This window comes from Mycoplana dimorpha (genome assembly GCF_003046475.1).
GTDB classification, from domain to species: domain Bacteria; phylum Pseudomonadota; class Alphaproteobacteria; order Rhizobiales; family Rhizobiaceae; genus Mycoplana; species Mycoplana dimorpha.
Genome location: NZ_PZZZ01000003.1, coordinates 461374 through 688571 on the forward strand (window position 1 = coordinate 461374; position 227198 = coordinate 688571).

General features: G+C 65.3%; 208 protein-coding genes, 2 tRNA genes, 4 pseudogenes and 1 riboswitch (2 of these 215 only partly in view). Of the genes and pseudogenes, 127 read left to right on the top strand and 87 right to left on the bottom strand.

The window, feature by feature from the left end; all coding sequences use genetic code 11:
- Together C7449_RS09060 and C7449_RS09065 are read left to right on the top strand one after the other, a co-directional pair.
- Positions 1-165: the end of a CarD family transcriptional regulator gene (locus C7449_RS09060; protein ID WP_108002455.1), read on the top strand. Its footprint begins 405 nt before the window's first position; the window shows 165 of its 570 coding nt (coding positions 406-570); its start codon lies off the left edge, out of view; it ends in the stop codon at positions 163-165.
- 356 nt (positions 166-521) lie between these two features.
- The gene (locus C7449_RS09065; protein WP_108002456.1) at positions 522-1373 is read left to right on the top strand and encodes an RNA polymerase factor sigma-32; all 852 of its coding nucleotides are present in this window, start codon (positions 522-524) and stop codon (positions 1371-1373) included.
- 184 nt (positions 1374-1557) lie between these two features.
- Here the strand turns inward: C7449_RS09065 and C7449_RS09070 are convergent, their stop codons facing one another.
- The 5 genes from C7449_RS09070 to thiB all read right to left on the bottom strand — a co-directional run bounded on the left by C7449_RS09070 (position 1558) and on the right by thiB (position 9106).
- Complete coding sequence (locus C7449_RS09070) at positions 1558-3630, bottom strand: mechanosensitive ion channel family protein (RefSeq protein ID WP_170115837.1); 2073 nt, start codon at positions 3628-3630, stop codon at positions 1558-1560.
- A 154-nt stretch (positions 3631-3784) separates the two neighbouring features.
- A complete protein-coding gene (locus C7449_RS09075; protein ID WP_108002682.1) occupies positions 3785-5278 on the bottom strand; it encodes a M48 family metalloprotease in 1494 nt (497 codons plus the stop codon).
- 283 nt (positions 5279-5561) lie between these two features.
- On the bottom strand, positions 5562-6302 hold the full coding sequence (gene thiQ, locus C7449_RS09080) for a thiamine ABC transporter ATP-binding protein (RefSeq protein WP_108002458.1): 741 nt from the start codon (positions 6300-6302) through the stop codon (positions 5562-5564).
- Entirely contained in the window at positions 6295-7908 is a 1614-nt protein-coding gene (gene thiP, locus C7449_RS09085) for a thiamine/thiamine pyrophosphate ABC transporter permease (RefSeq protein ID WP_108002459.1), read from the bottom strand. Before thiP ends, thiQ begins: the two co-directional genes overlap by 8 nt.
- A gap of 190 nt (positions 7909-8098) precedes the next feature.
- Positions 8099-9106 (bottom strand): thiamine ABC transporter substrate binding subunit, encoded by a 1008-nt coding sequence (thiB, locus tag C7449_RS09090; protein WP_108002460.1) that lies wholly within the window; start codon positions 9104-9106, stop codon positions 8099-8101.
- A 39-nt stretch (positions 9107-9145) separates the two neighbouring features.
- Positions 9146-9259: riboswitch (TPP riboswitch) on the bottom strand.
- A gap of 105 nt (positions 9260-9364) precedes the next feature.
- On the opposite strand from thiB, the gene C7449_RS09095 reads away from it, so the two are divergent.
- From C7449_RS09095 to C7449_RS09115, 5 genes are all read left to right on the top strand, one after another.
- Positions 9365-10024, top strand: a complete 660-nt coding sequence (locus tag C7449_RS09095) for a thiamine diphosphokinase (protein WP_108002461.1) — start codon at positions 9365-9367, stop codon at positions 10022-10024.
- 2 nt (positions 10025-10026) lie between these two features.
- Complete coding sequence (locus C7449_RS09100; protein ID WP_108002462.1) at positions 10027-11850, top strand: ABC-F family ATP-binding cassette domain-containing protein; 1824 nt, start codon at positions 10027-10029, stop codon at positions 11848-11850.
- 190 nt (positions 11851-12040) lie between these two features.
- A complete protein-coding gene (locus C7449_RS09105; protein WP_108002463.1) occupies positions 12041-13126 on the top strand; it encodes a substrate-binding domain-containing protein in 1086 nt (361 codons plus the stop codon).
- Positions 13127-13211: 85 nt separating this feature from the next.
- A complete protein-coding gene (locus tag C7449_RS09110; RefSeq protein ID WP_108002464.1) occupies positions 13212-15470 on the top strand; it encodes an ABC transporter permease in 2259 nt (752 codons plus the stop codon).
- On the top strand, positions 15460-16239 hold the full coding sequence (locus C7449_RS09115; RefSeq protein ID WP_108002465.1) for an ATP-binding cassette domain-containing protein: 780 nt from the start codon (positions 15460-15462) through the stop codon (positions 16237-16239). Before C7449_RS09110 ends, C7449_RS09115 begins: the two co-directional genes overlap by 11 nt.
- A gap of 48 nt (positions 16240-16287) precedes the next feature.
- Here C7449_RS09115 and C7449_RS09120 read toward each other — a convergent pair whose 3' ends face one another.
- The gene (locus tag C7449_RS09120; RefSeq protein WP_108002466.1) at positions 16288-16968 is read right to left on the bottom strand and encodes a hypothetical protein; all 681 of its coding nucleotides are present in this window, start codon (positions 16966-16968) and stop codon (positions 16288-16290) included.
- A gap of 299 nt (positions 16969-17267) precedes the next feature.
- Here C7449_RS09120 and sdhC point away from each other — a divergent pair, with 299 nt between their 5' ends.
- From sdhC to C7449_RS09210, 18 genes are all read left to right on the top strand, one after another.
- Entirely contained in the window at positions 17268-17660 is a 393-nt protein-coding gene (sdhC, locus tag C7449_RS09125; RefSeq protein WP_108002467.1) for a succinate dehydrogenase, cytochrome b556 subunit, read from the top strand.
- Between the two features lie 10 nt (positions 17661-17670).
- On the top strand, positions 17671-18051 hold the full coding sequence (gene sdhD / locus C7449_RS09130) for a succinate dehydrogenase, hydrophobic membrane anchor protein (RefSeq protein ID WP_108002468.1): 381 nt from the start codon (positions 17671-17673) through the stop codon (positions 18049-18051).
- Positions 18052-18058: 7 nt separating this feature from the next.
- Positions 18059-19900 (top strand): succinate dehydrogenase flavoprotein subunit, encoded by a 1842-nt coding sequence (sdhA, locus tag C7449_RS09135; RefSeq protein WP_108002469.1) that lies wholly within the window; start codon positions 18059-18061, stop codon positions 19898-19900.
- A gap of 18 nt (positions 19901-19918) precedes the next feature.
- Complete coding sequence (locus C7449_RS09140; RefSeq protein WP_108002470.1) at positions 19919-20698, top strand: succinate dehydrogenase iron-sulfur subunit; 780 nt, start codon at positions 19919-19921, stop codon at positions 20696-20698.
- Positions 20699-20923: 225 nt separating this feature from the next.
- The gene (locus C7449_RS09145) at positions 20924-21445 is read left to right on the top strand and encodes a protease inhibitor Inh/omp19 family protein (protein ID WP_108002683.1); all 522 of its coding nucleotides are present in this window, start codon (positions 20924-20926) and stop codon (positions 21443-21445) included.
- A 43-nt stretch (positions 21446-21488) separates the two neighbouring features.
- A complete protein-coding gene (zapE, locus tag C7449_RS09150; protein ID WP_374828182.1) occupies positions 21489-22670 on the top strand; it encodes a cell division protein ZapE in 1182 nt (393 codons plus the stop codon).
- A 180-nt stretch (positions 22671-22850) separates the two neighbouring features.
- Positions 22851-23813 (top strand): malate dehydrogenase, encoded by a 963-nt coding sequence (mdh, locus tag C7449_RS09155; protein ID WP_108002471.1) that lies wholly within the window; start codon positions 22851-22853, stop codon positions 23811-23813.
- A 30-nt stretch (positions 23814-23843) separates the two neighbouring features.
- Positions 23844-25037 (top strand): ADP-forming succinate--CoA ligase subunit beta, encoded by a 1194-nt coding sequence (sucC, locus tag C7449_RS09160; protein ID WP_108002472.1) that lies wholly within the window; start codon positions 23844-23846, stop codon positions 25035-25037.
- A 19-nt stretch (positions 25038-25056) separates the two neighbouring features.
- Positions 25057-25962 (top strand): succinate--CoA ligase subunit alpha, encoded by a 906-nt coding sequence (gene sucD, locus C7449_RS09165; RefSeq protein WP_108002473.1) that lies wholly within the window; start codon positions 25057-25059, stop codon positions 25960-25962.
- Positions 25963-26112: 150 nt separating this feature from the next.
- Positions 26113-29109 carry a 2-oxoglutarate dehydrogenase E1 component gene (locus C7449_RS09170; protein WP_108002474.1) on the top strand — a complete coding sequence of 999 codons (2997 nt, stop codon included), beginning with the start codon at positions 26113-26115 and terminating at the stop codon, positions 29107-29109.
- Between the two features lie 14 nt (positions 29110-29123).
- Positions 29124-29471: a YciI family protein gene (locus C7449_RS09175; RefSeq protein WP_108002685.1), complete on the top strand. Its 348-nt coding sequence runs from the start codon at positions 29124-29126 to the stop codon at positions 29469-29471.
- Between the two features lie 3 nt (positions 29472-29474).
- Complete coding sequence (gene odhB / locus C7449_RS09180) at positions 29475-30707, top strand: 2-oxoglutarate dehydrogenase complex dihydrolipoyllysine-residue succinyltransferase (protein WP_108002475.1); 1233 nt, start codon at positions 29475-29477, stop codon at positions 30705-30707.
- A 10-nt stretch (positions 30708-30717) separates the two neighbouring features.
- Complete coding sequence (locus tag C7449_RS09185; protein WP_108002476.1) at positions 30718-31131, top strand: MAPEG family protein; 414 nt, start codon at positions 30718-30720, stop codon at positions 31129-31131.
- Between the two features lie 42 nt (positions 31132-31173).
- The gene (locus tag C7449_RS09190) at positions 31174-31815 is read left to right on the top strand and encodes a LysE family transporter (RefSeq protein WP_108002477.1); all 642 of its coding nucleotides are present in this window, start codon (positions 31174-31176) and stop codon (positions 31813-31815) included.
- A gap of 3 nt (positions 31816-31818) precedes the next feature.
- Positions 31819-32322, top strand: coding sequence for a hypothetical protein (locus tag C7449_RS09195; protein ID WP_108002478.1), 504 nt, complete (start codon positions 31819-31821; stop codon positions 32320-32322).
- The gene (locus tag C7449_RS09200; protein ID WP_108002479.1) at positions 32319-33071 is read left to right on the top strand and encodes an SDR family oxidoreductase; all 753 of its coding nucleotides are present in this window, start codon (positions 32319-32321) and stop codon (positions 33069-33071) included. The genes C7449_RS09195 and C7449_RS09200 overlap by 4 nt, the downstream gene beginning before the upstream one ends.
- A gap of 25 nt (positions 33072-33096) precedes the next feature.
- Complete coding sequence (lpdA, locus tag C7449_RS09205) at positions 33097-34500, top strand: dihydrolipoyl dehydrogenase (RefSeq protein WP_108002480.1); 1404 nt, start codon at positions 33097-33099, stop codon at positions 34498-34500.
- A 116-nt stretch (positions 34501-34616) separates the two neighbouring features.
- Complete coding sequence (locus tag C7449_RS09210) at positions 34617-35114, top strand: cytochrome b (protein WP_108002481.1); 498 nt, start codon at positions 34617-34619, stop codon at positions 35112-35114.
- A gap of 7 nt (positions 35115-35121) precedes the next feature.
- Here C7449_RS09210 and C7449_RS09215 read toward each other — a convergent pair whose 3' ends face one another.
- Both C7449_RS09215 and C7449_RS09220 read right to left on the bottom strand, forming a co-directional pair.
- Positions 35122-36198, bottom strand: coding sequence for a TraB/GumN family protein (locus C7449_RS09215; RefSeq protein WP_108002482.1), 1077 nt, complete (start codon positions 36196-36198; stop codon positions 35122-35124).
- A 126-nt stretch (positions 36199-36324) separates the two neighbouring features.
- Positions 36325-37260 (bottom strand): tyrosine recombinase XerC, encoded by a 936-nt coding sequence (locus C7449_RS09220; protein WP_108002483.1) that lies wholly within the window; start codon positions 37258-37260, stop codon positions 36325-36327.
- Positions 37261-37371: 111 nt separating this feature from the next.
- On the opposite strand from C7449_RS09220, the gene C7449_RS09225 reads away from it, so the two are divergent.
- The 10 genes from C7449_RS09225 (at position 37372) to C7449_RS09270 (ending at position 49248) form a co-directional block, all read left to right on the top strand.
- Positions 37372-38274 (top strand): GNAT family N-acetyltransferase, encoded by a 903-nt coding sequence (locus C7449_RS09225; RefSeq protein WP_108002484.1) that lies wholly within the window; start codon positions 37372-37374, stop codon positions 38272-38274.
- A 55-nt stretch (positions 38275-38329) separates the two neighbouring features.
- Positions 38330-39463 carry an AAA family ATPase gene (locus C7449_RS09230; RefSeq protein WP_108002485.1) on the top strand — a complete coding sequence of 378 codons (1134 nt, stop codon included), beginning with the start codon at positions 38330-38332 and terminating at the stop codon, positions 39461-39463.
- Positions 39464-39524: 61 nt separating this feature from the next.
- Positions 39525-41729: a primosomal protein N' gene (locus C7449_RS09235; RefSeq protein WP_108002486.1), complete on the top strand. Its 2205-nt coding sequence runs from the start codon at positions 39525-39527 to the stop codon at positions 41727-41729.
- A gap of 217 nt (positions 41730-41946) precedes the next feature.
- Entirely contained in the window at positions 41947-42330 is a 384-nt protein-coding gene (locus C7449_RS09240; protein ID WP_108002487.1) for an AGROH133_08824 family phage infection protein, read from the top strand.
- A gap of 265 nt (positions 42331-42595) precedes the next feature.
- Positions 42596-43162 carry a F0F1 ATP synthase subunit delta gene (locus tag C7449_RS09245; RefSeq protein ID WP_108002488.1) on the top strand — a complete coding sequence of 189 codons (567 nt, stop codon included), beginning with the start codon at positions 42596-42598 and terminating at the stop codon, positions 43160-43162.
- The gene (gene atpA / locus C7449_RS09250) at positions 43162-44691 is read left to right on the top strand and encodes a F0F1 ATP synthase subunit alpha (protein WP_108002489.1); all 1530 of its coding nucleotides are present in this window, start codon (positions 43162-43164) and stop codon (positions 44689-44691) included. The genes C7449_RS09245 and atpA overlap by 1 nt, the downstream gene beginning before the upstream one ends.
- 28 nt (positions 44692-44719) lie before the next feature.
- A complete protein-coding gene (locus tag C7449_RS09255; RefSeq protein ID WP_108002490.1) occupies positions 44720-45595 on the top strand; it encodes a F0F1 ATP synthase subunit gamma in 876 nt (291 codons plus the stop codon).
- A gap of 26 nt (positions 45596-45621) precedes the next feature.
- On the top strand, positions 45622-47142 hold the full coding sequence (gene atpD / locus C7449_RS09260; protein WP_108002491.1) for a F0F1 ATP synthase subunit beta: 1521 nt from the start codon (positions 45622-45624) through the stop codon (positions 47140-47142).
- Between the two features lie 71 nt (positions 47143-47213).
- Entirely contained in the window at positions 47214-47618 is a 405-nt protein-coding gene (locus C7449_RS09265) for a F0F1 ATP synthase subunit epsilon (RefSeq protein WP_108002686.1), read from the top strand.
- Between the two features lie 202 nt (positions 47619-47820).
- Positions 47821-49248, top strand: coding sequence for a mannose-1-phosphate guanylyltransferase/mannose-6-phosphate isomerase (locus C7449_RS09270; protein WP_108002492.1), 1428 nt, complete (start codon positions 47821-47823; stop codon positions 49246-49248).
- Between the two features lie 16 nt (positions 49249-49264).
- On the opposite strand, the gene C7449_RS09275 is transcribed toward C7449_RS09270, so the two are convergent.
- The 10 genes and pseudogenes from C7449_RS09275 to C7449_RS09320 form a co-directional block, all read right to left on the bottom strand.
- Entirely contained in the window at positions 49265-50002 is a 738-nt protein-coding gene (locus C7449_RS09275) for a metallophosphoesterase family protein (protein ID WP_245414332.1), read from the bottom strand.
- A 103-nt stretch (positions 50003-50105) separates the two neighbouring features.
- Positions 50106-50951, bottom strand: coding sequence for a DUF6030 family protein (locus C7449_RS09280; RefSeq protein WP_146165060.1), 846 nt, complete (start codon positions 50949-50951; stop codon positions 50106-50108).
- Between the two features lie 279 nt (positions 50952-51230).
- The gene (locus C7449_RS09285; protein ID WP_108002495.1) at positions 51231-52952 is read right to left on the bottom strand and encodes an ABC transporter substrate-binding protein; all 1722 of its coding nucleotides are present in this window, start codon (positions 52950-52952) and stop codon (positions 51231-51233) included.
- A 71-nt stretch (positions 52953-53023) separates the two neighbouring features.
- Positions 53024-53443 (bottom strand): DUF2160 domain-containing protein, encoded by a 420-nt coding sequence (locus tag C7449_RS09290; protein WP_108002496.1) that lies wholly within the window; start codon positions 53441-53443, stop codon positions 53024-53026.
- Positions 53443-54228: pseudogene (locus C7449_RS09295) on the bottom strand (carbohydrate ABC transporter permease); the annotation flags it as partial. The pseudogene C7449_RS09295 and the gene C7449_RS09290, both read right to left, overlap by 1 nt.
- 110 nt (positions 54229-54338) lie before the next feature.
- Complete coding sequence (locus tag C7449_RS09300) at positions 54339-55205, bottom strand: carbohydrate ABC transporter permease (protein ID WP_108002498.1); 867 nt, start codon at positions 55203-55205, stop codon at positions 54339-54341.
- A 3-nt stretch (positions 55206-55208) separates the two neighbouring features.
- The gene (locus C7449_RS09305) at positions 55209-56279 is read right to left on the bottom strand and encodes an ABC transporter ATP-binding protein (RefSeq protein ID WP_108002499.1); all 1071 of its coding nucleotides are present in this window, start codon (positions 56277-56279) and stop codon (positions 55209-55211) included.
- A gap of 8 nt (positions 56280-56287) precedes the next feature.
- Entirely contained in the window at positions 56288-57364 is a 1077-nt protein-coding gene (locus tag C7449_RS09310) for an ABC transporter ATP-binding protein (RefSeq protein WP_108002500.1), read from the bottom strand.
- Positions 57365-57407: 43 nt separating this feature from the next.
- Positions 57408-58925 carry a glycerol-3-phosphate dehydrogenase gene (glpD, locus tag C7449_RS09315; RefSeq protein ID WP_108002501.1) on the bottom strand — a complete coding sequence of 506 codons (1518 nt, stop codon included), beginning with the start codon at positions 58923-58925 and terminating at the stop codon, positions 57408-57410.
- 108 nt (positions 58926-59033) lie between these two features.
- On the bottom strand, positions 59034-59813 hold the full coding sequence (locus C7449_RS09320) for a DeoR/GlpR family DNA-binding transcription regulator (protein ID WP_108002687.1): 780 nt from the start codon (positions 59811-59813) through the stop codon (positions 59034-59036).
- Positions 59814-59953: 140 nt separating this feature from the next.
- Between C7449_RS09320 and C7449_RS09325 the strand changes: the two genes are divergently transcribed.
- Entirely contained in the window at positions 59954-60724 is a 771-nt protein-coding gene (locus C7449_RS09325) for an SDR family NAD(P)-dependent oxidoreductase (protein ID WP_108002502.1), read from the top strand.
- A gap of 96 nt (positions 60725-60820) precedes the next feature.
- Here the strand turns inward: C7449_RS09325 and acuI are convergent, their stop codons facing one another.
- A complete protein-coding gene (gene acuI, locus C7449_RS09330; RefSeq protein WP_108002503.1) occupies positions 60821-61816 on the bottom strand; it encodes an acrylyl-CoA reductase (NADPH) in 996 nt (331 codons plus the stop codon).
- A gap of 93 nt (positions 61817-61909) precedes the next feature.
- Here acuI and C7449_RS09335 point away from each other — a divergent pair, with 93 nt between their 5' ends.
- From C7449_RS09335 to C7449_RS09360, 6 genes are all read left to right on the top strand, one after another.
- On the top strand, positions 61910-62803 hold the full coding sequence (locus C7449_RS09335) for a LysR family transcriptional regulator (RefSeq protein ID WP_108002504.1): 894 nt from the start codon (positions 61910-61912) through the stop codon (positions 62801-62803).
- 183 nt (positions 62804-62986) lie between these two features.
- Positions 62987-63463, top strand: a complete 477-nt coding sequence (locus C7449_RS09340) for a formate dehydrogenase subunit gamma (RefSeq protein WP_108002505.1) — start codon at positions 62987-62989, stop codon at positions 63461-63463.
- Complete coding sequence (locus tag C7449_RS09345; RefSeq protein ID WP_108002506.1) at positions 63460-65016, top strand: formate dehydrogenase beta subunit; 1557 nt, start codon at positions 63460-63462, stop codon at positions 65014-65016. The genes C7449_RS09340 and C7449_RS09345 overlap by 4 nt, the downstream gene beginning before the upstream one ends.
- Before the next feature lie 16 nt (positions 65017-65032).
- Positions 65033-67912 (top strand): formate dehydrogenase subunit alpha, encoded by a 2880-nt coding sequence (fdhF, locus tag C7449_RS09350; protein WP_108002507.1) that lies wholly within the window; start codon positions 65033-65035, stop codon positions 67910-67912.
- A gap of 192 nt (positions 67913-68104) precedes the next feature.
- A complete protein-coding gene (gene fdhD, locus C7449_RS09355; RefSeq protein ID WP_108002508.1) occupies positions 68105-68947 on the top strand; it encodes a formate dehydrogenase accessory sulfurtransferase FdhD in 843 nt (280 codons plus the stop codon).
- Between the two features lie 11 nt (positions 68948-68958).
- Entirely contained in the window at positions 68959-69222 is a 264-nt protein-coding gene (locus C7449_RS09360) for a formate dehydrogenase subunit delta (RefSeq protein WP_108002509.1), read from the top strand.
- Between the two features lie 22 nt (positions 69223-69244).
- Here C7449_RS09360 and C7449_RS09365 read toward each other — a convergent pair whose 3' ends face one another.
- Positions 69245-69799, bottom strand: a complete 555-nt coding sequence (locus C7449_RS09365; protein WP_108002510.1) for a methyltransferase family protein — start codon at positions 69797-69799, stop codon at positions 69245-69247.
- A gap of 226 nt (positions 69800-70025) precedes the next feature.
- Between C7449_RS09365 and C7449_RS09370 the strand changes: the two genes are divergently transcribed.
- Positions 70026-70904, top strand: coding sequence for an alpha/beta fold hydrolase (locus tag C7449_RS09370; RefSeq protein WP_108002511.1), 879 nt, complete (start codon positions 70026-70028; stop codon positions 70902-70904).
- Here C7449_RS09370 and C7449_RS09375 read toward each other — a convergent pair.
- The 5 genes from C7449_RS09375 to rocF all read right to left on the bottom strand — a co-directional run bounded on the left by C7449_RS09375 (position 70868) and on the right by rocF (position 75611).
- The gene (locus C7449_RS09375; protein ID WP_108002512.1) at positions 70868-71833 is read right to left on the bottom strand and encodes a DMT family transporter; all 966 of its coding nucleotides are present in this window, start codon (positions 71831-71833) and stop codon (positions 70868-70870) included. The two genes, C7449_RS09370 and C7449_RS09375, sit on opposite strands and share 37 nt — an antisense overlap.
- Before the next feature lie 54 nt (positions 71834-71887).
- Positions 71888-72499 carry a TetR/AcrR family transcriptional regulator gene (locus C7449_RS09380; protein WP_108002513.1) on the bottom strand — a complete coding sequence of 204 codons (612 nt, stop codon included), beginning with the start codon at positions 72497-72499 and terminating at the stop codon, positions 71888-71890.
- Positions 72500-72831: 332 nt separating this feature from the next.
- Positions 72832-73308, bottom strand: a complete 477-nt coding sequence (locus tag C7449_RS09385; protein ID WP_170115838.1) for a chemotaxis protein CheW — start codon at positions 73306-73308, stop codon at positions 72832-72834.
- A 145-nt stretch (positions 73309-73453) separates the two neighbouring features.
- Complete coding sequence (rocD, locus tag C7449_RS09390; RefSeq protein ID WP_108002514.1) at positions 73454-74659, bottom strand: ornithine--oxo-acid transaminase; 1206 nt, start codon at positions 74657-74659, stop codon at positions 73454-73456.
- 16 nt (positions 74660-74675) lie between these two features.
- Entirely contained in the window at positions 74676-75611 is a 936-nt protein-coding gene (gene rocF / locus C7449_RS09395; RefSeq protein ID WP_108002515.1) for an arginase, read from the bottom strand.
- A gap of 145 nt (positions 75612-75756) precedes the next feature.
- Here rocF and C7449_RS09400 point away from each other — a divergent pair, with 145 nt between their 5' ends.
- Positions 75757-76197 (top strand): Lrp/AsnC family transcriptional regulator, encoded by a 441-nt coding sequence (locus C7449_RS09400; RefSeq protein WP_108002516.1) that lies wholly within the window; start codon positions 75757-75759, stop codon positions 76195-76197.
- Between the two features lie 147 nt (positions 76198-76344).
- Here C7449_RS09400 and C7449_RS09405 read toward each other — a convergent pair whose 3' ends face one another.
- From C7449_RS09405 to C7449_RS09415, 3 genes are all read right to left on the bottom strand, one after another.
- Positions 76345-82086, bottom strand: coding sequence for a translocation/assembly module TamB domain-containing protein (locus tag C7449_RS09405; protein ID WP_108002517.1), 5742 nt, complete (start codon positions 82084-82086; stop codon positions 76345-76347).
- A 109-nt stretch (positions 82087-82195) separates the two neighbouring features.
- Positions 82196-84115 (bottom strand): autotransporter assembly complex protein TamA, encoded by a 1920-nt coding sequence (locus tag C7449_RS09410; RefSeq protein ID WP_108002518.1) that lies wholly within the window; start codon positions 84113-84115, stop codon positions 82196-82198.
- Between the two features lie 278 nt (positions 84116-84393).
- Positions 84394-84645 carry a glycine zipper domain-containing protein gene (locus tag C7449_RS09415; protein ID WP_108002519.1) on the bottom strand — a complete coding sequence of 84 codons (252 nt, stop codon included), beginning with the start codon at positions 84643-84645 and terminating at the stop codon, positions 84394-84396.
- Positions 84646-85053: 408 nt separating this feature from the next.
- Here C7449_RS09415 and C7449_RS09420 point away from each other — a divergent pair, with 408 nt between their 5' ends.
- The 4 genes from C7449_RS09420 to hemA all read left to right on the top strand — a co-directional run bounded on the left by C7449_RS09420 (position 85054) and on the right by hemA (position 90279).
- On the top strand, positions 85054-85542 hold the full coding sequence (locus tag C7449_RS09420; protein WP_108002520.1) for a (2Fe-2S)-binding protein: 489 nt from the start codon (positions 85054-85056) through the stop codon (positions 85540-85542).
- A gap of 130 nt (positions 85543-85672) precedes the next feature.
- Positions 85673-88024, top strand: a complete 2352-nt coding sequence (locus tag C7449_RS09425) for a xanthine dehydrogenase family protein molybdopterin-binding subunit (RefSeq protein ID WP_108002521.1) — start codon at positions 85673-85675, stop codon at positions 88022-88024.
- Positions 88025-88039: 15 nt separating this feature from the next.
- Positions 88040-88843, top strand: a complete 804-nt coding sequence (locus tag C7449_RS09430; protein ID WP_108002522.1) for an FAD binding domain-containing protein — start codon at positions 88040-88042, stop codon at positions 88841-88843.
- A gap of 221 nt (positions 88844-89064) precedes the next feature.
- Positions 89065-90279 carry a 5-aminolevulinate synthase gene (gene hemA / locus C7449_RS09435; RefSeq protein ID WP_108002523.1) on the top strand — a complete coding sequence of 405 codons (1215 nt, stop codon included), beginning with the start codon at positions 89065-89067 and terminating at the stop codon, positions 90277-90279.
- A gap of 43 nt (positions 90280-90322) precedes the next feature.
- On the opposite strand, the gene dxr is transcribed toward hemA, so the two are convergent.
- A complete protein-coding gene (gene dxr / locus C7449_RS09440) occupies positions 90323-91516 on the bottom strand; it encodes a 1-deoxy-D-xylulose-5-phosphate reductoisomerase (protein ID WP_108002524.1) in 1194 nt (397 codons plus the stop codon).
- Between the two features lie 181 nt (positions 91517-91697).
- Between dxr and C7449_RS09445 the strand changes: the two genes are divergently transcribed.
- Together C7449_RS09445 and C7449_RS09450 are read left to right on the top strand one after the other, a co-directional pair.
- Positions 91698-92414 carry an META domain-containing protein gene (locus C7449_RS09445; protein WP_108002525.1) on the top strand — a complete coding sequence of 239 codons (717 nt, stop codon included), beginning with the start codon at positions 91698-91700 and terminating at the stop codon, positions 92412-92414.
- Positions 92415-92515: 101 nt separating this feature from the next.
- Positions 92516-92896, top strand: coding sequence for a CAP-Gly domain protein (locus C7449_RS09450; RefSeq protein ID WP_108002526.1), 381 nt, complete (start codon positions 92516-92518; stop codon positions 92894-92896).
- Between the two features lie 142 nt (positions 92897-93038).
- Here C7449_RS09450 and C7449_RS09455 read toward each other — a convergent pair whose 3' ends face one another.
- The 3 genes from C7449_RS09455 to C7449_RS09465 all read right to left on the bottom strand — a co-directional run bounded on the left by C7449_RS09455 (position 93039) and on the right by C7449_RS09465 (position 96361).
- Positions 93039-94598, bottom strand: a complete 1560-nt coding sequence (locus C7449_RS09455; RefSeq protein ID WP_108002527.1) for a caspase family protein — start codon at positions 94596-94598, stop codon at positions 93039-93041.
- A gap of 370 nt (positions 94599-94968) precedes the next feature.
- Entirely contained in the window at positions 94969-96024 is a 1056-nt protein-coding gene (locus C7449_RS09460; protein ID WP_108002528.1) for a site-specific integrase, read from the bottom strand.
- Between the two features lie 19 nt (positions 96025-96043).
- Positions 96044-96361: an Arc family DNA-binding protein gene (locus tag C7449_RS09465; protein ID WP_108002529.1), complete on the bottom strand. Its 318-nt coding sequence runs from the start codon at positions 96359-96361 to the stop codon at positions 96044-96046.
- A 137-nt stretch (positions 96362-96498) separates the two neighbouring features.
- Between C7449_RS09465 and C7449_RS09470 the strand changes: the two genes are divergently transcribed.
- Both C7449_RS09470 and C7449_RS09480 read left to right on the top strand, forming a co-directional pair.
- Positions 96499-96693 carry a hypothetical protein gene (locus tag C7449_RS09470; protein ID WP_108002530.1) on the top strand — a complete coding sequence of 65 codons (195 nt, stop codon included), beginning with the start codon at positions 96499-96501 and terminating at the stop codon, positions 96691-96693.
- 232 nt (positions 96694-96925) lie between these two features.
- Complete coding sequence (locus C7449_RS09480; RefSeq protein WP_108002531.1) at positions 96926-97705, top strand: hypothetical protein; 780 nt, start codon at positions 96926-96928, stop codon at positions 97703-97705.
- Between the two features lie 116 nt (positions 97706-97821).
- On the opposite strand, the gene C7449_RS09485 is transcribed toward C7449_RS09480, so the two are convergent.
- Complete coding sequence (locus C7449_RS09485; RefSeq protein WP_108002532.1) at positions 97822-98391, bottom strand: hypothetical protein; 570 nt, start codon at positions 98389-98391, stop codon at positions 97822-97824.
- Between the two features lie 388 nt (positions 98392-98779).
- Between C7449_RS09485 and C7449_RS21920 the strand changes: the two genes are divergently transcribed.
- The 3 genes from C7449_RS21920 to C7449_RS09500 are packed head-to-tail and all read left to right on the top strand — an operon-like array spanning position 98780 to position 100189.
- Positions 98780-99067, top strand: coding sequence for a hypothetical protein (locus C7449_RS21920; protein ID WP_210204709.1), 288 nt, complete (start codon positions 98780-98782; stop codon positions 99065-99067).
- Complete coding sequence (locus tag C7449_RS09495; RefSeq protein ID WP_108002533.1) at positions 99067-99462, top strand: hypothetical protein; 396 nt, start codon at positions 99067-99069, stop codon at positions 99460-99462. Before C7449_RS21920 ends, C7449_RS09495 begins: the two co-directional genes overlap by 1 nt.
- Before the next feature lie 13 nt (positions 99463-99475).
- On the top strand, positions 99476-100189 hold the full coding sequence (locus C7449_RS09500; RefSeq protein WP_108002534.1) for a recombinase family protein: 714 nt from the start codon (positions 99476-99478) through the stop codon (positions 100187-100189).
- 582 nt (positions 100190-100771) lie between these two features.
- On the opposite strand, the gene C7449_RS09505 is transcribed toward C7449_RS09500, so the two are convergent.
- The 6 genes from C7449_RS09505 to C7449_RS09530 all read right to left on the bottom strand — a co-directional run bounded on the left by C7449_RS09505 (position 100772) and on the right by C7449_RS09530 (position 108055).
- Positions 100772-103012, bottom strand: a complete 2241-nt coding sequence (locus C7449_RS09505; protein WP_170115839.1) for a mechanosensitive ion channel family protein — start codon at positions 103010-103012, stop codon at positions 100772-100774.
- A 249-nt stretch (positions 103013-103261) separates the two neighbouring features.
- Complete coding sequence (locus tag C7449_RS09510; protein WP_108002536.1) at positions 103262-104002, bottom strand: SDR family NAD(P)-dependent oxidoreductase; 741 nt, start codon at positions 104000-104002, stop codon at positions 103262-103264.
- 351 nt (positions 104003-104353) lie between these two features.
- Positions 104354-105259 carry an AraC family transcriptional regulator gene (locus C7449_RS09515; protein ID WP_108002537.1) on the bottom strand — a complete coding sequence of 302 codons (906 nt, stop codon included), beginning with the start codon at positions 105257-105259 and terminating at the stop codon, positions 104354-104356.
- Positions 105260-105392: 133 nt separating this feature from the next.
- A complete protein-coding gene (locus tag C7449_RS09520) occupies positions 105393-105776 on the bottom strand; it encodes a response regulator transcription factor (RefSeq protein WP_108002538.1) in 384 nt (127 codons plus the stop codon).
- A 123-nt stretch (positions 105777-105899) separates the two neighbouring features.
- A complete protein-coding gene (locus tag C7449_RS09525; protein WP_108002539.1) occupies positions 105900-106526 on the bottom strand; it encodes a response regulator transcription factor in 627 nt (208 codons plus the stop codon).
- A complete protein-coding gene (locus C7449_RS09530; RefSeq protein ID WP_108002540.1) occupies positions 106523-108055 on the bottom strand; it encodes an ATP-binding protein in 1533 nt (510 codons plus the stop codon). The genes C7449_RS09525 and C7449_RS09530 overlap by 4 nt, the downstream gene beginning before the upstream one ends.
- Before the next feature lie 264 nt (positions 108056-108319).
- On the opposite strand from C7449_RS09530, the gene C7449_RS09535 reads away from it, so the two are divergent.
- The 23 genes and pseudogenes from C7449_RS09535 (at position 108320) to C7449_RS22065 (ending at position 128818) form a co-directional block, all read left to right on the top strand.
- Positions 108320-108973, top strand: a complete 654-nt coding sequence (locus C7449_RS09535) for a hydrolase (protein WP_108002541.1) — start codon at positions 108320-108322, stop codon at positions 108971-108973.
- A gap of 207 nt (positions 108974-109180) precedes the next feature.
- Positions 109181-109870: a hydrolase gene (locus C7449_RS09540; protein WP_108002542.1), complete on the top strand. Its 690-nt coding sequence runs from the start codon at positions 109181-109183 to the stop codon at positions 109868-109870.
- 68 nt (positions 109871-109938) lie between these two features.
- Positions 109939-110244, top strand: coding sequence for a GNAT family N-acetyltransferase (locus C7449_RS09545; RefSeq protein WP_108002690.1), 306 nt, complete (start codon positions 109939-109941; stop codon positions 110242-110244).
- Positions 110228-110650, top strand: a complete 423-nt coding sequence (locus C7449_RS09550; RefSeq protein ID WP_108002543.1) for a DoxX family protein — start codon at positions 110228-110230, stop codon at positions 110648-110650. Before C7449_RS09545 ends, C7449_RS09550 begins: the two co-directional genes overlap by 17 nt.
- 35 nt (positions 110651-110685) lie before the next feature.
- Positions 110686-112536, top strand: coding sequence for an amidohydrolase (locus C7449_RS09555; protein WP_108002544.1), 1851 nt, complete (start codon positions 110686-110688; stop codon positions 112534-112536).
- Positions 112537-112561: 25 nt separating this feature from the next.
- The gene (locus C7449_RS09560) at positions 112562-114226 is read left to right on the top strand and encodes an MFS transporter (RefSeq protein ID WP_245414333.1); all 1665 of its coding nucleotides are present in this window, start codon (positions 112562-112564) and stop codon (positions 114224-114226) included.
- A 23-nt stretch (positions 114227-114249) separates the two neighbouring features.
- Positions 114250-115185: a pirin family protein gene (locus C7449_RS09565; RefSeq protein WP_108002546.1), complete on the top strand. Its 936-nt coding sequence runs from the start codon at positions 114250-114252 to the stop codon at positions 115183-115185.
- Positions 115186-115321: 136 nt separating this feature from the next.
- A complete protein-coding gene (locus C7449_RS09570) occupies positions 115322-115720 on the top strand; it encodes a RidA family protein (RefSeq protein ID WP_108002547.1) in 399 nt (132 codons plus the stop codon).
- A gap of 200 nt (positions 115721-115920) precedes the next feature.
- Positions 115921-116271, top strand: coding sequence for an ethanolamine utilization protein (locus C7449_RS09575; protein ID WP_108002548.1), 351 nt, complete (start codon positions 115921-115923; stop codon positions 116269-116271).
- 310 nt (positions 116272-116581) lie between these two features.
- The gene (locus tag C7449_RS09580; RefSeq protein ID WP_108002549.1) at positions 116582-117784 is read left to right on the top strand and encodes a glycosyltransferase family protein; all 1203 of its coding nucleotides are present in this window, start codon (positions 116582-116584) and stop codon (positions 117782-117784) included.
- A gap of 12 nt (positions 117785-117796) precedes the next feature.
- Positions 117797-119041 carry a glycosyltransferase gene (locus C7449_RS09585; protein WP_108002550.1) on the top strand — a complete coding sequence of 415 codons (1245 nt, stop codon included), beginning with the start codon at positions 117797-117799 and terminating at the stop codon, positions 119039-119041.
- Positions 119041-120237, top strand: a complete 1197-nt coding sequence (locus C7449_RS09590; RefSeq protein ID WP_108002551.1) for a glycosyltransferase family protein — start codon at positions 119041-119043, stop codon at positions 120235-120237. The genes C7449_RS09585 and C7449_RS09590 overlap by 1 nt, the downstream gene beginning before the upstream one ends.
- A 262-nt stretch (positions 120238-120499) precedes the next feature.
- A pseudogene (locus C7449_RS22050) lies at positions 120500-120610 on the top strand (LLM class flavin-dependent oxidoreductase); the annotation flags it as partial.
- 134 nt (positions 120611-120744) lie between these two features.
- Positions 120745-120951: a M55 family metallopeptidase gene (locus tag C7449_RS22055; protein WP_280952471.1), complete on the top strand. Its 207-nt coding sequence runs from the start codon at positions 120745-120747 to the stop codon at positions 120949-120951.
- A gap of 161 nt (positions 120952-121112) precedes the next feature.
- Positions 121113-121490, top strand: a complete 378-nt coding sequence (locus C7449_RS09605) for a nuclear transport factor 2 family protein (protein WP_108002691.1) — start codon at positions 121113-121115, stop codon at positions 121488-121490.
- Between the two features lie 11 nt (positions 121491-121501).
- The gene (locus C7449_RS09610) at positions 121502-121711 is read left to right on the top strand and encodes a tautomerase family protein (protein WP_108002553.1); all 210 of its coding nucleotides are present in this window, start codon (positions 121502-121504) and stop codon (positions 121709-121711) included.
- A gap of 167 nt (positions 121712-121878) precedes the next feature.
- Positions 121879-121965, top strand: a pseudogene (locus tag C7449_RS22060) (integrase); the annotation flags it as partial.
- Positions 121966-122494: 529 nt separating this feature from the next.
- The gene (locus tag C7449_RS09615) at positions 122495-123469 is read left to right on the top strand and encodes a hypothetical protein (RefSeq protein WP_146165061.1); all 975 of its coding nucleotides are present in this window, start codon (positions 122495-122497) and stop codon (positions 123467-123469) included.
- Entirely contained in the window at positions 123466-124017 is a 552-nt protein-coding gene (locus tag C7449_RS09620; protein WP_108002555.1) for a hypothetical protein, read from the top strand. The genes C7449_RS09615 and C7449_RS09620 overlap by 4 nt, the downstream gene beginning before the upstream one ends.
- A 404-nt stretch (positions 124018-124421) precedes the next feature.
- A complete protein-coding gene (locus C7449_RS21925) occupies positions 124422-124871 on the top strand; it encodes a DUF2971 domain-containing protein (RefSeq protein WP_210204710.1) in 450 nt (149 codons plus the stop codon).
- 310 nt (positions 124872-125181) lie between these two features.
- Positions 125182-126351 (top strand): ABC-three component system protein, encoded by a 1170-nt coding sequence (locus C7449_RS09630; RefSeq protein ID WP_146165062.1) that lies wholly within the window; start codon positions 125182-125184, stop codon positions 126349-126351.
- On the top strand, positions 126348-126860 hold the full coding sequence (locus tag C7449_RS09635; protein WP_108002557.1) for a three component ABC system middle component: 513 nt from the start codon (positions 126348-126350) through the stop codon (positions 126858-126860). The genes C7449_RS09630 and C7449_RS09635 overlap by 4 nt, the downstream gene beginning before the upstream one ends.
- Positions 126860-128818 carry a DUF3732 domain-containing protein gene (locus C7449_RS22065; RefSeq protein ID WP_108002558.1) on the top strand — a complete coding sequence of 653 codons (1959 nt, stop codon included), beginning with the start codon at positions 126860-126862 and terminating at the stop codon, positions 128816-128818. The genes C7449_RS09635 and C7449_RS22065 overlap by 1 nt, the downstream gene beginning before the upstream one ends.
- A gap of 298 nt (positions 128819-129116) precedes the next feature.
- On the opposite strand, the gene C7449_RS09645 is transcribed toward C7449_RS22065, so the two are convergent.
- Together C7449_RS09645 and C7449_RS09650 are read right to left on the bottom strand one after the other, a co-directional pair.
- A tRNA-Arg gene (locus C7449_RS09645) sits at positions 129117-129193 on the bottom strand.
- Between the two features lie 127 nt (positions 129194-129320).
- Positions 129321-130481: a M20 aminoacylase family protein gene (locus C7449_RS09650; RefSeq protein ID WP_108002559.1), complete on the bottom strand. Its 1161-nt coding sequence runs from the start codon at positions 130479-130481 to the stop codon at positions 129321-129323.
- A 170-nt stretch (positions 130482-130651) separates the two neighbouring features.
- On the opposite strand from C7449_RS09650, the gene C7449_RS09655 reads away from it, so the two are divergent.
- Positions 130652-131734, top strand: coding sequence for a D-alanyl-D-alanine carboxypeptidase family protein (locus C7449_RS09655; protein WP_108002560.1), 1083 nt, complete (start codon positions 130652-130654; stop codon positions 131732-131734).
- 13 nt (positions 131735-131747) lie between these two features.
- A complete protein-coding gene (locus tag C7449_RS09660; protein ID WP_108002561.1) occupies positions 131748-132917 on the top strand; it encodes a CobW family GTP-binding protein in 1170 nt (389 codons plus the stop codon).
- A 50-nt stretch (positions 132918-132967) separates the two neighbouring features.
- On the opposite strand, the gene C7449_RS09665 is transcribed toward C7449_RS09660, so the two are convergent.
- From C7449_RS09665 to C7449_RS09690, 6 genes are all read right to left on the bottom strand, one after another.
- Positions 132968-133420, bottom strand: a complete 453-nt coding sequence (locus C7449_RS09665; protein ID WP_108002562.1) for a GNAT family N-acetyltransferase — start codon at positions 133418-133420, stop codon at positions 132968-132970.
- Between the two features lie 166 nt (positions 133421-133586).
- A complete protein-coding gene (locus C7449_RS09670; RefSeq protein ID WP_108002563.1) occupies positions 133587-133832 on the bottom strand; it encodes a sulfurtransferase TusA family protein in 246 nt (81 codons plus the stop codon).
- On the bottom strand, positions 133829-135361 hold the full coding sequence (locus C7449_RS09675; RefSeq protein ID WP_245414334.1) for a L,D-transpeptidase family protein: 1533 nt from the start codon (positions 135359-135361) through the stop codon (positions 133829-133831). The genes C7449_RS09670 and C7449_RS09675 overlap by 4 nt, the downstream gene beginning before the upstream one ends.
- A gap of 206 nt (positions 135362-135567) precedes the next feature.
- Positions 135568-136521 carry an acetyl-CoA carboxylase carboxyltransferase subunit alpha gene (locus C7449_RS09680; RefSeq protein WP_108002564.1) on the bottom strand — a complete coding sequence of 318 codons (954 nt, stop codon included), beginning with the start codon at positions 136519-136521 and terminating at the stop codon, positions 135568-135570.
- 74 nt (positions 136522-136595) lie between these two features.
- Positions 136596-137549 (bottom strand): site-specific tyrosine recombinase XerD, encoded by a 954-nt coding sequence (gene xerD / locus C7449_RS09685; RefSeq protein ID WP_108002565.1) that lies wholly within the window; start codon positions 137547-137549, stop codon positions 136596-136598.
- Entirely contained in the window at positions 137546-137695 is a 150-nt protein-coding gene (locus tag C7449_RS09690; RefSeq protein WP_108002566.1) for a hypothetical protein, read from the bottom strand. The genes xerD and C7449_RS09690 overlap by 4 nt, the downstream gene beginning before the upstream one ends.
- A gap of 124 nt (positions 137696-137819) precedes the next feature.
- Here C7449_RS09690 and C7449_RS09695 point away from each other — a divergent pair, with 124 nt between their 5' ends.
- The 3 genes and pseudogenes from C7449_RS09695 to C7449_RS09705 form a co-directional block, all read left to right on the top strand.
- The gene (locus C7449_RS09695) at positions 137820-138398 is read left to right on the top strand and encodes a shikimate kinase (RefSeq protein WP_108002692.1); all 579 of its coding nucleotides are present in this window, start codon (positions 137820-137822) and stop codon (positions 138396-138398) included.
- Positions 138399-138403: 5 nt separating this feature from the next.
- On the top strand, positions 138404-139534 hold the full coding sequence (gene aroB / locus C7449_RS09700) for a 3-dehydroquinate synthase (protein WP_108002567.1): 1131 nt from the start codon (positions 138404-138406) through the stop codon (positions 139532-139534).
- Positions 139535-139671: 137 nt separating this feature from the next.
- Positions 139672-140394 (top strand): annotated as a pseudogene (locus tag C7449_RS09705) (transporter associated domain-containing protein); the annotation flags it as partial.
- A gap of 193 nt (positions 140395-140587) precedes the next feature.
- On the opposite strand, the gene C7449_RS09710 reads toward C7449_RS09705, so the two are convergent.
- Positions 140588-140869: a BolA family protein gene (locus tag C7449_RS09710; protein WP_108002569.1), complete on the bottom strand. Its 282-nt coding sequence runs from the start codon at positions 140867-140869 to the stop codon at positions 140588-140590.
- Between the two features lie 122 nt (positions 140870-140991).
- On the opposite strand from C7449_RS09710, the gene C7449_RS09715 reads away from it, so the two are divergent.
- From C7449_RS09715 to C7449_RS09735, 5 genes are all read left to right on the top strand, one after another.
- A complete protein-coding gene (locus tag C7449_RS09715; RefSeq protein ID WP_374828179.1) occupies positions 140992-141615 on the top strand; it encodes a J domain-containing protein in 624 nt (207 codons plus the stop codon).
- Between the two features lie 60 nt (positions 141616-141675).
- Positions 141676-142674: a cobaltochelatase subunit CobS gene (cobS, locus tag C7449_RS09720; protein ID WP_108002570.1), complete on the top strand. Its 999-nt coding sequence runs from the start codon at positions 141676-141678 to the stop codon at positions 142672-142674.
- 19 nt (positions 142675-142693) lie between these two features.
- Positions 142694-144595 (top strand): cobaltochelatase subunit CobT, encoded by a 1902-nt coding sequence (cobT, locus tag C7449_RS09725; protein ID WP_108002571.1) that lies wholly within the window; start codon positions 142694-142696, stop codon positions 144593-144595.
- A 51-nt stretch (positions 144596-144646) separates the two neighbouring features.
- Positions 144647-145654, top strand: a complete 1008-nt coding sequence (locus C7449_RS09730; protein WP_108002694.1) for an esterase-like activity of phytase family protein — start codon at positions 144647-144649, stop codon at positions 145652-145654.
- 159 nt (positions 145655-145813) lie between these two features.
- Positions 145814-146116 (top strand): adenylate cyclase, encoded by a 303-nt coding sequence (locus C7449_RS09735; protein WP_108002572.1) that lies wholly within the window; start codon positions 145814-145816, stop codon positions 146114-146116.
- 203 nt (positions 146117-146319) lie between these two features.
- Here C7449_RS09735 and C7449_RS09740 read toward each other — a convergent pair whose 3' ends face one another.
- The gene (locus C7449_RS09740; RefSeq protein WP_108002573.1) at positions 146320-146961 is read right to left on the bottom strand and encodes a VUT family protein; all 642 of its coding nucleotides are present in this window, start codon (positions 146959-146961) and stop codon (positions 146320-146322) included.
- Positions 146962-147079: 118 nt separating this feature from the next.
- A complete protein-coding gene (gene rpmB / locus C7449_RS09745) occupies positions 147080-147364 on the bottom strand; it encodes a 50S ribosomal protein L28 (protein ID WP_108002574.1) in 285 nt (94 codons plus the stop codon).
- Between the two features lie 273 nt (positions 147365-147637).
- Between rpmB and C7449_RS09750 the strand changes: the two genes are divergently transcribed.
- On the top strand, positions 147638-148405 hold the full coding sequence (locus C7449_RS09750) for a DUF3108 domain-containing protein (protein ID WP_108002575.1): 768 nt from the start codon (positions 147638-147640) through the stop codon (positions 148403-148405).
- A 25-nt stretch (positions 148406-148430) separates the two neighbouring features.
- Positions 148431-149324, top strand: a complete 894-nt coding sequence (yddG, locus tag C7449_RS09755) for an aromatic amino acid exporter YddG (protein WP_374828183.1) — start codon at positions 148431-148433, stop codon at positions 149322-149324.
- Here the strand turns inward: yddG and C7449_RS09760 are convergent.
- A complete protein-coding gene (locus C7449_RS09760; protein WP_108002576.1) occupies positions 149321-149743 on the bottom strand; it encodes a cupin domain-containing protein in 423 nt (140 codons plus the stop codon). The genes yddG and C7449_RS09760 overlap by 4 nt on opposite strands.
- Positions 149743-150513, bottom strand: a complete 771-nt coding sequence (gene gloB, locus C7449_RS09765; RefSeq protein WP_108002577.1) for a hydroxyacylglutathione hydrolase — start codon at positions 150511-150513, stop codon at positions 149743-149745. Before gloB ends, C7449_RS09760 begins: the two co-directional genes overlap by 1 nt.
- A gap of 89 nt (positions 150514-150602) precedes the next feature.
- Here gloB and C7449_RS09770 point away from each other — a divergent pair, with 89 nt between their 5' ends.
- Together C7449_RS09770 and C7449_RS09775 are read left to right on the top strand one after the other, a co-directional pair.
- Positions 150603-151382, top strand: a complete 780-nt coding sequence (locus tag C7449_RS09770) for a class I SAM-dependent methyltransferase (protein ID WP_108002578.1) — start codon at positions 150603-150605, stop codon at positions 151380-151382.
- Positions 151383-151435: 53 nt separating this feature from the next.
- A complete protein-coding gene (locus C7449_RS09775) occupies positions 151436-152365 on the top strand; it encodes a prephenate/arogenate dehydrogenase family protein (protein WP_108002579.1) in 930 nt (309 codons plus the stop codon).
- A gap of 21 nt (positions 152366-152386) precedes the next feature.
- Here C7449_RS09775 and C7449_RS09780 read toward each other — a convergent pair whose 3' ends face one another.
- The gene (locus tag C7449_RS09780) at positions 152387-153379 is read right to left on the bottom strand and encodes a DUF2125 domain-containing protein (RefSeq protein ID WP_170115841.1); all 993 of its coding nucleotides are present in this window, start codon (positions 153377-153379) and stop codon (positions 152387-152389) included.
- A 171-nt stretch (positions 153380-153550) separates the two neighbouring features.
- Between C7449_RS09780 and C7449_RS09785 the strand changes: the two genes are divergently transcribed.
- Positions 153551-154090, top strand: a complete 540-nt coding sequence (locus C7449_RS09785) for a gamma-glutamylcyclotransferase (RefSeq protein ID WP_280952467.1) — start codon at positions 153551-153553, stop codon at positions 154088-154090.
- A 12-nt stretch (positions 154091-154102) separates the two neighbouring features.
- Here the strand turns inward: C7449_RS09785 and C7449_RS09790 are convergent, their stop codons facing one another.
- The 4 genes from C7449_RS09790 to ftsE all read right to left on the bottom strand — a co-directional run bounded on the left by C7449_RS09790 (position 154103) and on the right by ftsE (position 157418).
- Positions 154103-154894: a lysophospholipid acyltransferase family protein gene (locus C7449_RS09790; protein ID WP_108002581.1), complete on the bottom strand. Its 792-nt coding sequence runs from the start codon at positions 154892-154894 to the stop codon at positions 154103-154105.
- A gap of 104 nt (positions 154895-154998) precedes the next feature.
- Positions 154999-155718, bottom strand: a complete 720-nt coding sequence (locus C7449_RS09795; RefSeq protein WP_108002582.1) for a YdcF family protein — start codon at positions 155716-155718, stop codon at positions 154999-155001.
- A 40-nt stretch (positions 155719-155758) separates the two neighbouring features.
- The gene (locus tag C7449_RS09800; RefSeq protein ID WP_108002583.1) at positions 155759-156766 is read right to left on the bottom strand and encodes a cell division protein FtsX; all 1008 of its coding nucleotides are present in this window, start codon (positions 156764-156766) and stop codon (positions 155759-155761) included.
- On the bottom strand, positions 156759-157418 hold the full coding sequence (ftsE, locus tag C7449_RS09805; RefSeq protein ID WP_170115842.1) for a cell division ATP-binding protein FtsE: 660 nt from the start codon (positions 157416-157418) through the stop codon (positions 156759-156761). Before ftsE ends, C7449_RS09800 begins: the two co-directional genes overlap by 8 nt.
- A gap of 173 nt (positions 157419-157591) precedes the next feature.
- Here ftsE and C7449_RS09810 point away from each other — a divergent pair, with 173 nt between their 5' ends.
- The 3 genes from C7449_RS09810 to C7449_RS09820 all read left to right on the top strand — a co-directional run bounded on the left by C7449_RS09810 (position 157592) and on the right by C7449_RS09820 (position 159406).
- On the top strand, positions 157592-158296 hold the full coding sequence (locus C7449_RS09810; protein ID WP_170115843.1) for a hypothetical protein: 705 nt from the start codon (positions 157592-157594) through the stop codon (positions 158294-158296).
- A gap of 66 nt (positions 158297-158362) precedes the next feature.
- Positions 158363-158905, top strand: coding sequence for a hypoxanthine phosphoribosyltransferase (hpt, locus tag C7449_RS09815; protein ID WP_108002698.1), 543 nt, complete (start codon positions 158363-158365; stop codon positions 158903-158905).
- 141 nt (positions 158906-159046) lie between these two features.
- The gene (locus C7449_RS09820) at positions 159047-159406 is read left to right on the top strand and encodes a response regulator (RefSeq protein ID WP_108002585.1); all 360 of its coding nucleotides are present in this window, start codon (positions 159047-159049) and stop codon (positions 159404-159406) included.
- 309 nt (positions 159407-159715) lie between these two features.
- Here C7449_RS09820 and C7449_RS09825 read toward each other — a convergent pair whose 3' ends face one another.
- From C7449_RS09825 to argH, 4 genes are all read right to left on the bottom strand, one after another.
- Positions 159716-162358 carry a TIGR02302 family protein gene (locus C7449_RS09825; protein WP_108002586.1) on the bottom strand — a complete coding sequence of 881 codons (2643 nt, stop codon included), beginning with the start codon at positions 162356-162358 and terminating at the stop codon, positions 159716-159718.
- Positions 162359-162506: 148 nt separating this feature from the next.
- Positions 162507-163775 (bottom strand): diaminopimelate decarboxylase, encoded by a 1269-nt coding sequence (gene lysA, locus C7449_RS09830; protein ID WP_108002587.1) that lies wholly within the window; start codon positions 163773-163775, stop codon positions 162507-162509.
- 13 nt (positions 163776-163788) lie between these two features.
- The gene (lptM, locus tag C7449_RS09835; protein WP_108002699.1) at positions 163789-163980 is read right to left on the bottom strand and encodes an LPS translocon maturation chaperone LptM; all 192 of its coding nucleotides are present in this window, start codon (positions 163978-163980) and stop codon (positions 163789-163791) included.
- 118 nt (positions 163981-164098) lie between these two features.
- Positions 164099-165502: an argininosuccinate lyase gene (gene argH, locus C7449_RS09840; RefSeq protein WP_108002588.1), complete on the bottom strand. Its 1404-nt coding sequence runs from the start codon at positions 165500-165502 to the stop codon at positions 164099-164101.
- A gap of 25 nt (positions 165503-165527) precedes the next feature.
- Between argH and tlpA the strand changes: the two genes are divergently transcribed.
- Positions 165528-166208 (top strand): thiol:disulfide interchange protein TlpA, encoded by a 681-nt coding sequence (gene tlpA / locus C7449_RS09845; RefSeq protein ID WP_245414336.1) that lies wholly within the window; start codon positions 165528-165530, stop codon positions 166206-166208.
- 52 nt (positions 166209-166260) lie between these two features.
- Here tlpA and C7449_RS09850 read toward each other — a convergent pair whose 3' ends face one another.
- The 11 genes from C7449_RS09850 to C7449_RS09900 form a co-directional block, all read right to left on the bottom strand.
- The gene (locus C7449_RS09850; protein WP_108002590.1) at positions 166261-167283 is read right to left on the bottom strand and encodes a sulfate/molybdate ABC transporter ATP-binding protein; all 1023 of its coding nucleotides are present in this window, start codon (positions 167281-167283) and stop codon (positions 166261-166263) included.
- Positions 167280-168176, bottom strand: coding sequence for a sulfate ABC transporter permease subunit CysW (gene cysW, locus C7449_RS09855; protein WP_108002591.1), 897 nt, complete (start codon positions 168174-168176; stop codon positions 167280-167282). Before cysW ends, C7449_RS09850 begins: the two co-directional genes overlap by 4 nt.
- A 4-nt stretch (positions 168177-168180) precedes the next feature.
- Positions 168181-169002 carry a sulfate ABC transporter permease subunit CysT gene (gene cysT, locus C7449_RS09860; RefSeq protein WP_108002592.1) on the bottom strand — a complete coding sequence of 274 codons (822 nt, stop codon included), beginning with the start codon at positions 169000-169002 and terminating at the stop codon, positions 168181-168183.
- A 73-nt stretch (positions 169003-169075) separates the two neighbouring features.
- A complete protein-coding gene (cysP, locus tag C7449_RS09865) occupies positions 169076-170059 on the bottom strand; it encodes a thiosulfate ABC transporter substrate-binding protein CysP (RefSeq protein WP_108002593.1) in 984 nt (327 codons plus the stop codon).
- Positions 170060-170211: 152 nt separating this feature from the next.
- Positions 170212-171090: a 3-hydroxybutyryl-CoA dehydrogenase gene (locus C7449_RS09870; RefSeq protein WP_108002594.1), complete on the bottom strand. Its 879-nt coding sequence runs from the start codon at positions 171088-171090 to the stop codon at positions 170212-170214.
- Between the two features lie 156 nt (positions 171091-171246).
- Entirely contained in the window at positions 171247-172176 is a 930-nt protein-coding gene (locus C7449_RS09875) for an electron transfer flavoprotein subunit alpha/FixB family protein (protein WP_108002595.1), read from the bottom strand.
- A 189-nt stretch (positions 172177-172365) separates the two neighbouring features.
- Entirely contained in the window at positions 172366-173115 is a 750-nt protein-coding gene (locus C7449_RS09880) for an electron transfer flavoprotein subunit beta/FixA family protein (RefSeq protein ID WP_108002700.1), read from the bottom strand.
- Positions 173116-173305: 190 nt separating this feature from the next.
- On the bottom strand, positions 173306-174091 hold the full coding sequence (locus C7449_RS09885; RefSeq protein WP_108002596.1) for a rhomboid family intramembrane serine protease: 786 nt from the start codon (positions 174089-174091) through the stop codon (positions 173306-173308).
- 33 nt (positions 174092-174124) lie between these two features.
- Positions 174125-174703: a cob(I)yrinic acid a,c-diamide adenosyltransferase gene (locus tag C7449_RS09890; RefSeq protein ID WP_108002597.1), complete on the bottom strand. Its 579-nt coding sequence runs from the start codon at positions 174701-174703 to the stop codon at positions 174125-174127.
- Positions 174704-174716: 13 nt separating this feature from the next.
- Positions 174717-174920, bottom strand: a complete 204-nt coding sequence (locus C7449_RS09895) for a twin transmembrane helix small protein (RefSeq protein WP_108002598.1) — start codon at positions 174918-174920, stop codon at positions 174717-174719.
- A 168-nt stretch (positions 174921-175088) separates the two neighbouring features.
- Positions 175089-175934: an SDR family oxidoreductase gene (locus C7449_RS09900; RefSeq protein WP_108002599.1), complete on the bottom strand. Its 846-nt coding sequence runs from the start codon at positions 175932-175934 to the stop codon at positions 175089-175091.
- Positions 175935-176046: 112 nt separating this feature from the next.
- Between C7449_RS09900 and C7449_RS09905 the strand changes: the two genes are divergently transcribed.
- Positions 176047-176988 carry a YihY/virulence factor BrkB family protein gene (locus C7449_RS09905; protein ID WP_108002600.1) on the top strand — a complete coding sequence of 314 codons (942 nt, stop codon included), beginning with the start codon at positions 176047-176049 and terminating at the stop codon, positions 176986-176988.
- On the opposite strand, the gene gluQRS is transcribed toward C7449_RS09905, so the two are convergent.
- Positions 176935-177858 (bottom strand): tRNA glutamyl-Q(34) synthetase GluQRS, encoded by a 924-nt coding sequence (gene gluQRS, locus C7449_RS09910; protein ID WP_170115845.1) that lies wholly within the window; start codon positions 177856-177858, stop codon positions 176935-176937. The genes C7449_RS09905 and gluQRS overlap by 54 nt on opposite strands.
- Before the next feature lie 67 nt (positions 177859-177925).
- On the opposite strand from gluQRS, the gene C7449_RS09915 reads away from it, so the two are divergent.
- Positions 177926-178570 carry a DNA-3-methyladenine glycosylase family protein gene (locus C7449_RS09915; RefSeq protein WP_108002702.1) on the top strand — a complete coding sequence of 215 codons (645 nt, stop codon included), beginning with the start codon at positions 177926-177928 and terminating at the stop codon, positions 178568-178570.
- 277 nt (positions 178571-178847) lie between these two features.
- Complete coding sequence (locus C7449_RS09920) at positions 178848-179405, top strand: HNH endonuclease (RefSeq protein WP_108002601.1); 558 nt, start codon at positions 178848-178850, stop codon at positions 179403-179405.
- A gap of 55 nt (positions 179406-179460) precedes the next feature.
- Here C7449_RS09920 and C7449_RS09925 read toward each other — a convergent pair whose 3' ends face one another.
- Positions 179461-179976, bottom strand: coding sequence for a disulfide bond formation protein B (locus tag C7449_RS09925; RefSeq protein ID WP_108002602.1), 516 nt, complete (start codon positions 179974-179976; stop codon positions 179461-179463).
- Between the two features lie 16 nt (positions 179977-179992).
- Positions 179993-180580, bottom strand: a complete 588-nt coding sequence (locus C7449_RS09930; protein ID WP_108002603.1) for a YqaA family protein — start codon at positions 180578-180580, stop codon at positions 179993-179995.
- A gap of 251 nt (positions 180581-180831) precedes the next feature.
- On the opposite strand from C7449_RS09930, the gene C7449_RS09935 reads away from it, so the two are divergent.
- Positions 180832-180916: transfer RNA gene (locus C7449_RS09935), tRNA-Leu, on the top strand.
- 278 nt (positions 180917-181194) lie between these two features.
- Here the strand turns inward: C7449_RS09935 and C7449_RS09940 are convergent.
- Positions 181195-181560 (bottom strand): hypothetical protein, encoded by a 366-nt coding sequence (locus tag C7449_RS09940; protein ID WP_108002604.1) that lies wholly within the window; start codon positions 181558-181560, stop codon positions 181195-181197.
- Positions 181561-182111: 551 nt separating this feature from the next.
- Between C7449_RS09940 and C7449_RS09945 the strand changes: the two genes are divergently transcribed.
- The 3 genes from C7449_RS09945 to C7449_RS09955 all read left to right on the top strand — a co-directional run bounded on the left by C7449_RS09945 (position 182112) and on the right by C7449_RS09955 (position 185460).
- On the top strand, positions 182112-183053 hold the full coding sequence (locus C7449_RS09945; RefSeq protein WP_108002605.1) for an alpha/beta hydrolase: 942 nt from the start codon (positions 182112-182114) through the stop codon (positions 183051-183053).
- A 43-nt stretch (positions 183054-183096) separates the two neighbouring features.
- Positions 183097-184686, top strand: a complete 1590-nt coding sequence (locus C7449_RS09950; protein WP_108002606.1) for an ABC transporter substrate-binding protein — start codon at positions 183097-183099, stop codon at positions 184684-184686.
- Positions 184687-185193: 507 nt separating this feature from the next.
- The gene (locus C7449_RS09955) at positions 185194-185460 is read left to right on the top strand and encodes a hypothetical protein (protein ID WP_108002607.1); all 267 of its coding nucleotides are present in this window, start codon (positions 185194-185196) and stop codon (positions 185458-185460) included.
- A 268-nt stretch (positions 185461-185728) separates the two neighbouring features.
- Here C7449_RS09955 and C7449_RS09960 read toward each other — a convergent pair whose 3' ends face one another.
- The 4 genes from C7449_RS09960 to C7449_RS09975 form a co-directional block, all read right to left on the bottom strand.
- Positions 185729-187069, bottom strand: coding sequence for an HlyD family type I secretion periplasmic adaptor subunit (locus tag C7449_RS09960; RefSeq protein WP_108002608.1), 1341 nt, complete (start codon positions 187067-187069; stop codon positions 185729-185731).
- A gap of 14 nt (positions 187070-187083) precedes the next feature.
- On the bottom strand, positions 187084-189174 hold the full coding sequence (locus C7449_RS09965; RefSeq protein WP_374828184.1) for a type I secretion system permease/ATPase: 2091 nt from the start codon (positions 189172-189174) through the stop codon (positions 187084-187086).
- A gap of 615 nt (positions 189175-189789) precedes the next feature.
- Positions 189790-191793 (bottom strand): hypothetical protein, encoded by a 2004-nt coding sequence (locus tag C7449_RS09970; RefSeq protein ID WP_245414338.1) that lies wholly within the window; start codon positions 191791-191793, stop codon positions 189790-189792.
- A 131-nt stretch (positions 191794-191924) separates the two neighbouring features.
- Entirely contained in the window at positions 191925-193616 is a 1692-nt protein-coding gene (locus C7449_RS09975; RefSeq protein WP_146165064.1) for a hypothetical protein, read from the bottom strand.
- A gap of 630 nt (positions 193617-194246) precedes the next feature.
- Between C7449_RS09975 and C7449_RS09990 the strand changes: the two genes are divergently transcribed.
- The 3 genes from C7449_RS09990 to C7449_RS10000 all read left to right on the top strand — a co-directional run bounded on the left by C7449_RS09990 (position 194247) and on the right by C7449_RS10000 (position 196904).
- Positions 194247-194729 (top strand): hypothetical protein, encoded by a 483-nt coding sequence (locus tag C7449_RS09990; RefSeq protein WP_108002612.1) that lies wholly within the window; start codon positions 194247-194249, stop codon positions 194727-194729.
- A gap of 169 nt (positions 194730-194898) precedes the next feature.
- Positions 194899-195162, top strand: coding sequence for a BON domain-containing protein (locus tag C7449_RS09995; protein WP_108002613.1), 264 nt, complete (start codon positions 194899-194901; stop codon positions 195160-195162).
- A gap of 71 nt (positions 195163-195233) precedes the next feature.
- Complete coding sequence (locus tag C7449_RS10000) at positions 195234-196904, top strand: AMP-binding protein (RefSeq protein WP_108002705.1); 1671 nt, start codon at positions 195234-195236, stop codon at positions 196902-196904.
- A 25-nt stretch (positions 196905-196929) separates the two neighbouring features.
- Here C7449_RS10000 and C7449_RS10005 read toward each other — a convergent pair whose 3' ends face one another.
- Positions 196930-198156 carry a GNAT family N-acetyltransferase gene (locus C7449_RS10005; protein WP_245414348.1) on the bottom strand — a complete coding sequence of 409 codons (1227 nt, stop codon included), beginning with the start codon at positions 198154-198156 and terminating at the stop codon, positions 196930-196932.
- Positions 198157-198196: 40 nt separating this feature from the next.
- The gene (locus C7449_RS10010) at positions 198197-199615 is read right to left on the bottom strand and encodes a lipopolysaccharide biosynthesis protein (protein ID WP_108002615.1); all 1419 of its coding nucleotides are present in this window, start codon (positions 199613-199615) and stop codon (positions 198197-198199) included.
- A gap of 98 nt (positions 199616-199713) precedes the next feature.
- Here C7449_RS10010 and C7449_RS10015 point away from each other — a divergent pair, with 98 nt between their 5' ends.
- Entirely contained in the window at positions 199714-199956 is a 243-nt protein-coding gene (locus tag C7449_RS10015; RefSeq protein WP_108002616.1) for a hypothetical protein, read from the top strand.
- Positions 199957-200003: 47 nt separating this feature from the next.
- Here C7449_RS10015 and secA read toward each other — a convergent pair whose 3' ends face one another.
- The gene (secA, locus tag C7449_RS10020) at positions 200004-202724 is read right to left on the bottom strand and encodes a preprotein translocase subunit SecA (RefSeq protein WP_108002617.1); all 2721 of its coding nucleotides are present in this window, start codon (positions 202722-202724) and stop codon (positions 200004-200006) included.
- Between the two features lie 233 nt (positions 202725-202957).
- Between secA and C7449_RS10025 the strand changes: the two genes are divergently transcribed.
- From C7449_RS10025 to C7449_RS10050, 6 genes are all read left to right on the top strand, one after another.
- Positions 202958-203842: a peptidylprolyl isomerase gene (locus C7449_RS10025; protein ID WP_108002618.1), complete on the top strand. Its 885-nt coding sequence runs from the start codon at positions 202958-202960 to the stop codon at positions 203840-203842.
- Positions 203843-203902: 60 nt separating this feature from the next.
- Positions 203903-205144 carry a bifunctional glutamate N-acetyltransferase/amino-acid acetyltransferase ArgJ gene (gene argJ / locus C7449_RS10030; protein WP_108002619.1) on the top strand — a complete coding sequence of 414 codons (1242 nt, stop codon included), beginning with the start codon at positions 203903-203905 and terminating at the stop codon, positions 205142-205144.
- Between the two features lie 62 nt (positions 205145-205206).
- On the top strand, positions 205207-205974 hold the full coding sequence (locus C7449_RS10035) for a GNAT family N-acetyltransferase (RefSeq protein WP_374828335.1): 768 nt from the start codon (positions 205207-205209) through the stop codon (positions 205972-205974).
- A complete protein-coding gene (gene mutT / locus C7449_RS10040) occupies positions 205971-206387 on the top strand; it encodes an 8-oxo-dGTP diphosphatase MutT (RefSeq protein ID WP_108002621.1) in 417 nt (138 codons plus the stop codon). The genes C7449_RS10035 and mutT overlap by 4 nt, the downstream gene beginning before the upstream one ends.
- A gap of 179 nt (positions 206388-206566) precedes the next feature.
- Entirely contained in the window at positions 206567-206890 is a 324-nt protein-coding gene (locus tag C7449_RS10045; protein WP_108002622.1) for a hypothetical protein, read from the top strand.
- A gap of 59 nt (positions 206891-206949) precedes the next feature.
- The gene (locus C7449_RS10050; RefSeq protein ID WP_108002623.1) at positions 206950-207120 is read left to right on the top strand and encodes a Flp family type IVb pilin; all 171 of its coding nucleotides are present in this window, start codon (positions 206950-206952) and stop codon (positions 207118-207120) included.
- Between the two features lie 27 nt (positions 207121-207147).
- On the opposite strand, the gene C7449_RS10055 is transcribed toward C7449_RS10050, so the two are convergent.
- Complete coding sequence (locus C7449_RS10055; RefSeq protein WP_108002624.1) at positions 207148-208023, bottom strand: class I SAM-dependent methyltransferase; 876 nt, start codon at positions 208021-208023, stop codon at positions 207148-207150.
- Between the two features lie 104 nt (positions 208024-208127).
- On the opposite strand from C7449_RS10055, the gene C7449_RS10060 reads away from it, so the two are divergent.
- From C7449_RS10060 to C7449_RS10080, 5 genes are read left to right on the top strand one after another with little or no spacing between them, the layout of a single operon-like run.
- Positions 208128-208889: a ComF family protein gene (locus C7449_RS10060; protein WP_245414339.1), complete on the top strand. Its 762-nt coding sequence runs from the start codon at positions 208128-208130 to the stop codon at positions 208887-208889.
- 36 nt (positions 208890-208925) lie between these two features.
- Complete coding sequence (gene grxC / locus C7449_RS10065; protein ID WP_108002626.1) at positions 208926-209183, top strand: glutaredoxin 3; 258 nt, start codon at positions 208926-208928, stop codon at positions 209181-209183.
- Between the two features lie 12 nt (positions 209184-209195).
- The gene (locus tag C7449_RS10070; protein WP_108002627.1) at positions 209196-210053 is read left to right on the top strand and encodes a carbon-nitrogen hydrolase family protein; all 858 of its coding nucleotides are present in this window, start codon (positions 209196-209198) and stop codon (positions 210051-210053) included.
- The gene (locus tag C7449_RS10075; RefSeq protein WP_108002628.1) at positions 210050-210478 is read left to right on the top strand and encodes a DUF1178 family protein; all 429 of its coding nucleotides are present in this window, start codon (positions 210050-210052) and stop codon (positions 210476-210478) included. The genes C7449_RS10070 and C7449_RS10075 overlap by 4 nt, the downstream gene beginning before the upstream one ends.
- Before the next feature lie 10 nt (positions 210479-210488).
- The gene (locus C7449_RS10080; protein ID WP_108002629.1) at positions 210489-211067 is read left to right on the top strand and encodes a DUF3291 domain-containing protein; all 579 of its coding nucleotides are present in this window, start codon (positions 210489-210491) and stop codon (positions 211065-211067) included.
- A gap of 121 nt (positions 211068-211188) precedes the next feature.
- On the opposite strand, the gene ubiG is transcribed toward C7449_RS10080, so the two are convergent.
- Entirely contained in the window at positions 211189-211938 is a 750-nt protein-coding gene (gene ubiG / locus C7449_RS10085) for a bifunctional 2-polyprenyl-6-hydroxyphenol methylase/3-demethylubiquinol 3-O-methyltransferase UbiG (protein ID WP_108002630.1), read from the bottom strand.
- Between the two features lie 1158 nt (positions 211939-213096).
- On the opposite strand from ubiG, the gene C7449_RS10095 reads away from it, so the two are divergent.
- Positions 213097-214248 (top strand): tetratricopeptide repeat protein, encoded by a 1152-nt coding sequence (locus tag C7449_RS10095; RefSeq protein WP_245414340.1) that lies wholly within the window; start codon positions 213097-213099, stop codon positions 214246-214248.
- Positions 214249-214278: 30 nt separating this feature from the next.
- Here the strand turns inward: C7449_RS10095 and C7449_RS10100 are convergent, their stop codons facing one another.
- Positions 214279-214680 (bottom strand): nuclear transport factor 2 family protein, encoded by a 402-nt coding sequence (locus tag C7449_RS10100; protein WP_108002706.1) that lies wholly within the window; start codon positions 214678-214680, stop codon positions 214279-214281.
- 206 nt (positions 214681-214886) lie between these two features.
- Here C7449_RS10100 and C7449_RS10105 point away from each other — a divergent pair, with 206 nt between their 5' ends.
- The 7 genes from C7449_RS10105 to C7449_RS10135 all read left to right on the top strand — a co-directional run bounded on the left by C7449_RS10105 (position 214887) and on the right by C7449_RS10135 (position 225361).
- A complete protein-coding gene (locus tag C7449_RS10105; RefSeq protein WP_108002633.1) occupies positions 214887-216161 on the top strand; it encodes an aspartate kinase in 1275 nt (424 codons plus the stop codon).
- A gap of 68 nt (positions 216162-216229) precedes the next feature.
- Positions 216230-218497: a phosphoenolpyruvate--protein phosphotransferase gene (gene ptsP / locus C7449_RS10110; RefSeq protein WP_108002634.1), complete on the top strand. Its 2268-nt coding sequence runs from the start codon at positions 216230-216232 to the stop codon at positions 218495-218497.
- A 105-nt stretch (positions 218498-218602) separates the two neighbouring features.
- Positions 218603-219685: a peptide chain release factor 1 gene (gene prfA / locus C7449_RS10115; RefSeq protein WP_108002635.1), complete on the top strand. Its 1083-nt coding sequence runs from the start codon at positions 218603-218605 to the stop codon at positions 219683-219685.
- Between the two features lie 2 nt (positions 219686-219687).
- Positions 219688-220551, top strand: coding sequence for a peptide chain release factor N(5)-glutamine methyltransferase (gene prmC, locus C7449_RS10120; protein ID WP_108002636.1), 864 nt, complete (start codon positions 219688-219690; stop codon positions 220549-220551).
- 343 nt (positions 220552-220894) lie between these two features.
- Entirely contained in the window at positions 220895-221614 is a 720-nt protein-coding gene (locus C7449_RS10125; protein ID WP_108002637.1) for a DUF4167 domain-containing protein, read from the top strand.
- Positions 221615-221848: 234 nt separating this feature from the next.
- Complete coding sequence (clpB, locus tag C7449_RS10130) at positions 221849-224452, top strand: ATP-dependent chaperone ClpB (RefSeq protein ID WP_108002638.1); 2604 nt, start codon at positions 221849-221851, stop codon at positions 224450-224452.
- A 471-nt stretch (positions 224453-224923) separates the two neighbouring features.
- Entirely contained in the window at positions 224924-225361 is a 438-nt protein-coding gene (locus C7449_RS10135) for a plastocyanin/azurin family copper-binding protein (RefSeq protein WP_108002639.1), read from the top strand.
- 185 nt (positions 225362-225546) lie between these two features.
- Here the strand turns inward: C7449_RS10135 and C7449_RS10140 are convergent, their stop codons facing one another.
- On the bottom strand, positions 225547-227198 hold the 3' portion of the coding sequence (locus C7449_RS10140) for a M23 family metallopeptidase (RefSeq protein WP_108002707.1). Its footprint extends 286 nt past the window's final position; the window shows 1652 of its 1938 coding nt (coding positions 287-1938); the start codon falls outside the window, past its right edge; it ends in the stop codon at positions 225547-225549.

Here is a 227198-nt window from a genome sequence, read left to right on the forward strand (position 1 = left end):
CGTCAGCTCTACGAAGCCGCCCTCGACCGGATGGCCCGTGAGATCGCCGCCGTCAACAAGATGTCGGAAACCGAGGCCGTCCGTCTCGTCGAGGCCAACCTCAACAAGGGGCCGAAGCGTGGCAAGATCGTCGAGGAAGACGATGCCCAGGACGAAGCCGCCTAACGGCCTGTTTCAACTTTGAAGCTTTGAACCCGGCTGGCATCCAGCCGGGTTTTTCTTTGGAACATTTATGCTGGACGCCGGGTTGAGCCACCAACTTCAAGCCGGCGAGCCGGACCGGTTGCATGGCGGCGCAACGGTCGGCGCGGCGGTGAGCAACAAATTGCTACTCGCCCAAGCTGGGGGAGCAGTATAGCATGCCTGCCATGGCGATCGTCGGCCGACGGTCCGGAGGCTTGGTTTTTCGCGGACGGAATGCGATGCACTCCGCGAAGGCCGCACAGAAGCATGCTTGTCAGGTGAATACCCTGGCCCCGTTTGGTCAGGGATCCTTTCAGTCCCGGCTCAGGGAGATGCCAATGGCCAGCACCACCGCCGACCGCCGTATGATCAAGATCGCCATGTCCGCGCCCTACCTCGATCGTGACGAGGAGCAGGCTCTTGCGCTCGCCTGGCGCAAGAAGAACGACCAGGAAGCGCGCAACCGCATCGCCATGGCGCACATGCGGCTGGTCATCGCGCTGGGTTCCCGCTTCCGCAATTTCGGCCTGCCGTTCAACGACCTGCTGCAGGAGGGGTATATCGGCCTTCTGGAGGCCGCCGCCCGCTTCGAGCCGGAACGCGAGGTGCGCTTCTCGACCTATGCCACCTGGTGGATCCGCGCCTCGATCCAGGACTACGTGCTGCGCAACTGGTCCATCGTGCGCGGCGGAACCAGTTCGGCGCAAAAGGCGCTGTTTTTCAATCTGCGCCGCCTTCGCGCCCGCATCGCCCGGGGCGACAACCACTTAACCTCCGAGACGATCTATCGGGAAATCGCCACCGCGCTGAAGGTCAGCACGGCGGACGTGCGCAACATGGATGCGCGGCTGGCTGCGTCCGACGTGTCGCTGCAGGCGCCGGTCGGCGGCGACGAGACGGGCGCCAGCCACATCGACTTCCTCGCCAGCGACGCGCCGCTGCCGGACGAGGAGGTCACCGAGATGATCGACGGCGAGCGGCGGCGCGAATGGCTGCACCGGGCGCTGACCCGCCTCAACGAGCGGGAGAGAAAGATCATCCGCGCCCGGCGGCTGGCCGACAGCAGTTCCACGCTGGAGGAGCTCGGCGCCGACCTCGGAATCTCCAAGGAACGGGTGCGCCAGATCGAGAACCGCGCGATGGAGAAGCTCAGGATCGCGCTGTGCGAAGCCTCGCCGGCCTTTGCCTGAGCACTCGGCAACGAGGCATGGCGTCCGTGCCGCTCTCGTGACCATGTCCTGCATGCATTGTCCACACCCGCGAGCTGGGTGCAGGGTCCGACTATAGCGCTCACGGCGCAAGCCGATTTTTCTTTATGCCGCGCCGGGTGCGCTTAGGCATCCGGCTTGCGACGCCCGTGCGATCACCTCGCCGTCAGGACCCGGCGCCGCTCGCGGCTGCGGCCTGCTGTTGCAGGTCCACCTGCCGCTTGTGCATGGCCGCCGCGGCCGCCGCCTCCTTCTCGTCGCCGCCGACCTGGAACGTCGGCTGGGCGAACGAGATATCGTTCTCGGCGAAGGCCTGGGTGAGCAGCGTATAGGCCCGGCGCCGGATCGCCGTCGCCTCGCCGGTCGGGCGGGCGGTGAAGCCGAAGCTGATCTCGATGCCGAACTCGCCGATCTGCTCGACGCCCTTCAGCTTCAACGTCTTGATGATGTGCGGTGCGAGTTCCGGATCCTCCAGCAACTGCTTGCCGATGTCCTTGGCGATCCTTGAGACCTTGGTCATGTCGGTCTTGAAAGGAACGCGGATGCGGAACTTGTCAACGGTCCAGTCGCGGCTGCCGTTGCGGATTGCACCGAGCGCGCCGAAGGGCACGGTGAAGACCGAGCCGCGGTGGTGGCGGAGCCGGATCGAGCGCAGGCTGAAGGATTCGACTACGCCATTGTAGCTGCCGCTTTCGATCCACTCGCCGACGCGGAAGGCATCATCCATCAGATAGAAGATGCCGCTGACGATGTCCTTGACCAGCGTCTGAGAGCCGAAGCCGATCGCGACGCCGAAAATGCCGGCGCCGGCGATCAGCGGGCCGATCTGCACGCCCATCTCGGCGAGGATGGTCATCACGGCGACGCAGAGCAGGACGGCGGCAAGTCCATTGCGGAAAATCGGCAGCAGCGTCCGCAGGCGCGCGCGTCTGGCGGCTTCGTCCGGCGTCAGCGCTTGCTCGCCGTCCACCGGAATCAGCGGGCCGTCCATATAGGCCTTGGCGATCTGCCAGACCAGATCGACCACCAGGAGGATGATGATGCTCTTGAAAAGGCCGTTGACGACGGCCTGGAGCAAAGGGCTTTGCTGGGCGATCGCGTTTGGATTGTACTCCCATATCAGCCCCAACCACCCGAGTGCCGCCAGGATCACGACCGCACGTACTCCCCTGGCGAGCAGCACCATGCGCAGCGTGTTGCCCTCCGCCTCGTTCCAGTGGGTCTGCGCGAACGCCTTCGCCATACGGTCGGCGGCCGAAATGACCTTCGGCAGGGCAATGGCAAAGATGCCGAGCCAGAACAGCCCCGGGAAACCGAGCATCCACAGCAGCCAGAGTGCGCCGACGTAAAGCGTGGAAAGAATATTGCCGGTGCGCGATGGGAGATTGCCGTACCGGTCATAGGGACGGCGCCATATCGTTTCCAGGACAACCAGAAGCAGCGCGATCGAGAAGCCGTAGGCGATGACGGCGCGCGTGTCGGGATCGATGCCGAGCGGTCGGCACATCGCCCAGATGGCGAGTCCGATGGCAAGGATGACGCCGAAAACGCGAATGCGGAAAAAATGGAAGCTCGATGTCTCGGCGATATCCATGGACAGGCGGCACAGCCCCGTCGCCAGACGATAGCCGATCACCGCAAGCAGCGCGTAGAGGATGACGACTCGAAGAAGCGGTGGCCATTCGAAGGCGAGGAAGATCAGGGCGGATACGATAGTGAAGACAAGCGGGGGACCAAGCTCCGCATAGGCGCGGCTGGCGATCTCGCTTCCGAAGCGCGCCTTGTGAGCTGTGCGGCGAAACAGCCACTCGATCGCCGCCCCTGCGGCGACGATGCCGAGGAAGATGACGATCGCCGGGGCATAGTTGCTCTCGCTCGCCTGCTGGCGCACCCTGCCGACCGCCATTGCGATCTTGGACGGAACCGTCGGAACCGCCGCCAAAAGCGCGTGGAGGCGGGAGCGCGCGAACGCCTCGATGTCCTCGACCTCCAGCGTGGCTTCCTTGGTCAGGTGACCCTCGGTCGCTGTCGGGCGGGAATTGAGCCAGGCCCGGATCTCCGGGTCGTCCAGCAGCTTCAGGAGTTCGGTGACCTTCTGCGGCGGCGGCGCGGCCACCGAGCCCGACGGTGGTGGCGTAGCGTTGCCGGCGGGAGCAGATTGCGCGTACGCGAGCGGTGCGGTCACCACCAGCAGCAGGCAAAACAGGATGTACGTCAGGAATGCCGGCAACTTGGACATGGTACACCAGCGCGGTTTTCCGGAGTGACGGAAATTTATACCGCCTGCAATTGAATGCGGGCGGTAGTATTTAACTAGCATTAACGGAGATGCGCCGAAAGATGGCGCCACCTGCGCCCAGCTCGAGGCGATTGAAAAAGCGGTAGCCGGACCGCTATTCCGTGATGATCTTGTACTTGTCGCCCGGCTTGACGGTGCTCGTCGGGGTCATCGCATTGATCAGGCGGAACAGGTCCAGCTTGCGGTCTGTTCCCATCATGCGGCCGGCCAGGGAGGCCAGTGTGTCGCCCGAGCGGGCCGTCACGACGCGGACCCGCAGCGGCTTCAGGGAGGCGATCTCCTGGGCCGTCAGCTGCCGGAACGTCGACTTCAGCACGCCGGCGGTCGGTTCGAGGGCGGCCGAGCCCTGCGGCACGGCCGTCAGGAACCGGTAGATCTGGTTGCCGATGCGGACCACCGTCACGTCGAACTCCCAGCGATCGGCGGCCGCCCTTGCCGTCGCCGCCTCCAGGCCGTTGACGGTGATCGGGCGGATGGTTTCCGGCTTCAGTCCGGTGACCCAACCGCTGGAGATGTAGTTCACAAGGCTCTGGCGCTGGCCGTCGGCGACGCCGTCGAAGCGGATGGCGACATCGCCCGGACCGGTCGAAAGCACCGCATCGGCCTTGTTGTCGATCTGGAAGCCGGCGGGAACGTCGAAGCGGATGCCGAGCTTGCCGTGCAGGAATGTCTGCCCGCGGACGTAGCCCTCTTCGGGGCTGTCGCCGTAGAGCAGTCCGTCGATACCGTCGAGATAGTAGTCGCGGCCGCGATCGCCGAACGTGCCCGCCGCGCCGAAGGCGCGGGCATGACGGCGGGCCAGATCGACCCGCTGCGGGGCATTCGGATGGCTCGACAGGAAGTCCAGGCTCTGGTCCGCCTCCGGATCGACCGAGCTGAACTGCCCATGGGCCGCCATCGAATCCAGGAAGCGCGCGGCGGCGTAGGGATCGTAGCCAGCTTCGCCGAGCATGCGCACGCCGATCACGTCGGCCTGCAGTTCCTGGTTGCGGGAGAAGGCGGCGAGCCGCAGCTTGCCGCGGGCGAGCGCCTGCTTGCCGGCGAGGTTGCTCGACAGCACTTCGGCGACGACCCGGCTGGCGATGACCTCCGCTTCTTCCTTCTTCTGCCGCTCGATCCCGTGGTTGGCGGTGACGTGCGCCATCTCGTGCGACAGCACCGCCGCCACCTCGGAGGCGTCGTTTGCCAGCGCCAGAAGGCCGCGGGTGACATAGAGGTAGCCGCCCGGCAGCGCGAAGGCGTTGATCGCCGGCGAGTTGAGGATGGTGATCCGGTAGGACTGGTTCGGGTTCTCGGAGACGGCCGTCAGGGCGCCTGTGATGCGCGCGACGAGGTGCTCAGTCTTGGCGTCCTTGTATTCGCCGCCATAGCTCGCGACGATACGCGGGTGCTCACGCGCGCCCATGGCAGCCCGCGGATCGTTCTTCTGGACCTCGTCGACGATCTGCGGACTGGATGAAGGTGCGACGGCCGGCTCATAGGTCTGCTCGATCGCCGACTGGCAGGAGGCGAGCAGTCCGGCAAGGGCAAGCGCAAGTCCGGCGCGTGCCGCTCCGCGTTGCCTCCCTCGTCCTGCATACCGTCCCATGCCCAGCATTCACCCATGCCTTTCGCAGCACACGCTCGGAAAGCGACCGGTCCCGGCACCGACCGGACCCAATCCGTTCGACGCCGAGGCACACTTGCTTGTCCGGATTATTGTCACGCTCTTGAGTATCCTGCCGATACCCGCCTGGCCCGCTCAGACCGCGTGTCGAGAGATAAACGCCCTGCCCCTTGCCGACAACTCCCGATTCCAGAATCGGTTCATATTGTGGCTCCGGTGACACAGCCCGGCGTCCAAAATAAGGCAATGCGCTTCGGGTCGGGCGTCAATCCGGGACGCCGAGGAAGTCGGCCAGCGCCGGCGGCTCACGGGCGGCCAGGAAGCCTTCGACCGGTCCCTCCATGACGATCACGCCGTCATCAATGAACATGGCCCGGTCGGCAACCCGCCGGATGTCGTCGACCTGGTGGGAGATGAACAGAAGGGTAATTCCGGTTTCGGCCTGCAAGTCGAGCAGCAGCGTGGCCATTTCGGCCCGCATCGCCGGATCGAGCGCCGCGAACGGCTCGTCGAGGAGAAGGATCGGCCGGCGCCGCACGAAGGCGCGCGCCAGCGCCACCCGCTGCCGCTCGCCGCCCGACAGCAACCCGGGCATCCGGTCGCGATATCCGCCGAGCCCGACGCGGGCCAGCGCCGCTTCGACCCGGTCGCGCTCGGCGGCGTCGAGGCGGAGCGAGGGGTCGAGGCCGAGGCCGACATTCTGGCCGACGGTGAGGTGGGTGAAGAGATTGTTCTCCTGGAAGACGATCGAGACCGGCCGCGCCGCCGGTTCGCGGCCCTGCATGTCCTTGCCGAAGATCTCGACGGTGCCCGACCGGATCGGCTGGAAGCCGGCGATCACGTTGAAGAGCGTCGACTTGCCGGCCCCGGACGGTCCGGTCACCGCAACGCGCGCGCCTTGCGGGACCGTGCAGTCGAAGACGAGGCGCTTCTGCTCGTACTGCACCGTGGCGGCGGCGAGGCGGATTGCCGGGACGTGCCGGTGTGCGGCGGAGGGGTCAGACATGCGCTTCTCTCGTTTTCGGCTCCGCCACGGTCGAGGGCAGCGTCAGCAGCAGGCAGACGAGGCCGAGCAGCAGGGCGATTCCGGCCGCATCCGCGACCCGGTACGTGCCCATGCGGCTGAACAGAAGCCAGGGCAGGGTGATGAAACCATCGGCGCCGAAGATGGCGACGGCGCCGAGGTCGCCGAGCGACAGCGCCATCGCAAAGGCGAAGGCGGTCAAGAGCGGCCGCTTCAGCGCCGGCAGGTCGATCCATCTTATCCGGTGCCACCCGGTCACCCCGAGACTGACCGCGAGGCGGCCGCTGCGGCTAAGGTGGGTGCGGTAGGCGGGCGCCAGCACACGCACGACGAAGGGCAGGGCCATCAGGGCGTTGACGACGACGACGATAAAGGGCGCAAACCGTGCCGTGGCGCCGAACTGGCGCAGAACCAGGAACCAGCCGGTCGCCATCACCACGGGTGGAACGAGGAGGATCAGCGAGCTTGCACCGCCAAGCCCGGTGCCGAGAAGGCGAAACGATGACCCCGGATGCAATGTCGCAAGCCGTGGAACCGCGACGGCCGGGATCGTTATCGCCAGGCACAGCGCGGCAGAGCCGAGTGCGATCGCCAGGCTGGTCAGGAGCGCCCGATGCAGCAGCGGATCGGCTACAAGGCGGGGCAGGTCGGCGCCGAGCCCGGAGACCACGATGGCGAGGAGGGGGGCGGCGGTGAATGCGGCGAAGGCCGCGATCACGAGGGCGTCGAGCGCCCGTCCGTCGCCTCCATCGAAGCGGCGTACCGCCCGGCCGGTGGTCGGCGCTTCCTCGGCCGGCGTGCCGAGCTTCTGCATCAGCACCAGCAGTGTGCCGGTGAGCACGATCTGCAGCACCGCCAACAGCACTGCGCGGGGCGGGTCGAAGTCGAAACGCAGCGCCTGGTAGATCGCCACCTCGATCGTTGTCGCCGCCGGGCCGCCGCCGAGGGTGAGCACGATCGTGAAGCTCGTCGCGCACAGCATGAAGATCAGGCCGGCAATGCCCGGCAGCAGGCCGCGGATGACCGGCCACTCGATCAGGCGGAAAACCGTGGCGGGACGCATGCCGAGATTCGCCGAGGTCAGCCAGTATTCGGCGGGGATCCGCTCCAGCCCCGCCAGCATCAGGCGCACGGCAAGCGGCAGGTTAAAGAAGACGTGGGCGATGAGGATGCCGGCGAGGCCGTAGACGCTGACCGGGTCGGCGAGACCGAGCTGTGCGAGCAGGCGGTTGACGATGCCCTGGCGCCCCCAGATCTCGACGATGCCAAGCGCTGCCACCAGCGCCGGCAGGCCGAGCGGCAAGGCGGCGAGGCGGACGATCCAGATCCGGCCCAGAAAGTGCCGCCGGCGCGCCAGCGCACGGGCGACGGGAATTGCAAGCACGACGGACAACAGCGTCGAAAGGCCGGCCTGCAGCAGCGTGAACCGGACGACGCGGAACAGGTAGGCATCGAACAGCGTGCCTCCGGCGCCACCCTCGGCATTGAGCAGCAGCATCGCGGTCGAGAGGCCGGCGAACAGCAGGATGAAACCGAGGGCGAGGCCCCCGGCTCCCGTGATCACGGCTTGTTCGCGTGTCGTATACATGCGTTACCCTGATGCCTTGCTGGCAGTTCCCGAAAAACTGGACGCCCCTTGCGTTCCGGGCGCAGCGTCGCGCCGATCGGCCGGACGCTAGACGCAATCCCGGCAAGCGCGCATCGGCTTGCCGGGATTGCATGAAGACCAGAGTTCCAAGCGGTTCCGCCGCCTTAGGAAAGCGGAACTGCTCCGGACCTCACTTGGCCATCGCCGCCAGCCATTCGTCGATCCAGGCCTTGCGGTTGGCGGCAACCTCTTCCGACGGCAGCAGGAACGTGTGGCCGGGCTTCACCAGCTTGTCGAAGGCGGCCGGAAGCGGCTCGTGGGTCGGCCCGACCGGCATCATCCAGTTGGTCTCGGGAATGATCGACTGGAAATCCGGCCCGGTCATGAAGGTCAGGAACTGCTTCGCCAGTTCCGGATCGCTTGCGGCCTTCGTCATGCCGGCGACCTCGATCTGCACGTAGTGGCCTTCCGAGAAGGCCGCCGCCTGGTAGCGCTCGGAGTTCTCCGCCACTATGTGGTAGGCCGGCGAGGTGGTGTAGGACAGCACCATCGGCGCCTCGCCCTTGGTGAACAGCCCGTAGGCCTCCGACCAGCCCGGCGTCACGGTCAGGACCCGGTCCTTGAGCTTCGCCCAGGCCTCACCCGCCTTGTCGCCATAGATCGACTTGACCCAGAGCAGCAGTCCCAGCCCCGGCGTCGAGGTGCGCGGGTCCTCGATGACGATCTTCTGCTTCGGATCGCCCTCGACCAGGTCCTTCATGCTGGTCGGCGGGTTCTTCAGCCCCTCGGTATCGTAGACGACGGCGAAGTGGCCGTAGTCGTAGGGCAGGAACGTGTCGTCGGCAAAGCCGCCCGGCACCGTCAGCCCCTCCGGCGACAGCTGGTGCGGGACGAAGAGGCCGGTGGCCTTGGCCTCGGCCACGAGGTTCGTGTCGAGACCAAGCACGACGTCGGCCTTCGTGCCTTCGCCCTCCAGCTTCAGCCGGGTCAGGAGCTCGACGCCGTCGGCCGCCCCGACCCATTCGACCTTGCAGTCGCAGGTCTTCTCGAAGGCGGCGGCAACCTTGGCGCCCGGGCCCCATTCGGTGACGAAGCTCTCGTAGGTGTAGATGGTCAGCGTCTTGTCCGCCGCCAACGCGGACGGGCCAAAGGATGCTGCGGCGAGCAGCGCGACGGTGGACAACAGCTTGATGCGCATCAGCGCCTCCTTCAGATCGAATGAACGGGAATAGGGCGCTGGAATGTGCCGTCTAATCCCTCCGCCGGTGCAAACCGGATCAGGTTCCGCGGGTTGGCAATTGCCTCTCAGCCTCAGGCGTCTTGCGACCCGTGGGCACCCCGTTAGAGCAGGGCAACCAATAGTCCGCGCGCGCTCTTCTTGCAAGCCGCACTGCGGAACGCCCGGCCGGGCCGAAAGGCGTTTCCATTCCGGCGGAACATGCGCTAGACGGAGGCCATGACGAGTGCCCCCGGCCAAACCTTTGTCATCCTCCTCGGAGGAACGCTGGAACCGACCAACCGGTTCAGGGCGGCGACCGCCGGTGCGCGCTTCATCGCGGCCGACAGCGGCATGCGTCACGCCACGACGCTCGGTGTGACGCCGGAGGTCTGGGTCGGCGATTTCGATTCCGCTTCGCAGGCCGATCTCGATGCCTGGGCGCATGTTCCGCGCCAGCCCTATCCGGCGGCCAAAAGCGCCACCGACGGCGAGATCGCCGTGGCGACGGCGCTTCAACGCGGCGCGACAAGGCTGATCCTCGCCGGTGGCCTCGGCGGCGAGCGCAGCGACCATGCGCTGATGCACCTCCTGCACGCCGCGGCGCTGAAAGAACGCGGCCTCGACGTCACGCTGACGTCCGGGCTCGAGGAGGCCTGGCCGGTGCCGGTCGGCCGGACCACGATCGAGCTGCCGGCCGGCAGCCTGTTTTCGGTGCTTGGGCTTACGGCGCTGTCCGGCCTTTCGATCGAGAATGTTCGCTATCCGTTAACGGCATTCGAATTGCCCTTCGGCTCTTCGCGCACCATCTCGAACGTGGCGCTCGGCCCCGTCACCTTTTCGCTTTCCGCCGGGCGGGCCGTGGTGCTTGCCCGCCCCTACGACCTTTCAGGAGCCTGACGTTGGCACCCCCGATACTGAAACTCGACGAGATTTCCCTGAGCTTCGGCGGCACGCCGCTGCTGGCCGGCGCCAGCCTGCAGGTGGAGCCGGGCGAGCGCATCTGCCTTGTCGGCCGCAACGGTTCGGGCAAGTCGACGCTGTTGAAGATCGCAGCCGGCATGGTCGAACCCCAGTCGGGCGAGATCTTCCGACATCCGTCGTCCACCATCCGCTATCTCGAGCAGGCGCCCGACTTCGAAGGGTTCGCCACGGTGGCGGCCTATGCCGAGGCCGGGCTCGGCCCCGGTGACGACCATTATCGTGTCACCTATCTCCTCTCCCATCTCGGCCTCACCGGCGAGGAGGACCCGAAGACGCTTTCCGGCGGCGAGGCGCGCCGGGCCGCACTCGCCCGCGTGCTGGCGCCGGAGCCGGATATCCTGCTGCTCGATGAGCCCACCAACCATCTCGACCTGCCGACGATCGAGTGGCTGGAAGACGAACTGACCCGCAGCCGCTCGGCGCTGGTGGTCATCTCGCACGACCGCCGCTTCCTCGAAAAGGTCTCCAACGCCACCGTCTGGCTCGATCGCGGCACGTCGCGGCGGCTCGATCGCGGCTTCGCCCATTTCGAGGCCTGGCGGGACCAGGTGCTCGAGGCGGAGGAACTGGAACAGCACAAGCTCGGCAAGGCGATCGAGCGCGAGGAGCACTGGCTGCGCTACGGCGTGACGGCGCGGCGCAAGCGCAACATGCGCCGCCTCGGCGAGTTGCACGACATGCGTGCCCGCTTCCGCGGCCACAAGGGGCCGCAGGGCACCGTGCAGGCAACGCTCTCGGATGCGCAGGAATCCGGCAAGCTGGTGATCGAGGCCGAGAAGGTGACGAAGCGCTATGGCGAGCGCACCATCGTCGCGCCCTTTTCTATGCGCGTCCATCGCGGCGATTGCATCGGCTTCGTCGGCCCCAATGGCGCGGGCAAGACGACGCTTCTGAAGATCCTCACGGGCCAGCTCGCGCCGGACAGCGGCACCGTCAAGCTCGGCACCAACCTGGAGATTGCCACCCTCGACCAGCGCCGCGAGGATTTGAATCCGGACGAAACGCTGGCGCACTATCTCACCGACGGCCGCGGCGACAACCTGATCGTCAATGGCGAGCAGCGGCACGTGACCGGTTATATGAAGGAATTCCTGTTCCAGCCGGAACAGGCCCGCACGCCGATCCGCAATCTCTCCGGCGGTGAGCGCGCCCGGCTGATGCTGGCGCGCATCCTGTCGCGGCCGACCAACCTGCTCATCCTCGACGAACCGACCAACGACCTCGACATCGAGACGCTCGACCTGCTGCAGGAGATCGTCGCCGGGTTCGCCGGCACGGTGATCCTCGTCAGCCACGACCGTGATTTCCTCGATCGCACGGTGACTTCGACCATCGCCCCTGCCGATCCCGAAGCGCCGGATGGCCGCTGGATCGAATATGCCGGCGGCTATTCCGACATGATGGCGCAGCGGCGCGGCGCGATCGAGGAGCGCCGCAAGGCGGAGAAAACCGAAAAAGCGAAGGTCGACGACGCGCCGGCCGCAAAGGCCGCCGACAAGGGCAAGGGGAAGCTCTCCTACAAGCAGAAGTTCGCGCTGGAGAACCTGCCGAAGGAGATGGAGCGGGCCGAGGCGGAGATCGCGAAGCGTGAGGAGAAGATGGCCGATCCGACGCTGTTTACCAAGGATCCGGCGACCTTCAATCGCCTCGCCGCCGAAATGGAAACGCTGCGCGCCGACCTGACCCGCATGGAAGAGGAATGGCTGGAGCTGGAGATGCTGCGCGAGGAACTGGAGGGATAGGCTACCCCTCCCATCGGCGGTTGCATTTCTGTGCAGCTGGACGTTGCCGAACAAATTCGCCGGCAGCCCGGGGCGTTCACCATTTACTTACGATAGAATTACGCTGAATATTAGCGCAATGGGAGGAAGCAATTCGGCCTCTCGCAAGCGCGCTCGAACGGCTTTCGCCCCTTTCAAGGGAGGACCAGTCATGAGGCGTATTTCGTTGTACGCGGCAGTGTCCGTCGCGGCGCTGTCGCTTGGCGTCTCGCATGCATCCGCGCAATCAGGCAGCGTCGAGAAGGCAGTCGGCGGCTACAGTTTCGAGGACGCCGCCAAGGAAGCCCCTGAGACCAAGAATTTCCATTCGGCCGACGGCCACCTGACCTTCGCCATCGTCACGCACACGGCCGGAAACGGCTTCTTCGATCCGGTCTATGTCGGCGCCACGGTTGCCGCCAACATGATCGGCGCCAAGGTCCTGCTGCTCGGCTCCGAGTCGCCGGTGGACGATCCGGCCCGCGAGATCGAGATCCTGAACCAGATCGTGCAGGATCCGACGATCGACGGCATCATCATGACGACGCCGCAGGTGGGCGCCTACAACGACATCGTCAAGGCCGCCGTGGCCAAGGGCATCCCGATCGCGACGACGAACTCCTATGACGGGACACTCCTGAACCGCAGCAGCATCAGCCACACCGGGCAGGATGCGTCAGCGGCCGCCATCGGCGGCGAGGCGCTGGCCAAGTGCGTGCTCGCCAGCGGCGCCGACAGCGGTTCGATCGTGCTGCCGTCCTCCACCGCGATGGGCAACATCGAGGTGAACAACCGCGTGACCTCGGCCTTCAACGCCATCATCAAGACCCTGAAGGACGCCGGCAAGCTGGAGAACTTCAAGGTCGATGCCGGGCCGGAGAATGTCGGCATCGATACCAATCCGAACGATCCGGTCAACGCGCTGGTCTCGCTGTTCGAGTCGCGCGGGGACGTTGTCGGCGTCTTCACCGCCAACAACGTCTTTACCCCGCCGCTCGTCAAGGCGGTCGCCCAGACCGGCAAGACCGACAAGATCTGCGCCTTCGGCTTCGACCTGGGTCCGGCGCAACAGGAGGGCATTGCGGCCGGCAACCTGACGGGATCTCTGGGGCAGCAGCCGTTCCTGCAGGGCTTCTGGCCGGTCATGCAGCTCTATCTGCAGATTGACCGCGGCATTTCCGCCGCCAATCTCGACACGCGGGCGCAGTTGGTGACGAAGGATAACATCGCCAGGGTCGGCAAGCGCTTCGAGAACTGATTTTCGCTCCAGCCGGGGCTGACCTGCGGCGGCGGGCCGAACATTCCCGCCGCCCGCAAACGGCGGGGATCGACCGGACAGTTTCATGGTGACTGCAAAGACGACATCACTCGGTCGCGCGCCTGCCCAACTCGCCGGCGGTTGGGAGGTCGGCCTGCTGCTGTTCCTTGTGCTGCTCTATGTCGGCGGCATGTCCGTCAACCCGACCTTCTTCGCCTCGACCGAGGCGCTCCACGCGCTGCTGCGTGACACGTCCCGCGTTGGGATCATCGCGGTGGGCATGACCTTCGTCATCGTCAACAAGGACCTCGACCTGTCGGTGGGCTCCGTTTACGGGCTTGTCGCGGTAGTGTTCGCCCGGCTGTTTGCGCCGAGCTTTCTCGATCTCGGCATCGCCGCCTCGGTGCTGCTCTGCCTGCTGCTGGGGGCGGCGATCGGGCTGCTCAACGGTGTGCTCGTGACCATCCTGAAGGCGCCGGCTTTCATCGCGACATTGACGATCCTGTTCATCGGCCGCGGTTTCGTGCTGGCGCTGACGCATGGCCAGGCGATCTATTATTCCGACAAGGCCAATGAATTTCCGCTCTTCTTCCACCTCGGCGAAACCAATGTGCTCGGCTTCAACAACCAGATCCTGATTTTCGCCGTCGTTGCCGCAACCGGCGCCTATGTGCTTGCCAAGACCCGCTGGGGGTATGAGACCTTCGCCACCGGCGGCAACGAACAGGCGGCCGTCTATGCCGGCATTCCGACGCGCTGGGTGCGGATCCGCGCCTACCTGATCTCGGCGCTGTGCGCGACGCTTGCCGCGCTCTTGTCGGCGGCACAGGACAAGGGCGTGACGCCCCTTTACGGCGTCAGCTGGGAACTCACCGTCATCGCGTCGGTGATCATTGGTGGCGCCTCGATCCTCGGCGGCCGGGGACGGGTGATCGGCTCGTGCCTCGGGGCGGCGGTCGTCGTGCTGATCGACAAGGTGTTGCGCGAAGGCTGGCCAATCACGCGCATCGTCGTCATCGATGGCGAGAATGTTGCCGTCAACGCCCGGTTCACCCTGCCGGCGGGGGCGGTCCTGGTTTTCCTCGGCCTCCTTCTCGTCGCCGCCGTGCTGGTCGAGCCTTACCTCATCCGTCGCCAGGTGGCGGGCCGCTTCTGGGCGTGGCTGCGCGGCCGCCCGCCGCCACCCGCCTATGAAATGGGCGGCGTCGCCCTCGAGGGCGTCCAGACCAAGGGCGCGATGGCAGGCGACCTGGGGCTGGAGACCGCCGGATTCGGCAGGTTTTTCGCGCGCCGCGACGCGCTTGCCATCGTCCTCACCGTCCTTCTGTGGCTGACCGGCCTGGCGCTGCGGCCCGACTACTGGTGGAATCTCTCCAATACCTTCGCGATCCTGCTCAATTACACCGAACTCGCCCTCATCGCGGTCGGGCTCACCTATGTCATCGCCGCCGGCGACATCGATCTGTCGGTCGGCGCGGTACTGGCGCTCGCCGGCAGCACCGCGGCGTATTTCCTGAAAGTACTGGGCGCCGACCCGCTGACGGCAGTGGCGATGGGGCTGCTCGCCGGCATGGTCGCCGGGCTCGTCAACGCCACCGTCACCGTCGGCTTCAAGCTGCCGGCCTTCATCGCGACGCTCGGCATGTTCTACATCGCCCGCGGCCTTGCCGCCTGGTTCGTCGCCGGCCAGCAACTGACCGGCTGGCCCGAGAGCTACAACCTGCTCGGCCGCAAGGCGAACGACGTGCTGCTGCATTTCGGCTTCTCCCTGCCGCCCGGTTTCGTCCGGACCGTCGCCGAGGTCGTCAGCGTGCAGACGATCTGGATGTTTTTCGTAGCACTCGCGGCCGGCATCGTGCTCGCTTACACGCCGTTCGGTCTGAAGGTGCTGTCCACCGGCGGCAACCTGCGCGCTGCGGCCTATGCGGGGATCAACACCAACCGCGTGCGCTTCCTGGCACTGCTGCTATCGGCGCTGTGCGCGTCGATGGCCGGCATCATCAACGTCGCCTATTTCCGCAGTTTCAACCCGGTCGCCGGCCAGTTCCGCGAGCTCGACGCCATCGCCGCGGTGATCATCGGCGGCGGCTCGATCTTTGGCGGCTACGGCACGATGATCGGCTCGCTCGCCGGCGCGGCGGCGATCACGCTGGTGCGGGCGCTGCTGCAGTTGAACGTGCAGGGCTTCACCATGCCGCAGCACTGGATCAATGTGTTCATCGGCGTCATCCTGATCGTGGCCGTGCTCGTCGACATCTGGGTCCGCCAGGCCAATATCTTTGGTCGCGTGCGGTCATGGCGGGCGCGACGCGGGCAAGCAGTGGAGGCCAAGCATGCCGGGTGAGACGCAAGGCACGCCGATCGTCGAAATGCGCGGCATCGAAAAGGCGTTCGGTGCGGTCCAGGCGCTGCGCTCGGTCGACCTGGTGCTCTATCCCGGCGAAATCCTCGGTCTGGTCGGCGACAATTCCGCCGGCAAGTCGACGCTGATGAAAATCCTGACCGGCGCCTACCAGCGCGATGCCGGCGAGATCTTCGTCGCCGGTCAGCCGGTTCACTTCAAAAGCCCGCACGAGAGCCGCGACGTCGGCATCGAGATGATCTACCAGGACTTCGCGCTGTGCGGGAACATGGACGTCGGGCAGAACATCTTTCTCGGCCGCTGGCCGCTCACCGGTCCGTTCGTCAATCGGCGCAAGATGTATGCGGAGGCCGACAGGGTGCTGAAGCGGCTCAAGGTCGACGTCAACTCGGTCTACCAGAAGGTCGAGAGCCTGTCGGGCGGCCGCCAGCAGTCCGTCGCGATCGCCCGGGCGATTTCCTTCGAGCCGCGGGTGGTGATCCTTGACGAGCCGACCGCCAACCTTTCGGTGATGGCGACCAACCGCCTGCTGGAGACGATGCTGGAACTGAAGCGCCAGGGTGTCGCCCAGATCATCATCTCGCACCGGCTGGTCGATATCTTCGCCGTCGGCGATCGCGTGATGGTGCTGAAGCGCGGCGAGTCGGCCGGCGACCGCTACATCAGGCACACCGACGAACACGAGGTTCTGGAGATCATCGTTTCAGGTACCCGCGAGCGGGCGCTGACGGCCGAGGAGGCGATGCGCTGACCGGGCCGCACGCGCAGCCGATGGTTCAATTGCATGCCCGGCCCGAGACTAGGGCCGGATGACGCAGACCCCGGCCTCCCAGGCGCAGCTGGCGGTCTCGGTTTCCGGCGTGACGACGATGAGCTTGGCGCGATTGGACGATGCGGGCGTCGGATAGCCGCCGCCATCACCCATGTCGCCAGAACCGTAGCCGTTGGTGTAGAAATAATTGCCGTTGCCGGGATCCTGATAGCCGGAGATGGCGCCGCCATAGAAATTGCCGGCGACGTCGCTGTTATTGTACAGGCGGTATTGGCCGGCATAGTAGGGACGGGCCGATCCGGTATAGTAAGGGGCGGGACGATCGAGTTGCGAGCCGCCGAACCGACCCCAGCCCCGGTCCTGCCAGCGTCGGCCAACAGACCCGAAGCCGCGGTCGACGGTTACGAAGCCGCGGTCGACGGTCCCGACGCCGCGGTCGATGCTCCCGAAGCCGCGGTCAATGCTCCCGAATCCCCGGTCGATGCTCCCGAAGCCGCGGTCGAAGCGTCCGTCGCGGCGTGCCATATGCCGGCTGTTGAAGTGCCTGTCGTCGCGCATGGCGCCGCCGAAGAATTCAGAATTCGAGGCGCGGTGGTGATGACGGTGGCGATTGTTGTCGCGCGCTTCGGAAGGTGCGGCCTGGAACAGCGGCAGCGTCATGGCGGCAAGCGCGATCGCGGTCATGCAGGCTTTTGTAAACAGATTCATTCTGTTCGCCTCCAGGTTATCCTTAACGATTTGCTAACGCCAATGTTGCCCATTCCCGAGCCAAAGTCACCGGAATTGGTTAACGGGGCGGCGGCATTCGTTAAGATTGGTTAACGGGTGCGGAGGTGCCTCATCGTCCTAATCGATTAAATTGATTTTGCAGTGCAATGACACTTGTGGTTCCGCAGTTGGGTGATTAAACGTCGCAATCATTGCATTGCGCACACAATGAAGTGCAATTCCGGAGCACCACAGTCCAGTTAGCGGGGCCATTCTCCGGGATTTCCGTGAGGGTTCTGATGACGAATGTCACAAAAAGCCGGCCGCTCTCGCCGCATCTCCAGATCTACAAGCCGATCCCGACGATGGTCATGTCGATCATGCACCGCATCACCGGCGGCGCGCTCTATGTCGGCACGGTTCTCGTCGCGTGGTGGCTGATCGCCGCGGCGATGGGCGAGGCCTATTTCAACTGGGTCAGCTGGTTCTTCGGCACCTGGATCGGCATGCTGATCCTGTTCGGCTACACCTGGGTGCTGTTCCATCATATGCTCGGCGGCATCCGCCATCTGGTCTGGGATACCGGCCACGGCTACGAGAAGCATCTCTCCACCCGCGTCGCAATGGCGATGCCGGTTGCATCCGCCGCATTGGCGGTGCTGACCTGGGTCATCGGCTATCTGGTCCGCTGAGGAAACTGACATGGATATGCGTACACCTCTCGGCCGCGTCCGCGGTCTCGGTTCGGCCAAGGACGGCACCGAACACTTCTGGCGCCAGCGGCTGACGGCCGTCGCCAACCTGCCGCTGCTATTGTTCTTCGTCGGCTTCCTCGTCTCTTATTCCGGCGCGCCCTATGCGGAAGTGCGTGCGGCGCTGTCGCATCCGGTGGTCGCGGTGCTGATGGGCCTCGTGGTCATCTCCGGCCTCTTTCACATGAAGCTCGGGATGCAGGTCATCATCGAGGACTATGTCCATGCAGAAGGTGGAAAAATCCTCCTGCTCATGCTCAACACCTTCTTTGCGGCTCTGGTCGGCGGACTCTGTCTTTTCGCCGTGCTGAAGATCGCTTTCGCAGGATAATCTCGCCATGGCTTCGATCTCCTCGCCCAATCAGAACGGCAAGGCCTACACCTATGTCGATCACGCGTTCGACGTGGTGGTGGTGGGCGCCGGCGGCGCCGGTCTGCGCGCGACCCTCGGCATGGCCGAACAGGGTCTGAAGACGGCCTGCATCACCAAGGTCTTCCCGACCCGCTCGCACACCGTGGCCGCCCAGGGCGGCATTGCCGCGTCGCTGCAGAACATGACGCCCGACAGCTGGCAGTGGCACCTCTACGACACCGTCAAGGGCTCGGACTGGCTCGGCGACGTCGACGCCATGCAGTACCTCGCCATGGAAGCGCCGAAGGCGGTCTATGAGCTCGAGCACTACGGCGTGCCGTTCTCGCGCAACGAGGAAGGCAAGATCTACCAGCGGCCGTTCGGCGGCCACATGCAGAACTACGGCGAGGGCCCGCCGGTGCAGCGCACCTGCGCGGTCGCCGACCGCACCGGCCACGCCATCCTGCACACGCTCTACGGCCAGTCGCTGCGGCACAACGCCGAGTTCTTCATCGAATATTTCGCGATCGACCTGATCATGTCGGCCGACGGCCGCTGCACCGGCGTCGTCGCCTGGAACCTCGATGACGGCACGATCCATCGCTTCTCCGCCAAGATGGTGGTCCTGGCGACCGGCGGCTATGGCCGCGCCTATTTCTCGGCGACCTCGGCGCACACCTGCACCGGCGACGGCGGCGGCATGGCGGCCCGCGCCGGCCTGCCGCTGCAGGACATGGAGTTCGTTCAGTTCCACCCGACCGGAATCTACGGCTCCGGCTGTCTGATCACCGAGGGCGCCCGCGGCGAGGGCGGCTATCTCGTCAACTCCGAGGGTGAGCGCTTCATGGAGCGCTATGCGCCGTCGGCCAAGGACCTTGCCTCGCGCGACGTCGTTTCGCGCTGCATGACGCTTGAGATCCGCGAGGGCCGCGGCGTCGGCAAGAACAAGGACCACATCTACCTGCACCTCGATCATCTCGATCCGGCCGTGCTGCACGAGCGCCTGCCGGGCATCTCCGAGAGCGCGAAGATTTTTGCCGGCGTCGACGTCACCCGCGAACCGATCCCGGTGCTGCCGACCGTTCACTACAACATGGGCGGCGTTCCGACGAACTTCTGGGGCGAGGTGCTCAACGCCGACGGCGCCAACCCGGAGCGCATCGCGCCCGGCCTGATGGCGGTCGGCGAGGCCGGCTGCGCCTCGGTTCACGGCGCCAACCGCCTCGGCTCCAACTCGCTGATCGACCTCGTGGTCTTCGGTCGCGCAGCGGCGATCCGCGCCGGTGAGGTCATCGACCGTGCCGCGCCGGTGCCGGAGCTCGACAAGGCCGCTTGCGACCGGATCATCGAGCGCTTCGACCGGCTGCGTTATGCCGATGGTGGCACGCCGACGGCTGTGCTGCGCGACAGGATGCAGCGCACCATGCAGGAAGACGCCGCCGTGTTCCGCACCCAGGAATCGCTGGAAGCCGGTTGCCGCCGCATGAAGGAGCTCTGGGGCGAGATGGCCGACCTGAAGGTCACCGACCGCTCGCTGATCTGGAACTCCGACCTGGTCGAGACGCTGGAATTGGAAAACCTGATGGCCAACGCCATCACCACGGTCGTCAGCGCCGAGGCCCGCAAGGAAAGCCGTGGCGCGCACGCCCGCGAGGATTACAAGGATGGTCCGCTCGGCGGCCGCGACGACGTCAACTGGCGCAAGCACACGCTTGCCTGGGTGAACGAGGCCGGCGACGTGAAGCTCGACTACCGCCCGGTCCACACCGATCTCATCGCCCCCGGCATCGATCCGCAGAAGATCGCGCCGAAGGCGCGCGTCTACTGATCCCGAGGAAAACTGGATATGGTTGAACTCGCTCTCCCCAAGAACTCGCAGGTCACCGAAGGCAAGGTCTGGCCCAAGCCGGCCGGCGCGACCAACACCCGCGAGTTCCGCGTCTACCGCTGGAGCCCGGACGACGGCAAGAACCCGTCGATCGACACCTACTATGTCGATGTCGACGACTGCGGCCCGATGGTGCTCGACGCGCTGCTCTACATCAAGAACAAGATCGATCCGACGCTGACGCTGCGCCGCTCCTGCCGCGAGGGCATCTGCGGCTCCTGCGCGATGAACATCGACGGCACCAATACGCTGGCCTGTACCAAGGGCATGGATGAGGTCAACGGCGCGGTGAAGGTCTACCCGCTGCCGCATATGCCGGTGGTCAAGGATCTCGTTCCGGACCTGACGCATTTCTACGCCCAGCACCGCTCGATCGAGCCCTGGCTGAAGACGGTCTCGCCGACGCCTGCCAAGGAATGGCTGCAGAGCCATGAGGACCGGCAGAAGCTCGACGGCCTTTACGAGTGCATCCTGTGCGCCTGCTGCTCGACCTCCTGTCCGAGCTACTGGTGGAACGGCGACCGCTATCTCGGCCCGGCCGTGCTGCTGCAGGCCTATCGCTGGCTGATCGACTCCAGAGACGAGGCCACCGGCGAGCGTCTCGACAACCTCGAGGATCCGTTCCGCCTCTATCGCTGCCACACGATCATGAACTGCGCCCAGGCCTGCCCGAAGGGGCTGAACCCGGCGAAGGCGATCGGCGAAATCAAGAAGATGCTGGTCGAGCGCCGGCTCTGACGGTTGGATGGCCCGGCCTCGGTCGGGCCAACTCTCGGAACCATTCGGGCGCCGCGCTGGTGTGGGTACGGGCGCGCCAGACGAACCGGTTGCCGTGATTTGAGGCCGCCGGTGGCGGCTGATGGCAAAACGTTGCCAGCACACTTGATTCGGTCCGGCGATTCACGCTAATCCGGCCGGGGTTACTCCTTATCCATGGTGTCGCGCAAAGAGGGCAGTATCGATATGCGGATCCAGTACGTGGCAGGCGGATTGATGATGGCGCTCGCTCTGGCCGGTTGCCAGAGGACCTCGATGAGCGGCTTCGACTCGCGGCCCGTCGCCCCGCTCCAGGCTGCGCCGGTCGGCAGCGTCTCCTCCAGCCAGTTGCCCGACCCCTCAACGAGCACCTCGCAGTTCCCGGAAGCGCCGCCGACGGACATGACCATGGTGACGCCCGGCACGGCTGGCCCGGCTGCCGGCGGCCTAGAGGTCAAGAAGGAAGCGATGGTCGGTAACTGGCGGGTCGCCAACGGGCCGACCTCGTGCGACATGTTCCTGACGCTGACCAATCTCGGCTCCGGTTCGCGGGGCGGGACGCGCGGCTGCGCCGGCGAACTGACGCAGATGGGCTCGTGGGAAGTGGCCGGCACGCAGGTGATCCTCAAGGATCGCAGCGGCAATGCGATCGCGCGGCTGGCCAAGACCGGCGAGTCGCGTTTCGAAGGCTCGACCTCCAGCGGGCAGCCGATCAGCCTGTCGCGCTGAGCGCAATCAGCGCCATTCAATACGGAGATCGACTTCGGTGCCCATCAAGCAGGATTGGGACAAGGTCTCCGCCTATCCCGAACACGGTGTCTCCGACAGGCTGAGCGCGATGGTGGCGGCCGGCGAACTGCAGCCCGATCCGCTGCAGGCCGCGATGGCGCTGCGCTTCGATGCCTTGCTGGAGGCGATCCGGTCCCAGCGCCCGGCGCGCAAGACGAGCGCGCTCGGCTGGCTGTTCGCGTCCCGAAAGCCGGAGAAGTCCGCCGTGCCGCGCGGCCTCTACATCCATGGCGGGGTAGGGCGCGGCAAGACCATGCTGATGGACCTGTTCTTCGGGCTGGTGCCGATCAAGCGCAAGCGCAGGGCGCACTTCCATGAGTTCATGGCCGATGTGCATGACCGCATCCACAAGCACCGGCAGAAGCTGAAGAACGGCGAGACGAAGCAGGCCGATCCCGTTCCGCCCGTCGCCGAAAGCCTAATCGAGGAGGCGCGGCTCCTCTGCTTCGACGAGTTCTCCGTTACCGACATCGCCGATGCGATGATCCTGTCGCGGCTGTTCGGCGAGCTGTTTTCGCGCGGCTGCATCCTGGTCGCCACGTCGAACGTCGAGCCTGACAATCTTTACAAGGACGGGCTGAACCGCGGCCTATTTCTGCCCTTCGTCGATCTCCTGAAGAAGCATGTCGAGATCGTCGCGCTGGATTCGGAGACCGACTACCGGCTGGAGAAGGACGCCGGCCTGCCGGTCTTCCGTTATCCGCTCGGGGCCGAGGCCGACGAGGCGATGGATCGGGCGTGGCAGCGGGAGACGGCGGGCCGGGAGGTGCAGCCGGCCACCGTGACGTTCCGAGGCCGCAAGATCGCCATTCCGGCCGCGGCGGGCACTGTCGCGCGCTTTTCCTTCGGCGATCTGTGCGAGCAGCCGCACGGCGCGGCCGATTATCTCGCCATCCTGAAGCGTTACGATACGATCTTCCTCGACCACATTCCCCTGCTTGGGCCGCACAAGCGCAACGAGACGAAGCGGTTCATCAACCTGGTCGATACGATTTACGATCACGGCGCGCGCCTGTTTGCCTCGGCGGCGGCCGCGCCGGAGAAACTGCTGGTGGCGAAGAAGGGGACGGAAGGCTTCGAGTTCGACCGCACCGTTTCCCGCCTCATCGAGATCCGCAGCATTGAATATGCGGACAGTCATCGTAGAAGAACGGCCGGTTTGTGACGGAATTGCAGCATCAATTCTTACGTTGACGTAAGAATTTCATGTTCTAACCGATTGAAATTCCTGACGTCCAAAGTAGTGGTTGATATTTTAACGTTCGGGCGCTAATCCGTTCTGCCGGACGGTTGGGCATTTGCGGGTACCCAGCTTTCGGAGATAGATCGCAAAGGAAGCACTTTCATGGCGCGCAAGAAGATCGCACTCATTGGCTCTGGAATGATCGGTGGCACGCTGGCCCATCTGGCCGGCCTGAAGGAACTGGGCGACATCGTTCTGTTCGACATTGCCGACGGCATCCCCCAGGGCAAAGGCCTCGACATCGCCCAGTCGTCCCCGGTCGAGGGCTTCAACGCCTCGCTCACCGGTGCCAGCGACTATGCGGCGATCGAAGGCGCGGACGTCTGCATCGTCACCGCCGGCGTCGCCCGCAAGCCGGGCATGAGCCGCGACGACCTGCTCGGCATCAACCTCAAGGTTATGGAACAGGTCGGTGCCGGCATCAAGAAGTATGCCCCGAACGCCTTCGTCATCTGCATCACCAACCCGCTCGACGCGATGGTCTGGGCGCTGCAGAAGTTCTCCGGCCTGCCGAAGAACATGGTCGTCGGCATGGCCGGCGTGCTGGACTCGGCCCGCTTCCGCCTGTTCCTCTCCGAGGAATTCAACGTCTCCGTCCAGGACGTCACCGCGTTCGTGCTCGGCGGCCACGGCGACACCATGGTGCCGCTCGCCCGCTACTCCACCGTCGCCGGCATCCCGCTCACGGACCTCGTCAAGATGGGCTGGTGCACGCAGGAGCGTCTAGACCAGATCATCCAGCGCACCCGTGACGGCGGCGCCGAGATCGTCAGCCTGCTGAAGACCGGCTCGGCCTACTACGCTCCGGCCGCCTCGGCGATCGAGATGGCCGAATCCTACCTGAAGGACAAGAAGCGCGTCCTGCCGGTCGCCGCTCACCTGTCCGGCCAGTACGGCGTCAAGGACATGTATGTCGGCGTTCCGGTCGTTCTCGGTGCCGGCGGCGTCGAGCGCATCGTCGAGATCGACCTCAACAAGGCCGAAAAGGAAGCCTTCGACAAGTCGGTCGGCGCGGTCGCCGGCCTCTGCGAAGCCTGCATCAACATCGCTCCGGCGCTGAAGTAATCCGCTTCGGCGAAGAGAGAGGATTTTTCCATGAACATTCACGAATATCAGGCGAAAGCGCTGCTGAAGAGCTATGGCGCACCGGTCGCCGAGGGCGTCGCCATCCTCAAGGTCGAAGAGGCCGAGGCCGCCGCCAGGAAGCTCCCCGGCCCGCTCTACGTGGTCAAGAGCCAGATCCACGCCGGTGGCCGCGGCAAGGGCAAGTTCAAGGAACTCGGCCCCGACGCTAAGGGCGGCGTTCGCCTTGCGAAGTCGATCGACGAGGTCGTTGCTCACGCCAAGGAAATGCTCGGCAACACCCTGGTGACGGCCCAGACCGGCGAGGCCGGCAAGCAGGTCAATCGCCTCTACATCGAAGACGGTGCCGACATTGCCCGTGAGCTCTATTGCTCGCTGCTGGTCGACCGCTCGGTCGGTCGCGTTGCCTTCGTCGTCTCGACCGAAGGCGGCATGGACATCGAGGCCGTCGCCCACGACACGCCGGAGAAGATCCACACGATCGCCATCGATCCGGAAGCCGGCGTCACCGCCGCCGACGTCGCCACGATCTCCAGGGCGCTCGAACTGTCGGGTGCGGCTGCCGAAGACGCCAAGTCGCTGTTCCCGGCGCTCTACAAGGCCTTCGTCGAGAAGGACATGGCGCTGCTCGAGATCAACCCGCTGATCGTCATGGAAAACGGCCACCTGCGCGTGCTCGATGCCAAGGTCTCCTTCGACGGCAACGCGCTGTTCCGCCACGACGACATCAAGGCGCTGCGCGACGAGACCGAAGAGGACGCCAAGGAAATCGAGGCCTCCAAGTGGGACCTCGCCTACGTGGCGCTCGACGGCAACATCGGCTGCATGGTCAACGGCGCCGGCCTCGCCATGGCGACGATGGACATCATCAAGCTCTACGGCAAGGAGCCGGCCAACTTCTGCGACGTCGGCGGTGGCGCCGGCAAGGAGAAGGTGGCGGCCGCCTTCAAGATCATCACCGCCGACCCGAAGGTCGAGGGCATCCTCGTCAACATCTTCGGCGGCATCATGCGCTGTGACGTCATCGCCGAAGGCGTCGTCGCGGCCGTTCAGGAAGTCGGTCTGAAGGTTCCGCTCGTCGTTCGCCTCGAAGGCACCAATGTCGAGCTCGGCAAGAAGATCCTCAACGAGTCGGGTCTGGCGATCACTGCGGCCGACGACCTTGACGATGCGGCGAAGAAGATCGTCGCGGCGATCAAAGCCTAATCTGGAAGGACCGGAAAGAATGTCTATTCTCGTCAACAAGGACACCAAGGTCCTGGTTCAGGGCCTGACCGGCAAGACCGGCACCTTCCATACCGAACAGGCGCTCGCCTATTACGGCACCAAGATGGTCGGCGGCATCCACCCGAAGAAGGGCGGCGAAACCTGGTCTTCGGGCGTCGACGGCACTGTGCTGCCGATCTTCGCTTCCGTCGCCGAAGCCAAGGAAAAGACCGGCGCCGACGCGACCGTGATCTATGTTCCGCCGGCAGGTGCAGCGGATGCGATCATCGAGGCGATCGACGCCGAGATCCCGTTCATCACCTGCATCACCGAGGGCATCCCGGTCATGGACATGGTGCGGGTCAAGGCCAAGCTCGACAAGTCGAAGTCGCGCCTTCTCGGCCCGAACTGCCCGGGCATCCTGACGCCGGAAGGATGCAAGATCGGCATCATGCCGGGCTCGATCTTCCGCAAGGGCTCGGTCGGCATCGTCTCGCGCTCGGGCACGCTGACCTATGAAGCCGTGTTCCAGACCACGAACGAAGGCCTCGGCCAGACCACCGCGGTCGGCATCGGTGGCGACCCGGTCAAGGGCACCGAGTTCATCGACGTGCTGGAGATGTTCCTCGCCGACGACGCCACCCAGTCGATCATCATGATCGGCGAGATCGGCGGCTCGGCCGAGGAAGACGCGGCGCAGTTCCTGATCGACGAAGCCAAGAAGGGCCGCAAGAAGCCGATGGCCGGCTTCATCGCGGGCCGTACGGCGCCGAAGGGCCGCACCATGGGCCACGCCGGCGCTGTGGTTTCCGGCGGCAAGGGCGACGCAGAATCGAAGATTGCGGCGATGGAATCGGCCGGCATCCGCGTCTCGCCCTCGCCGGCACGCCTCGGCAAGACCCTCGTCGAAGTCCTCAAGGGCTGAGGACATTAACGGCCGGCGCTGAGCCGGCCGTTCCGTGAAGGTCGCCCGGGCCCCGCCGTTGCGAGGGGCCGGGCGGGCATTTCTCCCGGACTTGAGTTTCGGGAGTGGTTTTCAGTCAGGAGGCGGGCGCGGCGCCCGCGAGTGGCACACATGGCAAGACAAGACGCCAACGAACAGTTTCAGGTAACCTCGTTCCTCGATGGCGCCAACGCGGCCTATATCGAGCAGCTCTATGCCCGTTTCGAAGAGGACCCGTCCTCGGTGTCGCCCGAGTGGCAGAGCTTCTTCAAGAGCCTTGACGACCAGCCCGCCGACGTCGTGAAGGCGGCGAAGGGCGCGTCCTGGAAGAAGTCCAACTGGCCGATCGCCGCCAATGGCGAGCTCGTATCGGCGCTCGACGGCGACTGGGGCACGGTCGAAAAGGTCGTCGAGAAGAAGATCAAGGCGAAGGCCGAGGCGGCTGCCATCCAGACCGGCGTGCCGGTCAGCGAAAGCGTGGTCCAGCAGGCCACGCGCGATTCCGTCCGCGCCATCATGATGATCCGCGCCTACCGCATGCGCGGCCACCTGCATGCCAAGCTCGATCCGCTCGAACTTGCCGATCCGGTCGAGGATTATCACGAGCTGTCGCCGAAGACCTACGGCTTCGAGGAGAAGGACTACGACCGCAAGATCTTCCTCGATAACGTGCTCGGGCTCGAATACGCGACGATCCCGCAGATGCTGGAAATCCTCCAGCGCACCTACTGCTCGACGCTCGGCGTCGAGTTCATGCACATCTCCGACCCGGAGGTGAAGTCCTGGATCCAGGAGCGCATCGAGGGGCCGGACAAGGGTGTCGGTTTCACGCCGGAGGGCAAGCGGGCGATCCTGCAGAAGCTGGTCGAGGCGGAAGGCTTCGAGCAGTTCATCGACGTCAAGTACAAGGGCACCAAGCGTTTCGGCCTCGATGGCGGAGAGTCGCTGATCCCGGCGCTCGAGCAGCTGATCAAGCGCGGCGGCCAGCTCGGCCTGAAGGAGATCGTCCTCGGCATGGCCCATCGCGGCCGCCTGAACGTGCTCTCCCAGGTGATGGCCAAGCCGCACCGGGCGATCTTCCACGAGTTCAAGGGCGGCTCCTATGCCCCCGATGACGTCGAAGGTTCGGGCGACGTGAAGTATCACCTCGGCGCTTCGTCGGACCGCGAGTTCGACAACAACAGCGTCCACCTGTCGCTGACGGCGAACCCGTCGCACCTGGAGATCGTCAACCCGGTGGTCATGGGCAAGGCGCGCGCCAAGCAGGACCAGATGGCGACGATCTTCGAAGGCGACATCATTCCGCTGCGCGAGCGCGTCAAGGTGATGCCGCTGCTCATCCACGGCGACGCCGCTTTTGCGGGGCAGGGCGTCGTGGCCGAAATCCTCGGCCTGTCCGGCCTGCGCGGCTACCGCGTCGCCGGCACGGTGCACTTCATCATCAACAACCAGATCGGCCTCACCACCAATCCGGCCTTCTCGCGGTCCTCGCCCTATCCCTCCGACGTGGCGAAGATGATCGAGGCGCCGATCTTCCACGTCAACGGCGACGATCCGGAAGCGGTCGTCTACGCGGCGAAGATCGCCACCGAATACCGGATGAAGTTCCACAAGCCGGTCGTCGTCGACATGTTCTGCTACCGCCGCTTCGGCCACAACGAAGGCGACGAGCCGTCGTTCACGCAGCCGAAGATGTACAAGGCGATCCGGGGCCACAAGACGGTCGTGCAGCTTTATGCGCAGCGGCTGGTCGCCGAGGGCCTGATCACCGAGGGCGAACTGGAGAAGATGAAGGCCGACTGGCGCGCCAAGCTCGAACAGGAATTCGAGGCCGGCCAGTCCTACAAGCCGAACAAGGCCGACTGGCTGGATGGCGTCTGGTCGGGCCTGCGCGCCGCCGACAATGCCGACGAGCAGCGCCGCGGCAAGACCTCGGTGCCGATGAAGCAGCTGAAGGAGGTCGGCCGCAAGCTGTCCACCATCCCGGAAGGCTTCAAGGCGCACCGCACCATCCAGCGCTTCATGGACAACCGGGCGCAGATGATCGAGACGGGCGAGGGCATCGACTGGGCCATGGCGGAGGCGCTTGCCTTAGGCACGCTCTGCCTCGACGGCCACAAGATCCGCCTGTCCGGCCAGGACTGCGAGCGCGGCACCTTCTCGCAGCGCCACTCGGTCCTCTATGACCAGGAGACCGAAGAGCGCTACATCCCGCTCGCCAACCTGTCCCCCACCCAGGCACGCTTCGAGGTCATCAACTCGATGCTCTCGGAAGAAGCTGTGCTCGGCTTCGAATACGGCTACTCGCTGGCCCGTCCGAACGCGCTGACGCTCTGGGAAGCCCAGTTCGGCGACTTCGCCAACGGCGCGCAGGTGCTGTTCGACCAGTTCATCTCTTCGGGCGAGCGCAAGTGGCTGCGCATGTCGGGGCTCGTCTGCCTGCTGCCGCATGGCTACGAGGGCCAGGGGCCGGAGCATTCCTCCGCCCGCCTCGAACGCTTCCTGCAGCTGTGCGCCGAGGACAACATGCAGGTCGCCAACTGCACGACGCCGGCGAACTACTTCCACATCCTGCGCCGGCAGATGCGCCGCGATTTCCGCAAGCCGCTGATCCTGATGACGCCGAAGTCGCTGCTGCGTCACAAGCGGGCGGTCTCGAGCCTGTCGGAACTCGCCGGCGAAAGCTCGTTCCACCGGCTGCTGTGGGACGATGCGGAGGTCATCAAGGACGGCCCGATCAAGCTGCAGAAGGACGCCAAGATCCGGCGCGTCGTCATGTGCTCGGGCAAGGTCTACTACGATCTGCTCGAAGAGCGCGAGAAGCGCGGCGTCGACGACGTCTACCTGCTGCGCGTCGAGCAGCTCTATCCGTTCCCGGCCAAGGCGCTGATCAACGAGCTGTCGCGCTTCCGCAACGCGGAGATGGTCTGGTGCCAGGAAGAGCCGAAGAACATGGGCGCCTGGTCCTTCATCGATCCGTATCTGGAATGGGTGCTCGACCACATCGATGCCAAGCACCGGCGGGTCCGCTACACCGGCCGCCCGGCGGCGGCGTCGCCGGCGACGGGGCTGATGTCCAAGCACCTTGAACAGCTCGCGGCGTTCCTCGAGGATGCGCTCGGCGGCTGATGGAGGACGGCGCGGTGGCATATTTTCACTTGAAACTTGTGCCGCCGCGCCCAACCTTCCCGCATGACGCGAGTGCAAAGGAAATGGAGACGATGGACCGCCATGCCGACTACTGGCGCAGCCAGGCCGCCGCCGGAACGGCAATCGCCGTCGGCCCGGTTCTCGAAGGCGAGGGCGCCTGGGGCTTGGCGGTGATCGAAGCGGAGGACGAGGGTGCGGCGCGCGCGCTTGCCGACGCCGACCCGGTCATCCGCGCCGCCATCGGCTTCCACTATCAGATATCGACCATGCCGAGCCTGATCCTGCGTTCGAAAGACGCGGGATCGCCACAGAATTCAACCTTTCAACATTTCAGGACTTGAACAATGGCTACTGAAATCCGCGTCCCGACCCTTGGTGAATCCGTCAGCGAAGCGACGGTCGGCACCTGGTTCAAGAAGGTCGGCGATGTCATCAAGGCAGATGAGCCGATCGTCGAACTCGAAACCGACAAGGTGACGGTCGAGGTGCCGGCGCCGGCATCCGGCGTGCTCTCCGAAATCCTCGCCGGGAACGGCGAAACCGTCGGCCTCGGCGCGCTGCTCGGCCAGATCGCCGAAGGCGCATCCGCCGGCGCCGCGGCTCCGGCTGCAAAGGCTGCCGAGCCCGTTGCTGCTGCCGCCGCCCCGGCTGCATCCGCTGCGGCCGTTTCCTCCATGCCGCCGGCTCCGGCCGCCGCCAAGATGCTCGCCGAAAACAGCCTGTCGGCCGAGCAGGTCGACGGCTCCGGCAAGCGCGGCCAGGTGCTGAAGGGTGATGTGATCGCCGCCGTCGCCAGGGGCATCTCCGCCCCGGCCGCTCCGGCTGCTCCGGCCGAGCCGATCAAGATCGCCCGCGCACCGTCCTCGGAGGCCGACGCGCCGCGCGAGGAGCGCGTGAAGATGACGCGCCTGCGCCAGACGATCGCCAAGCGCCTCAAGGATGCCCAGAACACCGCCGCCATGCTGACCACCTACAACGAGGTGGACATGAAGGCGGTGATGGACCTGCGGGCCCGCTACAAGGACATCTTCGAGAAGAAGCACGGCGTGAAGCTCGGCTTCATGGGCTTCTTCACCAAGGCCGTGACGCACGCGCTGAAGGAACTGCCGGCCGTCAACGCCGAGATTGACGGCACCGACATCATCTACAAGAACTACTGCCACGTCGGCGTCGCCGTCGGCACCGACAAGGGCCTCGTCGTTCCGGTCGTGCGTGACGCCGACCAGATGTCGATCGCCGAGATCGAGAAGGAAATCGGCCGCCTCGGCAAGGCCGCCCGCGATGGGCAGCTGTCGATGGCCGACATGCAGGGCGGCACCTTCACCATCTCCAACGGCGGCGTCTACGGCTCGCTGATGTCCTCGCCGATCCTGAACGCGCCGCAGTCGGGTATCCTCGGCATGCACAAGATCCAGGAGCGGCCGGTCGTCGTCGCCGGCCAGATCGTCATCCGCCCGATGATGTACCTGGCGCTGTCCTACGACCACCGGATTGTCGACGGCAAGGAAGCGGTGACCTTCCTCGTACGCGTCAAGGAAAGCCTGGAGGATCCCGAGCGTCTGGTTCTGGACCTCTAAGGGCTGCATTATGGACGCAGCAGCGCCTGCCGCATCCGCCTTTGTCACGCTCGTGGCCTGGAGCGCGGCGCTGCTCGTCCTGCAGGTGGGGCTGCAGGGCGCCCTGTCCACGCTGGAGCTCGGGCCGAAATGGAACGCCGGCCCGCGCGACGACCGGCGCAAGCCGGCCGGCGTGCTGGCGGGTCGGGCGGAGCGCGCCTCGGCCAACCTGCGCGAGACCTATCCGGTCTTCGTCGGCCTGGCGCTGGCGCTGGCGATCGTCGGCGATCCTTCCGGCTGGGGCTATCGGGGCGCCCTGATCTGGCTCGGCTGCCGCATCCTCTATGTTCCGCTCTATCTCGCTGGTATTGCTTATATCCGTTCACTGATTTGGCTCGGCGCCCTGGCCGGGCTGTTCTGCATGTTCGCTGCCTTGGTTCTATGATCGACGCGCCACGCCCGCGTGGATGCGACCCGGAGACCTGAGATGCATACCTACTTGATCGAGCTTGCCTCGCTGATGGCGATCTTCTCCTTCGCCATCGTCTCCCCCGGCGCCGACCTGGCCATGGTCATGCGACAGTCGATCCTGCACGGTCGACGCGCGGCGATCGTCACCTCCCTCGGCATCGGCGCCTCGCTGATGGTCCACGTCACCTACACGATCCTGGGGCTTGGGCTGATCATCTCCCAGTCGATCTACCTCTTCAACGTCGTCAAGTGGTGCGGCGTCGCCTATCTCGTCTACATCGGCGTCAAGGCGCTGCGGGCAGGGGCGACCGAGATCGCTCCGGGTTCGGCGGCAGTGATTGCCGGCGAAAAGCGCCAGTCGGCTGCGCGGGCCTTCGGGCTCGGCTTCATGGCCAATGCGCTGAACCCCAAGGCGGTGTTCTTCTTCCTGTCGATCTTCTCGACCGCGGTCAGCGCGCACACGCCGATGATGGTGAAGTTCGGCTACGGCCTGGTCATGGCGACGTGCCTGATCCTCTGGTTCGTCGGCGTCTCGATGTTCATGACGACGCCGAAGATGCGCGCTGCCTTCTCGCGGGCCAGCAAGTGGATCGACCGCACCAGCGGCGTCGTCTTCATCGCGCTCGGCATCAAGCTTGCCACGCAGCGGGCAGGGTGAGCGATGCGCAACCAAGCCGTTCTGGCCACTTTCCTGCTGCCGCTGCTTGTCGCAAACACGTTCGCCGCCGAGTGCCGGCAGGAGCGCGCCGTCTATGGCGACCGCGACGGCGCCTATGAACTCGCCTTCGAGCCGGTCGGCTCGGAGGCCGCCGCCGCCACGCACCGCTTCAAGGTGCGGGCGGTCAAGGGCGAACTCGTCCTCGACGGTCACATCATGATGGCGGACGAGGTCACCCGCTCGATCGGCATGATCATGAACGCGTGCCCGGGCGGCGATGTGACCGGCGATGAGCTTGCCGCCTGCACCGTGTGGCAGGGCGTCATCTATCCAATCGACAAGGCCGGAGCGCTGTCCGAGGCGGTCCCCGCCGAGAACAGCGATGCCGCCGACCGGCTGCTGATCGCCGGCTTCGGCCCGGCGCTGCGCTTTTCCAGGGCCTGGGAGGAGGCGAAGCTTAACATCGCTCCCTGGGACGAACTGACCTTCAAGGAGTGCGCGCAATGACCGACCACCCCGTGCTGCTCGTCACCGGTGGAAGCCGCGGCATCGGCGCCAGCACCTGCAGGCTGGCCGCGGCCGCCGGCTGGCAGGTGGCGGTGAACTACGCCTCCAACGCGGCTGCGGCCGAGGCCGTGGTCGCCGAGATCCGCGACGCCGGCGGTTCGGCCGTCGCCGTCGAGGGCGATGTCGGGACGGAGGCCGGGCTGGCCTCGATCTTCGCCGCCGTCGACGCGACCTTTTCTCGGCTCGACGGGCTGGTCAACAATGCCGGCATCGTCGGCCATCCCGCCCGCCTCGACGAGATTTCCGTCGAGCGCCTCGAGCGCATGTTCGCCGTCAACGTGATCGGCTCGATCCGCTGCGCGCAGGAGGCGGTGCGGCGCATGTCGACCCAGCATGGCGGCCGCGGCGGTGTGATCGTCAACGTTTCGTCCATGGCGGCCATCCTCGGATCGGCCGGGCAGTACGTCGATTACGCGGCCAGCAAGGGCGCGATCGACACCTTCACGATCGGCCTCGCCCGCGAGGTTGCCGCCGAGGGCATACGCGTCAATCTCGTGCGGCCGGGCATCATCGACACCGACATCCATGCCTCCGGAGGCCTGCCTGACCGGGCCCGCGATATGGCGGCAGCCATTCCGGTGCAGCGCGCCGGCGCACCGGACGAGGTTGCGCAATCGATCCTCTATCTACTTTCGGACGCGGCATCCTATGTGACGGGTGCCGCCCTCAACGTCAGCGGCGGCCGCTAGCCGCCGCGCTCAGGAAGGACTGTTCATGGCATATGATCTCGTTGTAATCGGCTCCGGTCCCGGCGGCTATGTCTGCGCCGTCAAGGCGGCGCAGCTCGGCCTCAAGGTGGCGATCGTCGAAAAGCGCGCCACCTACGGCGGCACCTGCCTCAATGTCGGCTGCATCCCCTCGAAGGCGCTGCTGCACGCCTCGGAAATGTACAGCCACGCCGCCCACGGCATGGATGCGCTCGGCATCGAGGGCCTGGCGCCGAAGCTGAACCTCGAAAAGATGATGGGCCACAAGGACGCGACGGTGAAGGCCAACGTCGACGGCGTCGCCTTCCTGTTCAAGAAGAACAAGATCGAGGCGTTCCAGGGCACCGGCAAGGTGCTCGGCGCCGGCAAGGTCGCCGTCCTCGGCGAGAAGGGCGAGCAGGTGCTCGAGACCAAGGCGATCGTGATCGCCACCGGTTCGGACGTCGCCGGCATTCCGGGCGTGCCGGTCGAGATCGACGAGAAGGTGATCGTGTCCTCGACCGGCGCGATCGCGCTCGACAAGGTGCCGGAGAAGCTGGTCGTCGTCGGCGGCGGCGTGATCGGCCTCGAGCTCGGCTCGGTCTGGCAGCGCCTCGGCGCCAAGGTCACGGTGGTCGAATACCTCGACACCATCCTCGGCGGCATGGACGGCGAGGTCTCCAAGCAGTTCCAGCGGATGCTCGCCAAGCAGGGCATGGAGATCAAGGTCGGCGCCAAGGTTACGGGCGTCGAGAAGACCGCAGGCGGCGCGAAGGTGACGTTCGAGCCCGTCAAGGGCGGCGAGGCCGTAACGGTCGAAGCCGACGTCGTGCTGATCGCCACCGGCCGCAGGCCCTACACCGAAGGCCTCGGCCTCGCGGAGGCGGGCGTCGCCATGGACAAGCGTGGCTTCGTCGAGATCGACGACCACTTCCAGACGACCGTCAAGGGCGTCTATGCGATCGGCGACGTCGTGCGCGGCCCGATGCTGGCCCACAAGGCCGAGGACGAGGGCGTGGCACTTGCCGAGATCCTCGCCGGCCAGGCGGGCCACGTGAACTACGACGTCATCCCGGGCGTCGTCTATACGCAGCCGGAAGTCGCCTCCGTCGGCAAGACCGAGGAAGAGCTGAAGGCCGCCGGTGTTGCCTACAAGGTTGGCAAGTTCCCGTTCATGGCCAACGGCCGCGCCCGGGCGATGCTCGCCACCGACGGCTTCGTCAAGATCCTGGCTGACAAGGAGACCGACCGGGTGCTCGGCGGCCACATCGTCGGCTTCGGCGCCGGCGAGATGATCCACGAGATCGCCGTGCTGATGGAATTCGGCGGCTCGGCCGAAGACCTCGGCCGCACCTGCCACGCGCACCCGACCATGTCGGAGGCGGTCAAGGAGGCGGCCCTGGCGACCTTCTTCAAGCCGATTCACATGTAAAAACGCAAACGGCGGATTAAATTTCCTCCATGTTGGAAGCCGCGGCTTGTCTATCGAGCCGCGGCTTTTATTTTCAGGAGGTCGTGTCCCTTAAATTATTGATAAAGGGCAAGAAAATGTCGATCTCCACGCTCTCCTATTCGCTGTCCCAGCGGCTTGTCCACTGGGTCATGGCAGCGCTCATCCTGTTCAATCTGCTTTTCGCCGACGACATGCATAAACTTTGGCGCGTCGTGAGAACCGGCGGCAGCCCGTCGACGGACCAGATTGCGGCGGCGAACCTGCATGCCTATGTCGGCATTGCGGTTCTCTGTCTTGCGATCGTCAGGCTCGTTCTGCGCCTCGCGCTCGGCGCGCCGGAGGCTCCGGCCGAAGAACCGCCGCTGTCAAGGCTTGCGGCGAAGATCGCGCATGCGACCTTCTACCTGCTGTTCTTCGCCATGCCGCTCAGCGGGATTGCCGCTTACTATTTCGGCGTTCGCAGTGCAGCGGACCTGCACGCCGATCCGATGAAGGTGTTGATGTGGGTGCTGATCGTCGGGCACGTCGCAGCCGTGCTCGTGCACCAGTTCTACTGGAAGACCGCCCTGGTGCAGCGCATGACGCGGGGGTGAGGGCGGCCTAAAGCATGGGGGTCACGGTGAAGCCCTCCTGCCGCAGCAGTTCCACGAGGCCTTCCTTGCCCGGCAGGTGAAGGGCGCCGACGGCGACGAAGGCGTTGCCGGCGTCGAGAATCGGCGCTGCCCGCTCCGCCATGCGGTGGTTGCGGTCGATGATGATGCGCTGCTCGAAGTCGGCATAGCCGGCTTCGCCGTCCTGACCTTCCGGCACGGCTGCGCGCATCATCGGCATGATCATGCCGGTCTGGCCGGCCAGATAGAGCTGGCTCATCGTCTCGATCACGTCCTCGATGCCGTCGCCGAGCTGGACCACCTCGATGAGGCCGGCGAGCTGCGGCTCGACCGGCAGGGAATCGAGCGCCGAAATCTGTTCGAGCAGGGTTTCCAGGCCCTTCAGCGTCTTGCCGTCCCGAATGGCGTCCTTCGCGAGCTGCTGGTCGAGGAAGGCCGCACCAGACTGCTTGCGCGCCATTTCGCAGGCCGGGAGCGCCACGAAGCTGGCGATCATCCAGGGCTTCATGCGCGAGACGGCGGCGAGCGACATTCCGCGCGCTTTCAGGCCGGCGGCCAGGATCGCTGAATCCTTCTTGCCAAGCAGGCCGGGGATCGTGCGTCCGTCGGTGAACATGGTGAGGTCCGGGCGCGCCAGCAGGGCGGCGCTCGCCTTCTTCTCGTCTGCGATCTCGTCGGACTCGATGACCACGGTCCCGGCGGCCTTGTAGGCGTCGGAAGCCCCCTTCGGCATGGCGAGCACGCGCGGATCGGTCACATGCATCGTGCCGAGCAGGTAGGACGGTGGCGTACCAGCCTTCTCGATTCGCCAGAAGATGCCCTCGCCGTTCGGCGTCGCCTTCGCCTCCTGGATCAGCCTGGAATAGGCGGCGGGGTCGTCGGCCTCGAGCCGCGGCAGCAGGTTCTGCCCGTGGCATTTGGTGGCGGCGCTGGCAGGCGAAAGCGAAAAAAGGAGGGAAAGAAACGCGACGGCGGCGATGATGTGGGCGGTCGCTACCAGCCACAGGCAGGCGTCGGCGAGGCGGTCCGCCAACCCGGTCCGGCCCTGCAGATTGAAGCGGTACATGGCATTGCCTCCAGCTGATGTCGCGGCACCCTAGCGACCGGGCCCTCACAATCCCTTAATGGGGCCGGAGAGCGGGGAGGGGGATCGACACTGTTGGCACGGCGTCGCGGCGTTTGCGTGGCGGGCTCAGGCGCGCGGGTGCGCCCGATCGTAGATTTCCAGCAGCCTGGCCGAATCGACGCCGGTATAGACCTGGGTGGTGGAAAGGCTGGCATGGCCAAGCAGTTCCTGGATCGTGCGAAGGTCGCCGCCGCCGGCGAGCAGGTGGGTCGCAAACGAATGGCGTAGCGCGTGCGGCGTGGCGCTGTCGGGCAGGCCGAGGGCGCCGCGCAGTTTCTGCATCTCTCGCTGGATGATCGCCGCCTGCAGCGGCCCGCCGCGGGCGCCGCGGAAGAGCGGCTCGTTGGCGGCGAGCGGAAAGGGGCAGAGGCGGATGTAGTCGGCAACGCCCGTGCGGGCCGCCTCGAGCAGCGGCACGATCCGCGTCTTGCCGCCCTTGCCGGTAATGCGCAGCGCGTTCGGCGCCCCGGAGAAATCGTCCGGCGTCAGCGACAGCGCCTCGGAGATGCGCAGGCCGCAGCCATAGAGCAGCGTCAGCACCGCCGCATTGCGCACGCTGATCCACGGCTCCTCGGCGAGCTGCGCGCCGGCGTCGACGACGGCGAGCGCCTGCTGGTCGGTCAGCGGCTTCGGCAGCGATTTCGGCTGCTTAGGCGAGCGGATCGCCGCCGCCCCCGCCGCATTGGCAAGGCCCTTGCGCTCGAGATGGCGCAGGAAGGAACGCAGGCCTGCGAGGCCGCGGCCGAGCGTTCGGGCGCCGGCACCATCGCGCCGGCGCGCCGCGAGAAACCCGCGCAGGTCGGCGGGGCGCAGGTGGTCGATGTCCTTGAGCCGGGCGGGCGCGGCGAGGTGGCCGGTCAGGAAGGCGAGGAACTGGCGGGTGTCGCGCTCGTAGGCCTCGATCGTGTTGGCCGACAGCCGGCGCTCGTCGGCGAGCGCCGAAAGCCAGCGCGCACGTTCTTCGAGCAGCGCCTGGTCGGCGATGATGAGCAGTTGATCCATGCCCGCATCCTGCGACCTCCCGGTTAGGGATTTGCTAACATTGACTTCGCGCCTGTCACGCTTAGATCATATGCAACTGCGATACCGGGCTGAATTCGGACAGGCGCAACCATGGCAAGACGGGATTCGGCAACGGCGTTGGCACAATTCACAGAATCGCTGGCGCTGGTCTCGCAGGGGCGGCCCGGACATATCGTCGACACGCTGATCGCCGAGCGCGGCACCCGCATCGTCCGCCACCCGCTCTGGCCGGTCATGCGGCCCTTTCTCTACACGTTGCTCAATTATCGGCGGGCGATCGAATTTGCCGATGCGGTCGCCAATATGCCGGGATTCCAGGCCTTCGAGCTGCTGAGCGATATCCTCAGGCTCGACGTGGCCGTCCACGCCGCCGAGCGCATTCCCAAAAAGGGCGGCTTCCTGCTGGTCAGCAATCATCCGACCGGAATTGCCGACGGCATCGCCATGTTCGACCTGCTGAAGCAACGCCGGCCGGACATGATGTTCTTCGCCAACCGGGATGCCATCCGCGTCAATCCGCGCTTCGTCGAGATGATCATTCCCGTCGAGTGGCGCGAGGAGCACAAGAGCAAGCTGAAGACGCGCGAGACGCTGCAGATCACCAATCGGGCGATCGCCGAAGGCAAGGCTGCGATCCTCTTCCCGTCCGGCCGCATCGCCTATTGGGCCGATGGGCGGCTGAACGAGCGGCCATGGAAGCTGTCGGCCGTGTCGCTGGCGCGCAAATACGATCTGCCGATCCTGCCCGTGCACATGAGCGCGCGCAATTCCGGCCTGTTCTACTGGCTGGCGAAATGGTCGACGGAACTGCGCGACATGACGGTGTTCCACGAGCTCCTCAACAAGAAGAGCAACCGTTTCGAGTTCACGATCGGCAACATCATCCAGCCGGACGAACTTGCCGGCGATCCGGTCGAGGTGACCAAGGCGCTCGAGCGGCACAGCGTTACCGCCCTGGCGCAGGATCCGGACGCGCGCTTCTGCGTCGGATGAACGTCGGCGGGTAATTTCCCTTTTCTCCGGTGTGCGAAATCGCTTAGGTGAAGGGATGCTGCTGCGTTCGATGCTTGCCGAAAACTACCGATCGCTCCGGTCGATCCGCATGGACCTCGGCCAGGTGAACCTGTTCGTCGGCGAAAACGGCACCGGCAAGTCCAACCTCTACCGCTCGCTGCAACTCGTGCAGGCGGCGGCGAAGGGGACCCTGGCGCAGGAGATTGCCGCCGAAGGCGGCATGGCGTCGGTGCTGTGGACCGGCCGGCGGCGTCCGAACGAGCCGGTGCGCATCCGCCTGGAGGCCGAACTTCTCGACGAGGAGCGCGCGATCACCTTCCGCTATCGGATCGAGGCGGGGCTGCGGCCGCCGGTGGCCGCCGGCTTTGCCTTCGAGCCGCAGGTCAAGACGGAGGAGCTGGCGGTCGAGACCGGCCGGCGTCCGGTGACGATGATGCGCAGGGCAGGCCCCAGCATCATGGTTCGCGACGAGAGCGGCCGTATGGAGGAGCATCCCGAACAGGCGCTGACCTCGGAAACGGCGCTCGCCCTCCTCGGCGACGGCGGTCACTATCCGGAGGTCGGCACCTTTCGGCGCGCGGTCGCGCAATGGCGGTTCTTCCACGGCTTTCGCACAGACCGCGACTCGCCGCTGCGACAGCCCTGCCTTGCCGTCACGGCGCCCATGCTCAACGAGGACGGCGGCAATCTGGCGGCGGTGATCGCCACGCTCGCACACATTCGCGAGGACACGACCGAGCTTGGCCGCGCCATCGCCGATGCCTTCGAGGGTGCTAAGCTGTCGGTTCCCGAACCCGGCGAATTTGCCACTTTCGGGCTGGTTTTCCCGCAGTTTCCGCAGCGCGTCTTCCAGCCGCGCGAGCTTTCCGACGGGCAGATTCGCTTCCTGGCGCTTGCGGCGGCGCTGCTGTCCTATCGGAGCCCTCCGCTGGTGGCGCTGAACGAGCCGGAGGCGAGCCTGCACCCGTCGATGCTGACGCCGCTGGCCGCGATGATCGCGCATGCGGCCCGCTCCAGCCAGGTCTGGCTCGTCACGCACTCCGATGCGCTTGCGCGCGAAGTCGAGCGGCGGTGCGGCGTGCGGGCGAAACGGGTGATCCGCAACGACGGCGCGACCTGGATCGACGGCATGCGCCTGACCGGCGAGATCGGGGAGGAGGAGGGTTGAGCGCGCGCTTCATTGTCATCCGAACCGGCGCGCGGCGCCTGGTCACACTGAGCGGCGCGCGATGAACCGCCTGACCGACGATCTCTTCGGCGGCCCGTCCGTTGTCCGCACGGTGCCGGTTCTGGTGCCGATGCCGGCGCCGCGTCCCTATTCCTATTCGGTGCCGGAGGGCATGGCGGTCGAGCCCGGCTCGATCGTGCAGGTGCCGCTCGGACCGCGGCTTGTGGCCGGCGTCGTCTGGGATCCGGTGGCCGAGGACAATGTCGATCCGAAGAAGCTGCGGCCGATCGAAAAGGTGTTCGACTGCCCCCCGCTGACGAAGGATATGCGCGCCTTCGTCGACTGGGTCGCGGCCTACACGCTGACGCCGCCGGGGCTCGTGGCGCGCATGGCGCTGCGGGCGCCGGCCGCCTTCGATCCCGAGCCGATGGTGGAGGGCCTGCGCTTCACCGGCGTCCGCCCTGAGCGGATGACGGCGGCGCGCGAGCGCGTGCTGGCGCTGGTCGAGGAAGGTCTTACCTGGACCCGGTCCGGCCTTGCCCATGCCGCAGGCACCTCATCCAGCGTGATCGATGGCCTGACCGCGCAGGGAAGCTTCGAGACCATTTTCCTGCCGCCGCCGCCGGTGGTCGCCAGGCCCGATCCCGACTATGCCGCGCCGCGCCTGGAGGGGCCGCAGGTCGACGCCGCCGCAGACCTGGTGGAAAAGGTGCGCGACGACCGCTTCGGCGTGGCGCTGATCGACGGCATCACCGGCTCGGGCAAGACGGAAGTCTATTTCGAAGCGATCGCCGAGACGTTGCGGCAGGGCCGGCAGGTGCTCATCCTGCTCCCCGAAATCGCCTTGACGGCGAGTTTTCTCGAGCGCTTCCAGCATCGCTTCGGCTCCAAGCCGGCAGAGTGGCACTCCGAACTGGCGCCCCGCACCCGCGAGAAGGTCTGGCGGCAGGTGGCCATGGGCGAGGTACGCGTCGTCGCAGGCGCCCGCTCGGCGCTGTTCTTGCCTTTCGAGGATCTCGGACTCGTCGTCGTCGACGAGGAGCACGACCCCGCCTACAAGCAGGAGGACCGCGTCTTCTACAATGCCCGCGACATGGCCGTTGTACGCGCCCGGATCGGCGACTTTCCGGTCGTGCTGGTGTCTGCGACGCCGTCGGTGGAGAGCCGGGTAAACGCCGATCACGGCCGCTACCAGGCCCTGCACCTGCCGACCCGCTTCGGCGAGGCGGCGCTGCCGGATCTGCATCTCGTCGACCTCCGGCGCCATCCCCCGCAGCGCGGCGGGTTCCTATCGCCTGTCATGCTGCGCGCCATCGGCAAGACGGTGGAGCGGGGCGAGCAGGCGCTGCTCTTCCTGAACCGCCGCGGCTACGCGCCCTTGACGCTCTGCCGGGTCTGCGGCCACCGCTTCCAGTGCCCGCAATGCTCGAGCTGGCTCGTCGAGCACCGCTTCCGCGGCCAGATCCAGTGCCACCATTGCGGCTATGCCGAGCGCACGCCGGAGGCCTGTCCCGAATGCGGCACCTTCGACCATCTTGCCGCCTGCGGTCCGGGCGTCGAGCGCATCGCCGAGGAGGTCGAGAAGCATTTTCCCGAGGCGCGCACGATCGTGCTGTCGTCCGACCTGATGGGGGTCAAGCGGCTGCGGCTCGAGCTGGAGGCAATCGCCAAGGGGGAAGCCGACATCGTCATCGGCACCCAGCTCGTCGCCAAAGGGCACAATTTCCCGCTGATGACGCTGGTCGGCATAGTCGATGCGGACCTCGGATTATCGAACGGCGATCCGCGCGCCGCCGAGCGAACCTTCCAGCTGCTCTCTCAGGTGACGGGACGGGCCGGTCGAACCGGCCTGAAGAGCCACGGCCTGATCCAGACCTACCAGCCGATGCACCCGGTGATGCAGGCGATCGTGTCGGGCGATGCGCGAGACTTCTACGAGCGCGAGATCGGTGAGCGCGAGCGGGCGATGCTGCCGCCGTTCGGCCGGCTCGCCTCCGTCATCGTCTCGGCCGACAGCCGGGTGGAGGCGGAAAGCCACGCCCGCGCCCTGCGGCAGGCGGCTCCGGGCGTATCCGGCATTGCCATCCTCGGTCCGGCCGAGGCGCCGCTGGCGCTGATCCGCGGCCGGCATCGCTTCCGCTTGCTCGTGCATGGCCAGCGCTCCAGCGACATGCAGGCCTATCTCCGGGCGATGCTCGCCAACGGGCCGAAGGAGCGCGGCTCCATCCTCGTGCAGGTGGACATCGACCCGCAGAGTTTCCTTTAACCCGGATCATGCCCGGGACGGATTCGGCAGGGTGGCAGATTGTCGCAGGCGGGGCGCGCGCCTTTTGAACGGCGACAACTGAAAGTGGCGGCAGACGGGGAGGAGCGCGTCGATCCCGCCGTTGTGAACGCCGTGCAAAACCGGGCCCGGCGGATTCCGTGTCGCGGGCGATTGTGCCATAAGGCAAGCGGATCCGTAGCAAGCGGCGGGGGTATGCATGGAATTCTACGTTCCGACCGAAACAGGAGAGCTGCTCGCCTTCTGTGGCGCGCTGATGGCCGGGCTACTGGGGCTGGTCGGCCTTTTCGCGCCGCGCCTGTCCCTGAAGGCCCTCGGTCTGCAGTTGTGCGATCATAGCGCGGAAGGCTATGCCGCGGCCCGTTCGCTTGGCGGCTTCCACGCCGGACTGGCGCTGGCCGCGGTCATGGTGGCGCAGGATTGGGCCTATCTCGCCCTGGGCTCCGCCTTCGCGCTGGCAGCGTTCGGCCGCATTCTGTCGCTCATGTCCGACGCCTCGTTCAGCCTGAAAAACCTTGCCCTGCTGGCGATCCAGGTGGTTCTGGCGGCGCTGCCGCTCGCCTATGTTTTCGGTTTTGTCTGACCGGGTTCAAGGCGCCGTAACGGGGTAAACCATCGCGGCAGATTCAATTTCGCCAAAATTCGCGGCGAGGCTGTTTCAGTTATCCTGTATTCCTGCGCCGCGGCGTGTTGCGAGTCCGAAGTTCCTATGCTAGACGAACCGCGAATTTCAGAAAGAGCGGGCGTCAAAGCCCTGCGAGAACTGAAAAATAATCGCAACTAATTCAGGGTGTTGGATTTACGGTCCGGCCGCAAGCTGCCGCTCTGGATGAAGATAAGAGAAGCTTGTGCCCGTGGCAGACACATCCCACATTGTTTCCGGTGTTGCAGAAAGGTACGCGTCTTCGCTTTTCGAGCTGGCGCTCGAAGCCGGTAGCGTCGAGGTAGTTGGTTCCGACCTGGACCGCTTCCAGTCGATGATCGATGGCAGCGATGACCTGAAGCGCCTGATCCTCAGCCCGGTCTTCTCCGCCGACGAGCAGGTGCGGGCCGTGGCGGCAATTGTCGAGCGGGCCGGGTTCACGGGGCTGGTAGTCAATTTCCTCAAGGTTGTGGCGTCCAATCGCCGGCTGTTTGCCGTGCCGGGGATGATCCGGGCCTATCGCGCCATTGCGGCGCGTCATCGCGGTGAGATCACCGCCGAAGTAACCTCCGCGCACGCCCTTGGGGTCGAGCAGGAGATCGAATTGAAGGCGGCGCTCAAGGGCGTCACCGGCAAAGACGTGGCGATCGCCGTCACTGTCGACCCGTCTATCCTCGGTGGTCTGATCGTCAAGGTCGGTTCCCGCCAGATCGACACCTCCCTTCGCACCAAACTCTCTACCCTTAAGCTTGCACTGAAAGAGGTCGGCTGATGGATATCCGCGCCGCGGAAATCTCCGCAATTCTCAAAGATCAGATCAAAAACTTCGGCAAAGAGGCGGAAGTCTCGGAAGTCGGCCAGGTGCTCTCCGTCGGTGACGGTATCGCCCGCGTCTATGGCCTCGACAACGTCCAGGCCGGCGAAATGGTCGAATTCCCGGGCGGAATTCGCGGCATGGCGCTGAACCTGGAAAGCGACAACGTCGGTGTCGTTATCTTCGGCTCGGACCGTGACATCAAGGAAGGCGACACCGTCAAGCGGACCGGCGCCATCGTGGACGTCCCGGTCGGTCCGGAACTGCTCGGCCGCGTCGTTGACGCGCTCGGCAACCCGATCGACGGGAAGGGCCCGATCAACGCCAAGCAGCGCTCGCGCGTTGACATCAAGGCTCCGGGCATCATCCCGCGCAAGTCGGTGCATGAGCCGATGTCGACCGGCCTCAAGGCCATCGACGCCCTCATCCCGGTCGGCCGCGGCCAGCGCGAACTCGTCATCGGCGACCGCCAGACCGGCAAGACCGCGATCATCCTCGATACGTTCCTGAACCAGAAGCCGATCCACGACAACGGCCCGGACCAGGACAAGCTGTACTGCGTCTACGTCGCCATCGGCCAGAAGCGTTCGACGGTTGCTCAGTTCGTCAAGGTGCTCGAAGAGCGCGGCGCGCTGCAGTACTCGATCATCGTTGCCGCAACCGCTTCCGACCCGGCGCCGATGCAGTACCTCGCTCCGTTCGCCGGCTGTGCGATGGGCGAATACTTCCGCGATAACGGCAAGCATGCGCTGATCGGCTACGACGACCTTTCCAAGCAGGCCGTTGCCTACCGCCAGATGTCGCTGCTGCTGCGCCGCCCGCCGGGCCGCGAAGCCTATCCGGGCGACGTCTTCTACCTGCATTCCCGCCTGCTCGAGCGCGCTGCAAAGCTGAACGACGACATGGGCGCCGGCTCGCTGACCGCTCTGCCGGTCATCGAAACGCAGGGCAACGACGTTTCGGCGTTCATCCCGACCAACGTGATCTCGATCACCGACGGCCAGATCTTCCTCGAAACGGACCTGTTCTACCAGGGTATCCGCCCGGCCGTTAACGTCGGTCTGTCGGTTTCCCGCGTCGGCTCTGCCGCGCAGGTCAAGGCGATGAAGCAGGTTGCCGGCTCGATCAAGGGCGAACTCGCCCAGTATCGCGAAATGGCCGCCTTCGCCCAGTTCGGCTCGGACCTCGACGCTGCGACGCAGCGCCTGCTGAACCGCGGTGCACGCCTGACCGAGCTCCTGAAGCAGCCGCAGTTCTCGCCGCTGAAGACGGAAGAGCAGGTCGCGGTGATCTTCGCCGGCGTCAATGGCTACCTCGACAAGCTGCCGGTCAACCAGGTCGGCGCGTTCGAGCAGGGGCTGCTGTCGTACATGCGTACGGAAGGCAAGGGCATCCTCGACGCCATCCGCACGGAGAAGGCCATCAGCGACGACACCAAGGGCAAGCTCAAGGCTGCTCTTGACGCCTTCGCCAAGTCTTTCGCCTGATCGGGCTCCATTCTAGGACGGATATGGGATGCCTTCACTCAAGGATCTGAAAAACCGGATCGCCTCTGTCAAGGCGACGCAGAAGATCACCAAGGCGATGAAGATGGTCGCCGCGGCGAAGCTTCGGCGTGCGCAGGAGGCGGCCGAGGCCGCCCGGCCCTATTCGCAGCGCATGGGTTCGGTCCTGGCCAACATCGCTCAGGCGGTCGGCCAGGACGATGCGGCGCCGCGACTGATGACGGGCACCGGCAAGGACGACGTGCACCTGCTCGTCGTCTGCACCGCCGAACGCGGCCTCTGCGGCGGTTTCAACTCGCAGATCGCCCGCCTTGCTCGTGACCACACGCGCAAGCTCCTTGCCAATGGCAAGACGGTCAAGATCATCTGCGTCGGCAAGAAGGGCTTCGACATCCTTCGCCGGGACTTCGCATCGCTGATCATCGACAGAGTCGACCTGCGTGAGGTCAAGCGCATCGGCTTTGCCAATGCCGACGAGATCGGCCGCAAGGTGATCGGGCTGTTCGAAAAGGGCGAGTTCGACGTCTGCACGCTGTTCTACTCGGAGTTCAAGTCGGTCATCGCGCAGATCCCGACCGCTCAGCAGCTCATCCCGGCCTCGGCTGATGACGTTGCGGTCGAGACCGACGGCGCGATCTACGACTACGAGCCGGATGCGGCGGCGATCCTCGGTGATCTCATCCCGCGCAACATCTCCGTCCAGATCTTCCGGGCCCTGCTCGAGAACGTCGCCGGCGAGATGGGTGCCAAGATGAGCGCCATGGACAATGCGACGCGCAACGCCGGTGAGATGATCGACAAGCTGACGCTCAGCTACAACCGCCAGCGTCAGGCTCAGATCACCAAGGAACTCATCGAAATCATCTCGGGCGCCGAAGCGCTCTAAGGACCAGGACAAAGAGGGTAAGAATCATGGCTAAGGCAGCTACCCCGAAAGAAACCGCAGCGGAAAAGAAGCCCGCTGCACCGCGCAAAACGGCAGCCGCCAAGGCCGCATCGATTTCCATTTCCGCCCCTGGCGCAACCGGCCGCGTGACCCAGGTCATCGGCGCCGTCGTCGACGTCGCCTTCGACGGTCACCTGCCGCTCATCCTGAACGCGCTTGAGACCGACAACAATGGTCATCGTCTCGTTCTCGAGGTTGCCCAGCACCTCGGCGAAAACACCGTCCGTGCCATCGCCATGGACTCGACCGAAGGTCTCGTTCGCGGCCAGCCGGTCACCGATACCGGTGGCCCGATCTCGGTTCCGGTTGGTGACGAAACGCTCGGCCGCATCATGAACGTCATCGGCGAGCCGGTCGACGAAGCCGGTCCGCTGGTCACGAAGGCGAAGCGCGCCATCCACCAGGACGCCCCGGCCTATGTCGAGCAGTCGACGGAAGCCCAGATCCTCGTCACCGGCATCAAGGTCGTCGACCTTCTGGCTCCTTACGCAAAGGGCGGCAAGATCGGCCTGTTCGGCGGCGCCGGCGTTGGCAAGACCGTTCTGATCATGGAACTGATCAACAACGTCGCCAAGGCGCACGGCGGTTACTCGGTGTTTGCAGGCGTGGGTGAGCGTACCCGCGAAGGCAACGACCTCTACCACGAAATGATCGAGTCCGGCGTTAACAAGCTGGGCGGCGGCGAAGGCTCCAAGGCTGCCCTCGTCTACGGTCAGATGAACGAACCGCCGGGCGCCCGCGCACGCGTCGCTCTCACCGGTCTGACGATCGCCGAGGACTTCCGCGACAAGGGCCAGGACGTTCTGTTCTTCGTCGACAACATCTTCCGCTTCACCCAGGCAGGTTCGGAAGTGTCGGCTCTGCTCGGCCGTATTCCTTCGGCCGTGGGCTACCAGCCGACGCTCGCAACCGACATGGGGCAGATGCAGGAACGCATCACCACGACCACAAAGGGCTCGATCACCTCGGTCCAGGCGATTTACGTTCCCGCCGACGACTTGACCGACCCGGCGCCGGCAACCTCGTTCGCCCACCTGGACGCGACGACCGTTCTGTCGCGCTCGATCGCCGAGAAGGGCATCTACCCCGCCGTCGACCCGCTCGACTCGACCTCGCGCATGCTTGATCCGATGGTCGTCGGCGAAGAGCACTACCAGGTCGCCCGCCAGGTGCAGACGACGCTGCAGCGCTACAAGGCCCTGCAGGACATCATCGCCATCCTCGGCATGGACGAGCTGTCGGAAGACGACAAGCTGGCTGTTGCGCGCGCCCGCAAGATCGAGCGCTTCCTGTCGCAGCCGTTCTTCGTGGCCGAAGTCTTCACCGGTTCGCCGGGCAAGCTGGTCGCCCTCGAAGACACGATCAAGGGCTTCAAGGGCCTCGTCAACGGCGAGTACGACCACCTGCCGGAAGCTGCCTTCTACATGGTCGGCTCCATCGAGGAAGCCGTCGAGAAGGCGAAGAAGCTGGCCGCTGAAGCCGCTTGATGCCGACAGTCTCGGGCGCCCGCTGGCCGGGCGCCTGTTTCGACCTGATGAAATCAGAAAAGTGAATGGTCATGGCCGATTTCAACTTTGAACTCGTCTCTCCGGAGCGCCTACTGCTTTCCGAAAGCGTCAGCGCCGTCGTCATTCCGGCGACGGAGGGCGAAATGACCGTCATGGCCAACCATGCACCGACGATGACGTCGTTGCAGCCGGGCGTCGTGACCGTAAAGTTCGCGGACGGCAAGACCGACCGTTACGTTGTATTCGGCGGTTTCGCCGACATCCTGCCGACCGGGTGCACCCTGCTTGCAGAATCGGCCGTGCATGTCGACGAGGTCAGCCGCGACGACATCCTCAAGCGCGTCGAAGTCGCTCGTGGCGAGCTGGAAGCCGCGCTGAACGACGAGCATCGTGCTTCGATCGAGCGGTATATCGCGCAGCTTGGCACGGTCCAGGGAACGATCCTGCCGGCCTGAAAGGATCGGTCGGACGAAAATTGAACCCCGCCTCGGCGGGGTTTTTTGTTGCCGCGTCCGCCAGGGTGTCGAGTGTCCTTAACTACAACCGAAGATGCTCTGCCGGGGCGGACTATTTGCTTTGAAACGGCACGGTTTTGCTGTTTCTATGCGCCGACCGGGCCGGCGGTGGGCGGCCTGCCATTCGTTGCTGGGAATGTCCATGTCCGATAAAATCATCCCGATCATCATGGCGGGCGGCAAGGGGACCCGCCTATGGCCCCTGTCGCGCTCGACGGCGCCGAAGCAGTTCATGGAACTGACCGGCGAGCGGACGCTGTTTCAGCGCACCCTCGGGCGGGTCGCCGATCGGGACCTGTACGAGGCGCCCATCGTCCTGACCAACGCCGAATTCCGGTTCCTGGTGGCCGAACAGGCCCGCCAGCTCGATTGCCCGCTTGCAAGGATCCTTCTGGAGCCGGTGGCGCGCAGCACCGCGCCGGCGCTGGCCGTGGCAGCCGTCGTGGTCGCCCGCGACTTCGGCGATCAGGCCGTTATGCAGGTGCTGGCTTCCGATCACGAGATCGTCGCGGATGCGACCTATTTCGGCTGTGTGGCGCGGGCGAGGGAGGCCGCCAAGGCGGGACGGCTGGTGACGTTCGGCATCACCCCGACCGAGCCGGCGACCGGCTACGGCTACATCGAGACCGGTGCCCCGCTCGATGGCGGCGCCTTCGCCGTGAAACGCTTCATCGAGAAGCCGCAGCGCGAGAAGGCAGAGCAGATGATCGCCGCCGGCGGCCACCTCTGGAACTCCGGCATGTTCATGCTGCCGGTCGGCCCGTTCCTGAAGGAATTGCGTGAACTGGCGCCCGAGGTTCTCGATGCCGCGACCCGCGCGGTTGCCGGGGCCCGCCACGACCTCGACTTCGAGCGGCTTGATCCGGACGCCTTTGCCGCGGCGCCCGACATTTCCATCGACTATGCGATCTTCGAGAAGACCCCGATCGCCGCGGTCGTCCCGGCCGCGATCGAATGGTCCGACCTCGGCAGCTGGGACGCGGTCTGGAAGCTCGGTTCGCGCGACGAGGCCGGCAACGTCGCCGAGGGACGAACGACACTGCTCGATACCTGCAATTCGCTGGTGCTGTCGAAGGACATCCACGTCGCCGTGCAGGGCCTGTCGGACATCGCCGTCATCGCCAGCGAGGATGCCGTCTATGTCGGACGCCTCGAAGACAGCCAAAACGTCGGCAAGCTCGTCAAGCATCTCGCCTCGATGGAAAAGACCGCACCGCTGACGGAAACGCACCGTACGGCCTACCGGCCCTGGGGCGGCTATACCTCGGTGCTGAACGGCGAGCGCTTCCAGGTCAAGCGGCTGTTCGTCAAGCCGGGCAAGCGGCTTTCGCTGCAGAAGCACCACCATCGCTCCGAGCACTGGATCGTCGTGCGGGGCACGGCGGAGGTGACGATCGGCGAAAGGACGATCCCGCTGCGGGAGAACGAGTCGGTCTACATTCCGCAGGGCGAACTGCATCGGCTCGCCAACCCCGGCAAGATCCTGCTGGAACTGATCGAGGTCCAGACCGGCTCCTACCTCGGGGAGGACGACATCATTCGTATCGAGGACGAGTTCGGCCGCCAGTAGTCGCCGCCCATCCGGTTCAGAGCACACGGGCGCCCGAGGCGTCGATCTTGAGCACCGTCAGCCGGCCGGTGGCGAAGCAGCCGGTGTCGATGCCGATGCGGCCGGGTGCAAATTCCGGGGCGGCCGACGGCGTGTGGCCGTGCACGGCGATGAGCGGCAGGCCCGGCCCGACCGACAGGAAGGGCTCGCGGATCCAGATCAGGTCCTCGTCGGTCTGCGCTTCCAGCGCGACCCCTGGGCGCACACCGGCGTGGACAAAGAGATAGCGCCCGGCCTGGAGACAGACCGGCAGGCTGGCGAGAAAGTCGACGTGGCGCTGCGGGATGGCATCCCTGACCGTTTTCAGGACGCCGCTGCCACCCTCGAGCACGACCTCGAAATCGATCCCGTAGGAGGCGAGCGTCCGTGCGCCGCCGAAATCGGGCCCGAGCCAATAGATCCAGGCGAGCGGATCGCGGATGAAATTCAGGAAGGCATCGTCGTGATTGCCACACAGGGCAATGCGGGCGAGACCGTCCTGATGCTCCTTGCTCAGGTGGTCGAGGACTGCGGCGGTCTCGGGCCCCCGGTCGACGTAGTCGCCGAGATAGACGATCATCGCCTCGCTTGGCGCCCGCTTCACATCCTCGCGGATGCGGGTCTCCGCGTCGAGCAGCTGGCGGAAGCAGCCGTGCACGTCGCCGATCGCATAGATCGTCGGCAGCGGCGGCTCCAGCAGTAACCGTCTCCTGCCACGGCCGGCGGTCGTTTTCATCTCCAGAATTCTGTCGCGCAACGCGGCCATGGCCCAGTCTAGGACGACCACCGAGCAAATTCACCACTTCGTTTGCGTCGCGAGCCGAGGGGAGGCTCGGAGATTACAAGTCTCGACGGGACGCCATCGGCGGATCCGGCATCGGCAGCCACCGGCGCCGGTCGAAGTAGTCGGGCAAGGAGGTGTTGTTCGGCCGCGTGCGGTCCGGGGTGATGATGAAATTGTAGCGAGGCGTTTCGCCGGACTCCTTTTTCAAACGAATGCGGCTGCCCAACTGGGCGATATCGAACTCCTTCAAAGTCCTGATGTCGTCCAGCAACTCGGCCTTCTCGTCCCACTGCATCTCGGCGAGGAAGGTCTCGACCGCGGCGATGGCGGCGCCGGTCACATCGGCGCGGCTGCCGTCATTCTCCAAGTTCAGCTTGATGCGAAAGGAATCGAGGCGGGCCTGGTCGCTGCCGCGGATCGAGAGGTACAACGAGCTGTTCGGGTCCTCCGTACTGCCGCCAACCTGGAATTCGCGGTAGGACGCGCATTCCCAGCCGTCGTGCGCCGCGCTCTGCTGCCACCCGTCATTGACGAAGCCGCGCGACTCCAGTGCCCGGCAGAGCTGCTCCGGGGCGCTTGCCATCGGTCGGACGAAAGTCGTTTCCACTGGCGCTATGCGGGCGATGAGATGCTCCGGGACTTCGATCTTGCGCTGAGGGAGGCGATCGGTGCGAGCCGCGCGCGGGTGCTGCTCAGGGGCGATCGCCCGCGAAGCGATCGGGTCATGGCCGAAGCGGCCAATCAACCGGTTCAGGTTCCGAAAGTCGTTGGCGACAAGGACGGTGGCGGCGATGGCGGAGAGGACGCCCAGCGTCAGAAGCGCGAACAGGATCTTGCCGGATCTGCCTTTCCGCTGTTCAGCCATGCCGCAGTGACGCTGCCCGATCGCTGCAAGGGCCACCGGTCCGGCTCGGGCCGGCCGGCCGATGGCATGGGTCCGCGGTGCTTCGGTGATAGGGCACAATGGTTTCGTCGGCAAGCCGCGGGCCGGGTGTGCCGGGCGGCCGCGGCTCACGGGGGACGCACCCTGGAGCGGTGGTTGCGAAGGACGTAGTCTCCATTGCGCTGACGGCGTAGGGCGATGTGTTGTGCCTTTATCGGGCGAAACGAAAGCCGCCCGGAGGTCTCCCTCCGGGCGGTGTTTTCATGGTCCAGTTCCACATGGGCATCGTCTGGCTGCTTACTGCTCCCAGCTCTTGACGAGTTCGTCGTAATTGACGGTCTGCGGCTGTTCCTTCTCGTTCTCGATCTTCAGCTGCGGCGCGAGGTTGCCCTTGGCGACCGCATCCTTGTTCCAGTACTCGAGGTCGTGCTCTTCGGCGAGCTTCGGACCGATGTCGCCCTGGACACCTGCGCGTTCCAGGCGGCTCAGCACCTGTTCCTGCTCGGCGCACAGCGAGTCCATGGCTTCCTGCGCGGTCTTCGCACCCGAGGACGCGTCGCCGATCGCCTGCCACCACAGCTGGGCCAGCTTGGGGTAGTCAGGAACGTTCGTGCCGGTCGGCGACCACTGGACGCGGGCCGGCGAGCGGTAGAACTCGATCAACCCGCCGAGCTTCGGAGCGCGGTCAGTGAAGCTCTTATGCTGGATCGTGCTTTCGCGCGTCAGCGTCAGACCGACATGGCTCTTCTTGACGTCCACCGTCTTGGAGGTGACGAACTGCGCATAGAGCCAGGCGGCCTTGGCGCGATCGTCGGGTGTCGACTTGAGCAAGGTCCAGGAACCCGCGTCCTGGTAGCCGAGCTTCATGCCGTCCTTCCAGTAGACGCCGTGGGGCGAGGGGGCGAAGCGCCACTTGGGCGTGCCGTCCTCGTTGACCACGGGCAGACCGTCCTTGACCATGTCCGCGGTGAAGGCCGTGTACATGAACATCTGCTGGGCGATCTCACCCTGGGCCGGCACCGGTCCGGATTCGGAGAAGGTCATCCCCTGGGCAGCAGCCGGTGCGTAGGCCTTGATCCAGTCGAGATACTTCTGGATCGCGTAGACCGAGGCCGGGCCGTTGGTGTCGCCGCCCCGGGCGACGCACGAGCCGACCGGACGCGACTTCTCGTCGACCTTGATGCCCCACTCGTCGACCGGCAGACCGTTCGGCAGGCCCTTGTCGCCGTTGCCGGCCATCGACAGCCAGGCATCGGTGAAGCGCCAGCCGAGCGACGGGTCCTTCTTGCCGTAGTCCATGTGGCCATAGACCTTCTTGCCGTCGATCTCGCGGCCGGTGAAGAACTCGGCGATATCCTCATAGGCCGACCAGTTGACCGGAACGCCGAGATCGTAGCCGTACTTCGCCTTGAAGTCGGCCTTGTTCTTCTCGTCGTTGAACCAGTCGTAGCGGAACCAGTAGAGGTTCGCGAACTGCTGGTCGGGCAGCTGGTAGAGATCGCCATCCGGAGCCGTGGTGAACTTCAGGCCGATGAAATCGTCGAGGTCGAGGTTCGGGTTGGTGACATCCTTGCCCTCGTTCGCCATCCATTTCGTCAGCGAACGGGCCTGCTGGTAGCGCCAGTGCGTGCCGATCAGGTCGGAGTCGTTGATGTAGGCGTCGTAGATGTTCTCACCCGACTGCATCTGTGTCTGCAGCTTCTCGACGACGTCGCCCTCGCCGATCAGGTCGTGCGTGAGCTTGATGCCGGTGATTTCCGAAAACGCCTTGGCGAGAACCTTGGATTCGTACTCATGCGTGGTGATCGTTTCCGAGACGACCTTGATGTCCATGCCGGCAAACGGCTTGGCGGCGTCGATGAACCATTGCATTTCCGCTTCCTGGGCGGCGCGGTCGAGCGTCGACATGTCGCCGATCTCGGCATCGAGGAATTTCTTTGCCGCCTCCATATCCGCGTTTGCCGTGCCGGTGAGGGCCAGCAGCATGACTGCCGTACTCGTCAGAAGATGCCTTCGCATATTGTCCTCCCTAAGGTTTTGCGACTGCACATTTGAAAAGCCGGTGTGTCCGGCCTCTCGTTCTCGTTGCCTCACACGTAGCGGAACACGCCGATGGCGTAGACGACGCAGAGCGCAAGTGCCCACCACAGGCTGGGGCCGACAAGCCCCAGCCATGCGAGATTGATGAATGCCGACCCGAGCAGCGACAGGAACAGCCGGTCGCCGCGGGTCGTCTCGAAGCGCAGGATGCCAAGGCGCGGGTTGCCGCCGGGTCGGGCGTATTCCCAAACCGCCATCAGCGACAGAAGCGCGAAGATGGACAGGAAGAACATCGCGGTCGGAAAGGTCCAGGCCATCCAGCCGCCGGGAATGAGCGGCGCAAACCAGTCGCGCGCGCCGTCCTTGACCGGCAGCGACAGGACGAGCAGCCCGGCCGCTAGCCCGTAGACGACTAGGACGGAGACTAGCGCCAGTGGCCAGCGTTTGTTGGAGTTCGAAACGACGGCCATCATACCCTCCCCAGCGCAAAGCCCTTGGCGATGTAGTTGCGGACGAAATAGATCACCAGCGCCCCGGGGATGATCGTCAGCACGCCGGCGGCGGCGAGCACGCCCCAGTCCATGCCCGACGCGGAGACCGTGCGCGTCATCGTCGCGGCGATCGGCTTGGCCGCCGTCGTCGTCAGCGTGCGGGCGATCAACAGCTCGACCCAGGAGAACATGAAGCAGAAGAAGGCGGCGACCCCGATACCGGAGGCGATCAGCGGCACGAAGATCCTGGCGAAGAATCTCGGGAACGAGTAGCCGTCGATATAGGCCGTCTCGTCGATCTCCTTCGGCACGCCCGACATGAAGCCCTCGAGGATCCAGACGGCGAGCGGCACGTTGAAAAGGCAGTGCGCCAGGGCGACGGCGATGTGTGTGTCGATCAGGCCGAAGGCGGAATAGAGCTGGAAGAACGGCAGCGCGAAGACGGCCGGCGGGGCCATGCGGTTGGTCAGCAGCCAGAAGAACAGGTGCTTGTCGCCGAGGAAACGGTAGCGCGAGAACGCGTAGGCCGCCGGCAGCGCCACCGCGACCGAGATCACCGTATTCATCACCACGTAGATGATCGAGTTGATGTAGCCCGAGTACCAGGCCGGATCGGTGAAGATGACGATGTAGTTCCGGAGCGTCGGGTTCTGCGGCCACAGCGAGAAGGTGCCGGTGATCTCCGTGTTCGTCTTGAAGCTCATGTTGACGAGCCAGTAGATCGGCAGCATCAGGAACAGGATGTAGAGCGTGGGGACGATCCAGCCCATGTTGGGGCGCGGCGCGGCGGCCTCGACGCGGACCCTCGAAGCGCTCGGTGCGGAGACCTTCGCCGAAGCCTGGGTTTCAACGCCTGCGGTCATCTCGTTCTCCCTCACGCCTGCTCGTCGCTGCTGGTCATGACCGTGTAGAAGATCCACGACAGCAGCAGGATGATCAGGAAGTAGATGATCGACATGGCGGCCGCCGGCCCGAGGTCGAACTGGCCGATCGCCATCTTGACGAGGTCGATCGACAGGAACGTCGTGGAATTGCCCGGGCCGCCGCCGGTGACGACGAAGGGTTCGGTGTAGATCATGAAACTGTCCATGAAGCGCAGCAGGAAGGCGATCAGAAGCACGCGTTTCATCTTCGGCAGCTGGATGTAGCGGAACACCGCCCAGCGCGAGGCGCCGTCGATCTTGGCGGCCTGGTAATAGGCTTCGGGGATCGAGACGAGGCCGGCATAGCAGAGCAGCACGACGAGGCTCGTCCAGTGCCAGACGTCCATGACGATCAGCGTCACCCAGGCGTCGAACACGTCGTTGACGTAGTTGTAGTCGAGGCCGAGGGCCGACAAAGCGAAGCCAAGCAGGCCGATGTCGACGCGGCCGAACACCTGCCAGATCGTGCCGACCACGTTCCATGGGATCAACAGCGGCAGCGCCATCAGCACGAGGCAGACGGGTACGCCAATGCCCTTCTTCGGCATGTTGAGCGCGATCAGGATGCCGAGCGGGATCTCGATCGCCAGGATGATGACGGAGAACAAAAGATTGCGGCCGAGCGCCGCCCAGAAGCGGTCGGAATGCAGGATGTCGACGAACCAGTCGGTGCCGGCCCAGAAGAACTGGTTGTTGCCGAAGGTGTCCTGGACCGAGTAGTTCACCACCGTCATCAGCGGGATGACGGCCGAGAACGCCACCAGCAGCAGCACCGGCAGCACCATGAACCAGGCCTTGTTGTTCCAGGTCTTTTCCACGGATCAGGCCTCCCTGCCGACGCGCCAGGAATTGGCGTAGATGTTGATGGCGGCGGGATCGAAGCTGACGCGCGGTTCCGCCGGGATCTCGCCGTTCTCGGGAACGACAATGGCGATCGGCTTGCCGCCGAGCTCGGCACGGACGATCTTCTGCCGGCCCACGTCCTCGACCTTGATGACGCGGACCGCCATGCCCTCGCGGCCGAGCCGGACGAATTCCGGGCGGATGCCGAGTTCGGTGGTGGCGCCGGCGGCAATGTTCGGGCGGTAGTCGAGCGCGATCGCGTCGGTGCCGAGGGTGACGGTGATGCCGTCGATCTTCGCCGGCAGCACGTTCATTCCGGGCGACCCGATGAAGTAGCCGACGAAGGTGTGGCTCGGGCGCTCGAACAGTTCCGCCGGCGTGCCGATCTGAACGATCTGGCCGTCATGCATGACGACGACCTTGTCGGCGAAGGTGAGCGCCTCGGTCTGGTCGTGGGTGACGTAGACCATGGTGAAGCCGAACTGCCGGTGCAGTTTCTTCAGCTGCGAACGCAGCACCCACTTCATGTGCGGATCGATCACCGTCAGAGGCTCGTCGAACAGGATGGCGTTGACGTCGCTGCGCACCAGCCCGCGGCCGAGCGAGATCTTCTGCTTCTGGTCGGCGGTGAGGCCGCGCGCCTTCTTCTTCGCCCGATCGGCAAGCCCGATCATGTCGAGGATTTCGCGCACGCGCCGGTCGACCTCGGCTTCCGGGACGCGGCGGTTTCGCAGCGGAAAGGCCAGGTTGTCGTAGACGGTCATCGTGTCGTAGATGACCGGGAACTGGAACACCTGGGCGATGTTGCGGCCCTGGGTCGAAAGCTCGGTGACGTCGCGGCCGTCGAAGAGAATGCGTCCCTCGGAGGGCTGCAGCAGGCCGGAGATGATGTTCAGGAGCGTGGTCTTGCCGCAGCCGGAAGGGCCGAGCAGCGCATAGGCGCCGCCGTCGTTCCACTCGTGATGAACTTCCTTCAGCGCGTAGTCGGCTTCCGACCTCGGCCTTTCGCCGTAGGCGTGGCGGATGTGCTCGAGCGTGATGCGTGCCATGGTCCCTCCTAGGCCGCCGCAGGGCCGGCGATGGCCCTGCCGTCCGGGGCGAACGCCATCAGGTGGCGCGTGTCGACATAGACGGTGATGCTGGCATCGGGTTCGATGTCGTGGATGCCCGGCGCGAGCATGACCCAGCGGGTGCCGGCGAATTCGACGTGCACGAAGCTTTCCGAGCCGGCGATCTCGGAAATCGCGGTGCGAACGGTGAGCGGGGCGGCCGCGGGCGACTGCGCGGCGAGTGCCAGATGGTGGGGCTGGAAGGCGACCGTGTAGGGGCCATCGGTTATGCCGGCCAGATGCGCCGGCACCGGCAGCACCGGGGCGCCCTCGAGCACGAAGTGCCCGTTCGCCTTGGTGAGCGGAAAGGTGTTCAGCGGCGGGTCGGCGAAGGTCTCGGCGGTGACGAGGTCGACCGGTCGGCGGTAGACCTCGATCGTCGGCGCAAACTGGGTGATGCGTCCGTCCGACAGCGTCGCGGTGTTGCCGCCGAGAAGCAGCGCCTCCGACGGCTCGGTCGTCGCATAGACGAAGATGGCGCCCGACGCGGCGAAGATCCGCGGCAGTTCCTCGCGCAGTTCCTCGCGCAGCTTGTAGTCGAGGTTGGCCAGCGGCTCGTCAAGCAGCACGAGGCTGGCATTCTTGACGATCGCCCGGGCAAGTGCGGTGCGCTGCTGCTGGCCGCCGGAAAGGTTGAGCGGGGTGCGCTCGAGATAGGGGGTGAGCTTCAGGAGGTCGGCGGCCTTGCGCACCTCTCGGTCGATCGTGGCGCGATCGGCGCCCTTGATGCGCATCGGCGAGGCGATGTTGTCGTAGACCGTCATCGCCGGGTAATTGATGAACTGCTGGTAGACCATGGCGACGTTGCGGTCCTGCACCCGCACGCCGGTCACGTCCTTGCCGTCGAAATGCACCGTGCCGGTGGTCGGCCGGTCGAGCCCCGCCATCAGCCGCATCAGCGAGGTCTTGCCCGACAGCGTCGGGCCGAGCAGCACGTTCAGCGAACCGCGCTCGAACACGAGGCTGGTCGGGTGGATGTGCGCCTCCCCGCCCACGACCTTGGTGATGTCTCTCAGTTCAAGCATGCATGGTCTCCAATGTTCCCCCCAGCCATCGGAATTCGCGACCCTAGTTGGGTGGCTGCCTCGCCTCTGCCATGTAGCTTTCCAGCGCTTCCGCCTCCTCCGCGGTTAGCTGCAGTCCCCTTTTGGTGCGCCGCCACAACACATCCTCGGCGTGTAGCGCCCATTCTTCCGCCATCAGCCAGCGAATCTCAAGCTCGTAAAGGTCGCTGCCGAAGTGGCGGCCGAGATCCCCGATCGACCGGGCCTCGCCGAGCAGCGTCGCCGCGCGGGTCCCGTAGAGACGAACCAGGCGGCGGGCATGCGCCGCAGCAAGAAAAGGATAGCGGCGCAAAAGCCCGTCCACCTGCGCCTCGAACGCGCCGACCCCGAAGTCGCCGCCGGGCAGGTGGGAGCCGGCGGTCCACCTTTGGCCCTTCTCGCCGATCGCTTCGCCGATCCTGTCGAGGGCCGATTCGGCGAGGCGGCGATAGGTGGTCAGCTTGCCGCCGAAGACGTTGAGCAGCGGCGCCTGCCGGCCGGTGCCGTCCAGCTTAAGGACATAGTCGCGCGTGGCCTCCTGGGCCTTGCTGGCGCCGTCGTCGAACAGCGGGCGGACGCCGGAATAGGTCCAGACGATGTCCTCGCGCCGGACCGGCTCGACGAAGTATTCGCTCGCCGATCGGCAGAGATAGTCGATCTCCTCGTCGCTGATCCGCGCATCGCCCGGATCGCCCTCGTAATCGCGGTCGGTGGTGCCGATCAGGGTGAACTCATCCTGGTAGGGGATGGCGAAGATGATGCGGCCGTCGGGATTCTGGAAGAAGTAGGCGCGCGGATCGGCGAATTTCTTTCGCACGACGATGTGGCTGCCCTGCACGAGGCGGACATTGTGCACCTGGTTCTGGCCGAGCGCCCGGGACAACACCTTGTCGACCCACGGGCCGCTGGCGTTGACCAGCATCTTCGCTTTGACGATCTCACGGTCACCGGAGGCGACGTTTTCGGTTTCCACGTCCCAGTGGCCGTTTTTGCGGCGGGCGGAAACGACGCGGGTGCCGACGCGGATCTCGGCGCCGCGGTCGGCCGCGTCACGGGCGTTGAGCACGACCAGCCGCGCGTCGTCGACCCAGCCGTCGGAGTATTCGAAGGCCTTGGCGAACAGTTTCTTCAGCGGCCGGCCGGCCGGATCGCTGCGCATGTCGAGTGTGCGCGTCGACGGCAGCAGCTTGCGCCCGCCGATATGGTCATAGAGGAAGAGGCCGAGCCGGATCAGCCAGGCCGGCCGGATGCCGCCCTTCTGGTAGGGCAGGACGAAGCGCAGCGGCCAGATCACGTGCGGCGCCATCGCCCAGAGCACCTCTCGCTCCATCAGCGCCTCGCGCACCAACCGGAACTCGTAGTGCTCCAGATAGCGCAGGCCGCCGTGAATGAGCTTGGTCGAGGCGGACGAGGTGCCGGCGGCGAAATCCTTCATTTCGGCGAGCACGACCGAGTAGCCGCGGCCAGCAGCATCACGGGCGATGCCGCAGCCGTTGATGCCGCCACCGATGACGAAAATGTCTTTGACCACGTCGTTCGCCAAGTCTTCCTGCTCCCGTTTCGCAACGCACAATTCTGCGCGTTTGCGAAAGCCATGGAAGTAGAAGCGAAAATTTTCCGAATGTCAAACGAATGCAGAAGGAAAATCCGATCAGCCGTTCCTGCCGTCCGTGGAGGTTTCGACAAGGCGGACGTCCTGGTCGAGGCAGATCTGGCGGATGTTGTCGAGCGGGCAGGCGTCGGTGATGAAGGTGTGCACCTGCGACAGGTGGCCGATGCGCACCGGCGCGGTGCGTTCGAACTTGGTGGAATCGGAGACGAGGATGACGTGGCGGGCATTGGCGATGATCGCCTGGGCGACCTTCACCTCGCGGTAGTCGAAGTCGAGCAGCGCCCCGTCATGGTCGATCGCCGAGACGCCGATCACCGCATAGTCCACCTTGAACTGGCGGATGAAGTCGACCGCCGCCTCGCCGACGATGCCGCCGTCGGTGCCGCGCACGACGCCGCCGGTGATCACCACCTCGATCGAGGAGAAGCCGCGCAACCGATTGGCGACATTGATGTTGTTGGTGATGACCATCAGTTCCCTGTGGTCGAGCAACGCCTCGCTGACCGCTTCCGTGGTCGTGCCGATGTTGATGAAGAGCGAGGAGTTGTCGGGGATCATCGCCGCCGCCGCCTTGCCGATCGCCTGCTTCTCCGCTGCCGCAATCGAGCGGCGCGCCTCGTATTTGACGTTCTCGTTGCCGCTCGGAAACAGCGCGCCGCCATGGATGCGCGTCAGCGCCTTGCTGTCGCACAGGTCGTTCAGGTCCTTGCGGATCGTCTGCGGCGTCACCGAGAAGCGGGCGGCGAGATCCTCGACCAGCACCCGCCCCTCCGCCTTGGCAAGCTCCAGGATTTCCGCCTGCCGTCCCGTCAGAAACATCGATGCACCTCCGCTTTCGTTTTGGTTCATCATATGCGAAAACGAAAGCGCCGCAATTCTCCCGCCACGCCACGGTTGGTGACGGCGCGGATTTTTGGGATACTGGTGGCGTCCGGCGCCGCACCGTGGGGGAGATCGCCATGTTTCATCCGGCCTTGTTCAAGGGCAGCAATGTCGTCATCACGGGGGCAGGGCGGGGCATCGGCCTCGAAGTGGCGCGGCAGTTTCTCGATTGCGGCGCGCATGTGCTGCTGCATGGCGGCCGCAAGGAGCCGGCCGAACTCCCTGATTTCCTCGCCGAAGCCGTCGAGGAGGCGCGGGCCCACATCGTCTACGCGGACTTTCTGTCCGAGCAGGGGGTGCCTGAGGTCGCTCGCTATGCCGACGACCTGTTCGAGCATGTCGACGTGCTGATCAACAATGCCGGGACCATGGTCGGCCGCTTCCCTGCCGCGACGCTGACCGATGAGCAATACCAGGCCGTCGTTCGCCTGAACCAGACATCCGTCGTCGAAATGACCCGGGCGATGCTGCCGTTGCTGCGCCGATCCCCGGCAGCTTCGATCGTGAATACCGTGTCGATCTCGGCGCTGACCGGCGGCAGCCCGGGCTCGGCGATCTATTCGGCGACCAAGGCCTTCGTTTCCACCTATTCCAAGGCGTTGGCGCGCGAACTCGCCGCGGACGGCATCCGCGTCAACTGTGTCTCGCCCGGCACGATCGCAACCGAGTTCCACGAGCGCTACTCCTCGCCCGAAAAGCTCGAGGCGACCCGCCGGACGATCCCGCTGCAGCGGCTCGGCACGGCGCAGGACTGCGCGCCCGCCTACCTCTTTCTCGCCTCGCACGCCCTGTCCGGCTACGTCACCGGACAGGTGCTGGAGGTAAATGGCGGCCAGCTGATCTGCTGAAGCGAATCGGCGCTCGGCCGGAAATGCTGGCCCAGCTGCGCTATTCTCCCTCGGCTGTTGACGGTGCACGAGGCAGGCGCGTGGATCTCGGCCGCGCTACTTGCGAACGTCGATCACCGTCCGCCCCCTGACCTTGCCGTCGAGAATGGCCTGGCCGAGCGCCGGAAGGTCCGCCAAGCCGTACTCGGCGACCATGTCGTCCAGCTTGTCGAGCGGCAGGTCGGTGGCGATGCGGCTCCAGGCGTCGATGCGTTCGTCGCGCGGCCGCATCACCGAATCGATGCCCAGCAGACTGACGCCGCGCAAGATGAAGGGGATCACCGTGAAGGACGGCACCGCCGCGCTGGCCGCAAGCCCGATCGCAGCGACCGCGCCGTCATATTTCACCTGCTTGAGGATGCGCATCAGCATGTCGCCGCCCACGGCATCCACGGCGCCGGCCCAGCGTTCGGATTCGAGCGGCTTTGTCGACGCTTCGGCGAGCTCGGCGCGGTTGATGATCGTCTCGGCGCCGAGTTCGCGCAGATAGGCTGCCGCCTCCGGCCGGCCGGTGAGGGCGGCGACGCGGTAGCCGAGGCGCGCGAGGATCGCCACCGCGACCGAGCCGACGCCGCCGGCCGCTCCCGTCACCAGAATCTCGCCCTTGGACGGCGACAGGCCGGCCCTTTCGAGCGCCATTACCGCGAACATCGAAGTCAGCCCGGCGGTGCCGATGGCCATGGCATCGCGCGTCGACAGTTCATCCGGAAGCGGCACGAGCCAGTCGCCCTTCACCCGGGCGCGGGTGGCGTAGCCGCCCCACCAGATTTCGCCCACCCGCCAGCCGGTCAAGACCACCTTGTCGCCGGGAAGGTAGCGAGGATCGTCGGAAGTCTCCACCGTGCCGGCGAAGTCGATGCCGGGCACGTGCGGGAAGCTGCGCACCAGTCCGCCCTTGCCCGCAAGGCACAGGCCGTCCTTGTAGTTGAGGGTGGAATATTCGACGGCAACCGTCACGTCGCCATCCGGCAGGCGGTCGTCGGGCAGCTCCTGCACCGATGCCGAGATCGCGCCGTCTTCAGCCTTTTCGACCAGGAGTGCTGTAAAACTCATCGCGGCCTCCGTATCGCGTACTGTTAGCCCGGCTGGTTTGTCGCGCCACCGTTCTTTTGTATGAATGTTGCGACAGGGTAGGTGCAAACTTCGATGATCGACAAGCTGGAATATTTCATAGCGCTCGCCCGCGAGCGCCATTTCGCCCGGGCCGCCGACGAGCTCGGCATCTCGCAGCCGACGCTGTCGGCGGCGATCCGCCAGCTCGAGGACCAGCTCGGCGTCGTCCTTGTCAACCGCGGCTCGCGATTCCAGGGCCTGACGCCGGAAGGACAGCGGGTGCTGGAATGGGCGCGGCGCATCGTCGGCGATGCCCGCACGATGCGCGAGGAGATGCGGGCGGCGCGCAAGGGGCTTTCCGGTCACATCCGTCTTGCCGCGATCCCGACGACGCTGGCGATGGTGCCGCGCATAACGGCGCCGTTCCAGCAGAAGCATCCCGACGTGACGTTCTCGGTGCTGTCGGTCAATTCGCTGCAGATCCTCAGCCTTCTCGAGAATCTGGAGATCGACGCCGGCCTCACCTACCTGGAGAACGAGCCGCTCGGGCGCGTCACCAGCGTGCCGCTGCATGCGGAGCGCTACCACCTGATCACCGCCAAAAACGGACCGCTGGCGGATCGCGAAAGCGTGACCTGGAAGGAAGTGGCCGACGTTAGGCTTTGTCTATTGACGCCCGACATGCAGAACCGGCGCATCATCAATCACCATTTCGCCGAGGTCGGCGTGACGGCACGGCCAACGCTCGAGTCGAACTCGATGATCGTGCTGTTCTCGCACGTTCGGACCGGCCGCTGGTGCAGCATAATGCCCCGAAATGTCGCGCTTTCCTTCGGTTTCCAGGATGAGGTCAGGGCGATCTCGATCGTCGACCCCGCCCCTCATCACCTCGTCGGTCTGGTTGCGACGCATCGTGAGCCGTTCACGCCACTGGTGTCGGCATTGTTGCACGAAGCGCGCATCCTCGCCGAGCAGGGGCTGGAGTAATAGAAAAAAACTATCAATCGACGGGATAGCCTTATTGACCCCCTCGGCCTTCCCTGAGAAGCTGCGATGATAAAGGGTGAGGATTGACAGGGTTCCGGTCTTCCCCTTCGGTTTCAAGGCATTGGGCCCGACTATTCGCTGCACTCACAGGCGGCAGGCCTTTGCCATTCGGGAGGTCTGCGCATGAATCTGCACGTTTCCGGCGACGTCGGAACGAGAACAACGGCCATCATCGGTGCACTGAAGGGGCTCGAAGGTCCGCTTCTGCCGATCCTGCACGAAATCCAGGCCGAGTTCGGCTATGTGCCGCAGGAAAGCCTGCCGGTGATTGCCCGCGAGTTGAACCTCTCGCGCGCCGAGGTGCATGGCGTCGTCACCTTCTATCACGATTTCCGCGAACGCCCCGCCGGCCGGCACGTGCTGAAGCTCTGCCGTGCCGAGGCCTGTCAGTCTATGGGCGCCGATGCAATCGCCGAACGGGTCAAGGCACTGCTCGGCATCGATTTCCACCAGACGACGCTCGATGGCGCAGTGACCCTGGAACCCGTCTACTGTCTCGGCCTCTGTTCCTGCGCGCCGTCGGCGATGCTCGACGGCGAGGTGCATGGACGGCTCGATGCGGCCGCTGCCGCTGAACTCGTTGCGGAGGCGCGTCGATGACCGTCAAGATCTACGTTCCCCGTGACACGGCAGCCCTGGCGCTCGGGGCAAACAAGGTGGCGGCAGCCATCGAGAAGGAAGCGCAGGCGCGCGGCCTCGAGGTCACGATCGTGCGCAACGGCTCGCACGGCATGCACTGGCTGGAGCCGCTGGTCGAGGTCGTCGCCGGCGGCGAGCGCATCGCCTACGGCCCGGTGAAGGCCTCCGACGTGCCGTCGCTGTTCGAGGCGGGCTTCGTTACGGGCGGCGCGCATCCGCTCTGCCACGGACCGACGAAGGACATTCCCTTCCTGAAGCAGCAGACGCGGCTGACCTTTGCACGCTGCGGCCTCACCGATCCGCTCTCGCTCGACGACTACCGTGCCCTGCGCGGCCTGGCCGGGCTCGAAAAGGCCGTCGCCATGGCGCCGATCGACATCGTCACGGAAGTGACCGATTCCGGCCTGCGCGGCCGCGGCGGCGCCGGCTTCCCGACCGGCATCAAGTGGAAGACGGTGCTCGAGGCTGCCGGCGACCGCAAGTACATCGTCTGCAACGCCGACGAGGGCGACAGCGGCACCTTCGCCGACCGGATGATCATGGAGGGCGATCCCTTCGTGCTGATCGAGGGCATGGCGATCGCCGGGCTTGCGACCGGCGCCACCAAGGGCTTCATCTACACCCGTTCCGAATATCCGCATGCGATCGCCATCATGAGCGAGGCAATCGAGATCGCCCGGCAGGTCGGCGTGCTTGGTCCGTCGGTGCTCGGCTCGGGTCGCGCCTTCGACATGGAAGTGCGTGTCGGTGCGGGCGCCTATGTCTGTGGCGAGGAAACCTCGCTGCTGAACAGCCTTGAGGGCAAGCGCGGCGTCGTTCGCGCCAAGCCGCCGCTGCCGGCCCACAAGGGCTTATTCGACTGTCCGACCGTCATCAACAACGTGATCTCGCTCGCTTCCGTGCCAGTCGTCCTCGACCAGGGCGCTGCCTTCTATCGCGACTTCGGCATGGGCCGGTCGCGCGGCACGATCCCGATCCAGATCGCCGGCAACGTCAAGCATGGCGGTCTCTACGAGACCGCCTTCGGCCTGTCGCTCGGCGAGATTGTCGATCAGATCGCCGGCGGTACGGCCTCCGGACGGCCGGTCAAGGCGGTGCAGGTCGGCGGTCCGCTCGGGGCCTATTTCCCCCGCGCCCTGTTCGACACGCCCTTCGACTACGAGGCCTTTGCCGCCAAGGACGGGCTGATCGGCCATGCCGGCATCGTCGTCTTCGACGACACTGCCGACATGCTGCACCAGGCCCGCTTCGCCATGGAGTTCTGCGCCATCGAAAGCTGCGGCAAGTGCACGCCCTGCCGCATCGGCTCGACGCGCGGCGTCGAGGTGGCCGACAAGATCGCCCGCGGCATCGAGCCGGAGAAGAACCGCGAACTGCTGGCCGACCTCTGCAACACCATGAAGTTCGGCTCGCTCTGCGCGCTCGGCGGCTTCACGCCCTACCCGGTGATGAGCGCCATGACCCATTTCCCGGAAGATTTTTCACCCGCACCTGCCGTGCAGGCGGCCGAGTGAGGGAGGAGCAAAGCCAATGAATCTGATCAAGGAAATCGACTTCGGGACGCCCGCCTCCAAGTCGGAAAAAATGGTGACGCTGACGATCGACGGCCGTGAGGTCACGGTGCCGGAAGGCACTTCGATCATGCGCGCCTCGATGGAAGCCGGCATCGAGGTCCCGAAACTCTGCGCCACCGACATGGTCGACGCCTTCGGCTCCTGCCGGCTCTGCCTCGTCGAGATCCAGGGCCGCGCCGGCCTGCCGGCCTCGTGCACGACGCCGGTGGCCCCCGGCCTCGTGGTCTCGACCCAGACGCCGCGGCTGAAGGACGTGCGGCGCGGCGTGATGGAGCTCTATATCTCCGACCACCCGCTCGACTGTCTCACCTGTGCGGCCAACGGCGACTGCGAGTTGCAGGACATGGCCGGCGCCGTCGGCTTGCGCGACGTCCGCTACGGCTATGACGGCGAGAACCACGTGAAGGCCCGGAATGATGGCGCCCTCAACATCAAGTGGCAGCCGAAGGACGAATCGAACCCTTATTTCACCTTCGATCCGGCCAAGTGCATCGTCTGCTCGCGCTGCGTGCGTGCCTGCGAGGAAGTCCAGGGCACCTTCGCGCTGACGATCGAGGGCCGCGGCTTCGACAGCCGGGTCTCCGCCGGCATGCACGAGGATTTCGTCTCCTCCGAATGCGTCTCCTGCGGCGCCTGCGTGCAGGCCTGCCCGACGGCCACCCTGCAGGAGAAGTCGGTGATCGAGATCGGCCAGCCCGAGCATTCGGTGGTCACCACCTGCGCCTATTGCGGCGTCGGCTGTTCGTTCAAGGCGGAGATGCGCGGCGAGGAGCTGGTGCGCATGGTGCCGTGGAAGGATGGCCAGGCGAACCGCGGCCATTCCTGCGTCAAGGGCCGCTTCGCCTACGGCTACTCGAACCACAAGGACCGCATCCTCAACCCGATGGTCCGCGAGAAGATCACCGATCCCTGGCGCGAGGTCACCTGGGAGGAGGCCTTCGCCCATGTGGCGAACGAGTTCCGCCGCATCCAGTACCAGTACGGCCGCGATTCGGTCGGCGGCATCACCTCGTCGCGTTGCACCAACGAAGAGACCTATCTGGTCCAGAAACTGATCCGCGCCGGCTTCGGCAACAACAACGTCGACACCTGCGCCCGCGTCTGCCACTCGCCGACCGGCTACGGCCTTGGCCAGACCTTCGGCACCTCGGCCGGCACGCAGAACTTCGATTCGGTCGAGGAGACCGATGTCGTCATCGTCATCGGCGCCAACCCGACCGACGGCCATCCGGTGTTCGGCTCGCGGCTGAAGAAGCGTTTGCGCCAGGGCGCCAAGCTGATCGTCATCGACCCGCGTCGCATCGACCTCGTCAAGGGGCCGCATATCGAAGCGAGCTACCATCTGCCGCTGAAACCCGGCACGAACGTCGCCATGCTCACCGCACTGGCCCACGTCATCGTCACCGAAGGGCTGTTTGACGAGCGGTTCATCCGCGAGCGCTGCGACTGGTCGGAATTCGAGGACTGGGCGGCCTTTGTCTCCGAAGAAGCTCACAGCCCGGAGGCCATCGAGGCGCTGACCGGCGTTTCGGCCGAACTCGTCCGCGGCGCCGCCCGGCTGTTTGCCACCGGCGGCAACGGCTCGATCTATTACGGCCTCGGCGTCACCGAGCACAGCCAGGGCTCCACCGCCGTCATGGCGATCGCAAACCTCGCCATGGCGACCGGCAACATCGGCCGGCCGGGCGTCGGCGTGAACCCGTTGCGCGGCCAGAACAACGTGCAGGGCTCCTGCGACATGGGCTCGTTCCCGCACGAGCTGCCGGGCTACCGCCACATCTCCGACGATGCCACCCGTGACATCTTCGAGAAGCTCTGGGGCGTGAAGCTCAACGAGGAGCCGGGCCTGCGCATCCCGAACATGCTCGACGCGGCCGTGGAAGGCACGTTCAAGGGCATCTACATCCAGGGCGAGGACATCCTGCAGTCCGACCCGGACACCAAGCACGTCTCGGCCGGCCTCGCCGCGATGGAATGCGTCGTCGTGCAGGACCTGTTCCTGAACGAAACGGCGAACTACGCGCACGTCTTCCTGCCGGGCTCGACCTTCCTCGAAAAGGACGGAACCTTCACCAATGCCGAGCGCCGCATCAACCGCGTCCGCCGGGTGATGACGCCGCGCAACGGCTATGCCGACTGGGAGGTGACGCAGAAGCTCGCGCAGGCGATGGGTCTTTCCTGGAACTACACGCATCCGTCCGAGATCATGGACGAGATCGCCGCGACGACCCCGAGCTTCGCGCTGGTCTCCTACGACTACCTGGAGAAGATGGGCTCGGTGCAGTGGCCCTGCAACGAGAAGAACCCGCAGGGCTCGCCGATCATGCACGTCAATGGCTTCGTGCGCGGCAAGGGCAAGTTCATCCGCACCGAGTATGTGGCGACCGACGAGAAGACCGGCCCGCGCTTCCCGCTGCTTCTGACCACCGGCCGCATTCTCAGCCAGTACAATGTCGGCGCGCAGACGCGGCGCACCGACAACGTCGTCTGGCATGACGAGGACCGGCTGGAGATCCATCCCCACGATGCCGAGAACCGCGGCATTCGCGAAGGGGACTGGGTGCGGCTCGCCAGCCGCGCGGGCGAGACGACACTGCGGGCGCTGATCACCGATCGCGTTTCGCCGGGGGTGGTCTACACGACCTTCCACCACCCGGACACGCAGGCGAACGTCATCACCACCGACTTCTCCGACTGGGCGACGAACTGCCCGGAATACAAGGTCACCGCCGTGCAGGTCTCGCCCTCCAACGGGCCGTCCGAATGGCAGATCGAGTATGGCGAGCAGGCCCGCCAGTCGCGCCGCATCGCCGGCAAGCTGGAGGCTGCGGAATAGGATCGTGATGAGCGCGTGCCCGTCATTGCCTTCTGCCGTTCCTGGTATCTTCCCCTCGCGGGGAGGAAACCGGGTTCGGCGGACGCCTCGCTTCCTCTTCTCCCCGGCGGGGAGAAGGTGGCGCGCAGCGCCGGATGAGGGGGGCAAGGATGCAGGTGGCGCAGGGGAGGGCGGTTTCCGCCCCGGCGTCCGATGACAGGCTCTAGAACCACCGCCAACGTCCCCGAACTCGCCCGGCGCGCCGGGCGGCTCGTTTCGGGCGAGCGCATCGTGCCGGAGGAGACGCCGGTCGCCTTCACCTATCATGGCTCCACCCATGCGGTGATGATGGCGACGCCGGCGGACTTCGACGATTTCGCCGTCGGCTTCAGCCTGACGGAGGGGATCATTTCCGATCCTGCCGAGATCGAGCTGGTCGAGGCGGTTATCGAGGGTAAGGGCATCGACCTGCAGATCCGCCTTGCCGATGCGCAGAGCGATGCGCTGACGGCGCGCCGCCGCCACATGGCCGGGCCCGTCGGCTGCGGCCTCTGCGGCATCGAATCGATCGAGCAGGCGGTGCGGGTGACGCCGTCGGTGCGGCAGTCCGCGCTGGTGCTGACGGAGGACCAGGTCGCCGAGGCGGTGCACCTGCTGAACGGCCAGCAGCCGCTGCACCTGCAGACGCGCGCCGTCCACGGCGCCGCCTTCTACGTACCCGGCACCGGGCTGATCGCCGTGCGCGAGGATGTCGGGCGTCACAATGCGCTGGACAAGCTTGCCGGTGCCGCCGCCCGCGCCGGCTACCGAGGCCAGGCGGGTGCGGTCGTCGTCACCAGCCGGGTGTCGGTCGAGATGGTGCAGAAGACGGCCGTCATCGGCAGCCCCTTCATCATCGCCATCTCGGCGCCGACGGCGCTTGCGATCCGCACCGCCGAGGAGGCCGGCATGACCCTCATCGCGCTGGTGCGCGGTGACGAATTCGAAATTTTTACGGGCGCCGAGCGCGTCGTTCCGGCATCGGACGAAGCCGGGCGCCGGGCGGCCAACAGGTAGGAAGCAATTTCATGTCGAACACATCGAACGACGCAAAGCTGGTCCGCATGGCCAATCAGATCGCCACCTTCTTCCACTCCCAGCCGGCGGAGACGCGGGCGCCGGGCGTGGCCACGCACATCAACAAGTTCTGGGAACCGCGCATGCGTCGCCAGTTCTTCGACATCGTCGACAACCGCGGCGGAGCGGGGCTGGACCCGCTGGTGCTCGACGCCGCTCCGCTGATCCGCCGGCCGGCGGCCGAGAACGCCGGCGAACACGCCTCCGCCAATTGAGGCGCTCCGCACTCGCCGACGATCAGGCCCCGGCGAATTTCGGCACGAGGAAGCCGGTGCGCCGGCGATAGGCGGCGTATTCGGCAGCGAGCGGGGTGGCGGCGAACTTCGCTTCCTCGCCCCTGGCTGCTACGACATAGATGACCACGAAGGCGAGCACCGGCAGGATCGACCAGAGCGTCCAGGTGGCGACCGCCCAGCCGGCCCAGAAGATGATGTAGGACGTGTAGAACGGGTGCCGCACGAGCCGGTAGGGTCCGACGGTGACGAGGCTGTCGGGCTTGTCGGGGTCGAAGGCGTAGCGCAGCCGCGCCGTGCGCGAGGCCGAGATCGCCCACCAGAACAGCAGTGCTGCGGCGATTTCCAGGCCGAGGCCGACCAGCTGCGCGCCAGCCGGCTGCAGCCGGCCCCAGGTCAGATAGAGGAAGAGCAGCGTCGTCAGGGTTACGGCGGCCGATACGACCCTCATGGTAAACGGCATGCTGGCAGAGGAAAAATGGCCGCGCAGCGACCAGGCATAGAAGCCGACGACGGCGATGCTGATGCCGGTGATGGCAAGATCCAGTGCTGTTTCCATTCTTCCGCCGGCCCCGGCCGACCCCCTCGTCCTTAGCGCTTCGCCGGACCATATCCGCCGCTGTCCGGTGCTGCAATGCGGGAAGACGGCATTTCCGCATCTTGTGATTGTGAGCGGAAGGGAGCCGCGCCGGGTAGCAGCTTAGGGTCTCGTTCACGATCGGCGTGTAGTCTTTCCGGACGATGGCGTGCAGGTAAGTCACGGCAATCGATTCGGGGCGCGCAGGATGATGTTCGACAGCCAGACGATCGTGACGGGCCATGGCGCCGTGCGCTACAGCGACACCGGCGGCTCGGGTTTTCCGCTGCTGCTGGTGCACGGATCGAGCCTGTCCCGGCGTGTCTTCGCAAGGCAGTTCGACAGTGACCTGCCGCGGCGGTGGCGGCTGATCGCCATCGATCTTCCCGGCCATGGCGAGTCCGAGGATGCGCACGATCCGCAAACCACCTACACGCCGGCAGGATTTGCCGAATGCCTCGAGGAGGTCGCCGAGCGGCTCGACCTGCAGCGGCTTGCGGTGTTCGGGTGGTCGCTCGGCGGACATGTCGCGATCGAGTGGCTGAGCCGCAGCACGCGGCTTCGCGGACTGGTGCTGAGCGGGGCGCCGCCGATGCCGCGCGGGTTCCTCGGCATGTTCCGCGCCTTTCAGCCCTCTCTCGACCTGCTCCTGGTCTCCAAGCAGCAGTTCAGCGAGCGCGACGCGGCCCGCTTCGTCTCCTTGTGCTTCGGTTCGGCAAGGCCTGCGTCCTTCCAGGACCTTGTGCTTAGGGCAGACGGGCGTGTGCGTTCGGTTTTCGCGCACGCGCTGTCGCGCGGCGACGGCGCCGATCAGCGGCGGACCATCGAGGCGTCGCCGGTCCCCGTCGCTTTCGTCAACGGCAGCGACGATCCCTTCGTGCGGCTCGGCTACTTCTCGAACATCGGCGTCCCGGAGCTATTCGGACACGAGCCGCTCGTCATCGAGGGCGCCGGTCATGCCCCCTTCTGGGAAAGGGCGGACCTGTTCAATCCGATCCTCGACCGTTTCCTCGGGCGCGTCGCCTCCGAATCGGCCCCGGATTGGCAGGCTCAAGCGCGCCCAGCGACGGCGCGCGGCTGGCGCTGAGCCCGCAAGCATCGCGGCTTCGCCTCACTGGACCTGGCAACGATCACGATGCCCGCCAGCGACACGATCAACCCCGCCGCCATCGCCCACGACAACGGCTCGCCGAACATGATCCAGGCCCAGATCATGGTGACGGGCGGGCTGAGATAGAGGATGGCGGTGACGCGGGCCGGCGAGGACTTTCGAAGTGCGATGTAGTAGAGGCTCCAGGCCCCGAAGGTCGCGACGAAGACGAGCCACAGGATGCCGCCGATGAAGCCCGTCTCGACAACCGGCAATACGCCGCCCTCGTGCCAGGCGAAGAGCGCGAAGATGGCGGCAGCCGAAAGACACTGGATGCACAGGCTCTGGTGCACGGGCAGGGGGGAAGGCTTGCGCTTCTGCAGCAGTGTCGCCATCGCCAGTGACAGCGTCCCGAGGACGGGCAGGCCGTAGGCCCAAAGCGGGACGTCGCCCATGCCGAGCGACCATCCCGAGGCGATCAGCACGCCTGCCAGGCCGATGAACGAGCCGAGCCACTGCCGCAGCGTCAGCGCCTGGCCGAGAACCGGCCAGGAAAGGAATGCCACCGCCAGGGGCAGCATGTCGGTGATCAGGGCGACAAGCCCGGTGGGCACGCCGTGGGAGATGGCAAGCGCGAACCCCGCCAGGTAGCCGGCCATCGCCAGGGCGCCGAACAGCATCTGTGGAAACACCTCGCTCCAGCGCAGCCGCGGCCCCCATGCAAGGGCAAACGGCAGCAGCACCAGCCCCGAGACCAGGCTGCGCCACAACAGGATCAGGAAAATCGGGGCGTGGTCGATCGCAAAGCGGATGCCCACGAAGCCGGCACTCCAGGTGACGACTAGCGTCGCTTCCAGGATGACCAAGACGACAATCGCCAGCAGTCGGCTGGTCGGGCGAGGAGAGGCAGCGGCGACGTCGCTCAATTTTTCAAATTCCGGTTTGCGGGTGGAGAGTGCTACGGACGCAAGCCGTAATGCTCAGTCGGCGGCCAGGGGCGGAGACGAGCCCGGTTTCGCGAACTGCTCCAGGATCGAAACGGCAATCTTGCGCGCCGCCTTCAGCCGCCCGTCGTGCCCGTCGAGTCCCGCGCGCGCCATCGCGCCTTCGAGCAGGAAGGACAGGTGCTGGGCGGTCTCCTCGACCAACGTTTCGGCGTCTGGGCTGATGTCGCCAAGAAATTGCTTGAACAGCCGCTCGACCTCGTCCTTCTGGAACGCAACCGTCGCCCGGCCGGGATCGCCGACGGGAAGCTCGGCGGCCGCGTTGAGCAGGCCGCAGCCGCGAAATCCCCATGCATAGGTTAGCGCGGCATGGTCCACATAGGAATCGAAGACGGCAAGCACCCGTTCCTGGGGCGTCCGGGCGGTGCCAAGTCGTTCGGACAGCAGGTCCTGCCACTCCGACACGCGGTTCTGCAGGTAACCGTTGACGAGATCGGCCTTGGACGAAAAGTTGTTGTAAAGGCTCATCTTGGCGACGCCGGCCCGCGCCGTGATGGCATCGATCCCCGTCGCGCCCACTCCCTCCGCATAGAACAGTTCCGCTGCGGCTTTCAGCAGGCGGTCTCTGGCTGGCACCCTGTCGGTCACAATCGGCGTTCTCCAATCTCTAGATAGACCGATCCACCTATTTAGGGGTTTTGTCAAGGCGCAAGCGTTGGGCAACGGCCGTCGGCGACCGCCCCAGAAGCAAGCCGCCCAAATATGAAAAAGCCGGCGGATCAACGATCGGCCGACCTTCCTGATTTCATTGGTTCGAGTGGAAGCCAAGCCATCCGCGCGCCACAGACGCACGCGGCTGGACCCGGATCAAGTCCCGGGGTGGCAGCAAAAAGGAACCGCCGAACGAGTTGTCAAAAAGGCCGAGGCTGGCCGATCGATCGGCCGGCCGTCGACTGCCAAAAACCTGCGGTGCAGCCGTATCAGGCGGCGAGGTCTTCGACGTCGCGCTCCTTAAACATGCGCGCCAGGTTGAGGAAGCAGATCATCCCGTTCTCGTGGGCGATGATGCCTTCGGCATAGGCCTTGTCGAACGAGGTCGTGACCTCGGGGACGGGCTGGATCTGGTCGCCGCGGATGGTGAGGATATCGGAGACGTTGTCGACGACGAGGCCGACGGCCATGTTGTGGACCTCGGCCACGACGATGGCGCTGCGCTCGTTGGCCTCCGTGCTCTTCATGCCGAGCTTGTGGGCAAGGTCGATGATCGGGATCACGGTGCCGCGCAGGTTCATCACGCCGATCACGTCCGGCGGCGAATGGGGGATCGGCGTCGACGGCGCCCAGCCGCGGATCTCGCGGATCGTCGTCGTCTTGACGCAGAACTCCTGCTCGTGCAGGCGGAAGGCAATGATCTCGAGGGTTTCGCCGGCAAAACCGGCCGTCTTGAAAGTCGTCATCAGGTGTCGCCCCATCTCTCCGTCGCAGCTTGGCTGCCTGACGGGAGACGTTAGCGGCGGCGAGTTAAGGATTGTTCAACTGGATGAGCCGGCCCGAGGGTGCGGGCCGGCATCGCCGCAAACGGCGCGACTCGGCGGGCTACCCTCAGTCGCGGAGCACGGCTGCGAACTGCTCGACGGCCCAGTCCACCTGATCGGCGTTTATGACGAGCGGCGGGGCGATGCGGATCGTATCGCCGTGGGTGTCTTTGGCGAGGATGCCGCGCTCCTTCAGTGCCTCGCAATACTTGCGCGCGCCGCCGGCGGCCGGGTCGAGCTCGACGGCGAGCATCAGGCCGCGCCCGCGCACCTCCTTGATGATGTTGGAGCGGATGTCGGTGAGGCCTTGGTGGAAGCGCTCGCCCATGCGGGCGGCGTTGCCGATCATGTCCTCCTCGGTCAACACGCGCAGCGCGGCGCGGGCGATGGCGCAGGCGAGCGGATTGCCGCCGAAGGTCGAGCCGTGCTGGCCGGGTTTCAGCACGCCGAGAACCTCGCTGTTGGAGAGCACCGCCGAGACCGGATAGAAGCCGCCCGACAGCGCCTTGCCGACCAGCGTCACGTCGGCCTCGATCTTCTCGTGCTCCTCGGCCAGCAGCTTGCCGGTGCGGCCGAGGCCGGTCTGGATCTCGTCGAGGATCAGCGTGATGCCGTGCCTGGTGCAGAGCTCGCGCACGGCGGCGAAATAGCCGGCCGGCGGGATCAGCACTCCGGCCTCGCCCTGGATCGGCTCAACCAGGAAGGCAACGGTGTTTTCGGTGATCGCCGCGCGGAACGCGTCGATGTCGCCGAAGGGCACGTGCCTGAAGCCGGGGGCGAACGGGCCGAAACCCTCGCGGGCATCGGGATCGGTCGAGAAGCCGACGATCCCCATGGTGCGGCCGTGGAAGTTGTTGTTGCAGACGATGATCTCGGCCTTGTCCCTTTCGACGCCCTTGACCTCGTAGCCCCATTTGCGGACGGCCTTGATCGCCGTTTCCACGGCTTCCGCGCCGGAGTTCATCGGCAGCACCTTGTGCGAGCCGGTCAGTGCGGCGATCTCTTCGTAGAAGGGGGCGAGCTGCTCGTTGCGGAAGGCGCGCGAGGTGAGCGTCAGCTTCTTCGCCTGCTCGATCATCGCCTCCAGGATCTTCGGGTGGCAGTGGCCCTGGTTGACGGCCGAATAGGCCGAGAGGCAGTCGAGATAGCGGTTGCCGTCGATGTCCCAGACATGGACGCCCTCGCCACGCGACAGCACGACGTCGAGCGGCTTGTAGTTATGGGCGCCGAGGCGGTATTCGGTTTCGATCAGGCTAGCGGTCGTCGGGCTCATCATTTCCTCCAGATGATCAGGCGCTGCGCGTCGGGCGGTCCAGGACGCGGCGGCCGAAAAGGCTTGCGGTCAGTTCGACGAGGATGCGCGCGCTCTTGCCGCGGTCGTCGAGGAACGGGTTCAGTTCCACCAGGTCCAGCGAGGCGACCAGGCCGCTGTCGCAGAGCATCTCCATGATCAGGTGCGCCTCGCGGAAGGTGGCGCCGCCCGGAACGGTGGTGCCGACGCCGGGCGCGATCTCCGGATCGAGGAAGTCGACGTCGAGGCTGACATGCAGCAGTCCGCCCTTCTGGCGCACGGTGTCGATGATCTCGCGCATGATGCCGGCTATGCCGGTCTCGTCCACCGCGCGCATGTCGTAGACGTTGACGCCATGCTCGGCGATCTCGACGCGCTCGCGTTCGTCGACGGAGCGGATGCCGACCTGGAAAACGTTTTTCGGATCGACCAGCGGCCGGTCGGCGGCAAGGATCGGCGCGAACTCGGCCTTGCCGCAGAAGAACGCCACCGGCATGCCGTGCATGTTGCCGGAGGGCGAGGTCTCGGGCGAGTTGAAGTCGGCATGGGCATCGAGCCACAACACGAAGAGCGGCTTTCCGACGTCCTTGGCATGGCGGGCCATGCCGGAGACACTGCCCATCGACAGGGCGTGATCGCCGCCGAGAATCAGCGGAAACCGTCCCGCGCGGGCCGCTTCGTGCACCGCCGCATCGAGCGCGCGCGTGAAGCCGGCTACCACCTGCAGGTGGTTGGCGCGCGGATGGCTGGCGAGATCGCGGGCCGGCAGCGGCTTCAGGTCGCCTTCGTCGACGATGGCGTGGCCGAGCTCGGCGAGGGTGCTGTCGATGCCGGCGATCCTGAGCGCCGTCGGTCCCATGGCGGCGCCGCGGCGCCCCGACCCTTCCTCGAGCGGCGCGCCGATCAGCGCGATGGTTTGCTTCTGAGCCGTCATGTCCAATCCCCGCAGAGCGCGCATTCCTGGTTCCGGGGCGAGCCGGATTTTTTGCGATTATTGCCCCTCACGGCGTTGGCAAAAAGAGGGTAAACTGGCACATGGAAGGCGGAAAACAGCGTTATGACAAGCAGGTGAGAGCAGAATGATAAGTCTCGACGATCTCGACCACGCCCTCATCAGCGCGCTTCGTCATAATGCACGCACGCCGGTCTCCTCGCTTGCGGCAATGACCGGTACGTCGCGGGCGACGGTGTCGGCGCGCATCGACAGGCTCGTGCAGTCGGGCACCATCGCGGGGTTCACGATCCGCACCGGCGCCGAGCTCAGCGGCAGCGGCGTTCGCGCCGTCGTGATGATCGAAGTGCTCGGCAAGATGGCCGATCGGGTCGCCGCGCAATTGCGCGGGCTGCCGCAGGTCCGCGCCCTCCATTCGACCAATGGCCGCTGGGACTTCATCGCCGAGCTGGAGGACAAGGATCTCGGCACATTCGACGAGACCTTGCGCCGCATCCGCCTGATCGACGGGATCAACTCGACGGAGACGAACATCCTGTTGAAGACGACCAAGAACGCGCTGGCCTAGCCGGCGCGCAACACACCCGACTGCCACCGTGATCGTCGGCTGCAGCAATCTCCTGCGGCGTCCCGACGTACAGTGCCGCAGGCGGTGCTGCCAGCGGCGCGGCCGCACTCGACGAAGCGCCAGCTGCCATCCCGTCGGGGCCGATCGTCAGTATTCCTTTTCGTAGAAGATGCCGGCGGCGCCGCCGCCGTCGCTGCCGGCCTCGCCGCGCAGCTTCACGCCCCGGCCGATGTCGAGGTTGATCGCCGCCTTGCCGCCGCCCGTTTCCGGATCCTGCTTCAGCTCGAGATAGGTGCGGTCGTTCAGGTACTTGCCGGCCGAGACCTGGGCACGGCCCTTCGAATCGGTGGTGATGTCGAGGTCGTCGATGCCGAGCTTGCTGCGCAGGCCCTCGAGCAGGGAACCGCTGCCGCCGCCGGCGAGATCGCTTACGGCCGCGGCCAGCTGGGCGATCTGGAAGGCGGAGAGGTTGGTCATCGAGCGGCCGAAGATCAGCCGCGCCAGGATCTCGTCCTGCGGCAGGGCCGGCGAGGAGGTGAAGCTCACCGTCGGGTCGTTGGCGGGGCCGGTAATGGAGATGTTGATCGTCGTCGCGGCGGCGCTGGTGGTCGCGACGAAATCGATCGTCGGAACGAGGCCGCCGGTGAAGCCGATGTGGCCGCGCGTGAAATCCAGCCGCTTCGCCAGGATCTCCAGCCGCCCGCGCCGCAGGTCGAAGCCGCCGGAGACGACCGGGTCCAGCGAGGTGCCGCGCAGCGTCAGGCGGCCGCCGAGTTCGGCATTGACGCCGCGGCCGCGCACGAAGATGCGGCCGGGCGCGTCGACCTGCAGGTCGAGGCCGATGGCGCGCGGTTCGCCGCCACTGCTGCCCTGGTCGTCCCGGAGGGCGGCCGCCATCGCCTCGACGCTGCGCGGTGCGTTGCGGTGCTTGATGTCGATCTCGGAAAGCGAGCCCGGCAGCTTCTGCGGGATGGTGATGTTGGCGCGGCGGATGTCGATGCGCCCGCCCAGCACCGGCCCGGCCAGCAGCGGGCCCTTGAGGGTCAGGTTGCCGTCGATATTGGCGTTCACCAGCCGGCCGTCGACATAGGTGACGTTGTCCAGTTTGATCGACAGGTCGGCCGGGAAGTTCGAGCCGGCGACGATGCCGACGGTGCCGGTCGCGGTGATGCGGCCGCCGGTGGCGACCCGGCCGCTCAACTGCTGGATCACGGCCTCGCGGCCGTCGAGCGAGACGCGGCCGGCGAGGTCCTCGATCGCGAGGTTGCGCCGCACGTCCACCATGCGGCTGCCGGACGTGGAGACCGTGCCGGTGATGGATGGGGTCTGCGCCGGTCCGCGCACCGCCAGCTCGACCGTCGCGTTGCCGCTGAGCACGAAGCCCTGCTCGCCGAGCGGCGCCTGGATCACCGCGAAGGGCAGGGTGCCGGAGACGTTGAGGTCGAGCTGCATGGCGCCGGTGACACCGGCCGTGCCGCCGCCGCTGAAGGCAAGCCCGTCGGGGCCGGAAAGCCGCGTCTGCACGCTGACCGCATTGTCGTCGAAACTGCCGTCGGCACTGATCGTCAGCGCGCCGACGCCGGCGGCCCGCGTCTGGCTCGTCGCCGCGCCGTTCCAGGTCAGCGCATAGGTCGCCTGCGGTGCGGCGGCGGTGCCTTTGACTTCGACGGTGCCGGCGATGGTGCCCTCGGCGCCGAGCTCGGGAGCAACAACGTTTGCGAGGCTCGCCGGCACGGCGTCGACCCGCACGGCCAGGGCAAGCCGTTCACCCGCCGTGCCGCTGACGGCAACCGTGCCGCTGCCGGTCTGGATCGTGACGCCATCCGTCGCGACGGTGCCGCCGCGAACCGTCAGCACGCTCGGCCGGGCGAGCCGGAGGGCGATCCCGCGCGGGGCCGCCTCGAGCGTGTCGAGGCCGATCGCCATGCCATCCGGCCGTTGCTCCACCGAACCGTTGATCGACACCGGCGCGCCGTCGTGGCGGGCCTTCAGGTCGAAGGTGGTCTTCGGCCCCTGCTGCTCGAAGCTCACGGCCAGCGCCTCGAGCCGGTTGGCGCCGGAGGCAAGCGCTTCCGCCTGCACCGTGCCCGAAATGGCGAGCGCGCGAAGATTGTCGCTCTTCAGGTCGATCCGTGGACGCTCGATGCGAAGCTGGTCGCGCGTCATGCCCGAGCCGCTCGCCTGCACGGTGAGGGCCGTCTTGCCCCCGGCGGCATGGATCGTCGCCGAACCGGCAAGATCGCCCTTGGCCTGCTGGCCGGCCATTGCCGCAAGCAGCCCGATGTCGGGGAAATTGAACGTCACGGTGCCGTCGGGCAGGAAATCCGCGTTGAGCTTCAGCGCGCCGGTCAGCACGTTTTCGCCGATCCGCGCGTCGATGGACGGGATCGAAACGGTTCCGTCCTGCGAAACGATGCTCGACCTGACATTGATCGCCTGTCCGCCGATCGCGCCCGTCGCCATGAGGTTGCCGGACGGCGCGTTGCGGTCGGCGGTGCCGTCGAGGGTGACGACGAGGTCGCTCAGGGCGCGGCCGGCAAGCTCGGCGCCGCTTGACTGCAACTCGGCCTTGACGCCGAGCGCGGTCAGGGGACCGGAGGCCGTCGCCTCGAAGGTGGCGCGGCCGCTTGCGTCGGCGAGCAGCTTGCCGAGGTCGGGCAGGGTGCCGGAAAGGCTGGCCTCGAGTTTCTGATCGGCAAGTTTCGCGGTACCCTTGGCCGTGACGGCGTCGGAGGCGAGGTCGAAGGACTGGGCGGTAACGGTGCCGTCAGGCGCGCGCACCAGATCGGCCGTCAGCCGCAGCGGCTTGTCGAGGCGTGCGGCAAGCGCCGCCGGCAGCGCGCCCGCCGCCGCCGTCGCCTCGAGCTTTACTCCCGCCGAGCCGTCTTCCCGGACGAAATGGCCATCGGCCTTCATGTTCATGGCGGCCCCGTCGATCGCGACGTCGCTGAAATCGATGCGCTCGGGGGTTACCGAAAGTGCCGCGGTCGCGTTCAATGGCGCCTGCAGCAGCCGGTTCGCATCAACGTTCATCAGATCGAGCATGCCGAGCTTGGCGCCGAGCTTCATATTGCCGCGCCGCCCGATCAGGTCGAAGGATTCGCTGCTGACGACGATGTCGGCATCGGAGACCGCCGCCTGCGGCGTCTGCGCGGACTGGATTGTGGCCGCAAGCGAGACCGCCGCCGCCTTCAATTCGCCCGACAAGGTCAGCTGCGCCGTCTTGATGCGCGCCACCGCCGTGCCGCCGCCGTCGAGCGGCAGGCGATACTCCGCTGGACCGTCGGCGCCGGTCAGGTTGACCGCGAGGCTGCTGTGGCCGGCCGGATTGGCCGAGCCGGAAACCGAAATGACGCCGCCGGCGGCGTTGACCTTGAGATGGTCGAACCGGATGTCGCCGCCGGCCATGGTAATCGAGGCGGCCTCCTTAAGTGTCAGCGGGAAGCCGGCCACCACGGCATCGAGCGTCTTCAGCGCGATGACCGTTGCGTCCTCGTGGCGCATGACATCGCCCTTGAGCGCGAGCGGGGCGTTCTCGAAGCGGCCGGAAACATTGAGGCCCGTGGTGTTGCCCGAATGGGTGAAGGCGACGACCGGCGCCTCCAGGTCGTTCTCGCCGGCGCGGAGCACGTCGGCTGCCAGCGTGCCCGATACGACAAGCGCCCGCAGGTCCTCGACTTCGGCCGTCAGCACCGGCTTGAGGATCGCCGCGGCGTCGCGGCGGATTTCGGTTCCCTGCGCCGTAAGCGCGAGCGAGCCCTTGCCATCCGTGTTCTTGAAGGTCAGCGAGCCGGTGAGGTCGCCGGAAAGGCTCTGGCCGGCGAGCGTCGCCAGCGTGGCGAGTTCCGGGAACTCGAAGCCGATCGTGCCGTCCGGCATCAAGCCCTCGCCAAGCGTCAGCGAACCTTGCAGCCGGTTCTTGCCGACGGTCCCCTCCAGCGTCGGCACCACGATCTGGCCAGCGTCGGAGCGGACGCTGGAGCGCAGGTCGATCGGCTGGCCGTTCATCGCTGCGGTGACTGTGAATTCGCCGGCGGGCGCGCTTGCCGAGGCCTTGCCCTGCAGGTCGAGGGTGATGTTGTCGAGGGTGCGGCCCGAAAGCGCCAGCCGGTCGGAAGTCACCTTCGCCTGCACGTTGGGGCCGTCCAGTGGACCGCTAGCGGTGGCGTCGAAGGCAACCTGGCCGCTGCCGCCGGCGATGAAGGCACCGGCGTCGAGCAGGCGGCCGGCGAGCTTCACCTGCAGCGATCCGTTCGCAAGTTCGGCCGCGCCGGTCGCTTCGGCGATGTTCGATTTCAGCGTCAGATCCGTCAGCGAGACGCGGCCCGGCCGGATGGCGGCCTGCCCGTTGAGGGCGATCGTCCCTTCCACCTTCGCAGCGGCAGCGTCCGGCAGGACGCCAGGGGCGGCGAAGAGCTGGAAGGCGGCCGTGCCGGTCTTAGAGGCGATGTGGTAGGCGCCGGTGATCTGTCCGCCGATGCTGCCGCTTTCGATCGAGACCGGTTCGAAGGCGACCTGTCCGGACGAAAATGCGAGCGCTCCCTCGACCTTCAGCGGCGTGGCGACGAGGCGGTCGAGATGCGGGTTCGACATCGCCGAGCGTTCCGCCGTCAGGACGACGCTCGCATGGCCGCTTTTCGTCGACAGGTTGAGATCGGCGCTGCTGGCGGTCAAAAGCACGCTTTCAACCCGACCCTGCGGCAGGGTCGCATTGGCGAGATTGACGTTGACGTTGACCGCGGTCGCATCAGCCGGGCCGGAGGCGACGACTTGCACCCCGTAGAGGTCGGCGGCGAGCGTTCCTTCCGCAAGCGGCCAGCGGATCGGAATCGGCTTCTGTCCGGCACCGGTCAGCCGCACATTCAGGTCGTTGTCGCCCTTGGTCTGCAGCGTGCCGCCGGCGTTCAGCGCCAGAGCTGCGGTGGTGACCAGCCCGCGGTCGATCCGCAGCACGCTCGCGCCGTCGGTGGCGGCGCTGACGTCGATCGCCGTGGTGCCTGTGAACAGCGGGCGCAATTGCGGCGGCAACAGCGCCTCGAAGGTTCCGCCGCCCTTCAGCGCCACGGTGTGCACCCCCGCCGGCGAAAGCGCATGGCGGGCGTCGAGCTCGACCACCTGGCTGTCGTCGACGGATGCGGTCAGTCGACCGTTCCATTGCGACAGTGGCCCGTCGCCGGTCAGCTTCAAGGCGACGGCCGGCTCGCCGGGGAGACCCAGCGCGTGTGCCAGCATTCCGCCGGGCGGTTCTGAGACGTCGGCGTTCAGCCTCAGTTCGTTCGCGCCGGGATTGAAGGCCAGGTCGGCGACGGCCGAGGTGCCGGCGTGGTCCTTGTCCGCCAGCGCCACTTGCAGCGCCACGCTCTGCCGGTCGTAGCCGCCGCTGCCCGTCAGGCGCAGGTGCTGCTCCTTGCCGGCCACCGCCTCGGCGAGCCTGATGTCGGGAATTTCGAGGCTGTCGACCTGGGCGGTAATGGGCAGCCTGAAGGATTTCCCGGGGGAGGTCTGCGGCTGCTTGACGGCTGCAACCGGGCGGCGGGACATGGCGAGCGACCCGGCCGATGCCCGTTCGGCGTTGAACTGGAGGAAAAACAGGTCCAGCGGCGCCCAGTCGACGGAGACGTCATGCAGTTCGGCGAAGATCCCGTCCCGGTCGGCAAGCGTGATCGCGCCGGCCCGGAAGCGCCCCGTCAGCAGCCCCGACGGTTTCGAAATCGCAACGCGGGTGTTTGAGCCGGCCGTCGCATCCTCGACGAAGGAGGCGGCCAGGCGCGCTCCGGGGTCGGTGAAGCCGACGAAGCCGATCGCGATCACGAGAAGGAATACGACCAGGGCAACGACGTAGCCGATGTAACGAAGCGCCTGCTGCAGGATTTTGAGAAACCGGTCCATGATTCAAGTCCTACCGCATCCTTCCCGAAACCGGAATCCGTTTCCGGTCCGGCCTGGCAGTTTCAAGCCACCGCCCTCCGTCGGTCGAGCGCGGTGTCCCCTGGCCGGTTCAAAATGCCTGGCCGATACCGGCATAGATGCCGAAGGAGTCGCCGCCCGGATAGGGGTTCAGCGGCACGGCAACGTCGACCCGGATCGGCCCGAATGGCGTTGCATAGCGGAACCCGAGGCCGGCGCCGGCCCGGATGTCGTTGAAATCGGGCAGTTCGTCACGCCCGACCGTGCCGACATCGAGGAACGGCACGATGCCGATCTTCTCGGTGACGCCGACGCGCGCCTCTGCCGATGCCAGCACATAGGAGCGCCCGCCGAGCGGCTTTCCGTCGTCGTTGCGCGGCGAAATGTCCTGGAAGGCGTAGCCGCGCACCGTCCCGCCACCGCCGAGATAGAAGCGGCGCGGCGCCGGGATATCCACCAGCCTGTCGCCGCCCACCAGCGTCCCGGCACCGAGCCGGCCGGCCAGGATCAGGCGATCCTCCGCACCGAACGCCCGGTAGCTGGAGACCGCGCTCTCGAAGCTCGAAAACACGGTGCCCCCGACGAACTCGTAGCTCGGCTTGGCGTTGATCATCGCCCGGTAGCCGCGCATCGGGTTGAGCTTGTCGTCGCGGGTGTCGCGGACATATTCGATCGGCAGGGCGGCCGTCAGATAGGTGTTGTGGCCGAAGGCGTCGTCGACGTCCATCCACGCGCCCTCGGTACCGAAGGACAGCGTGTCGATGTCGGTCAGCTCGAAGCTCGCGCCCGCGGCGAGCGTGAGCGTCTTGGCGTCGTAGGCGTCGGTGTCGGTCACGGCGGCCTTGAGGCTGGCGGTGAAGGTGGAGGCGGGACCGAACGCCCCCGGCTTGGCGAAGATGAAACCGGCGGAATAGTCGAGTTCGTTGACGCCGTTGCCCTGGCCGATCCCGTTGATCGCCCCCTCGATCCGCAGCGATTCGGCGCGGCCGAACAGGTTGCGGTGTCCCCAGTAGCCCTGCAGGCCGAAGCCATCGATGGTGGAGAGCTGCGCACCCGCCCCGAAATAGCGCTGCTTGCCCTCCGAAACCTCGATCGTCAGCGGCAGCGTGCCGTTCGGGGCCAGCTGGTTCGCCTCGCGGATGGTGACGCTGGAGAAGACGCCGAGCTGGCGCAGCCTGTCGGCGGCCTTGGCGAGCCGCTCGGGCGAATAGGGCTGCCCCGCATTGATTCGCGAATAGTATTTTACGAAGCCGGGATCGACGTTCTTCGTGCCGGTCACGGCGACGTCGCCGACATCCGCCACCGGCCCGCCTTCGGCACGGATGACGACGTCGACCGTGTTGGTCTTGTGATCGGCGGTGGCGCTGCGGTCGACGAGCTTCGCAAGCGGGCGGCCCTCGGCCTTCAAGTCCGCCACCACCTGCTCGCCGGCCTTGATGATGATGGTCGAGTCCGCCCGGGCGCCGCGGACGAGCCCGTAGTCTGCAGGGTTGCGCCCGGCGGCGTCGCCCGCAAGCGTCACCTTGTTGAAGGTGAAGACCGGACCGGGGCGAACCGTCACGCGGACCGGCACCTTGCCGGCGGGGAAATCGGGAATGGGCGGCAGCGCCTCCAGCGGCGTCCCGGCGATCCGCACCTCCACGACGCCACCATAGCGGGCCTTCTCGTAGAGCGCGGCAAGGATGCGGTCGCGGTCGTCGCGCGCCTTGATGACGAGGCCGAGGTCGCCGGAAACCGGTTTGCCTTCGTCCTGCTTCAGAAGCGAACTGGCCTCGATCGCGTCCTTCAGTTCGGTGTCTTCGGTACCGGTATCGAGCGTCAGGGTGTAGTTGACCGGATCGATGACCTCCGGTTCCTCCTCCTTGCTCTCGAAAAGCGTCAGGCCGAAAATCTTGATGGCGTAGGCCGGCGTGGCGGCAAGCGGCAGCGCGACAAGCACGGAAGCGATCACCAGACTGGTGCCCGCCCGCAGATACGCACTACCCCATCTCGGCCGGTTACGCTGCCGCATACGCTTTCGTTGCCCTTCCCGTTCCGACGAACGGCCGGTCGCCCCGGCCCTTCCTCAGAGTGTGCGGCCCTCAAGTCCGAACGACGGACCGGCGCGCCACGCAGGCTCGCTCTGAGCCTAGCGCGTTAGCATTTCCCTAAGATTAACGGCGGTTCTAGCCCGGGGGGGCGGAAAAATTGAACCGGCAGGCGGATTTCCACGGCAGGCGTTGCATTCATGCAAAAAGACCCCGGGCAAGCCGGGGTCTCGTCGATGTGCCAATGCGATGCGCTTGAGGATCAGCAGTTGTCGATGTAGCGGCGGCCGTAGCGGTCGCGATAGTAGCACTGACCGGGCTGGTCGGTTACGTGGCCGATCAGGGCGCCGCCGACGCCGCCGATGGCGGCACCGACCGCGGCACCCCGGACGTTGCCGGTGACCGCGCCGCCGATGATCGCACCGGTGGCTGCGCCGATGCCGGCCCCCTTCTCCGTCTGCGTGCAGCTTGCGACCGACAGGCCGATCAGCACGAGCGCGATGGCTTTCTTCATGCAAAGCTCTCCATGGTTGAGCGGGCGCGCTGCCGGCGCCAGCTTGTCGCGTGTCCCCGGATCGGCCGTGGCCGATCACTTGTAGGTTCTGTCACGGGCGCGGAGAATACGGACGAAAACCGGGAAGTCCATGGGCGCAAAGTATTTTTTTGGTTGCTGAATAAAGCCGGCTCGCCTGCCGTCTATCTCTGCTCGCGACCAAGATTTTCGCGCCGCCGGCAAAGAAGCGGTTGATCACAGATTGAAAAGGACGAATGATGCGCTGGCTGCCGGGCAGGACGTCGAGGAGGGACGCCGGGCCCGACCGCAGCCGCAGGATTTCGCAGGTGTGTCGGGTTTTCGAATTCGCTGCCTTAGCTGCTTTCGGATCCGAGGTGCCTCGCGCGTGGAACCACGAGGGAGGAACGAATGACGAAAGTTACGATGACGGTCAACGGCCGGCAGGTCAGCGGTGAGGTGGAGGACCGCACGCTGCTCGTCCACTTCATCCGCGACAAGCTCGGCCTGACCGGAACCCATGTCGGCTGCGACACCTCGCAATGCGGCGCCTGCGTCGTGCACATGGACGGCAGGTCGATCAAGAGCTGTTCCACCCTGGCGGTGCAGGCCGCCGGGTCCGAGATCCTGACCATCGAAGGCCTGGCAAAAGACGGCGAACTGCATCCGGTGCAGGCCGCCTTCAAGGCCAATCACGGCCTGCAGTGCGGCTTCTGCACGCCGGGCATGGTGATGACCGCCGTCGACATGATCAACCGCTATGGCGGCAGGCTCGACGAGAAGACTGTGCGCGAAAACCTGGAAGGCAACATCTGTCGCTGCACGGGCTACCACAACATCGTCAAGGCGATTCTCGCCGCGGCGGCGGAGATGGGCGCCGGTCGACAGGCGGCCGAGTAGGTTCGTCGCAGAGAAATAGCCAATAGCCTTGGGCAAGTCCGATGGTGTTGGCGGCCAGAAGGGGCGCTCTGTTGGTCGATCCGGATGGCTGCTTCCTGTCGGCTCGAAGTATCTCGGGAGGAGATGACTGATGGGTGCGGAAGGTATCGGCGCGCGGGTGGCGCGCAAGGAAGACAAGCGGTTTTTGACCGGCAAGGGCCGCTACACGGACGACATGGTCGTGCCGGGCATGAAGTATGCGGTGTTCGTCCGTTCGCCGCATGCGCATGCGAAGATCAGGAGCATCGATGCGTCCGAGGCGGAGAAGATGCCCGGCGTCATCGCCGTCCTCAACGGCCAGCAGCTGCTCGCCGACGGGATCGGCAACCTGATCTGCGGCTGGATGATCCATTCCAAGGACGGCAGCCCGATGAAGATGGGCGCCTGGCGGCCGCTGGCGCATGAGACCGTGCGCTATGTCGGCGATGCCGTCGCCGTCGTCATTGCCGACAGCGTCGGCGAAGCACGCGACGCGGCCGATCAGGTCGTGGTCGACTACGAGGAACTGCCCGCTGTCACCGACGCGGTAACGGCATTGCAGCCCGGCCAGCCGCAGCTTCATCCAGAAGCGGCCGGCAATCTCATCTACGACTGGGCGCTCGGCACCAGCGAGGCCGACACGGATGCGGCGATCGCGGCCGCCGCCCACGTCACCGAGATGAAGATCGTCAACAACCGGCTGTCGCCGAATCCGATGGAGCCGCGCGCCGCGCTCGGCATTTACGACAGCGCCGAGGACCACTACACCTGCTACACCACCAGCCAGAACCCTCATGTCGCGCGCCTGGTGATGAGCGCCTTCTACAACGTCGCGCCGGAAAACAAGCTTCGGGTCATCGCCCCCGACGTCGGCGGCGGCTTCGGCTCGAAGATCTACATCTATCCGGAGGAGATCGTCTGCCTGTGGGCGTCCAGGCGGACCGGCGTGCCGGTCAAGTGGACGTCGGACCGCACCGAGGCCTTCCTGACGGATGCCCACGGCCGCGACCATGTCTCGACCGTCAAGATGGCCTTCGACAGCGACAACCGGATCACCGCCCTGAAGGTCGACACGATCGCCAATTTTGGCGCCTACATGTCGCTGTTCTCCGCGGCGGTGCCGACCTATCTCTATGCGACGCTGCTGTCCGGCCAGTATGCCATCCCGGCGATCCACGCCAACGTCCGGGCGGTCTATACCAACACCGCACCGGTAGACGCCTATCGCGGCGCCGGGCGGCCGGAGGCCACCTATCTGCTCGAGCGCACCATCGAGACGGCAGCGCGCGAACTCGGCGTCTCGCCGGCCGAACTGCGGCGGAAGAATTTCATCCGCTCCTTCCCCTACCAGACGCCGGTCATCATGAACTACGACGCCGGCGACTACGAGGCCTCGCTCGAGGCGGCGATGAAGCAGGCCGACTGGGCCGGCTTTGCCACCCGCAAGGCGGAGGCCGAGAAGCGCGGCAAGAAGCGCGGCATCGGCATGAGCTGCTACATCGAGGCCTGCGGGATTGCGCCCTCGGCCGCGGTCGGTTCGCTCGGCGCCGGCGTCGGCCTGTGGGAATCGGCCGAGGTGCGCGTCAACGCCGTCGGCACCATCGAGGTGCTGACCGGATCGCACAGCCACGGCCAGGGCCACGAGACCACCTTTGCCCAGCTCGTCGCCGATCGCTTCGGCGTGCCGATCGACAATGTCTCGATCGTTCACGGCGACACCGACAAGGTGCAGATGGGCATGGGCACCTACGGATCGCGCTCCGGCGCCGTCGGCATGTCGGCGATCGTCAAGGCGCTCGACAAGGTCGAGGCCAAGGCGAAGAAGATCGCCGCCCACCTGATGGAGGCGGATGAGAGCGACGTCGTCATCGAGAACGGTGAGCTGAAGGTGGCCGGCACCGACAGGTCGGTGCCGTGGTTCCAGGTGGCGCTGTCGGCCTATACCGCCCACAACCTGCCCGCCGGCATGGAGCCGGGGCTGAAGGAGGGCGCCTTCTACGACCCGTCCAACTTCACCTTCCCGGCCGGCTGCTACATCTGCGAGGTCGAGATCGACCCGGAGACCGGCAAGACCGAGATCGTGCAGTTCGTCGCCGCCGACGACTTCGGCAACATCATCAACCCGATGATCGTCGAGGGCCAGGTGCATGGCGGCATCGCGCAAGGGATCGGCCAGGCGCTGCTTGAAGGCGTGCACTACGACCCGCAGTCCGGCCAGCTCTTGACGGCGAGCTATATGGACTATGCCATGCCGCGCGCCGACGACCTGCCGTCCTTCCAGGTCTCGCATCAGAACACGCCCTGCCCGAACAACCCGCTCGGTATCAAGGGTTGCGGCGAGGCCGGCGCCATCGGTTCGCCGCCGGCGCTGATGAACGCCATCACCGACGCGATCGGCAACAATGATCTGACCATGCCCGCGACGCCCCAGAAGGTCTGGGCAGCGGTCCATGCGACCCATTGAGGGAGTGAAACGGCCATGTATGCAACGAACTACCATCGGGCGTCCTCGGTCGCCGACGCCGTCCGCCTCAAGGGCGCTTCGGAGGACGGCAAGTATGTCTCGGGCGGGATGACGCTGATCCCGACCATGAAGCAGCGGCTCGCCGCCCCCTCCGACCTGGTCGATCTCAGGCATGTCGCCGAGATGAAGGGGATCACCGTGTCGGGCGACACCATCCGCATCGGCGCGGGTACGACCCATGCCGAGGTCGCGACGTCCGCCGAGCTGAAGGCGGCCTGTCCGGCGCTGTGCCATCTCGCCTCGCAGATCGGCGATCCGCACGTCCGCCACATGGGCACGCTCGGCGGCTCGATCGCCAACAACGACCCGGCGGCCGACTACCCGTCGGCGATGCTGGCGCTGGCGGCGACGATCGTCACTGACCGGCGCGAGATCGCCGCCGACGACTTCTTCACCGGCCTGTTCGAGACGGCGCTGGAGGATGGCGAGATCATCGTCGCCGTCAGCTTCGCAAGACCGGAGCGGGCGGGCTACAGCAAGTTCCCGAACCCGGCGTCGCGCTATGCCATGACCGGCGTCTTCGTGGCCAAGGCTGCCGGCGGGGTGCGGGTCGCGGTCACCGGCGCGGGCTCAAACGGCGTGTTCCGGCATGGCGGGATGGAATCGGCGCTTGCCGGCAATTTCTCGCCCGATGCCCTCGCCGGCGTCACGACGGACCCGTCCGACATGCTCTCGGACATCCACGGCAGTGCCGAGTACCGGGCCAATCTGGTCAACGTGATGGCCAGGCGCGCCGTCGCAGCTGCCGGCGCGGTTTGAAACTCTGTTTGAAGCCGGTTAAGGAGGGCGGCACTGGCCGCCTTCTTTTTACCTTGGACTTGACATGCATCAATCAGCGATGATTGCTGCCCGTGTAGCTTGAAACGGTTCAAGGGTTGGTGCGGATTTGCCGCAGCGCCTTTGCGTTGCGGCAGCGGCCCCCGAGGTGTAGTGCGAGGGCAAGGCGGGCGGGTGATTTCCGCCCCGGTCTGGAGACGGTAATGGACTTTGAGGCTTTCTTCAAAAACGAACTCGACGGGCTGCATCGGGAGGGCCGCTATCGCGTCTTCGCCGAGCTGGAGCGCCACCGGGGCGGGTTCCCCAAGGCGACGCGGCATACCGATTCGGGCTTGCAGGAAGTCACGGTCTGGTGCTCCAACGACTATCTCGGCATAGGGCAGCATCCGACGGTCACCGAGGCGATGAAGCTTGCCATCGACCAGTGTGGCGCCGGTGCCGGCGGCACCCGCAACATTTCCGGCACCAACCATTACCACGTGCTGCTCGAGCGCGAGCTCGCCGACCTGCACGGCAAGGAAGCGGCGCTGCTCTTCACCTCCGGCTACGTCTCCAACTGGGCCGCACTCGGCACGCTCTGTTCCAAGATCCCCGGCATCATCTGTTTCTCGGACGCCGGCAACCACGCCTCGATGATCGAGGGCATCCGCCATTCGAAGTGCGAACGGGTGATCTGGAAGCACAACGACCTGAAGGACCTCGAAGCCAAGCTTGCCGCCGCCGACCCGAAGGCGCCGAAGCTGATCGCCTTCGAATCGGTCTATTCGATGGATGGCGACATCGCCCCCATCAAGGAGATCTGCGACCTCGCCGACAAGTACGGCGCCATGACCTATCTCGACGAGGTCCATGCCGTCGGCATGTACGGACCCCGCGGCGGCGGCATTGCCGAGCGGGAGGGGCTGATGCACCGCCTTACCGTCATCGAGGGCACACTCGGCAAGGCGTTCGGCGTCATGGGAGGCTATATCGCCGCGTCCGCCGCGCTGTGCGACTTCATCCGGTCGTTTGCCTCGGGCTTCATCTTCACCACCGCGCTGCCGCCGACGCTTGCTGCCGGCGCGGTCGCCTCGATCCGGTACCTGAAGGAAAGCCAGCAGGAGCGTCTCGCTCATCAGGAGCGCGTCCGCCGGCTGCGCGCGATGCTCGACAAGAACGGCATCCCGCACATGCCGAACCCCAGCCACATCGTTCCGGTGATGGTCGGCGACGCGGCCAAGTGCAAGTGGATCTCCGACCTGCTGCTCGACAATTTCGGCATCTACGTCCAGCCGATCAACTATCCGACCGTGCCGAAGAAGACCGAGCGGCTGCGCATCACCCCGACGCCGCTGCATTCGGACGCCGACATCGACCACCTGGTCGGCGCGCTGCATTCGCTCTGGTCGCGCTGCGCGCTGGCCCGCGCCGTCGCCTGAGGGCGGCCGTTCCGTCCGTTGATAAAGTTATGATGGCCGCGGCTTACGCGGCCATTTCCTTTTTGGCGATGATTTCGCCGGCGCGGTGCCGTGCCTCGGCATCGGCGGCAAAGACGTCGTCCATCGACACGGCCGCCGCCCACCCCGCCATCGCCTCCATCACCTCCTCGGCGATTTCGGCCATCTGCAAAAAGCCGATGCGCCCGGCGACGAAGGCATGGAAGGCGGCTTCCTCGGCGGCGTTCATCACCGCGCCCTGCAATCCGCCGCGCCCCAGCGCCGTGCGGGCCAGACGCAGGGCGGGAAAGCGCTCCTCGTCCGGCGCCTCGAAGTCGAGCCGCGACAGTTTTGCAAAGTCGAGCCGCTCGACATTGAGCGCGGAGCGTCTCGGGTAGCTCAGCGCATAGCCGATCGCGGTGCGCATGTCCGGGCAGCCGAGCTGCGCCAGCACCGATCCGTCGGTATAGCCGACCATCGAGTGGATCACCGACTGCGGATGCACCACCACCTCGATCTGGTCCGGGCGCAGGTCGAAGAGGTGCTTCGCCTCGATCATCTCCAGCGCCTTGTTGAACATCGAGGCGCTGCCGATCGAGATCTTCAGCCCCATCGACCAGTTCGGATGGGCGCGGGCCATGGCAGCGGTGACACCCGCCATCTGCTCGCGCGACCAGGTGCGGAACGGCCCGCCCGAGGCGGTCAGCACGATCCGCTCGACGGCGTGGCGCTGGTCGTCCTCCAGCGCCTGGAACACCGCACTGTGCTCGCTGTCGACCGGCAGCAGCCGGCCGCCGCCGGCGGCGACCGCATCGACGAACAGTTCGCCGGCGGAAACCAGGCATTCCTTGTTGGCGAGCGCGATATCGGCGCCGCGCTGGGCGGCTGCCAGCGTCGGCGCCAGCCCGGCCGTGCCGACGATCGCCGCCATCACCCAGTCGGCGGGGGCGGCGGCCGCCTCCAGCAAGGCCTGGCGCCCGGCGCCGACGGCGATGCCGCTGCCCGACAGCGCCTGCTTCAGCTCGTCGTAGCGGCTCTCGTCGGCGGTCACCGCAAGGGCGGCGCCGACGGCGCGGGCCTGCTTCGCCAGCAATTCGATGTTGCCGCTGCCGGTGACGGCCACCACCTCGAAGGCGTCGCGCCCGCCGAGCTGGCCGATCACGTCCAGGGTGCTGGTGCCGATCGAACCGGTGGAGCCGAGAATCGTGACGCGGCGTTTCGTCGTCTCGCTGGGTGCCATGATCGTCTTCCGCTATCTTCTTATTGTCGTGTTGAGGCTCTACAGCCGATTGCCGCGTGCAACAAGGTATCGTTATACGCGTTCCTGAGGGCGCGGATACGCGCGCACTTGACGTTTTCAACGGAGCGGCCATAACGTCGCCGCTGGCGATGCTTCGCCGACCTGATCTTGGAGGATACCCGTGCGGTTATCGGTGAATGCGCTGGCGGCCCTGCTGCTGTCCCTCGGCTCTGCGACGGCAGTCTTGGCAGCCGACGCCCTGCCGCCGGGATTGAGCGCGACCTGGATTGTCGAGGACATCAACGGCACCGGCGCCATCGACAACCTGCAGACGACGCTGGAGATCCGCACCGACGGGTCCTACGGCGGCAACGGCGGCTGCAACACCTATCGAGGCAACCTGAAGTTCGGCAAGGAGGGCGAGGTCACCTTCGCGCCGGCCGCCGCCACGCGCAAGATGTGCGCTCCGGCGGTGATGGACCAGGAGCAGAAGTTCTTCGACGCGCTCGGCACCGTGAAGTCCTGGAAGCTGGAGAATGGCCAACTGCACCTCGCCGACAAGGACGGCGGCCATGCGCTGCGGCTCTCCGTCCTGAAGAACACCACCGACATCGTCCTGCAGGTGCCGAACACCGTCACCGTCGACCGCCAGACCGTCGCCTACAATTGCGACGGCGACCTCAAGGTGAAGGCGGACTACATCAACGCCGAGAGCGTCTCGCTTGCGATCCTCACCTTCGGCGACGAATTCGTGATCGCCACCAACGTGCTGTCCGGATCGGGGGCGAAATATGCCGGCCGCCAGTTCGAATGGTGGACCAAGGGCGACGAAGGCACGCTGACCGACCTGACCAAGGGCGTGGATGCGGCCGCGATCGCCTGCCGCAAGGCGTCCTGACGGATTGCGGCGCCGCCGCGAAAGGCAGGCGCGCCGCTGGAATTCGCACTGCAGCGGGAGGCGGGGCTGATCGCTTCCCCGGCATCGCACCGGAGGTTCCCATGCCAACATTTCGTGTCGGTCAGAAGGTCGTCTGCGTCAACGACACCTTCAAGAACGTCTCGATCGACCAGGGCATCCGCAAGGGGCAGATCTACACCGTCCGCTGGGTCGGCCACTACCGTCACTATGTCGACGGCGACTTCTACGGCATCAAGCTGATGGAACTCTACCGCGGCAACGACGACGGCCCGGAAGGCTACGGCGCCGTCGACATGCCCTTCCGCGCCAGCCGCTTCCGCCCGCTCGTCTCCGACCGCATCAAGAGCATGCTCGGCATCAAGGCGCCGCCGCCCAAGGTCGAGGCCCGCCCGTCGCTCGTCCCATCGGTGAAGCCGAAGCCGCGGGTGACGGCGCCGGAGAAGGAAGAGGAGAAGGTGTGAGGGCCACCGGATTGGTGTCCGCCGGTTGGCGATACTGACGCGATTGTAACCGAGACAATTCCACAGGACGCTACCTAAGAGAAACTAGGTGGTCTGTGCTGGCCGTAGCAAATGTCCAGCCAGCACTCCAGCTGTGACGGACTTATGACTTTGTGGGTTCCGCGCCAGATATTTCGTCTTGAGAGCGCGTCTTAGTTTTCTTTTTTAAGTCGATGCCAGGCTCAAGTGTTAAATCCATCCATTCGGCTTGAATGGAGCTCTCTACCGATGAGTAGAAGTCCCTGACGACCTTGTGCGCCAGCGCCTTGATTTGGTCGGTTTTTTTAATGGCTGCTTCATCGCTTTCCCACTTCGATGACGTTTGGATGATGTTATTTCCTGACCAGTCCCGTCTTTTGTATTGGCGGAAACTCCAAAACAACCTAAGGTGCGATAGAGAGGAAATTATGATTATTGTGCATGAAAACGGTGTGACTGACCTGAATTTTGGTTCAAGTCGAACTGTCACCTGTTCATTTTGAATATCGCAGGTGCTTCGATAATCTTCAATAACCCGACGCCGCTCTTCAATTTCCTTGGTTTCGATGTCGCGGCCCATTCCCATAAAGCGAGACGATAAACTGAGACTGCCCATCAGTGGATTGTAATCCTTTGGGACCGTCCTTGTATACGTCCTCATTGTGTAAGTAGGCTCAACAAAATAGCCACTATCATGGTGTTTGCTAGCCCATTCGCCGATGGCTTGTACGGACCCCGATTTTGGCCCTACGTGCCTGTTCATTTCGAAAATCTCTGACAGCTGGCCGGGGACCGGTGTGTGAGAAATTGCGGCGAGGATGTTATCTATGGCCGCCTCCGCCTCATCCTTAGTACAAAGAGTCTCATCTACCCGCTGAATTCGTTCAATCAAGGAGATATTTTTGCCGCCCTGATCGCGTGCATCCGCTGCTGCTTCCGCCAGAGAAAGGGCCGGTAAATACCGAGCGACTACAGCCTGCATCGCAGGTGAGCCTTCGCAGAAAATCTGCGTGTAGTCAGATTGGGTTACGAACTGGGGAGTTTGGTTTGTGGATTCGAAGTAATCTGATGCTGCACTCATGAGGTCGCGGTACCTGGTCGCTCCGCTATCTCGTCGGCCTATTTCTGAAAGAAGGCACTCTGTAAATGCGCTTAAGTTGCCAGATGTCCATGACACTTGATCGCTCTGAGAGGAATACAAGAAATAAACGTCGGTAAAGCCCGCTTGTCCTCCTTTAAGAAACTCGCGAAGACCTTCACTACTTTTGATGTAACTCGTCCCTGAGTGGCAGGCATCTACTATCTTCACGAATAATTTTGGCGACAAGCCGCGAATCATCGCATCAAGTTCGGTATTGGCCAATGATGTGCGGTTGCGAGCACTAGGGTCGTAATCTGATAAAATGTGGTAAAATTCATCGCCTACGAAATCACCATGGCCGCTGAAGTAGAACACGACCTCTTCCACATCGGATGACTTATGCCTTCCAACAAATGCCGATATCTGGTCTTTTACGACGGTACTGGTTGTTTCACCGCTCTCGATAAGAACCAGCAGTTCGTCGAATCTTGAGGTCTGTCTAAGGACCTCCGCGATCGCCGAGCCATCGTTCTTGCAAGCTGCCAAGCTCTGCAAAGGCGCCTTGTTTTCACTCACACCAATGACTATTCCCAACTTCGCCATGCTATTTCTTTCCCCAAAATGCACTAAATGCAGGGAATGGTTGTGGCGATATTCATGTTTCTGTCAACGCCCGATGTTGTGTGGTTTTGTGGCCTGGATCCGAGACAGAGAATTGCGGGCCGTTCGAAACAGGTATTATAAGCGGGATGATCTGCCTGCGGTGGCGGCGCGAGTTCTAAAATTATTGTAGAGCGATATTAGGGGGCGAGCGCATAGATTGCGCTTGAGCATGCTTCAAATATGCGGTCGAAAAACGAAAAACTGGGTGGTGATCCCGCCGCGATTCGAACGCGGGACCCCCAGATTAGGAACCCGCTACGCGTCCTGAATTTTCAGGGGTTCCACGCTTCTTGTCGCGCCTATGTTGCAGTTAGGCGAGAAAGGCGCGCTCGGCAGCGGCCATTTCATCGGCGCTATCATCCTTCGGGAACAGGTGTGAATAGCGGTCCATAGTGAGCGCGATCGTCGAGTGCCCCATGCGCTCTTGAACGATCTTCGGAGGCAGACCGAGGCCGCCGTCCTCCTTCGGGTTGATGCACCAAGACGCATAGAAGTGCCTCAGCGCATGCATGCCGGTATATTTCGGCATCATGATCGAATCGCCCTTCTTGTCGACCTCCCCGCTGTCGACCCCGATGCCCGCGGCGACCCAGGCCGGATGCAGCCCACGGCGCAAGATGTTGTTCAGCTGCTCGACCTTCCCGGTTCCGTTCGGGAATACGAGGTCGAGCACCAGGATCTTCTCTCCTGCGTCATCCACCTTGCCGGTTTCCCGCTTCGGGCAGGCCAGCTTCCATTCACGCAGGGCATTGATCACCATCGGCGGGGCCGGCACGGCGCGCTCACTTGAAAGAGACTTTGGCCGGCCGATATCATTGAAGCGGTCCGCCCGCTGGTGCACCCGAATCTCGCCCTTGTCGAGATCGACGTCCTTCCAACGAAGCCCGATGTCGCGAACGACATTGCGCCCGACTAGCCCACGCTCTTGTGCATCGGCAATCAGCGTCCCGAGGCTCACCAGCACCTTCTTGATCATTGCTGGCGACCGGCCGACGCTCCGTAGCTCATCCTCGAAAGCCCGTATCTTGGCAATCGACAGTGCCGACAGCTTCGTCGCGCCAATGAGTGGCACTAGATGGAGTCGAAGGTGGCGTTCGTAATCCTGAATCGTTGCGCGCTCCAGACCTGCAGCTGTCGCGCTGGCAAGCCATAGCTTGCCGGCCGCCTCAACCGTCGCGCTTGCGCTGTCCGCGACATGGACGCCTTCCCTAATTTCGACAGAGGCCGTAGCGGCGAAGGCATCAGCGGCCTTCTTGAGCTTGAAGGTTTTTAGCCGGCGTTTGCCGTTGGTGTCGGTGTAGTCGACGACCCAGGCCGTCTTCTCCTCGCCTTTGGCGTTGGTCCATGTGCGCTTGCGGACGGACATACGTCGGGCTCCCGGCAGACTATTGGCTACCGTCTGGGCTGTAACCTTCCATATCTTCCACGCGCACATCCCCTAACGGCAGGCTTTCCACGCGTTCCAAAGCCTCTCTGAGAATTGCAGCTATCTTGGTCGCGTTTATGTAGTTGGCCGCTATGACAGAATTCAACGCCTCAGTCGCCGAATGCCCGGTAGGGTCGTAAAAAGTGGCTTCCAGCCGGGCAACGATTTCCGCGTTCATGCTGCGCCCATTTTTTTTCGCTTCTTCCTTCAGACGGTCTCGCATGCCGTCCGGCAGCCGGATCATCGCCTGTTCAGAGCCTCTTCCAATCTTCGCCATCTGCGCCTTCCCAATTTTTCCATTAGCACTGTGCTAAATCCCCGTTGACGTCAAGATCAGCACGGTGCTAAGCGTGGAGTAGCATCAGCACCGTGCTGAATGTTGCCCTTGACAGTCACTGACGGAAAGGAACCCCGATGGCAGAGGTAGAGAGCAAACTTGATTTGGTGTGGGGAGCGGAGGAGATCGCGAAGATTATCGGGCGCTCTCCGAGGGTGACATTCCACCTGCTCATAATGGGCGCCATTCCCGCCAAGAAGGTCGGCGGCCGCTGGGTCGCAGAACGGGGCAAGCTGCAGCGCTTCTTTTTAGAAACGGCAGCGTGCCTATGAGGGGGCCGAAAATCATGGGGTCCACTTCAGAGGCAGGGCTGGCCGAGCTTTCGGCGGACGAACACGAACACTCCGTCATCATTGAGCAGGCCGCCATGTGGCTTGCCGACCAAAACCCGTCACCGCGCCCGACCGCTCCCAAACTGCGCCAGCGGTTCGGCCTGGCGGCGCTCCAAGCCTGCGAAGCAATCGCGATGGTTGATCGGTTCCGAATCTATCGAAAGACGCACGGATGAGAGCATTTGCAGCTGTCCCGCCGACCATCTGGCAGGCGGAGGTGAAGATGCTCAGAGGCGACGGCGAAGCCATCGCGATTTTCTTCCACCTTCTGACCAGTCAACACTCGACAATGATCGGCGTCTACCCGCTTGCCATCGGCTACATGGCCCATGACTTGGGGATACCCTTCGAAGGGGCTTCGAAGGGGCTTCGAAGGGTCTGCCATAGTGGTTTGGCCTCCTACGACGAGGACCGCGAGCTGGTGTGGGTGCACGACATGGCGTCATCTCAGATCGCTCCTCGCCTAGCCCCCAAGGACAACAGGGTGACGGCTGTCGCGAAGCAGTTGGAGCTCTTGCCTATCTGCCCGATAACGTTGGCTTTCTATGAGAAATATCGGGACCGCTACCATCTTAAAGACCACCCGCTTCTGGCAGACTTCGAAAGGGCCTTCCGAGGGGCTTCGGAGCCCCTTCGAAGCAAGGAGAAGGATAAGGATCAGGACCTAGGACCAGAAGAAGGAAAATTCGGCTCTGGAGATGAAGAGGGTACGTATACGCACGCGCGAGCGAACGATGAGCCGGAATTGCCATACGATCCTCCCGCCACGCTTGAAGAAGGCAGGGCGACGATCCGGTCCCTTGGTGTTCCATCGAGCTTTTTCGAGCCGGCACTGACCCGCTTGATGATGCAAGCGCTGTTTCCTTGCGATGTGGAGAGGTGGAAAGCCGAAGCCGGCGAGCCGCAGCATGACGCAACCGAACCCGTTCGACTGGGCCGAGGCAAAGTCTGACGACGTGATCGACGTGATGCCGGCACTTTTCCGCAAAGCGGCGATGGAGGCGATCTGCAACATCCGAAGACCTAAGGGCGGCCTTCGCCGACATCAACTCTAGACAATCCGCCATGTCAGGCGGCCGGCAGTAGCTGGAGCGGGCTTTCCGAAAAGCAGCCCAAATGGACGCCACTCACATTGATTTCGACGAGGCATTTCAAATCGGCAATGCCGGAGCCGCAGATCCGGTTGTTGAAAGGACGATCACCATGAGCACAGATCTTGAAATCCGGGGACTTCGCCCTGACGCAAGGGTTGGCGAGGAGTTCCATGTCCGACGACAGGGAAGTTGGTCTGCTTTGACCGAATGCATATTCGAACTGGCTCCTGCGGAAGCCGGTGATCTCATGCTCTGGGGGGACTGCGATTCTGATGTCCTGGGCGCCGAGGGTGGTATGAGGCTCGCAGATCGTTCTGAGGACCTGCTGCAAGACGGTTCCGTCTTCGGTGACGTTGCCAAACGAAATGTCTGCCTGGCGCGGCATCCAAGCATCGAATGCACGCAATGCGACGGATGTGAGATCGACCCCGTAACTGATCAGGTCTGCTTCCGGTGCCAGGGGACGGGGACTATTCAAAACCCACAAACTTACCGTGATCTGTACGAAAGCGACGTGTCCGAGTTTTGTGAATTCTTGCGTCACGCCGGCGGTTTTTCCGTCTGGGACTCGGCAGAATTCTTTCGCTCGTCGCAATCGATCCCGGCCCTTGCGGCGGCTCAAGCTCGTCGAATGAGATAGGATGGGGTATTCTGTAGTTCATGCCAGCGCTGTCAAACCTTAAGTGGGAGGCGTTCGCTCGGGCCGTCGTACGAGGGCGACCGGCGTCACAGGCCTATGCGAGCGTCTACCACGTCAGCGGCAATGTGGCGGAGGCCGCCGCCGCTCGCCTGTTAAGGAACGTTAAGGTGGCCAATCGCGTGGCGGAATAAAAGGACAAGCGGCAAGACGGACTGAAAAGTCCGTCGCGTCGCTGGTCGAAGACCTCGATGCCGTCATTGTTTTTGCAAGACAATGCAACAACCCTTCCGCCATGGTCGCTGCCATCGCGCAGCAGGCAAAACTCCTCGGGCTTGAAGCCCCACGGCAGCTTGAAATCATGCATAAGCCCGCACCACTGCCGACACGCGTGCTTGAGCTGACCGAAGAGGAGTGGACCGCGCAGTTTGCCAACCCGCCCCGTCTCGTAAACACTGCAAAACCCCTTAAGCAAATCCGCGCGGAGAAGCGCCCAAAAACTACGGCGATCCCCGAACCGGTCGCCGAGGGTTCACCCATGCCGGGCGCCCTGTGGCTCGATCTAGACGAGGAGTTGGAGTGATGCACCGGCCGACGACAGTGCGTGCCTACCCGGCCACGAAAGCCGAGCTTGTATCTGAGTTAATCGCAGTGGCAGCAGAGGCAGGGAAGCATGGCGACTGGAAAGTGGCTCATCAGGCGCTGGAACTTGCTTCCCTGATCGAGCGCCAGCGGTGGCGTGTTCCGGATCGCCGCACCAAACTCGACAACTTCATCGCGATCACCGAGGCGGTCGTCCTTTGGGCGCGCTGCTTTACTCCGGACGACGTCGAGCAGATCAAAAACACCCTTGCCGGTCTGCATCACCTTCGTTCCGACCTCGCTCTACAGAGCGGCAACACCACAGCCTTGGCTGATATTCGTCAAGATCTCTTTGGCATTTACCTGCCCTACTGTATCATTTGCTCAAGGAAATGATACGCCGTACAGGATGAACGCATTGAGCAGCAAGGAATGGATCAAGGCGGTGGCCTATCTCCGCACCTCCAGCTCAACGAACGTCGGGCAGGACAAGGATAGCGAGAGGCGCCAACTGGAGGCCATCGAGGCCTACGCCAAGACAGTGGGCTACGAGATCATTGACAGCTACTACGACGCCGCCATCAGCGGTGCCGATGCCGTGAACGAGCGACCCGGCTTCTCCTCAATGCTCGAGCGGCTACTATCGAACGGCGTGCGCACGATCCTTGTCGAGACCGCCAGCCGCTTTGCCCGCGACCTAATCGTGCAGGAAACTGGCCACGAGATACTGAAGGCGCGGGGCATCGATCTGATAGCGGTCGACAGCCCAGATAGCTTCGTCGCCGATACGCCTACCGCCACCTTGATCAGGCAGGTGCTCGGTGCGGTTTCCGAATTTGAGAAGGCGATGTTGGTGGAGAAGTTGCGCGGGGCACGGGAGCGCAAGCGCCGCGAGACGGGGACGAAGGTCGGAGGGCGGAAGAACTATTCCGAGATCGAGGGCGGCCCCGAGATGATCAGCCTTGCGAGGAAGTTGCATCGCTATCCGGTCAACGGCAAGCGCCGCTCGCTCAACGAGGTCGCCCACGCGCTGGCGGAGGCTGGCTATGTGTCCAGCGCTGGAACCCGTTACACGCGAACAGCCGTCTCCCGCATGCTCCAACGGAAGCCCGAGGCCAAGTAGGGAGGGGTGGCTGCCGCCCCCGGGGCTTTGCCGGTGGCGGGGGTGGGGTGGCAAAAAGGGTCCCCTCATACACTCGTTTTCCAGTTCCGACCGGCGGCTTGGCCTGCCCGGTTGCATCGCCTGCATTTCGGGCACAGAAGCCCAACAGCGTGATAGTGCGACTAGATCAGGTCTTGGCTAATGTGGCGGCACAACGAGCCCATGATGCCAACGGGATCCTTTTCAGTGAAATGTGTTCGCATGGCCGCCCTCGGCCCAAAGCGGACAATGGTCGTTCTCGGAGAGTATGGCTGCTTTGCGCCCGCATGTCGGTCATTGAGGCCGAAATCGGGTCTGCCTGAAAGCAGACATCGCGCCGGCGGCGAAGTCAGTCCGCCTGTGCGCCTCCATTGCGGCCATCCTTTACATTGAACTCTAATCCCAGAAGCGGCCGCTCTTCGCATTAAAGTGCTCATCTCCGAGCGGTACTTCGCCGATCCCATCCTGTCTCAGCGGCTTCTGTCGTGCTCGCGGTACGCTGCGCAACATCCAATTTGAGATTGGCCCATCAAACGCCCTACAGGCGGACAGACTTTCCCATACTCACTCACCCAGCTTCAGTGCCGAACCCGCACTCTTTGGAACGATTCCGGCATGTCGCGTTATGGGTCCGCCTCGCGGTCCACGACAGCCTTCTTCCGCCGCTGCAGATGTGCTTCCGCGGCCGCGGCCTCGATTTCCGGGCCGATCGACAACGCCCCCGCCGGCTGGCCCTGCACTTGGACCGTCGGGACCGGCAGCTCTATTCCGTTCTGCTTGAACACCTCGCGCACGCGCATATAGAACTTGCGCTTCATGCCGAAGGCGCCGCCGGGCCTCGTGGTCACCTTCATCCGGATCACGATGCCGTATTCGCCGAATTCCTGCACGCCCTGCATCTTGATCGGCTCTAATGATCCAGGGCTTATACTCCGGATCCTCGGCCAGCTCGAGGCCGATGCGCTTGATCAGCTTGCGCGCCAAGTCGATATCGGTGTCGAAGCCGACCATGATGTTGAACTTGTCGGTCGACCAGTCGCGGCTGCCATTGCGCACGGCACCGAGTTCACCGAAGGGAATGGTGTAGATCGGGCCGCGATGGTGACGCAGCTTCACCGAGCGAAGCGAAAAGCTCTCGACCGTCCCGCTGTACTTGCCGGCCGTGATGTATTCCCCAACGCGGAAAGCATCATCGAGCAGATAGAACACGCCCGCGATGACATCCTTCACGATGGTCTGCGCGCCGAAGCCGACCGCGACGCCGACGACGCCGGCACCCGCGATCAGCGGCCCGATCTGGATTCCGACCGACGAAAGCACCATCAAGACCGCCATGACGATAATGATGGCGAGCATGATGTTTTGAAGGATCGGCAGCAATGTGCGCAAACGGGCCTGCTGCGGGTCGAGCACCGGAACGGCCTCGCCGTCCGTGGCAGTGACCGGTCCCTGAACACCGAGCTTTCGCTGGATGACCGCCTTGATGATCGACCAGGCGAAGTCGGCACCGAGTACAACGATCGCCGCATTGAGCAGGCCGCGCAGGAAGAGCGTCATAATCGGGCTGGTCGCAGCCATGCTCGTCATATCGAGACCCCAGACGTTCGCCAGGAGATAGGCGGCGAGAACAATCAGCATCAGGCGGATGGCGCGATCCACGACCGCGACGATGACTGCGGGGGGCGGAGCAGCGCCGTCTTCGCCTTCAGGCGGCCGCAGTACATAGTTCACCGCCCGCGTCACCATGACGATCGCGAAGGGAACAGCAAAGGCCGCGACGACGGACCAGAAGGCCACATTGGCGCCGCTGACCCGAATTAGGAACAGGAGTACGAAATAGACCGTCAGCAGCCAGGATGTGGCCTTGTGACTGAAGAAACGGGGGCGTTCAAGATCTTCGGGCCGCGTGACGGGTCGCCGCCACACGGCGCAAAGCGCGATGATCAGGAGAGCAACCTCAATCGGAGCGGCGAGCGCCAGCACATCGTCCGGGGTAAAGCCGAAACGCGGCAGCAGCGACAGTGCCGCGGCGGCGACCGCGACCACCGAGGCAAAAGCCAAGATCCAGCGATACCAGTGATCGGCACGCGCATCGCTGATGTCGAAAGCACGGACTTCCCGCGCGTGGGCGACGCCCATGAACGACGGCAGGAGCACGACCTGAAAGGCGATCCGGACACCCCAAATGGCGATGGCCGCTGTCAGAAAGGCCAGCACGATCTCGCGCAACAGCGGCGGCCACTCGAAGAGGAGAAAGATACCGGCACTGCCGACCATAAACGAACCCAGCATGACGAACCCGACGAGGAAGCGCCCGCCAAACTTGCCCACTCTGCCCTGCGGGGTTCCCTTGTCCTGCGCGATCGTCCACAGCCGCAACGGCCGCACCAAGCGGAAGGCGATATAGGACAGGATCGCCCCGACACCGACGAAAAGGACGATCAGCGCCGCGACGCCGAGCCCGCCCTTGTCGCCCACTTCCTGCATCGCGTTATGACGCAAGGTCTCGAAGCGCTGTGGCAGCATGGGCCAGGAGTGAAACAGGCGTGTCAGGTGCGCCTGCACTCGGTCGAGCGCCGACGACATCATCCCCTGGTCGACTCCCTCTGCTGGCGCGGCAGCCGGCGTCGTGACCGGAGACCGCGTCGGCTTGGAGGCGAGCCACTCCTTGACCGACGGATCGTCAAGCAGCTTGAGCAGCTGATCGACCTTGTCGGAGGTAGGCGCCGGCGTTTGAGCCAGCACGAGCTGCGCTGCGAACTGAAATGCCAACAGGGTCGCGAGTAGGACGAGAAGCGCTCTCACTGGAAGCTCCGTTTTGCGAGGCTTGACGCCGGCCGAAGGCTTACGCTCAAGCCGCTTCTCCATCCTTATTTGAAGACCGTTCAAACTTGGCTTCTGATGAAGTTAATTTGCGCACAGGCATGTTTCGGTCCTTCTGTTTGCTGATGAACAGTTGATGCCATATCTGGTTTTTCACAGCCCCTGGCATTACCTTCATGACATCCTTTGCCAGTTATTTTGCCGTCATCTCGCGTTCCTGCTGTTCCGATTCTACGCGTTCGCGCCTCCGTCCACTGCAACTATGCTGCCGGTGACCATGCTTGCAGCAGGGCTCGCAAGAAACACGACCACATCGGCAATTTCGCGGGGCTCCGCGAAACGCCCAAGTGACGAGAGGCTCCGCTGGAAAGCAGCACTCTCGCCATCCGCCGGGTTTGACTCGGTATCGGTTGATCCGGGCGAGACGAGATTTACCGTGATGCCTTGCGGGCCGAGTTCACGCGACAAGCCGCGAGTGAAAGACAGTAGGGCCGACTTCGAAATCGCGTAAGCCGTCACACCCGGAAACGGTACGCGATCTCCGAGGGCCGATCCGATCGAGATGATACGGCCACCTTTAGGCAGGTGCCGTATAGCAGCCTGTGCAAAGGCTAATGGACCGCGCACGTTGACGTCCATCATCGTCCGGAATTCTTCGAGATCGAGGTCCGCGATCGATCCAGCAAGCCCAACGGCCGCACTATTGACCAGAATATCTAGGCCGCCGAGCGTTTCTACGGTTTCGTTGACCGCCCGCTTAATAGCTTCCGGATCGGCACTATCGGCCCGGACGGCCAATCCACGGCGGCCCAGCTTTTTGATCGAGGATACGACGCTGTCCGCGCGCTCGACCGAGTTCTGATACGTAATCGCGACGTCCGCCCCGTTTTCGGCCAAAGCCTGCGCAATCGCGGCACCGATGCCCCGGGATCCGCCTGTTACGAGAGCGCACTTGTCCTTGAGATCAATCATATATCATCCATTTCTTACGATGGGTGTCGAGGGCCCGCGTGGTTAAGAAATACTGTCTTCATATTCCGGCGAGGAAGGCGATCAGGGCATTATTCACGTCCTCAGCGGCTTCGTTCTTGCGGTGTCAACAGCGTCATTGTTCAGTCCTCGAACCTGGTTCCAGAGTGATGATCCTAGCGAATGGAAGAGCATGTTGCGGCGCAGAAGCTGCTATTCAGGGGGCAATCTTGCGGCCAATCACCGCCAGATGAAAATGAACCAGGTGAGACCGAGGTCGAACCGCATTCGCTTGTGCCCCGACTGACTCGTCGCGAAGAAATCTGCAACGCGCAGCTCCATTGGAAGTCACTGCTACGCGACCAAGCGAACCGGATCACGAACGGACCGGCGGTAGTCGGAAGGGCTCATGTGCCGATGCTTGACGAATACCCGCGCGAGTACCTGGTTCGACGAGTATCCGACCTCGTGGGCGATCTCCGTGACAGGAAGGTCGGTCATCTCGAGAAGCTCGCAGGCTCTCTCCACTCTCAGTTGCGTCAGGTGGACCCGTGGCGGCACGCCGACGCTCTGCTTGAACATGCGTGCGAAATGGAAGGGCGAGAGCCGCGCCTCGGCGGCCAGTTCGTCGAGGCTGACGTCTTCCGAAAGCCTCGCCCGCATGAGCTCCAGACAGCGTCGCTCCGCCCACGTTGCAAGGCCGCCCTTTGCCGGCGTGAACGGTGCCCCGCTCAACCGGCACAGTTCGGCCAGGATCTCGCAGCCTGCTGCCTGCGCCAGCAGCCGCGACGGCGCCCCCTCCTCGTCACACAAACCCCAAAGACGTTGTAGCGCTGATCGGATGGACGGCGAGGCGAACGTCCCGCCGTAGACCACCAAGCGGTCAAACGAGAACCGGCCGTCGGCGGCTTCATCAAGCACGGTCTGCCACTGTGCAATGGGAAACGACAAGCTGCGAAGCTGATGACTGGTGTCGACCATGACCTTATTAGCGAAGTTCGGAGCAGCGAGAAAGAAGCCGCCTTTCTCGCTCATCACATCGAAATTACCCCCTCCGATGTCGCCACTGACGCGGCTGCCGCCGAGCAGATCCTGATACAGGATAAGATCCGGTACGGCAGGGTCGGACATGTCCCCAGCGGGTTGCGCTGCCTCAAGCATATTGAGGGTTCCACCGGGGGATTTCATCGAGCGCACATAAGACGCGAGATGACCTTCACTGTACCATTGGGTGAAAGACGAATAGACAGGCGCGGTCATTGCTGTGTCTCCAATGAAATGGCTACTTGCTGGTGCCGGTCAGTGCGGCAGAGCATGTGCTCATCCGGGCCGTCGACTGGCTCAGCTATGCTGTCCTTATCGAGACAGCCCGATCCGGTTGTTGGGTTCCATCTCATATGCGTCCCTCTGTCGGGTTGACGAGGGCCGAACGGATGCAGCCCAGCAGAGCGTCGGGCTCGAGCGGCTTCGCCAGATAGCAACGGACTCCCGCACTCAAGGCGAATGCGCGAACCGCCTCGTCGGGATAGGCGGTGACAAGGATGGTTGGGATTGATTGGCCCGCAGCGACGAGGTGACGGTAGAGTTGGAATCCCGTCATGCCGGGCATCTGCATGTCCGCGATCAAACAGTCCGTCCGCAGCAAACAATCGGAATTCAGAAACTCGGCGGCGCCTCGGAACGCTGCAGCGGTGAATCCCAATGCCCTGACGAGGCCGACAACCGCCTCACGAGCCACCTCATCATCGTCGACAATAGAAATCAGGTTCGCAGACATTCCCACGTTTTCCTTAGCCTCGGCTGCTGCGCCGCTGCCGTGGTCACGCGCAGGAGCCTCCTGCGCTGCGAAAGGAATGGGAAATTAGATTGATGGATACAATTATACTGTGGTTTCGGCCACCTAGAGCTTTGTGATATCGATGGCCAACTTGTCGGCGAACCGCACAAGATCGGGCAGCGATTTTGCCTGCATCTTGCGCATTACCTGAGCTCGGTGAACCTTGATGGTGATTTCGCTGAGCTCGAGTTCCGCGGCAATCTGCTTGTTCAGTTGACCGGCGGCTACCAGCACCATGATTTCCCGCTCGCGTGACGTTAACGAGCCGAAGCGTTCCCTCAGATCCGCGAGAACTGCCGTGTTTGTTCGGCGATCCCGGTCGAGATCAATACCCCTGTGGACCGCATCGAGGAAATCCTGATCGCGGAGCGGCTTAGTGAGAAACTCGATAGCCCCCGCTTTCATCGCCGTCACAGACATCGGGATGTCGCCATGGCCGGTGATGAAGACGATCGGAAGCTCAATGTCCAAACGCGTCAACTCACGTTGAAATTCGAGCCCACTTTGTCCCGGCAGTCTGACATCGAGCACCAGGCAGCCGGGCACATCGGGTCGCTCGCTGAGCAGAAACTCCTGAGTCGTCGCAAATGCCTGTACTTCATGGCAGATGGAGCGAAGCAAACTCTCGAGGGACTCGCGCATGGAGGGGTCGTCGTCGATGACGAAGACGACGGATTGCTCCGAGTTCATGGCAGTTTCCACTTGTTTGGCAATGCACTGTCCTCGTTGTGTGGGAGGATGAACTGGAAGATGGCGCCATGCGGAACGTTATCCGTCGCCCATAGCCGTCCGCCGTGCGCCTCGACGATCGACCGGCAAAACATCAGGCCCATGCCCATCCCATCGCGATTGGTCGTAAAAAATGGCTCGAAGATCTGGTCCTTGTGTTCCGGATCCAGCCCGATTCCCGTATCTCCTACGGACACCACAACACTGCCAGGAGCGTGTCGTTCGGATCTGACACCCAGGACTCGTGGCCGGTCGGTCACGGAATTCATGGCCTCGATTGCGTTCGAGATCAGGTTCAACAGGACCTGCTGGAGCTGGATCGGATTGCCGGTTGTGAGCGGCAACTGCTCATCGAAGCCGGTTTCAACGGATACGCGGCCAAGCTGCACCTCGCCCTGGCTGCGCCTGAGGACATCGCTTATGAGTTGGTTCAAGTTCAGCGGAACGCGTTCCTGCGCGCTTTTCTTGAACATCGTTTTAATCCCTTCAATCACATTGCCGGCGCGATGGCCGTCGTTCACAATTCGCTTCAGCGCCGCACGCGTCTCTTCGAGTTCAGGGCTCTTCCTTCCAAGCCATCGCAAGCCCGCATCAGCATTTGTAACCATACTTGCCAATGGCTGGTTGACCTCGTGCGCGATCAAGGCAGACAGAGCCTCCATGGTCACTAGTCGGTCCTCCCGCGCACGGCGCTCCGCCGAAACCGAACGAGCGAGTCGAGCGTAGAGCGTTGTGGTCTGCGAAAGCAGGACGAGCAGGACCAGGCTTGCGGAGATGAGTCCATAAAGTCGTCCTGCCCACCAGCCAACGCTAAGGCGAATACCAGCGCTGAGATATGAGAGATGAATAAGCTCAATGAGCAGCGTGCAAAGCACAATGATCAGCCAAAAATCGAGCATCGAGCGCTGACGGCGCCAGAGGACGGTGAGACCGATTAGGTAGAGAAACACTGCCGTAGCTGGAACGTACTGCCATGGCTCGGAAACATTCCGGGTATCGCTCATAAACCGCGGCAGCGCGTCGTCACCCGTGACGATGAGCCAGGTGAAACCGCATGCGATTGCAACTACCCCGGCAACACTTCGAAGAATCGTCCCCCGTACCGGAGCGTGCGAATTTCGGACAGAAGAATCCGAATTCTTAAGCAGCGCATAGGCGAGCACAAAGAGCGGGAAGCCGAGGCGACGCAGCGCGGCAATGGAAGCTGTGCTTTGCAGTCCCGGATCCGGGAGGCCGAGAGATGCGAACACGCCGGGGAAAGTGAGCGCCCATGGCACGACCATCAGTCCGGAGAAGAGATAGCCGATCGAAAGGACAAGAACGGCGCGCGAACGCTGCACCGAAAACAGTGCAAGCAGCAGGACTGCGGTGATCAGTTCGTTGAGGAAAATTGCGGCGGCATAAGCCGGCAGAAAGATTTCGGTATTCGCCAGCGAAACGCGGGCAACCGGTGCGGTGACCAATACGGCGCCAGCCACTGCCACCAGCATGCAAACCGCCAGTCGCCGCTGTCTCCGGCTGGGCGGGGATGTCGTCACCAGGAGCGGATGGTCGTCCGGTGTATCGCGCGTTAACGTCACATTGTTTCCTCCGACAAGACCGTCGCGACCGAAAGAGACCGCAAGATCGGCAACTCCGCGGCAGCTTCTGCGCCGCCTTTCACAAAAGCAACCGTTAGAGTTCAGCAACCATTGAGGCGTCAGAGGCAGTGCGCCTTGCAATCACGCCCTCTAACCTCAGCAAAGGATAATTTAATGACCTTTCGTAACGGTCTTGCTTCCCTACTTCGTCCCGAAGACTCGGTGCTCGTCCTGATCGACCACCAGCCCTTCCAGCTCGCCAACCTGAACAGCCATGATCCTCACATCGTGGTCAACAATGCAACAGCGCTGGCAAAGGCCGCCAAAGCCTTCGGCGTCCCAACCATCTTGACGAGCGTGTTGGCTGCTCGCGGCGGAGACATCTTCCCTCAGATCACCGATGTGTTCCCCGGACAGGAAGTCATTGACCGTACACTCATCAACACCTGGGAAGATCCAAAGGTGGTTGACGTGGCCAAGGCGACAGGCCGGAAGCAACTGGTCATTGCAGGTCTTTGGACCGAAATCTGTGTGGCGATGCCGGCGATTCAGGCTGCTGGAGAAGGCTGGGATGTGACGGTGATCACCGATGCATCTGGCGCCGTTTCGGTCGAGGCGCACGAAGTTGCCCTCCAGCGCATGACCGCCGCCGGCGTGAATCTGATGACCTGGTTGGCGTTGGCGGCTGAATGGCAGCGCGACTGGGCACGGGCCGACACCGCCGCCGCGCTGACCGAGTTGTTGATCCAGCACTCTGCCGGAAGCGGCATTGCGTATCTGTGGGAGCAACAATTGCTCAACACGCCGGTGCCGAGCAACGCAGGCTGATCCGCGCAGGTCAACACTCTTGGAAAAAGCGTCGCCATAGAGCGAGGGCTTTTCCAGCATCGTCATCCTCACTCACGAGATAGCTCGCCAGCTTTGGATGCGCTTGGTGTTCGCGCTGGCGGGTTGCGCCACCGCTCTTCATGCCGACGAGGCAGTGAAGCGACGCCGACCAGGAGGCGTCTCGTTTTCCCAGACAGGAGATTTCCCATGTCCAGCAAACTCGAACTACTCACCCCGCAGAACAGCCAAGTGATCTTCATCGACCAGCAGCCGCAGATGGCTTTTGGCGTGCAGTCGATTGACCGCCAGGTGCTGAAGAACAATGTCGTCGGGTTGGCGAAATCGGCCAAGGCCTTTGGCGTGCCCACGACCATAACCACGGTCGAGACGCTCGGCTTCTCGGGCCACACCTATCCGGAACTGCTGGCGGTCTTCCCGGAGAACAAGCTGCTCGAACGCAGCTCGATGAACTCTTGGGACGACCGGAACGTGCGCGATGCGCTGGCGGAGCATGCCGCGCAGGGTCGCAAGAAGGTGGTCGTCTCCGGTCTGTGGACCGAGGTCTGCAACCTGACCTTCGCGCTCTCCTGCCTGCAGGACACCGACTACGAGATCTACATGGTGGGTGACGCCTCGGGCGGCACCTCCGTGGAGGCGCATGCATATGCGATGGAAAGGATGGCGCAGGTCGGAGTGGTGCCGGTGACCTGGCAGCAGGTGCTGCTGGAGTGGCAGCGCGATTGGGCTCGCAAGGAGACCTATGACGCCACGCTTGCCATCGTGAAGGAGCACTCGGGCGCATACGGCATCGGTGTCGATTACGCCTACACCATGGTCCACAAGGGGCCCGAGCGCGCGGCGCACGGCGAGACCATCGGCCCGAATCCGGCGGTCTGAGCCAGTTCCGCTGCGGTCTGGGCAGATCGGGCCGCAGCCACCCACTCTTTCATATCATGGTGATTGAGATGACGGAGAAATCCGCCGTTCAAATTTCTTATGAGGACCAGGGGCACAAGGGCCGCTTTGTCGCCCGCATTGGCGGATTCGAGGGCGAAGGCGAACTGACCATCTCGAAGGTCTCGGATGCGCTGGTCATCGCCGATCACACCCTTGTTCCCGACACGTTGCGCGGCACGGGCGCCGCTTCGGCGCTGGTAGGGGCGCTGATCACCGATGCTCGAGCCAAGAGTTATCGCATCGTGCCGCTCTGCCCCTTCGTACGCGCACAGTCACAGAAACATCCGGAGTGGTCTGATGTCATTCAACATTGATGCAGGCGGCGCACTCTCGATAGCAATACTGTTCCTCGCGCATCTCGGGCTCTGCGCGGCCTATATCCAGGGCGGCCTTGTCAAGCTAACCGATTTCCCCGGTGCAGTCGCCGAGATGGCTCACTTCCGGCTGGCCCCGCCCGCCCTGTTCGCCGTTTTGGTGATCGCGCTGGAACTGATCGCCTCGGCGATGGTGATGACGGGCTTCCTGCGCTGGCTGGGTGCACTGGCGCTTGCCGGGTTCACGCTGATGTCCACCCTGATCGCGCTGCGGTTCTGGGAGCAGCCCGCAGGCGAGGCGCGGCACGCGGACGCGAATGCCTTTTTCGAACATCTCGGTCTGGCCGGAGGATTCCTGCTTGTCGCGTGGCTGGATCTTGTCCGGACCGCGACCCTCGACCTGTGACGAAAGCAAACACAGCACCCGCAAGGAGAACAGCAATGTCCGCGGAAGACCTAATCATCGTCAATGCCAAGATCACGACGCTCGACCGGCAGAACCCCTCGGCCGAGGCCGTGACGATCCGCGACGGTAAGTTCCTCGCAGTCGGCTCCGAGGCCGAGGCGCGCACGGCCGCGCCTGAGGCGACCGTGATCGACGCGAAGGGCCGTCGACTGATCCCCGGCCTAATCGATAGCCACATCCATCTGATCCGCGGCGGGCTGAACTACAATATGGAGCTTCGCTGGGACGGCGTACCGTCGCTTTCCGAAGCGATGGCGATGCTGAAGCGCCAGGTGGATCGTACTCCTGCCCCACAATGGGTGCGCGTGGTGGGCGGTTTCACCGAGCACCAGTTTGCCGAAAAGCGCCTGCCGACGCTGGAAGAGCTGAACGCCGTCGCACCCGATACGCCGGTCTTTATTCTGCATCTCTACGACCGGGCGCTGCTGAACGCCGCAGCGCTGCGGGTCGTCGGTTATACAAAGAACACGCCGAACCCGCCGGGCGGAGAGATCGTGCGCGATGCGAGAGGCAACCCCACAGGCCTGCTGCTGGCGCAGCCCAATGCGACGATCCTTTATTCGACGCTGGCCAAGGGGCCGAAACTCGACCCCGATTATCAGATCAACTCTACGCGGCATTTCATGCGCGAGTTGAACAGTCTCGGCGTCACCTCGGCCATCGACTCGGGCGGTGGATTCCAGAACTATCCCGATGACTACGCCATCATCGAAAAGCTGCATGCCGATGGTCAACTGACCGTGCGGATTAGCTACAACCTCTTCACCCAGAAGCCCAAGGACGAACTGTCCGATTTCGCCTCCTGGGCGAAGCAGGTCAGCCCCGGTCAGGGCGACGATACCTATCGCCATAACGGCGCGGGCGAGATGCTGGTCTATTCCGCCGCGGATTTCGAGGATTTTCGTATCGAACGACCCGAGATGCCGGCGGACATGGAGGCCGATCTGGAGCCGGTGATCCGCCTGCTTGCCGAGAACCGATGGCCTTGGCGCCTGCATGCCTCCTACGACGAGACAATTTCGCGCGCGCTCGACGTCTTCGAGAAGGTGAACCGGGACGTACCCCTGGAAGGCATCAACTGGTTCTTCGACCACGCGGAGACGATCAGCGACCGGTCGATCGATCGGGTCGCCGCGCTTGGCGGCGGGATTGCCGTTCAGCACCGGATGATGTTTCAGGGCGAGTATTTTATTGAACGTCACGGCGCCAAGGCCGCGGAGAATACCCCGCCGATCCGACGGATGCTGGAAGCGGGCCTGCCAGTTGGCGCGGGCACCGATGCCACGCGGGTAGCCAGCTACAACCCCTGGGTTTCGCTGTCCTGGCTGGTGACCTCGCAGACGCTGGGCGGCACGCGGCTTTATCCGGCCGCCAATCGGCTGGACCGGGAAACCGCGCTGCGGCTCTGGACCGAGGCGAATACGTGGTTTTCCAGCGAAGAGGGCAAGAAAGGGCAGATCAAGAACGGTCAGCTTGCCGACCTTGCCGTGCTCTCGGACGATTATTTCGCTGTGCCCGAGGCCGAGATCGTGCACCTGCGCTCGGTTCTGACGGTTCTGGGCGGCAAGGTCGTGCATGGGGAGGGCGATTACGGCCCACTCGCTCCTGCACTGCCCGCGCCAATGCCCGACTGGTCTCCCGTCGCGACTTTCGGAGGTTACTACAGGACGCCAGAGACGCAGGCGAAGCTGGCGATGAGCTGCGGTTGTTCGCAAAGTTGCGGAGTGCATGGGCACGATCATGCAGCGGCACTAGGCGCGAATGTCCCCACTTCAGACGCCCGCAGCTTTTGGGGCGCCTTTGGCTGCGGCTGCTGGGCCGTGTAGCGCCGTCAGCATTGTCGACCTGGGTATGAGCGGCAAGGGCGCCTCACCCGCCTTCACAACATGCAGACGGTGCGAACCCATTTTCCGCCGGAAAGGAGCCGAGATGTCTCTCCAGGATACACCGCCGCCCGCCAAGGGCCCGCTGAATTTCCCGGTCTTCCGGGCACTCTGGATTGCCACGATCATATCGAACATAGGCACCTGGATGCATGATGTCGGCGCTGCCTGGCTGATGATCTCGTTGTCGCCCAGCCCGCTTTTCGTGGCGCTGGTGCAGGCGGCGACGACCCTGCCGATGTTCCTGCTGGCGCTGCCCGCCGGGGCCATGGCCGACATCGTAGACCGGCGGAAAATGCTGCTGGCGGCGCAGATCCTCGGCCTTGCGGCGGCTGCGGTCCTCGCCTTTCTGACCTTCCGAGAACTGACCACCCCCTGGGTGCTGCTTGGCGCCACCTTCGTGCTGGGCCTCGCAGCAGCGCTCAGCGCGCCGGTGTTCCAAGCCATCGTCCCGGAACTGGTGGACAAGCCCGCCCTGCCTGACGCAGTGGCGCTGAACAGCCTCGGCGTGAACATCTCGCGCGCCATCGGTCCGGCGCTTGGCGGGGTGATCGTGGCGGTTGCTGGCATTCCGGCAGTTTTCGCGCTCAACGCCCTGTCGGTTCTGGCGGTGCTGATCGTACTCGTCACATGGCAACGCGCGCATACCGCTCGCAATTTGCCACCCGAACATTTCTTCGGCGCGCTTCGAGCGGGCTATCGCTATGCGCGGCATTCGTCGGCGATGAGGTTGGTTCTGGTCCGCACCCTGGGCTTCTTTCTGTTCGGCAGCGCGCTCTGGGCGATGCTCCCGCTGGTAGGTCGACGTGAACTTGGGCTGGATGCGGCGGGCTATGGCGCGCTTCTGGGCTGCATGGGCGCCGGTGCCATTGTCGGCGCACTGCTTCTGAAGCGACTGCGCAAGAAGGTTGCAGCGAACACGACCTCGATCTGGGCGACGCTGCTGTTCGCGTCTTCGACGCTTGCACTGGCGCTGGCGCCGAATGGCTGGCTAGCTGGGGCGGTGATGTTTGTCGCAGGTCTCGCCTGGATCGGCATGTTGACCTCGCTGAATGTGGCGGCGCAGATGGCCTCGCCCGGTTGGGTCAAGGCCCGCGCGCTCGCGGTCTACCTACTGGTGTTTCAGGGCGCGATGACGGGCGGCAGCATTCTCTGGGGGGCGATTGCGAGCCGCTCCAGCGTGACCGGCGCCCTGACGATTGCCGCTGCAGGCCTGATGCTGACGATCCTGCTGGCGCTGCGCTGGCGGCTGCCAAAGGATACGGTGACCGATCTCGCGCCTTCGAACCACTGGGCCGAGCCTGTAGTCGCGATTCCGCTTGCCGATGACCGCGGCCCCGTGCTGGTCGAGATCGAATACCGCATCGCCCCGGAGCGACAGGCTGATTTCACCGCCGCGCTGCGTCGCTTCCGCTCAGTGCGGCAGCGCGACGGCGCAATCCGCTGGGACATCTGGGAGGATGTGGCCGAACCGGGACGAGTGGTCGAGAGCTTCGTCGTGGAAAGCTGGATCGAGCATCAGCGCCAGCATGCGCGCGTCACCCGTACCGACGCGCTGGATCAGGAACTGCTGAACGCCTTCCACATCGGCGGCCAATCCCCTGCCGTCCGCCACCTGCTGCGGCCGCTGTGAACGTTTGAGCGAAGGAGAGCACCATGAGCTGGAACCCCACGCAAACCCCTTATTGCCCCGAGGCCAGCGGCCTCGATGCGATCGAGACCCTCATCATCCCGCGCAGCCGCGATCTCGGCGGTTTCGAAGTGCGCCGTGCGCTGCCCGCCCCAAAACGGCAAATGGTCGGCCCTTTCATCTTCTTCGACCAGATGGGGCCGGCAGAGTTTCTGACCGGCGGCGGCATCGACGTGCGGCCGCATCCTCATATCGGTCTTGCCACCGTGACCTATCTTTACGAGGGTGCGTTTCACCACCGCGACAGCACGGGGGCCGACCAGATGGTCTACCCCGGCGAGGTGAACTGGATGATCGCCGGCACTGGCGTCACCCATTCCGAACGCACCAGCGAGGAGATGCGCCGCCGGCCCGGCACTGCTTTCGGAATCCAGACCTGGGTTGCATTGCCGGACCACGCGGAAGACACCACGGCGAGTTTCGAGCATCACGGCCGCGAGGCTCTGCCCTTCCTCGAAGACGAGGGCAAACAGGTCCGCCTGATCCTGGGCGCAGCCTGGGGCGCACGCGCGCCGGTCAAGACCTTCACCGAGACCTTCTATGCCGACGTGGCTCTGGCTGCGGGCGCAAAATTGCCATTGCCCGACGATCACGAAGATCGCGGCGTCTATGTCGTCGAGGGCAGTATTCTTGTCGCCGGGACCAGTTTCGCTGCAGGGCAGATGATGGTGTTCCGCCCTGGTGACCGGATCAGCCTGACCGCCGGTGAACGCGGCGCGCGGCTGATGGTTCTGGGCGGCGAAACGATGAACGGGCCACGCTATATTTCGTGGAATTTCGTCGCATCGTCGCAAGAGAAGATCGATGCCGCGAAAGAGGCCTGGCGCCAGGGCGACTTTGAGCATGGTCGCTTCCGCCTGCCTCCCGGCGATGAGGCGGAGTTCATTCCGCTACCCGAATAGCTGAAGTGTTCAAAGCACAGGTTCCGGCTGGTGCTCTGTGAGGCCAATTTCCCCATCGCGCGACGCCAGTGCGGGCCGGGCTGTCGAACAATGTTCGTCGACATATCCATCCACAACTACGACAAGAGGACGAGAAATGACTAAACGCCAAGCAATCTTTCCCGCAAACAGGCATGCTCTTTACGAAGAACATGGCTATTCCGCAGCGATCCGATCAGGCGATTTGCTTTTTGTTTCGGGGCAAGTCGGCAGCCTTAACGATGGCACACCCGAACCCGATTTGGAACGCCAGGTCCAACTGGCCTTCGACAACCTCAAGGCTACACTCGACGCCGCAGGCTGTACCTTCGACGATGTCGTGGACGTCACGACGTTCCACACGGACCCGGAAAACCAGTTCGCTGCTGTCATGGCGGTCAGGCAAAGGAACTTCACCCAAGCGCCTTACGCGAACTGGACAGCCATTGGGGTGAACTGGCTTGCCGGTTTCGATTTCGAGATCAAGGTCATCGCACGCATACCAGAGAGCAAGTAGTCATAAGGCTCTCACTGATCCGGTGGCATAGCCAATCCACCGCCGAAGCGCATGATTTTCGGTCCCGGACGGGCGGATCGGCCACCGGTTGCCTCAAGGACTGACGCGCGGGTTCCGAGATTCGATCGGGCGTTCCACGTTCACCGCCACAGCTTCGCCACGCTCCAATATCCACAGCCAATAATGAAGGAGACAGTCCTTTGACCATTCACAAGTTTGCCATTGCCGACGCTCCGCTGGAACGCTCGCCGGGGCAGGTGGGCGACATCTTCGTCGGCAACGTCCTCGACCAGCGTCACGGCGGGCCAGTGACGATCGGCTTCGGGCGCTATGGGCCGAGCCAGATCTTGGAGGAGACCATGGCCGTGCACGACACGATGGTGATCCTGGAAGGAAAGATCACCGTCGCCGACGACCAAGGATCGGTGACGGCCGGACCCGGGGAGGTCATCGCCATGCAGAAAGGCGATAAGGTGACGATCCGTTCCCACGAGGATGGTGCTGTGACGGCTTATGTCACCTACCCTCATTGGCAAGAGCCGGACGCTTGAGCGCCCAAGGTGGCGGTGGGGCATGCCGCGAAAGAGGCCCTGGCGCAATGGCGACTTTGAACATGGTCGCTTACGCCTGCCTCCCGGCGATGAGGCGGAGTTCATTCCGCTACCCGAATAGCTGGAGTGATCACAGGTTCCGGCTGGTGCTCTGTGATGCCCATATCCCCATCGCGCGACGCCAGTGCGGCCGGGCTGTCGAACAATGTTCGTCGACATCCATCCACAACTACGAAAAGAGGACGAGAAACACAGGACAATTCAGAGCCGGAATTATTTTACCCATCGGCCATACGATGGTGGTGATCCGATGACACGACGCCTGAAAGACGCCCGGATCCTGATGTACAGCCATGACACGTTCGGCCTGGGCCACCTGCGGCGTTGCCGCACCATCGCCCATTCGCTGGTCGAGGATTTCCGCGGCCTCAACGTGCTGATCATCTCCGGCTCGCCGATCGCCGGCGCCTTCGATTATCGTGCCCGCGTCGATTTCGTGAAGATCCCGAGCGTCATCAAGCTGCGCAACGGCGAATACACCTCGATGGAGCAGCACATCGACCTGCACCAGACACTGAAGATGCGGCAGTCGATCATCCGGCATACCGCCGAAAGCTTTCAGCCGGACATCTTCATCGTCGACAAGGAGCCGATGGGCCTCCGCGGCGAGGTCGAGGACACGCTCGCCTATCTCAAGGCCCGCGGCACGACGCTGGTTCTCGGCCTGCGTGACGTCATGGATGCGCCCCACCTGCTCGACGCCGAATGGAAGCGCCACGATGTCATGGGCAAGATCGCCAGGTATTACGACAAGGTCTGGGTTTACGGGCCCCCGGATTTCTACGATCCGCTGATCGGCCTCGACGTGCCGCCCGTCGTCCGCGCCCGCATGAACTTTGTCGGTTTCCTGCAGCGCCGCGTCTCGGAGGAGCACGAGTCGGGACATCGTCCGAAGGGGAATTATATCCTGGTCACCACCGGCGGCGGCGGCGACGGGGCTGCCCTCATCCATGACGTCGTCCACGCCTACAAGGAAGACCCCGAACTGACGCACAAGGCGCTGATCGTGCTCGGCCCCTACATGCCGGCGGCGCAGCGCCAGAAGCTCGTGCGCAAGGCTTCGAAGATCCCCCACGTCGAGGTGATCGAGTTCGACAATCGCATGGAGGAACTGATCGCCGGCTCGATCGCGGTCGTCGCCATGGGCGGCTACAACACCTACTGCGAGATCCTGTCGTTCGACAAGCCGGCGCTGGTCGTTCCCCGCGTCAACCCGCGCGAGGAGCAGTTGATCCGGGCGCGCCGGGCCTCGAAACTCGGGCTGGTTCAGATGCTGTCGCCGGAGGTGTCGCGCCAACCGAAGGTGCTGGCCGAGGTGCTGAAGGCCCTGCCCGACCGCGCGCCGCCGTCCCAGACCTCACAGGCACTGAGACTTGAAGGGCTGCCGCACATCTCCCAGATCGTCGGCGACCTGCTTGAGACCCGGGACAACATGCGGCTTGCCGTCGTATAAGGCTGAACCAAAGTGACATCACGGAAGAAAATCGCGGTTATCCTGAAGGGCTATCCGCGGCTGTCGGAAACCTTCATCGCCCAGGAACTCCTGGGGCTGGAAAGGGCCGGCTTCGACCTGACGCTCATTTCCATGCGTCATCCGACCGACACCAAGCGCCATCCCGTCCATGGCGAGATCCGTGCGCCCGTGCACTATCTGCCGGAATACCTGTATCAGGAGCCGTTGCGCGTCATTCGCGGTCTCGTCAAAAGCGCCCGCCTGCCCGGCTTCAAGGCCGCCTTCCGCGCCTTCCTCAAGGACCTCCGCCGTGACCTGACGCCGAACCGCTTCCGGCGCTTCGGCCAGGCCGCGGTGCTTTGCGCCGAATGGCCGGCGGGAGTGGGCTGGCTGCACGCCCACTTCATCCACACGCCCGCCTCCGTGACGCGCTACACGAGCCTGATAAACGGCATCCCCTGGTCCTGCTCGGCGCACGCCAAGGACATCTGGACCTCGCCCGACTGGGAACTCGAAGGCAAGCTTTCCCATACCCGCTGGACGGTGACCTGCAACCAGACCGGTTTCGACCGCCTGCGCGGGCTGGCGAACGGTAAAAACCACGTCCACCTCAGCTATCACGGTCTCGATCTCGACCGTTTCGGCCGCTTCGACGGCGCGCATTCGATGCGCGACGGATCGAACCCTGACGAGCCGGTGACGGTCGTCAGTGTCGGCCGCGCGGTCGACAAGAAGGGCTACGACGTCCTGCTCAAGGCACTGTCGCTGCTGCCCGCCAATCTTTCCTGGCGGTTCGTCCATATCGGCGGCGGACCGAATCTTGCGGCGATGAAGCAGTTCGCCGAGACCCTCGGCATCGCCGGCCGGATCACCTGGAACGGCGCGCTCGACCAGCAGGAGGTGCTCGACCACTACCGCCGCTGTGATCTGTTTGCGCTGGCCTGCCGCATCACCCCGGACGGCGACCGCGACGGCCTGCCGAACGTGCTGGTGGAGGCGTCGAGCCAGCGGCTCGTATGCGTTTCGACCAACATTTCCGGCATTCCGGAGCTTCTGCAGGACGGCGAGAACGGCTTGGTCGTGCCCCCGGAGGACCCGAAGGCGCTGGCGGCGGCGCTCGAAACACTGATCCGCGATCCGGCGCTGCGCACGCGCCTGGGTGAAGCGGCTGAACAGCGCGTTCGCGCCGAGTTCGACCACCACACCAGCATCCGGCAGCTGAAGACGCTGTTCGAAACCGAGTGGCAGGCAGCCTGATGAGCGACGTCGAAAAGCCTGCCCCGCGCGTCTTCTTCTACGTCCAGCATCTGCTCGGAATCGGTCATCTCGCCCGCGCCAGCCGCATCGCCCGCGCCCTCGTCGAGGACGGCTTCGACGTGACCATGGTCACGGGGGGAACGCCGGTGCAGGGTTTTCCGGGTCCCGGAATACGGCATGTCGAACTGCCGCCGGTGGCCGCAGGCGATGCCGGGTTCTCGGGCCTCGTCGATCTCGCCGGCAATCCGGTCGACGACGCCTTCCGGGATCATCGCCGCCGCCGCCTGCTGGCCGCTTTTCGCGAAACCACGCCGGACGTCGTCATCATCGAGGCCTTTCCGTTCGGTCGCCGCCAGGTGCGCGTCGAGCTGCTGCCGCTGCTCGACGAAATCGCCGCAATGCAGGAGCGGCCGATCGTGCTGTCGTCGCTGCGTGACATCCTGCAGGAGCGAAGCAAGCCCGGCCGGGACGAAGAAAGCGTTGCGCTTGCGACCAGCCGGTTCGACGGCATCCTCGTCCATGGCGATCCCTCCTTCGCAAGGCTGGAGGACAGCTTCTCGCTGGCGGGCGCGATTGCCGATCGGGTCATTTATACCGGCCTTGTCGCCGCTCCGCCGCCCGCCCCGACGTCCGAGCGCTTCGACATCCTTGTCTCGGCTGGCGGCGGAGCCGTCGGCGCAACGGTGAACGAGGCGGCCATCGCCGCCGCCCGCGCCCTACCGCAAGCGCTCCGCTGGTGCCTGATCGCAGGGCCCAACCTGCCGCAAGCCGCCTTTGACACCGCCGTCGCAACGACGCCGGACAATGTCCACGTCACGCGATTCCGTCCCGATTTTCCGGGCCTTCTTGCAGCCGCGCGGCTCTCCGTTTCGCAGTCCGGATACAACACCGTGTGCGACATTCTTCGCGCCGGCTGCCGGGCCGTCTTCGTGCCGTTCACGGCCGGGGGGGAAACCGAGCAGACCGCCCGCGCCTTGCGCCTGGAAAGGCTCGGGCTCGCCACGGTGGTTTCGGGAAGCACGCTCTCGCCGGAAAGCCTGACCCGGGCGATCGCGACAGCAATGGAGCGGCCGATGCGACCCATCCCGCCGCTCGACCTCGATGGCGCGGCGAAGACCTCGACAATCCTGCGCCGCCTGCTGGCCGGAACCCGCGTATCGGACCTCGCGCGCGAAAGCGCTGCGCCCCAAGTATGAACTGTCGCGATTGGCTGCTATCGTGGCCAGCACCCTGCAATCAATTCGAAAACGCATTTCACTGCGTAATGACGAGGCTCAGGGCTGCGTTTCGATGGCGCGCCTTTTCCGGAGCGTTTGAGATGCTATCGTGATCGCGCAACCGTCACGCCGCGCGGATAGCGACGAGGCCCGCTCGCCATAGACGCGCGTGCAGTAACTTAATTGGCGAACTTATAGATCGTCTCGTGGCTGATCGACACTGGATGGCGCTCCAGCCGCATCCGTCGCTCGCGCCGGTGCGCTTGGCCTTCCGCTCATGGTCGCGATCATCGGCGGCAGCTTCGGACGGTTCCGCCCGCTTGTCGACCTTTACCGTGAAGCCGGCGGACGCACAGCAGTGGCCGCAATTTGATCCTCGACTGGCTCCCCGACTACGCGCAATCGTGCGCGGCTGGTCTGGCCATCCGGACGAAATGATGGTCGGTATCGACGCCGGCTTCGCGGCCGCAATCGATACCGGCTACCATTCCAAGGCAGGCACGGAGTCAATCCGCTCGCCCACACTTCCAATCTGCGCATCTCGCGGCTGCGGCCGGCTACGGCGTGCCTTCGGTCTTCCTCGCTGGCGACGAAGGAATCTGTGCGGAGGCGCGGGCCATGGCGGGGGGCCTTGCGACGGTGGAAACGCTGGACGGAAAGGGGCTTGCATCGACGTCCATCTCGCCCGCCTGATCCGGCGTCTCATCCGAAGTGGTCATCGAGTTCAACACGCCAAGCGAAGCCTATCGCGCAAGCTGGACACAATGCGCCATTGAAAGTCACTGCTACGCGACCAAGCGCACCGGATCACGAACGGCCCGGCGGTAGTCGGAAGGGCTCATGTGAGTGGCGGCGTGAGCGCGGCCTTTCAGCATATCTCAGCGGTCCTCGTGGACTATTTTGACGCTCTGTACTTCTGTGACGTCGAGAAGCTTCAGCGGGTCTTTCACCCGAAGGCGATCTACGCAACCGCTGATGAATCGCCGCTCCTCCATCGCACGATGCAGGAGTACGTACCGGTAGTCGCAGCGCGGCAGTCACCCGCCTCGCGCGGTGAGCCGCGACGTGATCACATCGACGCTATCGATCTAGCCGGTGAGAATACGGCTGTCGCTCGCGTCCGCTGTTCGATCGGCACACGCGACTTCGTCGACATCCTCACGCTGGTGCGAACAGAGGGCGGGTGGAGGATCATCGCGAAAATATTCCAGATCATCGAACGCGAAACCTGAGGAGCGCGATCATGCCTTACGTGAACATCAAGATCACCCACGAGGGCGCGACGCGCGAGCAGAAAGCGGCCCTCATCAAGGGCGTCACGGATCTGCTTGTCGAAGTTCTCGACAAGACTCCAGCGACTACCTTTGTCGTCATCGACGAGGTCGAGTTGGAGGACTGGGGGGTCGGCGGACTTCCAGTCGAACTCTACCGACAGTCGCTCCGCGAGTCGTGAGATTCTCATGGGTTTCACCACTGCGCTTTCACGACAGCTCCCGCTCGCCGTGCCGATTCTATCGGCCATGGCCGGCATTGCCGGAAACGCGCTGGCCTCGGCAGTCAGTCGAGCCGGTGGCCTCGGTCTGATCGGCGGCAGTTACGGCGACCGGGAATGGCTCACGCGGGAGCACCAAGATCGAAAATACTGTTCGGCATTTGGGCGTGGACATCGAGGATGCGCTGGAACTGGCGGAGCATACGGAGATTTGAAAATGTGCGGCCCCGCATCAAGCGGGGTCGTGCGTCTCGGCACAAGCGGCTATGCGCCCTCATTTCAGTCATTGACGCGGCCTTGGCGAGTACCGAAAGCAGACCTTTTGCTTTGGTCGGCGCTATGACCGAAATGGGTGTTTTCCGACTGCCCGAATTGGTGGGTTGCTGATAGAGCGCGCGCTGGTACCGGCCAGTCGTCATCGGCGTCGCCCGAAGCAGCGGCCGCTTTGCCCATGCCATGGCGTCCGGAATGCTCGGTTTTGGCAAGCTTCGCCTCCCCGCGGCAGCTTCGGTCGCGCCGCGGTCAGGGTTAGCATGGACGCCTTCTGGACGATCAGACGCCGGGCCATCGCGCCGGGCCCCTCAAGGATGTACCGGTTGCCATGGAACTTCACGCTGCACTTGGTCGCGACAGCGACCTTCCCCTCTTCGGCGGCAGGCTTTGCCTTGGGATTCGGCATTGGGGACCGCCTTTCCTGTCGACACTATTCGATGGTCCGGGGCCGGCGGAGAGAAGGAGAAGCCATTGCAAAGAGTCGCGAAGCGGTTAGGGTTCAGCCGGGACGGGGGGAGCAACGCCTTGAGAGCATCCAAGATTACCGCAGTCGATTTTTTCGATGACCTAACGTCGAGCTACGCGAGGAAGAGGTTCTTCGGCGGATTTAGTGTCCTGATCGCCGTCTGCATACTGCTTACTTGGGTCGCCGAGGCGAACTTCACTTGGCCTATCGCGAAGGAGATCGTGGTCGCAGTCCTCATCGAAATCGTTGCAGGTTCCCTGATTATCCTCGCCTTTTACGCGCTCTACGTTTACTTCATCGGTGCGAACAAGGCGGTGCGCGAAGTGAACGTGACTAGGCCGCAGGACATTGGCGAACGCATGCGAGCGCTACCGCTAGACGTGCGGTACTACATGTTCTGGGGCAGATCCGGATCGTTCTTCCGCGCGTATCCTTTGCTGGAGCTGGACAGGCAGGCTCGCGAGAACAAGCGTAACATCGCGGTTGACGTCCTTCTGCCCGATCCCGACGACGAGCGCTTGGTCAAGTCCTACAGGGACATTATGAAGTCGCTCGGCGAGGATCCGGGCGACAATCCGCTCCTGCCGAACGTTCTGGCGACCTGCATGACCTGCGCGATCCTGGCCTCGAACAACAAGCACCTCGAGATCAAGGTCCACCTGTCGCAGTTCCTTCCAGCCTTCCGCGTCGACCTTTCTGACAACGGCGCGATCCTGACGCAGGACGACAAGAAGAAATCGGCGCTCTATTTCGACTACGGCTCTGAGTTCTGGGACATGTTCCGGAGCACGGTTGCCAACGAGCGGGACGTGTCCCGCGCGGTCGCCTGGGACAAGGAAGCATTCGCGGGCCTGAAGCTCGAAGAGAAGAGCTGCAATGCGCAGACCCTCAACTCGTTCGGGATCAAGGTCGACAACGTCGACGCTATCCAGCAGGAGGTGGCGCGGTTGATCACAAAACGCCCGCACCGCTACGGATGAAGGCGCTGATCGAGGCGGCGGACAGGGTTCGCGAATTCCGCCTGCATCCATTGGGCTTCTTTTACCTTCAGGACGGCGTCGGCGAAGGGCGGGCGCAGCGCGTCCACGTCTGGCTTCCCGGTGGGCCGGACCGGCCAGAGAACGACCGCCACCAGCACTCCTTCGATATCGAATCCTTGGTGGCCGTCGGACGCATGCGCAGCGAACTATTCAGCTTCGAGGAGGAGGAAGGCGGCCGCGAGGTCGAATTCGCGGTCACCTACGATGGGAAGGCTTCGATCCTGTCGCCTTCGGGAAGAAGGGGGTGGCTGCTTCCAATCGCGTCGTTCGAGACGATTACAGGCGCCACCTATCGGCTCGAGGCAGGCGTTATCCACCGGGTATCGGTGACTGAGAGGCCTTGCATCACTCTGGTACAGACACAGGAACGGCACATCCCGATCTTCTCCTACGGTCACGAGGACGAGGCCGCCTTCGACCGGCGGCTATGTACCGAGAGCGAGGCCGAACGAATCCGGTGTCAACTAATGGATACGGCGGGACGATAATCGAGACGCAGATCACTGGAAATCGTCATTCCAGGAGTGGAGCTTTGCGGTCTTTCTGTCGCATGTTACCGAGGACCAACTCGAAACTGCGCCTTACGTAAGCTTTTCTGAAAATGGGAGATTATAGTGCGCACGATTGGCGATACTGCAGCCGAGGGCAACGAGACGTTATGGAAATACTTTCGTTTTGAGCGCTTCCTCTCAACGCTCGCGGAGAGCCGGATCTATTTTGCATCGGCTAACAGTTCATCGATCCGTTCGAAGGCGCCGTCGCCGTCCAATTGAACGTTCCGCCGCCTGATCCGCGCTACGCCGAAATGGAGAGCGTGGAGCACGCCTTCTTCCAACTCAAACGGTTGACCAAGATAAGCTGCTGGCACCGTGCAGCCTATGAGAGTGACGCGATGTGGAAGCTCTACGCCGGAGAGCACAAGGGCATTGCGATCTGCACGACGCCCGATCGCATGCGCGCCGCCTTCAAACCCTTCCGTCTCAAACCGGATTATGGTGTCGAAGATCTGTGGGGTGGTCCGGTCCAATATGTCGACCTGACCCAAGTCCGCATGCGCGACGTCGCCATGCTCGACCGGTTCTTCTTCAAACACAGGGCTTTTGAATGGGAGCGGGAGTATCGGCTCGCAATCTCCGTTCGAACGGCCGAGGAATTCGGCGTCCGGGCCCCTGAGCACGGCATCCTTGTCGACGTCGATCTTCCCACCTTGGTTGAACGCATCGTGCTCGGCTCAACCACAACCGAAGCGGAGCGCGCCACCGTCGCTCAACATGTGGCAGCAGCCGGGCTAAGCGATCGCCTTAAGCTTTCCACCCTTCTCGGCCAACCGCGCTATGTCTGAGACACAGCAAGTAGGGACCAGAGCATGCCGAGGCCCACCAGAATGATATCTTACTCGGACACCGCACTCGCGCGGCTGTTGCTGGCCATGATTGTGACATTCCGTAGTGCCGGCTTTCGGACAGCAAAACCGGACATCCAGCATACGGCCATCGTGCAGATCGAATCCGAGCAAGTCTTCGCGGCCCTTTGAATTTTAGCTTTGTCTGTCGGCAGCTATCGGTCTTGCAATGTGAGTTGCGCTTGACTTTCATGAACTAATCTTTTGATTCAACCTTGGGGAGTAGTCGGCATAGACCGGGAGGGGTTGAATGAATGCCAAAGTCAAGCCAGCCAAACATAGTGCCGCTGGGCCTTACCTCGGTTTTGCTCTTCAGCCGGTGCGGGCCTTTCATCACCTTCTGACAAGCCCGCGCGGATCATCGGTATCTTTGGAGTTCCAGGACGATGTTGCAGTCCATTATCCAAACGGGTCTCTCCGTCTCGAACAGACGAAAAGTGCGCTCAAACAGAATCCGATCGCGGATTGGGCGCCGGATCTCTGGAACACATTCCACAACTGGTTGAAGATGCTTCAGTCCGACGCGATCAAGGCGGATGCGACCGAATACCGCCTCTATGTAGCGCCGCCGAAAGCTGGAGCCTTCGTAGAAGCACTCACCGCTGCTACCGATGCTGCCGCCGCCAAGTCCATCACCGCAATCATACGCTCGAAGCTGGCGAAGCTGAGAAAAGACCCGGCTTGCCTAGAAAAGCTGCAATCCTTCCTCAATGCCACGGAGGAACAGCAGACAGCGATCATCACCAATTTTGCGCTGGAACCTTCCGCGGCTGATCCGCTCGAAGCGATCCGGGATATCCTGCGGCCAAGCGTCGCTGACATTCATCTCGACATCCTAATCAAATCGGGAATTGGCCAAGCCAAGCAGGCCTATGACCGCCTCATTCAGCGCGGCGAAATACCAATCCTTGGCGTGGACGCATTCCGGAAAGAGTTTCATGCGTTCGTCCGGCAGAACAACATGCCCGGCCTCTTGACATCGCTGGCCGCGGCGCCAGACGACACGCTGGTCGCGGATTTTGCCTCCACACGGCCGTTTTTCATCCGACAACTGGAGCTAGTCGAGGCGACCAATGATGACCTTCTGCGTGCGGTAAGCGACTATCTGCGAACTTCAGCGGACAAGGCCGATTGGGCTGATCGCGGGCTGATCTTTACAGGAAGCCTCGACACCTGGGACGATGACCTCGTACGGCGGCATCGTATGATTCGCGGGGACATCGCCGATCTACATGGCGACAAGTCGGCGACGACCCGGGGACGGCTTGTCTATCGCCAATGCGCGCAACATCAAGCCCCTCTCGAAGGCCGGGCCGTGCCCGGGCATTTTGTGCACGGCAGCTTCAACGACCTTGCCGACCGTCGGTGGATCGGGTGGCATGGCGACTTCGAGGCGCTGCTCGACGGTGACGTCCAATGACCCTGGCTGCTGTGCGTGCGGACCTAACAGAACTCGAGATAGTCCAGAATCCAGCCATCGGCGCCTATCTGATCTGGAACTTCGCGCTCGGGTACCAGGAGGACGGAACCGCTTCCGTCTCTTTCTCGCTTGCCTTTCTTGTGCTTCCGATGCTGTTGCATCGCCCAACATTCGACGAGGTGGCCGCAACGCGCAAAGCGTCTGGTCTCCCGCTCTTCGCAGCCAAATTCGACAAGGAGCGCGAGGCCCTGATGGAGTTGCACGGTCGCGCGTTACAACTCCGCGCGCTCAGCCTCCAGTCTATCGGAGTGGCGGCCACCTCGCGGATCATCAGGATTGACTATGAGCACGCGACGCTGCGCGCCCATTCCCTCGATCTGCTCGGCGTGAAAAAACCGAAAATCCCAGAGCGATTGAATGGCTTTTCGAGCGCCGCCGACAAGCTCGGTGCCTGGTTCTCCAAGCTTGCCATCCCCCAGATCGCATCAACACTCAGGATCGACTTCTAATGTATTTCCAATTGAGAAAACTGATCCTGTGGCCGCGGCACGATGGAGCGCCGCGGATCGTTGAGTTTCACCCGGGTGTCGTGAACGTTATCAGCGGCGCGTCGAAGACCGGCAAGTCTGCAGTTATCCCTATCATCGACTATTGTCTCGCTGCGGACAAATGCGCCATCCCCGTCGGCGTCATCCGCGAGAACTGCAACTGGTTCGGCGTACTGATCGACACGATCGAAGGGCAAAAGCTTCTTGCGCGCCGCGAGCCAGGAGATCAGCAAAGCACCAGTGACATGGTGATGATTGAGGGTGACAAGATCGAGATCCCGAACCGCATCAAGGAGAAGACCCATACTGCGGCAACGGTCAAGGCGATGCTCAATCGTCTCGCGGGCCTTACCAGTCTCGACTTCGAGCCCGATTCCGAATCGAACTTCAAGTCGCGGCCGAGCTTTCGCGACTTAATGGCGTTCACCTTTCAGCCGCAGAACATCGTCGCGAATCCCGACGTCATGTTCTTCAAGGCGGACACGACCGAGCATCGCGAAAAGCTGAAGACAATTTTCCCGTATATTTTACAAGCGGTTACAGGCGATGTCCTGCAGTCCCGTTTCGAACTCGACCGACTGAGCCGGCTCTTGCGCCGCAAGGAGAATGAACTCCGTGCGCTGATGTCAGCCGGCAATGCCTGGCGGCTCGAGGCGCAGTCCTGGCTGAGGCAGGCGGTCGAGTTCGGCCTCCTGCCTTCTGAGGGAGGGATTCCAACTGAATGGGCCGACATCGTCGATCTCCTCCGCGCCGTCGTCGAGGCCAATAGCGAAGCGGCGCATCCCAAGCTTGCCGGGATCGATGCCGCCCTCACCAGACTACAGGAACTGCGGACCAACGAGACGGCGGTTGCGGCTGAACTCACGCAGCTCAGGCAACGGCTGAGCGAGCTAAGGCGTTTGATCGATAGCAGCGACGCCTATGGCAGTGCGCTGCGCATTCAGCGTGACCGCCTCGCCCTTTCCGATTGGCTCAAACAACTTTCTTCCGCTGATGGTCCGCAGGACCCAGTCGCACTGCTTGCAGATGGAGATCGCAGCAAGATCGAGCAATTGAGCGACGCGTTGGCGGCGCTTGAGGTAAGGCTTCGGACACACCCGAGCATCTCCGATACGCTCGACAAGGAGGTCCTACGGCTCCGGGGCGCGGCAGAGAACGTGCTCGTTCGCCTAAACGAGATCCGCCAGGAAATCGGTATGCTTGAACGCAATTCGGTGCAAGCCAAGCAGGCGATTGACCGGTTCGATCGGATGGAGCGCTTTCTCGGCCGCCTTGAGCAGGCGCTCCTGCTCTATGACCGCACTGACCAGTCTGCAGGGCTGCGTCAGGATATCGACGGCATCAAGCAGCAGATCGAGGAACTGCAGAGGCGTGTCTCTGAGACCGAGATCGCCCGAAAGTTGCGCAACGCTCTTGACAGTATCGAACTAACCACTGGCCGCCTCATTCCTCAGCTTGACGCTGAATGGCCGGATGCACCGGTGCGGCTGATGATCGCCGATCTGACCGTGAAGGTCATTCGAGGTACGCGCGACGACTTTCTATGGGAGATCGGCAGCGGGGCCAATTGGCTTGCTTACCATGTTGCATTGACGCTCGCGCTCCAGCGGTTCTTCCTTGATCTGCCGCACCACCCGGTCCCGGGTCTGCTAATCTACGACCAGCCAAGCCAAGTCTATTTCCCTCGCCGCACGGCGGGTGAGGAGGCGTCCGATCCCGTCTCCTGGCGCGACGAGGATGTGGTCGCGGTGCGCAAAGTGTTCTCGTTGCTCGGACAGCAAGCAATTGCCGCTAGGAGGCGCCTCCAGATCATCGTGCTCGATCATGCTGATGAAGAGGTCTGGGGCGACCTGGAAGGCGTCGTCCTCGCGGAACAATGGCGGGATCAGGCTCTCGTACCCTATGATTGGCTGGGCTGACGAGAGACCCCATTTGCCTACCGAATGTCCGCTATTCGAGTTTCCTTCCCGAAAGTTGCCTGTGGGCTTTCGGCCCAAATCGGCCTTTCATGCAAGCCGAGCCAATGACCGCAAATGGCACGAAGCGGACAACGCCCGATCGCCAATTCGCCAGCCCCTCTTATAACACAGCATGTTGCATTGCATGTTGCATGGAGCAGCCGTCATCTTGTTGAAATGCCTGAAAATCAATGGAAGCATGTTGCAGCGGAATGCGACACGCTGCGAAACAAATTAACGGCTAAGCGCCTGATTTTAATGGTGATCCCGCCGCGATTCGAACGCGGGACCCCCAGATTAGGAATCTGGTGCTCTATCCTGCTGAGCTACGGGACCACTGACAGCACCCATACAAAAGCTGGGGGCTCAAGCCAAGTGTTTTTGGCCCGGCCGCCCGGCAATTCGCCACGTCGCAGCCGGGCGCCGGCGACGGGCGACTGGTCGGCCGTCCGCCGCGGAGATTTTACGCCGCCAGGCGGGACTCGGCCAGCCTGACCCAGTAGCTGACGCCGTGCGGGATCGCCTCGTCGTTGAAGTCGTAGGCCGGGTGGTGCAGGCCGGCGGTGTCGCCGTTGCCGACGAAGATGAAGGCGCCGGGGCGGGCCTGCAACATGTAGGCGAAATCCTCGCCGCCCATCATCGGGTCGAGCGCGGCGTCGACGTTGCCGCTGCCGGCGATCTCCGAGGCGATCGCCACAGCGTGGCCGGTCTCGTCGTCGTGGTTGACGACGACCGGATAGTTGCGCTGGTAGCGGACGGCGATTTCCGCGCCGTTCGCCGCAGCAATGCCGGCGCAGAGCTGGCGCATGCGGGCTTCCGCCTCCTCGCGCAGCGCCGGGTTCAGGGTGCGTACCGTGCCCGCGATGTTGGCGGTCTCCGGGATGACGTTGTGGGCGAAGCCGGCATTGAACTTCGTCACCGAGACGACCAGCGAGGCGATCGGATCGGTGCTCCGGGAGACCAGCGTCTGCAGGGCGGTGACCAGCTGCGCGCCGATGACGATGGGATCGATCGTGCGGTGCGGCTGGGCGGCGTGGCCGCCGCGGCCGGTGACGGTGATGTCGAACTCGTCGGTGGCGGCCATGATCGGACCGGGGCGGGTGCCGAACTGGCCGACCGGCATGCCCGGCATGTTGTGCATGCCGTAGACCTCGTCGATGGCAAAGCGCTCCATCATGCCGTCCTTGACCATTTCGTTGCCGCCGCCGCCGCCTTCCTCGGCCGGCTGGAAGATGACGGCGACATTGCCGTCGAAGTTGCGGGTCTCGGCCAGGTATTTCGCCGCGCCGAGCAGCATTGCCGTGTGGCCGTCATGGCCGCAGGCATGCATCTTGCCGGGTACCGTCGAGGCCCAGGGCTTGCCGCTTGTCTCGGTGACCGGCAGCGCGTCCATGTCGGCGCGAAGCCCGATCGTGCGGCCCGGGCCGCGGCCGCGGATCAGCCCGACGACGCCGGTGCGGCCGATGCCGGGCACCACCTCGTCGACGCCGAATTCGCGCAGCTTGTCGGCCACGAAGCTGGCGGTCTTCTCCACGTCGTACATCGTCTCCGGATGCCGGTGGATGTGGCGGCGCCATCCGGCGATCTCGTCCTGCATCTCGGCAGCGCGGTTCAATATGGGCATGCGCGTTTCCTGTCACCGTTGCGGCCGAAATCGGCCTGGATTGCATCGAGGGCCTTTGCCATCAGCCTGCCATATAGGCTAAATAGGCGGATCGATCGAGACAACTCCCGACATCCGAGGACAGGCACTTGCAGATTACCGGACGATTGATTCGCCGCAAGACGGCACGCATGGGGGTAGCCGTCGCGCTCGTCTCCGCGTTCCTGGCAACTGCGGCGATGGCCGAAGGCGGGCCGCGCCTTCTGGTCGACGTCAACTCGCTGAAGGTGATCGAGCATCGGGATGCCTTCCGGAAGTGGTATCCGGCCTCGCTGACCAAGCTGATGACGGCCTATACGGTGTTTCGCGCCATCAAGGCCGGCGAGATCACGCTCGAGACGCCGGTGGTGATGAGCAAGACCGCCGCCGCCGAGCCGCCGAGCAAGATGTATTTCAAGCCGGGGCAGGCGCTAACCCTCGACAGCGCGCTGAAAATCATGCTGGTCAAGTCGGCCAACGACGTCACGGTGGCGATCGCCGAGGCCGTCGGCGGCTCCAAGCAGGCCTTCGTCAACCGGATGAACGCCGAGGCCGCCCGCATCGGCATGACCTCGACGCACTTCGTCAATCCGCACGGCCTGCCCGGCAAGGGCCAGTACACGACCGCCCGCGACCTTGCGGTGCTGGCCGTGATGCTCAAGCGCGAGTTCCCGCAATACGCGCCCTATTTCGCGCTGGAAGGTTTTACCACCGGCAAGAAGCAGTACCCGAACTTCAACATGCTGATCGGCCGGTTCGACGGCGCCGACGGGATGAAGACCGGCTTCATCTGCGCGTCGGGCTTCAACCAGGTCTCGTCCGCCACCCGCAACGGCCGCAGCGTCATCTCTGTCGTCCTCGGCGAGGAGAGCCTCGGGGCGCGCGCCGACGAATCGGCGCGGATGCTGCAAAAGGGCCTGACGGAACGCGGCGGCGGGCCGACGCTCACCGGTCTGGTGCCCTATGGCGAGACGGCCGAGGTGACCGACATCTCCCAGGAGATCTGCAACAAGCATGCCGCCAAGGTGCGCAGCGAAGGCCGCGACGAGGCGGGCCGGCAGAAGCTCTTGTCGCCCTTTATCACCGAGATGAACCGTCCGCCGCGCTTCGTCTTCGCCGGGCTGATCTCGGGCGGCGCCACGAAGGCAGGCGCCAGCGAGCAGGCTTCGGTCGGGGACGGCGGCGAGGCCACTGCCGCCAACATCCCGATTCCCGTCCCGCGCCCAACCTTCTGAGCAGGAAGCGACCATGTCTTCGGCCGATCGCACCGTGCCGGTCTCGATCCTGACCGGCTTTCTAGGCGCTGGAAAAACGACCCTTCTCAACCGGCTGCTCAAGCATCCGGACCTGACCGACACCGCCGTCATCATCAACGAGTTCGGCGAAGTCGGGATCGATCACCTGCTGGTGGAGCGGTCCGGCGACGGCATCGTCGAGCTTTCCGACGGCTGCCTGTGCTGCACCATCCGCGGCGAACTGGTCGATACGCTGGCCGACCTGATGGATCGCATGCAGACCGGCCGCATCCGGCCGCTGAAGCGCATCGTCGTCGAGACGACCGGGCTTGCCGATCCGGCCCCGGTCATCCAGGCGGTCATCGGCAATCCGGTGATCGCGCATTCCTTCCGGCTCGATGGCGTCATCACGCTCGTCGATGCGGTGAACGGCCTATCGACGCTCGCCGCCCATCCCGAATCGGTCAAGCAGGCGGCCGTCGCCGACCGTCTCGTGCTGACCAAGGCGTCGCTCGCCGACGAACGTGCGGTCACGGCGCTGCGGCAGGCGCTGGTCGAGCTGAACCCGAGGGCCAGGATGATCGACGGCGACGATCCGGCCGAAACCGGTCCGTCGCTGCTGGCCTGCGGCCTCTACGATCCCGCCTCGAAGATCGCCGACGTCGGGCGCTGGCTGAACGAGGAAGCAAACCTCGAGGCGCACGACCACGCCGCTCATGGGCACGATCATGACCACGACCACGGCCACGCCCATCATGACGGGCACCATGCCCATGCGCATGCGCACGACGTGACACGGCACAGCGCGGCGATCCGCTCCTATGCGATCGTGCACGACCGGCCGATCGATCCGATGGCGCTCGACATGTTTGTCGATCTGCTGCGCTCCGCCCACGGCGAGAAGCTGTTGCGCATGAAGGCGATCGTGGCGCTGTCGGACAATCCCGAGCGGCCGCTGATCCTGCATGGCGTGCAGGCGGTGTTCCATCCGCCCGAGCGGCTCGCCGCCTGGCCGGACCCGTCCGACCGGCGCACGCGCATGGTGCTGATCACCAAGGACCTTCCGGAAGCCTTCGTGCGCGATCTGTTCGATGCCTTTGTCGGCACGCCGCGCATCGACCGGCCGGACCGGGCGGCGCTCGAGGACAACCCGCTGGCGGTGCCGGGCCTGCGAATGCGCTGAGGCGGCCGGAGGGCCAGACAGGGCGGCCCGTTCGCCGCCCTGCCGAACGCTCAGGCCGTGAGGCGCATCCGGGCGTTTTCGAACGGCAGCTCCTGGTCATCCATCGCGCGCCTTGAGAGCTCCTCGAATCCGAGGCGCCTGTAGAAGCCGTACGCCTGCGCGTTGGCGGTGTAGACCTCCAGGTCCAGCTCGCCCTTCAGCTTCAGGGCATGGTGCACCAGCGCCCGGCCTGCGCCGAGCCCCTGCCGTTCCGGGGCGACGAACAGTCCGCCGATGAACGTGCCCAGCAGGCTGATGAAGCCGACAGCCTCCTGCCGGTGGCAGGCGACCCACGTCTCGGCCATCGGGAGGTAGATCGTCTCGACCTCGACCCGCTGCTCCCGCAAGCGCTTCTCACCGATGAAGGGATGGGCGCGAAGGGAGGCATCGAACCAGATGGCCGAAAGTGTTTGAAGGTCCGCCGCCTCGTCATAGGCGCGGATGGAAAGCTCCACGTTTTTCATGATTTTTCCGTTAGATTGAATGCACAGATCAGCGCCCACGGGCGCTTGGCGACACCGCGACAAAGCGGGCTCAGTTGGGGCTTCTGTGCATCAATCTCCTTCTGTCGGAGCAGGCGCCATAGCGCCTGCGATAGCAATAGTCCAGGCCGGCAGCGAACCTGTCGCGCTAGGCTCCCTTGCGGATCAGGAAGCGATGGCCGGTCTCGACCTTTTCGGTGGTGACCAGGGTGTGCCCCTCCTCGCGGCAGAAATGCGGAATGTCGATGACCGCCAAGGGATCGGTCGTCTCGATCCACAGCGCGGCGCCGGCCGGCAATGCGGCCAGCCGCTTGCGGGTCTTCAGTACCGGCAGGGGGCATTTCAGCCCCTTGAGATCGTAGACCTCGACCGCGTCTGGTCCGTCGGGGCTCATTGTTTCTTCCAGAATTTCCAGAACGGCGCCTTCCCGGTCGTGCTGGCATCGGCGGTCGCCTGCGATGATGTCGGGACAGAGATAGCTTCGGCGCTTGCCGCGTCCGCCGGCGCGTCCTGCCGAACCGGCTGCTGCGCCTGCTGCTGGCCGGCGTTCGCGGCCGCGCCGCTGGCCGTTGCCTCGGGCTGGGTTGCGGCCTGCACCGGCTGGTTGGCTGCCGTTGTGGTGGTGGCGGTCGCCGTACCTGATGCGCCGGAGGCGGCGGTGCTCTTGCTCGACCAGAGCCGCCAGAGCGGTTTTCTCGCCGCCTCGGCCTCGGCCTGGGCTGCAGCGAAGCCGGGATTGCTGGAGGGCACCGCCACGCCGCCGGTCGCGCCCGCCGCGGCCTGGCTGGCCTTCTGGGCGGCCACGTCGTCGGCCAGCTTCTGCAGTTCGGCGGCCTTGCGGGCTTCCTCGTCCTGCTTCGCCCTCTCGGCCATCTCGATCTTGCGCTGCGCTTCCTCCTCGGCCCGTCTCTTTTCCGCCTCGATGTCGCGCAGGCTCATCAGCTTGCCGGCGTCGATCGAGTTGCCGGTCGGCGCATAGGCGAGATCACGACCCTTGCGCTTGTCGGCCACGATCGCCTTGCGCTGCGCCTCCGACGGCTCAAGCCAGACCGTGCCTTCGTACTTCTTCATCGCCTTGGCGTATTCGGCGGCATAGGTCTTTTCGTGGGCGTTCAGCGCCACCTGCAGCGAAGCGGGCGTGGAGATCGCCGGGCACTGGGCCGCGCCGGTGAAGATGTCGCCGTCGGCGGTCTGCTGGTTGAAGACGTATTTCTGGTCGCAGACCGCGACTTCCGGCGGGCGCTTGGTCACCTGGAAGTGGTCGTAGCCGACCTTCAGCATCTTCCAGAATTCGATGTTCGGGTTGTCGCGGTGGCGCGCCATGTTCTCGGCGGTCATGCGGAACGGAAAGGCCTGGAGCTGGATCGTCTTCTGGCCGCCCTTGAAGGCGTCGCGGGCGAAGGCGAAGATCTCGATCATCTGCTCGTCGGTCATCGAGTAGCAGCCCGACGACGAGCAGGCGCCATGGATCATCAGGTTGGTGCCCGAGCGGGCGTTCGCCTGGTCGTAGCGGTTCGGAAAGCCGGTATTGATCGCCAGGTAGTACTGCGAATTCGGGTTCATGTGCTGGGGGCCGAGCGGGTAGAAGCCCTCCGGCGCCTGCCGGTCGCCTTCCTTCACCTTGGGGCCGAGCTTCCCGGACCAGGCGCAGATCTGGTAGCTCTTGACCATCTGGAAGCGGTTGGAACGGTCGGCCTTCCAGACCTCGAGCGTGCCTTCCTCCTTGAAGATCCGCAGCATCACCGGCGCGCTGCGATCGATGTTCAGCGACGCCATCTTGGCGACGACCTGGCCGGACAGCTGGTACTGCGTCTTGTTGGAGACCTTCCGCACGTCGACGCCGACGGTATCCAGCGTGTCGTTCGTGCAGCCGGCGGCGGCCACGGCGATCAGGGAAACAGCGGCGATAACCTTAAGGCGCATGGCGTCGGGTCCATTCTTCCGTGCACTTCATCCGCACCAGCGGGCGGACGCGGAATCATACCCGTTTATACTTAACCAAGCGTTATCCGGGAATCTTCGCGCTGCTTTCGAACTGTGGATACGCCTGAGACCACGGGAATATGTCCAAGATTTGGCCATATTCCCGCACCCCTGTGCAAAACCGGTGTATCGATGCGAAATTCGGCCTAGAGTTGCCGGCCGATGTTGAGGTAGCGCTGGCGCCGGTCGCGGCGCAGCTGGTCGCCGGGCTTGGCGGAGAGGTCGCGCAGTGCCTCGGCAACCACGTTGCCGGTAGCCGAGATCACCGCCTCCGGGTCGCGATGGGCGCCGCCGATGGGCTCGGGGATGATGCCGTCGATGATGCCGAGCGCCTTCAGGTCATCGGCGGTGATCTTCATGTTGCTGGCCGCTTCCTTGGCGCGGGTCGAGTCGCGCCACAGGATCGAGGCCGCACCCTCCGGCGAGATCACGCTGTAGATCGCGTGCTGCAGCATGTAGACGCGGTCGCCGGTGGCGATCGCGATTGCGCCGCCCGAGCCGCCTTCGCCGAGCACGACGGAGACGATCGGCACGCGCACGTTCAGGCACATCTCGGTCGACCGCGCGATCGCCTCGGCCTGGCCGCGCTCTTCGGCGCCGATGCCCGGATAGGCGCCGGCGGTATCGACCAGCGTGATGATCGGCAGGCCGAAGCGGTCGGCCATCTCCATGACGCGGATCGCCTTGCGATAGCCTTCCGGCCGGGCGCTGCCGAAATTGTGCTTCAGGCGCGACTTGGTGTCGTTGCCCTTCTCCTGGCCGATGATGGCGACCGACTGGCCGCGAAAGCGGCCGAGGCCGGCCTGGATCGCCTCGTCCTCTGCGAACTTGCGGTCGCCGGCCAGCGGCGTGAATTCGTCGAACAGCTTGGCCGCGTAGTCGAGAAAGTGCGGGCGCTGCGGATGGCGGGCGACCTGCGTCTTCTGCCAGGGCGTCAGCTTGGCGTAGATCTCGACCATCGCTTCGCGCGCCCGTGCCTCGAGCCGGCCCACCTCGTCGGACGTGTCGATGCTCTGGTCCTCTTCGGCCAGCTTGCGCAGCTCATGGATCTTGCCTTCGAGGTCGGAGATGGGTTTTTCGAAGTCGAGGTAATTATGCATGAGATGCGTTTCCGATCGTTTGCTCCAACGGGTCCGCCACCCGTTTGCCGGGCGACGGCGGCGGAATGGTGGCTCTAATCCGGCTTTTTTGCCTGTTTGGCAAGGGGGTGATGGTCCTGCACAAGCCGGTGCAGGCGTTCTTCGAGCACATGCGTGTAGATCTGCGTGGTCGCGATGTCCGAGTGGCCGAGCAGTTCCTGCACCGCCCGCAGGTCGGCGCCGTTCTGCAGCAGATGGCTCGCAAAGGCATGGCGCAGCACGTGCGGAGACAGTGTTGCCGCACGAATCCCCGCCCGCGAGGCGAGCGCCTTCAGGTCGCGGGCGAACACCTGACGCGGCAGGTATCCCTGCTTGCCGGCGGAGGGAAAGAGATAGGGGCTTTCCTCCGCATCCTCCTGTGCCGCGACGTGGTCGGCAAGGGCGGCGCCGTAGGCCTGCAACGCCGTGACTGCCGTCCGCGACAGCGGCACCAGCCGCTCCTTGTTGCCCTTGCCCTTGATGACGAGGAACCGTCCGTCCTGCGAAAGCACGGTCGCCGGCAGCGACACGAGTTCGCTGACGCGCATGCCCGTGGCGTAGAGCAGTTCGACCAGGGCATGCATGCGCAGCCGCGGCAGGCGATCGGCGCCCGCGGCCCTTGCCTCCTCTTCCGCAAGCGCCAGCAGGCGCGTCACGTCGTCGACGGAGAGGGTCTTCGGCAGCGAACGCTCCTTCTTCGGCGCGTCGAGGATTCCCGTCGGATCGTCGCCGCGCAGGCCCTCGGCGTAGAGGAACTTGTAGAACTGCCGGAGCGCCGAGAGCCGGCGGGCCTGCGAGGAGGCCTTGAGGCCCTGCCGCGCCAGGTTTCCGAGATAGGCGCGCAGGTCGTCCGCGGTCGCCTCGGTCATCTGCACCTGCCGCTGCAAGAGGAATGAGCGCGCATCTTCGAGGTCGCGCTCGTAGGAGGAGAGCGTATTTGCCGCAGCACCGCGCTCGGCGCTCATCATCTCAAGAAAGGCCTCGATCCGGCTCGCCGAACGGTCGGTCATGGTTGCGGGTTCACCCGCTCGGAGGGAATGCGGATGGTGACGTCCCGTTCGCGCGGCTCGACGAAGGTGACGAGCGCGACCATGATCCCGTAGATCGTTGCGGCGACCACCGCACAGAAGAACAGGAAGCGGAAGAGGGTGGGCATCGAGCACTCCGTGGAAGCTGCGCTCTATATCGCGCCCCGGCGCCGCCAGCGCAAGGCGCAGCCGACACTTGACGCTTCATCCGCTTTTGCAGATACGGAAGAGAACAGCAACCGGAACGCCCCGATGAACGGCCTGATGGAAATATCCTCACCGGAACTCGTGAGACAAGCACGGGCGGCGCTCGGCTCGCGCAATCTCGTGCTGGTCGGGCTGATGGGGGCCGGCAAGTCGGCGATCGGCCGGCTGGTGGCGCAGGCGCTCTCCGTGCCGTTCGTCGATGCCGACCACGAGATCGAACGGGTCTCGCGCATGTCGATCTCCGATCTGTTCGCACGCTATGGCGAAGACGAGTTCCGGGCGCTCGAGGCGCGCGTCATGAAGCGCCTGCTCAGAAGCGGGCCGCGGGTCATTTCCACCGGCGGCGGCGCCTATATCAACGAGCGCACCCGCCGGCACATCAAGCGCGGCGGGCTGACCGTCTGGCTCAAGGCGGATCTGGACGTGCTATGGGAAAGGGTCAACAAGCGCGACACGCGGCCGCTGCTGAAGACCGAAAACCCGAAGCAGACGCTCGAAAACCTGATGAACGCGCGCTATCCGATCTATGCGGAGGCGGACCTGACGGTTCTATCCCGCGACGTGAGGAAGGAAGAGGTGGTCGAGGACGTCCTGGCCGCCATCGCCAGCACAATCGGAAAGTGACCCGCATGACCAGTCCTGCTTCCGCCGCCCGGCGCACCGTCCGTGTCGATCTCGGCGAGCGCTCCTACGACATCCTGATCGGCCCGGGCCTGATCGCCTCGGCAGGCGCCGAGATCGGCGCGCGCCTCAAGGGCTGCCGCATCGCCGTCGTGACCGACGAGCATGTCGCTCCCCTCTATCTCGAGCCCTTCCTGAGCTCGCTCGCTGACGCCGGCATCGAGGCGGTGTCGCAGGTCCTGCCGGCCGGCGAAAAGACCAAGAGCTTCGAGCACCTGATGACGGTGTGCGACGCCGTGCTCGGCGCGCGCATCGAGCGGGGCGATGCCGTCGTGGCGCTCGGCGGCGGCGTGATCGGCGATCTCACCGGCTTTGCGGCGGGGATCGTCCGGCGCGGCTCCCGCTTTATCCAGGTGCCGACCTCGCTCCTCGCCCAGGTCGATTCGTCTGTCGGCGGCAAGACCGGCATCAATTCCCGCCATGGCAAGAACCTCATCGGCGTGTTCCACCAGCCCGACCTGGTGCTGGCCGATACCGGCGTGCTGGACACGCTGTCGCCGCGCGAGTTCCGCGCCGGCTATGCGGAAGTGGCGAAATACGGGCTGATCGACAAGCCGGACTTCTTTGCCTGGCTGGAGAAGAACTGGCGCGACATCTTTTCGGGCGGCGAGGCCCGGATCGAGGCGATCGCCACCAGTTGCCAGGCCAAGGCTGACGTCGTTGCGGCCGACGAGCGCGAGACCGGGCTGCGCGCGCTCCTCAACCTCGGCCACACCTTCGGCCACGCGCTGGAGGCGGCGACCGAATACGACAGCGCCCGCCTCGTCCATGGCGAGGGCGTCGCCATCGGCATGGTGCTGGCGCACCAGTTCTCGGCCCGCATGAACCTCGCCAGCCCCGACGACGCACGCCGCGTCGAGGCGCATCTGAAGGACGTCGGCCTGCCGGTGTCGATGGATGCCATCCCGGGCGGCCTGCCGCCCGTCGAGGTGCTGATGGAGGCGATCGCGCAGGACAAGAAGGTGAAGTCCGGCCGGCTGACCTTCATTCTCACCCGCGGCATCGGCCAGTCGTTCGTCGCCGACGATGTGCCGGCCTCGGAAGTGCTGTCGTTTCTGAAGGAAAAGCATCCGCGATGAGTTCGGGCAGGGACATGCTGCGGCGGCTTTGCGGGCTCCTCGGCCTTACGCCCGCTCGCAATGTCATGCTTCTGCCGCCTCCCGGAGAGGGGCGTGCGCCCAACGAGCCGGCCGGCCGCGACGGTGCCGCGCAGCGCTCCGACCGGGACCGATCCAACGGGATCTCCGAGCTCCACGAGCTGGAGGTCTCCGACGTGATGGTGCATCGCACCGCCATGCGCGGCATCAATGCCGACGAGGCGCCGGAGGCGATCGTGCGCGCCGTGCTCGACAGCCCCTTTACCCGCATGCCGCTGTGGCGCGGCTCGACCGACAACATCATCGGCGTCGTCCATGCCAAGGACGTGCTCAGGGCACTCGCCGAGCCTGGCATCGCGCCGGCGACGGTCGAAATCGCCAGGGTGGCGCAAAAGCCCTGGTTCGTTCCCGATACGACCAGCCTGAAAGAGCAGCTCAAGGCCTTCCTGCGCCGCAAGCAGCATTTCGCCATCGTCGTCGACGAGTATGGCGAGGTGCAGGGGCTGGTGACGCTCGAGGACATTCTCGAGGAGATCGTCGGCGACATCTCGGACGAGCACGACATCGACCTGCAGGGCGTCCGCCAGGAGGCGGACGGCTCGATCGTCGTCGACGGCAGCGTGCCGATCCGCGACCTCAATCGGGCGCTCGACTGGGCACTCCCCGACGAGGAGGCGACGACGATTGCCGGCCTCGTAATCCATGAGTCGAAATCAATTCCCGAGGAGCGCCAGGCCTTCACCTTCCACGGCAAGCGCTTCATCGTCATGAAGCGGGTGAAGAACCGCATCACCAAGCTGCGCATCCGCCCGGCCGAGCCGCCACCCGCAGCAAGGTCCTGAGCCTGGTTCGGCTTTCAGGGCGTCCGATTGGGGGCACAACGCAGGAGATCTGGATGCCGTAGGGCGCAGCCCCGGCAGGACTTCCGAATCGCACGGCAAATGACAAGCCACCCACGGGCGCTTTGGCGTTCTACGCCCCGTCCGAATGCGTCCGGCCGGCATAACCCCGATTATCGGCCCCGGTCCGGGAGGACTACCAGCGAACCGGCTCGCCCGGTGCTGCGGCCTCGATCGCCAGCGCGTGCAGCCCGGCCTCGAACTCGTCCTTCACCAGCTCGTTCACCATGCGGTGGCGGGCCACGCGGGTTTCTCCGGCAAAGCGGGCGGAGACGACGCGGATGCGCAGATGCGTCTCGCCCGCGCCGGTGAAGCCCCGCTGGTGGCCGGCGTGCAGGTGGCTCTCGTTGATAACCTCGAGCCGCTCTGGCGACAGCGCCTCGGTCAACCTATATTCGATCCGGGATTTCACAGACATCCGACGCCCTGAACGTTGCGCTTTGGCGCGGCGCTTGCGCGCCAAAATGAGCCCACAAAGCCAGCAACAATCGGCTTTGTCAATTCTTGTTGTGCTCCCCTCGGAGCCCCATAATTGGACCCATGAAGCTCGATTCCAAATACTTCGACCGGATCCGGACGCGCCGGCGCGTGGAGCGTCCGGAACCCGTCGCGCCGACCTGCCAGTGGGACGGTTGCGACCAGCCCGGCGTCCATCGCGCGCCGGTCGGCCGCAATGCCGAAGGCCAGTTCTTCCTGTTCTGCTTCGAGCACGTCAAGGAGTACAACAAGGGCTACAACTACTTCTCCGGGCTCTCGGACACGGAGATCTCCCGATATCAGAAGGAGGCCATCACCGGCCACCGGCCGACCTGGACGATCGGCGTCAACAAGTCGGCGAAGAACGGGCCGGCGCACGGGCATGTCCGGTCCGGCACCGCCGGTGCCCAGCAGCGCATCCGCGACCCGTTCGGCTTCGTCAACGAGGGGCGGGGGCGCGGCCCGCGCATGGAGCCGCGGGCGCGGAAGCTGAAGACGCTGGAGGCGAAGGCCTTCGACACGCTCGGCTTGCATGCCAATGCGACTGCCGAGGACATCAAGACGGCCTACAAGGCGCTCGTAAAAAAGCACCATCCTGACGCAAATGGCGGAGACAGGGGATCGGAAGACCGTTTTCGCGCGGTCATCCAAGCATATCAATTGTTAAAGCAGGCCGGGTTCTGCTAGAGCAAGTCGGCAGCAACAGGACATAGGGCGGATGCGAGCGGCGTCTGCTGCGGAGACATTATGAGCAAGATGGATCTTGATATTTCCAACCTCCCCGATACCACGGTTTCGGTACGGGAGGTCTTCGGCATTGACACGGATATCCGCGTCCCGGCCTATTCGAAGGCGGACGCCTACGTGCCGGATCTCGATCCCGACTACCTGTTCGACCGCCAGACCACGCTCGCCATCCTGGCCGGCTTCGCCCACAACCGCCGCGTCATGGTCTCCGGCTATCACGGCACCGGCAAGTCCACCCATATCGAGCAGGTCGCCGCCCGCCTCAACTGGCCCTGCGTGCGCGTCAACCTCGACAGCCACGTCAGCCGTATCGACCTCGTCGGCAAGGACGCGATCGTCGTCAAGGACGGCCTGCAGGTCACCGAATTCAAGGACGGCATCCTGCCCTGGGCCTACCAGCACAACGTCGCGCTCGTCTTCGACGAGTACGATGCCGGCCGTCCGGACGTGATGTTCGTCATCCAGCGGGTGCTGGAATCCTCGGGCCGCCTGACCCTGCTCGACCAGAGCCGCGTCATCCGCCCGCATCCGGCCTTCCGGCTGTTCGCCACCGCCAACACCGTCGGCCTCGGCGACACCACCGGCCTCTACCACGGCACCCAGCAGATCAATCAGGCGCAGATGGACCGCTGGTCGATCGTCACGACGCTGAACTACCTGCCGCACGACAACGAGGTCGACATCGTCGCCGCCAAGGTGAAGTCGCTCGCCGAGCGCAAGGACGGCCGCGAGACGATCTCGCGCATGGTGCGCGTCGCCGATCTGACGCGCGCCGCCTTCATGAACGGCGACCTTTCCACCGTCATGAGCCCGCGCACGGTCATCACCTGGGCCGAAAACGCCGAGATCTTCGGCGACATCGCCTTTGCCTTCCGGGTGACCTTCCTCAACAAGTGCGACGAGCTGGAGCGGGCGCTGGTCGCCGAGCACTACCAGCGCGCCTTCGGTGTCGAGCTCAAGGAGAGCGCCGCCAACATCGTGCTGGAGGCGACGGCCTGATCGGCCGCACAGGTGACACATGGCTGCGCGCGGTGACAATTCCAGGCCGAGACCCGGTGCTCCGGTCGATGTCGAGCCCTTCCGGCGGGCGCTGACCGGCTGTATCCGTTCGGTCGCCGGCGATGCCGAGATCGAAGTGGTGTTTGCCAACGAGCGGCCCGGGCTGACCGGCGAGCGCATGCGCCTGCCGGAGCTGTCGAAGCGACCGACCCGCGACGAGCTTGCCGTCACGCGTGGCCTCGGCGACTCGATGGCGCTGCGCAAGGCCTGCCACGATGCGCGCATCCACGCCACCATGTCGCCGCCGGGCACCGACGCGCGTGCCGTCTTCGATGCGGTCGAGCAGGCCCGCGTCGAGGCGATCGGCACCAACCGCATGCCCGGCATGGCCGCCAACATCGGCTCGATGCTGTCGGAAAAATACGCAAGGGCCAATTTCGGCGCCATCACCCGCCAGGCCGACGCGCCGCTCGAAGAGGCGGTGGCGCTGCTGGTGCGCGAGAAGCTGACCGGCGAGAAGCCGCCGGCCTCCGCCGGCAAGGTGCTTGATCTCTGGCGCGGCTTCATCGAGGACAAGGCCGGCGGCGATCTGGCCGATCTCGCCGCCGCGATCTACGATCAGCAGGCCTTTGCCAAGGTCGTCCGCCACATGCTCGCCTCGATGAACGTCGCCGAGGATATCGGCGACGACGAAACGGAGCCCGAAGACCAGGACAGCGAGACCGACGAGGACCAGCCGCGCAGCCAGGAAGAGGACGAGAGCGACGCGCAGGAGGAGGCCGGCGACGAGGCCGCGCCCGCCGACGAGAACCAGTCTGCCGAGGAGCAGATGGACGAAGGCGAGATGGACGGCGCGGAGATTTCCGACGACGATCTCGCCGACGAGGAAAACGAAGACAGCGAGACGCCCGGCGAGGTCCGCCACCCCGGCATCTTCGGCGACTTCAACGAGAAGGTCGACTATGCGGTCTTCACCGAGGAGTTCGACGAGACCATCGCGGCCGAGGAGCTGTGCGAGGAGGCGGAACTCGACCGCCTGCGCGCCTTCCTCGACAAGCAGCTCGCACACCTGCAGGGCGCCGTCGGCCGCCTCGCCAACCGCCTGCAGCGCCGGCTGATGGCGCAGCAGAACCGCTCCTGGGAGTTCGACCTCGAGGAGGGCTACCTCGACTCGGCGAGGCTGCAGCGCATCATCATCGATCCTCTGCAGCCGCTCTCCTTCAAGCGCGAGAAGGACACGACCTTCCGCGATACGGTGGTGACGCTCCTGATCGACAATTCCGGCTCGATGCGCGGCCGGCCGATCACGGTGGCGGCCACCTGCGCCGACATCCTCGCCCGCACGCTGGAGCGCTGCGGCGTCAAGGTCGAGATCCTTGGCTTCACCACCAAGGCCTGGAAGGGCGGGCAATCGCGCGAAAAATGGCTCGCCGCCGGCAAGCCGCAGGCCCCCGGCCGCCTGAATGACCTTCGCCACATCATCTACAAGTCGGCGGATGCGCCCTGGCGGCGTGCCCGGCGCAATCTCGGCCTGATGATGCGCGAGGGGCTGCTGAAGGAGAACATCGACGGCGAGGCGCTGATCTGGGCGCACAACCGGCTGCTCGGCCGGCCCGAACAACGCCGCATTCTGATGATGATCTCCGATGGCGCGCCGGTTGACGATTCAACCCTGTCGGTCAATCCCGGCAACTACCTCGAGCGCCACCTGCGCGCCGTCATCGAGCAGATCGAGACGCGCTCGCCGGTCGAGCTGTTGGCGATCGGCATCGGCCATGACGTGACGCGCTACTACCGCCGCGCGGTGACGATCGTCGACGCGGACGAGCTTGCCGGCGCGATGACCGAACAGCTTGCCTCGCTGTTCGCCGACGAGGCCACGAGCCGCAGACGGCCGGGTGGCTTGCGCCGCGCCGGCTGACCAGCAAATCCGACGGCGCAGCGCAGCGCACGCCTGCAAGGGGAGCCGATGATGCGACTGTCCGCCCTGTTTGCCGCCGCGCTCGCCGCCGGCGTCCTTGTCTGGCCGCTCGCGGCCACCAGCGCCGGCCTTCAGGTCGATAGCAGCACGATTTCCCATTTCGGCGTCGGCTCCATGGAGCGCGCCTTCGGCCGGCTCGAATTCGTCGGTGGCATCAGCTATTCCTCGCCCGACCGGCTCGTCGGTGCGGTCTCGGCGATCCGGTTTCGACCGGACGGGACGCACTTCGTCGCCGTGCTGGACACCGGCCATTGGATGACCGGAGCGATCCGCCGCAACGAGGAGGGCGCGCTTTCCGGGCTTGCGGAAGTGCAGGTCAGTTCGATGCTGAACGCGGAGGGCAGGGACGAGAACGCCAAGTGGATGATGGACGCCGAAGGGCTGGCGCTCGCGCCCGGGGTCGCCATCGTCAGCTACGAGCAGCGCCACCGGGTCGATGTCTATCCCGATCCGGGTTTTGAGAGGTCGGCCCCGAAGGGCAGCTACCCTATCCCGTTTCCGCGCTCCGAACTCAGCACGAACCGGGGCTTCGAAACGCTGGTGGTCGCCCCCGCCGACGGGCCGCTGGCGGGCGCGCCACTGATCGTCGCCGAGCGCAGCCTCGACGCGCACGGCAACCTGCTCGCAGCCATCCTCGACGGTCCGATGAGAGGTAGCTTCACTGTTGTGCGCAACGATCCCTGGGACGCCACCGACGGCGCCTTCCTGCCGAACGGCGACCTGCTGCTGCTGGAGCGCCGTTTCCGGCTTGCCGACGGGATCGGCATGCGCATCCGCCGGATCAAGGGCGCCGACATCAGGCCGGGCGCCGTCGTCGACGGCGAGGTGCTGATCGACGCGGACATGAGCCACCAGATCGACAACATGGAAGGTATCGACGTGTTGCAGATGCCGGACGGCGACATCCGCATCATCATCGTTTCCGATGACAATCATTCGATCCTGCAGCGCGACCTCATGCTCGAATTCCGCCTGATCGGCGGCCAGCACCCCTCGTGATTCTGGCCGGGATTGGTGTCGGCTTTGCGCTGCAAATACTGGACATGGCTCTATGACCGGAAGCGAGCCATGAGCGGAAAAAATAAAAGCGCCGGCGAATAATTCGTAAGCCGCAGGTGTCTATTCCCGACAGCTTGAACGCTTTCGGGAGATCGCATCATGAAACATCTCGGCACGCTGACAGTGCTAGGCGCCTCCATTTTCCTAGCGTCCACCGGACTGGCTTCGGCCGGCAATGTTCATGCGGTAACGGGAACGACCGGTCAGCCCAACCAAACGATTGGCAGCGCTCAGACGGGGAGTGCCACGCCGGGCCACGCCAGCACTGCCCGGGGTTCGGCCTTCAACCCGAATGGGATCGCCGGAACACACTACGCCGGCCAGCAGCCGCAGAACTCGAAGAATCCGAAGAGCGTATCCCAGTACGACGTTGGCGGCTTCCAGCAGTCCCATAATCATTAGGTAAATCATCAGGTGACGGGATTGCGCATGGCAGGGCCGTCCCCGGTGACTGTTTCGCTGCGGCCTCCAGCCTGAGGCCGCAGCCCGCCGCGGCCGACGAGATGCGCCGCCGAACGCCAGGCATGATGGACGATCCGGTCGAGCCGGCGGGCGGCGTCGATCCGCGCGAAAGCATGCTCGTCACCATCTTGAAACGCCAGCCGTCAGGCCGCCGCCTTCTCGACCCCCGGCATGGGCTTCAGCGTGCTCATCAGCGCGCCGTAGGGAAGCAGCATCACCAGCCCCATGAGCAGCTTCACGCCGAAATCGGTGAGCGCCCAGGAAACCCAGCGCTGCGTCTCGGCGGCGAAGACACCGAGGACCGGAGCGTTCTCGATCGCAAAGGGTTCGTTCGGACCGATCATGACGAAGAACGGAGCGAAGGCGAGGGAGAAGAAGACCAGCGTGTCGAGCGCCGAGCCGAAAAGCGAACCGACCAGCGGCGCCCGCCACCAGGTCTGGCGGCGCAGCGTGTTGAACACCGAGATGTCGAGCAGCTGGCCGAGCAGGAAGGCCGAGCCGGAGGCGATCGCAATGCGTGGCGAGGCGACGGCGAAGGAGAAGACGATCGCGACGGCAAAGCCGGCGATCACCACCTTGCGCGCCACCCTCGGCCCGAACTGGCGATTGGTCAGATCGGTGACGAGGAAGGCCACCGGATAGCTGAAGGCGCCGAAGGTGAGGATATCCCCGAGATTGATCCCAAAGAGGGTCCAAGGCAGCGGGTACTGCACGAGGATATTGGAGGCGATGACGACGAGCGTCATCATCAGCACGTAGATCAGGGTAATGCGGTTCGCTTGCATTTTTTTATCCTGGGTGATGCCACCAGTTGGAGGAACGGCGATGTTATCAATGAAATGAGGCCTGGCCGGCAATCCGGCCAAGCCTCATCAAATCAGTCGCTGAAGGTCGCGCCAAAAATCAGGCGGCGGTCTTCTTGGCGATCTGGCGGCGCAGCAGGCGGGCGCGCATCGACAGTTCGTTCTCGTCCGCCTTCAGCAGGAAGGCGTCGAGGCCGCCGCGGTGCTCGACCGAGCGGAGCGCCGCTGCGGAAACGCGCAGACGGAAGCGCTGGCCAAGGCTGTCGGAGATCAACGTGACGTTGCACAGGTTCGGCAGGAACTTGCGCTTGGTCTTGTTGTTGGCATGGCTCACATTGTGGCCCGACTGGACGCCCTTGCCGGTCAATTCGCAACTACGGGACATGGATGCACCTATTCTTCTTTGGGTTCGGACAATACGATTCCGGCGCCGTGTCCGGCCGCAGTCCGTCTGGCCTTATTGGAAAGTCGCGGTTCTATAGTCACCCACGGCGCTGGCGTCAAGCCAAACCTTGGCGCATTCGGGGAAAACGGTTGCAAACCGCCGCGGTTTTCGGCCAATAGCCGGTCCGCAACTGCCGTGGCCGACGCAGATGGCAACGGCGTAGAATCGCCGCAAAGAAACGTATAGTCGATCCGACAAGGAGCGGTTGGGCGGATGAACTGGCGCAGATGCATTGCAGCGATGGGCTTGGCGGCGGTGACGGCTGTCCCTGCGGCGGCCGACGAGGTAAGGCATCTCACGGATTACAGCATCCGCCTGGCCGGCTTCCCGGTTGCGACCGCGAGCTTCCGCTCGCAGTTCGACGGCAGCCGCTATGTCATTTCCGGGCGGATGGATTCCGCCGGCCTGGCCGAAATCCTCGCCAGCACGCATGGCACGACCTCGGTGACCGGAACCGTTTCCGGCGGCAAACTGCGTGCTGCCAGGTACTCCATGTCCTATCGCAGCGGCAAGAAGGCGCGGGCGATCGACGTGACCTTCAACAACGGCAATGTCGTCAGCGCCTCGCTGCGGCCGGAACGCCGCCAGCCGGACAACTGGGTTCCGGTCCGGCCCGCCGACATGCGTTCCGTCATCGACCCGATCTCGGGGCTGATCATTCCGGCCAACTCCAACGTCTGCTCCAAGACACTGCCGATCTTCGACGGCGAGTCGCGGATGGACATCAGGCTGGTGGACAAGGGAACCCGATCCTTCTCCACGGACGGGTTCAACGGCGAGGTGAAGGTTTGCGGCGTCCGCTTCGTGCCGCGCTCCGGCTATCGCAAGGGCCGCCGCGACGTCGAATACCTGCGGAGCCTGACGACGATGGAAATCTGGTTTGCCAAGGCGCAAAGCGTTGATATGTATGCGCCCGTCTATGTCCGGATCCCGACGAGCCTCGGTCCGGTGACAGTGTCGGCCACCCGCTTCGGCGGCTGATGCATCCAGCATATACGGGGGAGTTATCTTGAAGGCGACGTTCATCGGTTTTACGGCGATCCTCATGTGGTCGCTGCTGGCTCTCTTTACGGCCGCATCGGGCAAGATGCCGCCGTTCCAGCTCTCGGCCATCTGCTTCCTGATCGGCTCTCTTCCGGGCATCGCCGTCCTCGTCGCGCGGCCGGATCGGCTGAAGCTGCTGCGTCAGCCTGCCAAGGTCTGGATCGTCGGCATCGCCGGCCTGTTCGGCTATCATTTCCTCTATTTCACGGCACTGCGAAATGCGCCGGCGGTCGAGGCCGGGCTGATCGCCTATCTCTGGCCGCTCCTGATCGTCGTCGGCTCGGCGATGCTGCCGGGCGAGCGGCTGCGCTGGTATCACGTCGTCGGCGCGCTGGCGGGACTGTCCGGTACGGCGCTGATCGTCGCCCGCAACGGCATCGCCTTCGACGGCGCCTATACGCTCGGCTACGGCGCCGCGTTGCTCTGCGCCTTCACCTGGTCGGGCTACTCGCTGCTGACGCGCCGGTTCGAAGCCGTATCGACCGATGTTGTGACCGGCTTCTGCCTCGCCACCTCGGCCCTGTCCTTTGTCTGCCATCTGGCACTGGAGACCACCGTCTGGCCGTCGACCGGCTTCGAATGGTTCGCCATCCTCGGCCTCGGCCTTCTGCCGGTCGGCGCCGCCTTCTATGCCTGGGACTACGGTGTCAAGAACGGCGACATCCAGATCCTCGGCGCTGCAAGCTACGCCGCCCCGGTCCTGTCGACGCTGGTGCTGATCGTCACCGGCTTCGCCGAGCCCTCCTGGCGGATCGCCGCCGCCTGCGCACTCGTCACCGGCGGCGCGGTGCTGGCGGCCAAGGACATGATCTTCCGCGGCAAGCCGGGCGTCGCCGCAGAAGGCGCCGGAGCCTAGCCCTCAGGGCGCCAGCCGGGCGGCGCCATTTCGAAGGCGTCGAAGGAGAAGCCCGGCGCGACGGTGCAGCCGACCAGCGTCCAGTCCCCGAGCGGCTCGGCCGATTGCCACCAGCCGGCCGGGACGATCACCTGCGGGCGCTCGCCCCTTGCCAGATCCGCCCCGAGCACCTGCGTGTTGTGGCTCTTTCCATCGCCTGACAGCGACAGCGCCAGCGGCCCGCCGGCATGGTAGTGCCAGATCTCGGCGGCGTCGCGCACCCGATGCCAGTGCGATCGCTCGCCCTTTTCCAGGAGATAGTAGATCGCGGTCGAATGGCCGCGCGCTCCGCCTTCGGTGTCGCGAAAGGTCTCCACATACCAGCCGCCCTCGGGGTGGCGCTCCATGCTGAGGGTGGCGATGATCTCGGCGGGCGTCATCAGAAGTGGTCCTTACGGGCGCGGATCTCGGCAAACACCTCCGCATCGCTGGCGCCTTGCATGCCGAGATGGGCGCGGATTGCCGGATCGGCGGCGCGCAGGAACGGGTTTGTCTCCTTTTCCAGGCCGATCGTCGTCGGCGCCGTGAAGCGGCCGGCGGCGCGCATCTGCTCGATCTCCGCGGCGCGGGCCTTCAGGGCGGCATTGTCCGGATCGACGCTCCGCGCGAAGCGGGCATTGGAGAGCGTGTATTCGTGGCCGAAATAGACGGTGGTGTCGGCCGGCAACGCAGCGAGCTTCGACAGCGATTGCCACATCTGCGCGGCCGTGCCCTCGAACACCCGGCCGCAGCCGAGCGCAAACAGCGTGTCGGCGGCAAAGAGCAGTTTGTCCTTCGGCAGGTTGTAGCAGACGTGCCCGAGCGTGTGTCCGGGCGTTGCGATCACCTCGACCGGATGGCCGGCGAAATCGAAGCGGTCGCCGTCGTCGACGCGCCGCTCGATGCCGGGAATGCGGTCCGCCTCGCGGGCCGGGCCGATGATCGTTGCGCCGAACTGCGCCTTGAGCGCTGCGTTCGCCTCGACGTGATCGCCATGGTGGTGGGTCGTGAAGATATGGGTTAGCCGCCAGCCGCGCCGTGCCAGCGCCTCCAGGATCGGCTGTTCCTCCGGCGCGTCGATGCTGGCGGTCGTACCTGTCGCGGGATCGTGCAGGAGAACGCCGAAATTGTCGCTCCGGCAGCCGAAAAGTTCGATATCGAGCGGATTCATCGGTCGTCCTCCTGAAGGCTCGTCAATGAGGGCAGGAATGTAGCGGGCTGGGCCTTGAAGTCCACCGCCCGGTCGGTAACATCCCGCCCATGCACGCTGATATTGTCGATCTTCGCGAATTTTACCACTCTCCCCTCGGTCACCTCGCGGAGCACTCGATCACCATGGCGCTCGCCTCGATCTGGGCCCGGCTGCCGGAGGAGCGGCTGGTCGGGCTTGGATATGCCGTGCCCTACCTCGAGCGGTTCCGTGCCGATACCGAGCGCACCTTCGCCTTCATGCCGGCGGGGCAGGGGGCGGTGAACTGGCCGGTTGGCGAGGCGTCCGCCACCGCCCTTGTCTTCGACGAGGAACTGCCGCTGCCCGATTCCTCCATCGACCGCATCCTGATGGTGCACTCGCTGGAATTCGCCGAGAACCCGCGCGAGACGATGATGGAGCTCTGGCGGGTGCTGGCGCCGGGCGGGCGGCTGATCATCGTCGTGCCGAACCGCCGCGGCGTCTGGGCGCGCATGGAGCACACCCCGTTCGGGTCCGGGCGTCCCTATTCGCGCCGTCAGCTGACGAGCCTGCTGCGCGAGACGAACTTCACGCCGGGCGCCACTGCCGAGGCGCTGTTCTTCCCGCCCTCAAAGCACCGGGCCATCCAGGGGCTGCGCAGCGCCTTCGAACGGCTCGGCCGCACCCTGTGGCCGATGTTCTCCGGCGTGCTGGTCGTCGAAGCGCAGAAGCGCCTCTACCAAGGCCTTCCTGTCGCGGCGCGCGCCTCCCGGCGCGTCTTCGTGCCGGTGCTGGCGCCTTCCGGCGTGCCCTCGACGCGCGCAATGCTGAAGCGCGGCCCCCTCGACAATCGCCCGCCGCGCCGGTAATTGCTGGCGCAGCCGGGCGCGGAGCGGCGTCCATCGCGGGAAGGGCGGCAAGCATGTCGGAGCAACAGTTTGGCAGGATCGCGCTGATCGGCATCGGGCTCATCGGCTCGTCGATCGCCCGCGCGGTCAAGGAGAAGGGTCTGGCAGGGTCGGTGGCGATCGCCACCCGTAGTCCCGAGACGCTGCAGCGGGCGCGCGAACTCGAGCTCGGCACCGAATACCATCTCGACGCCGCCGAGGCGGTCCGCGACGCCGATCTGATCATCGTCTCCGTTCCCGTCGGCGCCTCCGGCAGCGTCGCAAAGGAGATCGCCCCCAACCTCAAACCCGGCGCCATCGTCACCGATGTCGGCTCCACCAAGGGGTCGGTGGTGGCGCAGATGCTGCCGCACATCCCGAAGGGCGTGCACTTCATCCCTGGCCATCCGCTCGCCGGCACCGAGCATTCCGGCCCCGACGCCGGCTTCGCCGAGCTGTTCCGCGGCCGCTGGTGCATCCTCACCCCGGTCCACGGCACCGACAAGCTCGCCAAGAAGCGGCTGGCGACCTTCTGGGAGACGCTCGGCTCCAAGGTGGACGAGATGGACACCGAGCACCACGACAAGGTGCTGGCCATCGTCTCCCACCTGCCGCACATCATTGCCTACAACATCGTCGGCACGGCGGACGACCTGGAGACGGTGACCGAATCGGAGGTCATCAAGTACTCGGCCTCGGGTTTCCGCGACTTCACCCGCCTTGCCGCCTCCGACCCGACCATGTGGCGCGACGTCTGCCTGCACAACAAGGACGCCATCCTGGAAATGCTGGCGCGCTTCTCCGAGGACCTTGCCTATCTGCAGCGGGCGATCCGCTGGGGCGATGGCGAGAAGCTTTTTGACCTCTTCACCCGCACCCGCGCGATCCGCCGCTCGATCATCGATGCCGGACAGGATACGGCTGCGGCAAACTTCGGCCGGCCGGGAGACTCGCCGGCCGAATAGGACAGTTGGCCGCCGGGCGGGTCAAAGCGCCGCGATGGTGGCGATCGGAATGAGGCCGAGATAGAGCACGCCGTCATTCGCCCGCAGCTTGACGCGGGCGTTCTTGCCGCCGGAAAGACCGCGGATCGTATCGGCGATGCTGGAGGCGGTGTCGGCGATTTCCGGAAACGCCTGCGCCACGGCATCGCGCAGCGCGTCGATGCCGCTAATCTCGAGCTGGAACTTGCCGGAGAGAAGTCCCTCGTCGTCGATCGCGAAATTGCCGGAGACGGCGGCCGAGTTACCGTTGCCGAAATCGACGCGGAGGTTGCGAATGTCGCCCTTCGTGCGGCGCGGCGCATTTATCGGCGGTCCGTCCTGCAGCCAGCCGGCGGCGTCGGCAATCGTCATGTCCACGATGACGTCGGCCTTCGGAACCACGGTGTCGGCGGCCGTCAGCTCGAGACCGTCCAGGGACAGGGCGGCATCCAGCGCCTCGCCGTTGGCGCGCAGATGGGTTTCGCCGTGGCGGGCAAGGAAGGCGAGCTTCGTTTCGCCCATGTCGGCGGTGAAGGTTCCCTTCAGCCCGTTGGAGGCGATCGAGGCGCGCTCCAGCCCGACGGTGCCCGCCACCGCGCTCGCCTGCATGAGGTTCCAGTCGGCTGTGAGCGCGATATCGGGCGAGACCCGCACCAGTGCCGGGCCGTCGAGCTCCATCACGGCGTGGCCCGGCCGATAGACCTGTGCCGCCGAGCGCAGGGCGCCGAAGCTCGCCGAGGTGCCGGTGCGCTTGTCGTCAATGCCGACGGCGTCGCAGAAGACGCCGATCCGGAATGGAAAGCCACGTACCTCGAGCCCGGTGCAGGCGACGGCGACGGACGCGTCGGAGAGGCGGTGGCGGACATAGCCCTTCAGCCGGTCCGCACCGAAGAACCACGCCACCGTGTAGAGGGCGAGGAAGGCAGCGATGGCAAGAGCGAGAATCCATACCTTGCGCGCGCTGGTGCCGCCGGTGGCGCCATTCATCGGTGTCATGCCATTCTCCATTGCGGTGGAAGCGATTCGCGCTGCCTGCTTGCTCTTGCTCTTATGCACGAGGTCGGCGCAAATCCGCAGCGCACTTTCACGCGACTTGCATTAGATTGCGTCGACGACGGGAGAAAGTCCCTAATTGCGGCGGCATTCGGGTAGATTCGGGAACCAACAGTGGACAGGGATGAGTTTTGGGTCTTCGGCTATGGTTCCCTGATGTGGAATCCGGGCTTCGAGGTCGAGGAGAGCCGCCCCGCGCATCTGCACGGCTTTCGACGCGCGCTCTGCGTCCGCTCCTGGGTACATCGCGGCACGCAGGAACATCCGGGCCTCGTGCTCGGCCTCGATCGCGGCGGTTCCTGCCGCGGCATGGCCTTCCGGGTGGCGCCGCAACGCTGGCATGCCGTCGTCGACTACCTGCGCGAGCGCGAGCTCGTCACCCATGTCTACAAGGAACGCACCCTTCCGATCCGCCTTGACGGAGGCGTGCGCAAGGGGGCGCTCGTCTATGTCATCGACCGCGCGCACCATCAGTATGCCGGCGCGCTGACGGTCGAGGAGGCGGCAGCCACTGTCCGCGCAGCCAGGGGCAAGTCCGGCCCGAACGTCGAATACGTCGCCAACACGCTGGCGCATCTGCAGCAGATGGGCATCCGTGACCATTGGCTGGAAGAGGTCGGGCGTGCCGCCGGCCTGCTGGCGAGTGGCGACTGAGGGGGCGGCTTCTCAGACGCCGCGCGCCCGCAGCTCCGCCACCCGCGCCGCCGCCGTCGGCGGAAGCGGCAGGTGGGGATTTGCGTCCACCGTTTCGAGCAGCAGCTTGTCGCTCGCCGTCTCCATCACGTCGACGAGATGGGCGAGGAAATCATCCGGGTCCATGCCGGGCGGGATCGCCGGCAGGATGCGGACCTTGAAGTGGCCCGGATAGCGCAGGAATTTGCGACGCGGCCAGAACAGGCCCGGATGCATGACGACCGGCAGGACCGGCACCTTGAGGTCGCGGTAGAGCCGGGCGATGCCGTACTTGTATTCCGGCGGCGCTCCCGGCGGGCGGCGGGTGCCCTCGGGATAGATGATCAGCTGCCGGCCGCTGCGCATCTCCGCCTTGGCGCGTTCCATGACCGCCGCCATCACCTTGCCGCGCGCGCCGCGGTCGACCGGCACCATCCGCTGCTTGAGCAGGTACCAGCCGAAGAGCGGGATCCAGGTGAGCTCGCGCTTGAGGATGTAGAACGGGTCGTCCTGCCAGGGCAGAAGCGCATAGGTGTCCCAGAGCGACTGGTGCTTGGGCGCGAAGATGTAGCCCTGGCCCTTCGGGATGTTTTCCAGGCCCTCGACCTCGAAGGTGGTGCCGACGATCTTCGCAAACAGCCAGTGATTGCTGCGCGCCCAGTTCTTCGGGACCACCAGGGCCTTCTTGCGCGGCAGGAGGAAATAGGCCGGCGATAGCACGATCATCTGGCCGATCAGGTTGAGGTAGAAGACCAGGTTGAACAGGATGGACCGCAGGACGATCATCAGGCGAAGCTCTCCTATCATGTCCGGTCGGACAGGCTGCGCGGTGAAGGGTGAGCTTGCCTACACGATATTTCGCCTGGCGGAAACCGGCTTGCGACGCGGACTCAGTCCGTCTGGGCGAAGGAGGCCTGCGCCGTCTCGTCGCGCCGAAGCCCGCTTGCCGTCCCCGCACCGATCACCTCGCGAGCGACCGCGACGGAATATTTCAGGTATTCCGACAGGATCGCCCGCATCACCCGCTGCTCGCCGAGCCAGCTGCCGTTCTTCAGGTCGGTGTTGATGACGGGATAGGACAGGAACTCGGTCTGCCGGTCGCTGCGGCGCAACTCGAGAAGACTGCGCGGCATGTGGTAGTTGTTGGTGACGACCAGCACCCGGCGGTAGCCGTGGTCGCGAATCCACTGCGCCGTTTCGTTGGCATTGCCGATCGTGTCCATGGCGTCGTAGCCGATGTCGACGCAACAGTCGAACAGGGTGGAGGAGCTCTGCGTGAAACTGCGGATCTGCCTGCGACTGGTGGTCGGATTAACGCCGGAGATCAGCAGGCGCTCGCCCGCTCCCTGTTTCAGGAGATCGATCGCCTGGTCGATTCGCTGGAAGCCGCCGGTCAGCACGACGATGCCGTCCGCCTGCGGATTGCGCGGCGGCTCCATGCCGGCGACCGTTTCGGCAAAGTAGAGGAAACCCGTGACCAGCAGGCCGCAGGCCAGAAGCAAAAGGAGCAGGAACAGCCGCACGAAGCGCCGGATCGGGCGGATCCGCCAGCGCCGGGCTGGCGGTCGATCCTGCGTCACCGTGTCTGTCGTGTCGTCCGTCGCGGCCATGATTCTCTTACATAACTGGTGATTGCGGCAAGCACGAGTCTCAGCTGTCCGGCAGCCCGTCGGTGCGCGCCGGATCGGAGCGGATGCGGTCGATCTCGAAGATCGTCCGCATCACCGTGAAGCGCGCCGTCAGCGTCGTCAGAAGGGCAATGACGATCATCGTCGCGGCGATGCCGAGATAGCCGCCGACCCCGACCGAGAAGGTGCCGAACAGCGCGGTCGCCTGGTCGCTTTGCGGGGTGGCCAGCGAGCGGGTCTGCCAGAAGCCTGCCGCGGCGAAGACGATCGCCGCCAGTGCGCCGCCGGCGAACGAGCCCTTCAGGCTGATCTTCAGGAAATGCTTCTGGAATTCCGAAGCGACGAATCCCGCCTCGGCGCCGACGAAGTGCAGCACCTCGATGATGTGCCGGTTGCCAGACAGCGTGCCGCGCGTGGCAAACACCACCGTCAGCACCATCGCCGAGAAGACGAGCACCAGCACGGCCGTGCCGATCCACGCCGTGGTCTGCGCCATCGCCACGAGCCGGTTCACCCAGGTCCGGTGGTCGTCGAGGACGGCCTGCGGGATCGTCTGCGCCAGCGCCTCGCGCATTCCGGCGAAATCCGGCGGATCGCGCTCGTCGATGGTGATCACGACAAGCCGCGGCACCGGCAGTTCGTCGAGGTCGAGGCCCTCGCCGAGCCACGGCTCCAAGAGCCTCGCGGTGGCGGCGCGGTCGATGATCTGCCCGTCCTTCGTGCCGGAGAACGTCATCGCGAGGTCGCGCGCGTCGCGCAGCGCCGCCTCCATGTCCAGCTTTTCGTCCGGCTTGATCTGGATGGTGATCTCGCGCGAGATCTGGCTCTGCCAGCTCGCCGCCGTCGCCCGCACCATGCTGACGGCGCCGTAGGTCAGGCAGGCGAGGAAGGCCATGATGGCGATGACGCACATCAGCGCGTTGCCGGCGACGTTGGCCGGCGGCACGATCGGCGCCGTCGGCCGCACGCGCATCTCCGGCCGCTTCGGCGGTGCGGGCTGCTGCGGCTGCTGTTTTGCGCCCTCACTCATAGATGTCGAGCCGCCCTTGCGAGAGGATCATGCGCCGCGCGTCGACCTGGTCCATCAGCGACAGGTCGTGGGTGGCGATCACCACGGCGGTGCCGAGCCGGTTGAGTTCGAGGAACAGGCTGAGCAGGCGCCGCGCCATCGGCGGGTCGACGTTGCCGGTCGGCTCGTCGGCGAGCAGCAGTTCGGGCCGGTCGATCAGCGCGCGGGCGATCGCCACGCGCTGTTTCTCGCCGCCCGAGAGCACCGGCGGCAGCACGTTGATGCGCTCGCCGAGCCCCACCCATTTCAGCAGGTCGAGCACGTCGGCGCGATAGGAGGCTTCCTCCTTGCCCCGCACCCGCAGCGGCAGCGCGACGTTCTCGTAGGTGGTCAGGTGCTCGAGCAGGCGGAAATCCTGGAAGACGATGCCGATGCGGCGCCGGAGCATCGGCAATTCGTCGCGAGGGATCGTCGCGATGTCCCGGTCGAAGGTCCGCACCAGCCCGCGCGTCGGCTGCAGCGACAGGAACAGCAGGCGCAGCAGCGTCGACTTGCCGGCGCCCGAAGGGCCGGTCAGGAACTGAAAGGATCGGCGCGGAATGTCGAAGGTGAGATCGCGCAGGATCTCCGGTCCCATGCCGTATCGCAGTCCGACATTTTCGAAATGTATCAAACCGGTTCTCGTCGTTGCGCGCAGGCTTCGGCCTCGCGGATTGCACGGAATCAAGGCCCATCCAAGGCCGGTTTCCGAAGCATTAACCAATATGGTTTACGTTTCGTAAGAATCCGTTTCAATGCCCGACTTTTTGCGGGCGACACGGTTTGCGACCGACAGGGAGCCCTGCCATGAGCGCATCCGGCGCACGGCGCGACAGAAGCGTCCGCATCGATCTCCTGCCGCCGGAGCCCGGCACGCGGCGGCGAAGCCCCGCGGCGGCGCGGCCGAAGCCCGGCGTCGTCGATGCCGAGTTCGTCGTCCTTCCGGCCGCCCCGGCCGCCCCGGCCGCACCGGCCGCCACTGCCGCACGGGCTCGGGGCGATCGCCACCGCGGCTCGTCCACCACCGCGATCGTCTCGCAGGCAGGCAGCTTGATCGCCGCAGGTCTCGTCCTCGCGGCACGCCTTGTCGAGCGGCTGTTGCAGTTCCTGCCGGCCCGTGCCTTCGGGGCTCTTGTCGCCGCTGCGGTCGCAGCAAGCTTCTTCTTCGCCGGTGGCCTTTCCGCGCTCGCAACCGTTCTTTCGGGGGGTGTGCAGGACCGCGGCGTGCGGATCGAGGCCGTTTCCACCTCGCTCGACGATCGCGACGGCCTGAAGGTGCTTTCCGTCTACGGCACGGTTGCGAACCGCTCCCCGCAGGCACGGCCGGTGCCGGCCATCGTCGTCGACGTCATCGCCGGCGGGCGCTCGGTGGCGCGACATCGCATCGATCCGGAGCAGGACAGCCTGCCGGCCGGCGCGACGAACCCGTTCCGGCTGCGCATCCCCCATGGCGGCGCAAACATGCCGAAAGTGGCCGTTTCCTTCGTCCCGGCGGGTGCACCGTCGCCGTGAGTGTGCTATGCGGCTGGCTGATGCGGCAGGGCGCCGCGACAGTCACGGAGCCAGGTCGCCATGCAGATGGTAGTGCGCGGAAAGAAGATCGAAACCCTCTACAGCGCCGAGGAGATCGCCCGGCGCAACATTGATATGGCTGCGCAGATCAAGGCCGGTCCGACCGAGGACCTGCTGGTGATCTCGATCCTGAAGGGCTCCTTCATCTTCGCAGCCGACCTCATTCGCGCCATGCATGCGACCGGACTGGCGCCCGAGGTCGAGTTCATCACGCTCTCCAGCTACGGCAAGGGCACGACGTCACAGGGCGTCAAGATCGTCAAGGATATCGATAGCGACGTCCATGGCCGCGACGTGCTTTTGATCGACGACATCCTCGAATCCGGCCGCACGCTGCGCTTCGCCAAGGAGCTGCTGCTGGAGCGCGGCGCCCGGCACGTCACCATCGCCGTGCTGCTGGACAAGCGGGTCAAGCGCGAGACGGATCTCGAGGCCGACTACGTCGGTTTCGAGTGCCCCGACCACTTCGTCGTCGGCTACGGCATGGACGTCGCCTATGCCTTCCGCGAGCTGCCCTTTGTCGGCGTCGTCACTGGCGACGCAGAATAGAACACAGCCGCCGCTAATCCCCTCGGCGTTTACCGATCGCAAACGAAACTCTGGTCTTTTCGGGCCCGAAGCAGCGATAGGCATGGCGCGCATGCGCGCCGCACGGACAGGGCCGGATGAGATAGGCCCGGAGGGAACACCATGGCGAGAATTCTGATCACCGAGGACGAGGATGCGCTTCGTCGCTTCGTGGCGCGGGCGCTCCGGCTCGATGGACATGAAACGGTCGAGGCGGCGGACGGCGCGCAAGGCCTCGAAACCCTCGCCGAGGGCGAATTCGACCTGCTGCTCTCTGATATCCGCATGCCGGTGATGGACGGCATCGAGCTTGCACACAAGGCTGCCGAGGCGTGTCCCGACCTCAAGATCCTGCTGATGACCGGCTATGCCGAGCAGCGGGAGCGCGCCGAGGACCTCGCCTTGAAGATCGTCGACGTGGTGGCCAAGCCCTTCAGCCTGCCCGATATCCGCACCGCCGTCGCCCGCGCGCTGGCGGCCTGAGGACTGGCGCCCGACAAGAGACACTTTGCGGACGCAGGCAAGCCAACTGAGGCACGGCCAACAATCTGGATGATCGCGCCGTGCTTCAAGGCTTTTGCAAACTAAATTGAAAGCTTCTACCGAAGCCGGCTATAGGGCAGGGGCGCGCTGGGCGAAGAGTATTCCGTCTAGGCGAGCGCTTTTGATCCTTGCGGCAAAATCCCCGGCGTTGGGCCTGGCTGCCGGCCGGGTCGACCGGCGGGCTTGCCCGTAAAGAACGGAACGCGCAGGCAATTTCATCTCCACCCCCATCGGACGACGGCTGGCCCCTCAATCGATCCCTAGCAGCCGCTCCAGGTAATTGCGTTCCATTACCGGCGGGTCGCCGATGCCCAGCCGACGGCGGATCTCTTCCAGGATTTCGCGCGCCCGCTGGATGTCGATCTGCTCCGGCACACGGGTGCGGCCGTCATAGTCCGGGCCCTGCGCGCTCGTCGGGCGTTCGCGTCCAAGCGGGTCGCGGCCGTCGCGGCCCATCTGCGGCTGGCCCTCGCCGACGCCGCCCTGGCCCATGGCCTGCATCTGGTTCATCATGTCCTGGGCGCCCTGCCGCAGCGCTTCCAGCGCCCGGCCCTGGCTGCCAACGGCGGGTTCGCCCTCGCCCTCGCCGAGCGCCTTCGAGGCGCCCTTCATCTCGCGCCCGGCCTCGCCAAAGCCCTTGCCGGGCTTGATGCCCATCTCCGACAGCCCCTTCTGCAACTCGCCGAGCTGCTTGCCTAGCCCGTCCTGCTGCCCCTTCAGGTCCTTCAGGGCCTGGCGTAGCTGCTCCTCGGTCATCTGATCGGTCGGCGACTGGCCCTGACCCTGCTGCTGACCCTGCTGCTGCTGCTGCTGCTCGCGGCCATTGTCGCCGGGATTGCCGAACATTTCGTCCTCGCCCGGCAGGGGAACGCCATTGTCCATGCGATCGCGCAAGGCCTGGTCGAGGTTGAAGGTCTGGTCCATCAGCTTCTGCTGCTCCTGCATCAGCCGGCCGAGCTTGTCCATCTGCTGGCGCATGGCGTTGGACTGCTCGTTCTGCTGCGGCGAGCGGCGGCCGGCCTGCAGGTTGTTGAGCATGCGCTGCATTTCCGACAGCAACTGCTGGGCCTGGTCCTTGGCGCCGGATCGGGCCAGGTTCTCGATCTGGTCCATCATCCGCTCCAGGTCCTGCTGGCGGAGGATCTGCCCCTGTTGCTGCGCATTCTGCTGCATCGGGCCGTTCTTCTGCGCCTGGCGCGCCAGTTCCTGCATGTAGGCCTGCATCGCGTCGCGCAGCTCCTGCATCAGCTTGGCGATCTCCGCGTCGGGCGCATTGCGCTCCAGCGCCTCCGAAAGCGCCTGCTGCGCCTCGCGAAGCCGCCGGTCTGCGAGCGAGAGGTTGCCATCTTCGATGCCGAGCGCGATTTCCCAGAGATAGGCGGCCGTCTCGCGCAGCTGGTCGTCGTTGCGGGCCAGCCGCATGCGCTCCTGCGCCGAGCTGATGAGCAGGAAATGCGTGAGGTTGGGGATCGTCTCCTCCGGCCGCAGCATCAAGGCCTCGTTGAGCGCGATCGCCCGCGGCAGCTGGTTGGCGTCGAGTGCAAAGGTCTGGCGCTGCTCGGCGACGGCGGCTGCCAGCGGCTCGGAGAACACCTTGGCCGGCAGGATCATCTCCTGCGGTTGGCTGCGTCCTTCCTGCCCGGCGGCGTCGCGCGCGACGAGCGTGATGCGCACGCGCTTGCCGGCCAGCGGGTGTTCGGTCAGGTTGCGGCTCGTCGTGCCCTTCACATCGCGGGCGTTGCGGCGCGGCAGGTCCAGCCGGTATTCCGGCGGCGGATAGAGCGGGTGGGCATTTTCGGCCGGCGGATCGACGGGGACGATTTCGGCATACGCGGACTGGACGCCGTAGTCATCCTTGGCGATGAAGCTGATCTCCAGTGCCGAGGCCACCGTCCTGCGCGGCAGCCCGTTGAAGGCAATCTCCGGCACCAAGTCGGGGATGACGCTGAACGCCCACTGGTGGCCCTCGATCGACAGCGCGCCGTCCTTGACGATCTTGTACTGCAACGTCGTCGGTGCTGTGCCCGGCGCCGGGGCGGCTGCTTCGTCCTTGCGGTCGGAGGCCGCCGCTTGGGGGGCCTGTTTCGGCTCTTCCGGACGGATGGCGACCGCGGGCTCGCCGTCCGGCGTGTAGGCCACGCCGGCGGCGCCGTTCCCGCCGGTGATGCGCACGGTCAGCTCGCTGAACTGCGGCACCCGCAGCGGCCCTTCCGCGGCGATGTTCGGGCCGGTCAGAAAGATCGGCGCCCGGCCGGTATGGGCGGGCGGCGTCACCCAGGCGTCGATCCGGACGTCCGGCTTGGTCTCCGCCGGCTGGCGCAGCGTCACGACGTCCGACAGCAGCCCCGCCTGGTTGGAATAGGAGAAGGCGAAGGCGACGGCGACCAGCAGCAGCGGGATGGCGCGCAGGCCGTGGCGGTCGTGGCGGGCGATATCGGGGCGCGGCAGCCCCGCCTGCAGGGATCCGATCATCCGGGCCATGCGCGCCTGGTGCTCGCGCCAGAGCGCCTCGGCCACCGGCCCGCCGCGGACGGGCCGGTCCGCCTGTACCTGGATGGCCTGGTGGGTGAGGTTGTTGCGCTCCTCGAGCATGCGGTCGGCGCGCTCGGCTGCCGGCCAGACTGCGTGGCGCAGCCGCGCCGCCAGCAGGACGAGTCCCACGCCGAAGGCCGCCAGCGTGGCGATGTGCAGCCAGGCCGGCACGTGACGGAAATAGCCGAACCAGGTCAGCGCCAGGAAGCAGGCGACAAGCAGGACGAGGGGAAGAAGCCTCGGGAGGAGGGTCTCTGCAAAGAGAACAGCACGCGCCACCATGCGCCTGCGGCCCAGCCGGGCCGCGAGGCTGCGAGTGGAAATGTCCTCACCGGAAGGCGGTTTCACGTCCTCTTGCATCCGTCCTCGAATCCCCGCTTCGCCCCGGCCATCGGCGCGACGGCTTCGCCATGGTCAAAGGATAGCAGCCTTTGTGGCGAAGACGAGGGCGCATTCGAAATCGTGATCGTTTCGCAGGCCGTTTGGCCGCATCGGCAGCGGCCGCCCTTCAGTCGAGCCAGTCCGGAATCGAATCGAGGCCGATCAGTTCGTCGTAGGTCTGGCGTGGGCGCACGACGTGGAATTCGCCGCCGCTGACTAGCACTTCGGGCACAAGCAGGCGCGTATTGTAGGTGCCGGCCTGCACCGCGCCATAGGCGCCGGCCGATCCGACGGCGATCAGGTCGCCCGGCCTGGGCATCGCCATGTCGCGGTCGAGTGCCAGATAGTCGCCGGTCTCGCAGACCGGGCCGACCACGTCGGCGCGGATGCGCGGCGCGTTGGCGGCCGAGATCGTCACCGGGCTGATCTCGTGCCAGGCTTCGTAGAGCGTCGGGCGGATCAGGTCGTTCATCGCCGCGTCGACGATGACGAAGGTCTTTTCGCCGCCGTCCTTCACGTAGATGACCTCCGTCACCAGGATGCCGGCATTGCCGACGATCAGCCGGCCCGGCTCGGTGATGATCCGGCAGCCGAGGCCCTCGAGCTCGTTCTTGACGATTTTCGCATAGGCATCGGGCAGCGGAGGCGGAGTGTTGTCGATCCGGTAGGGAATGCCGAGCCCGCCGCCGACGTCGACGTGGTCGATCGTATGGCCGTCGGCGCGCAGCGTGTGCACCAGTTCCCGCAACAGCCGGAAGGCGTCCTCGAACGGCTGCAGCTCGGTGATCTGGCTGCCGATATGCATGTCGATGCCGGTCACCTTGATGCCCGGCAGCTTGGCGGCATGCGCGTAGACGGCGCGGGCGCGCTCCCAGGAGATGCCGAATTTGTTCTCCTTCTTGCCGGTCGAGATCTTGGCATGCGTGCGGGCGTCGACGTCGGGGTTGATGCGGAAGGAGACGTGCGCCTGCTTGCCGGCCTTCACCGCCCGGGCGTTCAGCACTTCCAGCTCCGGCTCGGATTCGACGTTGAAGCAGTAGATGCCCGCCTCGATGCCGAGGTCCATCTCGCGGGGCGTCTTGCCGACGCCGGAAAACATGATGCGGTCGGCCGGGACGCCGGCGGCAAGCGCGCGGCGCAGCTCGCCTTCGGAAACGACGTCCACGCCGGCGCCGAGGCGCGCCAGCGTCTTCAGCACCGCCTGGTTCGAGTTGGCCTTCATCGCGTAGCAGACAAGCGCGTCGACGCCCTCGAACGCCTCCGAGAACACCCTGTAGTGCCGCTCCAGCGTCGCGGTGGAGTAGCAGTAGAAGGGCGTGCCGACCGCCTTGGCGATCGCCGGAACGGGCACATCCTCGGCAAAGAGAATGCCGTCGCGATATTCGAAATGGTTCACAGTGTCGTATCCGTCAGAGGAGGGCGTCGAGGATGAAGGGCTTGTCCTCGACGGCCGGCTTGTTCGCATCCGCGCCGCCCGGCGTCGTGCTCTTGGCCGCCGCCACCCCGGGTCGTTCGAGATCACCCTTACGGCCACAGGCCGCCATTACGGTCGCCGAAAGAACAAGAACGAGGGCCAGCCTGGCAGTGGTCTTCAGTGTCATGCGGGTCACGGCTCCGAAAGAGGTCTCGATGGTTGTGAAACACTTAGCAGAACCGGAGGCCCCTTGTGCACCCTGATTCTGCTGATGTTTCATGCAAGGCGATTGATCGGTTGCCGGATCAGATCCGCCCCCGCCACCAGGCGACCTGCTGGCGCACGTTCGAGGGCGCGGTGCCGCCGAACGAGGTGCGGCTCGCAACCGACGCCTCCACCGTCAGCACGCCATAGACCTTGTCGGTGATCGCGGGATGGATCGCCTGCAGCTCGGCGAGCGGCAGTTCGGCCAGTTCGCAGCCCTTCTGCTCGGCGAGCGCCACGGCGCGGCCGGTGACATGGTGGGCGTCGCGGAAGGGCAGGCCGGCCTCGCGCACCAGCCAGTCGGCGAGGTCGGTGGCGGTGGAGTAGCCCGAGCCGGCCGCGGCCTTCATCCGGTCGGCGCGCACCGTCATGTCGCGCACCATGCCGGTCATCGCGGCGATCGCCAGTTCCAGGCTCTCGGCGGCGTCGAAAACCTGCTCCTTGTCCTCCTGCATGTCCTTGGAATAGGCGAGCGGCAGGCCCTTCATCACCGTCAGCAGCGCGATCAGCGAGCCGTTGATGCGGCCGGTCTTGGCGCGCACCAGCTCGGCGGCGTCAGGATTCTTCTTCTGCGGCATGATCGACGAGCCGGTCGAAAACGCGTCCGACAGCCGGATGAACCCGAACTGCGGCGTCGACCAGATGACGATTTCTTCCGCCAGCCGCGACAGGTGGGTGGCAGCGATCGCGGCGATCGACAGGAATTCCAGCGCGAAGTCGCGGTCCGATACCGTGTCGATCGAGTTGCGGGTCGGCTCGCGGAAGCCGAGCGCCTTGGCCGTCATGTGGCGATCGATCGGAAAGCCGGTGCCGGCAAGGGCCGCAGCCCCGATCGGGCTTTCGTCCAGGTGCTCGATCGCATGGCGGACGCGCAGGCGGTCCCGGCCGAACATCTCGACATAGGCCATGCAGTGGTGGCCGAAGGTCACGGGCTGGGCCGTCTGCAGATGGGTGAAGCCGGGCATCACGGTGTCGGCATGCTCCTCGGCGCGGTCGAGGAAGGCGGCGATCAGCGCCGTCAGCGCCCGCTCCGTCTTCTGCAGCTCTTCCTTCACCCAGAGGCGGAAGTCGAGCGCGACCTGATCGTTGCGGGAGCGTGCGGTGTGCAGCCGGCCGGCGGCGGGGCCGATCAGGTTCGCAAGCCGGGCCTCCACGTTCATGTGGATGTCCTCGAGCTGGCGCGAGAATTCGAAGGTGCCGCTTTCGATCTCCTTCAGGATCGTTTCCAGGCCTGCGACGATCTTGTCCTTGTCTTCGGCGGAAATAATGCCTTGATGGGCGAGCATGGTGGCGTGCGCGATCGAGCCGCGGATGTCCTGGGCATAGAGCTTCTTGTCGAAGCCGATGGAGGCATTTATCTCCTCCATGATCGCATCCGGGCCGGAAGCAAAGCGACCGCCCCACATCTGGTTCGAGGATTGGGTCTCGGATTTTGCGTCAGCCATGGGATTGCCTGTCCTGGAGAGTGAAATGACAGTCGAGAAGAAACCCGGCCGCCCGGCCGTCAAGCTGCTTGCGCTGGCCGCGCTTGCCGGCATCCTCGCCGGTGCGGCAGCGGTATACGTGATGGAGAGCCGGTCTGGCAATGGCGCGGCCACGGTGGTTGCCGATGCCGGACAGTGCACCGCCGCGAAGGGCAAGGCCGCCGCCCTCGACCCGTTCTTCACCGGCCAGGTCGCCGCCATGAAGGCGGCGGACCAGCCGCGCCCGTTGCCCGCGCTTTCCTTCAACGGGCCGGACGGAAAGCCGCGCACGATCGCCGACTTCTCCGGCAAGACGCTGCTCGTCAATCTGTGGGCGACCTGGTGCTTCCCCTGCCGCGAAGAAATGCCGGCACTGAACGCGCTGCAGAAGGAACTCGGCAGCGACCGCTTCGAGGTCGTGGCGATCAACATCGACACCGGCACCGACGAGAAGCCGCAGGCCTTCCTCGACGAGACCGGCGTGCACGACCTCGGCTACTATCGCGACAGCTCGATGGGCGTCTTCAACGCCCTGAAGAAGGAAGGCCTTGCCTACGGCCTGCCGGTGACGCTGCTGATGGACGAGAAGGGCTGCCTCGTCTCCGCCATGAACGGCCCCGCCGTCTGGGACAGCGAGGATGCCAAGGCGCTGATCAAGGCCGCCCTCCCGACCGCGCCGGCTTTGTGAACCGGCAGGACCTTTCTTCCAGAATCGGGAGCCGCGTCTAAGCGCCGCCCCCTCACGTCGTCGCGTAGACGCGCGGCCGGCGGATGTCGAGAAAACCCTGTTCGCCCTTCTTGTGCGGAAACTCCGGCGCGGTGTCGAACTCGATCGACTGGCCGCCAGTGGTCCTGGCCAGCACCCGGCGCGAATCCGGCCGGTCGAGCACCCGCAGGATCTGGGCCGGCACCCCGTCCCCGCTCTCGCGCCAGGAAACGTCGGCCGGGCGGAACAGCAGGTCGGCCGGACCGTCCTTGAGGTCGGGCGCGTCGAAGGCGATGTCCTGCACATAGGCCTTGCCGTCGCGCACCGTCGCCGGCAGCGCGTTGGCGTCCCCGAGGAACTTCATTACGAAGGCGTTCTGAGGTGCGCGGCAGACCTCCTCCGGCGTCCCCTCCTGCACGATATTGCCCTTGTCGAGGATGACGACGCGGTCGGCGAGGTCGAGCGCCTCCTCCTGGTCGTGGGTGACGAACAGGGTGGTGATGCCGAGTTCGTCGTGGATCTTGCGCAGCCAGCGGCGCAGGTCGCGCCGCACGTTGGCGTCGAGGGCGCCGAACGGCTCGTCGAGCAGCAGCACGCGCGGATCGACGGCGAGCGCACGCGCCAGCGCCACCCGCTGCCGCTGGCCGCCGGAGATCTGCCCCGGGAAGCGTTCGCCGAGGCCGGAAAGCTGCACCAGCGCCAGCAACTCCTCGACCCGGTCGCGGATCGCCTCGGGCGTGCGTTTCACCTTCGACACCTTCATGCCGAAGGCGATGTTTTCGGCCACGGTCATGTGCGGGAACAGCGCGTAGTGCTGGAAGACGAAGCCGACGCCGCGGTCGCGCACCGGAATGTCGGTGGCGTCCTCGTCGCCGAAATAGATGTGCCCGTGGTCGGCATATTCGAGCCCGGCGACCATGCGCAGGATCGTCGTCTTGCCGGAACCGGAGGGGCCGAGCAGCGCCACCAGCTCGCCGCTCTCGATCTCCAGCGAGACGCCATGGACGGCGCGGAACGTGTCGAAGGTCTTGACGACGTCGTTGAGGCGGATTTTCAAGGCTTGACCTCCGAGAGTGTATCATTGCCGGCGAGCGTCGCCGGGCGCTTGCTGCGGCCGGCGCCCTGGCGCTCCAGTGCCACCTTGACGACGAGCGTCACCAGCGCCAGCGTCGCGAGGATCGAGGCGGCGGCGAAGGAGCCGACGGCGTCATAGTCGTGATAGAGCAGTTCGATGTGCAGCGGCAGGGTGTTGGTTTGGCCGCGGATGTTGCCGGAGACGACGGAAACCGCACCGAATTCGCCCATCACGCGCGAATTGCAGAGCACGACGCCGTAGAGCAGCGCCCATTTGATGTTGGGCAGCGTCACCGAGAAGAAGGTGCGCCAGGCGCTGGCGCCGAGCGAGGTCGCCGCCTCCTCGAGGTCGCGTCCCTGCGCCTGCATCAGCGGGATCAGTTCGCGGGCGACAAAGGGGGCGGTGACGAACATGCTGGCCAGCACGATGCCGGGCAGCGCGAACATGATCTTGATCCCGGCGCTCTCCAGCGCCGGCCCGAACAGGCCCTGCAGGCCGTAGACGAACAGGTAGGCGACGCCCGCGACGATCGGCGAGACGGAAAAGGGGATCTCGATGAGGATCGTCAGAAGCCGCTTGCCGGCGAAATCGTGCTTGGTGATCGCCCAGGCGGCGGCGACGCCGAAGGCGGTGTTGATCGGCACGGCGATCAGTGCCGTCAGCACCGTGAGCAGGATCGCGTGCAGGGTATCCGGCTCGGCGATCGCGCCGGCGAAATAGGGAAGCCCCTTGGAAAAGGCCTGGACGCCGATGACGGCCAGCGGTGCGACGATGATGACGGCGACGAAGAACAGCACGACGCCGAGCAGGACGCGGCGGAACAGCGGGTCGTCGCCGATGCGGGGCGGCCGGCGGCCGGAATGATGCGGTTTCATCGGCTCAGTTTCTCACGGTGTAGCGAAGCGCGCGCGCCTGCATGAGGTTGGTGACCGCGAGCATGACGAAGGCGGCGATCAGCATGACCGAGGCGATCGCGGCGGAGGCCGGGTAGTCGTATTCCTCGAGGCGGATGAAGGCCAGCAGCGCGGTGATCTCCGTCGAGAAGGGCTGGTTCCCGGCAATGAAGATGATCGCTCCGAATTCGCCGAGGCTGCGGGCGAAGGACAGCGATACTCCGGCGAGCAGTGCCGGCGTCAGCAGCGGCAGGATAACGCGCCGGAAGATCGAAACGTCGCTGCCGCCAAGCGTCTGCGCCACCTCTTCCAATGCCGGATCGAGCTCCTCGAGCACCGGCTGGACGGTGCGCACGACGAAGGGCAGGCTGGTGAAGGCCATGGCGATCATGATGCCGAGCGGCGTGTAGGCGACCTTGACGCCGAGTTCGGAAAGCGGCGCGCCGAACCAGCCGTTGGTCGCAAACAGCGTCGTCAGCGAGATGCCGGCAACGGCGGTCGGCAGTGCGAAGGGCAGGTCGACCAGCGCGTCGATGAGGCGGCGGCCGGGGAAGCGATAGCGCACCAGCACCCAGGCAAGCGCCAGCCCGAAGACGAGGTTGAAGACGGTCGCGGCCAGCGCGCTGGAGACGGTCACCACGTAGCTTGCGACCGCACGGTCGGACGAGACGATGCGCCAGTAGTCGGCCGGCCCGAGGCTTGCGGCCTTGAACACGAGCGCTGCCAGCGGCAGCACGATGATGATCGCCGCATAGACCAGCGTGATCCCGAGGGAGAGGGGCAGGCCCGGCAAAACGCGCCGTTTCAAGATGCTCGTCCTTTTTGCAACAGAAGGACCGGCGGGGCTTTCTCCCGCCGGTCCGGTTCAGATCTTCCCGGTGTTACCGGCTGCCGTAGATCGTGTCGAGGATGCCGCCCTCGGCGAAGTGCTCCTTGGAGACCTGGCCCCAGCCGCCGAAGACGTCCTCGACCTTCACGAGGCGGATGTCCGGGAACTGGTCCTTGAACTCGGCGGCGACCGTCTCGTCATGGACGCGATGGCCGAACTCGGCGGCGACCTTCTGGCCCTCCGGCGAATAGAGGAAGTCGAGGTAGGTCTTGGACAGTTCCTGGCTGCCCCGCTTCTCGGCGACCTTGTCGACGACGGCGACCGGGAATTCCGCCAGCAGGCTGACGGAGGGCACGACCTGCTCGAACTTGTCGGTGCCGTACTGCTTGGCGATCGCCTTGGTCTCGGCCTCGAAGGTGATGATGACGTCGCCGATCTCGCGCTCGACGAAGGTGGTCGTGGCGGCGCGGCCGCCGGTGTCGAAGACCGGCACGTTGTCGAAGATCTTGGTGACGAATTCCTTCACCTTCGCCTCGTCGCCTTCGAACTTCTCCTTCGCGTAAGCCGTCGCGGCGAGATAGGTGTAGCGGGCGTTGCCGGAGGTCTTCGGGTTCGGGAAGATCACCTTGACGTCGTCACGGGCGAGATCGCTCCAGTCCTTGATGCCCTTCGGATTTCCGGCGCGCACCAGGAAGGACGGGAAGGAGTAGAAGGGCGAGGCATTGTTCGGGAACTTCGACTGCCAGTCCTCGGCGACGAAGCCGTTCTTGACGAGGAAATCGATGTCGGTGACCTGGTTGAAGGTCACGACGTCGGCCTCGAGGCCCTCGACGATGGCGCGCGCCTGCTTGGAGGTGCCGCCATGCGACTGGTCGATCGTGACACCCGGATGGGCCTTGACGAAGGCCTCGTTCTCGGCGGCGAACAGCTCGCGGGCGATGTCATAGGAGGCGTTCAGGAGCTTGTCGGCGGCATTGGCCGAAAGGGGGGCTGCCAGCGCCGCGATGGCGGCACCGATCAGAAGAAGGCGCTTCATGTGATTGTCTCCCGGGAAGCATGTCGTTGTCTGCCCGGCAACCTACCGGGGCGCGACGAGGCTTCCGAGCAATCAGTCACCAATGACTGGCATGGGCGGCGAATATCTTTTCGCCGCAAGCGCCGGGACGAGAACGGCGGCCCGGGCCGCGCTCAGCGGGTCGGAACCGGGACTTCGCCGCGATAGTCGTAGAAGCCGCGCCCGGACTTGCGACCGAGCCAGCCGGCCTCGACGTACTTCACCAGCAGCGGGCAGGGCCGGTACTTGGAGTCGGCCAGTCCCTCGTAGAGCACCTGCATGATCGACAGGCAGGTGTCGAGGCCGATGAAATCGGCAAGCTGCAGCGGGCCCATCGGGTGGTTGGCGCCGAGCCGCATCGCCGTATCGATCGCGTCGACGGTGCCGACGCCTTCGTAGAGCGTATAGATCGCCTCGTTGATCATCGGCAGCAGGATGCGGTTGACGATGAAGGCCGGGAAGTCCTCGGCGACGGTCACCGTCTTGTCGAGGGTGGCGACGAACTGCTTGGCGGTGGCGAAGGTATCCTCTTCGGTGGCGATGCCGCGCACCAGCTCCACCAGCTTCATCACCGGCACCGGGTTCATGAAGTGGATGCCCATGAAGCGCTCGGGCCGATCGGTGGCCGAGGCCAGCCGCGTGATCGACAGCGACGAGGTGTTGGTGGCGAGGATCGCGTCGGCCTTGAGCACCGGGCAGACATTGCCGTAGATCTTGCGCTTGACGGTCTCGTCTTCGGTCGCCGCCTCGACGACCAGGTCGGCCTGGGAAAGGTCGTTGATATCGGCCGAGCCGCTGATCCGCGCCAGCGCGTTCTTGCGGTCCTCGTCCGTCATCTTGCCGGAGGCGACCTGCCGGGCGAGATTGCCGTGGATCGTGGCGAGCCCGGCCTCGATCCGTTCGGCCGAGAGATCGTAGATCTGGACCTTGTATCCGGCGACGGCGCAAACATGCGCTATACCGCAGCCCATCTGGCCTGCACCGACGATACCGACGTTCCTGATCGTACTCATTGTCCTGCCCACCGAAACTAAGCCCGACCCGACGGCCGTCCCGGCCGCAGGTCAAAATGAAACCGGGCCGGAAAATTCCAGCCCGGTGCATTGATAGAGAGGTGCAGCACTTTTTTCCAGCGATTTATCGTCGCGCGCCGCACCGCAGCATCGGCCTCAGAGGGCCTTTTCCAGCTCCGGCAGGACCTCGAACAGGTCAGCGACCAGGCCGTAGTCGGCGACCTGGAAAATCGGCGCCTCCTCGTCCTTGTTGATGGCGACGATTACCTTGGAGTCCTTCATGCCGGCGAGATGCTGGATCGCGCCGGAAATGCCGCAGGCGATGTAGAGCTGCGGGGCGACGACCTTGCCGGTCTGGCCGACCTGCCAGTCGTTCGGCGCGTAGCCGGCGTCGACCGCGGCGCGCGAGGCGCCGACGGCAGCGCCGAGCTTGTCGGCGACCGGCAGGATCACTTCCTGGAACTTCTCCGCCGAACCGAGCGCCCGGCCGCCCGAGATGATGATCTTCGCCGAGGTCAGTTCGGGGCGGTCGGACGAGGACAGCGCGTCGGCGACGAATGTCGAGACGCCCGGATCGGCGGCGGCGACAACCGTCTCGATCGGCGCATTGCCGCCTTCGGTTGCCGCGGCAAACGAGGCGGTGCGGACGGTGATCACCTTCTTGGCATCGGTGGTCTGCACCGTCTGGATGGCGTTGCCGGCATAGATCGGCCGCTTGAAGGTGTCGGCGGAAACGACTTCGATGATCTCCGAGACCTGCGCGACGTCGAGCAGCGCCGCGACGCGCGGCATGACGTTCTTGCCGACCGAGGTCGCCGCGGCGACGATCGTGTCGTAGGAACCGGCGAGCGCGACGATCGTCGCGGCCAGCGGCTCGGCCAGGTTGTTGGCGAGGGTGGCGTCCTCGGCCACGAGCACCTTGGCAACGCCGGAAAGCTTGGCGGCCTGCTCGGCGGCAGCCTTGGCGCCGTCACCGGCGACAAGCACATGCACGTCGCCGCCGATCTTTTGCGCCGCCGTCAGCGCCTTGGCGGTCTGGTCGGAAAGGTGGCTCTTGTCGTGGTCAGCCAGAAGAAGAATGGCCATGGTGTAATCTCCCTATCTGTTTGCGCTCAACGGTCCGGGTCGGACCGGCGCGCGACGATCTTGTTCATCCCGTCATGCCGGACTTGATCCGGCATCCAGCGCGCGCAAGTCCTTGCGCGCTGGAGAGTCTCGCGCGTCGCAGACGCGACGCTGCTGGATCCCGGCTCAAGGCCGGGATGACGGAGGACCTCAAAGCACGCCGGCTTCGGTCTTGAGCTTTTCGACCAGCTCGGCGACCGTCTTGACCTTGACGCCGGCCTTGCGGCCGCCCGGCTCCTCGGTCTTCAGCACCTTCAGGCGCGGCGCGGTGTCGACGCCGAAGTCGGCCGGGCTCTTCTTGTCGAGCGGCTTCTTCTTCGCCTTCATGATGTTCGGCAGCGAGGCGTAGCGCGGCTCGTTGAGGCGCAGGTCGGTGGTCACCACCGCCGGCAGCTTCACCTCGATCGTCTGCAGGCCGCCGTCGACTTCGCGGGTGACCTTGGCCTTGCCGTCGGCGATCTCGATCTTCGAGGCGAAGGTCGCCTGGGCGGTGCCGAGCAGGGCTGCGAGCATCTGGCCGGTCTGGTTGCTGTCGTCGTCGATCGCCTGCTTGCCGACGATGATCAGGCCCGGCTGCTCGGCATCCGTGACGCCCTTGAGGATCTTTGCGACCGCCAGCGGCTCGACCGCGTCGTCGGTCTCGACCAGGATCGCCCGGTCCGCACCCATCGCGAGCGCCGTGCGCAGCGTCTCTTCCGCCTTCGCCGGGCCGATCGAGACGACCACGACTTCCTCGGCCTTGCCGGCTTCCTTCAGCCGCAGCGCCTCCTCGACGGAGATCTCGTCGAACGGGTTCATCGACATCTTCACGTTCGCAAGCTCGACGCCGGTGCCATCCGGCTTCACCCGGATCTTCACGTTGTAGTCGACGACCCGCTTGACGGGGACCAAGATCTTCATGGTTTCTCCTTCCAATGCCCGCATGGGAAAATGCGCCTTCCCGAGGCGCCCCATTTGTCGGTGGGCGACATCGATACGCGTTTTTTCCCCAAATTCAATGTTTGCGGCGGTGCGTCCGGCGGGAAACGCGTGTACCGGTTTGACGCGCACGTCGACGTCAGTTCGCCGATCCGCGTAAAATCCTGAACGATCACCGCCCCAAGTGCGGGGGCGGGGCCGGCGCGCCCGGGGCGGCTTCGGTTGGCCCGGTCTGCGTTGCGTCCTTATGCCGCATAGCCTCGGGCCTGACCAGCGTTCGGTCGAGGAGCGGCACGCCGGGCCGCCTGAGGACGACCACGAGGACCGCGCCGGCGACAATGCCGCCGACATGCGCGCCCCAGGAGACACCCCCGTCCGGGTCGACCAGCAGCATGTAGAACTGTTGCGCGACCCACAGCAGCAGCGGCACCACGGCCGGCAGCGGCAGCGGAATGCGGAAGAGCACCAGCACCCAGACGCGCACCCTGGGATGCAGCAGCAGATAGGCAGCGACCACCCCGCTGATCGCCCCCGACGCCCCGATCAGCGGCGCCTCGGAATCCGGCAGCAGCATGCCATGGGCGAAGGCGCCGGCGGCGGCGCAGGCGAGATAGAAGACGAGGAAGCGGAAATGCCCGAGCGCGTCCTCCACGTTGTCGCCGAACACCCACAGGAACAGCATGTTCGTGGCGAGATGCAGGAAATCGGTGTGGATGAAGGCATAGGTGAGGTAGGTGGCGTCCTTCGGCACCAGCACGAGGGCTGGCTCCAGGCCGGCGTAGCCGAACACGACGGCTGGGATGTAGCCGAGCCCGACCACCGCCTCGTCGGAGGCAGCCTGGCTGGCAAACGGCCCTGCCATCAGCCAGATCGCGACATTGACGACGATCAGCCCGATCGTGACGTACTGCACCCTGATGTATTTCAGGGTGTTGGCATCGTGCAGCGGTATGAACATCGAGCCGGCTCCCCTGTGGCTCCCCTGTCGCGGCTACCGGTTTCCGCCCGGAACCCAGAGCACGTCCGCAGCCCCCTTGTCGTTCGCCCAGCGGGCGGCGACGAACAGGAAATCGGACAGGCGATTGATGTAGGCCGCAGCCTCGTGCGACACGGTCTCGCCTTCCGTCTCCGCCAGCTCCACGATCCGGCGCTCGGCCCGGCGCGCGGCCGTGCGGGCCACGTGCAGCGCCGCCGCCGCCGCCGTGCCGCCCGGCAGGACGAAGGAGCGCAGCGGGGAAAGGTCGGCATTCAGCCTGTCGATCTCGGCCTCGAGCCGGTCGACCTGCGGCTGGACGATGCGCAGCGGCTCGTACTGTGGCGCCTCGCCGGTGTCGGGCGTCGCAAGGTCGGCGCCGAGGTCGAACAGGTCGTTCTGGATTCGCCCCAGCATCGCGTCGATGTCGCCGAGCGCGCCGCAATGCTGGCGCGCCACGCCGATCAGCGAGTTCGTCTCGTCGATGTCGCCATAGGCCTCGACGCGGGGATCGTGTTTCTTGCGCCGCGGACCGGAAACGAGCCCGGTGGTGCCGTCGTCGCCGGTGCGGGTGTAGATCTTGTTCAGCTTGACCATTATGCGCCTGTCCTCAGGAGGGCCGCCCGCCGCCGGTGACCCACAGGGTCAGCATGATGAGGACGATCGCGACCGCCTGCAAGACGATGCGCAACTGCATCAACTGGTTGGATTTGTTGCCGCTGCCGCCCCTGACCATGTTGAACAGGCCGCGAACCAGCACGATCGCGACGCAGCCCATGACGAACAGCGTGATGTAGGTGAGGACGGTAGACATTCTCGATGATCCGTTCTTCGGCGCACTCAGGCGCGGGTAAGGTTGTGTTCGACCCTAGCGCATCGCCCCCCGTTGCGGAAACGAATTTCAGGCGCGCGGGCATGGTTTCGCGCTGGTGATCGCCTCGCCATCAGCGGACCGGTCGCTGGATGCGCCGCTGCAGCCGGCCTAACCGAGCCGCCCGATGAAGCGATAGAACAGTGCCGCCGGCAGCAGCTTCTTCAGCAGCGCCCCCTGCTTCGCCGGAGTGGTGACGATGTAGTGCGGCCGCGGCGTGCGGGCGTCGAGCGCATGCTTCAGCACGTCGTAGACCGCGTCGGGCCCGAGCTTGCCGGGCGCCGGTCCGCTCTCGCCGCGCAGCCGCTGCATCTGGCGCCGGTATTCCTGCGCATGCACGGAGCCCTCGAGGTCGATGTGCTTCTCGATGTGGGCGATGGCATTGGCGGTGAAGTTCGAGCGGATCGGCCCGGGCTCGATCAGGCTGACATGGATGCCGGAGCCGGCGAGCTCCATCCGCAGCGTCAGCGACAGGCCCTCGAGCGCGAACTTCGAGGCGTTGTAGGCGCCCCGCCAGCGATAGGGCACGATGCCGAGGATCGACGAGCACTGGACGATGCGGCCGTGGCCCTGCCGGCGCATCGCCGGGATCACCCGGCGCGTCAGGTCGTGCCAGCCGAACAGGTTCGTCTCGAACTGCTCGCGCAGCGCCTCGACCGGCAGGTCCTCGACCGCGCCGGCCTGCCCGTAGGCGCCGTTGTTGAACAGCGCGTCTAGGCGGCCGCCGGTGCGTGAAAACACCGTGTCGACGAGGGCGGCGATCGTCGCCGGCTGCGTGTAGTCCATCAGCAGCGCCTCGATCCCGTCGGTTTCCAGCGAGGCGAGATCGGCCTCCTTGCGCACCGTCGCGAACACGCGCCAGCCATCGGCCTTGAGCGCCCTTGCGCAATGCGCGCCGATGCCGGAGGAACACCCGGTGACGATGATCGTTCTTTCCGGGGGAACGAGATCAGGCATGTGCGATTCCTGTACAAATTCCGTTTCGTTTCCCATATTCACCGGGCGCTGACAATCACGCCCGCAGCGCCGCTTCGGCAGGGAAGGGGTGGCAACTCATTGGAAGCCGGATATGCCGACCGCTCTACGCCTCCTCTACAAGGTCGTTTACGACGCGATTCTGCACTTCACCCTTGACGACGGCTGGGCGATGGCGAGCCACGTTGCGCTTTCGACGCTGCTTGCGATCTTTCCCTTCCTGATCTTCGGCACCGCGCTCGGGTCGTTCCTGGGGGCCGACCAGTTCGCCGACACCGCCGTTCACCTGATCTTCGACACCTGGCCGGAATCGATCGCAGCGCCGATCTCGCGGGAGGTGGTGGCGGTGCTGACCATACCGCGCGGCGGACTTGCGACGGTGTCCGTGCTTGCCGCCGCCTACTTCGCGTCCAACGGCGTCGAGGCGCTGCGGGTCTCGCTCAACCGCGCCTATCGGGTGGCGGAGACGCGCTGGTGGTACGTCACGCGCCTCGCCAGCCTCGGCTTCGTCGTGCTGGGCGTCGTTGCGCTGGCCGCCATCAGCATCGTGCTTGTGGCTGCGCCGCTGGCGGTGCGCGCGACCGATCAGTGGATCCCCTGGCTCGGCTACGTCTATTCGCTGGTGCTCGAATGGGGCATCTTCGGCACGATCATCGTGCTGTTCGTCGGGCTTCTCATCGCCCACCTGTGGCTGCCCGCCGGCCACCGGCGCATCGCCGACGTGATGCCGGGAATCGTGCTGACGCTGGTGGCCTGGACCGTCGGCGCCTATCTCTTCGCCTCCTACCTTGCGGCCTTCTCCACCTATGTGAAGACCTATGCGGGCCTTGCCTCGATCATGATCGCGCTGGTGTTCCTCTACATCGTCGGCGTGATCTTCATCCTCGGCGCGGAGTTCAACGCAGCACTGCTCAAGTTCCGGGTCAAGCGGCTGATCCTCGATCGGCTGCGCAGCGAAAAGCCGATGCCCGCGACGTCGGACTCAATGGAGGACGAGGCCATCGCGCGCGAACAGGGCGCGCAGGTCCGAAGGTAGCAGGCCCTTCTCGCGATAGGCGGCGATGCCGGTATCGCCGTTGCTCTTCGAAAGCTTGCGCCCGTCGGCGCCGCGCACCAGCCCGTGGTGGCGGTAGAGCGGCTGCGGCAGGTCGAGCAGCACCTGCAGCAGCCGGTGCACCGAGGTGGCGTGGAACAGATCCTGCCCCCTGACGACATGGGTGACGCCCTGCGCCGCATCGTCGAGCGTCACCGAAAGATGGTAGCTCGAGGGCGCATCCGGGCGTGACAGCACGACGTCGCCCCAGCGTTCCGGCCGGGCGATGATCGTACCGGTTTCTCCGTCCGGGCCGGCGCCCGCCTCCGACCATTCGAGCACGCGCCCGTAGCGCCGGTCCCTGGCGGCGGCGATCGCCGCATCCATGTCGAGCCGCCAGGCGTGCTGCCGCCCCTCGGCGATCCAGCGCGCCGCAAGCGCGCGGTCGAGCCGGCGCTCTTCGGTCGGATAGCAGGGCGCGCCATCGGGATCGCGCGGCCAGGTACGGCCGATGGCCTCGAATGCGGCCACCTTCTCGCGCACTTCGCCGCGGCTGAGGAAGGCAGGATAGGCAAGGCCGCGCTCGCGCAATTCCTCGAGGGCCCGCTGATAGAAGGCGAAATGTTCAGACTGGCGCCGCACCGGCCGCTCCCACTCGATGCCCAGCCAGTGCAGGTCGCGATAGATCGCCTCCTCATATTCCGGCCGGCAGCGCGCGGTATCGATGTCCTCGATCCGCAGCAGAAGGCGTCCGTTAGCCGCCATGGCGAGATCGTGGTTGAGGATCGCCGAATAGGCGTGGCCGAGATGCAGCAGGCCGTTGGGGCTCGGCGCGAAGCGAAAGACGGCTTCTTTTGACAAAGGCGAATCCATCAGGTTTTCTTGCACGAAACCGGCGCGGTCGCCAATGGCCCGGCGGCGCCACGGGAACAGCATGCAACTGCACATGATCAGAACGCAGGCGGACGTCGCCGCCGGTCTCGTCGATCTTGCGCTGCTCGACGCGCGCCTCTTTTCCGTCATCGAAAAGGCCGGCCCGGTACCCTTGCGCCGACACGAGGCGGGCTATCGCGGCCTGGCCGGCATCGTCGTCTCGCAGATGGTCTCGCGCGCCAGCGCCGACGCGATCTGGCGCAGGCTGGAGGAGATCGCCGGCGAGATCACCCCCCATCACTTCCTCGGCCTGTCGGATGCCGACTGCCGCGCCGCCGGGCTTTCGCGCGCCAAGGCCGAGACGCTGCGCCGCGTCGCCGAGGCGGTCGACCGCGGCACGGTCGATCTCGAGGCGATCTGCCACATGGACGCGCCGGCGGCGATCCGGTCGCTGACGTCGATCAAGGGCATCGGCCGCTGGACGGCGGAGGTGTACCTGCTCTTCTGCGCCGGCCACCCGGACATATTCCCCTCCGGCGACGTGGCGCTGCAAAACGCCGTTGCCCATGCGCTCGGCCTCGACGCCCGCCCGTCGCCGGCCGAACTGGACCAGATCGCCCAAGGCTGGTCGCCGTGGCGCGGCGTCTCGGCGCGGCTCTTCTGGGCCTATTACGCCCGCGAGATGCGCCGAAGCGGCGCGCCGCTGGCCTGATCCCAACCCTGCACCGGATGGTGAACCGATTGTCTGTGGCCGGACGCGCCTTGTCCGCCGGATAGCCTCGTTGGACCGCAGGTCGAAAGGCGTGCGTCCCTGGCAAATCCGAAAACGCTGCGGCGCACTCTCGGCAGTTTCAGTGCAGTCCGGCATCCTGCGCGAAGGGGTTGCAAAGCGACGAAACCGGCGCCCGCCTTTTTGTTTCCGGCTTCACAATGCTGCAACAAGGGGAATAATATATGAGGGCAGATGCCGAATCGGTCAGGAGAACCACTTGACGATTGCTGTCTCACCACAGGCCCTGCCGGCGCTCGTCCTGAACGCGGACTACAGGCCACTGAGCTACTATCCCTTGTCGCTATGGTCCTGGCAGGACGCGATCAAGGCCGTGTTTCTTGACCGCGTCAACATCATTGCGGAATACGAGCACTCGGTTTCCTCGCCGAGCTTCACCATGCGCCTGCCGAGCGTCGTCTGCCTGAAGACCTATGTCCAGCCGTCACGCTACCCGGCCTTCACCCGCTTCAACGTGTTCCTGCGCGACAAGTTCGAGTGCCAGTATTGCGGCACGGCGGACGACCTGACCTTCGATCACGTCATTCCGCGCGCCCATGGCGGCGAGACCACCTGGTGCAACGTCGTCGCCGCCTGCTCGCCCTGCAATCTGAAAAAGGGCAGCAAGCTGCCGAAGCAGGCCGGCATGTTCCCGCACCAGAAGCCCTACCAGCCGACGGTGCAGGACCTGCACAACAACGGCCGCCTGTTCCCGCCCAACTACCTCCATGAGAGCTGGATGGACTATCTGTACTGGGACGTCGAACTGCAGCCCTGACCGGCATCGCCTGCCGGCGTACTGCCATCCGTCCCGTCACGCTTCCGCCCGAGTCTCAGGCCTTCCTGGCCCGCACGCCGGCAAAGGCGATCGCCGCAAGCAGCAGGCTCGCAATCACGTTCCAGCCGGCAAAGGACAGGCCGAGCACCCGCAGCGCCGCCTCGCTGCAGGACGGCGGCCGCTTCGCGTCGAGGTCGCCGAGCAGGTCGCCGACGTTCGAGCTGACCCCCTGGGCCGAGGTAGCGCAGGTCGACGGTCCCTCCCAGAAGCCCCATTCGGCGCCGGCGTGGTAGACCCCCATGGCCGCGCCGACCAGCATCATCAGGCCGGCCACCAGAAGCAGCCCGCGCGTCACCCAGGCGGGGCCGCCGAACGCTGCCGAAGCCGCCGCAAGCGCCGCGACCGGGATGCCGTAATAGTAGGGCAGCCGCTCGAGCAGGCAGAGTGCGCAGGGAATGTAGCCGCCGATATGCTCGAAGCCGAGCGCACCGCCGACGGTGGCGGCCATGCCGAGGGTGAGCAGCAGCGCATAGGGGAGGGCGGACTTGCGGTCGTGCACGGCAGTCGACATGGAGGCGCGTTCCTGTTCAGGCGACATAGCGATAGGCGGCATAGCCGGCGATCAAGAGCGCCGCGCCGATGCCGGCGATCAGGCCGAGCTGCTTTTCGATGAAGTGGCGGATCGGCTCGCCGTAGCGGCGCAGCAGCCAGGCGAGGAAGAAGAAGCGGGCGCCGCGCGCCAGGATCGCCGACACGATGAAGAGGCCGAGATTGATGTTGGCGGCGCCGGAAAGGATCGTGACCACCTTGATCGGCGGCAGGTGCGCCAGCCCGGAGGTGACGAGCAGCAGCAGCAGCGTCTCGTAGCCAACCGAGGCGCGCATCGCCTCGAAGGCGTCGAGCTTGCCGTAGAATTCCAGCACCGGCTTGGCGACCGCCTCGAAGGCATAGTGGCCGAGATACCAGCCGGCGATGCCGCCGAGCACGGAAAACACCGTTGCCACCATGGCGTAGCGCCACAGCTTCTCCGGCCGGGCGAGGCCCATGGGCAAAAACAGCACGTCGGCTGGGATCAGGAACACCGAGCTCTCGACGAAGGCGATGATGGCGAGCCAGGCTTCTGCCGACTTGCGCGCCGCAAGGGACAAGGTCCAGTCGTAAAGGCGTCGGAGCATTCAACGGTCCCGTTCTGGCGCAGTGCCTGCGAACCGGAGGTTCGGGGGCGACCATGCGCTGCCTCAAGGTGCCGGTATCATCCCGCGCGTTTCCGGCGGGACGCGTGCGGCCGGATCAGGCGCTTTTTATCAGGCCGGCGGCCGTTGTAAATCTCCGCACGGTTTTGTGATGGTGCCAAGGCTTGCGATTTGCCGTTGACCGCCCCGAAAGCCATCGTGTAAACGGCGATGACTGCGGTCGCAGGTCCCGTGCCCCATTGGCGGAACTGGTAGACGCGCTCGACTCAAAATCGAGTTCCGAAAGGAGTGCTGGTTCGATTCCGGCATGGGGCACCACCAAGCTCTTTCCCGAGATATGCCTCTCCGAACACAATTTAGTGCAGGGAGATACAATTGTGGGTCTGATGCTCCCGTATACTTAACAACTTCACGGCGCATGGCGCTACCGTCGCCCGGTTCCAGGCCGGCTCCTGCCGATTGAGAAGAAGAACTTGAACCCGAGCGGCGCTTGCAAGCCCGGTACTGTGCCGAGGTTGTGAAGGCCCTATGCCGCTTGGGGATACGTTGCGGCAGGTATTCGCGGGCCTCACCAAATCTGGCGGGTTGCGCCGCGCCTACGACTTTTGGAACTTCAGGCCGCAACCCTTTTTCCGTGAAGCGTCCTCGATCGCCTGCATTTCACCCTTCAGCCTTGCGACTTCCGCCGCGGATGCGCCGTCACCTTTGGTGAAGAAGAGCGCAGGCCAAAACAGGACGATCCCCACGGCCGTCACAGCTGCGTCCTGTCCTGCCTTCTTGTCTTGTACTCCGGCAGCGGCAGCGGCCCTAGAGGACACAGAGCGGGCCTCCTCGGCCAGTTGCTGGCACGACAGATTCATGTAAAGCGAAGACGATACATAACTGGCCGCGATTGTATCAGATTTAGACGCGCACGCGGAAAGCGCACCGCATAGCGCAGCGATAACGATTAACTTTTTCATGTTTCCCTCAAGTTGTCCCCAATGGCAAACTACACCGGGGACGGGATCCTGGAAGGTGCGCCGTGGAAGGTCAGATGGCTTTCCACATCATTGTGAATGTCGGCTGAGGCTCTCGAGATCCAGCGCTATGCCGCCTCCCGAAAAATCTCCCCGGCCCCCATCAGATAGGCGGCAACCCGCGCGAACCCCCGGGGTACCCCCCAATTCCACAGCCGTCCCGTACTTTCTCCGGGGGTGATACTCTTTGCTCGCTCGGCCCCATCTACGGTGCGCCCCACTGCCGTCGCTCTGGTTCAAACCTGAGGCTTGGCCGTCAACGACGGGTGGCCCACGGGGCGCGATCCTCTCCGCTTTCCTTTGGATACGCCTTGCTCCCGCTCTGAACCTCGCGTCTACCGCACCAGCAGGAAAGGTCTGGCATCACAGCAGGCGGCGGGATGAACCCGCCCCGCCAACGCTGCGGAATCTGCAAAAAATCGTTCCGATAACATCAACCCAGTGCCGAAGCGGCCGCCTACGCTCGCATGGTTCATTTTTGAAAGGCCGATTGGATGACTGATTATTCGAAGCTGATCGACACCGAGACCTGGGCTTTCATCGATCGCACGAACTCCTATTATCCCCCTGATGCCGTTGACCACTCCATCGCCGAACAGCGTCGTACCTATGACCGCATGTGCCGCGAATTCCATGCCGGCTATCCAAAAGGCGTGGCGGCCGAAGATTCCAGGATCGAAACGGCGACGCACGCCATCCCGATCCGGACCTATCGACGCGATGCGCCGGATCGGGCCGTGCTGGTGCTCTATTTCCATGGCGGCGGTTTCGTCGTCGGCGGGCTCGAAAGCCATGACGACGTCTGCGCCGAGATCTGCGCGCGCACCGGCTACGACGTCGTGTCGGTCGATTACCGCCTCGCCCCGGAGCATGTCCATCCTGCGGCCTATGAAGACTGCCGCGCCGCGTTCGAATGGGCTGCCGGCCACGATGACCGGCCGATCCTGCTTTGCGGCGACAGCGCCGGCGGGGTTCTCGCCGCGGCCGTATCCCACACGGTGCGTGGCCACGCCCGCGCGCCCATCGGCCAGGTGCTGATCTATCCCGGCTTCGGCGGCGATCAGACGAAGGGGTCCTACATCACCCACGCCGAGGCGCCGCTGCTCACGGTGCGCGACATGGCCTTCTACAAGGACGTGCGCACCGGCGGGAAGGACGTCTCGAAGGATCTCACCTACGCGCCGTTCGTCGATCCCGACTTCTCCGGTCTGCCGCCGACCGTGATCATCTCGGCGGAGTGCGACCCGCTCTCCGATGACGGTCGCGAATATCGCGATCGCGTGCGGGCGGCAGGCGGCAAGGCGGCCTGGTTCAACGAGGAGGGGTTGGTTCACGGCTACCTGCGGGCGCGACACACGGTGCGCCGTGCCCGGGAGAGCTTTACGCGCATCGTCGAGGCCGTACGCGGGCTCGGCAAGGGGGAGTGGAACTACTGAATTGCGGCGCTCGCGCGCCATCAAAATCAAAGGGAGGGAACGCATGTCGAATGAAATTGAGTTTCTCAGCCAACAGGCTGTCCGCGGCAGGATGACCCGCCGCGATTTCCTTGGCCGCGCCGCGGCCCTGGGGCTGAGCGCCGCATTTGCAAATTCGCTGCTCGGCACTGCGGCAAGGGCCGCCGGGCCGATCAAGGGCGGCCTGCTGAAGGCGGGCCTGGTCGGCGGCGATTCCACCGACGACCTCAATCCCGCCGGCATCAACAACCAGGTCAGGGGCGTCTTCGCGCGCTGCTGGGGCGAGAAACTGACCGACGTCGCCCCCGACGGCTCGCTGATCCCGTGGCTTGCTGAGGAATACGGCTCCTCGCCCGATGCCAAGACCTGGACCTTCAAGATCCGCAAGGGCGTGACCTTCCACAACGGCAAGGAACTCGATGCCAATGACGTGCTCGCCACCATCGAGCGCCACGCCGGTCCCGACAGCAAGTCGGGCGCGCTCGGCGTGCTGCGCGGCATCGACACGCTCAAGGTGGATGGCGGCAATTTTGTCATCACCCTGAAGGAGGCCAACGCCGACCTCTCCTTCGTGATGTCCGATTTCCATCTGGTCATTCAGCCCAACGGCGGCAAGGACGATCCGCTGGCCGGCATCGGCACGGGCCCCTACAAGGTCGTCTCCCACGAGCCCGGCGTGCGCGAGGTCGCGGAACGCTATGACGGCTACTGGGACCTTGCGAGCCGCGGCCATGCCGAGCAGATCGAGATCGTCGTCATCAACGATGCGACCGCCCGCATGGCCTCCCTGCAGAGCGGGCACATCCACATGATGAACCGGGTCGAACCGAAGGTCGTCGAACTCATCAAGCGCATCCCCGGCGTCACCATCCAGAACGTCGCCGGAAGCGCGCACTATGTTCTCGCAGCACAGTGCAACACCGCACCCTTCGACAACAACGACCTGCGGCTGGCACTGAAATATGCCGTCAACCGCCAGGAGATGGTGGACAAGATCCTCAACGGCTACGGGTCGCTCGGCAACGACATCCCGGTCAATGCGGCCTATCCGCTGTTTTCGGACGACATCGAGCAGCGCGCCTACGATCCCGACAAGGCAGCCTTCCATTTCAAGAAGTCCGGCCACAGTGATCCGATCCTGCTGCGGACCTCCGAGGTCGCCTTTCCGGGCGCGGTGGATGCGGCCCAGCTGTTCCAGCAAAGCGCCGCCAAGGCCGGCATCCCGATCGAGATCCGGCGCGAGCCGGGCGACGGCTACTGGTCGAGCGTCTGGAACAAGGCGCCGTTCTCGGCCTCCTACTGGACCGGACGGCCGACGCAGGACCAGCAGTACTCGACGGCCTATCTCTCGACGGCCGACTGGAACGAGACCCGCTTCTTTCGTCCCGACTTCGACAAGCTCCTGATCGCGGCGCGCGCCGAACTCGACGAGGGCAAGCGCCGTGCGATTTACCGCGACATGGCGATGATCGTCCGCGACGAAGGCGGTGCGATCATTCCGGTCTTCAACGACTGGATCGACGCGGTCTCCGAGAAGGTCGGCGGGTTCAAGCCGCATCCCGCCGGCGAACTGATGGGAGGCCTGGCCCTCGCGTCGTGCTGGCTGGCGGCATAGAACCGTCACCGCGCATCCGGGGCGCTGCGTCCCGGCCAGGCGACATCATGCCCGCAGGGCCACTTTGAAGTGGCCCTGCGGGCAACAGGAACGGTGTCGATAGGGCATTGGCGCTCGCTATGCGCCTGAAGCGGCCGGGCACGGTTCCGCTCCCGGAGCATAGCCACTGACTGCGGACGGAAACCGGGTGCCCAGACGGCGGCATCCTGCTCTCCAGCATTCGGCACCGCGCACCACCATCGCCGCCCTCTGGCTCCAGCGGCCCGTCATCTTTTTAGCGCGGGGCGCCGGCAGTCCCGGGATGTAGATAGAATTGGCTATCGTCGGGCGAAGCGGCGAGGCGTAGACTGGGGCGGTGGCGTGTTTTTCATGTCGCACCGAAAAGCTCCAGTCCTCGGCGATCACTTGGACGGCGGAGCCTGTGTCGTTCAGGCTGCACCGCGTGCACCAAACCCTTGGGACCGTCCGGTGCTTCTCGCGTCAAACCTCCGCAGGAGCGATTTGGCAATGCTTGACCGCGCAGGGGTGGCGATGAAGAACGTACTTAGCCCGGAAGAGATCGGCATATTATCGCCTGAAGATCTGGAACGGATCCAGCGGATTTTCCAAAGGATCTGCGACGAGCGCGGTTTGGCGCGCGGCAGCGCGGGCGCCAGCGCCCTCGCTCGTTCTATTCTGGTCCATTACAGTCAGGGCGTGCGGGACACCGAAAAGCTGGAGAGATTGCTGCGGGCCCTTGCCCGCCAGAGCAAACCGTCCGTGACCGTCCACTGAAGCGCCTGCGTAGCATTCGGCGACTGCCCGGTGTGGCATCGCCCCGATCAGCGAACATAGATGAGAGCTTGTGTGGCCAGACCGCGGCGCCGCCGGGGAAGGGCTCGCTCTGCAGTGAGGCAACGCCGGACCAATCCGCCTTCGTCGTCACGCATGCCGGTACCTCCGGCGTCACCACTGTTGCGCGGCCACAGCCCGGTCCGATCGGCAATTGCCGGGGCGTCGACCGGCCCACTGCCGAGCGTTGCGGCACCTGGAAACGCCCCCGTCAGCGCTCGGTGAACGCCCGCGACATGCTGTCGGTGACGGGCTTCACCAGATAGCTGAAGAAGGTCCGCTGCGCCGTCTGGATCATCACTTCGGCCGGCATGCCCGGCGTCGGGTGGAAACCCTTGACCTTCGCCAGTTCGCCCGGCGGGATATCGATGCGCGCCAGGTAGACGTCGTGCGCCTTGACCCCCGGCTGGCTGTCCTCGAGCGCGTCCGCCGAGATGTAGAACAGCGTGCCGTGCAGAACCGGCGTCGTGCGCTGGTTCAGCGCCACCAGGCGGATGCTGGCCAGCTGGCCGACGGCGACGCTGTCGATGTTGTTGCGCGGGATATGCGCTTCGATGATCAGCGGCACGCCCTTCGGCAGGATCTCCAGGATCCCCTTGCCGCTTTCGATGACGCCGCCCGGCGTGTGGTAGAACCGCCGGATCACGGTGCCGGCGACCGGCGCGTTGATGGTGACGCGGCTCAGCACGTTCTCGGCCTGGCGCGACTGCTCGCGCACGGTCGCCAGTTCGCCCTGGATCGCCTGCAGCTGGTCGAGCGCCTCCTCGCGATAGGTGGCTTCGGCGCGGCTGATTTCCTGCTGGCCCTTGACGATCTGCGCCTGGGTCTCGGCCACCTCGGCCTCCAGCCGGCCGATCTGGCCCTCGGCGTCGGCGATCGCCCGCTTGATCGCCTTCAGCTCGGTTGCGCGGATCAGCGACTTTGCCAGCAGTTGCTTCTTGCTCTCGTGCTCTTCCCAGAGCAGGGCGAGCTGCTGGGTGAGCGATTCGCGCTGCTTGGCATAGCCGATGCGGCGGAACTCCAGCGCCTTGATGTTCTGTTTGATCAGGGACACCTCGTTCGATTGCTTCAGCTGCTGGGCCTTGAAGTTTAACTGCTGGTTGGCGATGATCGATGCGACTTCCGGATCGCCGCGATAGTCCTTCTCCAGGCCGCCGAGATCCATCTGTTCGCTGTTTTCGAACTGTGCGGTCAACCGGGCGGCGGTCGCTTCCAGGCGGACGCGGCGCAGGAACAGCTCCCGTTGCTTGGCCAGCGCCGCCGTCTCGTCCAGCCGGATCAGCGGCTGGCCCTCCACCACCTCGTCGCCCTCGTCGACCAGCAGCTCCTTGATGATGCCGCCCTCGTAGTGCTGGACCACCTTGTTGCGGCCGGTGGCGACGAAGCTGCCCTGGGCGATGACGGCAGCGGCGAGCGGCGCGGTAAAGGCCCAGGCGCCGAAGCCGCCGAAGGTGGTTCCGAGCAGCAGCGTGCCGACGATCATCTGTTTGCGGATCGACCGCGGCACATGCGCGTACCATTCGATGTCATGGACCTTCGCTATGTCTTGCATTTTCCGGACATTCCCTATTGCAGCTGATGGCCGAACGAACCGCTGTTGACGGTGATGCCGCGCGCCTCCAGCGCCTGCAGCACCTCCTGGCGCTTGCCGAACAGCGCCACGGTGCCGTTCACCAGCAGCAGCACCTTGTCGACACTGTTGAGAAGGGCGGGCCTCTGCGTGATGGTGATCATCGTGATCCGCTGCTCCTTGGCGTGCTGAAGGGCCCGCAGCAGCGCCGCGTCGCCGGCCTGGTCGAGGTTGGAGTTCGGCTCGTCCAGCACGACGAGGCGGGGATCGCCGAACAGGGCGCGGGCCAGCGCGATGCGCTGCTTCTGGCCGCCGGAAAGCGGCGACCCGTCGGCGGCGACCACGGTCTCGTAGCCGTGCGGCAGGGTGGCGATCATCTCGTGGACGTCGGCCAGCATCGCCGCCTTGTAGATCTGCTCGTCGGTGGCATCCTCGCGCATCCGCGCGATGTTCGCCTTGATCGTTCCCGGGAAGAGCTGAACGTCCTGCGGCAGATAGCCGATATTCTCGCCGAATTGCCGCTGGTCCCAGTTCCTGAGATCCATCAGGTCGAGGCGCACATTGCCCGAGGTCGGCAGGATCGAGCCGACCAGCATCTTGCCGAGAGTGGTCTTGCCTGCCCCCGAGTTGCCGATGACGGCAAGCGAATCGCCCGGTTGCAGGCTGAAGGAAATGCCGTTGAGGACCACCCGCTTGGTGCCGCCCGGCACGTAGAGCAGCCGTTCGACGTCGAGCCGCCCTTCCGGGCGTGGCAGGTTCAGGCGCTCGAAATTGAGCGGCGAGGCCTTGAGGAGGGCGGTGATGCGGGCATAGGCCGCCAGCGACTGGCTGTACTGGTGCCAGCCCTCGATGGCGCTATCGATCGGCGCCAGGCCGCGACCGGCGATGATCGACGAGGCGATCACCATCCCGCCGGTCATTTCGCCCTTGATGGCGAGGTGGGCGCCCCACCCCAGCATCGCCACCTGCGACAGCAGCCGGACGCCCTTCGACAGCGCCGTCATGGCGATGTTGCGATCCTGCGCGATGACCTGGGCGCGCAGCGACGTCGCCGTATCCCGGCCCCAGATCTGCACCGCTTCCGGGATCATCGCCAGCGCGTTGATCACCTGCGAATTGCGCGACATCGCTTCGAGGTGAAGGTTGGCCTTGACCTGGGCGGTGTTGGCCTCGGCAAACGAGGTCGCGGTGAGCCGCTGGTTGATGAGGGTGAAGACCAGAAGCAGCAGCGCCGTGGCGATCACGATCGATCCGAGATGCGGATGGATCAGGAACACGGCCAGCACGAACAGGGGAGCGAGCGGCGCGTCGAGGAACGACAGCAGCGTCCGCGACAGCAGGAACGAGCGGACCTGCTGGAGGTCGCCAAGCGTCTGGTATTCCCGGCCGTTGCTGTTGAGCGAGGCGCGTGCCGCGGCACTGAGGATCGGGGCCCCGAGCTGGGCCGCGACCTCGACCGCCGTCCGCATCAGGATGAAGCGCCGGATGGCGTCGAACGCCGACTGCAGGACGATCGCACCGACGATCACCAGGGTCAGCATGATCAGCGTGTCGACCGACCGGCTGGTCAGCACGCGGTCGGAAATCTGGAACAGATAGATCGGAATCGCCAGCACCAGCACGTTGCTGACGAGCGTGAAGAGCATGACGGCGGCGAGGTTGCGCCGCACCGCGCTGACGCCGGCCTTCAGGCTGGCAGAGAAATCGATCGGACCCAGGCGCTTGTGAAAGGTGCCGCCACCGGAACCGGATCCCTTGCCGCCGCCGCTGGAGAACGTCGGGTTGCCGGAGCGGTTCTCTGCCTTGATCGGGCCGGTATCGGCCTCGATCGTCACCAGCCCCTCGGCCGACTTGGCCACCGTCGGTTCCGGCTTCGCCGGCTTCGGCGTGGCCTCCGAAAGCGGCTTGCTGTCGGCCTTTGGCGCCGCAGCCTCCGCGGCCGGGTGGGCCTGCGCCTGCGGGCGCGGCATGCCGGCTGGGGGCGAACCGGCGTCGAAGCGCAGCACGGTGGGTTGATCGAGGCCGAAGCTCAGGCGGGTGCCGCCGGCAGCAGGCCGATCGGCGGGGCGCGGTGCGGTCCGTGTCATGTCCGGCGCGACCGCATCCGCCTGCTTCGGCGGCGGGGGCGATGCCTGCCCGTTGCCCGGCCGAGGTTCGGCGGCGGCCTGCCCACCCTGCAGCAGCTGCGGTGTGGCGGCCGGGGGCGGGTCGGGCTGCCGTCGCACGACGCCCGGCCCTTCCGCTGTAATCCGCTCGTCCGACCGGCGCAGAAACGGCACCTCGGCAGCGCGGTCCCTGGTCCCGGCAAGGCCTGGCTCAGCCTCGCTCGAAGCGCCTTGCGGCTCTACGGGGGCAGGGGGGGCGGCTTCGGCGGCCGGAGCGACGCCTGGCACGGGGGCCGGCGGGGGGGCCGCAACCGGCCCGCCACCAGGCCGGGGGTTGACAGTCGCGGCCGGCGAAGTCCCGATGGGCCGCGCCGCGCCGGGCGCGCCATCCGCAGTCGCGCTCGGCCCGGCCTTGTGTGCCGCCGAACCGGAATCGTCGAGGGCGACGTTGATGAACGCCGTCACCGCCTGCTCGAACCGTTCGTACGCCCGGTCGAGCTCCGGTGCCGGCTCCTGGCGTTTAGCGGCATATTCCACTTGCGCAGACGCATTCATGGCGTCTGGGCTTCTCTTGCGATTGTCGGACATGAATCCCCCTCAGTGGCCGAGCATGTGCTGCAGCCCGTCATCCGTCGGTGCGTCGTGCGCGGAAGGAACGTAGACGGCGGTGGCTGCCTCGCCGGGTGAGTCGAGCATCGAGCTGTCCAGGAACAGGACGGCCTCGCTGACCAGTGCATCCGGGTTCTGGGCGCCCAGGTGGTCGGGCTGGCTGGAAATCAGCTCGGCCTGGATCAGCGTTTCCTGCGAATATTTCTGGCCGCCGACATAGGTTTTCCCGAAGGAATCCAGGTCGTAGATGGCTGCGTTGTTGATCAGCGCATTGTTTCCGGTGGAAAGGGTCCAATCCGCATCCAGATGCGGCTTCAGCGCATCCATCGCCAGGGCGATCTGGTCGCTGTCGCCGAGAATGCTCGTCTGCTTGATATATTGTAGGCTGAGCAGGTCACCGCTGATGTAGAGCACCCGCAATCCCTGCAGCCCGGCAAAGGCCTCGTCCGTCAGCACCCCCTTCGACAGGCTGTCGCCGCCGTCTGCGAAGCTTCTGGCAGCCTTCAGATAGGCATCGGGCAGCGCGGCGAACCGATCGGCGCCGCCGATATCGGTGATGTGCGCCTCGTTCCAGAGCAGGTTGCCCGAGGTGGACACCGAGCCGCTTCCGCTGGTCTGGAAGCCGGGCAGGGCGCCGACGACATCGTTGTCGAACAGGACATTGACCTGATGGATGATGTTGGCGTCATACACCGATCCGCCGACGATGATGAGATCGTAGGAGAAGCCGAGCTCGAAGATCGACACCTGATTGACGCCGAGGTTGCCGCCGGCAATGACGCTGGTGGTCGCCCCTGACGAGGACAGTATGCCGACGTCGTTGTCGCTCTGGAAAATGAACTGCTCGATCCAGTTCATCATCACCAGGTCGCCGTCGATCCGGGTGACGGCCCAGAACTGCGGAAAGCCGGCATCCTTCACGTCTGCAGCGTCGTTGCTCGAAATGTCCTGCCGGTCGAAGCCGGCAATGTTGAGCACCTGGTTGACCGCGGCGTCGCTGCTCCAGTCGCAAAGGCCGGCGCTGACGCTGTCGGTGTCCCAGACCGCATTGATCTGGACGATCGCGTTGATTTCGTAGTGGTCGCCGACCACGGCGGTCACCTTGGCGGCGGTCCAGAAATTCTTCAGGATGGCTTCGTTGACCAGCGTGTTCCCGCCGGCGGTGAGCGTCACCGAGGCCTCGACGATGATCGAGCCGTCCTCGCCGATGACCGCGTTGCCGGTCTTGCCGACCTCGGATCCCGGCTCCTTCTGCTCCTTGCCCTCGAACTTGTAGTAGTCCTCGAGGCTGGGGGCTTCGTCGACGCGTTCGCCGTTGACGTAGATGCCGTCAAGCCGCTCGGCCTGGTGCACCGACACATGAAAGCTGCCGGCCGGATCGGCGGTGAAACCGTCGAGCGCCTCGCCGGCGGTCTTGATCACCTTGATGATCTCGGCGCTCGATCCCGGCTTTCCGAGATTGCCGATCGGCGACAGCGAATAGGCGTCCTTTGCCGCTGCGAGCAGCGCCGTGTTGTCGATCGCCGCCGGCGCAAACTTCAGCCCGTGGCCGCCGACCCCGAAATAGTCGTCGTCGGACAGAAAGATGGTCTGGTTGGCGTAGGTCACCACCGAGCCGGGCGGTTCGAGTTCCGGCGGTTCGAACCTCGTGACCGAGACGCTGACCGAATCCGGCATTCTCCACTGAAAGCCCGTAGGTAGCTCGAAGGCCTTCATGTCCATCGGCGAGAACGACAGCTTGAAGGTCGGGAAGTGCCACGGACTTCCATGATGCATGTCCGGCGCCGGCGACCTGTAGGGCACTTCCGGATCGAAGCCGAGGAGTTCGTGGGCCGCTTCAAAGGGGGCGTTGCCGAGCGGCGACACCTCCGGATCCGAAAACTGCGCCTTGCGGGCCATGAAATCTTGATAGGCCTCGCGAAGGATGGCGTGCTCGGCCGTCAGGTGAAGCGTACCGATGAAATGGGCGATTTCTTCCGTGATTCTGTCCATTACCGTCATGATCCCACCCGCTGTCGACGCTTGCTCCTATCGGAGCGCTGAACATCGAGGGAACTGCGCGGTCAGGCCGCGCAGTTCGAGACTGCGTGGCTTCGCCGGAAAGGCGGAGCCACGGGAGGGCATCATGCGTCGTCGTCTTCGCCGACAACCGTGCTGGTGAGGTTGCCGCCCACCACGGTCATGTCGATCGCGTTCTGCTGCAGGTTCGCACCCATGACGATGTCCTGGTTGAACGCGCTGATGTGGTTGGAAGCATTGGCCGAAGCGGTGCTCGTGCCGGTGACATAGCCGTCGTCACCGTTGTTCGAGCCCCAGATGCCGCCGTTGCCGGCGCCACCGTAGCCGGTCGTCGCCGTGCCGCCGGCAGCCCCGGCTCCGCCGGCCCCGCCCCAGGCGTCGCCGCCATAGCCGTCGCCGCCGAAGCCATCGGCCCAGGCGCCGCTCAGGGCATGGCCGCCTTCGCCGTTGGCCCAGGCATTGCCACCATAGGCATCGCCACTCGTGGCGCTGCCGCTGGTCGCGGCCCCACCGGTGCCGTTGCCCCCGGCCGCACCGTCGCCGCCGAAGCCGGCACCGATGCCTGCGCCATAACCGGCACCGAGACCTGCACCAATGGCCTCGCCGCCCTCGCCGCCGTCACCGGCATCCGTGGCGTCGCCGCCGCGGCCACCGTTGCCGCCGGCCCCGGCTGCCCCGCCGTTCCCACCGGCCCCGCCGGCACCACCGGCCCCACCGTTGGACGAATCCCAGATGTTGCCGCCTTCGCTTTCGACGAAGACCGGGTCGATCAGGCCGAGAGCGACACCGACTGCGGTTCCGCCGTCGCCGGCCGTCGAAGCACCGCCGCCGCCGCCGCCACCACCGCCGCCACCGCCGGCGCCGTCAGCATCGCCGCCGTTGCCGCCTTCTTCACCGTCGCCGGCCCGGTTGTTGCCGCCGTCGCCGCCGCCCCCGGCAAATGCCAGGCCGGCACCGAGCCCGAGGCCGAGGCCGAGGCCGACGCCGAGTGCGTCACCGCCGCGGCCGCCGTCGCCACCCTCGCCCTCGCCACCTTCGGCCTCGCCGCTTTCGGCTTCGCTTTCGGCGTCGCCGCCGTCGGCGTTACCGCCCTCGCCCCTGCCGCCGGCAGCCAGGCTTGCGGCGATCCCGCCGGCACCGTCACCGCCGACGCCGATGCCACCGAGCGCGAAGCCGCCGTGTCCGCCGTCACCGCCGTTGGCATAGGCATTGCCGCCGTCGCCGCCCTCGCCGCCGCCGACGATGCCGTCACCCGACCTGGCATAGCCGCCGTCGGCGTTCTGTTCGAACTTGGCATAGCCGTCGTTCACGACCTTGGCTTCCTCGAGCCGGTCGTTGTCCTGGATGTTGGCGACCTGGTTGAAGACGTTCGCGACGTCATTGCCCTGGCCGGTGAGGGCTTCGTTCAGCAGGTTGTCGAAGCTGATGTTGAACATCCCGTCGATCGAGCTGCGGTCCATGTCGATGTCGGCGAAGTCGTTGTCTTCGGCCTCGAGCTCCGACAGGTCGACGGTGACGTCGACGGTCGTCGTGTTGGTGTTAGTGTTGTGGTTGCCGTTCAGGTTGAGGTTGCCGTTGCCATTGAGGTTGCCGTTGCCGTTCCAGTTCTCACTGGACTGGTGCTGGGCCTGGGCCTGCCCTTGCCCCTGAGCCTGCCCCTGAGCCTGCCCCTGAGCCTGGAGTTCGGCCTGGAGCTGCGCCTGGAGCTCGCTCTGCTGCTGCTGTTCCTGCTGGCGCTGCTGTTCCTGTTGCTCCTGGGACGAGTCGTCCTTGTAGGGTCTGTCGTTGCGCGACATAGCTGCGTCCTTTGTCGTTGGACCGCTACGGCTTGACGCTATTCATCTCTTAAGCGTCTTCGCCGTGCCGTTGGTTGAACATGAATGCATGCAACTGGCTTGTGCCGGGCGCCGTCACACGAGGCGTCCTCGCCTCTGGCCTTGCGGTCTGGCTGCCAAATCCTCCCGTCCGAACACGGGATGGAATGGCAGGAGCTTGAAACGCCGTCGTCGAACCCGAGGCGCATGCGCCTTCCGACCGCATGCCGGAGCCCTGCTCAAGCCAGACGGCAGTTTGAAATGAGGCCGGCGGCGTTTTAAGCTGACAATTGGAGCTAGACCATGCGCCCGGTCTGCGCCTATCGGTTGTTTTCTGCGAAATCGACCTACCGCCAACGATCTAGATCTTGCGGAGAAAAGATTGATCAGACGCAGGGTTTCGAACGGCCTGCCGCAGGTACAGGAACGATCCGGACGCGATAATTCTTTATTTCATCGATTAATATAGTTTTATTTTTAGATGTTCCTTGCGGGTTCGGCGCCATTTCTTGGGTCCCGCGCCCGGAGTATGCTTTCCTGCATCAGCCTACGCCGTTGCGTAGGAGATATCTGCGTTCGACCGATGAATCCTAAGCAGCGGAGTCAAGTGAAATGCCGCAGTTTCAAGATATACTTCTCCTGATCGGTCAGCTGAACTACACGTGGACGAACACCGAAAGCCTGTTGATCCACATGATCGCCGGCCTGGCCCGGGTCGACAAGGAAACGGCAATCGTCATCTTCCTCACCCTCAACACGACCCGCGCGCGCATCGACCTCGTCGAACGGCTGAGCAAGATGCACAGGACCCCGGCTGACTGCCGCGCCGATATCCTGGACGCGACGCGGCGCCTCTCGGAGGAGGCGAAGCTGCGCAACAAGTACAACCACTGCATCTATTCCTTCGACCCCGACAGCGGCCGTGGATTGACGCAGCTGATGCGCATCGTCGACGGCAAGGACGACCTGAGATACGGAAAGGTCGAGGCGCTGGACGATCAGGAGATGGCGCGCATCCGCGAAAGCATCAAATCGCTCGTCGCGATCAACCACAGGTTCTGGGAGATCGTCGAAGAATACGATTTCCCGAGATGAGGGTGAGGTGAAGGGCGCCGGGTTCGTCGCTGAAGGCGCTCGACAGCCGGCGCAGACCAGTTGCAGGGCGCTGTTCCTTTACGCTTGCCTGTTGAACCGGACTTGAGCTTGCGCGTTCTCAGGAAAGATATGCCCGGTGGAGGGCAGGGATCAACGTCAGGAGGTGTTGATGATATTCAAGGAAGGCACGTTCCACGGCGAGCTGCCCGAGCATTTCGACGGCCCGCATCCCGCCCTGCTCGAGGCGGCGGTGGCCGACGCCCTGTCGGTGACCGCTACCGTCGATGCATCCGACGTCGCGGTGACCTGCGAGAACGGCATCGTTTTTCTGACCGGCCGGGTCGGTTCGCCCGAGGAGATCGAGCGCGCGGTCGCGATCGCCCGGTCCGTTCCGGGGGTGACGGCGGTGGAAGCCCGCTTGTCCGCCGGGTAGAAGGCGCCCGGGATTGCCGCCGGCGCGGCAGGGATGATACTGCATTGCAGCGAAAGGGGCTGCGCCGCATCATGCTTGCCGAACCGACGACCTACGAGGAGCTTTGCCGCGACTTCCGCTGGAACATTCCCCGGCGGTTCAACATCGGCACCGCCGTCTCCGACGCCTGGGCGGAACGCGAGCCCGGCCGCATCTGTCTGCAGCATTTCTCCGCCGACGGGAACCACCTGAACCTTTCCTATGGCGAGCTCGCCGCCCGCTCGTCCGCCTTTGCCCGCGGCCTCGCCGCTCGCGGGATCGGCGCCGGCGACCGGGTCGCCATCCTGCTGCCGCAGGGCTTCGAGACGGTGATCGCCCATGTGGCGATCTACAAGCTCGGCGCGATCGCGCTGCCGCTCGCTCTGCTGTTCGGCGCCGAAGCGCTCCAGTTCCGGCTGCGCGACGCGGGTGCCAGCGCGGTCGTCACCAATGCGTTCGGCTTCGAGCGGCTGGCGGCGATCAGGGACGGTCTGGAGGCGCTAAAGCTCGTCGTCCTCGCTGACGGCCGGGAGCAGGCCGGGACCGTGTCCTTCACGGCGGTCGAGGAGGATGCCGGTCCGCCGGGGCCGCCCTTCGTGCCGGTCGACAGCGGCCCCGACGATCCGGCGCTGATGATCTACACCTCCGGCACCACCGGCCCGCCCAAGGGGGCGCTGCACGGCCACCGCGTGCTGCTCGGGCACGTCCCAGGCTTCCAGATGCACCACGAACTCCTGCCGCAGCCCGGCGACCGGATCTGGACGCCGGCCGACTGGGCCTGGGCGGGCGGCCTGCTCAACGTGCTGCTGCCGGCGCTTCTGCTCGGCGTGCCGGTGGTCTCCTCGCCCGGCCAGAAGTTCGATCCGCACATGGCCTACCGCATCATGGCGGAGATGGACGTGCGCAACGCCTTCATTCCGCCGACCGCGCTGCGGCTGATGAAGAGCGTGGAGGAGCCGCGCAACACCTACCGCCTCAACCTGCGCACCATCGGCACCGCCGGCGAATCGCTCGGCCGCCAGACCTGGGAGTGGGCGCGGCGGACGCTCGGCGTCACCGTCAACGAGTTCTACGGCCAGACCGAATGCAACATCGTCATCGGCTCGGTCGGCAGGCTCGGCGTCTCGCGACCCGGACCGATCGGCAAGGCCGTGCCGGGGCACGTCGTGGCGATCATCGACGCCGAGGGACGGCCGCTGCCGCCGGGCGCCACCGGCCAGATCGCCGTGCGCCGGCCCGACCCGGTGATGTTTTTGCGCTACTGGAACAACGCGGCGGCCACCGAGGCGAAGTTCGTCGGCGACTGGATGACCACCGGCGATCTCGGGCGGATGGACGAGGGTGGCTACATCACCTTCATCGGTCGCGACGACGACGTGATCACCTCGTCAGGATACCGCATCGGCCCGAGCGAGATCGAGGACTGTCTGGCCGGCCATCCGGCCGTGCAGCTCGCAGCCGTCGTCGGCAAGCCCGACCCGGTGCGTACCGAAATCGTCAAGGCGTATGTGATGCTGCGGCCGGAGCACGCCGGTAGCACCGGTCTTGCCGCCGAAATCCGCGACTGGGTCAAGCATCGCCTATCGATGCACGAATATCCGCGCGAGGTGGAGTTCGTCGAAAGCCTGCCGCTGACGACCTCCGGCAAGGTCATCCGCCGGTTTCTGCGCGAGCGGGCCGTGGCCGAGGCAAGAGCGGCAGGGCCGGTCGGGACGGAGGCTTGAGCGGACCCGCCGGGGCTGCCCCGCTTCACCGCTTCGCCAGGGCGCGGATCTTGTCACGCAGCAGGCGGGCGACGTTGCGCGTGCTGCGATAGAGATGCAGCTGCGCCGCCACCTGGCGCACGTCGCGGTCGCGATTCTGATGCAGTCCGATGACGAGCGTACCCATATCCTCGCGTTCCTCCCAGAACCGGCTCATGACCGGATGGTCGGGCACGGCGCAGGAGTCGGAGCGAACGATGTTGGCGTCGTCCAGATGCCATTCCGTCAGTTCCGCCACCAGCAGCTTGCCGGGCGAGAACCGTGCGAATTCCTCGTCATAGGCGGTTTTCCAGGTATAGGCCTCGCCGCCCGCCAGAAACACGATCATCGAGGCGATCGCCCTGCCGTCGAGGTCGAGGGTGTGGATGCGCACGCTGTCGACCTCGGCGAGGTTGGTCACCGCCTCGCGGGCGAAGGCGGCGCGGTAGCGGTCGTTGATCATCGCGGTGCGGCCGCGCCCCTTCCAGCCGTTCGCCTCCAGCAGCAGGAACTGCTCCATGCGCAGGCGGATGTCGCCCGGCTGGCGGGCGACGTGGTAGGAGAGTTCGCCGAGTTCGCCGAGCTTCCGCCACTGGCGCTGCAATTCACGGTAATGTGCCGGCGATATCGCCTGCTTCAGGTAGGTGGGGCCGTCGAGCAGGCTTTCGAGCATCGGCCGCCGGTAGGTTTCCGTCACCGTCAGCGGCAGGTTGCGCCCGATGGCAACGGCACGCGCAAGCGTTGCGAAACGGCCGTCGAGCCGCAGGTCGGGCATCACCAGCACCGGCGGCAGGCCGTGGCCGGGCGTCGCAAGGGCCTCGTAGAGATTGTCGATCGTCTCGGCCGCATCCTCGCTGTCCACCAGCGGCGTGCCGAGCGGGCCGAACGGGTTCGACCAGGCACGGATGATGCTCGCGCCCACCGAAAAGCCCGGCCGCTCCACCGAGAACGGCATCAGGAAGCGGATGCGGCTGCGGCTGCCGTCCTCGTCGCGGATCAGCGACAGGCGCACGGTGCGGTCCTCGAGCCGCGGCATTGCCGGTGCCAGGAACCGGCCGGTGAAGAAGACGTTGGGCTCCACCGCGCGGTTTGCCAGGAAATCGAGCTCCTGCTGCAGGTCGTAGCCGGCGATCGCCGGGTAGAGCCAGAGCGCCCGGCCACTGCGGCCGACGGGAATGCGGTGTTCGGCCGTCGGCGCCTGTGCTGCGTCGTTGGCGGAGAAGCCGGACGGCATTCCGGCGGCGTCGTTGCCCGATCCCGGTATGAAAACCATGTCAGTCAGTCCTGTCCTGTCGTGCCGCCGCCAGCGACGGCGCGGCGAAGGCAAAGAGGGTGATCCCCAGCGTGCGGCGTACGGCGGCAAACAGCAGCACCGCCTCGATCGCCATGGCGCCGGCTGTCGCGATCGCCGCGCCGGCGATGCCGAAGGCCGGGATGAGGGCGACGTTGAGGCCGATGTTTGCCGCAAGCGCCGTCGCGTAGAGCCCCATGCAGAGCGTCTGCTGGCCAGCCATCGTCAACAGCACCTCGCCGGGGCCGACGGCGGCCTTGGCGAGGATGCCGAGCAGCAGGATGACCATGACGCCGTAGCCGGTGGTGAAGGCGGGACCGAACAGCGACAGCAGGAAATCGCCGAGCACCAGCATCGTCAGCCCGACGGCGAGCGACGGCCAGAAACTCCAGCGCACCGTCTCGGCCGCAAATGCCGCAAGCCCCGTCCGGTCGCCCTGTCCGTAGAGAGCGGAAAAACGCGGTGCCGCCGCGGCCTTGACGGAGAACAGCACGAAGTGGACGAGCGCCATCGTCTTGGCGGCGGCGAAATAGATCGCGACGCTCTCCGGGTCGAGCACCAGCCCGACGACCACCACGTCGGAATTGGTCAGCAGGAAACCGAAACCTTCGATCAGGAAGATCGGCAGCGCCATCCGCATCCAGGTCCCGAATTCCACACGGCGCGGGCCGCGCCGGTAGGTGCGCCGCAGCCGCAGCGCGACGTTGAAGAACTGCACGACGCTGGTCAGGTAGGTCGCAGCCAGAGCGGCAGCCATCGCCGTGCGGGCCGTATGCGGCGCGCCGAGGAACACCGCCGCCACGAGGAACAGCAGGATCAGCAGCGGCCGCACGATATAGGTCGGGCTCAGCGCCACCACCGCCCAGCTGTGGGCCCTGGCCGTCCCCTCCAGCACGTCGCCGAGCGCGATCATCGGCAGGCAGAAGATGCCGAGGTAGACGGGCACGACATAATAGCTCTCGATCCGGTCCCCAAGGAGCCAGACGCCGAAGAGGCCGAAAGCCGCCAGCAGCGTCGCCGATGCAAGAGCAAAGGTGCGGGCCGTCGCGGTGAGGCCGCGGATTTCCGCAAAGGCGTTGCTCGCGCTGTAATGCGGCAGGAAGCGGACCACGGTGGAGTGGAAGCCGAGGCAGGACAGGTTGCCGAAGATGACCACCAGCACCCAGACGAAGACGAAGATGCCATATTCGAATTCGCCCATGATCCGGGCCATGATGACCTGGGAGACGAAGGCGATCGCCGCGCTGACGACGCGGATGGCGAAGGCGAGCAGCGCCATGCGCTGGGCGCTGTCGCGCGGCGTCTGCCCGGCAAGGACGATGGCGAGCTTCGCGGCGAAAGGCGCGATCTTGCGGCGAAGCCGGTTTGGCAGCAGTTTCTCCGCCGACTGAATCACCGCCATGAACACAGGAACCCGCACGCAACGCACAACACACGTGCGAAATCCTGCCAGATCAGGGTTAACAAAGGATGGGCGAGCGACCGCCCGGGGAGAGATTGATGGGGATTGCTGCGACTGAGCGAGCGAAGATGCTGAGGGCGCATTCGATCGGGCCGACCATGGTCAGCTACCTGGAGGAGGCCGGCATCGAGCGCCTGGCCGACCTGGTCGGTGCCAGCGCGGAGGAGCTCGCCTTCCGCATCGACGTGGCGCTCGGCCGCAAGCACATCAACCGGCTCGGCATCGCGGCACTGGAAAATCTGATCGCCCTGGCCGAGGCCGAATGCCTGTCGCCGGAATGAAGATGCCGCCCGAAGGCGGCATCTGATGGTTTCGCGTCGGCGGGCGTTCAGGCCTGCTCGAAGGCGCCGTGGCAGTGCTTGTACTTCTTGCCCGAGCCGCAGGGGCAGGGCTCGTTCCGGGCGACCTTGCCCCAGGTGGCCGGATCCTGCGGATCGCGGTCCTCGGGGTTGACTGCGACCGCCATGAAGCCGCTGCCTTCGCCGAAGTCGTCCTCGCCGGTCGTCTCGTCGATGTGGTGGCCGGCCATGACCGGCAGCGCCGGCGCGGGGGCCTCGGCCGCCTCGCGGACGAGCTCGACCCGCATCAGCTGGGCCGTCACCGTCTGGCGCAGGTTGGCCAGCAGCGCCTGGAACAGCTCGAACGCCTCGCCCTTGTATTCCTGCAGCGGATCGCGCTGGGCATAGCCGCGGAAGCCGATGACGGAGCGCAGGTGGTCGAGGTTGACGATGTGCTCGCGCCACAGATGATCGATCGTCTGCAGCACGACGGACTTTTCGACGTAGTTCATGATCTGCGGGCCGAAGCGCTCGGCGCGGTCGGCGGCGGCCTGTTCGGCAGCCTTCTTCACCCGCTCCAGGATGTCAGCCTCGTCGATGCCTTCCTCGGCGGCCCACTGCTCGACCGGCAGGTCGAGGTTGAGGTACTGGGCGACGCCCGCCTTCAGGCCGGCGACGTCCCACTGCTCGGCATAGGCGTGCTCGGGAATGTGCAGCCTGACGAGGTTTTCGATCACCTCCTGGCGCATGTCCTCGACGATGTCGGTGACGGTTTCGGCATCCATCAGTTCGAGGCGCTGCTCGAAGATGACCTTGCGCTGGTCGTTCAGCACGTCGTCATATTTCAGCAGGTTCTTGCGGATGTCGAAGTTGCGGGCCTCGACCTTCTTCTGGGCCCGCTCCAGCGCCTTGTTGATCCAGGGGTGGACGATCGCTTCGCCTTCCTTCAGGCCGAGCTTCTGCAGCATGCCGTCCATGCGGTCGGAGCCGAAGATGCGCATCAGGTCGTCTTGCAGCGACAGGTAGAACTTCGAACGCCCGGGGTCGCCCTGGCGGCCGGAGCGGCCGCGCAGCTGGTTGTCGATGCGCCGGCTCTCGTGGCGCTCGGTGGCAAGCACGTAGAGGCCGCCGGCGGCGAGCGCCTGCTCCTTGAGCTTCTTGACGTCCTCGACGATCGCGGCGCGCTTGGCATCGCGCTCCGGGCCGGGCTCCATCTCGGCGAGTTCGCGCTCCAGGCGCATGTCGAGGTTGCCGCCAAGCTGGATGTCGGTGCCGCGGCCGGCCATGTTGGTGGCGATGGTGATCGCGCCCGGCACCCCGGCCTGGCTGACGATGTAGGCTTCCTGTTCGTGGTAGCGCGCGTTCAGAACCTGGAAGTCCTTGACGTGGGCCGCCTTGAGCCGCTCGGCCAAAAGCTCGGACTTCTCGATCGAGGTCGTGCCGACCAGGATCGGCTGGCCGCGCTTCTGGGCGTCCTTGATCTCCTCGATGATCGCCTTGTACTTCTCGTCGACGGTCCGGTAGACCTCGTCGTCCTCGTCCAGACGCTTGATCGGCAGGTTGGTCGGCACCTCGACGACCTCGAGGCCGTAGATGTTGCCGAACTCCTCGGCTTCCGTCGCCGCCGTGCCGGTCATGCCGGCGAGCTTGCCGTACATGCGGAAGTAGTTCTGGAAGGTCACCGAGGCCAGCGTCTGGTTCTCCGGCTGGATCGTCACCTTTTCCTTGGCCTCCAGCGCCTGGTGCTGGCCTTCCGAATAGCGGCGGCCCGGCATCATGCGGCCGGTGAACTCGTCGATGATGACGATCTCGTCGTTGCGGACGATGTAGTCCTTGTCGCGGGTGAAGAGCTTGTGGGCCTTCAGCGCGTTGTTGATGTGGTGGACGATGGCGACGTTCTCGACGTCGTAGAGGCTCTCGCCCTTCAGCAGCCCGGCATTGCGCAGCATGTTCTCGAGCTTCTCGGTGCCGACTTCGGAGAAGTTGGCCGAGCGCTGCTTCTCGTCGATCTCGTAGTCCTCCTCCGACAGCATCGGGATGAAGGCGTCGATGGTGATGTAGAGATCGGAACGGTCGTCGAGCGGGCCGGAGATGATCAGCGGCGTGCGCGCCTCGTCGACCAGGATCGAGTCGACCTCGTCGACGATCGCGTAGAAGTGGCCGCGCTGGACCATCTGGGCGCGGTCGTACTTCATGTTGTCGCGCAGATAGTCGAAGCCGAGCTCGTTGTTGGTCGCGTAGGTGATGTCGCAGGCGTAGGCCTCGCGGCGCTGGTCGTCGTCGAGCCCGTGCACGATCACGCCCGTCGTCATGCCGAGGAAGCCGTAGATCTTGCCCATCATGCCGGCGTCGCGGCGGGCCAGATAGTCGTTGACGGTGACGACGTGCACGCCCTTGCCGGCCAGCGCGTTGAGATAGACCGGCAGGGTCGCCACCAGCGTCTTGCCTTCGCCGGTCTTCATTTCGGCAATCGACTTTTCGTGCAGGATCATGCCGCCGATCAGCTGCACGTCGAAGGGGCGCAGGCCCAGCACGCGCACGGCCGCCTCTCGGGCAACGGCGAAGGCGGGCACCAGCAGGTCGTCGAGCGACTTGCCCTCGGCGAGCTCCTTGCGGAACTCAACGGTCTTTGCCGCGAGCTGTTCGTCTGACAGGGCCTTCATCTCGGGTTCCAGGGCGTTGATTGCCTCGACCCTGGACTTGTAGGAGCGTACGCGGCGCTCGTTGGACGAGCCGAACAGTTTGCGGGCGAGGCCGCCGAGGCTGACCATCGGGATGGTCCTTTCTTTTGTGTCGAGGGCGCTTCGAAGGGCTTGCGAGAATGCGTGCAAAGCCGCGAAACGCCCGGAAACGTTCTGGACGCGAGATTGCGTGACAGATAAGAGGGGGGTCGAATGATGTCAACGGCGCAATCGGTTACACAATGGCCACATTCGGGGTGCTGTTCGACCGACCGAGCGCTGGTTTCGTCCCGATTCCGGCCGTCTGTGAAAGGTTTAAGACGATGTTCAGATACAGCAAGCTTGCCGCTGTCGCGATGATCGCGGTCGCCGCTGCTCACGGGGCGGCCTTTGCCGAGGACAAGCCCGACCCGGTCGTGGCCAAGGTCGGCGGCGTCGAGATCCGCCAGTCCGAGATCGACCTGGCGATGGCCGGCCTCGATCCGCAGCTCGCCAACCTGCCGCCCGAGCAGAAGAAGGTCGCAGCGCTTTCAGCCCTGATCGACGTGAAGGTGCTCGCCACCGACGCGACCAAGGAAGGCCTCGACAACGATCCGGCCTTCAAGCAGCGCATCGCCTTTTTGACCGATCGCGAACTGCACAACGCCTATTTCAAGAAGCATGTCGTCGACGCCATCACTCCGGAAGAGGTGAAGGCCCGCTACGACAAGGAGATCGCCGCTGTGCCGCCGCAGGAAGAGGTCCGCGCCCGCCACATCCTGGTGAAGACCGAGCAGGAGGCGAAGGACGTCATTGCCGCGCTCGACAGCGGCAAGGATTTCGCCGAGCTCGCCAAGGAGAAGTCGACCGATGCCGCCTCCGAGGGCGGTGATCTCGGCTACTTCACCAAGGGCCGCATGGTGCCGGAATTCGAGGCCGCCGCCTTCGGGCTGGAGAAGGGCGCCTATACCAAGACCCCGGTCAAGACGCAGTTCGGCTACCACATCATCCTCCTCGAGGATAAGCGCCAGCAGCAGCCGCCGACGCTGGAGCAGGTCGAGCCGCAGGTTCGCCAGCTCGTCATGCGTGACAAGTACATCGCGCTGCTGGAAGCGGCGAAGGCCTCCGCCAGCGTCGAGATCGAGGACCCGGCGCTGAAGAAGTCCTATGACGAGGTCAGCAAGCCCCAGGCCGACGAGCAGACGCAGCCCGGCGAGCAGAAGCCGTAAAAACCTCACCCATGGCCCGCCCCCGAGGCGGGCCTCCATCGTCGCGCCACGGGAAGCAACATGTCCGGTTCCGTCTCTCCGCTCGCCCCCAAAACCTTCGCCGAGATCCCGCCGCTGCGCGGCGTGCGGATGGCGACAGCCGCCGCGGGCATCAAGTACAAGGGCCGCACCGACGTGCTGATGATGGTGTTCGACGCCCCGGCCGCCGTGGCCGGCGTCTTCACCACGTCCAAGTGCCCGTCCGCTCCCGTCGATTTCTGCAAGGCCAACCTTGGCGGCGGCACGGCCCGGGCGGTGGTCGTCAATTCCGGCAATGCCAATGCATTCACCGGCCGTAAGGGTCGCGAATCCACGGCGATGACGGCCGCGGCGGCCGCCAGGGCGGTCGGCTGCGGCGAGGGCGAGGTGTTCCTTGCCTCGACCGGCGTCATCGGCGAGCCGCTCGACGCGACCAAGTTCTCCGGCGTTCTCGACGGGCTTGCCGTCTCGGCCCGGGAGGATTTCTGGTTCGAGGCGGCCAAGGCGATCATGACCACGGACACCTATCCGAAGGTCGCGACGCGCACCGCCCGGATCGGCGATGCCGCCGTCCGCATCAACGGCATCGCCAAGGGCGCCGGCATGATCGCCCCCGACATGGCGACGATGCTGTCCTTCGTGGTGACCGACGCCGACATCCCGGCCGCCACCCTGCAGGTGCTGCTGTCCGAAGCGGTGAAGCCGACCTTCAACTCGGTGACGGTCGACAGCGACACGTCCACCTCCGATACGCTGATGCTGTTTGCCACGGGTGCTGCCCGGGCCGACGGCCAGCCGCCGGTGAACGGACCGGCCGACCCGGCGCTGGCGGAGTTCCGCACGGCGCTGAACGATCTGCTCAAGGACCTGGCGCTGCAGGTGGTGCGCGACGGCGAGGGCGCGCGCAAGATGGTGGCGGTCACCGTCGAGGGCGCAGAGAGCGCCGCGGCCGCCAAGCGCATCGCGCTGTCGATCGCCAATTCGCCGCTCGTCAAGACGGCGGTTGCCGGCGAGGACGCCAACTGGGGACGCGTGGTGATGGCCGTCGGGAAATCCGGCGAGATGGCCGACCGCGACCGGCTGGCGATCTGGTTCGGAGACGTACGCGTCGCCGTCGACGGCGAGCGCGACCCGGCCTATTCGGAAGACGCCGCTTCCGCCGTGATGAAGGCAGAGGACATCGAAATCCGTGTGGAGATCGGGCTGGGCACCGGCAGGGCCACCGTCTGGACCTGCGACCTGACCAAGGAATATGTCGAGATCAACGGGGACTACCGCAGTTGATTGGCGGCGAGAAACCAGCTGAGACGGCCCCCACGGTCGCGTGTGTCATGGAGCGAGGCCCCGTGGTTGACCTACCGAGCGTGCGCCGGCTCGAAGCCGTCGGCTTTCGCGCCTGGCCGGCGACATCGACGCATTACGACGGCAGCTGGCTGGTCCGGCTGACCGCCGCCCATCCGTCGAAGCGGCTGAACTCCGTCAATCCGCTCGATCCGTCCGATACGCGCGACATTGCCGGCCGGCTGGAGACGGCGGGCAAGCAGTTTGCCGAATACGGCCGTCCGCTGCTGGTGCGCCAGACGCCGCTTGCGCCGCCGGAGCTGGTCGCGTTCATGGACGATGCGGGCTGGGGCCGTTTTGGCGAGGCGGCCGTGATGATGGCGGACCTGACGGGGACGCTGGCCATGGAAAGCGTCGACGGCCTTGAGCACCTGCCGAGCCGCGACGTCCCGCGTTTCGTCAATGCGCGCATCCGGGTCGCCGGCGAGGATCCGGCGCTGAAGGCCGGCTTGACCGAAATCGTCAGCGCCATCAAGCCGGAGACGGGGCTGTTCCTCTTCGAGGAGCCCGGCTTCGGCCCTTCCGCCGTGGCACTTGCGGTCCACGACAACGACCTTGCCGGCATCCTGCAGCTTGCCGTTGCCCCGGAGCTGCGCGGGCGCGGCATCGGGGCCGAAGTCCTGCATTCCGCGATGCGCTGGGCCAGGCTGCGCGGGGCGCGGAGCGCCTGGGTGCAGGCCGAGATCGAAAACGAGGGCGCGCTGGCGCTCTACCGCAAGGCCGGCTTCCGCGAAGTCTATCGCTACATCTATCGCGGAGCGGCCCGGTCATGACACAAGCCGCCGGCCACCGGCTCCTGCTCGTCGCCGCTTGCGCCCTCGTCGATGCGGACGGACGGATCCTGCTGGCGCAGCGGCCGGAGGGAAAGCAGCTTGCCGGCCTGTGGGAGTTCCCGGGCGGCAAGGTCGAGCCGGGCGAGACGCCGGAGGAGACGCTGATCCGCGAGCTGCATGAGGAACTCGGCATCACGACGAAGGTCGCCTGCCTCGCGCCGCTCACCTTCGCCAGCCACACCTACGACGACTTTCACCTGCTGATGCCGCTCTATGTCTGCCGCCGCTTCGACGGCACGGCGCACGGGCGCGAGGGGCAGGCGCTGAAATGGGTCAAGCCGAAGATGCTGCGCGACTATCCCATGCCGCCGGCCGATGAGCCACTGATCCCCTACCTGATCGACCTTCTGTAATGCCGCAGCCGCGGCATTTTGGATTCCTTCGTTAATCGAACGTTTATCTCCGTGGTCCAATGATACTCCAGCCGGCACGCGATGTATGCGTGCGGCACGACGGTGTGTGGCAGTTCGGACGGACAAGGCGACGAGCCGCGGCTGTGCGACGGCAAGACAATCGATCGAGAGTTACGGACATGCGGGACAACGAATTCTGGCAGGCGGTTCAGGACAAGGAACTGACGACGGTTTCCGGCAATGGCCGCACCGGCGTGCTCAACCTTGCACTTCTGTTCGGCACGGCTGCGATCGCGCTGGCGCTCGTGCTGACGCCGGTGCTGTCGTCGCGGACGAACCCGCGGATGATGGCTCATACACCCGACGAGTTCGACATGATTTCGACCGGGTCGGTGCCGAAGCGCGGCGAAGGCAAGCGCTACACGGTACGCCGGAGCGTTCTGCAGGAGATGCCGGGCGCGGTCTGCATCGTCGACGCGGACGGCGTGTCGAGCGGCTGCTGAGGCGACATGCGGCCCTGGACAATCCCGTCCCGGCGCGGCGTTCAGGAAGCGAGGTCGTAATGCGTATGCTCAAATCCTTCGTGGCCGACCGGAGCGGGGCAACCGCCGTCGAATACGGGCTTCTGGCCGCCCTCATCTCGATCGGGCTGCTGGGCGGCCTCGGTGCCTTCCGGGACCAATTGCAGACGGTCTTCCTGACCATCCGCGATGCGATCGTGGGCGCCGGCTGACGCACCCCAATCCTCTATCGCTATCGCCTATCCGGCCGGCTTCGCCTTGAGCGCGTCGGCGAGGCGGACCTTTGCCGATCCGGGCTTCAGCGGCTTCTGCTGGCTTTCGTGCGGCGCCCAGCCCGACAGGTAGACGATCGAGAAGGTGGCGCGGATCCGCCCGTCGGGATCCGAATAGCGCTCGGCATAGAGCTCGGCGGCGCGCAGGAAGAACGACCGCGGCAGCGGCTTGCGACTGCGGGCGACCAGCGGATTGGCCATGCCCATGGCGCGAAGGTCCTTCATCAGCGGAAAGATCGAATCGTAGCGGACCGTGTACGTTTCCTTGTCCGTTACCGGCAGGGCGAAGCCGGCGCGCTGCAGCAGGGCGCCGATGTCGCGGATATCGGCGAAGGGAATGACGCGGGGGCTCGCGCCGCCGGCCATCTCGACCTCGGCCTGCAGCAGCACGTCGCGCAGCTCCTGCAGCGTATCGGCGCCGGGGATGGCGGCGAGGAACAGCCCGTCCGGCCTGAGCGCGCGGCGGATCTGCACGAAGACGCCGGGCGTGTCGTTGGTGAGGTGCAGCGACAGCGGCGCGACGGCGAGATTGACCGAAGCGGGCTCCAGCGGCAGGTGCTCGAGCGGCGCGGATACGAAGGCGTCCCCCGGCGCGGCGAACGCCGGATCGGTCTCGATACGCGCCATCTGCCCGATCTTGCCGGTGCGCTGCAGCGCCGCGGCCACGAGGCCGGTATAGCCATGGATCTCGACCGCCTCGTCGAAGTGGCGCTCGATGACGCCGAGCCGCTCAGCCAGTTCGTCGGCCGCCACCTTCAGCAGGAAATCGGCGGGCGCGTCGGACGATTTCAGCGTGCGCAGCCTGTTTTGTTCAACCAGGGCTTGATCGAAGATCGCTTCCAATGGACACTTCCCGTCGCTGGGGCCAGGTGACGGCCCTTCGGCCATTCGTGCCTTCGCAAAGGCGCCATGGAGATGGGAATGTCAATCGCATGACGCAATCGGCGATGGCCAGATTTGGTGCAATCGTCGGCGGCCGCTGCAAGAACGCCGCCGCGACCGTCATCGACTTCATCTACCCGCCGGCCTGTCCCGGCTGCCAGGTGCTGCTCGGCCGGCACGCCGGCGTCTGCGCGGCCTGCTGGTCGTCGCTGCGCTTCATCGAGCGGCCCTATTGCGAGGTGCTCGGGGCGCCGTTCTCGCACGACCTCGGGCCGGGCATCCTCTGCGCCGACGCGATCGCCGACCCGCCGCCGTTCTCCTGGCTGCGCACGGCGGTGGCGCATGACGGCCTCGCCCGGACGCTGGTTCACAGCCTGAAGTACCGCGACCGCACCGACCTGGCGCCGATGATGGCCGGCTGGATGGTGCGCGCCGCCGACGGCCTGGTCGGCACCTGCGACGTCATCGTGCCGGTGCCGCTGCATCGCTACCGGCTGCTGGCGCGCAAGTTCAACCAGGCCGCCGAGCTGGCACGGGCCATCGCCCGGCTGACCGGCAAGCCGCTTCTGGTCGGCGCCCTGCGGCGCACGCGCCCGACGAAGCGGCAGGTCGGGCTCGGCATCCGCGCCCGGCAGGAGAACGTCCAGGGTGCGTTTTCCGTCACCGAAGCTGGCAAGGCGGCGCTGCTCGGCAAGCGGGTGCTGCTGATCGACGACGTCTATACCACAGGCGCCACCGTCGCGGCGGCAACACGAACGCTGAGGCGGAACGGCGCGGCGGAGGTCGGCGTTTTGACCTTTGCAAGGGCACTTGCGGACCATATATGAATGGCTAAGACGCACAGCACATGGAGAAATTCAGGCATGGCTTCGATCGACATCTACACGCGGCAGTTTTGCGGCTACTGCACTGCCGCCAAGAAGCTCCTCGATGCGAAGGGCGTTCCCTACACTGAGCACGACGCCACCCATGCGCCGGAAATCCGCCAGCAGATGATCCAGCGGGCCAACGGGCGCAGCACCTTCCCGCAGATCTTCATCGATGGCGCGCATGTCGGCGGCTGCGACGACCTGCACGCGCTGGAGCGGGCCGGCAAGCTCGATCCGCTGCTGGCGGCATAAGGAGGCACCTCGATGTCCGTGAAGATCGCCGCCGTCCAGATGTGCTCCGGCACCGATCCGCAGGCAAACGCCGAGGCGATGTCCCGGCTGGTGCGCCAGGCGGCGGCCGCCGGCGCCCTCTACGTGCAGACCCCCGAGATGACCGGCGCGGTGCAGAAGGACCGGGCGGGACTGCAGGCGATCATCAGGGGCGAGGACGACGACCTGATCGTCCGCACGGCCGCCGAACTGGCGGCCGAACTCGGCATCCACCTGCATGTCGGCTCGACGGCGATCGCCCGTCCCGACGGCAAGATCGCCAACCGCGGCATCCTGTTTGCGCCAAACGGCGCTCGCGTCTGCAGCTACGACAAGATCCACATGTTCGACGTCGACCTCGACAACGGCGAGAGCTGGCGCGAGAGCTCGGCCTACACGCCCGGAAGCGTCGCCAAGGTCGCCGACCTGCCGTTTGCCAAGCTGGGCTTTGCGATCTGCTACGACGTGCGCTTCCCGGAGCTCTTCAAGGCCGAGGCGCAGGCCGGCGCCCAGATCATCTCGGTTCCGGCCGCCTTTACCCGGCAGACCGGCGAGGCGCACTGGGAGACGCTGATCCGGGCCCGCGCCATCGAGAACGGCGTCTTCATCATCGCCGCGGCGCAGGCCGGCCGGCATGAGGACGGGCGCGAGACCTTCGGCCATTCGATCATCGTCGATCCGTGGGGCCGGGTGCTAGCCATGGCCCGCGGCACGGGCGAGGCGGTGATCGTCGCCGACGTCGACGTCGGCGCGGTCAAGGCGGCGCACGACCGGATCCCCAACCTCAGGAACGGACGCACGTTCACGGTGGAAGAAGTCGCGCTTCCGGCGAAGGGAGGCGTTGCCGCGTGATCCGCTACGACCTCGTCTGTGACAATGCCCACGAATTCGAGGGCTGGTTCGGCTCGGCCGACGATTTCGACCGGCAGAAGGAGCGCTCGCTCGTCAACTGCCCCACCTGCGGCTCGCCGCGGGTGACGAAGCGGCTGATGGCGCCGTCGGTCTCGACCGCCCGCAAGAAGGAAGAGCGCCGGCACGCCGTGATGAACGCCCACAATCAGGAGATGATCGGCAAGCTGCGCGAACTCGTGACCGCCATCAAGGCGAATGCCGAGGACGTCGGCGACCGTTTCCCGGAAGAGGCGCGCAAGGTCCACTACGGTGAGGCCGAGCAGCGCGGCCTGATCGGCAAGGCGACGGCCGAGGAGGCGCGCGCGCTGATCGAGGAGGGCGTCGAGATCGCCCCCCTGCCGGTCCTGCCCGACGACAAGAACTGAGCGGGTGCGCATGGCGGGCCATCATCTGGCGATCTACAATTTCGGGCTGCACGTCGACGACTACGACAGTCCCGCCGTCGAGGGGTTTCGCCTGCGCGAGGCCGCCAACTTCGAGGCGGCGAGCCTTGCCGAGGGGTTCGTCGGCCGCTCCGGCTACCCGGACGTCGAGGGGCCGGAAAGCTGGGGCGTGCAGGTCTTTCCGCGGTTCATCGACGGCAGCGGCTTCGACAGCGCCCCGTCATCGCTGTCGCTCTGGCGCGACATCGAATCGCTGATGGCTTTTTCCTACAACGGCGTGCATGCCAACGCGCTCAAGCACGCCCGCAACTGGAACCGCAGGCAGGACTGGCCGCCGCTCGTGCTGTGGTGGGTCGAGGCCGGCAGCCGGCCGGACTGGCAAGACGGCGTCTCCCGGCTCGAACGGCTTCACGATCATGGTGCGGGCCCGGGGGCCTTCACCTTCAAAGAACCCTTCACCGCTACGGGCGAAGTGGCGTCGGTCGACCGGGCGCGGGTGCGGCAGATCGCCGAGGCGAACAGGGGCGGGCAGGAGAGCCTGCTGGCCCATGTCCTTTCGCTCAAGGTCTAGCACGAGGTACACGTGCGGTATTCCGGCGGGCGAATGAGGGGCGGACGGGAACGATCAGCTCCGGGCCGGGCACCTTCACATCACAAACGGGACGACTTCACGCACGAGCCAGCCGCCGCCCTCACACCGTCGGTCGTCGCGCCACCAGCATGTAGTTGACGTCCATGTCGGGCGACAGGTTCCACTGGTTGGAGAGCGGGTTGAAGAAGACGCCGGTGCGGTCGGTGACGGTCAGGCCGGAGGCGGTGAGCGGCTTTTCGATTTCCTCGGGGCGGACCAGCTTCTCGTACTGATGGGTGCCGCGCGGCAGCCAGCGCAGCACGTTCTCGGCGGCGAAGATGGCAAGCGCTGCCGCCTTCAGGGTGCGGTTGATGGTGGCGACGAACATCATGCCGCCGGGACGCACCATCGAGGCGCAGGTGGTGAGGAAGAAATCGACGTCGGCGACGTGCTCGACCACTTCCATGTTGAGCACGATGTCAAAACTCTCGCCGGCCTCGGCCAAAGCTTCCGCGGTGACGGCGCGATAGTCGACCTCGACGCCGCTGCCGGCGGCGTGCGCCTTGGCGATGCCGATGTTCTTCTCCGAGGCGTCGGCGCCGAGGACGGTCGCACCCATGCGCGCCATCGGTTCCGACAGCAGCCCGCCGCCGCAGCCGATGTCGAGGACCCTGAGGCCCTCGAGCGGACGGTGGGCCTGCGGATCGCGGCCGAAATGCGCCGCGGCCAGATCGCGGATATAGGCGAGACGCACCGGATTGAACTTGTGCAGGGGGCGGAACTTGCCGGTCGGGTCCCACCACTCGGCGGCCATGGCCGAGAAACGGTCGACCTCGGCCTGGTCGATGGTCGTGCGGGCGGTCTCGCTCATGGAAGGTCTCTCCTGCTCTTTCTCCTGAAGTCGGACCATTGCGGCGGGATGTCAAGTGCCGGGTCGAGCCGGACGCGGGCGCAGATATCCGCAGCGGCGCCCTGGCGTCTCGCGTCCGGGGGAACCTATGGCTGCGACCGGGAGCGGTGGCCAGGGCCAGGCACGTTCGTCCGGGCGATCGGCCTTGCGGGAGCACGTCGGATTGCCAGGCGTCTCGGCGAGGGCGCGACAGACCGCCTCGAAGCGGCTGCAGTAGCGGAGAACGCTGTGGCGCGACGCGGTGGCGATGCAAAGCGGCAAATGCCGCGATCGGCGGCCGTCCGCCGCGAGCATCGGCGCGAACCGGCCGAGACATGTGCGGCTTCGCCGGCAGCGGCGGATACGGCATGCGACAAGCGGCAGCCAGGCTTCGGTCGCGGCCAGCCGGCAGGCGTTGCGGCGGAGCCTTTCGGTTGCCGCGGAGGGGTCATTGTTCGTGCCATCCATTCCGGTCTCCGATCGACGTGACGGTGCGTTCACGCGGCGCATGGGCGTCCGTGTCGTTGCTGTCCAAGACTGTCTCCCGATCCCGCGGATCGGGCATTTCGGCCGGGGCACGCCATGTGCCTTCGGGTAAGTATTAAATGGTGACACGTGACGTGCCCCGTTTCGGTGTCTTTTGCCACGGCAACTTCGGTTCCTCTGCGCGGATGACGGCACCTTTTCCAGGGTGGGCTCGCGGGCTTGTCGTTGTTGCTTGGATGCCCGCGGCGCGCACGAAAGGGCAGCAATGCCCAGTCGCCGGTCCATTCATGTGTGCCGCACAGGCACGCCCCGGCCTCAAGGGTCGAGGGGGAAACCATCTTCTGCCGGGCCCCCGGATTCCGGCGCGCGTTTTCGCCGGGCACCCGGGGCACCGGTCCCGCCTCGCCGGCAACGCTTTCCGGTGTATCCGATGGCGGAACGCTGCCATTGTAGGCGCTGATTTCCTGACGAGGACGACCGGCGCGTCGAAGAACGTCCAACCTATTGAACAGGCTGGATGCAGCCGCGTCTTGAGGGGGCTGTTGTCCCCGTTTCGTGCCGGATTCGACGGCCGGCGGAACCGTGCCGGCAGCTGCAGATCACTCCGCCGGACCCGAAATCGATTCCGATTCGGGGGGCAATGGGGTAGGCTCGATGCTTGATCCCGCTGTGGGAGGGGCGGTCCCGTTGGAGCGGACGCTTGCCGTCATCCTCGCCGCCGACGTGGCGAGTTACAGCCGTCTTGTCGCTGCCGACGAGGAGGGGACGCTTGCCATCCTGCGCACCTACCGCACGACGATCGCCGACCTGGTGGCCGAGCACGGCGGCCGTATCTTCAACGCCGCCGGCGACAGCGTGGTGGTGGAGTTCCGCAGCGCCGTGCAGGCGGTGCGCGCCGGCGTTGCCATCCAGCGCGCCCTCAATCGCCGCAATGCCGACCTCGAGGCGGGGCGGCGGCTGGAGTTTCGCATCGGCATCAATCTCGGCGACGTGGTCACAGACGACGACAACCTGCTCGGGGACGGCGTCAACATCGCCGCTCGCCTTCAGGAGATCGCCGCGCCGGCCGGCATCTGCATTTCCGGCCAGGACACGCCGGAGCACTTCGCCGAGGCGATCGAATGGAATCGCCGGGCGATCGCGCTCGACCCGAATTTCGCCCGCGCCCACATGATGCTGGCGCGGACGCTCTATTCCAGGTGCTTTCACGGCCTCAGCGACGATGTCGCGCGGGATGGCGAGGAACTGTGCGAAGCCGCCGAGCAGGCCATTTCGCTCGACAGCCACGATCCCTATTCAAACTACGCCCTGTGCCTTGCCCGCTTCGTGCAGCACAAAGGGCAGCTGGCGGTGGAGGCGGCGCAACGGGCGATCGACCTCAATCCGAACCTGGCGCTGGCCCACATGGCGCTCGGATGGTCGCGCATCTTCGCCGGGCACTTCGCGGCCGCCCTCGAGCCGCTGAGCATGGCGATGCGGCTCAGCCCCAACGATCCGCTCACCTATCTCTTCCTGAACCGGATCGCGCTCGTCCACTACCATCTCGGCAACCACGACGAGGCGATCCGCTGCTCGGAGCGCTCGCTTTCGATCCGCAGGGGCTATTTCAACCGCGTCGTGCTGCTGGCGAGCCTCGGCCAGCGCGGGCGCGGCGAGGAGACCGGCGAACTGGTCGCCGAGACGATGGAAAGCGCGCCGGCCGACCTTTCCGGTTACTGGCGGGCCTTCGCCCCCTATGTCCGCGACAGCGACTATCGCCATTTCATCGACGGGCTCAGGAAATCGGGAATGCCGATCGATTTCTGACAAAGCCGCAAGCCGCGCCCGTGCCGGAAGTCAGCCCTTGTCCACCAGGTCGGCGTGGCGATGGACGAGCTGCCACTGGCCGTTGGCGCGGCGGAAGATCTCGGTAACGCGCAGGCGCATCGGGACGGGATCGGGCACGCCTTTGACGCGGGCGGTGGCGTTCTGGAAGCCGACCCAGTAGCCGATCTTGCCGTCATGGCCCATGTGGATGACCTCCATGTCGCTCTCGCCGCCCGCCTCGAAGGACGCGGCGTCGTCGACATAGCGCGCCAGCACCGGCTCGGCGCCTTCGACCACCGGCCCGCGCGGGTGGAAGAAGCTGGCTGGTGACGCGGCGGCGGCGATCTCCCCGAGCGGCCCGGCGTCGCCGTTGATGTAGGCGCGGGCGACCTCCTTGCGTTTCTGGATGAAGGCGTGGAAATCGTCGGGCATGATGACCTCCGTTTCGGCATCGCTGGCTGCCCCGACGATCTTCGGCCGTTCGGACCGCGGTTGCAACACCTCGGGAAGCGGAGCAAGGCCGAACCGGATGCGCCAGGACCGCCGGGGCTTGCCATTGCGCACAGTCCCCGCTTCGGTTAAGAGACCGGCGACTTTTCGCGCGCCCCCGCGCGACCCATCAGACCGGTAGTATAGACATGGCACGCATCGTGATGAAATTCGGCGGGACCTCCGTCGCTGACCTGGACCGCATCCACAATGTCGCGCGCCACGTCAAACGCGAGGTCGACGCCGGCCACGAGGTCGCCGTCGTCGTCTCGGCGATGTCCGGCAAGACCAACGAACTGGTCGGCTGGGTGCAGAACATGCCGAAGGCGACCGGCGCCAGCTCGCCCCTTTACGACGCGCGCGAATACGACGCGATCGTCGCCTCCGGGGAACTGGTGACCTCGGGGCTGCTGGCGATCGCGCTGCAGTCGATGGGCGTCAACGCCCGCTCCTGGCAGGGCTGGCAGATCCCGATCAGGACCGACAACGCCCATGGCGCCGCCCGCATCCTCGACATCGACGGCACGGAGATCATCCGCCGCATGGGCGAGGGCCAGGTCGCCGTCGTCGCCGGCTTCCAGGGGCTCGGGCCGGACAATCGCGTGTCGACGCTCGGCCGCGGCGGCTCCGACACGTCGGCCGTTGCGATCGCCGCGGCCGTGAAGGCCGATCGCTGCGACATCTACACCGACGTCGACGGCGTCTACACGACCGACCCGCGCATCGAGCCGAAGGCGCGTCGCCTGAAGAAGATCGCCTTCGAGGAAATGCTGGAAATGGCGTCGCTGGGCGCCAAGGTGCTGCAGGTGCGCTCGGTCGAGCTCGCCATGGTGCACAAGGTCCGCACCTTCGTGCGCTCGTCTTTCGTGGATCCCGATGCGCCGGGCATGGGCGATCTTCTGAACCCGCCCGGTACGCTGATTTGTGATGAGGATGAGATCGTGGAACAGGAAGTCGTAACCGGCATCGCCTATGCCAAGGATGAAGCGCAGATCTCGCTCAGGCGCGTCGCCGACCGGCCGGGCGTCTCGGCCGCGATCTTCGGCCCGCTCGCCGAGGCGCATATCAACGTCGACATGATCGTCCAGAACATCTCCGAGGACGGCTCCAAGACCGACATGACCTTCACCGTGCCCTTCGGCGACGTCGAGAAGTCGCTGAAGCTTCTGGAAGGCGTGAAGGAAAAGGTCGGTTTCGACGTGATCCAGCACGAGACCGGCCTGGTCAAGGTGTCGGTCATCGGCATCGGCATGCGCAGCCATGCCGGCGTCGCCGCGTCCGCCTTCAAGGCGCTGGCGGAGAAGGGCATCAACATCAAGGCGATCACCACCTCCGAAATCAAGATTTCCATCCTGATCGACGGCCCCTACGCGGAACTCGCGGTGCGCACTTTGCATTCCGTCTACGGTCTCGATAAGAAGTAAGCGACCGGATTCGCCGGGCGCCCGCCCGGCAGGGGACCGGTGGGTGGAAATTCGGGAGACGCCATGCGATGAGAGACCTCTCCGCGGGTCCGCGCGTACTTCTCAAGCGGCTGCGCGAATTGATGGCGGAGCCGCTCGAGCCGCAGGAGCGCCTGGACCAGATCGTGCGCCAGATCGCACAGAACATGGTCGCGGAAGTGTGCTCCGTCTATGTGCTGCGTTCCGACGGAATTCTCGAGCTCTACGCCACCGAGGGCCTCAATCCCGGCGCCGTCCACCTGGCGCAGCTGAAGATGGGGCAGGGCCTCGTCGGCACCATCGCCGCCTCCGCCCAGCCGCTCAATCTTTCCGACGCGCAGTCGCATCCCGCCTTCCGCTACCTGCCGGAGACGGGCGAAGAGATCTACCATTCCTTCCTCGGCGTGCCGATCCTCAGGACCGGCCGCGCCCTCGGCGTGCTCGTCGTCCAGAACAAGGCGAGCCGCAACTATCGCGAGGACGAGGTCGAGGCGTTGGAGACGACGGCCATGGTCATCGCCGAAATGGTGGCTACCGGGGAGCTGAAGAAGCTCACAAAGCCCGGCCTGGAACTGGATCTGTCGCGGCCGGTGACGATCGATGGCGCCAGCTTCGGCGAGGGCATCGGGCTTGGCTATGTCGTGCTGCACGAGCCGCGCATCGTCGTCACCAACCTCCTGAACGAAGATTCCGAGCACGAGCTCGGCCGGCTTGCCGAGGCGCTCGGATCCCTGCGCATCTCGATCGACGACATGCTGTCGCGCCGCGACGTGCCGGATGAGGGCGAGCATCGCGAGGTGCTCGAGACCTACCGCATGTTCGCCCACGACCGCGGCTGGGTGCGCAAGCTCGAGGAGGCGATCCGCAACGGCCTGACCGCCGAGGCGGCGGTCGAGCGGGTGCAGAGCGAGACGAAGGCGCGGATGATCCGGCTTTCCGACCCGTACCTGCGCGAGCGCATGCATGATTTCGACGACCTCGCCAACCGGCTGCTGCGACAGCTGACCGGCTACGGCGCCAAGCTGTCGGCGGCGAGCTTCCCGAACGATGCGATCGTCGTCGCGCGCGCCATGGGTGCGGCTGAGCTGCTCGACTATCCGCGCGAGAGAGTGCGCGGGCTGGTGCTCGAGGAGGGGGCGGTGACGAGCCATGTGGTGATCGTTGCGCGCGCCATGGGCATTCCGGTGGCCGGCCAGGCAGCAGGTGCGGTGGCGCTGGCGGAGAACGGCGACGCGATCATCATCGACGGCGACGAGGGCAAGGTGCACCTGCGCCCGGTGCAGGACCTGCAGCGTTCCTACGAGGAAAAGGTGCGGCTGCGCGCCCGCCGGCAGGCGCAGTATCGCGCGCTGGTGGCGGTCGATCCGGTTACCAAGGACGGCAAGGCGATCAACCTGCAGATGAACGCGGGCCAGCTCGTCGACCTGCCGCATCTCCACGAATCGGGGGCGCTCGGCATCGGCCTGTTCCGCACCGAGCTGCAGTTCATGATCGCCTCGACCATGCCGAAGGCCGAGGAGCAGGAGGCATTCTACCGCAGCGTGCTGAAGCAGGCGGCCGGGCGGCCGGTGACGTTTCGCACCCTCGACATCGGCGGCGACAAGGTGGTGCCGTATTTCCGCAGCACCGACGAGGAGAACCCGGCGCTGGGCTGGAGGGCGATCCGCCTGTCGCTCGACCGGCCGGGGCTGCTGCGCACGCAGCTGCGCGCCATGCTGCGGGCGACCGCCGGCGGCGAGCTGCGGATGATGATGCCGATGGTGACGGAGGTCGCCGAGCTGAAGGAAGCCCGCGCGCTGCTGCAGAAGGAGATCGAGCGGCAGTCGAAGATCGGCGAACAGCTGCCGAAGAAGCTGCAGTTCGGCGCCATGCTGGAAGTGCCGTCGCTGCTCTGGCAGCTCGACGAGCTGATGGAAGAGGTGGATTTCGTCTCGGTCGGCTCCAACGACCTCTTCCAGTTCATCATGGCGGTCGATCGCGGCAACGCCCGGGTGTCCGACCGCTTCGACCCGCTCGGCCGGCCGTTCCTGCGGGTGCTGCGCGACATCGTGCGGGCCGGCGAGCGCAACCAGACGCCGGTGACGCTGTGCGGGGAGATGGCCGGCAAGCCGATCGCCGCGATGGCGCTGCTCGGGCTCGGCTTCCGCTCGGTGTCGATGTCGGCGACTGCGCTCGGGCCGATCAAGGCGATGCTTCTGAGCCTCGACGCCGGCAAGCTTGCCGCGGTGCTCGAAGAGGCGCTGGAGGACCGCGCGCCGACGCGCACGGTCCGGCAGATCCTGACCGATTTCGCCGCGGAGAACGGCGTTCCGCTTTAGGCCGGCTCTTGCGCACGGGTGGGGATCGCCCGATCTATTGAAACAACCGCGCCGCGACAACCGCCAGACCGTTCGGTTCCGTTGCGCGACATCTGGAGTTCTACGGTGGCGAAGCTTCCGGTTGAAAAGATGCGCGAACTGGAGCGCCGGTTCGGCGAGATCGAGGCGCGCATGTCGGCGGGTCCCGATTCGGAGACCTATGTGCGGCTGGCGTCGGAATATTCCGAACTGCAGCCGGTGGTGACGAAGATCCGCGAATACCAGAAGGCGCAGGCAGAGATCGGCGATCTCGAGGCGATGCTGGCCGACAAGGGCACCGATCGCGAGATGCGCGACCTGGCGGAGTTGGAGCTGCCGCAGCTGAAGGAGCGCATCGAGACGCTGGAAGACGAGATGCAGATCCTGCTCCTGCCGAAGGATGCGGCCGACGAGAAGAGCGCGATCCTGGAAATCCGCGCCGGCACCGGCGGCTCGGAAGCCGCGCTGTTTGCCGGCGACCTGTTTCGCATGTACGAGCGCTTCGCCTCCGCCAACAACTGGAAGGTGGAGGTGCTCTCGGCGAGCGAAGGCGAGGCCGGCGGCTACAAGGAGATCATCGCGACGATCTCCGGGCGCGGCGTGTTCGCCAAGCTGAAGTTCGAATCCGGCGTGCACCGGGTTCAGCGCGTTCCCGAGACCGAGGCGAGCGGGCGCATCCACACCTCGGCGGCAACCGTCGCCGTCCTGCCGGAGGCCGAGGACATCGACATCGAGATCCGCCCCGAGGACATCCGCATCGACACGATGCGCTCGTCGGGCGCCGGCGGCCAGCACGTCAACACCACCGACTCGGCCGTGCGCATCACCCACCTGCCGACGGGGCTCATCGTGACGAGCTCCGAGAAGTCGCAGCACCAGAACCGTGCCAGGGCGATGCAGGTGCTGCGCTCGCGGCTCTACGACATGGAGCGTCAGCGCGCCGAAAGTGAACGTTCGGCGGACCGCAAGAGCCAGGTCGGCTCCGGCGACCGCTCCGAGCGCATCCGCACCTACAATTTTCCGCAAGGGCGGGTCACCGACCACCGCATCAACCTGACGCTCTACAAGCTCGACCGGATGATGGAAGGCGAGATGGACGAGGTGGTCGACGCGCTGGTGGCAGACTACCAGGCGGGCCAGCTGGCGCAGCTCGCCGAGCAGCGGGGCTGACAATGGCGCCGGCCACCCTTGCCGACACGCTCGCCGGCGTCCGCCGGCAACTGGCGGATGGCGGCATTCCCGAGGCGGCGCGCGAGGCGCGGCTTTTGGTCGGGGGGCTATTGGGGCTCGACGCGGCCGCCTTCATCAGCGGCGGCGAGCGGGCGCTGACGGAGGCGGAAGCAGGGCTGGTAGCGGCGGCAGTCGCCCGCAGGCTCGATCGCGAGCCGGTCTACCGCATCCTCGGGCGGCGGCCGTTCTTCGGTTTGACGCTCATGCTTTCTCCCGACACGCTGGAGCCGCGCCCCGACACGGAGATCCTCGTCGAGCGGCTGATCCCGATCGCCGAGGAAATCGTTGCGATGAAGGGGCGGTGCCGGGTGCTAGATCTCGGCACGGGAACGGGCGCCATCGTGCTGGCGCTGGTCGATGCCGTGCCGGGCGTTTTCGGCACCGGCACGGACATTTCGCCGGGAGCCCTTGAAACTGCGCGGGCCAATGCCCAGTTAAACGGGGTGTCGGACCGGTTCGAGGCTCTGGAGAGCGACTGGTTTTCCGCCGTGAGCGGCGAGTACGACATCATCGTTTCAAACCCGCCCTATATCCGTTCCGCCGTGGTGGACGGACTTGACGACGAGGTCAGGCGGTTTGACCCCAGACGGGCGCTGGATGGCGGAGACGACGGGCTGGAGGCCTATCGCGCCATTGCAAGCGGAGCGACCGGACACCTGGCGCCTGGCGGCGTCGTCGGCCTCGAGATCGGCTTCGATCAGAAGGAACAGGTGACGGAGCTGATGAAGAGCAACGGGTTCCAGTTGATCGAAGCGGCAAGGGATCTCGGCGGAAACGACCGGGTCCTGGTGTTCAGCGCTGGCTGAAGCCTGCGTGACAGGCGCCAACTTCTTGTGTTGACGCCAAGATGTCGCAAAGAAAAGGCTTGGAATCATCGATGAAGCGGGATAGGTTGCGGCTACGCACCGGGCAAAGGGTCATAGAAAACAGATTCGCTCTGGCATGACCAACGCGAAGCTTTCTCTCATCGAAGAGTTGCTGGGGTTCGAGACTGCTCTGTGCAGGTACCTGTTACTTTGACGTTTCGCGACGACAGGACCACCGACAGGCGTGGTGTGTTCGCCGACGAGATTCGCCCGAGCCAGCATTTGCGGCCGGGCGTCCGGATACATGAACATCAAGACAAGAAACACTTCAGGTGAGCGACATATGAGGCCAGGACAGCAAAACAAGCGCGGCCGCGGGCGTAATAACAACAATAACAACAATAACAACAACTTCCGCAAGGGCGGCAACCCGCTGACCCGGACCTATGACAGCTCCGGGCCGGACGTCAAGATCCGCGGCACGGCGCAGACCATCGCGGAGAAATATGCAGCGCTGGCGCGCGACGCGCAGAGTTCCGGCGACCGCGTGATGGCGGAGAACTACCTCCAGCACGCCGAGCACTACAACCGCATCATCCTGTCCGCCCAGCAGCAGATGCAGGAACGGCATCAGCAGCACGATCGCGGTGATCTCAACGATCGCGACGGCAACGATCGCGACGGCTTCGATCGCGACCAGGACGACATGGATTTCAACGGCGAGGAGGCGTCCGCGCCTGCTCCCGCTCCGGTCCGCACCCCGGCGCCGGCACCGGTTCAGGCCCGCGAGCCGCGGACGCACGAGCCGCGCGAGCAGGAGCCCCGGAAGCAGGAGCCTGCCCCGGTGGTGAACGACGGCACCGGCCCGCAGCCGGTGATCGAGGGTACGCCGGCGGAGGTTTCGCTGGAGGAAGAGGAGGCCGCCGCACCGTCGCGTCAGCCGGCCCGGCGCCGCGCCGCGCCGCGCCAGCGCCGGCCGCGCCGGACCGAAGGCCAGCCGGCCGACGAGTCCTCGTCCGAGGCGGGCGACGGCCCGGTCCTCGAAGCCGCCGGCTCGGAATAATTCCAGCGACAGAGCATTTATCAAGGACCCGGCCATTGCGCCGGGTCTTTTGCATTTGTCGATCCCTGCCGGCCTTTAATTGTCGCCGGCCCTCCACCATATTCCCCTCGATCGGTTGATGCGGTGCAATGCCGTGCCACCTTTTGCCTGACAGGCTCGCCGTCATGGGAGCCTGATCCCGAATCGCCCGACCGGCGCCGCGAACGGGCCGGCCGAGACATGGAGGACGATTTAATGAATATTGAGAAATACTCCGAACGCGTGCGCGGCTTCCTGCAATCCGCACAGACCAGGGCGCTTGCCGACGGCAATCCGCAATTCACCCCCGAACACGTGCTGAAGGTGCTGCTCGACGACGACCAGGGCATGGCCTCGTCATTGATCGAGCGGGCCGGCGGCGATGCGAGACAGGCGCGGCTCGCCACCGAGACGGCGCTCGCCAAGCTGCCGAAGACGACCGGCGGCAACGGCTCGCTGTCGCTTGCCCAGCCGCTCGCCAAGGTGTTCGCCACGGCCGAGGAGGCCGCCAAGAAGGCCGGCGACAGCTTCGTCACCGTCGAGCGGCTGCTTCTGGCGCTGGCGATCGAGAAGTCGGCCGCGACCGCCGATATCCTGGCCAAGGCCGGCGTCACCCCGCAGAAGCTCAACCAGGTGATCAACGACATCCGCAAGGGGCGCACCGCCGATTCGGCCAATGCCGAGCAGGGTTTTGACGCGCTGAAGAAATATGCGCGCGACCTGACCGCCGAGGCCCGCGAGGGCAAGCTCGACCCGGTGATCGGCCGCGACGACGAGATCCGCCGCACCATCCAGGTGCTCTCCCGCCGCACCAAGAACAACCCGGTGCTGATCGGCGAGCCCGGCGTCGGCAAGACGGCGATCGCCGAAGGGCTGGCGCTGCGCATCGTCAATGGCGACGTGCCCGAAAGCCTGAAGGACAAGCGGCTGATGGCGCTCGACATGGGCGCGCTGATCGCCGGCGCCAAGTATCGCGGCGAGTTCGAGGAGCGGCTGAAGGCCGTGCTGAACGAGGTGCAGGCGGAAGCCGGCGAGATCATCCTGTTCATCGACGAGATGCATACGCTGGTCGGCGCCGGCAAGGCGGAGGGCGCCATGGACGCGTCGAACCTGCTGAAGCCGGCGCTTGCCCGCGGCGAGCTGCACTGCGTCGGCGCCACCACGCTCGACGAATACCGCAAGCATGTCGAGAAGGACGCGGCCCTTGCCCGGCGTTTCCAGCCGGTCTTCGTCGAGGAGCCGACGGTCGAGGACACGATCTCGATCCTGCGCGGCCTGAAGGAGAAATACGAGCAGCACCACAAGGTGCGGATCTCCGATTCGGCGCTGGTGGCGGCGGCGACGCTCTCCAACCGCTACATCACCGACCGCTTCCTGCCCGACAAGGCGATCGACCTGATGGACGAGGCCGCCTCGCGGCTGCGCATGCAGGTCGATTCCAAGCCCGAGGAGCTCGACGAACTCGACCGTCGCATCATCCAGCTGAAGATCGAGCGCGAGGCGCTGAAGAAGGAGACCGACCGCTCCTCCGCCGACCGGCTCGAGAAGCTCGAGCTGGATCTTGCGGCGCTGGAGGAACAGTCGGCGGCGCTGACGGCGCGCTGGCAGTCGGAAAAGAGCAAGCTCGGCCACGCCGCGGAGCTGAAGAAGAAGCTCGACGAGGCCCGCAACGAGCTGGCGATCGTGCAGCGCAAGGGCGAGTTCCAGCGCGCCGGCGAACTGACCTATGGCGTCATCCCGCAGCTCGAGAAGCAGCTGCAGGAGGCCGAGGGCCAGGAGGCCGGCGACGCCAGCCCGATGGTGCAGGAGGTCGTCACCCCCGACAACATCGCCCACGTGGTGTCGCGCTGGACCGGGATCCCGGTCGACAAGATGCTGGAAGGCGAGCGCGACAAGCTGATGCGGATGGAGGACGAGCTCGGCAAGTGGGTGGTCGGCCAGGGCGACGCCGTGCAGGCGGTGTCGCGTGCCGTCCGCCGCGCCCGCGCCGGCCTGCAGGACCCGAACCGGCCGATCGGCTCGTTCATCTTCCTCGGGCCGACCGGCGTCGGCAAGACCGAGCTGACCAAGGCGCTGGCCCGCTTCCTGTTCGACGACGAGACGGCGATCGTGCGCATGGACATGTCGGAATACATGGAGAAGCACTCCGTGGCCCGGCTGATCGGCGCGCCTCCCGGCTATGTCGGCTACGAGGAGGGCGGGGCGCTGACCGAGGCGGTGCGCCGCCGGCCCTACCAGGTCGTGCTGTTCGACGAGATCGAGAAGGCCCATCCCGACGTCTTCAACGTGCTCTTGCAGGTGCTCGACGACGGGCGGCTGACCGACGGCCAGGGCCGCACGGTCGACTTCCGCAACACGCTGATCATCATGACCTCGAATCTCGGCGCCGAATATCTGACCCGGCTCGGCGAGGGCGAGGACAGCGACCAGGTGCGCGACGAGGTGATGGAGGTCGTGAAGGCGCACTTCCGGCCGGAATTCTTGAACCGCGTCGACGAGATCATCCTGTTCCACCGGCTGCGGCGGGCGGAGATGGGGGCGATCGTCGAGATCCAGCTGAAGCGCGTCCGGCAACTCCTGGCCGATCGCAAGATCACGCTGGAAATGGACGAGGACGCCACCCACTGGCTGGCCGAGAAGGGCTACGATCCGGTCTACGGCGCCCGGCCGCTGAAGCGGGCGATCCAGAAATACCTGCAGGATCCGCTCGCCGAGAAGATCCTCTCCGACGAGGTCCCGGACGGCTCGACCGTCAGGGTGACGGCGGGCTCCGATCGGCTGCTGTTCCACACGAAGGGCAGCAAGAGCGAGGCGGCGTAAAGAGCACGCCGCCCTGTCACGGTGCGGCATAAAAGATGCGGCGCGCGGGTCGGACGGCCCGCGCGCCGTTTGTCGTGGCGCCCGCGTCTTTCGTCCGACGACGCCAATGGCGATCGCCTGAAAAAGGGTTCACGTGGTGTTTTTCGGTTTTGGAGATGTCTTACCCCGAACCGCTGCTCAGTTTGGGGCTGCTGGAATTCTTCGTTGCGCTTGAGCTTGGGCAACGCCCGCAACGGCAAAGCGCGCGGGCCTGAATGTCTGCATCTGGCGCGAAGCGGACGACGGATGCCCCGTTCTTGGCCCCGAGCTGAAGCCTTCAGATCGCGTTGGTACGTGGATACGGGATCGCTTCACCGCCGAAACCAAAAAACTGGACTTTGATTTGGATCAGCCCGCGGCTTCACCGGCTGGCTATACTTTGGTCTGGATGCGGCGGTTTAGTAGCGCACAGGCACAAAAGGGGATCGGTCAATGATCAGATCATCGCTAATCGGGCCCGCCGTGGTCGCCTTCTTCGTTACCTTTGCCGTTCCAGGCTACGCCGCCGGCCTGACCGTCGTTAAGGCGGAACTGTGGAATAAACCAGACGGCTCGCAAGGGGTTACCCTAAGCGCTGATCACGTCAAAGCCGGCAAAGTTCAGTTCCAGGTAAAGAACGTCTCCACCGACGAGGATCACGAACTTCTGCTCGTCAAGACGGACCTTGCCGCGACGGATTTTCCCATGGATGCAAGCGGCACGCGCGTCGATGAAGACAAGTTCAAGGGCCTCAAAGAACTCGGCGATGTGCATCCAGGCAAGTCGCGAGATACCACTTTGACCCTCAAGGCCGGAAAATACGTTCTGTTCTGCAATGAGCAAGGGCACTTCGCTGCGGGAATGTACATTCCCTTCGTGGTTGAACCCTAGGCTCTGCGCGGGTCGGAAGCGGTTGTTGAGGTGTTCGCGCGCTCAACGGCAGCCAACTTATCCTAGGTGCCTGCAACCGGACAGTCCGCTGCCGGCCCAAGCCAGTCGAAGACGTGCTCGGGCCTGAATGTCGGCTTCTGGCGCAAAGCGCCCAGCGCCGCATCGCTGTATAATCTCGAAATTCCTTACCGCTTCGCCGCCACCTCGGGGCCGTCGTCCTTGCGGCCGAGCAGGTCGTCGATGCGCTTGCGCTCGACCTGGAACCGGGCGAGCGCCTCGCCTTCCAGCGACTTGCCGCCCGGCAGGCGGATCTTCAGCGGATCGACCTTGGAGCCGTTGACCATCAGTTCGTAGTGCAGGTGCGCCCCGGTCGACAGGCCGGTCGAGCCGACATAGCCGATCACCTGGCCCTGGGTGACCTTCGCCCCCGGCTTGACGCCCTTGGCGATGGCGCTCTGGTGGTTGTAGGAGGAGACATAGCCGTTGGCGTGCCGGATCAGCGTCTGGTTGCCGTAGCCCGACGCCCAGCCGGCCCGCTCCACCACGCCATTGCCGGCGGCGATGATCGGCGTGCCGCGCGGGGCCGACCAGTCCGTGCCGGTGTGCATGCGCGAATAGCCGAGGATCGGGTGGCGGCGCATGCCGTAGCCCGACGAGATGCGTCCGTTCGGCACCGGGTTGCGCAGCAGGAACTGGCGGATGCTGCGGCCGTCCTGATCGTAGTAGTCGACGGAGCCCTCCTCGGGATCCTGGAAGCGGTAGACGCGCGTGTCGGTGTCGCCGAAGCGGGCGTTGATATAGAGCAGCTCGGAATCGTCCGCCGCGACGCCGGTTTCGTCGGCGACCGAGAAGAACGCCTCGAGCGTGTCGGTGGGGCGAAGCTGGGCCTGGAAATCGACCTTGCTGGCCAGCACCCGGATCAGGTCGGTGGTCATGTCCTGGCCCATGCCGTAGGACAGGGCGGCGCGCCAGATGCCGTCATAGACGCGCGGCAGGTCGCGGCCGGAGGCCATGACCGGGCGCTTGTCGCCCTCGAAGGCGGCGGCGACGGCGGCCAGCGGCGGCGGCTCGGCGCCGGGCACGAACCGCCCGGCGTCGTCGAGCGCCACCGTCGTGACGTGGCGGCCGGACGAATAGACGGAGGCACGGACGATGTCGGCCTGCTTGCCCTTCTGCATCACGTAGATGCGCAGCACGTCGCCGGGCGCCAGTTGCCGACCGCCCAGCACCCCTTCGAGATAGCCGGCAAGGTCCTCGGCCTGCGCCTTGGCATAGCCGGCCAGCGCCATCAGGTCGACGATGTCCTGGCTGCGGCGCACCGGGATGACGTCGTCGGCATATTCGACGTCGTCGGGGCCGATCGCGTCGAAGTCGGAGACGCTCATGTTCTCCTCGACGATGCGGGCGGTCAGCCCCTGTAAAAGGTCGAGGCCGCCGCTGCCGGAGGCGAAGCGCTGCGGGTCGACATAGTAGAGCGAGGCGATCTGGGTACTGCCGTCGGTCAGCGCCGAGCCGTTGGTGCGGACATTCTCCTCGACCTCGTCGACCGACATCTGGTCGGCGAAGGCCAGGCCGCTGCCGCCGGAGGGGAAGTCGCCGCTCTTCAGCGCCACCTCGGATTCGACGTCGGACCCGTAGATCGTGCCGGTGCGCGACACCGGCTGCGCCTCGCGCCCGCCGTCGGAGAAGATCGCCAGCGGATCGAAGCCCGGATAGTCGTCGACGGCCGGGTGGCTGGCGGCCAGCGCCATGGTGACATGGGCGAATGGCTTGCGGCGCACCACCTCCTTCTCGCCGTCATGGATCATGGTGGAGACCTCCATGACCTTCTTGTCGG

Excerpts from the sequence above, each read along its gene's own strand:
- C7449_RS09065 (WP_108002456.1), top strand. The coding sequence starts at position 522 with ATGGCCAGCACCACCGCCGACCGCCGTATGATCAAGATCGCCATGTCC.
- C7449_RS09070 (WP_170115837.1), bottom strand. The coding sequence starts at position 3,630 with ATGTCCAAGTTGCCGGCATTCCTGACGTACATCCTGTTTTGCCTGCTG.
- C7449_RS09075 (WP_108002682.1), bottom strand. The coding sequence starts at position 5,278 with ATGGGACGGTATGCAGGACGAGGGAGGCAACGCGGAGCGGCACGCGCC.
- thiQ (WP_108002458.1), bottom strand. The coding sequence starts at position 6,302 with ATGTCTGACCCCTCCGCCGCACACCGGCACGTCCCGGCAATCCGCCTC.
- thiP (WP_108002459.1), bottom strand. The coding sequence starts at position 7,908 with ATGTATACGACACGCGAACAAGCCGTGATCACGGGAGCCGGGGGCCTC.
- thiB (WP_108002460.1), bottom strand. The coding sequence starts at position 9,106 with ATGCGCATCAAGCTGTTGTCCACCGTCGCGCTGCTCGCCGCAGCATCC.
- C7449_RS09095 (WP_108002461.1), top strand. The coding sequence starts at position 9,365 with ATGACGAGTGCCCCCGGCCAAACCTTTGTCATCCTCCTCGGAGGAACG.
- C7449_RS09105 (WP_108002463.1), top strand. The coding sequence starts at position 12,041 with ATGAGGCGTATTTCGTTGTACGCGGCAGTGTCCGTCGCGGCGCTGTCG.
- C7449_RS09110 (WP_108002464.1), top strand. The coding sequence starts at position 13,212 with ATGGTGACTGCAAAGACGACATCACTCGGTCGCGCGCCTGCCCAACTC.
- C7449_RS09115 (WP_108002465.1), top strand. The coding sequence starts at position 15,460 with ATGCCGGGTGAGACGCAAGGCACGCCGATCGTCGAAATGCGCGGCATC.
- C7449_RS09120 (WP_108002466.1), bottom strand. The coding sequence starts at position 16,968 with ATGAATCTGTTTACAAAAGCCTGCATGACCGCGATCGCGCTTGCCGCC.
- sdhC (WP_108002467.1), top strand. The coding sequence starts at position 17,268 with ATGACGAATGTCACAAAAAGCCGGCCGCTCTCGCCGCATCTCCAGATC.
- sdhD (WP_108002468.1), top strand. The coding sequence starts at position 17,671 with ATGGATATGCGTACACCTCTCGGCCGCGTCCGCGGTCTCGGTTCGGCC.
- sdhA (WP_108002469.1), top strand. The coding sequence starts at position 18,059 with ATGGCTTCGATCTCCTCGCCCAATCAGAACGGCAAGGCCTACACCTAT.
- C7449_RS09140 (WP_108002470.1), top strand. The coding sequence starts at position 19,919 with ATGGTTGAACTCGCTCTCCCCAAGAACTCGCAGGTCACCGAAGGCAAG.
- C7449_RS09145 (WP_108002683.1), top strand. The coding sequence starts at position 20,924 with ATGCGGATCCAGTACGTGGCAGGCGGATTGATGATGGCGCTCGCTCTG.
- mdh (WP_108002471.1), top strand. The coding sequence starts at position 22,851 with ATGGCGCGCAAGAAGATCGCACTCATTGGCTCTGGAATGATCGGTGGC.
- sucC (WP_108002472.1), top strand. The coding sequence starts at position 23,844 with ATGAACATTCACGAATATCAGGCGAAAGCGCTGCTGAAGAGCTATGGC.
- sucD (WP_108002473.1), top strand. The coding sequence starts at position 25,057 with ATGTCTATTCTCGTCAACAAGGACACCAAGGTCCTGGTTCAGGGCCTG.
- C7449_RS09170 (WP_108002474.1), top strand. The coding sequence starts at position 26,113 with ATGGCAAGACAAGACGCCAACGAACAGTTTCAGGTAACCTCGTTCCTC.
- odhB (WP_108002475.1), top strand. The coding sequence starts at position 29,475 with ATGGCTACTGAAATCCGCGTCCCGACCCTTGGTGAATCCGTCAGCGAA.
- C7449_RS09185 (WP_108002476.1), top strand. The coding sequence starts at position 30,718 with ATGGACGCAGCAGCGCCTGCCGCATCCGCCTTTGTCACGCTCGTGGCC.
- C7449_RS09190 (WP_108002477.1), top strand. The coding sequence starts at position 31,174 with ATGCATACCTACTTGATCGAGCTTGCCTCGCTGATGGCGATCTTCTCC.
- C7449_RS09195 (WP_108002478.1), top strand. The coding sequence starts at position 31,819 with ATGCGCAACCAAGCCGTTCTGGCCACTTTCCTGCTGCCGCTGCTTGTC.
- C7449_RS09200 (WP_108002479.1), top strand. The coding sequence starts at position 32,319 with ATGACCGACCACCCCGTGCTGCTCGTCACCGGTGGAAGCCGCGGCATC.
- lpdA (WP_108002480.1), top strand. The coding sequence starts at position 33,097 with ATGGCATATGATCTCGTTGTAATCGGCTCCGGTCCCGGCGGCTATGTC.
- C7449_RS09210 (WP_108002481.1), top strand. The coding sequence starts at position 34,617 with ATGTCGATCTCCACGCTCTCCTATTCGCTGTCCCAGCGGCTTGTCCAC.
- C7449_RS09215 (WP_108002482.1), bottom strand. The coding sequence starts at position 36,198 with ATGTACCGCTTCAATCTGCAGGGCCGGACCGGGTTGGCGGACCGCCTC.
- C7449_RS09220 (WP_108002483.1), bottom strand. The coding sequence starts at position 37,260 with ATGGATCAACTGCTCATCATCGCCGACCAGGCGCTGCTCGAAGAACGT.
- C7449_RS09225 (WP_108002484.1), top strand. The coding sequence starts at position 37,372 with ATGGCAAGACGGGATTCGGCAACGGCGTTGGCACAATTCACAGAATCG.
- C7449_RS09230 (WP_108002485.1), top strand. The coding sequence starts at position 38,330 with ATGCTGCTGCGTTCGATGCTTGCCGAAAACTACCGATCGCTCCGGTCG.
- C7449_RS09235 (WP_108002486.1), top strand. The coding sequence starts at position 39,525 with ATGAACCGCCTGACCGACGATCTCTTCGGCGGCCCGTCCGTTGTCCGC.
- C7449_RS09240 (WP_108002487.1), top strand. The coding sequence starts at position 41,947 with ATGGAATTCTACGTTCCGACCGAAACAGGAGAGCTGCTCGCCTTCTGT.
- atpA (WP_108002489.1), top strand. The coding sequence starts at position 43,162 with ATGGATATCCGCGCCGCGGAAATCTCCGCAATTCTCAAAGATCAGATC.
- C7449_RS09255 (WP_108002490.1), top strand. The coding sequence starts at position 44,720 with ATGCCTTCACTCAAGGATCTGAAAAACCGGATCGCCTCTGTCAAGGCG.
- atpD (WP_108002491.1), top strand. The coding sequence starts at position 45,622 with ATGGCTAAGGCAGCTACCCCGAAAGAAACCGCAGCGGAAAAGAAGCCC.
- C7449_RS09265 (WP_108002686.1), top strand. The coding sequence starts at position 47,214 with ATGGCCGATTTCAACTTTGAACTCGTCTCTCCGGAGCGCCTACTGCTT.
- C7449_RS09270 (WP_108002492.1), top strand. The coding sequence starts at position 47,821 with ATGTCCGATAAAATCATCCCGATCATCATGGCGGGCGGCAAGGGGACC.
- C7449_RS09275 (WP_245414332.1), bottom strand. The coding sequence starts at position 50,002 with ATGAAAACGACCGCCGGCCGTGGCAGGAGACGGTTACTGCTGGAGCCG.
- C7449_RS09285 (WP_108002495.1), bottom strand. The coding sequence starts at position 52,952 with ATGCGAAGGCATCTTCTGACGAGTACGGCAGTCATGCTGCTGGCCCTC.
- C7449_RS09290 (WP_108002496.1), bottom strand. The coding sequence starts at position 53,443 with ATGGCCGTCGTTTCGAACTCCAACAAACGCTGGCCACTGGCGCTAGTC.
- C7449_RS09305 (WP_108002499.1), bottom strand. The coding sequence starts at position 56,279 with ATGGCACGCATCACGCTCGAGCACATCCGCCACGCCTACGGCGAAAGG.
- C7449_RS09310 (WP_108002500.1), bottom strand. The coding sequence starts at position 57,364 with ATGCTTGAACTGAGAGACATCACCAAGGTCGTGGGCGGGGAGGCGCAC.
- C7449_RS09320 (WP_108002687.1), bottom strand. The coding sequence starts at position 59,813 with ATGTTTCTGACGGGACGGCAGGCGGAAATCCTGGAGCTTGCCAAGGCG.
- C7449_RS09325 (WP_108002502.1), top strand. The coding sequence starts at position 59,954 with ATGTTTCATCCGGCCTTGTTCAAGGGCAGCAATGTCGTCATCACGGGG.
- acuI (WP_108002503.1), bottom strand. The coding sequence starts at position 61,816 with ATGAGTTTTACAGCACTCCTGGTCGAAAAGGCTGAAGACGGCGCGATC.
- C7449_RS09335 (WP_108002504.1), top strand. The coding sequence starts at position 61,910 with ATGATCGACAAGCTGGAATATTTCATAGCGCTCGCCCGCGAGCGCCAT.
- C7449_RS09340 (WP_108002505.1), top strand. The coding sequence starts at position 62,987 with ATGAATCTGCACGTTTCCGGCGACGTCGGAACGAGAACAACGGCCATC.
- C7449_RS09345 (WP_108002506.1), top strand. The coding sequence starts at position 63,460 with ATGACCGTCAAGATCTACGTTCCCCGTGACACGGCAGCCCTGGCGCTC.
- fdhF (WP_108002507.1), top strand. The coding sequence starts at position 65,033 with ATGAATCTGATCAAGGAAATCGACTTCGGGACGCCCGCCTCCAAGTCG.
- fdhD (WP_108002508.1), top strand. The coding sequence starts at position 68,105 with ATGACAGGCTCTAGAACCACCGCCAACGTCCCCGAACTCGCCCGGCGC.
- C7449_RS09360 (WP_108002509.1), top strand. The coding sequence starts at position 68,959 with ATGTCGAACACATCGAACGACGCAAAGCTGGTCCGCATGGCCAATCAG.
- C7449_RS09365 (WP_108002510.1), bottom strand. The coding sequence starts at position 69,799 with ATGGAAACAGCACTGGATCTTGCCATCACCGGCATCAGCATCGCCGTC.
- C7449_RS09370 (WP_108002511.1), top strand. The coding sequence starts at position 70,026 with ATGATGTTCGACAGCCAGACGATCGTGACGGGCCATGGCGCCGTGCGC.
- C7449_RS09385 (WP_170115838.1), bottom strand. The coding sequence starts at position 73,308 with ATGACGACTTTCAAGACGGCCGGTTTTGCCGGCGAAACCCTCGAGATC.
- rocD (WP_108002514.1), bottom strand. The coding sequence starts at position 74,659 with ATGAGCCCGACGACCGCTAGCCTGATCGAAACCGAATACCGCCTCGGC.
- rocF (WP_108002515.1), bottom strand. The coding sequence starts at position 75,611 with ATGACGGCTCAGAAGCAAACCATCGCGCTGATCGGCGCGCCGCTCGAG.
- C7449_RS09400 (WP_108002516.1), top strand. The coding sequence starts at position 75,757 with ATGATAAGTCTCGACGATCTCGACCACGCCCTCATCAGCGCGCTTCGT.
- C7449_RS09405 (WP_108002517.1), bottom strand. The coding sequence starts at position 82,086 with ATGGACCGGTTTCTCAAAATCCTGCAGCAGGCGCTTCGTTACATCGGC.
- C7449_RS09410 (WP_108002518.1), bottom strand. The coding sequence starts at position 84,115 with ATGCGGCAGCGTAACCGGCCGAGATGGGGTAGTGCGTATCTGCGGGCG.
- C7449_RS09415 (WP_108002519.1), bottom strand. The coding sequence starts at position 84,645 with ATGAAGAAAGCCATCGCGCTCGTGCTGATCGGCCTGTCGGTCGCAAGC.
- C7449_RS09420 (WP_108002520.1), top strand. The coding sequence starts at position 85,054 with ATGACGAAAGTTACGATGACGGTCAACGGCCGGCAGGTCAGCGGTGAG.
- C7449_RS09425 (WP_108002521.1), top strand. The coding sequence starts at position 85,673 with ATGGGTGCGGAAGGTATCGGCGCGCGGGTGGCGCGCAAGGAAGACAAG.
- C7449_RS09430 (WP_108002522.1), top strand. The coding sequence starts at position 88,040 with ATGTATGCAACGAACTACCATCGGGCGTCCTCGGTCGCCGACGCCGTC.
- hemA (WP_108002523.1), top strand. The coding sequence starts at position 89,065 with ATGGACTTTGAGGCTTTCTTCAAAAACGAACTCGACGGGCTGCATCGG.
- dxr (WP_108002524.1), bottom strand. The coding sequence starts at position 91,516 with ATGGCACCCAGCGAGACGACGAAACGCCGCGTCACGATTCTCGGCTCC.
- C7449_RS09450 (WP_108002526.1), top strand. The coding sequence starts at position 92,516 with ATGCCAACATTTCGTGTCGGTCAGAAGGTCGTCTGCGTCAACGACACC.
- C7449_RS09455 (WP_108002527.1), bottom strand. The coding sequence starts at position 94,598 with ATGGCGAAGTTGGGAATAGTCATTGGTGTGAGTGAAAACAAGGCGCCT.
- C7449_RS09460 (WP_108002528.1), bottom strand. The coding sequence starts at position 96,024 with ATGTCCGTCCGCAAGCGCACATGGACCAACGCCAAAGGCGAGGAGAAG.
- C7449_RS09465 (WP_108002529.1), bottom strand. The coding sequence starts at position 96,361 with ATGGCGAAGATTGGAAGAGGCTCTGAACAGGCGATGATCCGGCTGCCG.
- C7449_RS09470 (WP_108002530.1), top strand. The coding sequence starts at position 96,499 with ATGGCAGAGGTAGAGAGCAAACTTGATTTGGTGTGGGGAGCGGAGGAG.
- C7449_RS09480 (WP_108002531.1), top strand. The coding sequence starts at position 96,926 with ATGAGAGCATTTGCAGCTGTCCCGCCGACCATCTGGCAGGCGGAGGTG.
- C7449_RS21920 (WP_210204709.1), top strand. The coding sequence starts at position 98,780 with ATGGTCGCTGCCATCGCGCAGCAGGCAAAACTCCTCGGGCTTGAAGCC.
- C7449_RS09495 (WP_108002533.1), top strand. The coding sequence starts at position 99,067 with ATGCACCGGCCGACGACAGTGCGTGCCTACCCGGCCACGAAAGCCGAG.
- C7449_RS09500 (WP_108002534.1), top strand. The coding sequence starts at position 99,476 with ATGAACGCATTGAGCAGCAAGGAATGGATCAAGGCGGTGGCCTATCTC.
- C7449_RS09510 (WP_108002536.1), bottom strand. The coding sequence starts at position 104,002 with ATGATTGATCTCAAGGACAAGTGCGCTCTCGTAACAGGCGGATCCCGG.
- C7449_RS09515 (WP_108002537.1), bottom strand. The coding sequence starts at position 105,259 with ATGACCGCGCCTGTCTATTCGTCTTTCACCCAATGGTACAGTGAAGGT.
- C7449_RS09520 (WP_108002538.1), bottom strand. The coding sequence starts at position 105,776 with ATGTCTGCGAACCTGATTTCTATTGTCGACGATGATGAGGTGGCTCGT.
- C7449_RS09525 (WP_108002539.1), bottom strand. The coding sequence starts at position 106,526 with ATGAACTCGGAGCAATCCGTCGTCTTCGTCATCGACGACGACCCCTCC.
- C7449_RS09530 (WP_108002540.1), bottom strand. The coding sequence starts at position 108,055 with ATGCTGGTGGCAGTGGCTGGCGCCGTATTGGTCACCGCACCGGTTGCC.
- C7449_RS09535 (WP_108002541.1), top strand. The coding sequence starts at position 108,320 with ATGACCTTTCGTAACGGTCTTGCTTCCCTACTTCGTCCCGAAGACTCG.
- C7449_RS09540 (WP_108002542.1), top strand. The coding sequence starts at position 109,181 with ATGTCCAGCAAACTCGAACTACTCACCCCGCAGAACAGCCAAGTGATC.
- C7449_RS09545 (WP_108002690.1), top strand. The coding sequence starts at position 109,939 with ATGACGGAGAAATCCGCCGTTCAAATTTCTTATGAGGACCAGGGGCAC.
- C7449_RS09550 (WP_108002543.1), top strand. The coding sequence starts at position 110,228 with ATGTCATTCAACATTGATGCAGGCGGCGCACTCTCGATAGCAATACTG.
- C7449_RS09555 (WP_108002544.1), top strand. The coding sequence starts at position 110,686 with ATGTCCGCGGAAGACCTAATCATCGTCAATGCCAAGATCACGACGCTC.
- C7449_RS09560 (WP_245414333.1), top strand. The coding sequence starts at position 112,562 with ATGAGCGGCAAGGGCGCCTCACCCGCCTTCACAACATGCAGACGGTGC.
- C7449_RS09565 (WP_108002546.1), top strand. The coding sequence starts at position 114,250 with ATGAGCTGGAACCCCACGCAAACCCCTTATTGCCCCGAGGCCAGCGGC.
- C7449_RS09570 (WP_108002547.1), top strand. The coding sequence starts at position 115,322 with ATGACTAAACGCCAAGCAATCTTTCCCGCAAACAGGCATGCTCTTTAC.
- C7449_RS09580 (WP_108002549.1), top strand. The coding sequence starts at position 116,582 with ATGACACGACGCCTGAAAGACGCCCGGATCCTGATGTACAGCCATGAC.
- C7449_RS09590 (WP_108002551.1), top strand. The coding sequence starts at position 119,041 with ATGAGCGACGTCGAAAAGCCTGCCCCGCGCGTCTTCTTCTACGTCCAG.
- C7449_RS09610 (WP_108002553.1), top strand. The coding sequence starts at position 121,502 with ATGCCTTACGTGAACATCAAGATCACCCACGAGGGCGCGACGCGCGAG.
- C7449_RS09620 (WP_108002555.1), top strand. The coding sequence starts at position 123,466 with ATGAAGGCGCTGATCGAGGCGGCGGACAGGGTTCGCGAATTCCGCCTG.
- C7449_RS21925 (WP_210204710.1), top strand. The coding sequence starts at position 124,422 with ATGTGGAAGCTCTACGCCGGAGAGCACAAGGGCATTGCGATCTGCACG.
- C7449_RS09630 (WP_146165062.1), top strand. The coding sequence starts at position 125,182 with ATGAATGCCAAAGTCAAGCCAGCCAAACATAGTGCCGCTGGGCCTTAC.
- C7449_RS09635 (WP_108002557.1), top strand. The coding sequence starts at position 126,348 with ATGACCCTGGCTGCTGTGCGTGCGGACCTAACAGAACTCGAGATAGTC.
- C7449_RS22065 (WP_108002558.1), top strand. The coding sequence starts at position 126,860 with ATGTATTTCCAATTGAGAAAACTGATCCTGTGGCCGCGGCACGATGGA.
- C7449_RS09650 (WP_108002559.1), bottom strand. The coding sequence starts at position 130,481 with ATGCCCATATTGAACCGCGCTGCCGAGATGCAGGACGAGATCGCCGGA.
- C7449_RS09655 (WP_108002560.1), top strand. The coding sequence starts at position 130,652 with ATGGGGGTAGCCGTCGCGCTCGTCTCCGCGTTCCTGGCAACTGCGGCG.
- C7449_RS09660 (WP_108002561.1), top strand. The coding sequence starts at position 131,748 with ATGTCTTCGGCCGATCGCACCGTGCCGGTCTCGATCCTGACCGGCTTT.
- C7449_RS09665 (WP_108002562.1), bottom strand. The coding sequence starts at position 133,420 with ATGAAAAACGTGGAGCTTTCCATCCGCGCCTATGACGAGGCGGCGGAC.
- C7449_RS09670 (WP_108002563.1), bottom strand. The coding sequence starts at position 133,832 with ATGAGCCCCGACGGACCAGACGCGGTCGAGGTCTACGATCTCAAGGGG.
- C7449_RS09675 (WP_245414334.1), bottom strand. The coding sequence starts at position 135,361 with ATGCGCCTTAAGGTTATCGCCGCTGTTTCCCTGATCGCCGTGGCCGCC.
- C7449_RS09680 (WP_108002564.1), bottom strand. The coding sequence starts at position 136,521 with ATGCATAATTACCTCGACTTCGAAAAACCCATCTCCGACCTCGAAGGC.
- xerD (WP_108002565.1), bottom strand. The coding sequence starts at position 137,549 with ATGACCGACCGTTCGGCGAGCCGGATCGAGGCCTTTCTTGAGATGATG.
- C7449_RS09690 (WP_108002566.1), bottom strand. The coding sequence starts at position 137,695 with ATGCCCACCCTCTTCCGCTTCCTGTTCTTCTGTGCGGTGGTCGCCGCA.
- C7449_RS09695 (WP_108002692.1), top strand. The coding sequence starts at position 137,820 with ATGAACGGCCTGATGGAAATATCCTCACCGGAACTCGTGAGACAAGCA.
- aroB (WP_108002567.1), top strand. The coding sequence starts at position 138,404 with ATGACCAGTCCTGCTTCCGCCGCCCGGCGCACCGTCCGTGTCGATCTC.
- C7449_RS09710 (WP_108002569.1), bottom strand. The coding sequence starts at position 140,869 with ATGTCTGTGAAATCCCGGATCGAATATAGGTTGACCGAGGCGCTGTCG.
- C7449_RS09715 (WP_374828179.1), top strand. The coding sequence starts at position 140,992 with ATGAAGCTCGATTCCAAATACTTCGACCGGATCCGGACGCGCCGGCGC.
- cobS (WP_108002570.1), top strand. The coding sequence starts at position 141,676 with ATGAGCAAGATGGATCTTGATATTTCCAACCTCCCCGATACCACGGTT.
- cobT (WP_108002571.1), top strand. The coding sequence starts at position 142,694 with ATGGCTGCGCGCGGTGACAATTCCAGGCCGAGACCCGGTGCTCCGGTC.
- C7449_RS09730 (WP_108002694.1), top strand. The coding sequence starts at position 144,647 with ATGCGACTGTCCGCCCTGTTTGCCGCCGCGCTCGCCGCCGGCGTCCTT.
- C7449_RS09735 (WP_108002572.1), top strand. The coding sequence starts at position 145,814 with ATGAAACATCTCGGCACGCTGACAGTGCTAGGCGCCTCCATTTTCCTA.
- C7449_RS09740 (WP_108002573.1), bottom strand. The coding sequence starts at position 146,961 with ATGCAAGCGAACCGCATTACCCTGATCTACGTGCTGATGATGACGCTC.
- rpmB (WP_108002574.1), bottom strand. The coding sequence starts at position 147,364 with ATGTCCCGTAGTTGCGAATTGACCGGCAAGGGCGTCCAGTCGGGCCAC.
- C7449_RS09750 (WP_108002575.1), top strand. The coding sequence starts at position 147,638 with ATGAACTGGCGCAGATGCATTGCAGCGATGGGCTTGGCGGCGGTGACG.
- C7449_RS09760 (WP_108002576.1), bottom strand. The coding sequence starts at position 149,743 with ATGACGCCCGCCGAGATCATCGCCACCCTCAGCATGGAGCGCCACCCC.
- gloB (WP_108002577.1), bottom strand. The coding sequence starts at position 150,513 with ATGAATCCGCTCGATATCGAACTTTTCGGCTGCCGGAGCGACAATTTC.
- C7449_RS09770 (WP_108002578.1), top strand. The coding sequence starts at position 150,603 with ATGCACGCTGATATTGTCGATCTTCGCGAATTTTACCACTCTCCCCTC.
- C7449_RS09775 (WP_108002579.1), top strand. The coding sequence starts at position 151,436 with ATGTCGGAGCAACAGTTTGGCAGGATCGCGCTGATCGGCATCGGGCTC.
- C7449_RS09780 (WP_170115841.1), bottom strand. The coding sequence starts at position 153,379 with ATGACACCGATGAATGGCGCCACCGGCGGCACCAGCGCGCGCAAGGTA.
- C7449_RS09790 (WP_108002581.1), bottom strand. The coding sequence starts at position 154,894 with ATGATCGTCCTGCGGTCCATCCTGTTCAACCTGGTCTTCTACCTCAAC.
- C7449_RS09795 (WP_108002582.1), bottom strand. The coding sequence starts at position 155,718 with ATGGCCGCGACGGACGACACGACAGACACGGTGACGCAGGATCGACCG.
- C7449_RS09800 (WP_108002583.1), bottom strand. The coding sequence starts at position 156,766 with ATGAGTGAGGGCGCAAAACAGCAGCCGCAGCAGCCCGCACCGCCGAAG.
- C7449_RS09810 (WP_170115843.1), top strand. The coding sequence starts at position 157,592 with ATGAGCGCATCCGGCGCACGGCGCGACAGAAGCGTCCGCATCGATCTC.
- hpt (WP_108002698.1), top strand. The coding sequence starts at position 158,363 with ATGGTAGTGCGCGGAAAGAAGATCGAAACCCTCTACAGCGCCGAGGAG.
- C7449_RS09820 (WP_108002585.1), top strand. The coding sequence starts at position 159,047 with ATGGCGAGAATTCTGATCACCGAGGACGAGGATGCGCTTCGTCGCTTC.
- C7449_RS09825 (WP_108002586.1), bottom strand. The coding sequence starts at position 162,358 with ATGCAAGAGGACGTGAAACCGCCTTCCGGTGAGGACATTTCCACTCGC.
- lptM (WP_108002699.1), bottom strand. The coding sequence starts at position 163,980 with ATGACACTGAAGACCACTGCCAGGCTGGCCCTCGTTCTTGTTCTTTCG.
- argH (WP_108002588.1), bottom strand. The coding sequence starts at position 165,502 with ATGGCTGACGCAAAATCCGAGACCCAATCCTCGAACCAGATGTGGGGC.
- tlpA (WP_245414336.1), top strand. The coding sequence starts at position 165,528 with ATGACAGTCGAGAAGAAACCCGGCCGCCCGGCCGTCAAGCTGCTTGCG.
- cysW (WP_108002591.1), bottom strand. The coding sequence starts at position 168,176 with ATGAAACCGCATCATTCCGGCCGCCGGCCGCCCCGCATCGGCGACGAC.
- cysP (WP_108002593.1), bottom strand. The coding sequence starts at position 170,059 with ATGAAGCGCCTTCTTCTGATCGGTGCCGCCATCGCGGCGCTGGCAGCC.
- C7449_RS09870 (WP_108002594.1), bottom strand. The coding sequence starts at position 171,090 with ATGAGTACGATCAGGAACGTCGGTATCGTCGGTGCAGGCCAGATGGGC.
- C7449_RS09875 (WP_108002595.1), bottom strand. The coding sequence starts at position 172,176 with ATGGCCATTCTTCTTCTGGCTGACCACGACAAGAGCCACCTTTCCGAC.
- C7449_RS09880 (WP_108002700.1), bottom strand. The coding sequence starts at position 173,115 with ATGAAGATCTTGGTCCCCGTCAAGCGGGTCGTCGACTACAACGTGAAG.
- C7449_RS09885 (WP_108002596.1), bottom strand. The coding sequence starts at position 174,091 with ATGTTCATACCGCTGCACGATGCCAACACCCTGAAATACATCAGGGTG.
- C7449_RS09890 (WP_108002597.1), bottom strand. The coding sequence starts at position 174,703 with ATGGTCAAGCTGAACAAGATCTACACCCGCACCGGCGACGACGGCACC.
- C7449_RS09895 (WP_108002598.1), bottom strand. The coding sequence starts at position 174,920 with ATGTCTACCGTCCTCACCTACATCACGCTGTTCGTCATGGGCTGCGTC.
- C7449_RS09900 (WP_108002599.1), bottom strand. The coding sequence starts at position 175,934 with ATGCCTGATCTCGTTCCCCCGGAAAGAACGATCATCGTCACCGGGTGT.
- C7449_RS09905 (WP_108002600.1), top strand. The coding sequence starts at position 176,047 with ATGCCGACCGCTCTACGCCTCCTCTACAAGGTCGTTTACGACGCGATT.
- gluQRS (WP_170115845.1), bottom strand. The coding sequence starts at position 177,858 with ATGGATTCGCCTTTGTCAAAAGAAGCCGTCTTTCGCTTCGCGCCGAGC.
- C7449_RS09925 (WP_108002602.1), bottom strand. The coding sequence starts at position 179,976 with ATGTCGACTGCCGTGCACGACCGCAAGTCCGCCCTCCCCTATGCGCTG.
- C7449_RS09930 (WP_108002603.1), bottom strand. The coding sequence starts at position 180,580 with ATGCTCCGACGCCTTTACGACTGGACCTTGTCCCTTGCGGCGCGCAAG.
- C7449_RS09940 (WP_108002604.1), bottom strand. The coding sequence starts at position 181,560 with ATGAAAAAGTTAATCGTTATCGCTGCGCTATGCGGTGCGCTTTCCGCG.
- C7449_RS09945 (WP_108002605.1), top strand. The coding sequence starts at position 182,112 with ATGACTGATTATTCGAAGCTGATCGACACCGAGACCTGGGCTTTCATC.
- C7449_RS09950 (WP_108002606.1), top strand. The coding sequence starts at position 183,097 with ATGTCGAATGAAATTGAGTTTCTCAGCCAACAGGCTGTCCGCGGCAGG.
- C7449_RS09955 (WP_108002607.1), top strand. The coding sequence starts at position 185,194 with ATGCTTGACCGCGCAGGGGTGGCGATGAAGAACGTACTTAGCCCGGAA.
- C7449_RS09960 (WP_108002608.1), bottom strand. The coding sequence starts at position 187,069 with ATGCAAGACATAGCGAAGGTCCATGACATCGAATGGTACGCGCATGTG.
- C7449_RS09965 (WP_374828184.1), bottom strand. The coding sequence starts at position 189,174 with ATGACACGGACCGCACCGCGCCCCGCCGATCGGCCTGCTGCCGGCGGC.
- C7449_RS09970 (WP_245414338.1), bottom strand. The coding sequence starts at position 191,793 with ATGGACAGAATCACGGAAGAAATCGCCCATTTCATCGGTACGCTTCAC.
- C7449_RS09975 (WP_146165064.1), bottom strand. The coding sequence starts at position 193,616 with ATGTCGCGCAACGACAGACCCTACAAGGACGACTCGTCCCAGGAGCAA.
- C7449_RS09990 (WP_108002612.1), top strand. The coding sequence starts at position 194,247 with ATGCCGCAGTTTCAAGATATACTTCTCCTGATCGGTCAGCTGAACTAC.
- C7449_RS09995 (WP_108002613.1), top strand. The coding sequence starts at position 194,899 with ATGATATTCAAGGAAGGCACGTTCCACGGCGAGCTGCCCGAGCATTTC.
- C7449_RS10000 (WP_108002705.1), top strand. The coding sequence starts at position 195,234 with ATGCTTGCCGAACCGACGACCTACGAGGAGCTTTGCCGCGACTTCCGC.
- C7449_RS10005 (WP_245414348.1), bottom strand. The coding sequence starts at position 198,156 with ATGCCGTCCGGCTTCTCCGCCAACGACGCAGCACAGGCGCCGACGGCC.
- C7449_RS10010 (WP_108002615.1), bottom strand. The coding sequence starts at position 199,615 with ATGGCGGTGATTCAGTCGGCGGAGAAACTGCTGCCAAACCGGCTTCGC.
- C7449_RS10015 (WP_108002616.1), top strand. The coding sequence starts at position 199,714 with ATGGGGATTGCTGCGACTGAGCGAGCGAAGATGCTGAGGGCGCATTCG.
- secA (WP_108002617.1), bottom strand. The coding sequence starts at position 202,724 with ATGGTCAGCCTCGGCGGCCTCGCCCGCAAACTGTTCGGCTCGTCCAAC.
- C7449_RS10025 (WP_108002618.1), top strand. The coding sequence starts at position 202,958 with ATGTTCAGATACAGCAAGCTTGCCGCTGTCGCGATGATCGCGGTCGCC.
- argJ (WP_108002619.1), top strand. The coding sequence starts at position 203,903 with ATGTCCGGTTCCGTCTCTCCGCTCGCCCCCAAAACCTTCGCCGAGATC.
- mutT (WP_108002621.1), top strand. The coding sequence starts at position 205,971 with ATGACACAAGCCGCCGGCCACCGGCTCCTGCTCGTCGCCGCTTGCGCC.
- C7449_RS10045 (WP_108002622.1), top strand. The coding sequence starts at position 206,567 with ATGCGGGACAACGAATTCTGGCAGGCGGTTCAGGACAAGGAACTGACG.
- C7449_RS10050 (WP_108002623.1), top strand. The coding sequence starts at position 206,950 with ATGCGTATGCTCAAATCCTTCGTGGCCGACCGGAGCGGGGCAACCGCC.
- C7449_RS10060 (WP_245414339.1), top strand. The coding sequence starts at position 208,128 with ATGGCCAGATTTGGTGCAATCGTCGGCGGCCGCTGCAAGAACGCCGCC.
- grxC (WP_108002626.1), top strand. The coding sequence starts at position 208,926 with ATGGCTTCGATCGACATCTACACGCGGCAGTTTTGCGGCTACTGCACT.
- C7449_RS10070 (WP_108002627.1), top strand. The coding sequence starts at position 209,196 with ATGTCCGTGAAGATCGCCGCCGTCCAGATGTGCTCCGGCACCGATCCG.
- C7449_RS10080 (WP_108002629.1), top strand. The coding sequence starts at position 210,489 with ATGGCGGGCCATCATCTGGCGATCTACAATTTCGGGCTGCACGTCGAC.
- ubiG (WP_108002630.1), bottom strand. The coding sequence starts at position 211,938 with ATGAGCGAGACCGCCCGCACGACCATCGACCAGGCCGAGGTCGACCGT.
- C7449_RS10095 (WP_245414340.1), top strand. The coding sequence starts at position 213,097 with ATGCTTGATCCCGCTGTGGGAGGGGCGGTCCCGTTGGAGCGGACGCTT.
- C7449_RS10100 (WP_108002706.1), bottom strand. The coding sequence starts at position 214,680 with ATGCCCGACGATTTCCACGCCTTCATCCAGAAACGCAAGGAGGTCGCC.
- C7449_RS10105 (WP_108002633.1), top strand. The coding sequence starts at position 214,887 with ATGGCACGCATCGTGATGAAATTCGGCGGGACCTCCGTCGCTGACCTG.
- ptsP (WP_108002634.1), top strand. The coding sequence starts at position 216,230 with ATGAGAGACCTCTCCGCGGGTCCGCGCGTACTTCTCAAGCGGCTGCGC.
- prmC (WP_108002636.1), top strand. The coding sequence starts at position 219,688 with ATGGCGCCGGCCACCCTTGCCGACACGCTCGCCGGCGTCCGCCGGCAA.
- C7449_RS10125 (WP_108002637.1), top strand. The coding sequence starts at position 220,895 with ATGAGGCCAGGACAGCAAAACAAGCGCGGCCGCGGGCGTAATAACAAC.
- clpB (WP_108002638.1), top strand. The coding sequence starts at position 221,849 with ATGAATATTGAGAAATACTCCGAACGCGTGCGCGGCTTCCTGCAATCC.
- C7449_RS10135 (WP_108002639.1), top strand. The coding sequence starts at position 224,924 with ATGATCAGATCATCGCTAATCGGGCCCGCCGTGGTCGCCTTCTTCGTT.